Source organism: Anaerococcus sp. Marseille-P3625 (assembly GCF_900232825.1).
Classification (GTDB): domain Bacteria; phylum Bacillota; class Clostridia; order Tissierellales; family Peptoniphilaceae; genus Anaerococcus.
In genome coordinates this window covers 115,344-339,785 of record NZ_OCTP01000011.1, presented here as the reverse complement: position 1 = coordinate 339,785, position 224,442 = coordinate 115,344, and the positions used below count along the sequence as shown (strand labels likewise).

Sequence of the window (224,442 nt, the reverse complement as noted above, 5' to 3'; positions counted from 1 at the left end):
CTATCCTAAGATTTTTCTTAATAGATAGCATAAGTTTTGAAAACATGAAACAAACTATTAAGGATGTTAATTGTGATGCAATCGAAATTCTTCCGGGTGTTTTGCCTGACCAAATGAAAGAAGTTAAAAAACGAACCAACATGCCGCTAATAGCAGGTGGCCTCATTGCAAAAAGAACAGAGGTTATCGATGCTTTAAACGCAGGAGCAATAGCAATCTCATCTTCAAATTATAAAGTATGGCTTATGTAGGAGGAGATAATATGGGCAAATACATAATGGCATTAGATGCTGGAACAACAAGTAACAGAGCGATTATTTTTAACAAAAAAGGTGAAATCATTTCAGTAGCACAAAAAGAATTCACTCAATACTTCCCAAAAGCTGGTTGGGTAGAACATGATGCTACAGAAATTTGGTCAACACAATTAGGAGTTTGTACAGAAGCTTTAGCAAAGAAAAATATCGATGCATCTGAAATTGCTGCAATAGGTATTACAAACCAACGTGAAACTACCATAGTTTGGGACAAAGAAACTGGTGAACCTGTTTATAATGCAATAGTATGGCAATGCCGTCGTACAGCAGATATGGCTGATAAACTTGTAGCTGATGGTTACGGAGAAATGATCAAACAAAAAACTGGTCTTGTTGTAGATCCATATTTCTCAGGAACTAAAATCAGATGGATCCTAGATCACATTGAAAATGGTCAACAAAGAGCTGAAAATGGCGAACTATTATTTGGTACAGTTGACTGCTGGCTAGTATACAATTTAACACGTGGTAAAGTTCACGTAACAGATTATACCAACGCATCAAGAACAATGATCTTTAATATCCATACACTTGAATGGGACGAAGAATTATTAAAGATACTAAATATTCCAAAATGCATGCTTCCAGAAGTTAAACCATCATCATGTGTTTATGGCGAAACAAATGAAAAATTATTTGGTTCTCCAATAAAAATCGCTGGTATGGCTGGTGACCAACAAGCAGCATTGTTTGGACAAACTTGCTTTAGAGCAGGAGATGCAAAAAATACCTATGGTACAGGTGCATTCTTACTAATGAATACAGGCGAAGAAGCTGTAGAATCTAAAAATGGTCTACTAACAACAATAGCTTGGGGTCTTGAAGAAGGCAAAGTTAATTACGCACTTGAAGGTTCAATCTTTGTAGCAGGTTCTGCAATTCAATGGCTAAGAGATGAACTAAGAATAGTAGATGCTTCTGACGATACAGAATATCTTGCAACAAAAGTTCCTGATACAGATGGCTGCTATGTAGTACCAGCATTTACAGGTCTTGGTGCTCCATATTGGGATCCATATGCTAGAGGAGCAATTGTAGGTATTACACGTGGTACAAGCAAATACCATATAGTAAGAGCAACACTAGAATCATTAGCTTATCTAACACATGACGTTCTTGCAGCAATGAGTATTGACTCAGGTAAAGACCTTAAAGCTCTAAAAGTAGATGGTGGAGCTAGTGCAAACAACTTCTTAATGCAATTCCAAGCTGATATGATCCAAACAGTCGTAGAAAGACCAGTAACACTTGAAACAACAGCTCTTGGAGCAGCTTATCTTGCAGGTCTTGCTGTAGATTATTATAAGAACTTAGATGAAATTATAGAAAATCGTCTAGTTGAAAGAGAATTCAAACCAGAAATTAGCGTAGAAGAAAGAGATAGAAAAGATTACAACTGGCAAAAAGCAATATCTAGATCAGTTGGTTGGGCTAAGGATTTGAAATAAATAATATTTTATAGAGAAAGAGTCACTTAATTAATAGGTGCTCTTTGCCCAAAAAAGAGCCCTAAAGTGGCTCTTTTTTATTACATATAAGGAGAAAAGATGAAAGATGTTATTATAATAGGTGCAGGCGTAACCGGCACTTCTCTAGCTTATAATTTATCAAAATATAAGGGAGATTTTCTTGTAGTTGATAAGAATTCTGACGTTTGCGAAGGTACATCAAAAGCAAATTCAGCTATTTGCCATGGTGGTTATGATGCAGAACCTGGAACATTAAAAGCAAAAATGAATGTTTTAGGTAACCATATGATGAGAGAAATGGCAGATGAATTGCATTTCCCATATAAAGAAATTGGAACATTGGTTTTGTGCCATGATGAGAAAGATTTTCCAAATTTACAAAAACTTTATGATCAAGGTATAGAAAACGGTGTTAGCGGAATGGAAATTATCTATCATGATGAAATTCTAAAAATGGAACCTAAAGTTGAAAAAAATATCTATGCAGCTTTATATTCAAAAAATGCTGGAATAGTAGATCCGTTTTTGATGAATATTGCATATGCTGAAGGTTCAAATCTTAATGGTGTTGAATACAAATTAGACACTGAAATTAAAGATATAATCATAGAAGATGATCATTATAAATTAATCACAGCTGATGGAGAAGAATTGGAAACAAAGGCTGTTGTAAATGCTGCAGGATTATTTTCAGATCAAATCCACGATTTAGTATTTAATGATCATAAGTTTAACATTAAAGCTAGACGTGGCGAATATATGCTTTTGGATAAGGCAACAAATGGCTTTGTAAACCATGTTTTGTTTAATCTTCCAACAGAAAAAGGTAAGGGAATTCTTGTAAGCCCAACTTGCGATGGCAATACAATAATTGGACCAACAGCTGACTTTGTAGATGATAAGTCAGATTTAGTTACAACAAGAAAAGCTTTGGAAGAAGTAGTAGAAAAAGTCGAAGATACTGTAGAAAATGTACCAGTAAGACAAGTAATCACATCTTTTTCTGGAAACAGAGCTCATGAAGTTGGTGGAGATTTCGTTCTTGAAGAAAGTAGAAAAGGATTTTTCGATTGCATCGGTATAGAATCACCAGGTCTTACTTCAGCTCCTGCTATAGGCAAATATATGGCAGATATGGTAGCAGAATCTATGCAATTAGAAGAAAATACTGAATTTAAACCAGGAAGAAATCCAATTCCAAAAACTTGCGAAATGACTGCTGAAGAACACAACGAACTAATCAAGAAAAACCCTAAATATGGTAAAATAATTTGCCGTTGTGAAAGAGTAACTGAAGGTGAAATCTTAGATGCAATCCATGCACCAGTTGGAGCAAGAACAGTTGATGGAATCAAAAGACGTGTTAGAGCTACAGCAGGAAGATGCCAGGGTGGCTTCTGCCTACCTTCAATCATAGAAATTCTATCCAGAGAATTGGGAATTGATGAGAAAGATGTAACCAAAAAAGGTAAAGATTCTTTCTATATCGAAAAGAGAGTTAAATAAGGAGAAATAGATGCGCGATTATGATTTAGTAATAATTGGTGGAGGCCCAGCTGGACTTTCTGCAGCCGTAAGAGCTTACGATGAAGGTATCAAAAATATCCTAATTGTAGAACGTGATAACAAATTAGGCGGAATTCTTAATCAATGTATCCACAATGGCTTTGGACTTCAAAGATTTAAAGAAGAATTAACAGGCCCAGAATATGCTCAAAGATTCATAGTAGAAGTTAAAAAACGCGACATAGATATAATGCTAAATACAATAGTAATGGATATGCACGAAGATAAAACTTTGCTATTGATGAATGAAGAAAATGGAATGTTTGTAATAAAACCAAAGGCAATTATCCTTGCTATGGGTTGTAGAGAACGTCCAAGAGGAGCTTTAAACACGCCAGGAAGTAGACCTGCTGGAGTTTATAGTGCAGGAACAGCTCAAAAACTTGTAAACATTGATGGATATATGCCAGGCAAGAAAGTTGTAATCCTAGGATCAGGAGATATAGGACTAATAATGGCAAGACGTATGACTCTTGAAGGTGCAAAAGTTGAATGCGTTGCAGAGCTTATGCCATTTTCAGGTGGTCTAAAAAGAAATATAGTACAATGCTTGCACGATTATGACATACCACTTTACTATTCAACTACAATTTCAGGAATAAAAGGAACCGAAAGAGTAGAGGGAGTTTATCTATCAAAAGTTGATGAACACTTGAAAGTAATTGAAGGAAGCGAGCAATTCATAGAATGCGATACAATTTTACTATCTGTAGGCTTATTGCCAGAAAATGAATTGACCAAAGAAGCAAACATAGAAATTGATCCAAAAACCAAAGGCGCTGTAGTTTCAGATAAACTAATGACAAGCGTTGATGGAATATTTGCAGCAGGAAATGTTTTGCACGTACACGATTTGGTAGATTTTGTATCAGAAGAAAGTGAACTTGCAGCAGAAAATGCAGCCAAATATATAAAAGGCGAATTCAAAAAAGATGGATCTCACAAAATCGACCTAGTAGCTGGAGATTGCATATCTTATACATTGCCACAATATATTGACTATGATAACATGGATGAGTCTATAATTGTAAAATTTAGAGTAAACAATGTTTATCCTTCAAGAAAAATTGCCGTTTATAATGATGACAAATGTATCTTAAGCCGCAAAAAGAGAGTTTTAGCCCCAGGTGAAATGGAATTGATTAAACTTAAAAAAGAAGACATTGACCCAAATAGTAAGAAAATAACTATACAATTGGAGGAATGATGAAAAAACAATTTACATGCATCAACTGCCCACTAGGTTGCCAAGTAGTAGTAACTATGGAAGGTGATGAAATAATCGATATTACAGGAAATAGCTGCATAAAAGGCGAAGAATACGTAAGAAATGAAATAAAAGATCCAAAAAGAATGGTTTGCTCAACAGTAAGAGTTGATGGAAGTTCTCACTACAGCGTTCCAGTAAAAACTGCAAGCGCTATTCCAAAGGGATTGATATTTGAATGTATGAAACAAATTAACGATGCAGAAATCAAAGCACCTGTTCATATAGGTGATGTTGTAATAGCAAATGTACTTGATACAGGAGTTGACGTTATTGCAACAGATGAAAGATTATAAGGTCTTACTAGACATAAAAATAAAAACCCTAAAAATGAAAAGCCCCCAAAATCTTAAAAGTTTTGGGGACTTTTCATATAATTTATTCTTCTTCCTTTTGCTCTATTTCCGCTTTTGAAGTTTCTTCCATTTCTTTGATAAGTTCATTTATTCTTTTTTTATTTAGTCTAGAAAGACCATTTCTTTCGCTATCAAAAAGATCGTCAATTGGTTTTTTGCCCATTTCATCTTCCATAACTTCAAGAACTCTTGGTCTACAAAACTGTCCTTGGCAAAATCCCATTCCACATCTAGTTCTTCTTTTTACAGCATCAAAAGTTTCTACAGGGATTCCACGGTTCATAGCATCTCTAATTGTAGATTCTTTTACTTGTTCGCACCTACAAACAATTCTGTCAGGATTACCCATTGGTAAATCAACCTTATCTTTGATTTTATTCATATCTTCCAAATCTTTGTAAGTAATAATTGGATCTCTATGAGGGTTGAAATTAGGATCATTTTCCACAGCTAAACCAGATTCTTTTAAAATATTTTCTACAATTTTTGCAATTTCTGGACTTGATGTAATTCCTGGGGATTGGATTCCAACAACATTGATAAAACCTTTTATATCTGATTCTTCTATAATAAAATCATGAGTTGAACTTGCTGGTCTAAGACCTGTAAAAGATCTTATAAATTCTCTTAGATTTATTACATCATCCTTAACTGATTTTAAAGCTTCTTTGTAAATATACATCAACCTATCTTCATGAGTTGATAAGTCGATTTCTTCTTCATCTATGGCATCGGGACCAAGAAGGATATTGTTGTGGTAAGTTCTTGTTGCAAGAATTCCCTTGGATTTTTCTGTAGGAACTTGGAATAAAACTTGTTTAATTCTTTGACCTGTTCCTTTTTGGAAAATCAAATATTCGCCACTTCTAGGATGAATATCAAAATTAGTTTCGGCAATCATATTTGAAACTTTTGCCCCTTCAAGTCCTGAGGCATTAATAACATATTTAGCTTCAAATTTTTTGCCATCTTCAGTTTCGACAGTAAAATGTTCATCTTTTGAAATCTTACAAACTCTAGAATTTAAGAAAAGCTCAGCGCCATTGGTAAGAGAATTTTCTACTAAAGCTATTACATATTCGTAAGGAGAGCAAACTCCTGCGCCCTTGCAATATAAAGCTGCAATGGCATCATCAGATACATTTGGTTCAATTTCTCTAAGTTTTCCTTGATTGATAATTTCTATATCATCCAAGCCATTTTCTATTCCCATATCATAAAGTTTTTGCAAAGCTTTCATATCTTCTTCTTGGAAAGCTAAAACCAAAGATCCATTTTCAAGAAAACCAAAATTTAATTCTTCATTTAATTTTTTAAATTGTTGTCTTCCTGGATAGCATATTCTACCACGAAGTTCTCTATGTGGTTCAGCATAACCACCATGAATAATTGCAGAATTGGCTTTGCTTGCGCCCATAGAAACATCGTTTGCTTTTTCTAAAATTGCAATATCAAGTTTATATCTGGATAAATTACGAGCAATTGATGCACCTGTAACGCCAGCACCAATAATTAAAACATCATACATTTTTACCTCAATTCTTAATAGACAAAAGGCAAGTAAAAATACTTGCCTTTATAAATTTACAACATTAATCTTAATATAAATTAAAATACAATATTAAAGATAATAACTGCTAAAATACCACCGATAATTGGTCCAACTACTGGAATCCAGCCATATTCCCAATTAGGTTCAACTTTTTTCTTGAAAGGTAGTATTGCATACATAATTCTTGGTCCAAGGTCACGGGCAGGGTTAATAGCATAACCTGTAAGTCCGCCTAAACTCATACCAATAGATACGATTAATCCGTTAACAAATAGATAGTTAACACCAACGCCTGCAGCGCCATCAACATTACCAAAGCCTAAAATAGCAAAAACTAAAACAAAAGTACCAATTATTTCAGATAATAGGTTTCTTCCAGTATTTGGTATTGATGGTCCAGTACAGAAGCAGCCACGTACTGTTGCTGGATCTTCGTCACATTGATCTTCAAAGTGATCTTTGTACAAAATGTAAACGCATAAAGCACCAAGCATTGCGCCTATCATTTGTCCGCCTATGTAAGGAAGCAATGTATCCCAGCCTATGTCACCCTTAAATGCAAGTGCGATTGTAAGTGCAGGGTTAAAGTGTGCGCCACTCATGGCTCCAAATATTGTTGCTGGAATCATAACTGCAAGACCCCAAGCAAGAGTGATTTGTACAGGGCCTGCACCATGCATACCACTTTTTCTAGTTAATACGTTTGCAACAACACCGTCTCCTAGTAGAATTAGTAAAAAAGTTCCGACTAATTCAGCCACAAAAATATCTCTCATAAATACCTCCTTATAGACAAAAAGAGCGAGTGAATAAATCAACTCTCGCTCTCGTCATAATATTTTGTGGAAACCTTTTCAGTTCTATACTCATTATAACACAAATAAAAAAAATAGCAAGCATTTTTAAAAAATAATTATGAAATACATTATTTTGCAAAATCAGGAAAAGATACATATTTATTAACATAATGATATAAGAGTAATATTTATTGGGGAAGAAATTGGAAATTGGTGAAGAGGCTAGCAAAATCGAACAAAATAGCAGAAACTAAAGTAAAAAAGAAAATAAATATTAAAAATTCAAAGATTCTTTTTACAATAATTTCCATATTTTTAGGCCTTGCTGTTGGAACTTTTGTATTAATATTTTCTGGTCACTAGCCAATTAAAGCCTATTCAGCCTTGATAAAGATCGATAGCTCCAAAGGCATCCTGCAAAGCTTACCTAACAATTGAAAATAAATAAATGTTTTGCTTTATAAATTTATGCTAATGATGTATATTAATATATATAAGCCGAAACGAGGAGATTAAATGTATTGTACTTATTGTGGTGCTAAAATAGATGGGGATGAAAAATTTTGCCCTGTTTGTGGAAATAAATTAAAAAATGAAAATTATTCAAAAATTTCAATTGAAGATTCAGTTGAAGATTTAGAAGAAAAAGAAAATTCCACCTATAAATCACTTACAGATAAAGAAAATCAAATAGAAAATAAGGAAAAAGAAGTAAGTTCTAATAGTAAATTTGACAATTTGCTTAAAAACTTCAAAATTAAGAAAAAAGCATCAGTAGATACAAATGCTGATAAAGAAAATGATGAAGTCTTTGATGAAAATATAATTGCTAAAGATAATGAAAAAATCGAGGAAAAAGCAGAAACTGATAACAAAGAAATTCCGTCAGCTTATTATGGCTACAATCCAACCGATGAAAGAAAAAGCAGATATATTAGGCATAAGGAAAATGGAGAAAGATTTTCTAATTTGCTTGATAAAAAACTAGCAAATAAAGGTGTAAAACTAAAGGAAAATCCATTCAATCAGTCAAATAAGATAAAAAACAAGACCACAAGAGAAAAAAATATTCCTTACGAATACGTTGAAGCTAGAGTAGCTAGGATTTTAAAATCTGATAATCTTAACGACTTGAAGCATAAAAAAGAAACTCTTGATCCTTCTAATATTCCACAAGCCATAAGATATTTTCAAAAAGAAAATTCAAATTCATATGTAGAAAAAGAAATTAAGGAAGATTTTTCACAAAAAAACCATGAATTTCCAAGAGAAAATAGGGAAATTTTAGAAAGCACAAAAGCGGTAAATGAAAATGTAGAAATAAAAGAGAGAAAAATAGAAGAAAATAAAAAACCTTTTTCTTTCAAGCCTATATATTTTCTACCAATCATTCTACTAGTAGCAGGAATAATAATTGCCTATTTATTCCTAAATAAAAAAGCAAAAGATGTAGAAATTGATCTTTCAAACTACATTAACGTTACATTTACAGGAGAAGATGGTCAAGCAAGCCCATCTGCTAGCCTAGATAAAGATCGTTTGTTAGCAGATTTTGGAAATCAAATTGTCTATAAGAAAAAAGATAGAAAATCTGACCAATATGATTCAGCCGCTAAACAATTTGTAGATGAACTTGAACAAACAACAAGCTTTAACTTTAGCAAGGATAACAACCTATCAAACGGTGAAGAGATAACTGTTGTGGCAAATATTTCAGACCAAAGTCTACTAGATAGCTACAACGTCTTATTTACAAGCACGATAAAGCCTGTGATAGTTGATAATCTAACTTTGGAAGAAAGCGTCGATCCTTTTAACTACATTAAGGTAGAATATGAGGGAGAAAGTCCAAATATAAATCTAAAGACAAGCCTAACAGAAGATGCTCCGGATTATATGTCACAAATTAAGATTAATCCAAGCAAAACCAGTGAATTATCTAGTGGAGAAGAATATCAGATTAGCTTAGAATTTGATCAAGATGCTCTCAAAAATGATTTTGGAGTAACTTTAAGTCCAATCGAAAAGACTTTCACAGTTGAAGAAAAAGAAAATGACCAAGAAAAATCAACTGATAACGAAGGATACATCACGACAGTAGATGATCTTGACAAAGATTTACTAGGAACATTAAAAGAGCATGCTGGAAAATTAATAAAAGAAACATTCCAAGAAAGATCATTTACAAAAATCTCAAATATAAATTATCTTGGCGCCATAACAGGTAAAAAATCTGGCGATGAAAACCTCAAAAACAGAGTCATGCTAATCTATGAGATAAAAACAAATGAAAATTATGAAGAAAAATACAAAAACGAATTTACCTACTATTCATTTGTAGAATATAAAAATGTTAAATCTAAAAAAGATGAAGATGGTAAATTCTACACTGATGGTCCACTAACAACCGACAATGAAATCTATCACAAATTCTTTGTTGAAGATGACTACACCTACTATGAAATTCCATACTATGGTTTCTCATTCTTAGACGAAGTATTAGACAGAGTAAACAATGCCCTATCAGGCTTGGAAATTGCAAATTCAATAGCTGTTGATCAAAATTCATACTTTACAAAATCAGATTCAGTAGCTGGAGAATATCAAGGAAATAACACAAGACTAAGTCTAAGAACAGATGGAACATTGAGATATCAAATAGAAAATAGAGTTCACCAAGGAACTTACCAAGAAAACAATGGAGAAGTTTCATTGACCATCCAAGGCGTAAACGTCGACACTCCAATCAATGGAAAATATGAAAATGGATCAATAAATATAAGTGAACAAGGCGAGATGAAGAGTCAAAGCTTTAATAAAATTCAAAGATAAAATAAAACCTGTAGCCAAAAGCTACAGGTTTTTTATCTATTAACATGGCAACAGTTATGAAGATTGCAATCTTAGGAACTCACTTTCTCAAAGTCTAGAGTTATCAATAAATTTTGTGGTTTAAAAATAAGTACAAAAAAATCAGACATTCAAGTCTGATTAAGATGGTTGTGGCCAAAGGATTCGAACCTTCGGAGCTCACCTTCTCAAAGCCTAGAGTTATCAATAAATTTTCTGGTTTAAAAATAAGTACAAAAAAATCAGACATTCAAGTCTGATTAAGATGGTCGGGGCCAAAGGATTCGAAGCTTTGGAGCTCACCTTCTCAAAGCCTAGAGTTAGCAATAAAATTTTGTGGTTTAAAAATAAGTACAAAAAAATCAGACATTCAAGTCTGATTAAGATGGTCGGGGTGAAAGGTCTTAAACATTAGGCTTTTGAGTGTTGATTTTGCAATGTTTTTAATTTGAATAACTACATAATAGCTACAACTATTTTTTCTAGGCAAATTTATCCATTTTTTCTGCAAAACTATTAATGTCTTGTTTTGGTTTTTTCTTGGTGACGTGGATGTATATGTCCATGGTGGTTTTTGAGCTTGCGTGTCTTAATCTTTCTTGTACAGATTTTACATCCCAACCAAAGTAGAAGAGTAGGCTTGCGTGGGTGTGTCTTAGGTCGTGGACTCTTATAGGCTTTAGGCCCAGGTCTTTTAAGGCTTTTTTTAGCCTAATATCAGGATCAGAGAGTCTTCTATATTCTCCCTTGTTGTTAGGAAATATTATATTGTTTTTTGATTGCAATTTCAGCTCTTTTAGTATAAGCAAAGTTTCTTTGTCTAACTCTATAAAGGCTTTAGATTTTTTTGTTTTAGGACTTGATACTACAAGTTTATTATCTATCCCTGTCGTAAGGGTTTTATTTATATCTACACCTTTTCTTTTAAAATCTATATCGTTCCAGGTCAAAGCTAAACATTCTCCTCTTCTTAATCCGGCGTAAATAAAAATTCTGAACATAGCTTTCCGATAAATATCATCATTAAAGTATTCTATGAGCCTATTTGCATCATCTGGTTCTAGGAAGTCCACTTTTTTGTCAGACTCTTTGAAGTTTGGCATAATTGGTATATTAAAGGGGTTTTCTTGTATCTTGTATATACCTTGTGCATAGTTCATTATCCTTTTAGCATGGTAATAATATTCTTTACCTTTTACAAATTGTGTGAGATTTAGAGCAAATTTCTGACAATCTTTAGTGGTTATATCTCCTATTCTTTTCTGGGCAAAGACTGGTAGGATATGAATCTTAAAGATGGTTGTAGTCGATTGTAGGGTTGCTTCCTTAACTTTAGTCTTATAAACTTCTAACCACTCATCATAGACCTGTTGGTAGGTTACGTTACCTTCAACACCGTTTTGATATTCTTCTAGCAATTGAGTATAGGCAAAGATTGCTGAATTTTTAGTTCTAAATCCGGATCTTGTTGTTACTTTTTCTCCTAGTCTGATTTGGAATCTGTATCTAGTTCCGCTTTTTATTTTGTAAGATTCAATTTTCATTTTTTCCTCCTATTATTTAACCTGTTATTTTTTGATTATTTTTGCTATAATAGGAATATAAGCATATTCGCACTATGTTTATATATCCTATTTAAAAAGATCCTTGCTTTTGTGGTGATTGTGGGGGTCTTTTTTATTTAATTCAGATACATAAATCCTGGTCCTGTTATCATATGCGGTACTGGCAACATATCTATGCGATTTGGTGTACTAGCATCTAGTGTAAATAAATTTATAGGCATTACCCATATTTGATTAAGCGAGTATCCAACTTTGACTGGGTTATTCGTTTCATCTATTATAGTTACATAGCATGGATAAGGGTCATATGAGGTGGTAATTAGTGTGGCAGCTGTAATTCCTCCTGGATAATTTTCTGGGTCTAACATATTGTCTATGCTACCACTATACGATAAAAACCACTTACCAAGAGGTTCTCCAAGCCCTATTGATTTCGCATAGCACCTTGCTAAATAATCTCTTAATTCATACGTGCTAAGCATCAATCTATAATCATTAGCAATATTAGGATCTAAGAAGGCATTAAAATTATCAATATACATACCATTAATATCAAAACCTTTCATACAGCTAGCTTTACCCCTAGAGTAAACATCTTCTCTGACTTTATATGCTTCTTTATCAATAGCATAATATATTGGCAAAGAATCAAGGGTTATTCCCAATTCTTGTGACAATTTAACACCTTCACTTATCATTGATTTTAAGGCATTTATAACCTGATCTTCAGGTACTTCATACCAAGTCATGCTATCTGATAAGTATTGCTCGTACATACTATTTGGGTTTTTATAAGCATTTAAGATAAGCTTGTCGCTAAAGTTTTCTACATTAATGGTGGGTTCTTTGCTGATAATTTCATCTATGGTCGGATTATTGGTTTTTGCTTCGGCAAGTTCCTTTTCAGGCTTCTTTTTATTTTCTTCAAGGTTTTTTGCTATTTGCTCGCTATAACTAAGTTCTTTTTCTTCGGCCTTAGATGTTGTTTGTGTTTTTGGTCTTGCATCATCTTTGACTTCCTTGGTATCATCTTTTTTAGTATCGCAACCTACAAGTGCTAGCATAGCAAGTGCAAGCACCAATGATTTTTTCTTCATAATTTTCTCCCTTTTCATCATCTAGCAAAACAACACTTTGTTTGAGCTTTGCATTTTGTTAGTAACTTGTTTAAATGTCTATTTATATATAATTTTAAATTTTATTAAAGTTTTGAATTAATAAAGTTTATCTTACTTTAGGCAGTAAATGAAATATATTGTTGTAAATTTCGCTTAAATATTTGTAAGTGAAATAATATCGAATATACTTCGCTTAAAAATATATAAGTGACGTTTAATACTTTTTATTAGATTAGGTTTAGCAGTTGCGAGCAATAATAAGTTTTATATCTTTTTGCATTATCAGAGGTAATGAACTCGGTTTTTATTAATTTATTTAGTAGAGTGTACGAAAAAAATCGTACACTTATTTTCCACCTTATAGGGTACAAAATGTACCCCAGTTAGTGTTTTAATCTTATCTACTAACTTTAGAATAAACACCTATAAGCTCTCCTAGTATTTGAAGGGGGATATCTTCGTATAAATCGATTATAATAGGGGAATAGAATTTATTTTCTGGTTGGAGTATTACTTGATTGCCTTTGCTGTAGTATCTTTTTAGTGTGACATCTTCATCATAATAAACTGCTGCTATTTTTCCGTTTTCAACTATTGGAGTTTTTCTCATAAAAGCTATATCACCATCGTGGATACCTGCATCGATCATAGAGTCACCTCTTGCTATAAGACAAAAATCAGGCTGATCTAAGTCCTCATCTATTTGAAATATCCCCTCAAAGTTTTCTTCACAAAACATAGGTTGACCACAGGCTATTTCTCCAAGTATTGGAACATTTACGAATTTTTTTATTATTTTTATTCCTGGGATTTTGGAGTAGTCTGGATCATCTTTCCATCCCATTAGATAGCCTGGAGTAGTATTTAGGGCTTTAGCGAAAACCGATATTTGTGATTGTGATAAATCTCGATTTCCTAATTCTATTTTAGAAATTGCACTCTTTGATTTGTAACCCGTTTTCAATGCTAGCTCTTCTTGAGTCATATTTAACTCAATTCTTCTTTTCTTTATATTTTGATTTAGAGTAGCCATTTAGTACCTCCTTTTTATATATACATTCTATCATTAAGTCGCCATATCGTCAATAATTTTATACGTTTGAGAAAAAAATTGAAAAATTTTAAGAAAATAGTAGACAAAAAGGAAACTTTGCTGTATAATAATTTTAACGATAGGAAAGGAGGTAATGAATGACAAATAGTGTTTTGTTAAATTATAAAATCAAAGTGAGTGGTTACCGTTTAGGATTTCTAGCTGAAAAGCTTGGATTATCAAGGGCTGGACTATATAACAAAATTAATAACAAAACTGAATTTTTGGCAAGTGAAATTCAAGCCTTGAGTGATTTATTAAATTTAGATCCTTCAGATAGACAAGAAATTTTTTTTGATGAAAAAGTAGACGATTTGGACACTATTAAGAAGCTTAGTTGTTAAAAGAAAAATAAAATAATGGCCTTAAAGTAGAGGAGACTTATATGGAAGATTTTACCATATCACTATTGGTAGTGCATTTGATAATTGATGTAGCAATTTTATACAGCATCCACAAATTTAAAGAATAAACATCTTAGAAAAAATCACAGGAGGAAGACATGGAAATATTAACCACAGTGTTTTTAGTTATACACTTAATACTTAATTTGATAATTTTATGCAGACTTAACGAAGACAAGTGGAAATGATTTATTTTTGCTAAAATAATCTATTCTTTGACTAGCATCTATGCAAACGTCTATTAAATGTTCTTTTTCTAATATATAAAAAGTCATATTTTTGAGTTGGAAAGGGGACAAGATAAGATTATGTAAATCAGTTGGAAAATCTTTTTCTTCAGGCATAGGGGGAAGGGTAGGGAAATCAGACCTAGACATATTTATTTGATTTTGCTTATCGAAAATCTCGAAAACATTGAAATATTGTATAGGCAAATTATGGTTTGTTATTTGAGTTTTAAGTTTTATATCTTCAATCATTAAAGATTTTGAAGAATTATTAAGAATATCAAAATTAAGCCTAGTATATTTTCCCATACGTTTATAGGTTGGATTTAGAAGAATTAATTCAAATCTATTGGCCTTATTAGATTGCCAAACAGAAAAGAATGATGCGACTAAGGCTAGTAAAGAAATGATTGTATTGAATTTTTGCATATTAATCTCCTAAATTATATTTACTTACATTATAGCTTATAGGAAAAATTATTAAAAGGACAAAAAGGAGACTTAAAATGGTTGATTTTATAAAAAGAATTAGAAACAGAATCAAATTAAAGAGATTTGAAAAAGGAAATTTTCTTGGTGGATTAAGAAATAATAATGATCTTTAAAATATGAGGGCAAATTAAATGGAAAAATTAGAAATTGCAAAAGATATAGAGTACTTGGAACTCGCATTATCACATTATGAGAAAAAGTATAAAAGAAAATATAATTTAAGCTTTGAATATCAAATAGATATAAGAGATGATAAAGGAAATTTTCTTGGCGGATTAAGAAATAATAACGATTTTAAGCAAAGTAAAAGGATGTCAGATTTTAAATTAGATTAGGAGGGAAATATGAAATTATCTGATGTAAAAGAATTTTTAAAATTCAGAAGAAAATTTAGCAAATTGGAGTGGGAAGAACTAAACAAGTGTGTAGATTATCAAGAAAGAAAAAGAGCCGATCAAATAATTTTGAACGACTCTGATATTGAAGAAATACTTAATAGAATTTATTCATGTTCAAATCATTCTGTAAATATTGATATCAAACAAGAAAAACTTTCTTCGGATCATATAGATCTTATTACAAAAACAATAGAAAAATTAATCACACAAAGATAAGGAAAAATTATGAAAATTATGTCAAAAAATGAAGAGAATAAAGCCTTTAAAGAAATTTTAGAGATTATGTCAAATTATAATATGACTTTTAAGAATTTGGATGACCTTGTTGAGGATGTGAGAGTCTTTTTAGAAGAGAATCTCGAGGTAAATAAAAAGGATGTAGAAATCTACATCCAATTCATATCAGATAAATCTATAGCTGCAGGCACTATTCTCAACGATTAAATACCAGCGCTTTGTACCCTTAACTGTTATCCTTACAGGGTTTTGCTTATAATAGCCGCCATAGTAATTAAATGATTGACCTTGTTTGTATCTATTGTAGTTGGTCTGATCAAGTAAAAACACATTGGATTGGTTTTTAAGTATTACCTCTGCTGTTAGAATACCATTGCTATCGCAGTAAGGAATTTTTACCATAAGGCCTCCTTTCTTCATTTTTATATATTATACCACATATAGGGGGTTATATAAAATGAATACTACATATAGTAGAATAAGAGATTTGAGGTTGAAAAATAAGAAGACTCAAAAAGAAATAGGAGAGATTTTAGGAACTAGTGCTAATATGTATCAAAAGTATGAGTATGGACAAGTGGAATTGCCTGTTAGGCACGCAAAAAAATTAGGTAAGTATTTCAAGTTTAATTGGTGGGAACTTTACGAAGATTAAATTAGGAGAAAAAATGGAAAAAGTGGAAGAAAGGTTGACTGTTTTAAAAGACTACATGACTTTAAGCGATATGAAAAATTATTTTCAAATCTCTACAAGGACTGTAGATAATTGGGAGAAAGATGGTCTTAAAATTTGTTTTTTAAATCGAGAGTCAAAATATTACAAGAAAGAAGATATTATAGAGTTTTTAGATAGTAAGAGAGCTTAGGAGGATAAATGCTAATTGATATTGAAAAAGTAAAGATAGGTGACCGTATCAGAAAAGATATGGGGGTGCAAATATGAAAATAAAGGATCTAAAAAACTTATTAGACATTTACGATGAAGATGAGGAAATAGAAAGTCTTATAAGAGTTGATGGAGCAGATTATGTGGTAGAAATAAAAGGTTTATTTGCTGATAATGAAGCTGATAAAATTTATATATTTTCTAAAGATGAGTAAGGGAGGAATTTATGATGAGTATTAGAATTAACGAATTATTTGCAAGTTTGGATAAAAGAAGAGTTTTGAGAGAAGAAAGAAAGCAAAAGGAGGCAAGGGAGAATTTTTATAGAAGTGAAGAGATCAGAAAAATGAACCTTAGAGGAAGAAAAGAAAATTTTAAAAAAGTTTGTGAGATCTATGATGAGTGCTTGGCATAAAAAAATCTCGCTTGAATGTAGGAATTTAGCGAGATTGAACAAAAAATATTCTCTATTACTATACCATTTGTAAAGGATATTTAAAGTGAATTGCTACGATTTTGATGAGTTTAGAAGAAAGATTATGACTATTTCTGATGATGGTCTTACTACTCTACTTGAGTGTTTGACTAGTAATAAGGATTTAAAGGATAGGGAAGATAAGATTTTATTGCTTAAATTAGAGATTAAAAGGCGTTTTAAGTTGAAAAATTATTTAGATAAGTAGGAGAGAGTATGAGAGTAACTTTTACAAAGTGTATTTATAAAGATTATGAGGTGGATATCCCATATAAGGAGTTTGTTGAAGACTTTTCTGAGAGCGAGCATGAGGCAGTTTTGCAGTATATGTTTAAGGCAAACAAGATCAATGAAGAAGTTGAGATCAACAACATAAAGATTGGAAAGCTTGATGATGAAGACCAAGAGTATTGCGATATGCTTTATTGTCAAGATGTGGAAGATGATAGACTTCTTAATTTACAGTATGAGGAGGGCTTGCTATGACTAATGCTATTGCTAATGTTGCAAAGCTTAGCAGGGAGGATTGGCTAAAGCTTAGACAATTAGGGATTGGCGGTTCTGATGGGGCGGCTGCGTGTGGTTTGTCACATTGGAAAAGTCAAGCACAGCTATTTTTGGAAAAGACGTCAAAGGTTGAGATTTCCGATAATGAATCGGAGGCTTTAAGACAAGGGCGAGATTTTGAAGATTATGTTGCTGGAAGATTTACTGAGGCGACTGGTAAAAAAGTGCGTCGTGATAATTTTATGATGTGCGATGTGGATTATCCTTTTCTGATTGCTGATATTGACAGAAGAGTAGTGGGAGAAGATGCAATCCTTGAGTGTAAAACTACCAGCCCTTATAACCGATATAAGTGGGAAGATGGAGCAATTCCAATAGAGTACGAGCTTCAATGCTTGCATTATATGAGTGTGACTGGTGCTAAAAAGTGTTATTTGGCTTGTTTGGCATTTGGTAGTGAATTTGTTATCCGTGAGATTGATTGGTAAGGTGAAACTATAAAGATGCTTAGGGATAAGGAAATTGAGTTTTGGACTGAGTATGTAGAAAAAGACCTAATGCCAGATCCTGATGGGTCAGTAGCTTTTGATGATGCTTTAAAGGCACGATTTAAGGGTGGTATTGAGGATAGTATAAAGCTAGATGTTGATGTAAATTCTTATGAAATATACAAGGCAAATAAAGATTTGATCAAAGATTTGGAAGATAGGAATAGAAAATTCGAGCAAGATTTGAAGATCCAGCTTGCTGATAATAATTACGGAGAAACAAGTTATTTTACTGTAAGTTACAAGCCGTCAATTTCTGTAAGGCTTGATACTAAGAGGATAAAAAAAGAAGCACCAGAAATTTATGACAAGTATGGAAAAGAAAGTGAAAGCAGAAGATTTTTTATTAAGGAGATTGTAAGTGAGTAATAGAAACAAAAATTATGCTGATGTTTTAAGTGACATAACAAAAGATTATATTGAGACATTAAAAAGTGAAATTACTAGGCTGAGAGTTGAAAAGGCTCAGCTCATAAATAAACAACATGAGATTTTAGGGCAGTTAGATTTAGCTAGAGAACAAAGGGACAAATACTATCAAATGACAGAAAAACTCGAGAAAAAAATATCAGTATTAGAAGAACAAAACGAGGGTTTATAGGAGGATTACATGACTAACGCAAAACAAGCATTAAGCAAAAAGACAAATGGTAAACCAGCACCACAGGACAATGTAAGAAATTTACTAATGAGTATGAAAGGCGAGATCAAGAATGCTTTACCTCAATATTTACCAACTGAAAAGTTTATAAGAACATCATTAACTGCTATAAATAGCAATCCGAAGCTACTAGCTTGTAGCCCTCAATCTCTTATTGCAGCGGTTATGAACTCCGCACAATTGGGGCTTGAGTTTAATACTCCACTTGGGGAGGCTTATCTTATCCCTTACGAAAATAAAAAAACAGGTATCACAACGGTTAATTTTCAAATCGGCTATCAAGGACTTTTAAAGTTAGCACACAATACGGGTCAATTTAAAAGAATTACTGCTAAAGAGGTTCACGATAATGACAAGTTTTCCATTGATTATGGTACAGGTGAGATCGTTCATAAGCCAGTTATTCGAGGAGAAAGCGGAGAGGTTATAGGATACTACGCTGTTTATGAAACTAAAGAGGGTGGCAGAGATAGCTTTTATATGAGTAAGGAAGATGCGGAAAACTACGGAAGAACATTTTCTAAGTCATATAGTTCTGGACCTTGGACAAGCAATTTTGATGCAATGGCGAAAAAATCTTGCTTGATACAAGTTTTAAAATACGCACCTAAAGCTATCGATAAGCCAGAGTTGGGTCAAGCTATAGCCTTTGACAATCAAGTGTTTAAAGCTTCAGTTTTTGATAAAGAAACTGGCGGAATTACTTACGATATTGACTATGAAGTTGTTAGCGAGGAAGAAAAGGCGAAAGATCCAAAGACTTTGCAAGTATCCGATGACGATAGCAAGAGTAAAAAAGTAGACAAAGATACGGGAGAAATTTTAGAAGATGATTTCTTTTCTGATGACTTTGTGCCAGTTGGTGAAAATGAATAATTGATGAATAATTTTTGTAAAAAAGATGATGATTTTCGTATTGAGGTGGTGGTGTGCTAGATGGCAAATAGAAAAACAATTAGTAAGAAATTAAGGTTTGAAGTTTTTAAGAGGGACTCTTTTACTTGCCAATATTGTGGAAAAACAGCACCAGACGTTATTTTGGAGGTAGACCATATAAATCCGGTAAGTAAAGGCGGTACTAATGATTTACTGAACTTAATAACTTCATGCAGAGATTGCAATAGAGGAAAATCAGATAGGAAATTATCAGATGATTCAATGGTAACAAAACAACAAAAAGAACTAGAAGAATTACAAGAAAAGCGAAATCAAATAGACATGATGCTAGAATGGCGCGAAGAATTAAAAAGTTTAGATGATGATGTAGCAGAAATACTTTGCGCAGAGTTTGAAAAAGCAACAGGCTATGGAGTCAAGGAACATGGGAAAAAGCAAGTTAAAAAGTGGGTTAAGAAATATAAGCTAAAAGACTTGTTAGAAGCTATGGATAGATCAATAATTCAGTATCCAAATGTTTATAAAGCCTTTGATATGATACCAAGAATTGCTTATTATGTAGCAAATCCAGAAACCACAATAGATACAGATTTATATTATATAAGCGGAATCTTGAACAATAGGCTTTATTATTATAACAAACCAGTAGGAATTAATTATCTAAAAAGAGCATCTAAATACATTGATAAAGACTACTTAACCGAGGTTGCAAAGACGGTTAAGAATTGGACAGAATTTAAAGAGATTATGGAATACATAATCGAGATAGAGGCAGGATATGAGCAAAACAATTGTTGAACGTGATTTTTGGAATGACGAACAGATCATAGATGAGTTTTCTCCCGAGGATAAATTGTTTATGATGTATCTCTTAACTTGCCCGAGAGGTAATGCGATAGGAATTTTTAAGTTACCGATTAAGCTTATGGCTTTTGAAATTGGTTATAGTCCTGAAGCTATAAGAACATTAGTTGATAGATTTATGAACAAGTATAAAAAAATTTCTTATAATTATGAAAATCAAGAAATTGCAATACACCATTCGTTAAAATACACAATAAATAGTGGAGGAAAACCTATAGAAGAAATGGCGAGTAGAACACTTGAAGGAGTAGATAGCCTTGATCTAATTATGGTTGTTTACAAAAGTATGAAAAGTTGGTGGCAATTATCAAAAAGAGATATCGATAAAAAGATTATGAAGCTTTTTGAAGATGAAATTGAGAAAAGGAAATCTATATATACTTATACTAATACTTATACTAATACTTATACTAATACTTATTCGCCTACCGATTCGTGTAACGATTCGGAAGAATGTGATGATTTCAACAATCCTCAAGATGAAACAGATATCGATACGTTGCCCGATTCGTCTACCGATACGTGGAAGAGTCAAATCATTAATTCCTGGAATAAGCTTGATGTAAACATACCTAAGATGCAGTCCCTAAATGCTGGTACGGATAGATATAAGATGACCAAAGCAAGGATTAACGAAAACGGAATAGACAAGGTTTTAGATACAATTAAGTCGATTGATGACAGTACTTTTCTCAAAGGATATGTTAATGACTTTGTAATTACTTTTGACTGGTTTATCCGACCTAATAACTTTGTGAAAGTTATGGAGGGCAATTACTTAGACAAGTCATATACAGGTCAAGCTGTAAATTCGGAGCAGATAACATACGCAGAAGTAGCAAGGAAAAAGAGATTTGAAAAGATGTTGGAAAACAAAAAGGAGTTAGGAGAAATAAATGATTGATAAATTAGCTAGAGTAGATACTTACAAGGGATATATGTTTTTTATAAAACACATTTACCGAGATAAAGAATACGACAATATTTTTAGAGAAATGTTAGAAGGAACTCTTATGTCGACTGATTGGTATAACGGATATGTGATTTTACCAGATGACCACGAATTAGTTGATAAGTTTTATGGAGAATTTGAAAAAGAGTACGACATAGAAGTTCATGGAGGAATAACTTTTTCGGATTATCTGAGTAAAATTATGGATTTAGAGGTTATGGATCTTGAAGATGGATATGTACTTGGTTTTGATTGTAACCATGCAGGGGATAATCCTGTACATTGCAACCAAAGATACGTAGAAAATGAATGCAAAAAGCTTATAGACCAATTAATAAATCTTGATGATTGCAAAGTGAATAATAAAAACAAAGAAGTTGATCTAGTTAGGAATATTGATAGCAAGTCTAGGCTTGTTGTCAAGCATGTATTGAGCGATAAAGTCTTTTGGGTTATTGAGGAAAACCACGAGGGCGAATGGATTGAAGTTTTAAAGATTTGTGAAATTCGGGCAGAGGCTGATTCGGTTGTTAATTTTTATTTGGAAAATAGGAGTAGGAATTTATGCTAAATAAGGTGATCTTAATCGGAAGATTGGTTAGAGATATAGATTTACGATATACGCAGGCAAATAAAGCGGTGGCAAATTTCACACTTGCTTGTGATAGGCAGATGACTAGGGAGAAAAGGGAGGAGGCGGAAGCTAATTCCTATCCTACCGCTGATTTTCCAAAAGTTGTAGTTTGGGGCAAGCAGGCAGAAAATGCTAGCAGATATCTAAAAAAGGGCAGTTTGTGTGCAATTGAAGGGAGAATTGAAACTGGATCTTATGACGATAGGGAAACAGGCAAGAAAGTTTATACCACTACGGTTATTGCGGATAGGGTGGAGTTCTTAAATAGCTCAAATTCTTCGCAGAATTACGCGGGAGCGAAAAATAACGAAAAGACATATAAATATATGGCTAATGAAAATAAAACGCATACAGAGCAAAATAACGATGATTTCTTTGGGGATGATTTTGAAGAGTTTGACAATGGGGTGATTCCGTTTTGAGCTATAGGAAGTACAAGAACAAAAAAGTTGTTGTTGATGGTCATAAGTTTGATAGTATCAAGGAGTCGCACAGATATGGTGAGCTTAAACTTTTGGAAAGGGCAGGAAAAATCAAGAATTTACAGCTACAACCTAAGTTTGAGCTTATCCCGACTATTAGGACAGACAAAGAAACTTTGCCAAAGATTTCCTATATCGCCGATTTTATGTATCAAGATTGTGAGTCTGGAAAGATGATAGTGGAAGAAGTGAAGTCAGTAGCTACAAAAACTCGTGTATATTTATTAAAAAAAAGATTATTTTTGCAAAAATATACAGATTATGATTTTAGGGAGATTATGTAAGTTTTGTTAGGGGGAGAATATGAAGAGTGGAATTGTAATAAGAAGAAAATACTTAGGTTATGAAGTTATTGTTAAAAGAATAGATTGGAGTGACAACCCGCATTTTATGCCTTATTCGTTTGATGTGAATACTTTTTGGTATTGTGGATATGTTGTTATTCCTAAAACACATCCTTACTATGGTGTGGATTATAATGATTTAGTAGATTTGTTTGATGTTCATGGTGGGTTAACTTATTCTGGTAGGCTTTACGAAGTAGGTGAGTGGGTTCTTGGTTTTGATTGTAATCAAGCAGATGATAATCCATTTCGTGAAGATCAATATTATACACTAGAAGAATGTTTGAGTTTGGTAGATCAAATAATTAAAGCACAAAATATAAACGAAGGTTGTTATTGTTTGCATCTTAGGGAAAGTCAGTTGGATGTTATTATTAATGCTTTGAGAGTAGCTTGGGATACTTATCAAGAAGACTGTGCTGATACAAGTGAAATAGAAGATTTGGAAAATATTATAGATGAACTGGTGGAGTTGAGAAATGAAGACTAAGGAATTTATAAAAAGAGTTGAAGAGTTGGGGTTAGATGTAGATATTAAAAACGGATACATCAATATTGATGGTGATTATTTTAATGGATGTTATATTAGCATTGATGAGCCTTTTACAATAAATACTGACTTTGGAGGGGTAAAAAAACCACTATTTGACTTGCTTGTTGAGTATGCTTCTACACCTCCAGAGGATAGAGAGGAAGAGAAGAAGTTTTATTTGAAGCATAGGTGGATGGCATATGAAAATGAAAATAATCTAACACTTTGTTTTCCGACAGGTAAGTATTATTTGAGTCACAGTACTGAAAATAACGGTTATAAAACCACATTTACCCTTAAAGAAATTGAAGAAATCAAGAAAAAGTTTGATACTGATTTAGCTGATTTTGAGTTGGTGGAGGTTGAGGAATGATACCTAAATTTAGAGCATATTTTAATAAATACAAAAGAATGATTTATAACATTGGTGTTGTAAATGAAAACAGCATTTTAGTTGATTTTAACGGAGATGGAGACTGTGAATATATGTTTATTACAAACGATATAAGTTTAATGCAATCCACAGGTTTGAAAGACAAAAATGGTAATGAGATTTACGAGGGAGATATCTTAAAAACTAGATCAAGAGGTTTTGTAGAAGTGAGACATGAAGATGGGAATACTGTAGCAACTTATAAAAGTGGTGCTAATACTAGAACTACTTTAGTTTTGAGCAGTTTTCTAGATAAGTATCAGATTTCGATTATTGGCAATATTTACGAAGATAAAGAATTGTTAGATGAGGTTTAAAGAATGAAAGTTAAAGATTTGATTAAAAAATTATCTTATTTTGACGATGAAGATGATGTTTTAGCTTATTTTTATGATAAAGAAAACGATATCGAGTATGAATGTGATTTTAAAGTAGATTATGACGTAGCTCCTTATTTGAATTTGGAAGAAATTAAAAGGTATTGATTTATGAAAGTAAAAGATTTTTTAGAATGGTTCGATAATTTTGATCCAGAAAGTGAATTAAAAATTGAATTGTTTGAGGAAATATATAACGGAAATTTAGGATGTAGTGAAGAAATTTATACACCTTTAGATTTGTCAGATGCTAATTATTTAGATGAAACTGATACTGTTTTTGTGACTTTGGAATGGGGAGATTAAATATGAAATTTAATTATGTTTTAGAGTACAAAGAGCCTTATATTATAAATACTGAACTAACAAAAAATAGAACGTGCCAGACCTATAGGTGGAAGCAGTTAGCAGTTGCTGAAAATAAAGAAGATTTAGTGACTTACTTAGTAGGACATGAATATACAAGAAGGATCGTAAAGAGATGAACATACAAAGGAAAAATCAAATGTCTTTGATATTGTGCAGTTTTACAAGTCTACTAAAGGAGTTTAATTTTGGTTTAGAGATATTCAAGGATGGTAGCATCGTGTTTGTTGATGGCAACAATAACGATAGATACAAGATTAGTGCAGAGGATTTTCAAGATTTATATGATAAGACGGAGGTGGGAGAATGAATATATTAGATACAATATTCTGGGTTGTTATAGGAAGCTTGATAGGTAATGCAATCATATTGATAACAAAAATATGGAGGGATAAATAATGAGTGGAGGATGTTTAAGTTATATTTGTTATACCATTGAAAATAATTTAGTTGGTGAAATGCAAGATGAGTTCATGAATGAATTTGTAAAAGATTTTGCTGAACTAACTCATGATTTGGAATGGTGGTTGTCTCGTGATTATGGAGAAGAAACTTATAGAGAAAGTCTAAAGGAATTTAAAAACAAATGGTTTAAAAATTATGATAAGAGAGAAAATGAAGCTATTTTAAGAATTAAAGAGAGAGCTATAAGAGAGATTAGCGAGCTATGAATTTATATATGCTTAAATTGCTAACTTTTTTATGATTGCAGTTTTCTTTAAAGAAAGCTTTGAGTTGGCTGATATGAAGAAGGCAAGAAATGATAGCCAAGGTTTTAAATGGAAGACTTGTAATGGGTGAATATTTCAATGATACGGAGGAAAATTATGATGTTTAAAGCAAAAATCCTAGATATAGATAAACTTATAAAAGATACCGACTTTGTAATAGAAGGTAAGGAAAAAGGCTATATAGACGAAGAAAATTATGTATATGGCTATTATATAGAAGGCTACATTGTAGGACCAATAGTAGATGTAGGAGATGACCACATAGACCTAGAGTATTGGTGCAAGGTAGATAAAAATACGGTAGTAGAAGTGGATAGTCCAGAATTTATAGTAGAGGAATTGGGCACATATAGAATTAGAAAAACGGTAGAAGCTACAAATGGAATCTATGCACAACTTGCATATGTCCGTTGGAAAGATAAAAGCCTACCTAGAGAATTTCATACAATAAGACTTGAAAATATGAATTTAGAGGAAATAAAAGAATGAGATATAAAGCACCATATGAATTAAGCAAAGATAAAGGAGACCAGGGCTGGGATATAAGGGCTGATAAAGAAGTTGTTCTTTTATCTGGTGATACAAGACTGATAGAAACCGGATTATTTTTTGAATTTGATAAGGGTTATTATGCAGATGTTAGAGCTAGGTCTGGTTTATCATCTAAAGGTGTTCTTTGTCATACTGGTTTAGTTGATAGTGGATATAGGGGCGAGATTAAAGTTTGTCTTACAAATTTGAGTAAAAACTCTTATGTTATAAAAAAAGGTGATAGGATAGCCCAGTTAGTATTTGGTCAAGAAATTAATGTTTATCCTTGTAAAGTAGATGAAATAAATTTAGATACCAGCCGAGGTGATAAAGGTTTTGGATCAAGTGGCAAGAAATAGAAAGAGGAAAAGAAGATTATAGATAGAGAAAAAGATAAAAACGCGCTGGATTATAACCCTAATAACAATATGTTTGTAATTATGGGGGCAAGCAATCATTCAGACTTTACAAGAGTACAACACGATTATTATGCTACTGATCCACAAGCGGTTGAAGAACTATTGAAGGTAGAAAGCTTTGATAAAAACATATTAGAGCCTTGTTGTGGTGAGGGCCATATTTCAAAAGTACTTGAAGAAAATAAATATAATGTAACTTCTAGGGATCTGTATTATCGCGGATATGGAGTAGGAGGGATGGATTTTTTTACAACTACAAGTTGGCATGAAGATATAATTACTAATCCACCCTATAAGTATGCTAAAGAGTTTGTAGAGCATTCTATTAAGATTATAGATGATGGCAAAAGGCTAGCAATGTTGCTTAAAATACAGTTTTTAGAAAGTGTAAAACGTAGAGAACTATTTGAAGAAAATCCACCTAAGTACGTATATGTATTTAGCAAGAGGGCTAATTGTGTTAGAAATGGAGTTTTTACAAATTATCCGTCAAGTGCTGTTTGCTATTGCTGGTATATATGGGAAAAAGGCTTTAAAGGTGAACCGGTTATCAGGTGGATATAAAAATATTTATGTGATTAATTTTGATCTACATAATAAAGCAATTAAGAAAGGTTTAGAATGTTTAGATACAAAGGTGGCACTTCTATAGGTAAAAAGATGAAAGCCGAAAGAGTCTACAAAGAAGAAATGGCAAGAATCGCTAAGTCAGATACAACTGTTTTTCTTGTAGAAAGATTTCTTGCTTTAGTTGTGGAAACTCTAAAAGATGAGTTTGGATTTGGCCCAGTAAGACTTGAAAGATTTAAAAAAAGACTTGAATTAAAACTTGATTGTATTACTTTGGATTATGTCAATTGGAGCGATATACTAAAAGAAAACGATTAAAAATCGACAAAAAAGTGTGTGAAAAAATCACAAAATCGAAGAAAAACTAGGCATAATTATCAATATGCTTTATTATGGTAAAATATTTCCAAAATACGGAGGGATAGTGCAAGAGTTTTATAAATGTCTTTGCAAGGAAATTTTAAAAAAATACTTGCAAGTGAGAACTACTACAAAAGAAATAGATGACAAGATAACCGAAATTAGTGATCGATTGACTAATATTACAGTTAGGTATGGGGATGAATCTGTCCAAGGCGGAGGGAGAAATCTTGACGATACATATATAAATAATATAGCTAAGAGAGCTATGTTAGAACGCAATAACAGAGTTAACAAGGCCCTAGTTAGAATGGTAGAAAACGCTTTAACCTACCTTGATGAGAAAGAAAAAGATATAGTAATGACTCTTTATGCTTATGGAGAAAGAGGAGCAGTATATGAGTTGATGGACAAGTATCATTATGAAAGAGCCCAGATATATAATATAGCCAATGAAGCCTTAAAGGTATTAAGCTATAAAATGTTTGGCGATGCGTAAAATTAGAAAATCATTAGACACATTAAAAATAAAAATGGATTATAATATAACTGTATAGTAGTATCAAGGTCACTTTACCCATTAGTACCTACGTCTAGCCTAAATGAATTGTTACACCAAACACTCCTGAAAGAAATATTTTTACCGACCTTGATCTACTACATCATTTGTCAGTTTCCCTAGCTTTGATTTATTCAAAGCTTTTTTTATTTATAAATTTGTGAAAAATAGCAAGGAAAGAGTTATGAAGCATAAAGATATCAGCAAAGTTGATCATGATAATAAAATAATGGATACCGAAAAATCAGAAAATAACTTGTATATTATTAAGACTAAAAAGCCTTACACAGTCAAGGACTATTTCCCAAATTATAGTTATGATTATGAACATAAAGATATAGAACAAGAATCTAAAGCTATGATTAATAATTTGCATGACTTTATAGAAGATAACTCCGAACTTGCTATTTCTCAATATTCAAGCAAAGACGAAGAGGCCATTATAGAGGGTTTTGCAAGAGCCATAGCCTTAGTAGAATTATACATAAAGACAATATATTTAGAAGAATAGGAGGTGTTTTAAAATTGCAAAGACAAAGATAGACAGCAAGAAAAAAATACCTCCTAAAATTAAACTTTTAATGGATAGTCCATATATTGATGAAGTAAATAGAATGATTGATATTAAGACCAGCATACAATCTATAAAAGAATATCTAGATAAGCAGGGTTTTAATATATCGTGGGCCTATTTAGGCCAATACAGGAAGATAAGACAAGCTTATTCAGCCGAAGAAAACAACCTAAAGGATTTTATCAACAAAGCACCAATTGCTAAACTCATAGAAGAACAAGAAAAAGAAATCCAGCCAGGTTCTGAAACAAACAAGCTTAAAAATGATTTAGAGTTTTTGGATATGGTTATTCAATCCGGAGCAGATCAGCTAAAAAACTTGATTAAAGAAAATGACTATTTTATCACTATAGAAAATGTATTTAAAGCTATAGAACTAAAAGATAAATTAACAGACGGAGCATTGGGAGGATTAACTCAATTTGGTATTAAAAACTTGCAAGAAATCACCGAAAAAAAATATATGCAACTGTTGCAGTCAATGTTTACTCATATACCAGATGATGAAAAACAAAAGGTATTATCAGAACTTGAAAACGTAGAGGAAGAATATTACAAAGCCACAGACTATTATGAAGATTATTTACGAAGTATAGGAAAAAGCGAAAAAGAAATACAAAGAAAACTAAAGGAAATTAGCGATGATGGGAATTAATTCAGCTAGCAAATATTTAAAAACTAAATATAGCAAAGACAAATTAATTAATGGTGCTGTTGATACCCTAATTACTAATTTTTTTATTGACGTTTCAGAGGGTAGAGTTAGAGCAAAAAATGTAGAAGATTTAAACCGATTAATTAATATAAGTTTAATGTTAAAGAGCATGGATAGTGGAGATGGAGACAATAAAGCTTTATTACTTGATACATTGGGATTAAGCGAAGATGATAGTCTTAAAGAACTATATAGCAGAATGTTGATACATTTAAACACCACTAATGATGAAGAAAATAGGCCTAAAGATGGATTATTCTAGTATTTATGGAAAATTAAAATCTTCTAACGATTTAAGTATTGATTTTAGGGAATATGAAATAAGCGGCTTAGATAAGAAAAGACTTATTTTAGAAATTAACGGTTATAAAGTTATAGGATATATAAATGCCAATGAATTTATAGATCCAGAAACAGTTAAAAGATATTATGGGGAAGATGCAGATTTTTTGAAATTTTGCTATTATCCTTATTTAAGAATTATAATAAAAAACCCTAACAGTATTGAGGATAGAGAATATATTTTGCACCTAAACAAAGCTAGCTTTACAAGTGGATTGCAAGAGCTAGACCTATATAAAACAAGTGAAAATATACAAAGTCTAGGTGGTATTTTACCATGGATGAATTAAACATTATAGATAATGTAAATTCTTTTAAGTCTAGCTATTTAGCTAAAAAGTCTATAGAAGATACCATTATTAGAAGCTTTCCAGCCTTATGGGCTTTAAAATATAAGCCTATAAAGTCAAAGCCAATGACCTTTGTTTCAGATCATAATCCTTTTGCTCATAGACCATGGCAAGAATCAATTTTAAATGATAATCACCCTAATAAAGTTATACAAAAAGCTAGGCAGTTAGGCATGAGTGAGTTAGCTACAGCCGAAGTTTTATGGTTTGCAGATACTCACGACAATGTAAATATAATGTATACATTCCCTACAATGGCACAAATGGCGGATTTTTCAAGAACTAGAGTAAGTCCGGTTATTAAAGACAGCCCACATCTACAAAGACAAGTTGCTAAAGACTTAAATAACGTATCAAGTAAGAAAATAGGCACATCTAATATCTTTATGAGAACATCAGGAGATGGATCACAAGGTGAGGGTGCAGATATTGATATGTATTGTGCAGATGAGTACGACAGAATGAGGATAGGAACTGAATTAGCTTTTAAAGAGTCAATGTCATCTTCTAAGTATGGATTAATGCGTAGATGGTCAACACCAACATTACCAGGTATTGGAATAAATGAATTATACGAAAAGTCAGATCAGAGAAGATATTTATACAAATGTAAACATTGTAATACTTGGCAAGAAATAACTTTAGATAATATTATTCAAGTAAAAGATGGATATAATCCTATAACAGAAGAAATAGAAAATGGCACTTATGAATATAGGTGCATTAAATGTAGAAAGCCTTTAGACAGATGGCAGGTTGGCAAATGGATTGCTAAAAAACCTCAAATCAAAGATACTAGAGGTTATTTTATTTCACAATTAAATGCTTTACACATTTCAGCAGATTCTATTATGCGTAGAAAATTAGAATATCCATTCAAACAGTTATTCTATAATTATGTATTAGGAGAACCTTATGCCAATAAAGGTTTAGAGATAGGGGAAAATGATGTAAAGACTCATATTGTAGCAGGTCATGAAGAAATCAATAGAACAGATGAATTTATAGCATACATAGCTGGTATAGATTGGGGAGAACCTACATGGGTACTGGTTATTGGAATTAGGCCTAATATGACTTTACAAGTTGTGTGTATGCGAGAATTTAAACGTTCTAATATAATGCCACTAATGGATGTTAAGCAAGTAATATCTTTGTTAAAGCCATTTAATCCAGATTTGATAATAGCAGATGCCGGTTATGGTGCAGATAAAAATACAGAATTATTAAGAGCTTTCCCATATTCAGCCTATGCTTGTACATGGACAACTACTACTGGCCCCTATTCAGCAGTAAACTTTACAGATCATTGGAACGATCAAAGAAGAATGGTAAAGGTAGATAAAACTTCTAAGATGCAAAGGACTATACAAGCGGTAAAGCAGGGTTTTATAGGCTTTTATTCTTATCAAGATGAGATGACACAGATACTTACAAAACATTTGATAAATGTACAAATCCTTGATAGAGATAAAGATGGATACATTTACCAAGTAGCAACAAGAAAAGGCCCAGATCATTTGGCTTGTTGTTTAGCTTATGCACTAATAGGAGTTGATAAGTATACACAGTATGGATCTAAAATATCTAAAGGTTACCAGATGGACTTAGTAGAATTTTAAATATAATAATTTATTTAAGGCGGTTTTTGCCGTCTTTTTTTTGTGACAAGATACCCAAGCGGTCAAGGGGACGGATTGCTAATCCGTTAGACCTTAAAAGGTGCGAGGGTTCGAATCCCTCTCTTGTCGCCAGAAAAACAAAAACAATCGTGAATTAATCGTGCGTAAATCGTACGATTTTTTATTTTAAGGAGAATTGGTGTATGTTAAGAGTTTTTGAAAGTTTTGCCGGTATAGGTACGCAAAGAATGGGTCTAGAAAGGGCGAATATAGACCATGAAGTAGTGGGAATTTGTGAAATAGATAAATTTGCTATTGACTCATATAAAGCTATACATGGTGAGGTTAAAAATTTTGGAGATATATGCAAAATAGATCCTAAAGATTTGCCGGATTTTGACTTGTTTACATATTCTTTTCCATGCCAAGATATTTCTATGGCCGGCAAACAAAAAGGATTTGAAAAAGATAGTGGCACAAGAAGTAGTCTACTTTGGGAGTGTGAAAGAATAATAGAAGCTAAAAGACCTAAATATTTACTTATGGAAAATGTAAAAGCCTTAACCTTTAAGAAAAATAAAGCGGGTTATGAAAAGTGGCTTGATATCTTAACTAATTTAGGTTATACAAACTATTCAAAGGTATTAAATGCAAAAGATTATGGAGTACCACAAAATAGAGAAAGGGTATTTTGTATATCAATACTGGATGATAATCAAGGTTTTAAATTTCCAGAAAAGCAGGTGTTAAAAACAAGACTTAAAGATATCTTAGAAGAAAATGTAGATGAAAAATATTATTTGACTAGTGAACGAGTTAAAAAGCTTGTCGGTATTGTGAGAAATTATGATATTAAATATAAAAGTGTATTCGATTCTTCGATTAATGATCCCAAAGAAAAAGAAGTTGCTAATTGTGTGACAACAAAGCAAAGAGGAATATCTATAAGGAAAAGCGAAGGTAATGTTGTAGTCGAACCAGAGCTTATACAAACTCATAAACTCAATAGCAGAAATAGAAACAATCCAGAAAGATTTAGAGTATTTGACAAAGAGGGAATAAGCCCAACTCTAAATACTTGTCAAGGTGGAGGACTTCAACCTTGTATAGATGAAATAAACGAAGCTAAAATTGTACAAACTCATAAGATAAAGCATCAAAGACGAACTAATCCAAGTGAATTTAGAACTTACAATGCAGATGGTTTATCACCAACATTACTATCAAATAGTAGTAAGCCTTGTGTAACGGTAGAATTACCAGCTATTGCAGCAAGTAGGGGCAGACTTAGAGATGATAAATTTGTTCAACAATTAGAATTAAAAAAAGATGGAACTTCAAATACTTTGACAACGGTTGGAAAAGACAATTATTTAGTTACAAGCGATACTAATAAAACCATACCAATTAAAAACGGAACTAAAAAAGGTTACCTAGAAGCCCACCAAGGCGACGGTATAGACCTTATTAATCCTACTTGTAACAATCGTAGGGGTAGGGTGCAGAAAGATTGTAGCCAAACCTTGACTTGTAATAATGACAGGGGAGTGGTTACAGATGATTTTAGAATCAGAAAACTAACACCATTGGAGTTTTGGCGACTCATGGGAATAGAAGATAAAGATTTTTATAAGGCAAGAAAAGTAAATAGTGATAGTCAGTTATATAAACAGGCAGGTAATGCAATCGTAGTAGATGTATTAGCTGCTATTTTTATGCAGTTATTTAGGAATAAAGAAATAGAAATTTAAGTGTTAAAACCTAAAATACTACAAGTAATTTAATTCAGATAAAAAGAAAAGAACTTAAAGGAGTAATCCTATGACTATAAAAATAAAAGGCTTTAAAAAGGCAAATAAAGAGCTTAAATGCTTATGCAAATCTAATAGAAAGACAATAAATACAGAAACAGCTCAATATCCTTTAGAAGATAAATATTTAAGGGTTTTGCAGATGGAAGCATCTATTATTTTTGATAGAGTTATGAAAGAAGCTAATAAAGAAATATATCGAGTATTAATAGGCGACTAAAAAGTTGCTTATTTTTTTAGGGTGGTAGTTTAACCAGGCAGAATATTAGTTCAGAAGACTAAAGATATAGGTTCAAATCCTATCCGCCCTACCAATTTTAATAATATTAGGAGGCGAGAATGACCCCAAGAGAAAAGTATAGAAGAGTCAAGGTTATTCTTGACCGATATTTAAAAGTTTTGAATAAGGTTGCTAGAGGTGGAAAGATAGATCCAAGTCTAGCAAAGAAGCTTAATATACCAGTTGAGTTTCAATCAATATTAGAAAGAGCTTACAAAAAAGGGCAGATTGATATTTCACATCCAGATCTTGATTTAGACCCTAGTGAATTTGAAAAACTCATAAGAGAAATAAAGCCTAGTGATAACCCTATATACAAGATAAGTCAAGAATGTGTTCAAGAAGGTCTTGATTATCAATTAGATAAGTTTAGGCACAAGGTTTCAAGTGCGAGCATTGAATATTTTAAAAAAGAATTTTCAGTTATTGATGAAGTATTTAAAGATGACAGACCTAGAGATACATGGATTGCTACAGAGCTAAGAAAAATAACTCAAGATACTAAACAAGATTGGGATATGGTTGTAAAAACTGAATTAATCAATAGCAAAAATGAGGGCATAGCAGATGGAATAATTAAGGGTAATAGTCCATATTCTAACAAGGGACTTGAAACAAAAGTGTTCAAAAGACCAAGCCAAGGAGCTTGTAAACATTGTTCAAGTCTTTACCTAGAAGAAGATGGGAAAACCCCAAAGGTATTTTTACTTGCTGATCTAATAGCTAATGGCAGTAATTATGGGAAAAAGACTAGCGAATGGAAAGCAGTTGTAGGAGTTACTCACCCACATTGCCAATGTATGATTGAGGTATTGCCGGACAATGCTACTTTTGATGAAAATGGCAGAATGATTTTTGAAAGGAAAGTTGAATGACAGAAGATAAAAGAATAAAAGTAAACTTTGCCAGCAAGGGAGGCTCATTCAACGCCGACCAATTTGTGCCAAGGCTTAAATATTCATACTATGATAATGAATCACCTATGGAGGATATGTTTGTATCAACTAACTATAGGGAAAAGGAAAACAAGCTATCATTTGAATTATTAGAGAAAATATCCCTGGAAGTAGCTCCTATTTCAAATATTATATCGACTAGAATAGACCAAGTAGGAACTTTTACTTCCAGATCCAAATATGCTACAGATGGTGTAGGCTTTAAGGTAATGCTGAAAGATAGCAGCAAAGAACCGACCGAAGAACAAGAAAAAACCATAGACCTTATAGAAAAGTTTATAGAAAATTGTGGATTAGGGAATGATCCTAATCGCGACAGATTTGACACCTTTATTAGAAAAATAATCAGAGACTCATTGACATACGACCAGGTCAACTTTGAATTAGAATATGATGTTACAGGTCAGTTTGTTCAAGCCTTTGAGGCAGTAGATGCAGCTACAATAAAACCAGCCCTTGATAATATAGACCTAAAAGAATCAGCCTACGCAGATGATATAGATATCAGAGATGGAGAAAAATTATCCTATGTACAAGTTGTAGACGGAAAGATAGTAGCAGGCTTTACAGCAGATGAGATGGCCTTTGCAGTAAGAAATCCAAGAACTAGTGTACATAGTCAACCTTATGGCCTATCAGAAATAGAAACTATAGTAAGACAACTTACTTCATACCTTGAAGCAGAAGACTACAATATGAGATTTTTCCAACAAGGTGGTATGACAAAAGGCATACTAAATATTAAAGGAGAAAAAAATGGCCCAGCACCAGGAGATAGACAGACCCTAGAATCATTTAAAAGACAATGGAGAACTCAAGTCACAGGTCAAAAAGGTGCATGGAAAATACCAGTCTTTACCCTACCAGGCGAATTGGAATTTATTAATATTGCCCAGTCAGGAGGTGAAATGGTATTTGAAAAATGGGTAAACTATCTAATAAACATAATTTGTGGTGCATATAAAATAGACCCAGCAGAAATAAACTTCCCTAATAACGGAGGTGTAGGTGGCAAGGGATCTAGTCTATTTTCAGGAGATGAAAAGAAAATAGACAACTCAAAAGCCAAGGGACTATTTCCACTATTAAGATTTGTAGAAAACACAATAAACAAATTTATAGTTTCTAAATTTAATACCGAAGATGAATATGTTTTTATCTTTGATGGAATAGATAAAGAATCAGAATCAGATCAAGTAGACCTAGCAAAGAAAAAATCAGAATCTTACATGACAATTAACGAAGTAAGAGCAGAAAAAGGACTAGCAGAAATTGAAGGTGGAGATATAATAGCAAATCCTTACTATCTACAAGCTAAACAAATGCTACCATCGGATAATTCCATGGGTTTTGACTTTGAAGATAGTGGCGAAGAAGACGATACAGAAGAAAGTGAAGAAACACAAGAAAGTCTATTTCAAAAGTCACTTGCATTAGTAAATAAAGAATTAGAACTTGAAAATATCCTTGAAAAGAAACTAGACAGATCAAAGCTCGTATTGATGGAGACTCAAGTTGAAGACAAGTATGGAGTACACCGAGCTAAAAGATGGAAAAATCCCAATATAGCCTTAAATGAAATAAAAAAACAAATGAAAGTGGCCCAAAATAGCAATTTATCATTTAAAAGTAAAGCAAAACATGGTATAATATTAAGTGAAAAAGAACTAATAGACCAATACCTAAAGCAAAATCCAAATGAAACTTTGCAAGAGTTTATAAAGCACAATTTTATAATAGAAAAACAAGAAACACTAAAACCTAAAAAGATCAAAGAAGATCCTAAAGTAGAAGTAAAAGAAGTCGAACCTAAAGAGTTTGTAAAGGCTTTAAGCGAAGCTATAGAATCTATGCCAAAATACAAAAGATGGAGAGTGTCTTCTAAAACAGAAGAAGAATGCCAAGACTTAAAGTGTTATAGAACTGATGGTGGTAGTGTATTTGCCATTACTAATCAAGGAGATATTGAAGCAGTTTGTAAAAATAGTAATGATAATATCAGAGGAAGAGACTTATTAAAAGAAGCTGTAAGACTAGGTGGTAAAAAATTAGATAGTTTTATTGGCAATCATAAGTTTTATTCTGAAATCGGGTTTACAGCATATAGTAGATGCAAATTTGATAAAAACTATAAACCTCCTCTTTGGAGAGAAGGCTATGACAAAGAAGAAGATATAGCTTTTTACGTATATGATGGCAACACAGAATTTGAAAAATGGTCAAAACAAAAGAGTAAAATCAAAGAATTTAATGGGGAAACAGCATACGAAGATGCTTATAATTATCGAGACAATATATTAAAGGAGTAGGCAATGGCAAAATATGAAGATTATAAAAACAAGGTTATAAAAGAATTTAAAGAGTTATGGCCTAGCTTAAGTGATGAAGAAGTTAACAAATACTTTGAAGGCGAAGGTGAAGAGACTACAAGAGAAGATTTTGAAGACCATTTAGCCGATTTAAAAGCAGGGAAAATCACTGAACAGATTTTAATGCACGGTTGCGTAGGATCGACTGCTTATGAATTATCTCTTATGTATTAATGGAAATAATTATGCAAAAGGGAAACAATAAAATAAAAATAATTTGTGAATTTGAAAAAGAAAAAGCTGAATGGGATACACTATCTCAAGATGAAAAGGGAAAATGGCAAGACGTTGCTAATTATCTAAAAGAGGAATGGCCACAAGTTGTGACAGGTGATACATTAGGTTATTGGCAAGTAGTAGGAATGAACAATTCAGGAATGTAAATTTAATAAATATTATTTTAAACACGTTAGTAAAAACTAATGTGTTTTTTTTACGTTAAAAAGGAGAATAAAATGGATAGTTATAAATTTCAAAAAGCTTGTAAAGAATGGTTAATTATGTATTACAAGGAAAACTTTAATAAGAATATTAGTATTGAAGATATATTTGTTGTTTGGTCTTGTAAAATTCTACAAAATAATAAAATACTAATTTCTACAACTCTTTTAGATGGGATATATGTAGAGTGTACACAAAATGGAGATAAGCAAGAAACTTATTTTGATATCTATAAAAAGCAAAAAAACATTATGTTTAGCAATGGAGAATTATTAGGTTAATAGTGAAATAATTGTGAAATACAAAACGTTGAAATAAAAATAAACATAGGTCATGAAATTAACAATAAAATATTATCCAAAACTACCAGAGCGTAAATGGTTACTTAAAAGAGAGGGTGGGGCTTATGAACAGTACGCCCATTTTTTGTGCAAAAAAGATGCTGAAAATGTTAGAAGATTAATTGATGCTAACAAGTATCCATATAACAAAAAATACAAAATTGCAATGCAAAGAATACTAACAGAAGAAGAATTTAAAGAACTAGATAAGAAAAACAGATACATAAATATCAACAAAGGAGCGAGAAAATGAGAATAATTATAAAGGACTTTAAAAGCCTAATAAAAGCTGTACAAAACAGAGCGCATCTATTTCCGGTAAAAGTATTAATAAATGGCAAAAACAAAACATTTTATGGAATAAGATATAAATCCGGTAATAAAGCTATGGAAATTGCAAAAAAGCAAATGAAACTACCAGAAAATATAGAGGTATCTTTTGATAGCAAAGATGGAAAAGCTAAAGGCTTATCAGAAAAAGAAGTATTAGACCTATACACAAAAGCAGGAAAGCATGGATCATTGCAAGATTTTATAGCAAGTAATTTTAAAAGACCAAAAGTAAAAACCAATCAATTATCTATTAACGATATGCAAAAGCCAGAAAAGAAAACTAGTCCAGCCAAGAATAATGAAAATAGCAAGGCAAATACTTATGGGAACTTATCCAAATACCAATTTAGAAGATTGCAACAAAAAGGCGCATCTTTATGGGATAAGAATGGTGAAAAGAGATTATACTTTAATGATTTAGGAATAGATTTGGCAGGAAAAGTCAGCAACAATCCAGAATTTAAAGGTAAAATAGGCGAAAGAGCAATAAATGAACAAGGTGGGAAAATGTACTATGATATGGATTCCGGGAAATTCTACACCAAGGTCAATGGAGGCGATAGTGGCAAGTTTGCTGGTGCAATTTTTAATGAAGCCAAAAGCCTATTAGAAAATTTGACAAAAGAAGAAGAATCTAATCCAAAAGATATAAATAGACTAACAGACAATCCTAATTTGACAGCAAGGCAAGAAAAAGCATTACTTGAAAGATTAGGTGCAGATGTAAATATAGAAAATACACATTCACATACATGGATTAAACCAGATGTGAAAGCAATGCAAGAACTTATAGGTAAGATCGGCGGAGGACACCAATCAAAAGCTGCTAGCAGAAGGGCAAACGAAACTTTATTTAATCTAAAATATGATGTTAATAGAAATAAAGTTTTTGGTGATACCAAAGATAGAGAAGGCGTAAGAGATATGGCACAAACAGCCATTAATAATTTAATAGAAGAAATCAAAAGCAATGAATTAGTCAACAAATTAGCCGCAGAAGACAAAGTTTTAAAAGAAAAAAGATCTAGTCAAGCAGTAAAGGAAAAAATAAAAGCTAGAGAAAAAACACTAACAGGCGAACAAGCTGGTAAGTTCAGATACAGACTAGGCACAAAGAAGATTGACCCAAAGTATGAATATAAAGAAGTAAAAACTACTAATGAATTAGTAGAAAAAATAAAACCAATTAAAGATATGCACACCGATATAAAGGGCAGAGCAATTATGGATATGCTAGGATTAAATTTACCTTTATATAGCAAAAGAAATGGGAAAGCATTTAATACGGGGCGATCAAATGCAGTAGGACTATGTAGATTCGCCGTCCATAATGATGGAATAAGATACAATCATGAAATATGTTTAGTCGCTGAAACCGGGGATCCAGTTCACGAAACCAAAACAGCTATACATGAATGTATGCACGCTAAGGTAAGTGAAACTGTTACAGCAAATCCAGACAAGTTATGCACACCAGAAAGAAGAGAATCCTTAAAACCTCTTGAAGAAACTCTAGTAGAAACCGCAGGTCAAGCTATAAGCAATTTAGTTCATGGAAAAGACACCGATAGACAAATACATTCATACGCTGATCAAATAGCACATTGCTTACCTTGTATTTGGGATTTGGAAGAATTTAAAAACGTTAGAAAAGAAGGGACTCATGGTATAGGTAGAGAGATCTACAAGCAACTTACAGCTAAAAACGGAGATTTTCTAGCAAATGTATTAGATAAATATCAAGATAGCAAAAAAGACCCAGCAATAAGCAATAAATATAAAGCTATAGAAACAAAGGTTCTAGAAAGAACAGACAAAGTAGAAAAGATACAAAATGATTTAGGAAGTTCAGGAATTGCAAATCTTGTTGAAGAACTAAAACGCGGTACTATATCATTAGAAGGAGCGCTCAATAGCTTTGAATATAGAGAAATAGCGGCAGTATTAATAACTAAATTTCTTGAAGATGAAGATTTAGATGCAATAGATGCATTAGCCTTATCATTTTAGGAGGTAAGAAATGGCAAAAGTAATAAGAAACATAAAAGAAATGATAAATGAAATCTTAAAAGAAGTAGAAGGGCAAGATAATTACAGAGCAATTGTATTTGAACTAATGCCACTTGATACAGATCTAATAGTCGATGGAGAAAATAGATATCAAGAATGCTATGACGCATTAGTAGAATTAGGGGAGCAAAGAATAGCAGATAAGTATATAAAGCCTTTGATCTAAAATAAAAATTAATACAAACACTAAAACACTTATGAGAAATCATAGGTGTTTTTTTATTGCATATCTATGAATAAAGGGTGGGAGGTAGGGAGCAAGAACTTTGAGAAAGGAGGATAAGAATGTGAGGGATATGCAGATTTATGTACCTTTAGTAGACCTTATAAAAAGCGATGAATCAAAGAGTCTAAACTCTCAAAAAGGAATTATAGGCAAGATTAAAGGGCTGGCAAGTACACCAGATCTTGATTATCAAGGCGAAAAGGTTGTTCAAAATGGCCTTGATATTTCATCTTTTTTAGAAAAAGGATTTTTAAATTTAGATCACGATAATTCAAGAATTGTTGGTTATCCTGATAAGAAAAACACAAAAATCACAAAAGAAGGTTTATACCTAGAGGGATACTTACTTGACAATGCAGATGGCAGAAGATTTTGGGAAACCGCAATAGCCCTACAGAAGTCCGGTACTTCTAGAAGATTAGGTTTTTCTATCGAAGGACAAATTCTCAAAGAAGACGAAAAGGGACAAATTCTAAAGGCAAGAGTGACAAATGTTGCAGTAACTAGCACACCTTGTAATGCTAATGCAACATGGAATGCAATAGTTAAGTCAATGACAGCTTGTTCGACAAGTCAAAAAGCCCTATTAAAAGAAAGCTTAGAAAATGGCAAAATCTATTATCAAAAGGCTTTAGATGGGGATAGGCAAGTGCTTGAAACATTAGAAACTTTTAAAAATAAGCTAAATAAAAGCAAGAATAAAGACGATATTAAGCTGTATCTAATGATGTTTAGAGGAATCTATGGATCTGAAATGGAAGATAAAGTACACCAAATAATCAACTTTAAGGAGTAAAAATGGACAAAGAAAAAGAATTAGGCATTGATGAAAAACTCAATAGACTATTAAAAAATGTAGCAGATGACTACTTTAATGAAGATGAAGTAGACAAAGATTATATAAGCGAAGATGAAGTTGCTAAATCAGAAGATGATGATGAAAAAATAGTTTACGATTTTAGCGAAGGCGAAGATGAAGAAGAAGCATCTGATGAAGAAATCGCTGATGAAGAAACTGACAATGAAGAAATCGAAAATGATGAAGAATTAGAAAAAACCGAAGATGACCAAATAGCTGAAAATGACGAAGAAAGCGAAGAAGAAAACGAAACTGAAAAGCAAGTAGAAGAAGACGAAGATACAGAAGAAGTCGATTATGATGACTTGCTTGACAGAATTAAAGATGATTTAGGCTTAGATGAAATCAATGGTAGATTAGATGATTTAACAGAAAATCTAAAGAAAGTTGTAGATCTATTAGAAATTAATACTGACAATGCAAATGAAGTAGTTGAAAAAAATAAAGAGCTTGAAAAGTCAATTAATCTATTAAGCAAAAAACTAAGTAGAGCCAATAACATTAGAAAATCAGTTAAAAACGCACAAGTTTTTAATAAATACGAAGAAGAAAAGAAAACTTACAAAGACCTATCAAAATCACAAAGAGCAGAAATTCTATCAAATGAATTTCTAGCAGGCAATAGAAATGTAAGTGCTTTAGATGTAAGTAAAGCTGAACAAGGAGCACCTTTATCTGAAGCTTTAGTATCAATTATTGAAAAACACTTAATTTAAGAAAGGAAGTAATAAACATGGCATTTAATTCATTAACACAAACACAAGTACAAGACCTTTATAAGGCATTAACTACAAATAATTTTGCACAAATTAACCCTGGAGCAAAAGGTGGCGCAGCTATAATTCCAGAGTCACTAGAAAACACAATCAAGACATTAACTTATTCTGAACAACACCTAAAACTTTGGAGAGATATTCCAAAATCAAGAGCTTTCTCTAATGTTGAAGAATATAACGTAGTTGATTCTTACGGAGAAGATATACCAGGATTCCAACCAGAGGGTATTGCAGGACTTGATACAACATCAAGCTATAAAAGAGAACTTGCAAAAGTTAAATGTTTAAATGTAACTAGATCAGTAACCGATCTTATGAGATTAGTAAATACTGTTTCAGAACCAGAAGCATTAGAAACTCAAAATGGAATGAAATTCATTTTAGGTCAAGCTGAACAAGCACTTTTCTATGGTGATTCAACACTAGCACCAGCAGATGAAGAAGGCTTACAATGGAATGGTATTTTAAAACAAACAGCAGATCATAATGTTGTAGATTTAAGAGGTAAATATCTAGAAGATAAACACATTAACAACGCAGCAACAAATATTTTAGACAACTATGGTACACCAACTAAAGCTTATCTACCAATGAATGTTGCACAAAAATTTAGTGAGCAATACTATCCAAATCAAAGAGCAATTATGAGTGTTGAAGCAGGAGAAATGGTAGCAGGTACTACTGTAACTAAATTTAATACATTAGGCGGAACTGTTGATTTAATCCCAGATGTATTTTTAAGAAGAGGTATGGAAGTATTAGATACCAATGCACCAGCTTATGGACAAGAACCACCAACAGCACCAACAGTAACAGCAGCAGTAGCTGACGAAGATGCTAAAAACCCAGCTAAATTTGCACAAGGTGGAACTTTCAAATATGCAGTAGTTGCATACTCACACAAAGGTAAATCTGTAGCTGTAGAAACAGATGCGGTAACAGTTGCAACTGAAAACATCAAAAAAGGCGTAAAATTAACAATTAAAAATTCAGATACACAAATTTTTGCACCAGAATACTTTGTAATCTATAGAACAGAAGATAATGGATCTAAATTCTATGAAATAGGTAGAGTCGGCGCAAAATCAAGAGAAAAATCCGCTGAAACAATCTTTGTTGATAAAAACGAAGTATTGCCAAATACAGGTGAAGCAGTTATAGGCCAATTTGATGAGTCAGCTATTACCTTTAGACAATTGCTACCAGCCTTTAAATTACCATATGCAATGACTGGCCCAGTAAGAAGATTTGGTATTTTCTTATATGGTACACCAATAGTATATGCACCAAAGAAATTTGTAACAATTAAAAACATCAAGATTGACTAGGCTTATCGCCTAGTTTTTCTTTAAGGAGAAATTATGCTGATAAAAAATGATAATTTAGTTAATTCAAGACTTATCATAGATGAAGAAAATTCTGTTAAATTTGATGAATACGGAATGGTTGAAATAGAAGATGAATTAGCTAAAAAACTTTTAGGACTTAAAGGTTATGAATTGGTTGATGATAATAAAAAAGAAAAGTCAGAAGCTAATAAAGATACAAATAAGATACAAGAAGTAACTTTAGGTCAAGGGAAAGTAGAAGTGGAAAGCTTAAATGCTGAAAAAGAAGAAGTTAACTATGAAACTTTATCTATAAAAGAACTAAAAGAACTAATCAAGGCTAAAGGAGAAAAAGCGCCAGCAGGATCTAGTAAAGCAGAGCTTATAGAAACTCTTTTAAAGCTTGATAAATAAACATAGAAAGGGGAGGGTATGAGAAAATACTATGACAATATGTATGATGAAGAGAATCCCTCTTCTAATGAAAATATATACGACCAGGGAGAAAAATTTACATTACCAACAGATCAAGCGGCAGAAAACCTTATAAAGATTAAAGGGCTTACAACCGAAGATTTAATAGATAATCACTTCCAAGGTATAGACCTAATGACTTATGATGGCACACCATTTTCAAGAACATTTTTAGTGTCAAGCCTTAATTCAGCTATAGATAGGGCAGAGCAAGTATTTGATATTTGTATAACCCCTAGAGAAATCAAAGATGAATTACACGACTTTGAGGGAAACAGTCTTTTTGACTCTTACCAATATACACCGTTATTTAAAAGACCAGTAAGAGAAATTGAGTCTATAACCTATAAAATGGGCAATAAGAAAATACTTAAAATTCCTAAAGAATGGATACAACTTGATAAAAGAGTTGGAGATGTGACAATTTTTCCTACAACAGGAAGTGTAAATTATATTAACCCAGCTATAGGTGTAGCTGTACCATATTTTATGACAAGATCTTATATGCCAATGGCAATTTCAATTAATTATAAAGCAGGTATGGAAAAGGAAGAAATTCCACACAATCTTTTAGATTGGATCTTCAAATACGCTGCTATAACTATATTTGAAGTATGGGGAGATCAGATTATAGGTGCTGGTATTGCTTCATCTTCTGTATCAATAGATGGTTTAAGTCAATCTATAGGAACAACTCAATCAGCTATGTATGGTGGAGCATCCGCGCGTATCCTAGAGTACAGAAAAGACCTAGAAGAATTAACTCCGATAATTAGGAAATATTTTGCCAGGTTTGATTCAGTTGTTTTGTAGGAGGATATTATGGCAGCTAATGCAGGTTTTATACCTAAAAACTTTGATGAATTAATAGAAACTCATGGTTATAACGCTTCATGGTATCAATCTATTGTTTGTGAGTGCATGATTGAAGGTCAGCCAGATCCGCATTGCCCTTATTGCAAGGGCGAAGGCTATAGATACATTAGAAGAAAAGAAATAAAGGTTGTTGCTACTAGCTTTAATGGTAAACAAGTTTTAAAACTTGAAGGAATATCAGAGCCGGGGACAGTATATATTACCCCAGAAAGAGATATTATAATGTCCTACCATGATAAATTAGACTTTTATGAAATCGACTGTAGATATTCACAAGTTGTTACAGTTAATGGCAACAAAACCTCCAGCACCTATAGACCGATTAAGAAAGTTATTTTTGTAATGGTAGGCGACTATGTCTATGATGAAAATATAGATTTTAAAATTAGTGAAGATAAACACCATTTAGAATGGATAGATGAAAGCTCAAAACCCCCAAATGGAGCAAGAGTAAGTGTTTTATACTTAACTAGCCCAGAGTATATGATAAAAGAGATGACTCATGAATTAAGATCTGTAAATGTATCTAAAGGCTTAAAAGAGCCTCAAACAGATATTATGCCAAAGCAGTACCTAGCAACTAGAATAAATTTTGCTTATGGTAATACGGTTAATGCTAAAAGGGAATATGAACCTAGTTTAGAAAAAGACGGAGGATTTGCTTATGACTGATATATACAAGGCTATAGATACAGTAGCAAGTGATATGGTTAAGGCAACTCTATCTTATGCTAGAGATGAACTTATTTATGAAGCAAATACAAAATTAAGATCAACTAGCACAGATTATAAGCAAGCTATATCAGCTGTAACGATGGAAGGCCCATTAAAAGGCTATGTGCAACTAAATGGAAAATTCCCAGCCTTACTTGAAAATGGTTGTAATAAGTTTGATGAAAAAATAGGCTTTTCTAAGTCACCCAAAAGAACAAAAGTAGTTAGACGTGTAGATGGAAAAAATGAGCCAGGTTGGTATTTAACAATACCATTTAGGCACAGAACAGCAGGCAGAGGATCATTACCACCTAAGATATTAAAAGCTGCTAAAAATTTAAAATATGGTCAATACCTTGAAGAAAGTCTTGTAAGAGATTTAGGATATTCACCACAAAGATCTAATACAGGATATAAGTGGAAAAATTCTAAATATGATTATCTAGTAAGAAAAACCAAAACATATAAGTCCGGAGCCAAAAGAAGTCAGTATTTAACCTTTAGGAGAGTATCAGATAAGTCAGATCCAAAAAGCTGGTTTCATCCAGGCTTAAAAGGTATTAAAGCTTTTCCAAAGGTTAGTAAAAAGGCTGAAAAATTTTCATATGATTATTTGGAGGCTAACCTATGATACAGATGCTGGACTTGTTTGTAAAAAGCAAAATAAAAAAAGTTTTGAATTACTTATCTAACAATGTTGAATTGATAGATAAGTTTTTTTTATACGCAGATGAAAAAACTAACGAAGACGTTAAAAAATTCATAAAAGAATACAAAATCAACGTGAGATCAAGCTATCCTAGAGAAGAATTGTATCTACCTTGTATTGTTGTCTTGGTGGAGTCGGATCAAGAGGTTTCTTATGGTTTGGGAAATGGTATAGACGAAAACTATATAGGAAATGAATCAGATAGTAATTATCTTAATTGGTCAAAGAATATAAGACACCCAATACAAGAAAGTATTCAAATGCAAACAAATATAAGGTGTGAAATATGGAGTGATAACGCAATTATCACTTCTTTTTTGTATGCAATAACAAAATATTGCTTATTGACAACAAGAAAAGATTTTGAGGAAGAAAACATAATCTTATCAAGTTTAAGTGGTGGAGATTTAGAGCCTATACCAGATTATATAAACTTTTTTGTTTATAGAAGGGCTTTAACTTTATCTTGTGAATATACAACGACATACTATAGATTTGATGAATTTGCAGGAGAATTAGATTCTCAATTCAATTTAGGAACAACTATTAACGATATATCTATTAATCGTAAAGGAGTAGATGATGACGGAAAAGAAAATTGCACCAAAAGCGAAACAAGAGGTAAAGAAAGAACCTCAAAAGAGTAAAAGGCTAATTTCCTTTAAAGAATATTTTATTGGAAAAGGAAATGTAAGAGCAGAAACCAAAGCAGCAATAAGAGTCAAACTTAATGGCCAATTATACAAAAGCCAAGAAGAGTGGGACAAAATTCTTGCTGCTGAAATTGAATAAGGAGTAAATATATGGCATATAAAAAAGGCTACCATTTTCACAAAGTAAGATACAGAAAACCAGGTGTTTATTCTCATGTAGAAAGTAATATGAGAATATTTAAAACCAATGGAGCAAAGAATATGGCATTAATAGGATCTTCTAAAGGTGGCGTTCCTGGAGAAATAACTATCATAGAAGACCCTGAAGATGCTATCAAAATTCTAAAAGGTGGATATCTTTTAGATGCAGCTTTAAAAGCTTACGATCCTGTTATTGAAACAAAAGATGGAGTAGAAATAGGTGGAGCAGATCAAATTTTCTGTATAAGATCAAATGACGCTACAAAGTCAATGGGAAATGTATTCCAAAAGAAAGAAGTACCGGCAACAGTCGGAAAGGTAATAAGCACTCAACACGCTAACTCAACTGGAAGCCTAACAGTAAAAGGCGATTATACTGGCAAAGAAAACAAAACCTTTAAGATTGAAATTACATCAACTGGACTTAGAGATATTTCTGATGCAACATATAAATACTCTTTAGCATCAGATGGAGAGCAAATAGGCGAAGAACTATCACTAAAAGAAACAGCTAATGCAACTGATAAGGATTTAGGAGATGGAATTAAAATAACTTTTGGCCAAGGTAAATACAATCAAGGCGATACATTCCTAATACCTTGTACAGCACCTGTAACCGAGTCAGAATTTGTTTATACAATAACTTCAAAAGACTACGGAGAAGAAAACAACTTAATATCACACAAACTAACAGACGGAGCATCAGCCAATACAAAATGCTTGACTATCTATGACGCTAAATCAGATAAGTACGAGATATTCGACAATTTGGGTGGTGCTTTTTCTATTAAATATACCGGTGATGAAAAATACGCTAGTATTTCAATCATATCTAATGGTAAAGGTGATTCTATAAAACTTCAAACCTATATTGGCGAGAATGCAGAAACAGCAAAGGTTGATATCGACCTTAACCTTGACCCTACACAATATAGAAACGTTAGAAGTCTAGCACTTTATTTAATGGGTTACGAAAACTACGATATAGAACCTGTTAAAACTGCAAATATTGAATTGTCAGTATTGGATTTAGATTTCTTTGATAAGAAAGAGATTACAGAAACAACTCCAATTACTGGTGTTCTAAGAGATATACAAAAAACAACTAAGACTCAATCAGAATATGTTGAGGTAACTATCATAAATAGAGAAGTTTCAAATTATGAAAACTATCCATTTACTTTACTAGCAGGTGGAAGCGAAGGAAGAGAAGCTAGATCCTTTATCAAATTCTTAGATAAATTAGGAAAATACGATATCGACTACATCGTTCCACTAACTGATGATATTGGGATTATCGCTGAATGTAGAGAACACGTAATTAAGATGAGTGAAAGATATGGCAAAGAAAGAAGACTAGTCTGTGGTGCTGCTAACAATATATCAGTTCAACAACAAGTTAATTTCAAATCTCAATTAGAACATGAAAGAGTCCAATTTACTGGTCAAGGTATCTATGACTTTAACAATAAACTATATCCTGCATTTATTCATGCAGCTATGTATGCTGGTAGATTTGCTTTCTTAGGTGTTGAAAGTGCAACAGCTGATGTTTTCAACTATTTAAAACCTGAAAAAACATATCCAGAAGATGATAAGAACAAGCTTATAGATAATGGAGTTCTATTTGACGATATGGTTGCTAGTAGAGATAATCAATTGATTTTCTACCCTAAACTTGTATGGGACTACACTACTTTTGCACAATATAATGACCCACTCAAGGTTGAAAGATCTACAGGAGCTATTGCCGACCAACTTTCTAAAGAAATTAGAAAACAACTTGATAAGATGCTAACTGGTAAATTGACACCTTATTCTGTACTTGAATCTGCAAGAAACAGAGCTATTTCTGTTTTACAACAATACAAGAAAGACGGAATAATTATTGCTTATAAGAATGTCAATATATCAAAAAAGAATGACAGAGTATATCTAACATTCGATGTAGCACCAACAGAAGTAACTAACTTCACATTTATCGATATCACATTCTACAGTGAAGAACTATCCATCATGGATCAAGAAAGTTAGAGAGGTAAATATACATGGCAAGTGCAGAAAAACAAACGGTTGTAACTGGTGCAACCGTCCTATTAAAAATTAAAGGACAAGTAGTTGGCAGAGCACAATCATTAGATCCTAAAATTTCTTATGGAACTGAAGGAGTGTATGAGATAGGCTCAATAATGCCACAAGAACACGTACAAAATAGATATGAAGGTACTTTCACCCTAGAAAGATATATGTTAAGAAATACAGACTTGGCAGATGTTGGATATATAGGGCTTGGAGAAGATATTCTTCAAAAAGATATTATCGATATAGAAGTAATAAACAAATGGGACAATAAAACACTTAGAGTCTACAGAGGTTGTACTTTTAGTGATTACACAACTACTATTAGAGCTAACGCTATAGCAGGTGAAAATGCTACAGTACAATTCTTATCATGCGATATGGGAGAATAAAATAGATGCAAGGATTAAAAGAGTTTACAGATTTAAGTGCTAGAGAAAAAGAAATTGAATTTGAAAGCACAATTCAAGGGGAAAAAGTAAAGGGGACTTTCGTTGTAAAGTTCCCTTCTATTCGCGATAGAGTTGCAATAGGTACTAAAATGTCACAATTATTAGCTGATGCTTCATTATCAACCCTACCTAATGAAAGTTATTTCCTAGCAGAAGCTATTGCTTTTCTCGATAATTTAATTGTTAAAAAACCTGATTGGTTTGACTATGACAAGATAGATAATCCAGAAACCGTTTTGGGATTATACGAAGAGGTCAATATGTTTATAAATTCCTTTCGACCAACAAATGAAGAAACTGGATCTAAAGGAACTGGCGATAAATCCTTGGATAAGGAGTCTGTGGAAAGCAAGTAAAATACTTGGTTGTTCAATGTTTGATGATAGGTTAGCTAATTACAATGCCTATGATTTAGAATTGATGCAATGGCTAAGCTATTTTGATGATCCTATGAACATAGACCAATACAGAAGAAGTTTCACCGATCCAGAATTTGAAAAATGGTGGAATGAAGATGCTCCTGAAGTAGAGAAAAAACAAATAGATGTAAATAATGAACAGCAATGGGAGGAGGTGGATATAGATGAGTGATATCAAGATTAATGTACAAGCCAATACAGATCCTGCTAAACAGAGTTTTTCAAATTTAAGCAAATATATAAAAAATGTACAAAAAGATGCTCAAAATTTTGGTATTGGTGGATCTGAAAGCTCCAATTTAACAGATTTTGCTAGCAAAGATAAAGATAATATAGGCGATTTATCAGAAGTAATTAGAAAGCTTAGTAATAACATTGATAAGTTAGGTCAAAGTTTTTCTGCTAGAAGCGCTTATAATAATTCTACAAATTTTCCATCTTCTCCATCTAGCTTTAATAGTTCTGATGTTAATTCAAGTAATAATAAAAGCTTTAAAGATAATTTATTTGGAAATTTAACAAAAAGTGGACTTGCAATAGGAGCTGGAAGAGCGGTTTTTTCTTATCTAAACAATGGTTCAAAAAATGCAGCTGCTTATGAGAAAAACGCCTTAGATATTTACAATAGACTAGGAGTTTACGGAAGCGACTTTAACAAGGCTAGAAGTGAAGCTAGTAATCAAGGTAAGAAATATGGTTTTGATACTGGACAAGTAATGAATCTACAAGATACCTTGGTTAGTGGTGGATATTATGGGCAAAATGACTTAAAGCAAAGCTCAAAAGATATGATGGAAACATCATTAGCTTTTGGTATTAACGCCAATTCTCTAGGATCGGATTTTTCTCAATTAAGAAAAAGAAGTTTTGACAATATAAGCTCAAAAGAATACACAGACGCTATAGGAACAAATATTGCCGCCACAGGTATGAAAGGCAGAGAAGATGAACTCGCACGAAGTCTTGCTGATATTACAGATGTAATAACTAAAGGCAAACTTGAAGTGACTTCATCTGACTTTGAAATGGCAGCAAGCCTACAAGCACAATTAGCTAGGCAAAATCCTGCATTAAAAGGTGATAAGGCTGCTGAACTTGTAGGTAAAATGCAAGGTGGATTTAACGCTAGAGACAACATGACCTTGAGAATGTTTGGTTATGGCGAAGAGTTAGGCTATGGCGAAGATGCACTAAAAGAAGCTAGAAGAAGAGCAGAACATGGTTTTTCAGATCCTGAAGCAATAAAAGCTTTAACAAGAGGTCTTGGTAAAAATCTTCATAGTGATACTATGAGATCCCTATGGTTGCAAGATCATATGGGAGTTACCGTTGATGAAGGCGACGAAGTTGTAAAACTTCTTAATCAAGGTCCTGAATCATACAAAGAAATCCAAGAAAAGTATGGCAAGGGTGGAAATAAAGAAGCACAACTTGATAACGCTATAAACTCAAAAGCATTAATAAATACCAATTATGAGTTGAACAAAGAAGCCACTTCTATGGATGCGGGCAATGCTCTTAATGAAGCTACAAGACCATTTAAAGAAACCTACAACAATATGCCAAGTTTCTTACAAGGTACAAGCTCAATAGCTGGTCAAGCCTTAATAGGTGGGGGTATAGGTGCAGCAGTAGCAAATGTACCAAGGTTACTTATCGGTAATCTAGGCAAGGGTGCTGGCAGTTCAGCTGGCGAAAGTGCAAAAGTCTTTAGTTTATTTTCAAAATTAAAGAATCCGGTTGTTGCAGAAGAAGGCGGAAATGTTGCTAAGTCTGTAAGTTTTCTAGGTGAAAATGCAGGCAAATTTTCTAAAGGTTTAGGTATAGCAGGTACAGCTATTACAGTTGGTACATATGGATATGAAGCTTACAACAATTTCAAAAAAGGTGATGTAAAAGAAGGTTTTGGATCCATCGGTGCTGGTGCTGGAACATTGGGTGGCGGTTTTGCTGGTGCAAAATATGGCGCTATGGCAGGAACAGCAATAGCTGGCCCAGTAGGAACTATAATAGGTGGAGCTTTAGGCGGTATAGCTGGTGCATTTGTAGGAGATAAACTAGGTAGAAAACTAGGGAAAGGCGCTGCAAGTATATCTACTGTTGAAGCAAGCGAACTCCACAAAGACAAAAAAGATAAAGATCTTGTTGGTAGAAAAGAATTAGTTGTTAAAAGAGAAGAACAGCTATTAGATAGGCTTGAAAATGGTGGATTATTCAACATAACTGTTGAAGGATCTAAAGGCGAGAAAAAAATTAAGTCTACAGGTACAAACAAGAAAGCAGGGTCAAGTTATGCACAAAGTAGAAGTCAATACGCTTTTAATAGAGCTAATGGCTTGCCAGTAGATACTGGTCCTCTCGAAGGCAATGAAAACTTTGATAAGATTTGGAGCTATTTCAAAAAACAAGGCTTTTCTGATGCTGGTACAGCTGGAATTATGGCAAACCTACAAGCAGAATCCGGGCTTAATCCAGCACAAAAACAACTAGGTGGAGGCCCTGGTAGGGGACTTGCTCAATGGGAAGGCCCACGATTTAAAAATCTAGTTAACTATGCACAGTCAAAAGGAACTGATTGGACAAATCTTAAAACTCAATTAGATTTCTTAATGCAAGAGATGAACTCTGATTATTCATCTTCATGGTATGACTCATTCAAAACATCTAATGATGCTAGAAAGTCTGCTGCAAGCTTTGAAAATACCTTTGAAAGACCAGCTAATAATCATAATGTTGAAAGAGGAAATATAGCAGAAACTATATTATCTCAAGGAATAAAACAGCTAAGCGACCAAAAAGATGCAAATATTGGCAGTCAATCCAATATAAGTTCTTATGCTATCGGTATAGATAGAGTACCAGAAGACCAGCTAGCCTTTATACACAAAGATGAAGCAGTTTTATCAAAACTTGATGCAAAAGATTATAGAGAAAGTAATTTGTCAAACGCAACTAACGGAACTATAAATTTAAATGTTAGCATTAATGGAGCAGAAAATAATACCATTACAGAGCAAGTAAAAGAAGCGGTATTAGCAGCGATTAAGCAATTATCTAATAATCAACAAAAATTCCAGCTAAATCAAGTTTATCAAAGAAAGGCAAGGTGATAAATGTATAGCTATGTAAGCAACCCTTATTGTAAAATTACATTTGCCACAGAAAAGGGTAACGTAGAGATATTTCAATTAGCCAACCCTACAACAAATAAGAACCTTGATTTTGATGTACTATCGCTTGAAACTACAAGAGATGTAGGAGCTGATGATTGTGCAACTTTTTCTATATCCTTAGCCTTTAAGCAAGAATGGTATGATAAAATACATTCTTGTGATCTTGTTATTATTGAATTAGGCAGAGGTGATAAAAAAGGGACTGTTTTGTTTGGCATGGTAGATAATTCTTACAAATCTTTAGTGTACGTAGATCTAGTGCCTAAAAGAATTATAAACATAACAGGTAGAGGTTTTAATAAAGCCTTTATGCAATTTGACATTGGAGCAGTGCAAGAAATAAATGCAAGCTACAATATGTGTGGATTTTACCAAGGTCAAGATGCTATTGTAAGTCAAAACTCTCCATCAAAACTTATTAAGACTGTTGTTGATTTCTATCTTGATAAGGGCATAAATCTTAATTTTGCTAATGGAAAATCATTCAAAGATTATTTTAAAGGCATATATCTTGATAATGCAAGACAACGTCAAGAGTCTTTGGGGAATAATTTTACAGCTTATGAGTTTCAAGGCAGTTTATGGACTTACTTAAAAGAATTAAGAAACGCTCCTTTTAATGAGTTGTTTTGGGAAGTGGTTGATGATAAACCGACCCTTATATCAAGACCGACACCTTTTAATCCTACAGATTGGGCAAATCTACCATTATATAAGATAGATGATAAAGATATTATGGATGAAGAATTAGGCACATCTGATTTGGAGTCTTATACAGTTTATTCTGTTAAGGGCGAAAGCTTAATAACAGATTACGATCAATTATTTGGCCCTCCTATTTGGTATAAACCTTATTATGACAGATATGGACTAAGAAGATTACAAGTTACTAGTAAATATTCTAGCGCTGGAGCTTATGGCCCTACTGGAGCTAGTGAGGGTAGCGGTGAATGGGATGTTGGTATTCATGAAAAAAGTGATTATGAAAAAGATCTTGAATTTTGGAAAAAAGAATTTGATCAAAAGAACATAGATGATGCAGCAAAAGAAGCTAAAGAAGAAGCAAAATCTACAGACCTTAGTTACAGCGATGTTAGACGTGAAACTAATTATATGGGACTATCTAAAGATGAACTAGAATATAAAAAGAAAAAACTAGAAGAAGAAATAGTCAAAGATAGTGTAGATGAAGCTAAATCAAATATGGAATCAATTATAAGCGAAGCCAACAAAGAAGATGACTCTCAAGTATCACAGAAGACCATTGATTTATTTAATTGGAATATCAAAAATGGAATGATGGAAAACGGTAGTTTCATTTTAAGAGGTGATGCTGTATATAAAGTTGGTTGTAGGTTATTAGTACCAACTACTGATATGGAATACTATATTGAAAATGTTAGTCACAGTTTTGTTTATGCAGAAGGTCGGAAAACAACTTTACAAGTAACTAGAGGCTTAAAATACGGTAGTCGATTTAAAAAGCCTTGGAATCAATGGCAGATGATAACCGCGGATGATATGACAGAAATAACAGGCATGGACTATTCATCAATGGATATACCAGTTCAATATGGCGGTAGTACAAGCGGAGGATATGTACCGATTAAATATTCAGATCCTACTGGATTTAGAGCAAGTATTGCTTCTATAGCTTGGAGTCACGCAAATGAACGTTATGATATGGGATCATTAAGAATGAATGATGGAATTTCAGATTGTTCTAGTTTGGTATACAAGGTAGCAATGGAAGCACAGGGCAGAGATTGGCATGGAACATGGGCTCCATCAACTTATACAATGATAGAACAAGGGGAGAAACTAAAGCTATGGTATAAAATACCACTTAGTGAGGTTAAACCTTGGGATATACTATTAAGAAATGAGCATACAGAATTTCTATCTGATGATGGTAGAACATTTGGGGCACATGATTATGGTGTACCTTCTGGCCCAGGCAGAAAATATAATCCAGCAAATTGGAATTGTGGACTTAGAATATATGGTTTGTAGGAGGAATGATGAGATTACAATCAAGTTTAGGTGAAGTCCAATACGGAGGAAGAGCAGATGCAGACAATCAAGGGAAAATCATAACAGGTACTGTAACAAGAGTATATGATAAAAATGGTACAGCTGATGTTTTGCTACAATCAGGTTCTTTTGTAGGGGATAATCAAATAACAAATGGAATAGTTAATTCTTGTGTACAATTAGAAAGCTATTCTGGTTATGATGAAGAATCAGATATGTATTATGGAGATTACACGCCTTTGCAAGTAGGTCAAAGAGTTGTACTTGCTTTTATAGGATCTGAAAAATATAAACCTATTATTATTGGAACTCTTCCAACCTGGAATAAAAATAAAACTAATGTAAATCCTAGAATAGATGCTTATGGTGAAGCTGTAGCTACACGTGGCGAAAGCGCAAGAGTAAATAAGGATCAATCTTATACTTATAGAAATGGTAGTGGTGAATATGAAAATGTTGAAAGTTCATGTGCTTTTTCTGTAGGTAAAATCCATAAAATGAGTGATCATAGAGAAGATGCTTTTAACTTTGAAGATTTAACGCTTAAAAACAAAAAGACAAACAAAACTATTCGCCACAACTTGCATACAAGCTTAATAGAACCCTTTAACTATCTAAGAGTTACAAAAGATTCTGTAGAAGATAGGGCTGATGCAAAATACAACAGATGGTATCACGATGCACAATTAGGCATTACAAGATATTCTCAAGATACACCCGACTTTTTATTTACTATAGGTATAGATGAAAATAAGAATTTTGAAATTAGAACACAACCTAAAACGTTCAAAAGGCTTAGAAGAGATGACGAGCCTAAAGAATACGACAGAAGAACATTAAGAAAATCAGAGTCTAAGATAATGAGAAAACATTTTGAAGAAAATCCTAGACCAGAAATGGAAGTCCCAGATATAGTGGAACTTGCAAGTGTTAAAATTGAAAATGATGGGACTTTATCATTATTTAGGCAAACTGACAAAGGACAAACAAAGTTATCTTTTACTGAAAAGGGAGTAAGATTGGAAACATCAGAAGATGTTGAAATTAAAACAGAGCAAAAAGTAAAAATACTTTCTGATAGTGATGTTAGAATAGACTCTATAGGTGAAACAACCATTAACTCAAAAGGAAGTGTTAACATAAGATCCGGTAGTAGTATAAATTTAATTGCACCCGAAGTAAATGAAATCAAAGGATCTAATTCGCCAATTGATAGATACGATAGTAAGCCTATAAGATTTATCGATCCAGGCGAAACAGGAACAGGAAATAAAAATGGCCTTGAATGGTAATGCTTATGATGGAATTAATAGATTAAAAAGAATGGAGTTGGAATATAAAAATCAATCCTATGTATTTGATTTAAACCCAGAAACTTATGATTTAAAAATTCCAAATAGAGTAAATGTACATTATACAAAAGTTGGAGCAGTAGTTGATTTGTTTGGATCCGGATTAAAAGAACTTAATATAGTAGGCACTACAGGCTACAAAGGAACAGGAAAAGATCCAGCACATGGATATCAAAAGTTTCTAAGCCTTAAAAAAACTATGTTAACAGTTATGGATGATATAAGAGATGGAAGACCAGTAAAGGACTTTTTAAACTTTTATAATCATACTGATGGCGAAGCATACGTAACAATACCAATTAGATTAAATATTTCTAGAAATGTTAACCAGCCACTAATATACAAATATGATATACAACTTTATGTATTAAGACGTGTTGGAGATGCAGTAGAAAGTCCCGAAATACAAGTAATAGGAAATCCATTAGAAAGTCCTAAAACGATAACAATAACAGTAAGAGATAGAGATGTAATAGAAAAACTTGACACTAACGATACAAAGTTTAGCAAAGTTAATTTAACAAAGGATTGATTATGATCCAATTAATTGAAAACTTATCCCCTTTAGTAGGTTGCAAAGTTAATTCTATAAGATGGTGCCCTTCAACGGCTTACCAAATATGTAAGAATCTTAGATTTGCTTCCCTTGTTTGCTTAGATGTAAACAATGATAAATACTACAAAAGTGGGATTAAATATAAATTTGAAAACAAAATAAGTATCAGTACTTATAATATCCACAAGAAAGTACTTGCAATGGACAAAAACGTACTTGATACGAGCTACTTTATACAGACACAATCTTTTACCAACTTTCCAGGTGATGTTAAGAACACATTATCATTAAATGATATGCTTTTCTTCTATTCTATAAACAAATTTAAGAATGACAGTGCTATATTTGATTGTTTAGAGAGTTTACACGAGATTAAAAAAAGCTATTTATATACTTATATACTTTTTATCCTACTTGACTCTTATAGTCTAAGATATGAGCTATACAAGCATTATATATTAGATATAGATATTGAATATGGCGAGCTTAGAGAAGAAAGACTTGATAGGCTTATAAATAATGTTTATTATGTCAAAGATAAGCTAGAAGACTATAATTTGAATAAAACAACAGATCTAAATAATCATCTAACGTGCTTGTTAACTAACTTATGGTTGATAAAGAAAAAGCTTAAACATGATTTTATTGAGGTGGGCGAGCTATGAATGGACTTATTACACACAGAATAGAATTGGGAGATTCTTTACAAAGAATAGCTAAAAAATATGATATTAAAAATTGGCGTGAAATTGTAGAGGTCAATCAATTAGATTCTCCTTACATAGATTCGGTTCACGAAGGATTTTTAGATTATGGAGATAAGAAAGTTGCTAAATTAGGTGAGTATATACTAATACCAACTAGCCAAGCTTATTCTGTTGCTAATAGCAATGACAAATCAGAAATAGAAGCTGTTGCTTATGGAATGGATTTAGACTTATACCACAATAAGACGGTAGACCATGATGTAAAAGGTCATTTGGAAGTCAACCATTCAGATGTTGATATTGTAAAAGGACTTGAAAATTTAGGTCAGCAACTATTATCAAGGCTTTCAGTTGAAAAAGGGAGCTTGTTTATGCACCCTGAATTTGGATCTAGGCTTAGTAGATACTATGGCAAAAATTACAGTCAAGAAAACGTAAATAAAATAATATTTGAAGTTGAATCTTGCATTAGATCGGACTTTAGAGTCAAAGATATAAAAGATATCGATGCAGAAGTTATTGACGGACAAGTGATTATTAGAGCTAAGGTTATTCCAATAGAGCCTGGCAAGCCTTTTAGCTTTGAATATATATTATAGGAGGTGAGAAGCGTGGCCTTTAGAATAAAAGGAGCTAATAGTATTTTAGAAGAGCTTATCAATTGGGTAGCATCAAGAACTGATAAGCTAACAGACTTTAATGTCGGTTCAGCTACCAGAACTCTACTAGAATCGGTAGCACTACAAGCAGAAGAATTTTATTATGATCTTAAAAAAGGCGTTGAGCATGCTATTAGGAATAGCTGTTACAATGCTTTTTCTTTTGAAAGAAAACCTGCAATTAGAGCAGAAGGCTATGTAACAATTTTTTTTGATGAGCCTTTATATCAAGAAATGATAATTCCAAGAGGTAGTCTTTTTCATACTGGTAAGAATAGGCTTAAAAAAGAATATTATAAAAGCGTTGAAAACGTAAAAGTACAAGAAGGTAGCAGATCAATAATAATAAAAATAGAAGCTGTCGAAAAAGGCAAAAGAGGTAATGCTGTAGCTGGTGAAATTTGCAAAATGGAAATGGGTTCAGCAAACATAGCTAATGTTGCCAATACTAACGATATTTTCAATGGTGAAGATAGAGAAAGTGAAGCTAGTAGAGCACAAAGATTTAAAGAATTTGTGCATACTCTACAAAGAGGTACAGCAGAAGCCATTGCTTATGGTATAAAAGAAGTTCCTGGCGTAAGTGGTGTATATATAGATGATAATTACATTGGATTTGCATTAGCTTATGTACATGATAAAGCAGGAAACTTAAATAACGAGCTTTACGAAGAAGTATATAAGGCTGTAGAAATATATAGATCCGCTGGAATTGAAGTAGCTATAAAGCCAGCTGTCAAAAGAATTGTAGACGTGGACAATATAAAAGTTATTTATAGGGAAGGCGTTAATAGCATTTTATACGATTCAATGATTACTGTAGCTATTAAAGAATACATGGACAATATGAAAGTATCTCAAAGCCTTAAATATTCATCTTTATTAGCTTATATATATGACTCATACAGTGAAGCTATAGCTTATGTTGATCTTGAAAATTTAAAGGATGTAAATATAAGAAAAGATGAAATAATTAGACCCGGTGTAATAGCAGTCAATACTACCGTTGAAAAGCTTAAAGGCAAAGAAAAGAGTTAGTAATGAAATTAAGATTGCTGAACTCTATTTATTACAAGTCCTTGTTAGCACTGTATAAGTTAAATGTTGATGCTGATGGAAGAGCTAAGAGCATACTTATTGATGCGATATTTCAAGCTTTAGTAATTCAAAAAGATGGATTGAATTTAGCTATATTAGAAATGGCTTTAGAAACAGCAAATGACGATTGGCTTGACTATTGGGGCAATATGTTTGGAGTACCAAGAGACTACCAAGAAATTGATGATGTTTATAGAAAAAGAATAATAATTGAAATATTGACCCCAAAGAACACACTAGAAGGCATAAAAATTGCAGCTGCAAGAAAAATCAACAAAGACAATAACGAAAATTTATTGCCAGAATCCATTAGAATTTTTGAACCATGGACAAAGCTTATCAAGCTTGATGAAAGAGAATATTTAGATGGCGAAGGAAGGCTGATTTCTTATGATTATTGGATCTATTCTGTAATAGATATATCTTTACCAGATTCAAGTCATATTACACCAGCTTTGATAAACTATCTTAACAGAGTTAAAGCAGCAGGTGTAAAAATCACATTTTCTATTGCTCCTAGATGGAATATTATTAAAGACCAATTTTGGGAAGAAAGAAATACTCACGTTTATAACAAGATATATAGAGAACACTTTATAGATATTGCTTATGTAAATAACGATGCATTTGCAACCGTACCAGATGCAAGAATTGATATCTTATTAGATGATTTAGCAAATACCATTTTAGATGGCAAAGCTATTCTTGAAGGTAAACAAATAATGTTTTGGGATGGAGTTGGCAAGGTAAGAGAAATTTATGCAACAGGAGTATTAAGAAATCATTTAGGCGGGATCTTATCTTTAGAAGATATAGCAAAGGTATTAGAAAAAGAAAACCCGAGCCTAGAAGAAGCTTATGCACTTGAAAACGAATCATTTAGTGCAGATAGACAAAAGGAAGGAAGACTTACTATGACTTTAAAACCTATAGAAGTTAGAACAGAAAGGATCAAATAAGATGGCTATTAAAACAGTCAATACAAATATTTACGAAAGATTGCCAATAATAACTAACACAGCCCATTGTTCCAGAGCCTTATCCTTATTGGAACAAGGAAACATCTTTATTGGTCTTGGCAGAACTAGTCCATGGGAAAATGAAAACAAAGATGGCTTTGTGCCACCTGAACCAAATCTTGATGCTGAAAACCTTGATGAGTTAGTAGGTATGAAAAAAGCGGACAGAGTTTCTATGGTAATTCCAGATGAGTCTGGAGAAATTGAATATGCAAAGATAAAATTTAAAACTTTGACAAAAGAAGAAGCTTTGAAGCTAAAATCCAGATGGGTTTTGATTGAAAGCACCATATATTTTGATGAATTGCCACCAGTTACTTATAGGCAAATAGGCATATTTTCAAGAGTTACACCAAAAAATGGCAACGAAAATAAAAGAATTTTATTGCCAGAGGATATAGAAGATGTTGGTGTTCTTGAAGTGATAGCAAATAGAAAAGTAACAACAAGACAATCAGATACTAAAGATAGCTACTTTATGATTATTGAGTGCTAGGAGGATATATGACAGAAGAAATTAAAAATATTGATTTGTCACAAGCACCATATTATGACATAAATCTAGATAATAATTATACTCAATTGTTATTTAGACCTGGATTTCATCTTCAAAGTAGAGAACTAAACGAATTACAATCTAGTCAAAAAAGAATAGTTAAAAATATTGCTGATTGTTTTTTGAAAGATGGAGATATAAAAAGTGGAGCACAAATACTTATTGAAGATATAGAAGGATCCATAGAAAAGAATGTAACAGTTACAGATGGAAAAATTTATTTAGCTGGAATAGTAAGAGATTTTTATAAACAGACTGTAAGAATAAGAGGAAAAGGTCTTGAAACTATAGGAGTAAGACTTCAAAGAGAAGCTATACAATCTATTGACGATCAAAGGCTTGTTTCTCCTGCAAGTGGTACACCTAATTATGGGTTGCCAGGAGCTGATAGATTAAAAGAAAGCTTGATATTAAGAGCAAACGATGATAAGGCCACTACAATCTATGTATTGCAAGATGGCGAGCTTGTAACAAATAACAAAAACGATGAAGATACCATATTTAATAAGTTCTTAGCTTTGCTAGCTAGAAGAACCTATGACGAATCCGGTCATTACAAGGTTAGGGGTATGGAGCTATCACAAAAGGCACAAAGTGACGAAGAATGCTTATACCTAAACCTATCAAGCGGTAAAGCTTATGTAAAGGGTTGGGAAATAGAAAAGCAAACAGCAACAACTATTCCTATTCCTAGAGCTAATGTAACCAGAAATATTATTGCAGAGCCAAAAATATTTGAGACTGGCAATAGTAGATATTTATTAAATAATAGTCCGGTAGCAAAAATAGATAGGCTTATTTCAGTTATACAAGTAAGTCAAAGATTAACTAGACAAGGGTCGGTAAATGGTACAGATCCTATTCCAAGTCAATTTACACCAGTTGCACAAATCTTATCAGTTAAGCAAACAAACACCAATACAACTTATAGTAAGAATGTTGATTATGTATTAGAGTCTGATACTATAAGATGGCTAGATGGTGGAAAACAACCAGATTTGGGAACTAGTTATGAGGTAGAGCTTACCTACAACAAGGCAATGTTAGCAGACAAAGATTATAAGCTAACAGTAGACAGAGGTAATTATTATATTGAAATTCTTGATGGTGATATGCCAGTAGATAAATCACAAATGATTGTAGACTACACATTTTACTTGCACTATATAGCAAGTATTACCATTGATGAGAAAGGAATGCTAAGAGTTATTACAGGTCAATCAGATACGGTTGACAAAGTAGCACCAGCAGATATTACAGATCAAGATGTTCTTCTTTTAGGTTATGTACAAGTTGCACCGGTAAATGATGTTTTAAAAATAATAAATTCCAGAAGTTTAAGATCAGATATGGCAAGAATCCAAAGAATGTTTGAAAGACTAGAAGATATGGAACTTAACCAAGCCATAACGGACTTAGACAAAGAAGCTCTTGAAGGTGAAGAAGCAACTCAACTAAAGGGGATTTTAACTGATGGCTTTATGGGCTTTAGTAAAGCAGATATAAACCACCCTGATTATAATGCAAGTATAGATGTAACAACTAATGAATTGACTTTAGGTTATAAATTTTCCATCAATAAATTAAGTATAGATAAGGAAAATTCAAAAGATATAAAGGAATACGAAAGAATTGTTACTGCCAGTGGAAAAGAAATAATAGGTGACAAACAGCCTTATGCAACTAGAGCCTATAGGATAAATCCTTTTACAGCCTTTCCAAAAACACCAAGTGTTAAGATCTATCCGCAGGTAGATAATTGGGTAGAAACCAACAGCATAGTATTAAGAGAAAATGGTGGAACGGAAGTATCTTTTAATAGTATTAGAAGAGATAATGGTAAACAAGGCCCGCTATTAGGTGATGGATGGGCATGGAGTTCTACTACTAGTCAAAGTGCATCAACATCTTCTTATCAAACAACATCAACAAGTGTAAATGTAACAGAAAGCGCTATAGAGTATATGCGACCTATAGAGATAACAGTTACAGCAACAAGATTTTTGCCAAAGCAAGACAATATTAAAATTTTATTTAATGATATTGAAGTAGATGCAAAGCCATTAAGCGAAAACAACAAAGGAGCAGATGGACAGCTTATAGCTGACACCAACGGAGAAGTAAAAGCTTCATTTACTATTCCAGCCAAGGTAAGATGTGGAACTGTAAGCGTAGATGTTTTTGCAGAGGATAATCCAAAATTAAGAGGCAAAACACCATTTACAGCTAATGGTATTCTAGAAACAACTACAACTACACACACCACAACTACTCATAAGACTTATACAACAGTTTATACTACAAATTGGTTTCAGAGAAACATAGTAGATCCAGTTGCACAAACTTTTTCTGTTGGCAAAGATCAGATGTTAAATTCAATAGGCTTATATTTTGCTAGCAAGGATAAGGACTATGATCTAAGAATACAAATAAGAAAATGTGATAATGGTTATCCAGGTCAAGAAATTCTCACAGAAAAAGTAATAAACTTTGACGAGATAAATATTAGTGAAGATAGCACTGGTCAAACAAAAATAGACTTTGATAATCCAGTTTATTTAAAGGCTAATGAACAGTATGCAATAACTGTTTTGTCAAACTCATCAACAGCTAGTATATATGTACAAGAATTAGGTAAAAGAGATTTGGCAAGCAAAAAACTTATACTTGAAAATCCATATTTGCCAGGCTTAATGTTTGAATCTTCTAACGCTATAGCATGGAGTGCTAAACAAGACTTTAACCTAAAATTCGATTTGTATACAAATGATTATGTAAGAGAATCTTATGTTTACTTTAACTCTATAAAAGGTATCGAGTATGACTCAATAAAAATACTTTCAGATACATCTGTACCTTTGGATTGCTCTTTGGAATGGTCATATTCAACTGATGAGTCAAAAACATGGTTTCCAATTGCAGTAGATAATCAAATGAACTTACTTAAAAAAGTAGATAATGTAACAATTAGAGCGATTATGACAACTAAAGGTAATTTATCACCGGCAATAGCTTTGGATAGCTTGTTGTTGGTTGGTTGCTTAAATGATAGTAAAAGCTCCTACATTTCAAGAAACGTAGTAACAGATGTTAAATACAGTGATATAAAAGTAGTAGTTGATGTCTATGCTCCAAGTGGAACTGGTGTAGTTTTCTACTATGCTGTTGATCGAGATGGCAAAGAATGGAAAAAACTATCTCAAAAAGGTGAAGGCAAGGTAAAAAAAGTAGGTGGTTATATTGAATACACTTATGAAGCTACAGAAACAAGTCCACAAAACAATTTTAGAATCAAGGTTGACTTATCTTCTAATAACCCTGCACTTATACCAACAGTAAGAAGACTAAAATGTATTATGAAGTAGGTAGATATGGATTATAGAGTTGATGAAGTAGGAGCCTTAATTTTTTCAGCAAAGAAAGACGAAAAAAAAGATAGTATAGACCAAATGCAAGAAGAAATAAAATCAATAAAAGAAATTGTTGAAATGCTAAGAAATGAAAACAAGGCACTTAAAAAAGAAATAGAAAAAATAAAGAAAGGAATGACAATATGAAGTCGTTCCTTTTTTGCTTGAAGGTGACTGTATGGAAAAATTAACTAATCAATCTCCACTTTTTGATATTACCAAAAGAATTAACGAGATCGTAGATGAATTAAATAATAACAAGGATATTTATTTAAATTTTAAGCCAGATATAAGCAAGTCCTTGACTAAAACTTATAAATATACTGATCTTCCCATTTCTTATGATGTAGATGTTATTGGTGTTTACAAGATAGAATTAACGACTGAAAACTCTGTTTTGCCCTATGAATTATCCATAAAGGGACAAAGCACAGAGGGAAAGTTATTCAAAGCTAACAACATTGTCGATAATATTTTTCTTTATAAGGGAGATAAGATTGTCTTTAAAGAAAAAACATTAGCCGAAGGTGATATTCTTACAGTTAGCTACCAAATGAATATTTTAGATTCTTTTATCAAAGAATATAATTCAGTTCAAAACAATATTAGTATAGTTTCAGAAATTTCAGAAGAAAATAAGAAACAAATGGCAGCTATCAAAGAAACAATAAAAGACTTTTACAATGTACAAGATTTTGAGCCAGTAAGTCAAGAAGAATTGCTCCAGTTATTAGGAAGTTTAGGAGAATAGCCTATGGAAAAAGCTTATAAAATCAAAGTAGATATGAAAAATAACAACGGACTTTATACAGGCTTTGTACAATATGACAACAAAACTAATATTCTATATATCAATCTTACTGAAGGGATAAGGATTTTAGAAATTAAAGACTATGAGGAAATTTATTGTCTTATGCTTAGGCCTGATATGAAGACCTTAAAGCTAGATTGCCAAGTTTCAGAAGATAATAAGCAACTAAAAATAGTGCTTACAGATGGAACTCTATGTCAACCGGGGATTTTGCAATGTGAAATAAAGATTATAAATAAAGACTATGTACTAACTAGTGGTGAATTTTATCTACAAGTTAGAAAAGGAATTGGTACAAGTGGTAAGGATACTTTTATATCAAATCCATTTATGATAAGCAAAGATGGTTATACGCCAAAAGTTGGAATAGACTTTTTTACTGAAGCAGATAAGCAAGAGATGTTGGAAAAAATTGGAAAAATGAGTGTAGCTAGGATCACAGAAGAAGATATAGCTAAGATGTTCTAGGAGGAAAAAATGAGTAGATTTTTAGATTTAGTTGGATTGCAACACCTAATAGGATTAATTAAAGAAAAGTTCGTGCAAAAAGAATCTGGTATGGGTTTATCAAAGAATAACTATACAGATGAGGATAAGCAAAAGCTATCGACTTTAAAGACCTATAATGTGGCAACAAGTGAAGAAGCAGGCCTTTTATCTAGCGCAAATCTTAATAAGCTTAACGGATTAGAAGATGGTGCAGAAAAAAATATTATTACAAAGATAAAAAGAAATGGAACACTAGTCAATGTAAGCAACAAAGAAGTCAATATCACAGTACCTACAAAGATATCAGAATTAGTTGATGATAAAGATCTTGTAAACAAAACAACTGTACAAAAACTTATTAGTGATGCAAGGCACATGAAAAAAGAAATAGCAGCAGAAAAGCCAAGCACAGCAGATGAAAATACCATATATCTCATAGGGCCGAAAGGCGAAGGAAGTAACGTTTATGAAGAATGGTTATTCATCAATAAGAAGTGGGAAAAGATCGGAGATACAAACACACAGGTAAATCTTGATGGATATGTTAAAGAAGCAGATTTACAAGCTATAAGTACAGAAGAAATCAACCAAGCCATGGGAGCATAGTCTATGAAACTATTAGATTATGAAGGATTAAAGCAGGTTGTAGGTAAAATAAAAGGACTTATCGAAAAGAAAGCCGACAAAGATAAATTTGAAAAATTAGAAATAAGTTCAAAATTTATCGACACTAAAGATACAGACGAAAGCCCTCAATGGTATATAGAAAATCACCCTTATGAGATAGTAAAAGAATTTAAAAAGACGCTAGCATTAGGCTTACATACCAAAACTGATGCTCAATATTGTCTACTAATAACTATGCAAGGTTGGGAAGATTCAAGTGGTGGATATCCAATACAGATTTGTCTACTTACAAAAAATATGCAGACTTACTTTAGACTAGGTTTAGATAATGTTACATGGTCAAGTTGGGGAAGATTTTTAGATGAGATTGATCTAAAACTAAGTCTTTCTCAATTAAAAGAAGATCCAACTCACAGAACAGTAACAGATGCTGAAAAGACCAAGTGGAACAATATAACCAACGTAGAAAGAATAATTTCATCAGATATATTGGTAAGACTTAAACAGGTTGAAAGTGGACTTTATGAAGATATAACTGGCAACCCATTTACTATTAATTTTAAAGATTTAAATGGGATTAAATTTACCAACGGAGTATTCAATGAAGATTTATCTAGGTTGGAGTGCTAGTAGATGCTATTTTACAAAATATTAAATAGGAAAAGGAAGTGATAAACTTTGAAAAGATTAAGTGATTTACCAATAGGGGCAAAGATTAAGGATATAAATACAAAATACAACGGTCATACCATAGTATGGATAATAGCAGACAAAAATCACAGGGGTTATCCGAATAACACGGTAACACTCATAAGCGAGAGAGTTTTACTAGATAAGAAATTTGATAGTTCTACAATAAAGTACCAAGATTCAGAACTTAGGAGGTGGATTAATGATAATAATGGATTGTTGAAAAATTTTTCTTCTAATTTTAAAAATGATATTGTCTACACTAGCATAAGCACAGCATCTGGAAATGCTACGGATAAAATGTTTTTAGTTTCGATGACAGAAGTAGGGTTAGAAAGCGGTTCTGAAAAAGAAGGATATAGATTTCCCTTATTTACCGACAATAACAGTAGAATGGGCAAAGATTTTGATAACAGCAATAAAGCTTGGTGGCTTAGAACTTTCTATAAATCCACCGAAAATCTGTTGCGCACCGTCGACACCGATGGTAATGCTAACGCCCAGTACTACTACAACGCCTCTGGTGTCCGTCCGCTTTGTAATCTGAAACCTGAAATCTTGATATATGATAATAAAGGCTCTGACGGTGCATACACTATTTCTTGGAATAGAATACCAATCATTGAAACTACTACAAGCGCTAACATGGGTCTACAAAATAAAGAGTTTGAATTTACTTACAAGGTATCAGATCAAGACAATCCAACTCTTACTGTCAATGAATATCTTGATGGTAAATCAACCAAGCAATTTACAGCAACCGCTGGATCAACATATACTTTTAGCTTGTCAAGATTAGCCTATCAAAAATTACTTAATGGCAATCATACTATAAAAATAGTCGCAGATGATAATGAAGGAGGTGTTGCAGAGAAAGTCTTTAATTTTAGAAAGAACGAAACAAAAATACTCTTTGAACTCCAAAAGCCATTACAGGCAGATGCTATGGTAACAAAGGCACTAATAAATCTAGTCGGATCAATACCAGAAAAAGCGATACTAAAAATAGAAGCTTGCAACAATGGTAGTGATGCAAATCCTACATGGGAAGATGTGACAGATAAAGCTGCTGGGAATAAGAAGATATTCTTATCAAATAAGCAAAAAACAGCATCAAATTGGGGATTTAATATAAGAGTAAGTGTAGAAAGAAACGGAGCAATAGGAGAATGTTACATTTCATCAATAGGGGGAAACTTCGAATAATGGCAGTATTTCATAAAATAGATTCTATACTAGGAATCAACAAGAAAAAAGAAGCTGAACAAAAACGCTTTATGGCAATGGGAAAGCAAATTTCCAAACTAACATTAGAAGCTGCTGAAAAAGAGAAAGTCATAGAAGCTTTAGGCAAACAATCAGCTATGAATATGATAAAAATGGCAAAAATGGAAAAAGAAATTCTAGATCTACAAGGGGGCAAATAATGGATTTTTTACAATTAGCATGGCAATATGAATGGATTACACTTGATGAGCTTAAATTTTTGGTAAAAACAAAAAAACAACCTTGGGGACAAATTACTCCAGAAGAATTTAAGATAATTACTGGTCAAGATTATGTTGAATAATTAGTGAACTAGCTAATTATAAGGCTTTAAAGCCTCATCTAAATGATAATTGGTTAAAGCCTAACTGATAATTTAGATAATCAAAAAAAGTTAGGAGAAATAAATTGTGAACATTATAGAAAAAATTGCTGATATTGCAAATAAACAAGGTATTGCTATTGCAATTAGCATAGTTTTGTTAGCTTTTATCTTTTTGTTTGGTAGAAGCTTTTTAAAGCAATATGATGAGCAAAAGAAATTAGACAGAGATAATATTAAAGCTGAAAAAGAATTAGAAAGAAAAGAAAGGAGCGAGGACAGAAAGCTTGTAAGGGAACAAAATCAGTTGATAATTGATTTGAATGTTAAATATACTGATATAATGTCTAAACTTAGCTACAATATGGAAACTAACGATCATATGCTATCTGAACACAATAAAATGTCTGCTGATAATTTTACTAGTATAGATAAAAGATTTGATAGCGTAGATTACCAATTAGAGTCCTTAAAAGGGCAAGTACAAGGTTTAGCACCCAAAGCAACTATAGAGTTAATTTCAAAAAATCTAGATGAACTCAAAAAAGATATAAAAAAATAACAAAGGCTAGCTTAGGCTAGCCTATTTATGTGCATAAGAAAGGATAAATTATGGCTGTAGATATTGACAAGGTAATTAAATGGTGTGAGGATAGACACCGCAAAAAACCCGGTGCTCCTAAATATAGTATGAAATACCCACAAAGATTAGGACCAAATTTTTTGGATTGCTCTTCTATGGTGTATAAGGCTTTGCTTGCTGGAGGTTGGAAGTCCGCAATTAATTACATTGGGACAACTGAAACTCTTTACAAAGAGCCGAATTTAAAAGAAATATACTCATATAAAGATGTTAGACGTGGAGATATTTTTATCAGAGGAGTGCAGGGCAGATCTGGCGGTGCTGGTGGGCATACTGGTATTTTTTATAAAAAAGACGGAATAATCCATTGCAATTACTCAAACAATGGTATTTCTTACAACGACACGACTTGCTATATAGATTATTTTATTGATAGAAAGAGATCCTACAAAGAAAGATACTTTAGACCTATACCTCAAATAGAAAAAGTCAAGGCAAGTGGTGGATATATTACCGATTTTGCTAAAGCGGTTATAGGTGGAAAATATGGAACTGGAAAGACTCGTATAGAACTTATCTATAAGGCTGTACAAACAGAAGTAAATACCTTACTAAAAGGTGGAAAGGGTCGTGGGGATTATGTAACCTTGATGGCTCGTGATGTAATAGCTGGTAAGTATGGAACTGGTTCTGATCGCAAAAAGCGATTATATAAAGCGGTTCAAGATGAAGTAAATAAATTAGTTTAGGAGGAAATAATGACTGATAGTTTAATAATTTTTGTTTTGGTGTTGATAGCTGGAAGTGTGCTTACCCTTACTGTTCAAGGGATAAAAGAAGCTAAGGCAAAAGCACAATTAATAGAAAATGAACTTTTAAGATACGCAACTGATCAAGTTTTGGAGTTAGCAGAAATTATAGTTGGTAGCATTAATCAAACAATTGTGGATCCTTTAAAAAATAGTCCAGAACTTAATTTTGATGAAGAAGCACAAAAGGAAGCATTCAATGGGGCAAAAACCGCAATCAAGAAAAATCTAAATGACAAAAGCAAGGAAATCTTAAGCAAGACTCATGATGATCTTGACTCATATCTTACTGATGTAGTTGAGGCGGAAGTTAGAAAACAAAAAAAATAAATAGTAAAGTGATGATACTGTTTAACTTTGGGCTGGCCTTATGGCTGGCCTCTTTTTTTGTGAAAATAATAAAAAATAAACTTGACAAGGCGTATATATAGGCGTATACTATATATTGAAAGGAGGATATTGTCTTTGAAGAAGCGTGATTTAATAAAAATTATAGAAAGTCACGGCGGTAAATTTGTTAGACACGGTTCAGACCATGATATATATTCAAATGCCGAAGGAACTAAAAAATCACAAGTCCCACGACACAATGAAATAAACGAGATTACTGCTAAAAAGATTTTCAAGCAGTTGGGGATAAAGCTCTAACTGCTCCCCTCAATAGGGGAAGGCAATATAAAGGGAGGAATAATGGCAATATCACAAGATGTTAAGGCATATCCGATTTACCTTAAAAAAATAGATGGTTTTTACGCTGTATGGAATGATAGCATTCCTATAGCAACACAAGGAAAGACACTAGAAGAAGCTCTATATATGGCTAAAGATGCTATAGAATTAATGGCTTATGACGCTTTTTGTAACGGTGAGAAGATAATAGATCCCGATGAAAATGTAGAAACAGAGGATGATTACGACTTTAAAAATTTTGTTGTATGTGATTTGTATAGGTATGTAAGGCTAGATAATGAAAATAAAGTTAAAAAGAATTGCACTATTCCGGAAAGCTTAGCTAAAGCTGCTGAGAATAGAGGTATAAATTTTTCAAAAGTTTTAACTTACGCACTTGAAAAAGAAATGGAAATGGTTTAGAATATAATAAAGACAATATCCTAGAGTCGGCCAATGTGGTCGGCTCTTTTTTTTGTCTTTTTATATCAATATTAGGCATATAAAACTATGGCTAAGAAAATTAAATCGCTTGTAGGGTAAAATATGAATGATTGTGTATATTTCAACGTTTGTGGTGGATTTTTTTGATTTAGATAAAAAAAAGTAAAAAAGTGAAAAATTTTTTAAAAAAGACTTGACAGAGTATAACGTATACGGTATAATATAAGTAAGATCGGTAATATATTAAAAGGAGATTTGGAAGATGAGTTGGGAAGATTTAAGAGCAGCAAATCCTTTAGCATTTGAAGCTAGAAAAGAATTTAATAAATATTATGAAACCGAAAAAATGCTTGATATGGTGGAACTATCAATTGATATTGTAAAAGATGAACTTGTTGATATGGGAATGTACAAATATTTTAAAGAAGTATTTAGTAAAGATGATGAATTTAAAAGATTTGTATTTCTAGATGAAAAAATAGGTAATCTTGTTAGTGAAATAGAACTTGAAGATAAGGGGGAGGAAGTAGGAAATATTATTTTAAAGAGCTTTTATAGCTATTGGTTGGCTGAACTTGTTATGAGGAAAAATATGATGGCACGCTATTCTTTTACCTATGCATCAATTTGTAAAGATGAATTGAGTAAGTATATGGATTTTTACCAATTACTTGACTATATTAAAAATGTTGATAATGATAAAGAAACACTTTTGAATTTCTTGACTAATAATTGGAACGAAGACATAAAAAATGATATAGATGCTATTAGATCTATAGTCGATTATCAAGATTTAAGATCAATCAATTTGGATTATGTAAATTCAAATTTAGAAAGCTTGAATTTTCCATCAGGCATAGATTTTGATAATCAATTATTAGGATTTTAGGTAATTATTTATATCTAAAAGATAAGGGTATCAATAAAAAAAGGAGAGATTAAAGAAGATGAAGAAAATTATTAATGGCAAGTTGTACGATACTGATAGTGCGAAGATTATGGCTTATTACAAGAGTGATTATTCAGTGAATGATTTTCATTTTTTTGAGGAAACTTTGTATAAGAAGAAAACTGGTCAGTTTTTCTTGTTTGGTGAAGGAAATGGCTTATCTGATTATGCTGAAAGTGTTGATGTTAATTCGTCTAGGGCTGGTAAAAAGATCATACCTTTAAGTGAGGGTGAAGCTAAAAAGTGGGCTGAAGAAAGGTTATCAGTTGATGAGTATGTTGATATTTTTGGGGAAGTAGAAGAATAAAAGTCTTATTGTAAAGAGTTTTATTATTAAGGAGATATTATTGAAAAATAAAACGCCTAAATCACAAGTGCAGGCAACTAGAAGATGGGAAGAAAAAAATCGAGAACACGTAAGAAAGCAAAATTATTTAAGAACAGCAAGACTTTATTTCAGAACTTATGCAGATGATGATGATGTAGGAGAACTTTTAGATATTTATAAAAAGGAGAATCCTAATGGCAAAAAGACTGATAAATGTTGGCGATAAATTCGGGGAACGGACAGTTTTAAAGGCCTATTCATCTAAAGGCAAAAGCTTATGTAGATGCTCATGTGGCTTAGAAAAAGAAGTATATAATTCTGGATTGATCAGTGGTAGATCTACCTCATGTGGTCATAGTAGCTATAAAAAGTTAGGTGACAAGAATTTTGGAGAGAAAGCTAGACTCATTAAGTACAAAAAAACTGATAGTAAAATATTGGGAAAAACTTTTGGAGAGCTAACAGCAATAAAAAGAATTAATGTTGAAGGTCAAGCAACATATTTATGTAAGTGTAGTTGTGGGAAAGAAGTCAATGTTAGAGGTATGGAGCTACTTAGTGGCAGAACTGTATCGTGTGGTCACAAAAGAGAAGAGCAAAAAGAAATCAAAGACAAATTAGTAGAAGGTACAAGTCTATATGGATTAACACAAGGTTTATCAAAAAACAACACTTCTGGTTACAAGGGAGTAACTTATGATAAACAATTAAAAAAATATAGAGCATCTTTAACCCTTAACTATAAGAAAATAAATTTGGGATCATATAACACAGTAGAAGAAGCATACCAAGCAAGGCTTGATGGCGAAGAAAAATATTATAGGCCTATATTAGAAAAGTATAAAGATAAAATCAATAAAAAATAGGAGGTGCAAAAACCTCCTATTTTAGCGTTACTTTAATTTTTAGCTAACTACATTTTAACTACATTAATGTGTTTTAGTCTGCATTAGTTTGCATTAGTTTTCATTATTTATGAATAATTATTTTTAGTTTCATTCAATTTTCATCAGTTTACGTCAATATGAATGAATAAATTTAATATGGTCGGGGTGAAAGGTCTTAAACATTAGGCTTTTGAGTGTTGATTTTGCAATGTTTTTAATTTGAATAACTACATAATAGCTACAACTATTTTTTCTAGGCAAATTTATCCATTTTTTCTGCAAAACTATTAATGTCTTGTTTTGGTTTTTTCTTGGTGACGTGGATGTATATGTCCATGGTGGTTTTTGAGCTTGCGTGTCTTAATCTTTCTTGTACAGATTTTACATCCCAACCAAAGTAGAAGAGTAGGCTTGCGTGGGTGTGTCTTAGGTCGTGGACTCTTATAGGCTTTAGGCCCAGGTCTTTTAAGGCTTTTTTTAGCCTAATATCAGGATCAGAGAGTCTTCTATATTCTCCCTTGTTGTTAGGAAATATTATATTGTTTTTTGATTGCAATTTCAGCTCTTTTAGTATAAGCAAAGTTTCTTTGTCTAACTCTATAAAGGCTTTAGATTTTTTTGTTTTAGGACTTGATACTACAAGTTTATTATCTATCCCTGTCGTAAGGGTTTTATTTATATCTACACCTTTTCTTTTAAAATCTATATCGTTCCAGGTCAAAGCTAAACATTCTCCTCTTCTTAATCCGGCGTAAATAAAAATTCTGAACATAGCTTTCCGATAAATATCATCATTAAAGTATTCTATGAGCCTATTTGCATCATCTGGTTCTAGGAAGTCCACTTTTTTGTCAGACTCTTTGAAGTTTGGCATAATTGGTATATTAAAGGGGTTTTCTTGTATCTTGTATATACCTTGTGCATAGTTCATTATCCTTTTAGCATGGTAATAATATTCTTTACCTTTTACAAATTGTGTGAGATTTAGAGCAAATTTCTGACAATCTTTAGTGGTTATATCTCCTATTCTTTTCTGGGCAAAGACTGGTAGGATATGAATCTTAAAGATGGTTGTAGTCGATTGTAGGGTTGCTTCCTTAACTTTAGTCTTATAAACTTCTAACCACTCATCATAGACCTGTTGGTAGGTTACGTTACCTTCAACACCGTTTTGATATTCTTCTAGCAATTGAGTATAGGCAAAGATTGCTGAATTTTTAGTTCTAAATCCGGATCTTGTTGTTACTTTTTCTCCTAGTCTGATTTGGAATCTGTATCTAGTTCCGCTTTTTATTTTGTAAGATTCAATTTTCATTTTTTCCTCCTATTATTTAACCTGTTATTTTTTGATTATTTTTGCTATAATAGGAATATAAGCATATTCGCACTATGTTTATATATCCTATTTAAAAAGATCCTTGCTTTTGTGGTGATTGTGGGGGTCTTTTTTATTTAATTCAGATACATAAATCCTGGTCCTGTTATCATATGCGGTACTGGCAACATATCTATGCGATTTGGTGTACTAGCATCTAGTGTAAATAAATTTATAGGCATTACCCATATTTGATTAAGCGAGTATCCAACTTTGACTGGGTTATTCGTTTCATCTATTATAGTTACATAGCATGGATAAGGGTCATATGAGGTGGTAATTAGTGTGGCAGCTGTAATTCCTCCTGGATAATTTTCTGGGTCTAACATATTGTCTATGCTACCACTATACGATAAAAACCACTTACCAAGAGGTTCTCCAAGCCCTATTGATTTCGCATAGCACCTTGCTAAATAATCTCTTAATTCATACGTGCTAAGCATCAATCTATAATCATTAGCAATATTAGGATCTAAGAAGGCATTAAAATTATCAATATACATACCATTAATATCAAAACCTTTCATACAGCTAGCTTTACCCCTAGAGTAAACATCTTCTCTGACTTTATATGCTTCTTTATCAATAGCATAATATATTGGCAAAGAATCAAGGGTTATTCCCAATTCTTGTGACAATTTAACACCTTCACTTATCATTGATTTTAAGGCATTTATAACCTGATCTTCAGGTACTTCATACCAAGTCATGCTATCTGATAAGTATTGCTCGTACATACTATTTGGGTTTTTATAAGCATTTAAGATAAGCTTGTCGCTAAAGTTTTCTACATTAATGGTGGGTTCTTTGCTGATAATTTCATCTATGGTCGGATTATTGGTTTTTGCTTCGGCAAGTTCCTTTTCAGGCTTCTTTTTATTTTCTTCAAGGTTTTTTGCTATTTGCTCGCTATAACTAAGTTCTTTTTCTTCGGCCTTAGATGTTGTTTGTGTTTTTGGTCTTGCATCATCTTTGACTTCCTTGGTATCATCTTTTTTAGTATCGCAACCTACAAGTGCTAGCATAGCAAGTGCAAGCACCAATGATTTTTTCTTCATAATTTTCTCCCTTTTCATCATCTAGCAAAACAACACTTTGTTTGAGCTTTGCATTTTGTTAGTAACTTGTTTAAATGTCTATTTATATATAATTTTAAATTTTATTAAAGTTTTGAATTAATAAAGTTTATCTTACTTTAGGCAGTAAATGAAATATATTGTTGTAAATTTCGCTTAAATATTTGTAAGTGAAATAATATCGAATATACTTCGCTTAAAAATATATAAGTGACGTTTAATACTTTTTATTAGATTAGGTTTAGCAGTTGCGAGCAATAATAAGTTTTATATCTTTTTGCATTATCAGAGGTAATGAACTCGGTTTTTATTAATTTATTTAGTAGAGTGTACGAAAAAAATCGTACACTTATTTTCCACCTTATAGGGTACAAAATGTACCCCAGTTAGTGTTTTAATCTTATCTACTAACTTTAGAATAAACACCTATAAGCTCTCCTAGTATTTGAAGGGGGATATCTTCGTATAAATCGATTATAATAGGGGAATAGAATTTATTTTCTGGTTGGAGTATTACTTGATTGCCTTTGCTGTAGTATCTTTTTAGTGTGACATCTTCATCATAATAAACTGCTGCTATTTTTCCGTTTTCAACTATTGGAGTTTTTCTCATAAAAGCTATATCACCATCGTGGATACCTGCATCGATCATAGAGTCACCTCTTGCTATAAGACAAAAATCAGGCTGATCTAAGTCCTCATCTATTTGAAATATCCCCTCAAAGTTTTCTTCACAAAACATAGGTTGACCACAGGCTATTTCTCCAAGTATTGGAACATTTACGAATTTTTTTATTATTTTTATTCCTGGGATTTTGGAGTAGTCTGGATCATCTTTCCATCCCATTAGATAGCCTGGAGTAGTATTTAGGGCTTTAGCGAAAACCGATATTTGTGATTGTGATAAATCTCGATTTCCTAATTCTATTTTAGAAATTGCACTCTTTGATTTGTAACCCGTTTTCAATGCTAGCTCTTCTTGAGTCATATTTAACTCAATTCTTCTTTTCTTTATATTTTGATTTAGAGTAGCCATTTAGTACCTCCTTTTTATATATACATTCTATCATTAAGTCGCCATATCGTCAATAATTTTATACGTTTGAGAAAAAAATTGAAAAATTTTAAGAAAATAGTAGACAAAAAGGAAACTTTGCTGTATAATAATTTTAACGATAGGAAAGGAGGTAATGAATGACAAATAGTGTTTTGTTAAATTATAAAATCAAAGTGAGTGGTTACCGTTTAGGATTTCTAGCTGAAAAGCTTGGATTATCAAGGGCTGGACTATATAACAAAATTAATAACAAAACTGAATTTTTGGCAAGTGAAATTCAAGCCTTGAGTGATTTATTAAATTTAGATCCTTCAGATAGACAAGAAATTTTTTTTGATGAAAAAGTAGACGATTTGGACACTATTAAGAAGCTTAGTTGTTAAAAGAAAAATAAAATAATGGCCTTAAAGTAGAGGAGACTTATATGGAAGATTTTACCATATCACTATTGGTAGTGCATTTGATAATTGATGTAGCAATTTTATACAGCATCCACAAATTTAAAGAATAAACATCTTAGAAAAAATCACAGGAGGAAGACATGGAAATATTAACCACAGTGTTTTTAGTTATACACTTAATACTTAATTTGATAATTTTATGCAGACTTAACGAAGACAAGTGGAAATGATTTATTTTTGCTAAAATAATCTATTCTTTGACTAGCATCTATGCAAACGTCTATTAAATGTTCTTTTTCTAATATATAAAAAGTCATATTTTTGAGTTGGAAAGGGGACAAGATAAGATTATGTAAATCAGTTGGAAAATCTTTTTCTTCAGGCATAGGGGGAAGGGTAGGGAAATCAGACCTAGACATATTTATTTGATTTTGCTTATCGAAAATCTCGAAAACATTGAAATATTGTATAGGCAAATTATGGTTTGTTATTTGAGTTTTAAGTTTTATATCTTCAATCATTAAAGATTTTGAAGAATTATTAAGAATATCAAAATTAAGCCTAGTATATTTTCCCATACGTTTATAGGTTGGATTTAGAAGAATTAATTCAAATCTATTGGCCTTATTAGATTGCCAAACAGAAAAGAATGATGCGACTAAGGCTAGTAAAGAAATGATTGTATTGAATTTTTGCATATTAATCTCCTAAATTATATTTACTTACATTATAGCTTATAGGAAAAATTATTAAAAGGACAAAAAGGAGACTTAAAATGGTTGATTTTATAAAAAGAATTAGAAACAGAATCAAATTAAAGAGATTTGAAAAAGGAAATTTTCTTGGTGGATTAAGAAATAATAATGATCTTTAAAATATGAGGGCAAATTAAATGGAAAAATTAGAAATTGCAAAAGATATAGAGTACTTGGAACTCGCATTATCACATTATGAGAAAAAGTATAAAAGAAAATATAATTTAAGCTTTGAATATCAAATAGATATAAGAGATGATAAAGGAAATTTTCTTGGCGGATTAAGAAATAATAACGATTTTAAGCAAAGTAAAAGGATGTCAGATTTTAAATTAGATTAGGAGGGAAATATGAAATTATCTGATGTAAAAGAATTTTTAAAATTCAGAAGAAAATTTAGCAAATTGGAGTGGGAAGAACTAAACAAGTGTGTAGATTATCAAGAAAGAAAAAGAGCCGATCAAATAATTTTGAACGACTCTGATATTGAAGAAATACTTAATAGAATTTATTCATGTTCAAATCATTCTGTAAATATTGATATCAAACAAGAAAAACTTTCTTCGGATCATATAGATCTTATTACAAAAACAATAGAAAAATTAATCACACAAAGATAAGGAAAAATTATGAAAATTATGTCAAAAAATGAAGAGAATAAAGCCTTTAAAGAAATTTTAGAGATTATGTCAAATTATAATATGACTTTTAAGAATTTGGATGACCTTGTTGAGGATGTGAGAGTCTTTTTAGAAGAGAATCTCGAGGTAAATAAAAAGGATGTAGAAATCTACATCCAATTCATATCAGATAAATCTATAGCTGCAGGCACTATTCTCAACGATTAAATACCAGCGCTTTGTACCCTTAACTGTTATCCTTACAGGGTTTTGCTTATAATAGCCGCCATAGTAATTAAATGATTGACCTTGTTTGTATCTATTGTAGTTGGTCTGATCAAGTAAAAACACATTGGATTGGTTTTTAAGTATTACCTCTGCTGTTAGAATACCATTGCTATCGCAGTAAGGAATTTTTACCATAAGGCCTCCTTTCTTCATTTTTATATATTATACCACATATAGGGGGTTATATAAAATGAATACTACATATAGTAGAATAAGAGATTTGAGGTTGAAAAATAAGAAGACTCAAAAAGAAATAGGAGAGATTTTAGGAACTAGTGCTAATATGTATCAAAAGTATGAGTATGGACAAGTGGAATTGCCTGTTAGGCACGCAAAAAAATTAGGTAAGTATTTCAAGTTTAATTGGTGGGAACTTTACGAAGATTAAATTAGGAGAAAAAATGGAAAAAGTGGAAGAAAGGTTGACTGTTTTAAAAGACTACATGACTTTAAGCGATATGAAAAATTATTTTCAAATCTCTACAAGGACTGTAGATAATTGGGAGAAAGATGGTCTTAAAATTTGTTTTTTAAATCGAGAGTCAAAATATTACAAGAAAGAAGATATTATAGAGTTTTTAGATAGTAAGAGAGCTTAGGAGGATAAATGCTAATTGATATTGAAAAAGTAAAGATAGGTGACCGTATCAGAAAAGATATGGGGGTGCAAATATGAAAATAAAGGATCTAAAAAACTTATTAGACATTTACGATGAAGATGAGGAAATAGAAAGTCTTATAAGAGTTGATGGAGCAGATTATGTGGTAGAAATAAAAGGTTTATTTGCTGATAATGAAGCTGATAAAATTTATATATTTTCTAAAGATGAGTAAGGGAGGAATTTATGATGAGTATTAGAATTAACGAATTATTTGCAAGTTTGGATAAAAGAAGAGTTTTGAGAGAAGAAAGAAAGCAAAAGGAGGCAAGGGAGAATTTTTATAGAAGTGAAGAGATCAGAAAAATGAACCTTAGAGGAAGAAAAGAAAATTTTAAAAAAGTTTGTGAGATCTATGATGAGTGCTTGGCATAAAAAAATCTCGCTTGAATGTAGGAATTTAGCGAGATTGAACAAAAAATATTCTCTATTACTATACCATTTGTAAAGGATATTTAAAGTGAATTGCTACGATTTTGATGAGTTTAGAAGAAAGATTATGACTATTTCTGATGATGGTCTTACTACTCTACTTGAGTGTTTGACTAGTAATAAGGATTTAAAGGATAGGGAAGATAAGATTTTATTGCTTAAATTAGAGATTAAAAGGCGTTTTAAGTTGAAAAATTATTTAGATAAGTAGGAGAGAGTATGAGAGTAACTTTTACAAAGTGTATTTATAAAGATTATGAGGTGGATATCCCATATAAGGAGTTTGTTGAAGACTTTTCTGAGAGCGAGCATGAGGCAGTTTTGCAGTATATGTTTAAGGCAAACAAGATCAATGAAGAAGTTGAGATCAACAACATAAAGATTGGAAAGCTTGATGATGAAGACCAAGAGTATTGCGATATGCTTTATTGTCAAGATGTGGAAGATGATAGACTTCTTAATTTACAGTATGAGGAGGGCTTGCTATGACTAATGCTATTGCTAATGTTGCAAAGCTTAGCAGGGAGGATTGGCTAAAGCTTAGACAATTAGGGATTGGCGGTTCTGATGCGGCGGCTGCTTGTGGTTTGTCACATTGGAAAAGTCAAGCACAGCTATTTTTGGAAAAGACGTCAAAGGTTGAGATTTCCGATAATGAATCGGAGGCTTTAAGACAAGGGCGAGATTTTGAAGATTATGTTGCTGGAAGATTTACTGAGGCGACTGGTAAAAAAGTGCGTCGTGATAATTTTATGATGTGCGATGTGGATTATCCTTTTCTGATTGCTGATATTGACAGAAGAGTAGTGGGAGAAGATGCAATCCTTGAGTGTAAAACTACCAGCCCTTATAACCGATATAAGTGGGAAGATGGAGCAATTCCAATAGAGTACGAGCTTCAATGCTTGCATTATATGAGTGTGACTGGTGCTAAAAAGTGTTATTTGGCTTGTTTGGTATTCGGTAGTGAATTTATTATCCGTGAGATTGATTGGGACGATGAAACTATAAAGATGCTTAGGGATAAGGAAATTGAGTTTTGGACTGAGTATGTAGAAAAAGACCTAATGCCAGATCCTGATGGGTCAGTAGCTTTTGATGATGCTTTAAAGGCACGATTTAAGGGTGGTATTGAGGATAGTATAAAGCTAGATGTTGATGTAAATTCTTATGAAATATACAAGGCAAATAAAGATTTGATCAAAGATTTGGAAGATAGGAATAGAAAATTCGAGCAAGATTTGAAGATCCAGCTTGCTGATAATAATTACGGAGAAACAAGTTATTTTACTGTAAGTTACAAGCCGTCAATTTCTGTAAGGCTTGATACTAAGAGGATAAAAAAAGAAGCACCAGAAATTTATGACAAGTATGGAAAAGAAAGTGAAAGCAGAAGATTTTTTATTAAGGAGATTGTAAGTGAGTAATAGAAACAAAAATTATGCTGATGTTTTAAGTGACATAACAAAAGATTATATTGAGACATTAAAAAGTGAAATTACTAGGCTGAGAGTTGAAAAGGCTCAGCTCATAAATAAACAACATGAGATTTTAGGGCAGTTAGATTTAGCTAGAGAACAAAGGGACAAATACTATCAAATGACAGAAAAACTCGAGAAAAAAATATCAGTATTAGAAGAACAAAACGAGGGTTTATAGGAGGATTACATGACTAACGCAAAACAAGCATTAAGCAAAAAGACAAATGGTAAACCAGCACCACAGGACAATGTAAGAAATTTACTAATGAGTATGAAAGGCGAGATCAAGAATGCTTTACCTCAATATTTACCAACTGAAAAGTTTATAAGAACATCATTAACTGCTATAAATAGCAATCCGAAGCTACTAGCTTGTAGCCCTCAATCTCTTATTGCAGCGGTTATGAACTCCGCACAATTGGGGCTTGAGTTTAATACTCCACTTGGGGAGGCTTATCTTATCCCTTACGAAAATAAAAAAACAGGTATCACAACGGTTAATTTTCAAATCGGCTATCAAGGACTTTTAAAGTTAGCACACAATACGGGTCAATTTAAAAGAATTACTGCTAAAGAGGTTCACGATAATGACAAGTTTTCCATTGATTATGGTACAGGTGAGATCGTTCATAAGCCAGTTATTCGAGGAGAAAGCGGAGAGGTTATAGGATACTACGCTGTTTATGAAACTAAAGAGGGTGGCAGAGATAGCTTTTATATGAGTAAGGAAGATGCGGAAAACTACGGAAGAACATTTTCTAAGTCATATAGTTCTGGACCTTGGACAAGCAATTTTGATGCAATGGCGAAAAAATCTTGCTTGATACAAGTTTTAAAATACGCACCTAAAGCTATCGATAAGCCAGAGTTGGGTCAAGCTATAGCCTTTGACAATCAAGTGTTTAAAGCTTCAGTTTTTGATAAAGAAACTGGCGGAATTACTTACGATATTGACTATGAAGTTGTTAGCGAGGAAGAAAAGGCGAAAGATCCAAAGACTTTGCAAGTATCCGATGACGATAGCAAGAGTAAAAAAGTAGACAAAGATACGGGAGAAATTTTAGAAGATGATTTCTTTTCTGATGACTTTGTGCCAGTTGGTGAAAATGAATAATTGATGAATAATTTTTGTAAAAAAGATGATGATTTTCGTATTGAGGTGGTGGTGTGCTAGATGGCAAATAGAAAAACAATTAGTAAGAAATTAAGGTTTGAAGTTTTTAAGAGGGACTCTTTTACTTGCCAATATTGTGGAAAAACAGCACCAGACGTTATTTTGGAGGTAGACCATATAAATCCGGTAAGTAAAGGCGGTACTAATGATTTACTGAACTTAATAACTTCATGCAGAGATTGCAATAGAGGAAAATCAGATAGGAAATTATCAGATGATTCAATGGTAACAAAACAACAAAAAGAACTAGAAGAATTACAAGAAAAGCGAAATCAAATAGACATGATGCTAGAATGGCGCGAAGAATTAAAAAGTTTAGATGATGATGTAGCAGAAATACTTTGCGCAGAGTTTGAAAAAGCAACAGGCTATGGAGTCAAGGAACATGGGAAAAAGCAAGTTAAAAAGTGGGTTAAGAAATATAAGCTAAAAGACTTGTTAGAAGCTATGGATAGATCAATAATTCAGTATCCAAATGTTTATAAAGCCTTTGATATGATACCAAGAATTGCTTATTATGTAGCAAATCCAGAAACCACAATAGATACAGATTTATATTATATAAGCGGAATCTTGAACAATAGGCTTTATTATTATAACAAACCAGTAGGAATTAATTATCTAAAAAGAGCATCTAAATACATTGATAAAGACTACTTAACCGAGGTTGCAAAGACGGTTAAGAATTGGACAGAATTTAAAGAGATTATGGAATACATAATCGAGATAGAGGCAGGATATGAGCAAAACAATTGTTGAACGTGATTTTTGGAATGACGAACAGATCATAGATGAGTTTTCTCCCGAGGATAAATTGTTTATGATGTATCTCTTAACTTGCCCGAGAGGTAATGCGATAGGAATTTTTAAGTTACCGATTAAGCTTATGGCTTTTGAAATTGGTTATAGTCCTGAAGCTATAAGAACATTAGTTGATAGATTTATGAACAAGTATAAAAAAATTTCTTATAATTATGAAAATCAAGAAATTGCAATACACCATTCGTTAAAATACACAATAAATAGTGGAGGAAAACCTATAGAAGAAATGGCGAGTAGAACACTTGAAGGAGTAGATAGCCTTGATCTAATTATGGTTGTTTACAAAAGTATGAAAAGTTGGTGGCAATTATCAAAAAGAGATATCGATAAAAAGATTATGAAGCTTTTTGAAGATGAAATTGAGAAAAGGAAATCTATATATACTTATACTAATACTTATACTAATACTTATACTAATACTTATTCGCCTACCGATTCGTGTAACGATTCGGAAGAATGTGATGATTTCAACAATCCTCAAGATGAAACAGATATCGATACGTTGCCCGATTCGTCTACCGATACGTGGAAGAGTCAAATCATTAATTCCTGGAATAAGCTTGATGTAAACATACCTAAGATGCAGTCCCTAAATGCTGGTACGGATAGATATAAGATGACCAAAGCAAGGATTAACGAAAACGGAATAGACAAGGTTTTAGATACAATTAAGTCGATTGATGACAGTACTTTTCTCAAAGGATATGTTAATGACTTTGTAATTACTTTTGACTGGTTTATCCGACCTAATAACTTTGTGAAAGTTATGGAGGGCAATTACTTAGACAAGTCATATACAGGTCAAGCTGTAAATTCGGAGCAGATAACATACGCAGAAGTAGCAAGGAAAAAGAGATTTGAAAAGATGTTGGAAAACAAAAAGGAGTTAGGAGAAATAAATGATTGATAAATTAGCTAGAGTAGATACTTACAAGGGATATATGTTTTTTATAAAACACATTTACCGAGATAAAGAATACGACAATATTTTTAGAGAAATGTTAGAAGGAACTCTTATGTCGACTGATTGGTATAACGGATATGTGATTTTACCAGATGACCACGAATTAGTTGATAAGTTTTATGGAGAATTTGAAAAAGAGTACGACATAGAAGTTCATGGAGGAATAACTTTTTCGGATTATCTGAGTAAAATTATGGATTTAGAGGTTATGGATCTTGAAGATGGATATGTACTTGGTTTTGATTGTAACCATGCAGGGGATAATCCTGTACATTGCAACCAAAGATACGTAGAAAATGAATGCAAAAAGCTTATAGACCAATTAATAAATCTTGATGATTGCAAAGTGAATAATAAAAACAAAGAAGTTGATCTAGTTAGGAATATTGATAGCAAGTCTAGGCTTGTTGTCAAGCATGTATTGAGCGATAAAGTCTTTTGGGTTATTGAGGAAAACCACGAGGGCGAATGGATTGAAGTTTTAAAGATTTGTGAAATTCGGGCAGAGGCTGATTCGGTTGTTAATTTTTATTTGGAAAATAGGAGTAGGAATTTATGCTAAATAAGGTGATCTTAATCGGAAGATTGGTTAGAGATATAGATTTACGATATACGCAGGCAAATAAAGCGGTGGCAAATTTCACACTTGCTTGTGATAGGCAGATGACTAGGGAGAAAAGGGAGGAGGCGGAAGCTAATTCCTATCCTACCGCTGATTTTCCAAAAGTTGTAGTTTGGGGCAAGCAGGCAGAAAATGCTAGCAGATATCTAAAAAAGGGCAGTTTGTGTGCAATTGAAGGGAGAATTGAAACTGGATCTTATGACGATAGGGAAACAGGCAAGAAAGTTTATACCACTACGGTTATTGCGGATAGGGTGGAGTTCTTAAATAGCTCAAATTCTTCGCAGAATTACGCGGGAGCGAAAAATAACGAAAAGACATATAAATATATGGCTAATGAAAATAAAACGCATACAGAGCAAAATAACGATGATTTCTTTGGGGATGATTTTGAAGAGTTTGACAATGGGGTGATTCCGTTTTGAGCTATAGGAAGTACAAGAACAAAAAAGTTGTTGTTGATGGTCATAAGTTTGATAGTATCAAGGAGTCGCACAGATATGGTGAGCTTAAACTTTTGGAAAGGGCAGGAAAAATCAAGAATTTACAGCTACAACCTAAGTTTGAGCTTATCCCGACTATTAGGACAGACAAAGAAACTTTGCCAAAGATTTCCTATATCGCCGATTTTATGTATCAAGATTGTGAGTCTGGAAAGATGATAGTGGAAGAAGTGAAGTCAGTAGCTACAAAAACTCGTGTATATTTATTAAAAAAAAGATTATTTTTGCAAAAATATACAGATTATGATTTTAGGGAGATTATGTAAGTTTTGTTAGGGGGAGAATATGAAGAGTGGAATTGTAATAAGAAGAAAATACTTAGGTTATGAAGTTATTGTTAAAAGAATAGATTGGAGTGACAACCCGCATTTTATGCCTTATTCGTTTGATGTGAATACTTTTTGGTATTGTGGATATGTTGTTATTCCTAAAACACATCCTTACTATGGTGTGGATTATAATGATTTAGTAGATTTGTTTGATGTTCATGGTGGGTTAACTTATTCTGGTAGGCTTTACGAAGTAGGTGAGTGGGTTCTTGGTTTTGATTGTAATCAAGCAGATGATAATCCATTTCGTGAAGATCAATATTATACACTAGAAGAATGTTTGAGTTTGGTAGATCAAATAATTAAAGCACAAAATATAAACGAAGGTTGTTATTGTTTGCATCTTAGGGAAAGTCAGTTGGATGTTATTATTAATGCTTTGAGAGTAGCTTGGGATACTTATCAAGAAGACTGTGCTGATACAAGTGAAATAGAAGATTTGGAAAATATTATAGATGAACTGGTGGAGTTGAGAAATGAAGACTAAGGAATTTATAAAAAGAGTTGAAGAGTTGGGGTTAGATGTAGATATTAAAAACGGATACATCAATATTGATGGTGATTATTTTAATGGATGTTATATTAGCATTGATGAGCCTTTTACAATAAATACTGACTTTGGAGGGGTAAAAAAACCACTATTTGACTTGCTTGTTGAGTATGCTTCTACACCTCCAGAGGATAGAGAGGAAGAGAAGAAGTTTTATTTGAAGCATAGGTGGATGGCATATGAAAATGAAAATAATCTAACACTTTGTTTTCCGACAGGTAAGTATTATTTGAGTCACAGTACTGAAAATAACGGTTATAAAACCACATTTACCCTTAAAGAAATTGAAGAAATCAAGAAAAAGTTTGATACTGATTTAGCTGATTTTGAGTTGGTGGAGGTTGAGGAATGATACCTAAATTTAGAGCATATTTTAATAAATACAAAAGAATGATTTATAACATTGGTGTTGTAAATGAAAACAGCATTTTAGTTGATTTTAACGGAGATGGAGACTGTGAATATATGTTTATTACAAACGATATAAGTTTAATGCAATCCACAGGTTTGAAAGACAAAAATGGTAATGAGATTTACGAGGGAGATATCTTAAAAACTAGATCAAGAGGTTTTGTAGAAGTGAGACATGAAGATGGGAATACTGTAGCAACTTATAAAAGTGGTGCTAATACTAGAACTACTTTAGTTTTGAGCAGTTTTCTAGATAAGTATCAGATTTCGATTATTGGCAATATTTACGAAGATAAAGAATTGTTAGATGAGGTTTAAAGAATGAAAGTTAAAGATTTGATTAAAAAATTATCTTATTTTGACGATGAAGATGATGTTTTAGCTTATTTTTATGATAAAGAAAACGATATCGAGTATGAATGTGATTTTAAAGTAGATTATGACGTAGCTCCTTATTTGAATTTGGAAGAAATTAAAAGGTATTGATTTATGAAAGTAAAAGATTTTTTAGAATGGTTCGATAATTTTGATCCAGAAAGTGAATTAAAAATTGAATTGTTTGAGGAAATATATAACGGAAATTTAGGATGTAGTGAAGAAATTTATACACCTTTAGATTTGTCAGATGCTAATTATTTAGATGAAACTGATACTGTTTTTGTGACTTTGGAATGGGGAGATTAAATATGAAATTTAATTATGTTTTAGAGTACAAAGAGCCTTATATTATAAATACTGAACTAACAAAAAATAGAACGTGCCAGACCTATAGGTGGAAGCAGTTAGCAGTTGCTGAAAATAAAGAAGATTTAGTGACTTACTTAGTAGGACATGAATATACAAGAAGGATCGTAAAGAGATGAACATACAAAGGAAAAATCAAATGTCTTTGATATTGTGCAGTTTTACAAGTCTACTAAAGGAGTTTAATTTTGGTTTAGAGATATTCAAGGATGGTAGCATCGTGTTTGTTGATGGCAACAATAACGATAGATACAAGATTAGTGCAGAGGATTTTCAAGATTTATATGATAAGACGGAGGTGGGAGAATGAATATATTAGATACAATATTCTGGGTTGTTATAGGAAGCTTGATAGGTAATGCAATCATATTGATAACAAAAATATGGAGGGATAAATAATGAGTGGAGGATGTTTAAGTTATATTTGTTATACCATTGAAAATAATTTAGTTGGTGAAATGCAAGATGAGTTCATGAATGAATTTGTAAAAGATTTTGCTGAACTAACTCATGATTTGGAATGGTGGTTGTCTCGTGATTATGGAGAAGAAACTTATAGAGAAAGTCTAAAGGAATTTAAAAACAAATGGTTTAAAAATTATGATAAGAGAGAAAATGAAGCTATTTTAAGAATTAAAGAGAGAGCTATAAGAGAGATTAGCGAGCTATGAATTTATATATGCTTAAATTGCTAACTTTTTTATGATTGCAGTTTTCTTTAAAGAAAGCTTTGAGTTGGCTGATATGAAGAAGGCAAGAAATGATAGCCAAGGTTTTAAATGGAAGACTTGTAATGGGTGAATATTTCAATGATACGGAGGAAAATTATGATGTTTAAAGCAAAAATCCTAGATATAGATAAACTTATAAAAGATACCGACTTTGTAATAGAAGGTAAGGAAAAAGGCTATATAGACGAAGAAAATTATGTATATGGCTATTATATAGAAGGCTACATTGTAGGACCAATAGTAGATGTAGGAGATGACCACATAGACCTAGAGTATTGGTGCAAGGTAGATAAAAATACGGTAGTAGAAGTGGATAGTCCAGAATTTATAGTAGAGGAATTGGGCACATATAGAATTAGAAAAACGGTAGAAGCTACAAATGGAATCTATGCACAACTTGCATATGTCCGTTGGAAAGATAAAAGCCTACCTAGAGAATTTCATACAATAAGACTTGAAAATATGAATTTAGAGGAAATAAAAGAATGAGATATAAAGCACCATATGAATTAAGCAAAGATAAAGGAGACCAGGGCTGGGATATAAGGGCTGATAAAGAAGTTGTTCTTTTATCTGGTGATACAAGACTGATAGAAACCGGATTATTTTTTGAATTTGATAAGGGTTATTATGCAGATGTTAGAGCTAGGTCTGGTTTATCATCTAAAGGTGTTCTTTGTCATACTGGTTTAGTTGATAGTGGATATAGGGGCGAGATTAAAGTTTGTCTTACAAATTTGAGTAAAAACTCTTATGTTATAAAAAAAGGTGATAGGATAGCCCAGTTAGTATTTGGTCAAGAAATTAATGTTTATCCTTGTAAAGTAGATGAAATAAATTTAGATACCAGCCGAGGTGATAAAGGTTTTGGATCAAGTGGCAAGAAATAGAAAGAGGAAAAGAAGATTATAGATAGAGAAAAAGATAAAAACGCGCTGGATTATAACCCTAATAACAATATGTTTGTAATTATGGGGGCAAGCAATCATTCAGACTTTACAAGAGTACAACACGATTATTATGCTACTGATCCACAAGCGGTTGAAGAACTATTGAAGGTAGAAAGCTTTGATAAAAACATATTAGAGCCTTGTTGTGGTGAGGGCCATATTTCAAAAGTACTTGAAGAAAATAAATATAATGTAACTTCTAGGGATCTGTATTATCGCGGATATGGAGTAGGAGGGATGGATTTTTTTACAACTACAAGTTGGCATGAAGATATAATTACTAATCCACCCTATAAGTATGCTAAAGAGTTTGTAGAGCATTCTATTAAGATTATAGATGATGGCAAAAGGCTAGCAATGTTGCTTAAAATACAGTTTTTAGAAAGTGTAAAACGTAGAGAACTATTTGAAGAAAATCCACCTAAGTACGTATATGTATTTAGCAAGAGGGCTAATTGTGTTAGAAATGGAGTTTTTACAAATTATCCGTCAAGTGCTGTTTGCTATTGCTGGTATATATGGGAAAAAGGCTTTAAAGGTGAACCGGTTATCAGGTGGATATAAAAATATTTATGTGATTAATTTTGATCTACATAATAAAGCAATTAAGAAAGGTTTAGAATGTTTAGATACAAAGGTGGCACTTCTATAGGTAAAAAGATGAAAGCCGAAAGAGTCTACAAAGAAGAAATGGCAAGAATCGCTAAGTCAGATACAACTGTTTTTCTTGTAGAAAGATTTCTTGCTTTAGTTGTGGAAACTCTAAAAGATGAGTTTGGATTTGGCCCAGTAAGACTTGAAAGATTTAAAAAAAGACTTGAATTAAAACTTGATTGTATTACTTTGGATTATGTCAATTGGAGCGATATACTAAAAGAAAACGATTAAAAATCGACAAAAAAGTGTGTGAAAAAATCACAAAATCGAAGAAAAACTAGGCATAATTATCAATATGCTTTATTATGGTAAAATATTTCCAAAATACGGAGGGATAGTGCAAGAGTTTTATAAATGTCTTTGCAAGGAAATTTTAAAAAAATACTTGCAAGTGAGAACTACTACAAAAGAAATAGATGACAAGATAACCGAAATTAGTGATCGATTGACTAATATTACAGTTAGGTATGGGGATGAATCTGTCCAAGGCGGAGGGAGAAATCTTGACGATACATATATAAATAATATAGCTAAGAGAGCTATGTTAGAACGCAATAACAGAGTTAACAAGGCCCTAGTTAGAATGGTAGAAAACGCTTTAACCTACCTTGATGAGAAAGAAAAAGATATAGTAATGACTCTTTATGCTTATGGAGAAAGAGGAGCAGTATATGAGTTGATGGACAAGTATCATTATGAAAGAGCCCAGATATATAATATAGCCAATGAAGCCTTAAAGGTATTAAGCTATAAAATGTTTGGCGATGCGTAAAATTAGAAAATCATTAGACACATTAAAAATAAAAATGGATTATAATATAACTGTATAGTAGTATCAAGGTCACTTTACCCATTAGTACCTACGTCTAGCCTAAATGAATTGTTACACCAAACACTCCTGAAAGAAATATTTTTACCGACCTTGATCTACTACATCATTTGTCAGTTTCCCTAGCTTTGATTTATTCAAAGCTTTTTTTATTTATAAATTTGTGAAAAATAGCAAGGAAAGAGTTATGAAGCATAAAGATATCAGCAAAGTTGATCATGATAATAAAATAATGGATACCGAAAAATCAGAAAATAACTTGTATATTATTAAGACTAAAAAGCCTTACACAGTCAAGGACTATTTCCCAAATTATAGTTATGATTATGAACATAAAGATATAGAACAAGAATCTAAAGCTATGATTAATAATTTGCATGACTTTATAGAAGATAACTCCGAACTTGCTATTTCTCAATATTCAAGCAAAGACGAAGAGGCCATTATAGAGGGTTTTGCAAGAGCCATAGCCTTAGTAGAATTATACATAAAGACAATATATTTAGAAGAATAGGAGGTGTTTTAAAATTGCAAAGACAAAGATAGACAGCAAGAAAAAAATACCTCCTAAAATTAAACTTTTAATGGATAGTCCATATATTGATGAAGTAAATAGAATGATTGATATTAAGACCAGCATACAATCTATAAAAGAATATCTAGATAAGCAGGGTTTTAATATATCGTGGGCCTATTTAGGCCAATACAGGAAGATAAGACAAGCTTATTCAGCCGAAGAAAACAACCTAAAGGATTTTATCAACAAAGCACCAATTGCTAAACTCATAGAAGAACAAGAAAAAGAAATCCAGCCAGGTTCTGAAACAAACAAGCTTAAAAATGATTTAGAGTTTTTGGATATGGTTATTCAATCCGGAGCAGATCAGCTAAAAAACTTGATTAAAGAAAATGACTATTTTATCACTATAGAAAATGTATTTAAAGCTATAGAACTAAAAGATAAATTAACAGACGGAGCATTGGGAGGATTAACTCAATTTGGTATTAAAAACTTGCAAGAAATCACCGAAAAAAAATATATGCAACTGTTGCAGTCAATGTTTACTCATATACCAGATGATGAAAAACAAAAGGTATTATCAGAACTTGAAAACGTAGAGGAAGAATATTACAAAGCCACAGACTATTATGAAGATTATTTACGAAGTATAGGAAAAAGCGAAAAAGAAATACAAAGAAAACTAAAGGAAATTAGCGATGATGGGAATTAATTCAGCTAGCAAATATTTAAAAACTAAATATAGCAAAGACAAATTAATTAATGGTGCTGTTGATACCCTAATTACTAATTTTTTTATTGACGTTTCAGAGGGTAGAGTTAGAGCAAAAAATGTAGAAGATTTAAACCGATTAATTAATATAAGTTTAATGTTAAAGAGCATGGATAGTGGAGATGGAGACAATAAAGCTTTATTACTTGATACATTGGGATTAAGCGAAGATGATAGTCTTAAAGAACTATATAGCAGAATGTTGATACATTTAAACACCACTAATGATGAAGAAAATAGGCCTAAAGATGGATTATTCTAGTATTTATGGAAAATTAAAATCTTCTAACGATTTAAGTATTGATTTTAGGGAATATGAAATAAGCGGCTTAGATAAGAAAAGACTTATTTTAGAAATTAACGGTTATAAAGTTATAGGATATATAAATGCCAATGAATTTATAGATCCAGAAACAGTTAAAAGATATTATGGGGAAGATGCAGATTTTTTGAAATTTTGCTATTATCCTTATTTAAGAATTATAATAAAAAACCCTAACAGTATTGAGGATAGAGAATATATTTTGCACCTAAACAAAGCTAGCTTTACAAGTGGATTGCAAGAGCTAGACCTATATAAAACAAGTGAAAATATACAAAGTCTAGGTGGTATTTTACCATGGATGAATTAAACATTATAGATAATGTAAATTCTTTTAAGTCTAGCTATTTAGCTAAAAAGTCTATAGAAGATACCATTATTAGAAGCTTTCCAGCCTTATGGGCTTTAAAATATAAGCCTATAAAGTCAAAGCCAATGACCTTTGTTTCAGATCATAATCCTTTTGCTCATAGACCATGGCAAGAATCAATTTTAAATGATAATCACCCTAATAAAGTTATACAAAAAGCTAGGCAGTTAGGCATGAGTGAGTTAGCTACAGCCGAAGTTTTATGGTTTGCAGATACTCACGACAATGTAAATATAATGTATACATTCCCTACAATGGCACAAATGGCGGATTTTTCAAGAACTAGAGTAAGTCCGGTTATTAAAGACAGCCCACATCTACAAAGACAAGTTGCTAAAGACTTAAATAACGTATCAAGTAAGAAAATAGGCACATCTAATATCTTTATGAGAACATCAGGAGATGGATCACAAGGTGAGGGTGCAGATATTGATATGTATTGTGCAGATGAGTACGACAGAATGAGGATAGGAACTGAATTAGCTTTTAAAGAGTCAATGTCATCTTCTAAGTATGGATTAATGCGTAGATGGTCAACACCAACATTACCAGGTATTGGAATAAATGAATTATACGAAAAGTCAGATCAGAGAAGATATTTATACAAATGTAAACATTGTAATACTTGGCAAGAAATAACTTTAGATAATATTATTCAAGTAAAAGATGGATATAATCCTATAACAGAAGAAATAGAAAATGGCACTTATGAATATAGGTGCATTAAATGTAGAAAGCCTTTAGACAGATGGCAGGTTGGCAAATGGATTGCTAAAAAACCTCAAATCAAAGATACTAGAGGTTATTTTATTTCACAATTAAATGCTTTACACATTTCAGCAGATTCTATTATGCGTAGAAAATTAGAATATCCATTCAAACAGTTATTCTATAATTATGTATTAGGAGAACCTTATGCCAATAAAGGTTTAGAGATAGGGGAAAATGATGTAAAGACTCATATTGTAGCAGGTCATGAAGAAATCAATAGAACAGATGAATTTATAGCATACATAGCTGGTATAGATTGGGGAGAACCTACATGGGTACTGGTTATTGGAATTAGGCCTAATATGACTTTACAAGTTGTGTGTATGCGAGAATTTAAACGTTCTAATATAATGCCACTAATGGATGTTAAGCAAGTAATATCTTTGTTAAAGCCATTTAATCCAGATTTGATAATAGCAGATGCCGGTTATGGTGCAGATAAAAATACAGAATTATTAAGAGCTTTCCCATATTCAGCCTATGCTTGTACATGGACAACTACTACTGGCCCCTATTCAGCAGTAAACTTTACAGATCATTGGAACGATCAAAGAAGAATGGTAAAGGTAGATAAAACTTCTAAGATGCAAAGGACTATACAAGCGGTAAAGCAGGGTTTTATAGGCTTTTATTCTTATCAAGATGAGATGACACAGATACTTACAAAACATTTGATAAATGTACAAATCCTTGATAGAGATAAAGATGGATACATTTACCAAGTAGCAACAAGAAAAGGCCCAGATCATTTGGCTTGTTGTTTAGCTTATGCACTAATAGGAGTTGATAAGTATACACAGTATGGATCTAAAATATCTAAAGGTTACCAGATGGACTTAGTAGAATTTTAAATATAATAATTTATTTAAGGCGGTTTTTGCCGTCTTTTTTTTGTGACAAGATACCCAAGCGGTCAAGGGGACGGATTGCTAATCCGTTAGACCTTAAAAGGTGCGAGGGTTCGAATCCCTCTCTTGTCGCCAGAAAAACAAAAACAATCGTGAATTAATCGTGCGTAAATCGTACGATTTTTTATTTTAAGGAGAATTGGTGTATGTTAAGAGTTTTTGAAAGTTTTGCCGGTATAGGTACGCAAAGAATGGGTCTAGAAAGGGCGAATATAGACCATGAAGTAGTGGGAATTTGTGAAATAGATAAATTTGCTATTGACTCATATAAAGCTATACATGGTGAGGTTAAAAATTTTGGAGATATATGCAAAATAGATCCTAAAGATTTGCCGGATTTTGACTTGTTTACATATTCTTTTCCATGCCAAGATATTTCTATGGCCGGCAAACAAAAAGGATTTGAAAAAGATAGTGGCACAAGAAGTAGTCTACTTTGGGAGTGTGAAAGAATAATAGAAGCTAAAAGACCTAAATATTTACTTATGGAAAATGTAAAAGCCTTAACCTTTAAGAAAAATAAAGCGGGTTATGAAAAGTGGCTTGATATCTTAACTAATTTAGGTTATACAAACTATTCAAAGGTATTAAATGCAAAAGATTATGGAGTACCACAAAATAGAGAAAGGGTATTTTGTATATCAATACTGGATGATAATCAAGGTTTTAAATTTCCAGAAAAGCAGGTGTTAAAAACAAGACTTAAAGATATCTTAGAAGAAAATGTAGATGAAAAATATTATTTGACTAGTGAACGAGTTAAAAAGCTTGTCGGTATTGTGAGAAATTATGATATTAAATATAAAAGTGTATTCGATTCTTCGATTAATGATCCCAAAGAAAAAGAAGTTGCTAATTGTGTGACAACAAAGCAAAGAGGAATATCTATAAGGAAAAGCGAAGGTAATGTTGTAGTCGAACCAGAGCTTATACAAACTCATAAACTCAATAGCAGAAATAGAAACAATCCAGAAAGATTTAGAGTATTTGACAAAGAGGGAATAAGCCCAACTCTAAATACTTGTCAAGGTGGAGGACTTCAACCTTGTATAGATGAAATAAACGAAGCTAAAATTGTACAAACTCATAAGATAAAGCATCAAAGACGAACTAATCCAAGTGAATTTAGAACTTACAATGCAGATGGTTTATCACCAACATTACTATCAAATAGTAGTAAGCCTTGTGTAACGGTAGAATTACCAGCTATTGCAGCAAGTAGGGGCAGACTTAGAGATGATAAATTTGTTCAACAATTAGAATTAAAAAAAGATGGAACTTCAAATACTTTGACAACGGTTGGAAAAGACAATTATTTAGTTACAAGCGATACTAATAAAACCATACCAATTAAAAACGGAACTAAAAAAGGTTACCTAGAAGCCCACCAAGGCGACGGTATAGACCTTATTAATCCTACTTGTAACAATCGTAGGGGTAGGGTGCAGAAAGATTGTAGCCAAACCTTGACTTGTAATAATGACAGGGGAGTGGTTACAGATGATTTTAGAATCAGAAAACTAACACCATTGGAGTTTTGGCGACTCATGGGAATAGAAGATAAAGATTTTTATAAGGCAAGAAAAGTAAATAGTGATAGTCAGTTATATAAACAGGCAGGTAATGCAATCGTAGTAGATGTATTAGCTGCTATTTTTATGCAGTTATTTAGGAATAAAGAAATAGAAATTTAAGTGTTAAAACCTAAAATACTACAAGTAATTTAATTCAGATAAAAAGAAAAGAACTTAAAGGAGTAATCCTATGACTATAAAAATAAAAGGCTTTAAAAAGGCAAATAAAGAGCTTAAATGCTTATGCAAATCTAATAGAAAGACAATAAATACAGAAACAGCTCAATATCCTTTAGAAGATAAATATTTAAGGGTTTTGCAGATGGAAGCATCTATTATTTTTGATAGAGTTATGAAAGAAGCTAATAAAGAAATATATCGAGTATTAATAGGCGACTAAAAAGTTGCTTATTTTTTTAGGGTGGTAGTTTAACCAGGCAGAATATTAGTTCAGAAGACTAAAGATATAGGTTCAAATCCTATCCGCCCTACCAATTTTAATAATATTAGGAGGCGAGAATGACCCCAAGAGAAAAGTATAGAAGAGTCAAGGTTATTCTTGACCGATATTTAAAAGTTTTGAATAAGGTTGCTAGAGGTGGAAAGATAGATCCAAGTCTAGCAAAGAAGCTTAATATACCAGTTGAGTTTCAATCAATATTAGAAAGAGCTTACAAAAAAGGGCAGATTGATATTTCACATCCAGATCTTGATTTAGACCCTAGTGAATTTGAAAAACTCATAAGAGAAATAAAGCCTAGTGATAACCCTATATACAAGATAAGTCAAGAATGTGTTCAAGAAGGTCTTGATTATCAATTAGATAAGTTTAGGCACAAGGTTTCAAGTGCGAGCATTGAATATTTTAAAAAAGAATTTTCAGTTATTGATGAAGTATTTAAAGATGACAGACCTAGAGATACATGGATTGCTACAGAGCTAAGAAAAATAACTCAAGATACTAAACAAGATTGGGATATGGTTGTAAAAACTGAATTAATCAATAGCAAAAATGAGGGCATAGCAGATGGAATAATTAAGGGTAATAGTCCATATTCTAACAAGGGACTTGAAACAAAAGTGTTCAAAAGACCAAGCCAAGGAGCTTGTAAACATTGTTCAAGTCTTTACCTAGAAGAAGATGGGAAAACCCCAAAGGTATTTTTACTTGCTGATCTAATAGCTAATGGCAGTAATTATGGGAAAAAGACTAGCGAATGGAAAGCAGTTGTAGGAGTTACTCACCCACATTGCCAATGTATGATTGAGGTATTGCCGGACAATGCTACTTTTGATGAAAATGGCAGAATGATTTTTGAAAGGAAAGTTGAATGACAGAAGATAAAAGAATAAAAGTAAACTTTGCCAGCAAGGGAGGCTCATTCAACGCCGACCAATTTGTGCCAAGGCTTAAATATTCATACTATGATAATGAATCACCTATGGAGGATATGTTTGTATCAACTAACTATAGGGAAAAGGAAAACAAGCTATCATTTGAATTATTAGAGAAAATATCCCTGGAAGTAGCTCCTATTTCAAATATTATATCGACTAGAATAGACCAAGTAGGAACTTTTACTTCCAGATCCAAATATGCTACAGATGGTGTAGGCTTTAAGGTAATGCTGAAAGATAGCAGCAAAGAACCGACCGAAGAACAAGAAAAAACCATAGACCTTATAGAAAAGTTTATAGAAAATTGTGGATTAGGGAATGATCCTAATCGCGACAGATTTGACACCTTTATTAGAAAAATAATCAGAGACTCATTGACATACGACCAGGTCAACTTTGAATTAGAATATGATGTTACAGGTCAGTTTGTTCAAGCCTTTGAGGCAGTAGATGCAGCTACAATAAAACCAGCCCTTGATAATATAGACCTAAAAGAATCAGCCTACGCAGATGATATAGATATCAGAGATGGAGAAAAATTATCCTATGTACAAGTTGTAGACGGAAAGATAGTAGCAGGCTTTACAGCAGATGAGATGGCCTTTGCAGTAAGAAATCCAAGAACTAGTGTACATAGTCAACCTTATGGCCTATCAGAAATAGAAACTATAGTAAGACAACTTACTTCATACCTTGAAGCAGAAGACTACAATATGAGATTTTTCCAACAAGGTGGTATGACAAAAGGCATACTAAATATTAAAGGAGAAAAAAATGGCCCAGCACCAGGAGATAGACAGACCCTAGAATCATTTAAAAGACAATGGAGAACTCAAGTCACAGGTCAAAAAGGTGCATGGAAAATACCAGTCTTTACCCTACCAGGCGAATTGGAATTTATTAATATTGCCCAGTCAGGAGGTGAAATGGTATTTGAAAAATGGGTAAACTATCTAATAAACATAATTTGTGGTGCATATAAAATAGACCCAGCAGAAATAAACTTCCCTAATAACGGAGGTGTAGGTGGCAAGGGATCTAGTCTATTTTCAGGAGATGAAAAGAAAATAGACAACTCAAAAGCCAAGGGACTATTTCCACTATTAAGATTTGTAGAAAACACAATAAACAAATTTATAGTTTCTAAATTTAATACCGAAGATGAATATGTTTTTATCTTTGATGGAATAGATAAAGAATCAGAATCAGATCAAGTAGACCTAGCAAAGAAAAAATCAGAATCTTACATGACAATTAACGAAGTAAGAGCAGAAAAAGGACTAGCAGAAATTGAAGGTGGAGATATAATAGCAAATCCTTACTATCTACAAGCTAAACAAATGCTACCATCGGATAATTCCATGGGTTTTGACTTTGAAGATAGTGGCGAAGAAGACGATACAGAAGAAAGTGAAGAAACACAAGAAAGTCTATTTCAAAAGTCACTTGCATTAGTAAATAAAGAATTAGAACTTGAAAATATCCTTGAAAAGAAACTAGACAGATCAAAGCTCGTATTGATGGAGACTCAAGTTGAAGACAAGTATGGAGTACACCGAGCTAAAAGATGGAAAAATCCCAATATAGCCTTAAATGAAATAAAAAAACAAATGAAAGTGGCCCAAAATAGCAATTTATCATTTAAAAGTAAAGCAAAACATGGTATAATATTAAGTGAAAAAGAACTAATAGACCAATACCTAAAGCAAAATCCAAATGAAACTTTGCAAGAGTTTATAAAGCACAATTTTATAATAGAAAAACAAGAAACACTAAAACCTAAAAAGATCAAAGAAGATCCTAAAGTAGAAGTAAAAGAAGTCGAACCTAAAGAGTTTGTAAAGGCTTTAAGCGAAGCTATAGAATCTATGCCAAAATACAAAAGATGGAGAGTGTCTTCTAAAACAGAAGAAGAATGCCAAGACTTAAAGTGTTATAGAACTGATGGTGGTAGTGTATTTGCCATTACTAATCAAGGAGATATTGAAGCAGTTTGTAAAAATAGTAATGATAATATCAGAGGAAGAGACTTATTAAAAGAAGCTGTAAGACTAGGTGGTAAAAAATTAGATAGTTTTATTGGCAATCATAAGTTTTATTCTGAAATCGGGTTTACAGCATATAGTAGATGCAAATTTGATAAAAACTATAAACCTCCTCTTTGGAGAGAAGGCTATGACAAAGAAGAAGATATAGCTTTTTACGTATATGATGGCAACACAGAATTTGAAAAATGGTCAAAACAAAAGAGTAAAATCAAAGAATTTAATGGGGAAACAGCATACGAAGATGCTTATAATTATCGAGACAATATATTAAAGGAGTAGGCAATGGCAAAATATGAAGATTATAAAAACAAGGTTATAAAAGAATTTAAAGAGTTATGGCCTAGCTTAAGTGATGAAGAAGTTAACAAATACTTTGAAGGCGAAGGTGAAGAGACTACAAGAGAAGATTTTGAAGACCATTTAGCCGATTTAAAAGCAGGGAAAATCACTGAACAGATTTTAATGCACGGTTGCGTAGGATCGACTGCTTATGAATTATCTCTTATGTATTAATGGAAATAATTATGCAAAAGGGAAACAATAAAATAAAAATAATTTGTGAATTTGAAAAAGAAAAAGCTGAATGGGATACACTATCTCAAGATGAAAAGGGAAAATGGCAAGACGTTGCTAATTATCTAAAAGAGGAATGGCCACAAGTTGTGACAGGTGATACATTAGGTTATTGGCAAGTAGTAGGAATGAACAATTCAGGAATGTAAATTTAATAAATATTATTTTAAACACGTTAGTAAAAACTAATGTGTTTTTTTTACGTTAAAAAGGAGAATAAAATGGATAGTTATAAATTTCAAAAAGCTTGTAAAGAATGGTTAATTATGTATTACAAGGAAAACTTTAATAAGAATATTAGTATTGAAGATATATTTGTTGTTTGGTCTTGTAAAATTCTACAAAATAATAAAATACTAATTTCTACAACTCTTTTAGATGGGATATATGTAGAGTGTACACAAAATGGAGATAAGCAAGAAACTTATTTTGATATCTATAAAAAGCAAAAAAACATTATGTTTAGCAATGGAGAATTATTAGGTTAATAGTGAAATAATTGTGAAATACAAAACGTTGAAATAAAAATAAACATAGGTCATGAAATTAACAATAAAATATTATCCAAAACTACCAGAGCGTAAATGGTTACTTAAAAGAGAGGGTGGGGCTTATGAACAGTACGCCCATTTTTTGTGCAAAAAAGATGCTGAAAATGTTAGAAGATTAATTGATGCTAACAAGTATCCATATAACAAAAAATACAAAATTGCAATGCAAAGAATACTAACAGAAGAAGAATTTAAAGAACTAGATAAGAAAAACAGATACATAAATATCAACAAAGGAGCGAGAAAATGAGAATAATTATAAAGGACTTTAAAAGCCTAATAAAAGCTGTACAAAACAGAGCGCATCTATTTCCGGTAAAAGTATTAATAAATGGCAAAAACAAAACATTTTATGGAATAAGATATAAATCCGGTAATAAAGCTATGGAAATTGCAAAAAAGCAAATGAAACTACCAGAAAATATAGAGGTATCTTTTGATAGCAAAGATGGAAAAGCTAAAGGCTTATCAGAAAAAGAAGTATTAGACCTATACACAAAAGCAGGAAAGCATGGATCATTGCAAGATTTTATAGCAAGTAATTTTAAAAGACCAAAAGTAAAAACCAATCAATTATCTATTAACGATATGCAAAAGCCAGAAAAGAAAACTAGTCCAGCCAAGAATAATGAAAATAGCAAGGCAAATACTTATGGGAACTTATCCAAATACCAATTTAGAAGATTGCAACAAAAAGGCGCATCTTTATGGGATAAGAATGGTGAAAAGAGATTATACTTTAATGATTTAGGAATAGATTTGGCAGGAAAAGTCAGCAACAATCCAGAATTTAAAGGTAAAATAGGCGAAAGAGCAATAAATGAACAAGGTGGGAAAATGTACTATGATATGGATTCCGGGAAATTCTACACCAAGGTCAATGGAGGCGATAGTGGCAAGTTTGCTGGTGCAATTTTTAATGAAGCCAAAAGCCTATTAGAAAATTTGACAAAAGAAGAAGAATCTAATCCAAAAGATATAAATAGACTAACAGACAATCCTAATTTGACAGCAAGGCAAGAAAAAGCATTACTTGAAAGATTAGGTGCAGATGTAAATATAGAAAATACACATTCACATACATGGATTAAACCAGATGTGAAAGCAATGCAAGAACTTATAGGTAAGATCGGCGGAGGACACCAATCAAAAGCTGCTAGCAGAAGGGCAAACGAAACTTTATTTAATCTAAAATATGATGTTAATAGAAATAAAGTTTTTGGTGATACCAAAGATAGAGAAGGCGTAAGAGATATGGCACAAACAGCCATTAATAATTTAATAGAAGAAATCAAAAGCAATGAATTAGTCAACAAATTAGCCGCAGAAGACAAAGTTTTAAAAGAAAAAAGATCTAGTCAAGCAGTAAAGGAAAAAATAAAAGCTAGAGAAAAAACACTAACAGGCGAACAAGCTGGTAAGTTCAGATACAGACTAGGCACAAAGAAGATTGACCCAAAGTATGAATATAAAGAAGTAAAAACTACTAATGAATTAGTAGAAAAAATAAAACCAATTAAAGATATGCACACCGATATAAAGGGCAGAGCAATTATGGATATGCTAGGATTAAATTTACCTTTATATAGCAAAAGAAATGGGAAAGCATTTAATACGGGGCGATCAAATGCAGTAGGACTATGTAGATTCGCCGTCCATAATGATGGAATAAGATACAATCATGAAATATGTTTAGTCGCTGAAACCGGGGATCCAGTTCACGAAACCAAAACAGCTATACATGAATGTATGCACGCTAAGGTAAGTGAAACTGTTACAGCAAATCCAGACAAGTTATGCACACCAGAAAGAAGAGAATCCTTAAAACCTCTTGAAGAAACTCTAGTAGAAACCGCAGGTCAAGCTATAAGCAATTTAGTTCATGGAAAAGACACCGATAGACAAATACATTCATACGCTGATCAAATAGCACATTGCTTACCTTGTATTTGGGATTTGGAAGAATTTAAAAACGTTAGAAAAGAAGGGACTCATGGTATAGGTAGAGAGATCTACAAGCAACTTACAGCTAAAAACGGAGATTTTCTAGCAAATGTATTAGATAAATATCAAGATAGCAAAAAAGACCCAGCAATAAGCAATAAATATAAAGCTATAGAAACAAAGGTTCTAGAAAGAACAGACAAAGTAGAAAAGATACAAAATGATTTAGGAAGTTCAGGAATTGCAAATCTTGTTGAAGAACTAAAACGCGGTACTATATCATTAGAAGGAGCGCTCAATAGCTTTGAATATAGAGAAATAGCGGCAGTATTAATAACTAAATTTCTTGAAGATGAAGATTTAGATGCAATAGATGCATTAGCCTTATCATTTTAGGAGGTAAGAAATGGCAAAAGTAATAAGAAACATAAAAGAAATGATAAATGAAATCTTAAAAGAAGTAGAAGGGCAAGATAATTACAGAGCAATTGTATTTGAACTAATGCCACTTGATACAGATCTAATAGTCGATGGAGAAAATAGATATCAAGAATGCTATGACGCATTAGTAGAATTAGGGGAGCAAAGAATAGCAGATAAGTATATAAAGCCTTTGATCTAAAATAAAAATTAATACAAACACTAAAACACTTATGAGAAATCATAGGTGTTTTTTTATTGCATATCTATGAATAAAGGGTGGGAGGTAGGGAGCAAGAACTTTGAGAAAGGAGGATAAGAATGTGAGGGATATGCAGATTTATGTACCTTTAGTAGACCTTATAAAAAGCGATGAATCAAAGAGTCTAAACTCTCAAAAAGGAATTATAGGCAAGATTAAAGGGCTGGCAAGTACACCAGATCTTGATTATCAAGGCGAAAAGGTTGTTCAAAATGGCCTTGATATTTCATCTTTTTTAGAAAAAGGATTTTTAAATTTAGATCACGATAATTCAAGAATTGTTGGTTATCCTGATAAGAAAAACACAAAAATCACAAAAGAAGGTTTATACCTAGAGGGATACTTACTTGACAATGCAGATGGCAGAAGATTTTGGGAAACCGCAATAGCCCTACAGAAGTCCGGTACTTCTAGAAGATTAGGTTTTTCTATCGAAGGACAAATTCTCAAAGAAGACGAAAAGGGACAAATTCTAAAGGCAAGAGTGACAAATGTTGCAGTAACTAGCACACCTTGTAATGCTAATGCAACATGGAATGCAATAGTTAAGTCAATGACAGCTTGTTCGACAAGTCAAAAAGCCCTATTAAAAGAAAGCTTAGAAAATGGCAAAATCTATTATCAAAAGGCTTTAGATGGGGATAGGCAAGTGCTTGAAACATTAGAAACTTTTAAAAATAAGCTAAATAAAAGCAAGAATAAAGACGATATTAAGCTGTATCTAATGATGTTTAGAGGAATCTATGGATCTGAAATGGAAGATAAAGTACACCAAATAATCAACTTTAAGGAGTAAAAATGGACAAAGAAAAAGAATTAGGCATTGATGAAAAACTCAATAGACTATTAAAAAATGTAGCAGATGACTACTTTAATGAAGATGAAGTAGACAAAGATTATATAAGCGAAGATGAAGTTGCTAAATCAGAAGATGATGATGAAAAAATAGTTTACGATTTTAGCGAAGGCGAAGATGAAGAAGAAGCATCTGATGAAGAAATCGCTGATGAAGAAACTGACAATGAAGAAATCGAAAATGATGAAGAATTAGAAAAAACCGAAGATGACCAAATAGCTGAAAATGACGAAGAAAGCGAAGAAGAAAACGAAACTGAAAAGCAAGTAGAAGAAGACGAAGATACAGAAGAAGTCGATTATGATGACTTGCTTGACAGAATTAAAGATGATTTAGGCTTAGATGAAATCAATGGTAGATTAGATGATTTAACAGAAAATCTAAAGAAAGTTGTAGATCTATTAGAAATTAATACTGACAATGCAAATGAAGTAGTTGAAAAAAATAAAGAGCTTGAAAAGTCAATTAATCTATTAAGCAAAAAACTAAGTAGAGCCAATAACATTAGAAAATCAGTTAAAAACGCACAAGTTTTTAATAAATACGAAGAAGAAAAGAAAACTTACAAAGACCTATCAAAATCACAAAGAGCAGAAATTCTATCAAATGAATTTCTAGCAGGCAATAGAAATGTAAGTGCTTTAGATGTAAGTAAAGCTGAACAAGGAGCACCTTTATCTGAAGCTTTAGTATCAATTATTGAAAAACACTTAATTTAAGAAAGGAAGTAATAAACATGGCATTTAATTCATTAACACAAACACAAGTACAAGACCTTTATAAGGCATTAACTACAAATAATTTTGCACAAATTAACCCTGGAGCAAAAGGTGGCGCAGCTATAATTCCAGAGTCACTAGAAAACACAATCAAGACATTAACTTATTCTGAACAACACCTAAAACTTTGGAGAGATATTCCAAAATCAAGAGCTTTCTCTAATGTTGAAGAATATAACGTAGTTGATTCTTACGGAGAAGATATACCAGGATTCCAACCAGAGGGTATTGCAGGACTTGATACAACATCAAGCTATAAAAGAGAACTTGCAAAAGTTAAATGTTTAAATGTAACTAGATCAGTAACCGATCTTATGAGATTAGTAAATACTGTTTCAGAACCAGAAGCATTAGAAACTCAAAATGGAATGAAATTCATTTTAGGTCAAGCTGAACAAGCACTTTTCTATGGTGATTCAACACTAGCACCAGCAGATGAAGAAGGCTTACAATGGAATGGTATTTTAAAACAAACAGCAGATCATAATGTTGTAGATTTAAGAGGTAAATATCTAGAAGATAAACACATTAACAACGCAGCAACAAATATTTTAGACAACTATGGTACACCAACTAAAGCTTATCTACCAATGAATGTTGCACAAAAATTTAGTGAGCAATACTATCCAAATCAAAGAGCAATTATGAGTGTTGAAGCAGGAGAAATGGTAGCAGGTACTACTGTAACTAAATTTAATACATTAGGCGGAACTGTTGATTTAATCCCAGATGTATTTTTAAGAAGAGGTATGGAAGTATTAGATACCAATGCACCAGCTTATGGACAAGAACCACCAACAGCACCAACAGTAACAGCAGCAGTAGCTGACGAAGATGCTAAAAACCCAGCTAAATTTGCACAAGGTGGAACTTTCAAATATGCAGTAGTTGCATACTCACACAAAGGTAAATCTGTAGCTGTAGAAACAGATGCGGTAACAGTTGCAACTGAAAACATCAAAAAAGGCGTAAAATTAACAATTAAAAATTCAGATACACAAATTTTTGCACCAGAATACTTTGTAATCTATAGAACAGAAGATAATGGATCTAAATTCTATGAAATAGGTAGAGTCGGCGCAAAATCAAGAGAAAAATCCGCTGAAACAATCTTTGTTGATAAAAACGAAGTATTGCCAAATACAGGTGAAGCAGTTATAGGCCAATTTGATGAGTCAGCTATTACCTTTAGACAATTGCTACCAGCCTTTAAATTACCATATGCAATGACTGGCCCAGTAAGAAGATTTGGTATTTTCTTATATGGTACACCAATAGTATATGCACCAAAGAAATTTGTAACAATTAAAAACATCAAGATTGACTAGGCTTATCGCCTAGTTTTTCTTTAAGGAGAAATTATGCTGATAAAAAATGATAATTTAGTTAATTCAAGACTTATCATAGATGAAGAAAATTCTGTTAAATTTGATGAATACGGAATGGTTGAAATAGAAGATGAATTAGCTAAAAAACTTTTAGGACTTAAAGGTTATGAATTGGTTGATGATAATAAAAAAGAAAAGTCAGAAGCTAATAAAGATACAAATAAGATACAAGAAGTAACTTTAGGTCAAGGGAAAGTAGAAGTGGAAAGCTTAAATGCTGAAAAAGAAGAAGTTAACTATGAAACTTTATCTATAAAAGAACTAAAAGAACTAATCAAGGCTAAAGGAGAAAAAGCGCCAGCAGGATCTAGTAAAGCAGAGCTTATAGAAACTCTTTTAAAGCTTGATAAATAAACATAGAAAGGGGAGGGTATGAGAAAATACTATGACAATATGTATGATGAAGAGAATCCCTCTTCTAATGAAAATATATACGACCAGGGAGAAAAATTTACATTACCAACAGATCAAGCGGCAGAAAACCTTATAAAGATTAAAGGGCTTACAACCGAAGATTTAATAGATAATCACTTCCAAGGTATAGACCTAATGACTTATGATGGCACACCATTTTCAAGAACATTTTTAGTGTCAAGCCTTAATTCAGCTATAGATAGGGCAGAGCAAGTATTTGATATTTGTATAACCCCTAGAGAAATCAAAGATGAATTACACGACTTTGAGGGAAACAGTCTTTTTGACTCTTACCAATATACACCGTTATTTAAAAGACCAGTAAGAGAAATTGAGTCTATAACCTATAAAATGGGCAATAAGAAAATACTTAAAATTCCTAAAGAATGGATACAACTTGATAAAAGAGTTGGAGATGTGACAATTTTTCCTACAACAGGAAGTGTAAATTATATTAACCCAGCTATAGGTGTAGCTGTACCATATTTTATGACAAGATCTTATATGCCAATGGCAATTTCAATTAATTATAAAGCAGGTATGGAAAAGGAAGAAATTCCACACAATCTTTTAGATTGGATCTTCAAATACGCTGCTATAACTATATTTGAAGTATGGGGAGATCAGATTATAGGTGCTGGTATTGCTTCATCTTCTGTATCAATAGATGGTTTAAGTCAATCTATAGGAACAACTCAATCAGCTATGTATGGTGGAGCATCCGCGCGTATCCTAGAGTACAGAAAAGACCTAGAAGAATTAACTCCGATAATTAGGAAATATTTTGCCAGGTTTGATTCAGTTGTTTTGTAGGAGGATATTATGGCAGCTAATGCAGGTTTTATACCTAAAAACTTTGATGAATTAATAGAAACTCATGGTTATAACGCTTCATGGTATCAATCTATTGTTTGTGAGTGCATGATTGAAGGTCAGCCAGATCCGCATTGCCCTTATTGCAAGGGCGAAGGCTATAGATACATTAGAAGAAAAGAAATAAAGGTTGTTGCTACTAGCTTTAATGGTAAACAAGTTTTAAAACTTGAAGGAATATCAGAGCCGGGGACAGTATATATTACCCCAGAAAGAGATATTATAATGTCCTACCATGATAAATTAGACTTTTATGAAATCGACTGTAGATATTCACAAGTTGTTACAGTTAATGGCAACAAAACCTCCAGCACCTATAGACCGATTAAGAAAGTTATTTTTGTAATGGTAGGCGACTATGTCTATGATGAAAATATAGATTTTAAAATTAGTGAAGATAAACACCATTTAGAATGGATAGATGAAAGCTCAAAACCCCCAAATGGAGCAAGAGTAAGTGTTTTATACTTAACTAGCCCAGAGTATATGATAAAAGAGATGACTCATGAATTAAGATCTGTAAATGTATCTAAAGGCTTAAAAGAGCCTCAAACAGATATTATGCCAAAGCAGTACCTAGCAACTAGAATAAATTTTGCTTATGGTAATACGGTTAATGCTAAAAGGGAATATGAACCTAGTTTAGAAAAAGACGGAGGATTTGCTTATGACTGATATATACAAGGCTATAGATACAGTAGCAAGTGATATGGTTAAGGCAACTCTATCTTATGCTAGAGATGAACTTATTTATGAAGCAAATACAAAATTAAGATCAACTAGCACAGATTATAAGCAAGCTATATCAGCTGTAACGATGGAAGGCCCATTAAAAGGCTATGTGCAACTAAATGGAAAATTCCCAGCCTTACTTGAAAATGGTTGTAATAAGTTTGATGAAAAAATAGGCTTTTCTAAGTCACCCAAAAGAACAAAAGTAGTTAGACGTGTAGATGGAAAAAATGAGCCAGGTTGGTATTTAACAATACCATTTAGGCACAGAACAGCAGGCAGAGGATCATTACCACCTAAGATATTAAAAGCTGCTAAAAATTTAAAATATGGTCAATACCTTGAAGAAAGTCTTGTAAGAGATTTAGGATATTCACCACAAAGATCTAATACAGGATATAAGTGGAAAAATTCTAAATATGATTATCTAGTAAGAAAAACCAAAACATATAAGTCCGGAGCCAAAAGAAGTCAGTATTTAACCTTTAGGAGAGTATCAGATAAGTCAGATCCAAAAAGCTGGTTTCATCCAGGCTTAAAAGGTATTAAAGCTTTTCCAAAGGTTAGTAAAAAGGCTGAAAAATTTTCATATGATTATTTGGAGGCTAACCTATGATACAGATGCTGGACTTGTTTGTAAAAAGCAAAATAAAAAAAGTTTTGAATTACTTATCTAACAATGTTGAATTGATAGATAAGTTTTTTTTATACGCAGATGAAAAAACTAACGAAGACGTTAAAAAATTCATAAAAGAATACAAAATCAACGTGAGATCAAGCTATCCTAGAGAAGAATTGTATCTACCTTGTATTGTTGTCTTGGTGGAGTCGGATCAAGAGGTTTCTTATGGTTTGGGAAATGGTATAGACGAAAACTATATAGGAAATGAATCAGATAGTAATTATCTTAATTGGTCAAAGAATATAAGACACCCAATACAAGAAAGTATTCAAATGCAAACAAATATAAGGTGTGAAATATGGAGTGATAACGCAATTATCACTTCTTTTTTGTATGCAATAACAAAATATTGCTTATTGACAACAAGAAAAGATTTTGAGGAAGAAAACATAATCTTATCAAGTTTAAGTGGTGGAGATTTAGAGCCTATACCAGATTATATAAACTTTTTTGTTTATAGAAGGGCTTTAACTTTATCTTGTGAATATACAACGACATACTATAGATTTGATGAATTTGCAGGAGAATTAGATTCTCAATTCAATTTAGGAACAACTATTAACGATATATCTATTAATCGTAAAGGAGTAGATGATGACGGAAAAGAAAATTGCACCAAAAGCGAAACAAGAGGTAAAGAAAGAACCTCAAAAGAGTAAAAGGCTAATTTCCTTTAAAGAATATTTTATTGGAAAAGGAAATGTAAGAGCAGAAACCAAAGCAGCAATAAGAGTCAAACTTAATGGCCAATTATACAAAAGCCAAGAAGAGTGGGACAAAATTCTTGCTGCTGAAATTGAATAAGGAGTAAATATATGGCATATAAAAAAGGCTACCATTTTCACAAAGTAAGATACAGAAAACCAGGTGTTTATTCTCATGTAGAAAGTAATATGAGAATATTTAAAACCAATGGAGCAAAGAATATGGCATTAATAGGATCTTCTAAAGGTGGCGTTCCTGGAGAAATAACTATCATAGAAGACCCTGAAGATGCTATCAAAATTCTAAAAGGTGGATATCTTTTAGATGCAGCTTTAAAAGCTTACGATCCTGTTATTGAAACAAAAGATGGAGTAGAAATAGGTGGAGCAGATCAAATTTTCTGTATAAGATCAAATGACGCTACAAAGTCAATGGGAAATGTATTCCAAAAGAAAGAAGTACCGGCAACAGTCGGAAAGGTAATAAGCACTCAACACGCTAACTCAACTGGAAGCCTAACAGTAAAAGGCGATTATACTGGCAAAGAAAACAAAACCTTTAAGATTGAAATTACATCAACTGGACTTAGAGATATTTCTGATGCAACATATAAATACTCTTTAGCATCAGATGGAGAGCAAATAGGCGAAGAACTATCACTAAAAGAAACAGCTAATGCAACTGATAAGGATTTAGGAGATGGAATTAAAATAACTTTTGGCCAAGGTAAATACAATCAAGGCGATACATTCCTAATACCTTGTACAGCACCTGTAACCGAGTCAGAATTTGTTTATACAATAACTTCAAAAGACTACGGAGAAGAAAACAACTTAATATCACACAAACTAACAGACGGAGCATCAGCCAATACAAAATGCTTGACTATCTATGACGCTAAATCAGATAAGTACGAGATATTCGACAATTTGGGTGGTGCTTTTTCTATTAAATATACCGGTGATGAAAAATACGCTAGTATTTCAATCATATCTAATGGTAAAGGTGATTCTATAAAACTTCAAACCTATATTGGCGAGAATGCAGAAACAGCAAAGGTTGATATCGACCTTAACCTTGACCCTACACAATATAGAAACGTTAGAAGTCTAGCACTTTATTTAATGGGTTACGAAAACTACGATATAGAACCTGTTAAAACTGCAAATATTGAATTGTCAGTATTGGATTTAGATTTCTTTGATAAGAAAGAGATTACAGAAACAACTCCAATTACTGGTGTTCTAAGAGATATACAAAAAACAACTAAGACTCAATCAGAATATGTTGAGGTAACTATCATAAATAGAGAAGTTTCAAATTATGAAAACTATCCATTTACTTTACTAGCAGGTGGAAGCGAAGGAAGAGAAGCTAGATCCTTTATCAAATTCTTAGATAAATTAGGAAAATACGATATCGACTACATCGTTCCACTAACTGATGATATTGGGATTATCGCTGAATGTAGAGAACACGTAATTAAGATGAGTGAAAGATATGGCAAAGAAAGAAGACTAGTCTGTGGTGCTGCTAACAATATATCAGTTCAACAACAAGTTAATTTCAAATCTCAATTAGAACATGAAAGAGTCCAATTTACTGGTCAAGGTATCTATGACTTTAACAATAAACTATATCCTGCATTTATTCATGCAGCTATGTATGCTGGTAGATTTGCTTTCTTAGGTGTTGAAAGTGCAACAGCTGATGTTTTCAACTATTTAAAACCTGAAAAAACATATCCAGAAGATGATAAGAACAAGCTTATAGATAATGGAGTTCTATTTGACGATATGGTTGCTAGTAGAGATAATCAATTGATTTTCTACCCTAAACTTGTATGGGACTACACTACTTTTGCACAATATAATGACCCACTCAAGGTTGAAAGATCTACAGGAGCTATTGCCGACCAACTTTCTAAAGAAATTAGAAAACAACTTGATAAGATGCTAACTGGTAAATTGACACCTTATTCTGTACTTGAATCTGCAAGAAACAGAGCTATTTCTGTTTTACAACAATACAAGAAAGACGGAATAATTATTGCTTATAAGAATGTCAATATATCAAAAAAGAATGACAGAGTATATCTAACATTCGATGTAGCACCAACAGAAGTAACTAACTTCACATTTATCGATATCACATTCTACAGTGAAGAACTATCCATCATGGATCAAGAAAGTTAGAGAGGTAAATATACATGGCAAGTGCAGAAAAACAAACGGTTGTAACTGGTGCAACCGTCCTATTAAAAATTAAAGGACAAGTAGTTGGCAGAGCACAATCATTAGATCCTAAAATTTCTTATGGAACTGAAGGAGTGTATGAGATAGGCTCAATAATGCCACAAGAACACGTACAAAATAGATATGAAGGTACTTTCACCCTAGAAAGATATATGTTAAGAAATACAGACTTGGCAGATGTTGGATATATAGGGCTTGGAGAAGATATTCTTCAAAAAGATATTATCGATATAGAAGTAATAAACAAATGGGACAATAAAACACTTAGAGTCTACAGAGGTTGTACTTTTAGTGATTACACAACTACTATTAGAGCTAACGCTATAGCAGGTGAAAATGCTACAGTACAATTCTTATCATGCGATATGGGAGAATAAAATAGATGCAAGGATTAAAAGAGTTTACAGATTTAAGTGCTAGAGAAAAAGAAATTGAATTTGAAAGCACAATTCAAGGGGAAAAAGTAAAGGGGACTTTCGTTGTAAAGTTCCCTTCTATTCGCGATAGAGTTGCAATAGGTACTAAAATGTCACAATTATTAGCTGATGCTTCATTATCAACCCTACCTAATGAAAGTTATTTCCTAGCAGAAGCTATTGCTTTTCTCGATAATTTAATTGTTAAAAAACCTGATTGGTTTGACTATGACAAGATAGATAATCCAGAAACCGTTTTGGGATTATACGAAGAGGTCAATATGTTTATAAATTCCTTTCGACCAACAAATGAAGAAACTGGATCTAAAGGAACTGGCGATAAATCCTTGGATAAGGAGTCTGTGGAAAGCAAGTAAAATACTTGGTTGTTCAATGTTTGATGATAGGTTAGCTAATTACAATGCCTATGATTTAGAATTGATGCAATGGCTAAGCTATTTTGATGATCCTATGAACATAGACCAATACAGAAGAAGTTTCACCGATCCAGAATTTGAAAAATGGTGGAATGAAGATGCTCCTGAAGTAGAGAAAAAACAAATAGATGTAAATAATGAACAGCAATGGGAGGAGGTGGATATAGATGAGTGATATCAAGATTAATGTACAAGCCAATACAGATCCTGCTAAACAGAGTTTTTCAAATTTAAGCAAATATATAAAAAATGTACAAAAAGATGCTCAAAATTTTGGTATTGGTGGATCTGAAAGCTCCAATTTAACAGATTTTGCTAGCAAAGATAAAGATAATATAGGCGATTTATCAGAAGTAATTAGAAAGCTTAGTAATAACATTGATAAGTTAGGTCAAAGTTTTTCTGCTAGAAGCGCTTATAATAATTCTACAAATTTTCCATCTTCTCCATCTAGCTTTAATAGTTCTGATGTTAATTCAAGTAATAATAAAAGCTTTAAAGATAATTTATTTGGAAATTTAACAAAAAGTGGACTTGCAATAGGAGCTGGAAGAGCGGTTTTTTCTTATCTAAACAATGGTTCAAAAAATGCAGCTGCTTATGAGAAAAACGCCTTAGATATTTACAATAGACTAGGAGTTTACGGAAGCGACTTTAACAAGGCTAGAAGTGAAGCTAGTAATCAAGGTAAGAAATATGGTTTTGATACTGGACAAGTAATGAATCTACAAGATACCTTGGTTAGTGGTGGATATTATGGGCAAAATGACTTAAAGCAAAGCTCAAAAGATATGATGGAAACATCATTAGCTTTTGGTATTAACGCCAATTCTCTAGGATCGGATTTTTCTCAATTAAGAAAAAGAAGTTTTGACAATATAAGCTCAAAAGAATACACAGACGCTATAGGAACAAATATTGCCGCCACAGGTATGAAAGGCAGAGAAGATGAACTCGCACGAAGTCTTGCTGATATTACAGATGTAATAACTAAAGGCAAACTTGAAGTGACTTCATCTGACTTTGAAATGGCAGCAAGCCTACAAGCACAATTAGCTAGGCAAAATCCTGCATTAAAAGGTGATAAGGCTGCTGAACTTGTAGGTAAAATGCAAGGTGGATTTAACGCTAGAGACAACATGACCTTGAGAATGTTTGGTTATGGCGAAGAGTTAGGCTATGGCGAAGATGCACTAAAAGAAGCTAGAAGAAGAGCAGAACATGGTTTTTCAGATCCTGAAGCAATAAAAGCTTTAACAAGAGGTCTTGGTAAAAATCTTCATAGTGATACTATGAGATCCCTATGGTTGCAAGATCATATGGGAGTTACCGTTGATGAAGGCGACGAAGTTGTAAAACTTCTTAATCAAGGTCCTGAATCATACAAAGAAATCCAAGAAAAGTATGGCAAGGGTGGAAATAAAGAAGCACAACTTGATAACGCTATAAACTCAAAAGCATTAATAAATACCAATTATGAGTTGAACAAAGAAGCCACTTCTATGGATGCGGGCAATGCTCTTAATGAAGCTACAAGACCATTTAAAGAAACCTACAACAATATGCCAAGTTTCTTACAAGGTACAAGCTCAATAGCTGGTCAAGCCTTAATAGGTGGGGGTATAGGTGCAGCAGTAGCAAATGTACCAAGGTTACTTATCGGTAATCTAGGCAAGGGTGCTGGCAGTTCAGCTGGCGAAAGTGCAAAAGTCTTTAGTTTATTTTCAAAATTAAAGAATCCGGTTGTTGCAGAAGAAGGCGGAAATGTTGCTAAGTCTGTAAGTTTTCTAGGTGAAAATGCAGGCAAATTTTCTAAAGGTTTAGGTATAGCAGGTACAGCTATTACAGTTGGTACATATGGATATGAAGCTTACAACAATTTCAAAAAAGGTGATGTAAAAGAAGGTTTTGGATCCATCGGTGCTGGTGCTGGAACATTGGGTGGCGGTTTTGCTGGTGCAAAATATGGCGCTATGGCAGGAACAGCAATAGCTGGCCCAGTAGGAACTATAATAGGTGGAGCTTTAGGCGGTATAGCTGGTGCATTTGTAGGAGATAAACTAGGTAGAAAACTAGGGAAAGGCGCTGCAAGTATATCTACTGTTGAAGCAAGCGAACTCCACAAAGACAAAAAAGATAAAGATCTTGTTGGTAGAAAAGAATTAGTTGTTAAAAGAGAAGAACAGCTATTAGATAGGCTTGAAAATGGTGGATTATTCAACATAACTGTTGAAGGATCTAAAGGCGAGAAAAAAATTAAGTCTACAGGTACAAACAAGAAAGCAGGGTCAAGTTATGCACAAAGTAGAAGTCAATACGCTTTTAATAGAGCTAATGGCTTGCCAGTAGATACTGGTCCTCTCGAAGGCAATGAAAACTTTGATAAGATTTGGAGCTATTTCAAAAAACAAGGCTTTTCTGATGCTGGTACAGCTGGAATTATGGCAAACCTACAAGCAGAATCCGGGCTTAATCCAGCACAAAAACAACTAGGTGGAGGCCCTGGTAGGGGACTTGCTCAATGGGAAGGCCCACGATTTAAAAATCTAGTTAACTATGCACAGTCAAAAGGAACTGATTGGACAAATCTTAAAACTCAATTAGATTTCTTAATGCAAGAGATGAACTCTGATTATTCATCTTCATGGTATGACTCATTCAAAACATCTAATGATGCTAGAAAGTCTGCTGCAAGCTTTGAAAATACCTTTGAAAGACCAGCTAATAATCATAATGTTGAAAGAGGAAATATAGCAGAAACTATATTATCTCAAGGAATAAAACAGCTAAGCGACCAAAAAGATGCAAATATTGGCAGTCAATCCAATATAAGTTCTTATGCTATCGGTATAGATAGAGTACCAGAAGACCAGCTAGCCTTTATACACAAAGATGAAGCAGTTTTATCAAAACTTGATGCAAAAGATTATAGAGAAAGTAATTTGTCAAACGCAACTAACGGAACTATAAATTTAAATGTTAGCATTAATGGAGCAGAAAATAATACCATTACAGAGCAAGTAAAAGAAGCGGTATTAGCAGCGATTAAGCAATTATCTAATAATCAACAAAAATTCCAGCTAAATCAAGTTTATCAAAGAAAGGCAAGGTGATAAATGTATAGCTATGTAAGCAACCCTTATTGTAAAATTACATTTGCCACAGAAAAGGGTAACGTAGAGATATTTCAATTAGCCAACCCTACAACAAATAAGAACCTTGATTTTGATGTACTATCGCTTGAAACTACAAGAGATGTAGGAGCTGATGATTGTGCAACTTTTTCTATATCCTTAGCCTTTAAGCAAGAATGGTATGATAAAATACATTCTTGTGATCTTGTTATTATTGAATTAGGCAGAGGTGATAAAAAAGGGACTGTTTTGTTTGGCATGGTAGATAATTCTTACAAATCTTTAGTGTACGTAGATCTAGTGCCTAAAAGAATTATAAACATAACAGGTAGAGGTTTTAATAAAGCCTTTATGCAATTTGACATTGGAGCAGTGCAAGAAATAAATGCAAGCTACAATATGTGTGGATTTTACCAAGGTCAAGATGCTATTGTAAGTCAAAACTCTCCATCAAAACTTATTAAGACTGTTGTTGATTTCTATCTTGATAAGGGCATAAATCTTAATTTTGCTAATGGAAAATCATTCAAAGATTATTTTAAAGGCATATATCTTGATAATGCAAGACAACGTCAAGAGTCTTTGGGGAATAATTTTACAGCTTATGAGTTTCAAGGCAGTTTATGGACTTACTTAAAAGAATTAAGAAACGCTCCTTTTAATGAGTTGTTTTGGGAAGTGGTTGATGATAAACCGACCCTTATATCAAGACCGACACCTTTTAATCCTACAGATTGGGCAAATCTACCATTATATAAGATAGATGATAAAGATATTATGGATGAAGAATTAGGCACATCTGATTTGGAGTCTTATACAGTTTATTCTGTTAAGGGCGAAAGCTTAATAACAGATTACGATCAATTATTTGGCCCTCCTATTTGGTATAAACCTTATTATGACAGATATGGACTAAGAAGATTACAAGTTACTAGTAAATATTCTAGCGCTGGAGCTTATGGCCCTACTGGAGCTAGTGAGGGTAGCGGTGAATGGGATGTTGGTATTCATGAAAAAAGTGATTATGAAAAAGATCTTGAATTTTGGAAAAAAGAATTTGATCAAAAGAACATAGATGATGCAGCAAAAGAAGCTAAAGAAGAAGCAAAATCTACAGACCTTAGTTACAGCGATGTTAGACGTGAAACTAATTATATGGGACTATCTAAAGATGAACTAGAATATAAAAAGAAAAAACTAGAAGAAGAAATAGTCAAAGATAGTGTAGATGAAGCTAAATCAAATATGGAATCAATTATAAGCGAAGCCAACAAAGAAGATGACTCTCAAGTATCACAGAAGACCATTGATTTATTTAATTGGAATATCAAAAATGGAATGATGGAAAACGGTAGTTTCATTTTAAGAGGTGATGCTGTATATAAAGTTGGTTGTAGGTTATTAGTACCAACTACTGATATGGAATACTATATTGAAAATGTTAGTCACAGTTTTGTTTATGCAGAAGGTCGGAAAACAACTTTACAAGTAACTAGAGGCTTAAAATACGGTAGTCGATTTAAAAAGCCTTGGAATCAATGGCAGATGATAACCGCGGATGATATGACAGAAATAACAGGCATGGACTATTCATCAATGGATATACCAGTTCAATATGGCGGTAGTACAAGCGGAGGATATGTACCGATTAAATATTCAGATCCTACTGGATTTAGAGCAAGTATTGCTTCTATAGCTTGGAGTCACGCAAATGAACGTTATGATATGGGATCATTAAGAATGAATGATGGAATTTCAGATTGTTCTAGTTTGGTATACAAGGTAGCAATGGAAGCACAGGGCAGAGATTGGCATGGAACATGGGCTCCATCAACTTATACAATGATAGAACAAGGGGAGAAACTAAAGCTATGGTATAAAATACCACTTAGTGAGGTTAAACCTTGGGATATACTATTAAGAAATGAGCATACAGAATTTCTATCTGATGATGGTAGAACATTTGGGGCACATGATTATGGTGTACCTTCTGGCCCAGGCAGAAAATATAATCCAGCAAATTGGAATTGTGGACTTAGAATATATGGTTTGTAGGAGGAATGATGAGATTACAATCAAGTTTAGGTGAAGTCCAATACGGAGGAAGAGCAGATGCAGACAATCAAGGGAAAATCATAACAGGTACTGTAACAAGAGTATATGATAAAAATGGTACAGCTGATGTTTTGCTACAATCAGGTTCTTTTGTAGGGGATAATCAAATAACAAATGGAATAGTTAATTCTTGTGTACAATTAGAAAGCTATTCTGGTTATGATGAAGAATCAGATATGTATTATGGAGATTACACGCCTTTGCAAGTAGGTCAAAGAGTTGTACTTGCTTTTATAGGATCTGAAAAATATAAACCTATTATTATTGGAACTCTTCCAACCTGGAATAAAAATAAAACTAATGTAAATCCTAGAATAGATGCTTATGGTGAAGCTGTAGCTACACGTGGCGAAAGCGCAAGAGTAAATAAGGATCAATCTTATACTTATAGAAATGGTAGTGGTGAATATGAAAATGTTGAAAGTTCATGTGCTTTTTCTGTAGGTAAAATCCATAAAATGAGTGATCATAGAGAAGATGCTTTTAACTTTGAAGATTTAACGCTTAAAAACAAAAAGACAAACAAAACTATTCGCCACAACTTGCATACAAGCTTAATAGAACCCTTTAACTATCTAAGAGTTACAAAAGATTCTGTAGAAGATAGGGCTGATGCAAAATACAACAGATGGTATCACGATGCACAATTAGGCATTACAAGATATTCTCAAGATACACCCGACTTTTTATTTACTATAGGTATAGATGAAAATAAGAATTTTGAAATTAGAACACAACCTAAAACGTTCAAAAGGCTTAGAAGAGATGACGAGCCTAAAGAATACGACAGAAGAACATTAAGAAAATCAGAGTCTAAGATAATGAGAAAACATTTTGAAGAAAATCCTAGACCAGAAATGGAAGTCCCAGATATAGTGGAACTTGCAAGTGTTAAAATTGAAAATGATGGGACTTTATCATTATTTAGGCAAACTGACAAAGGACAAACAAAGTTATCTTTTACTGAAAAGGGAGTAAGATTGGAAACATCAGAAGATGTTGAAATTAAAACAGAGCAAAAAGTAAAAATACTTTCTGATAGTGATGTTAGAATAGACTCTATAGGTGAAACAACCATTAACTCAAAAGGAAGTGTTAACATAAGATCCGGTAGTAGTATAAATTTAATTGCACCCGAAGTAAATGAAATCAAAGGATCTAATTCGCCAATTGATAGATACGATAGTAAGCCTATAAGATTTATCGATCCAGGCGAAACAGGAACAGGAAATAAAAATGGCCTTGAATGGTAATGCTTATGATGGAATTAATAGATTAAAAAGAATGGAGTTGGAATATAAAAATCAATCCTATGTATTTGATTTAAACCCAGAAACTTATGATTTAAAAATTCCAAATAGAGTAAATGTACATTATACAAAAGTTGGAGCAGTAGTTGATTTGTTTGGATCCGGATTAAAAGAACTTAATATAGTAGGCACTACAGGCTACAAAGGAACAGGAAAAGATCCAGCACATGGATATCAAAAGTTTCTAAGCCTTAAAAAAACTATGTTAACAGTTATGGATGATATAAGAGATGGAAGACCAGTAAAGGACTTTTTAAACTTTTATAATCATACTGATGGCGAAGCATACGTAACAATACCAATTAGATTAAATATTTCTAGAAATGTTAACCAGCCACTAATATACAAATATGATATACAACTTTATGTATTAAGACGTGTTGGAGATGCAGTAGAAAGTCCCGAAATACAAGTAATAGGAAATCCATTAGAAAGTCCTAAAACGATAACAATAACAGTAAGAGATAGAGATGTAATAGAAAAACTTGACACTAACGATACAAAGTTTAGCAAAGTTAATTTAACAAAGGATTGATTATGATCCAATTAATTGAAAACTTATCCCCTTTAGTAGGTTGCAAAGTTAATTCTATAAGATGGTGCCCTTCAACGGCTTACCAAATATGTAAGAATCTTAGATTTGCTTCCCTTGTTTGCTTAGATGTAAACAATGATAAATACTACAAAAGTGGGATTAAATATAAATTTGAAAACAAAATAAGTATCAGTACTTATAATATCCACAAGAAAGTACTTGCAATGGACAAAAACGTACTTGATACGAGCTACTTTATACAGACACAATCTTTTACCAACTTTCCAGGTGATGTTAAGAACACATTATCATTAAATGATATGCTTTTCTTCTATTCTATAAACAAATTTAAGAATGACAGTGCTATATTTGATTGTTTAGAGAGTTTACACGAGATTAAAAAAAGCTATTTATATACTTATATACTTTTTATCCTACTTGACTCTTATAGTCTAAGATATGAGCTATACAAGCATTATATATTAGATATAGATATTGAATATGGCGAGCTTAGAGAAGAAAGACTTGATAGGCTTATAAATAATGTTTATTATGTCAAAGATAAGCTAGAAGACTATAATTTGAATAAAACAACAGATCTAAATAATCATCTAACGTGCTTGTTAACTAACTTATGGTTGATAAAGAAAAAGCTTAAACATGATTTTATTGAGGTGGGCGAGCTATGAATGGACTTATTACACACAGAATAGAATTGGGAGATTCTTTACAAAGAATAGCTAAAAAATATGATATTAAAAATTGGCGTGAAATTGTAGAGGTCAATCAATTAGATTCTCCTTACATAGATTCGGTTCACGAAGGATTTTTAGATTATGGAGATAAGAAAGTTGCTAAATTAGGTGAGTATATACTAATACCAACTAGCCAAGCTTATTCTGTTGCTAATAGCAATGACAAATCAGAAATAGAAGCTGTTGCTTATGGAATGGATTTAGACTTATACCACAATAAGACGGTAGACCATGATGTAAAAGGTCATTTGGAAGTCAACCATTCAGATGTTGATATTGTAAAAGGACTTGAAAATTTAGGTCAGCAACTATTATCAAGGCTTTCAGTTGAAAAAGGGAGCTTGTTTATGCACCCTGAATTTGGATCTAGGCTTAGTAGATACTATGGCAAAAATTACAGTCAAGAAAACGTAAATAAAATAATATTTGAAGTTGAATCTTGCATTAGATCGGACTTTAGAGTCAAAGATATAAAAGATATCGATGCAGAAGTTATTGACGGACAAGTGATTATTAGAGCTAAGGTTATTCCAATAGAGCCTGGCAAGCCTTTTAGCTTTGAATATATATTATAGGAGGTGAGAAGCGTGGCCTTTAGAATAAAAGGAGCTAATAGTATTTTAGAAGAGCTTATCAATTGGGTAGCATCAAGAACTGATAAGCTAACAGACTTTAATGTCGGTTCAGCTACCAGAACTCTACTAGAATCGGTAGCACTACAAGCAGAAGAATTTTATTATGATCTTAAAAAAGGCGTTGAGCATGCTATTAGGAATAGCTGTTACAATGCTTTTTCTTTTGAAAGAAAACCTGCAATTAGAGCAGAAGGCTATGTAACAATTTTTTTTGATGAGCCTTTATATCAAGAAATGATAATTCCAAGAGGTAGTCTTTTTCATACTGGTAAGAATAGGCTTAAAAAAGAATATTATAAAAGCGTTGAAAACGTAAAAGTACAAGAAGGTAGCAGATCAATAATAATAAAAATAGAAGCTGTCGAAAAAGGCAAAAGAGGTAATGCTGTAGCTGGTGAAATTTGCAAAATGGAAATGGGTTCAGCAAACATAGCTAATGTTGCCAATACTAACGATATTTTCAATGGTGAAGATAGAGAAAGTGAAGCTAGTAGAGCACAAAGATTTAAAGAATTTGTGCATACTCTACAAAGAGGTACAGCAGAAGCCATTGCTTATGGTATAAAAGAAGTTCCTGGCGTAAGTGGTGTATATATAGATGATAATTACATTGGATTTGCATTAGCTTATGTACATGATAAAGCAGGAAACTTAAATAACGAGCTTTACGAAGAAGTATATAAGGCTGTAGAAATATATAGATCCGCTGGAATTGAAGTAGCTATAAAGCCAGCTGTCAAAAGAATTGTAGACGTGGACAATATAAAAGTTATTTATAGGGAAGGCGTTAATAGCATTTTATACGATTCAATGATTACTGTAGCTATTAAAGAATACATGGACAATATGAAAGTATCTCAAAGCCTTAAATATTCATCTTTATTAGCTTATATATATGACTCATACAGTGAAGCTATAGCTTATGTTGATCTTGAAAATTTAAAGGATGTAAATATAAGAAAAGATGAAATAATTAGACCCGGTGTAATAGCAGTCAATACTACCGTTGAAAAGCTTAAAGGCAAAGAAAAGAGTTAGTAATGAAATTAAGATTGCTGAACTCTATTTATTACAAGTCCTTGTTAGCACTGTATAAGTTAAATGTTGATGCTGATGGAAGAGCTAAGAGCATACTTATTGATGCGATATTTCAAGCTTTAGTAATTCAAAAAGATGGATTGAATTTAGCTATATTAGAAATGGCTTTAGAAACAGCAAATGACGATTGGCTTGACTATTGGGGCAATATGTTTGGAGTACCAAGAGACTACCAAGAAATTGATGATGTTTATAGAAAAAGAATAATAATTGAAATATTGACCCCAAAGAACACACTAGAAGGCATAAAAATTGCAGCTGCAAGAAAAATCAACAAAGACAATAACGAAAATTTATTGCCAGAATCCATTAGAATTTTTGAACCATGGACAAAGCTTATCAAGCTTGATGAAAGAGAATATTTAGATGGCGAAGGAAGGCTGATTTCTTATGATTATTGGATCTATTCTGTAATAGATATATCTTTACCAGATTCAAGTCATATTACACCAGCTTTGATAAACTATCTTAACAGAGTTAAAGCAGCAGGTGTAAAAATCACATTTTCTATTGCTCCTAGATGGAATATTATTAAAGACCAATTTTGGGAAGAAAGAAATACTCACGTTTATAACAAGATATATAGAGAACACTTTATAGATATTGCTTATGTAAATAACGATGCATTTGCAACCGTACCAGATGCAAGAATTGATATCTTATTAGATGATTTAGCAAATACCATTTTAGATGGCAAAGCTATTCTTGAAGGTAAACAAATAATGTTTTGGGATGGAGTTGGCAAGGTAAGAGAAATTTATGCAACAGGAGTATTAAGAAATCATTTAGGCGGGATCTTATCTTTAGAAGATATAGCAAAGGTATTAGAAAAAGAAAACCCGAGCCTAGAAGAAGCTTATGCACTTGAAAACGAATCATTTAGTGCAGATAGACAAAAGGAAGGAAGACTTACTATGACTTTAAAACCTATAGAAGTTAGAACAGAAAGGATCAAATAAGATGGCTATTAAAACAGTCAATACAAATATTTACGAAAGATTGCCAATAATAACTAACACAGCCCATTGTTCCAGAGCCTTATCCTTATTGGAACAAGGAAACATCTTTATTGGTCTTGGCAGAACTAGTCCATGGGAAAATGAAAACAAAGATGGCTTTGTGCCACCTGAACCAAATCTTGATGCTGAAAACCTTGATGAGTTAGTAGGTATGAAAAAAGCGGACAGAGTTTCTATGGTAATTCCAGATGAGTCTGGAGAAATTGAATATGCAAAGATAAAATTTAAAACTTTGACAAAAGAAGAAGCTTTGAAGCTAAAATCCAGATGGGTTTTGATTGAAAGCACCATATATTTTGATGAATTGCCACCAGTTACTTATAGGCAAATAGGCATATTTTCAAGAGTTACACCAAAAAATGGCAACGAAAATAAAAGAATTTTATTGCCAGAGGATATAGAAGATGTTGGTGTTCTTGAAGTGATAGCAAATAGAAAAGTAACAACAAGACAATCAGATACTAAAGATAGCTACTTTATGATTATTGAGTGCTAGGAGGATATATGACAGAAGAAATTAAAAATATTGATTTGTCACAAGCACCATATTATGACATAAATCTAGATAATAATTATACTCAATTGTTATTTAGACCTGGATTTCATCTTCAAAGTAGAGAACTAAACGAATTACAATCTAGTCAAAAAAGAATAGTTAAAAATATTGCTGATTGTTTTTTGAAAGATGGAGATATAAAAAGTGGAGCACAAATACTTATTGAAGATATAGAAGGATCCATAGAAAAGAATGTAACAGTTACAGATGGAAAAATTTATTTAGCTGGAATAGTAAGAGATTTTTATAAACAGACTGTAAGAATAAGAGGAAAAGGTCTTGAAACTATAGGAGTAAGACTTCAAAGAGAAGCTATACAATCTATTGACGATCAAAGGCTTGTTTCTCCTGCAAGTGGTACACCTAATTATGGGTTGCCAGGAGCTGATAGATTAAAAGAAAGCTTGATATTAAGAGCAAACGATGATAAGGCCACTACAATCTATGTATTGCAAGATGGCGAGCTTGTAACAAATAACAAAAACGATGAAGATACCATATTTAATAAGTTCTTAGCTTTGCTAGCTAGAAGAACCTATGACGAATCCGGTCATTACAAGGTTAGGGGTATGGAGCTATCACAAAAGGCACAAAGTGACGAAGAATGCTTATACCTAAACCTATCAAGCGGTAAAGCTTATGTAAAGGGTTGGGAAATAGAAAAGCAAACAGCAACAACTATTCCTATTCCTAGAGCTAATGTAACCAGAAATATTATTGCAGAGCCAAAAATATTTGAGACTGGCAATAGTAGATATTTATTAAATAATAGTCCGGTAGCAAAAATAGATAGGCTTATTTCAGTTATACAAGTAAGTCAAAGATTAACTAGACAAGGGTCGGTAAATGGTACAGATCCTATTCCAAGTCAATTTACACCAGTTGCACAAATCTTATCAGTTAAGCAAACAAACACCAATACAACTTATAGTAAGAATGTTGATTATGTATTAGAGTCTGATACTATAAGATGGCTAGATGGTGGAAAACAACCAGATTTGGGAACTAGTTATGAGGTAGAGCTTACCTACAACAAGGCAATGTTAGCAGACAAAGATTATAAGCTAACAGTAGACAGAGGTAATTATTATATTGAAATTCTTGATGGTGATATGCCAGTAGATAAATCACAAATGATTGTAGACTACACATTTTACTTGCACTATATAGCAAGTATTACCATTGATGAGAAAGGAATGCTAAGAGTTATTACAGGTCAATCAGATACGGTTGACAAAGTAGCACCAGCAGATATTACAGATCAAGATGTTCTTCTTTTAGGTTATGTACAAGTTGCACCGGTAAATGATGTTTTAAAAATAATAAATTCCAGAAGTTTAAGATCAGATATGGCAAGAATCCAAAGAATGTTTGAAAGACTAGAAGATATGGAACTTAACCAAGCCATAACGGACTTAGACAAAGAAGCTCTTGAAGGTGAAGAAGCAACTCAACTAAAGGGGATTTTAACTGATGGCTTTATGGGCTTTAGTAAAGCAGATATAAACCACCCTGATTATAATGCAAGTATAGATGTAACAACTAATGAATTGACTTTAGGTTATAAATTTTCCATCAATAAATTAAGTATAGATAAGGAAAATTCAAAAGATATAAAGGAATACGAAAGAATTGTTACTGCCAGTGGAAAAGAAATAATAGGTGACAAACAGCCTTATGCAACTAGAGCCTATAGGATAAATCCTTTTACAGCCTTTCCAAAAACACCAAGTGTTAAGATCTATCCGCAGGTAGATAATTGGGTAGAAACCAACAGCATAGTATTAAGAGAAAATGGTGGAACGGAAGTATCTTTTAATAGTATTAGAAGAGATAATGGTAAACAAGGCCCGCTATTAGGTGATGGATGGGCATGGAGTTCTACTACTAGTCAAAGTGCATCAACATCTTCTTATCAAACAACATCAACAAGTGTAAATGTAACAGAAAGCGCTATAGAGTATATGCGACCTATAGAGATAACAGTTACAGCAACAAGATTTTTGCCAAAGCAAGACAATATTAAAATTTTATTTAATGATATTGAAGTAGATGCAAAGCCATTAAGCGAAAACAACAAAGGAGCAGATGGACAGCTTATAGCTGACACCAACGGAGAAGTAAAAGCTTCATTTACTATTCCAGCCAAGGTAAGATGTGGAACTGTAAGCGTAGATGTTTTTGCAGAGGATAATCCAAAATTAAGAGGCAAAACACCATTTACAGCTAATGGTATTCTAGAAACAACTACAACTACACACACCACAACTACTCATAAGACTTATACAACAGTTTATACTACAAATTGGTTTCAGAGAAACATAGTAGATCCAGTTGCACAAACTTTTTCTGTTGGCAAAGATCAGATGTTAAATTCAATAGGCTTATATTTTGCTAGCAAGGATAAGGACTATGATCTAAGAATACAAATAAGAAAATGTGATAATGGTTATCCAGGTCAAGAAATTCTCACAGAAAAAGTAATAAACTTTGACGAGATAAATATTAGTGAAGATAGCACTGGTCAAACAAAAATAGACTTTGATAATCCAGTTTATTTAAAGGCTAATGAACAGTATGCAATAACTGTTTTGTCAAACTCATCAACAGCTAGTATATATGTACAAGAATTAGGTAAAAGAGATTTGGCAAGCAAAAAACTTATACTTGAAAATCCATATTTGCCAGGCTTAATGTTTGAATCTTCTAACGCTATAGCATGGAGTGCTAAACAAGACTTTAACCTAAAATTCGATTTGTATACAAATGATTATGTAAGAGAATCTTATGTTTACTTTAACTCTATAAAAGGTATCGAGTATGACTCAATAAAAATACTTTCAGATACATCTGTACCTTTGGATTGCTCTTTGGAATGGTCATATTCAACTGATGAGTCAAAAACATGGTTTCCAATTGCAGTAGATAATCAAATGAACTTACTTAAAAAAGTAGATAATGTAACAATTAGAGCGATTATGACAACTAAAGGTAATTTATCACCGGCAATAGCTTTGGATAGCTTGTTGTTGGTTGGTTGCTTAAATGATAGTAAAAGCTCCTACATTTCAAGAAACGTAGTAACAGATGTTAAATACAGTGATATAAAAGTAGTAGTTGATGTCTATGCTCCAAGTGGAACTGGTGTAGTTTTCTACTATGCTGTTGATCGAGATGGCAAAGAATGGAAAAAACTATCTCAAAAAGGTGAAGGCAAGGTAAAAAAAGTAGGTGGTTATATTGAATACACTTATGAAGCTACAGAAACAAGTCCACAAAACAATTTTAGAATCAAGGTTGACTTATCTTCTAATAACCCTGCACTTATACCAACAGTAAGAAGACTAAAATGTATTATGAAGTAGGTAGATATGGATTATAGAGTTGATGAAGTAGGAGCCTTAATTTTTTCAGCAAAGAAAGACGAAAAAAAAGATAGTATAGACCAAATGCAAGAAGAAATAAAATCAATAAAAGAAATTGTTGAAATGCTAAGAAATGAAAACAAGGCACTTAAAAAAGAAATAGAAAAAATAAAGAAAGGAATGACAATATGAAGTCGTTCCTTTTTTGCTTGAAGGTGACTGTATGGAAAAATTAACTAATCAATCTCCACTTTTTGATATTACCAAAAGAATTAACGAGATCGTAGATGAATTAAATAATAACAAGGATATTTATTTAAATTTTAAGCCAGATATAAGCAAGTCCTTGACTAAAACTTATAAATATACTGATCTTCCCATTTCTTATGATGTAGATGTTATTGGTGTTTACAAGATAGAATTAACGACTGAAAACTCTGTTTTGCCCTATGAATTATCCATAAAGGGACAAAGCACAGAGGGAAAGTTATTCAAAGCTAACAACATTGTCGATAATATTTTTCTTTATAAGGGAGATAAGATTGTCTTTAAAGAAAAAACATTAGCCGAAGGTGATATTCTTACAGTTAGCTACCAAATGAATATTTTAGATTCTTTTATCAAAGAATATAATTCAGTTCAAAACAATATTAGTATAGTTTCAGAAATTTCAGAAGAAAATAAGAAACAAATGGCAGCTATCAAAGAAACAATAAAAGACTTTTACAATGTACAAGATTTTGAGCCAGTAAGTCAAGAAGAATTGCTCCAGTTATTAGGAAGTTTAGGAGAATAGCCTATGGAAAAAGCTTATAAAATCAAAGTAGATATGAAAAATAACAACGGACTTTATACAGGCTTTGTACAATATGACAACAAAACTAATATTCTATATATCAATCTTACTGAAGGGATAAGGATTTTAGAAATTAAAGACTATGAGGAAATTTATTGTCTTATGCTTAGGCCTGATATGAAGACCTTAAAGCTAGATTGCCAAGTTTCAGAAGATAATAAGCAACTAAAAATAGTGCTTACAGATGGAACTCTATGTCAACCGGGGATTTTGCAATGTGAAATAAAGATTATAAATAAAGACTATGTACTAACTAGTGGTGAATTTTATCTACAAGTTAGAAAAGGAATTGGTACAAGTGGTAAGGATACTTTTATATCAAATCCATTTATGATAAGCAAAGATGGTTATACGCCAAAAGTTGGAATAGACTTTTTTACTGAAGCAGATAAGCAAGAGATGTTGGAAAAAATTGGAAAAATGAGTGTAGCTAGGATCACAGAAGAAGATATAGCTAAGATGTTCTAGGAGGAAAAAATGAGTAGATTTTTAGATTTAGTTGGATTGCAACACCTAATAGGATTAATTAAAGAAAAGTTCGTGCAAAAAGAATCTGGTATGGGTTTATCAAAGAATAACTATACAGATGAGGATAAGCAAAAGCTATCGACTTTAAAGACCTATAATGTGGCAACAAGTGAAGAAGCAGGCCTTTTATCTAGCGCAAATCTTAATAAGCTTAACGGATTAGAAGATGGTGCAGAAAAAAATATTATTACAAAGATAAAAAGAAATGGAACACTAGTCAATGTAAGCAACAAAGAAGTCAATATCACAGTACCTACAAAGATATCAGAATTAGTTGATGATAAAGATCTTGTAAACAAAACAACTGTACAAAAACTTATTAGTGATGCAAGGCACATGAAAAAAGAAATAGCAGCAGAAAAGCCAAGCACAGCAGATGAAAATACCATATATCTCATAGGGCCGAAAGGCGAAGGAAGTAACGTTTATGAAGAATGGTTATTCATCAATAAGAAGTGGGAAAAGATCGGAGATACAAACACACAGGTAAATCTTGATGGATATGTTAAAGAAGCAGATTTACAAGCTATAAGTACAGAAGAAATCAACCAAGCCATGGGAGCATAGTCTATGAAACTATTAGATTATGAAGGATTAAAGCAGGTTGTAGGTAAAATAAAAGGACTTATCGAAAAGAAAGCCGACAAAGATAAATTTGAAAAATTAGAAATAAGTTCAAAATTTATCGACACTAAAGATACAGACGAAAGCCCTCAATGGTATATAGAAAATCACCCTTATGAGATAGTAAAAGAATTTAAAAAGACGCTAGCATTAGGCTTACATACCAAAACTGATGCTCAATATTGTCTACTAATAACTATGCAAGGTTGGGAAGATTCAAGTGGTGGATATCCAATACAGATTTGTCTACTTACAAAAAATATGCAGACTTACTTTAGACTAGGTTTAGATAATGTTACATGGTCAAGTTGGGGAAGATTTTTAGATGAGATTGATCTAAAACTAAGTCTTTCTCAATTAAAAGAAGATCCAACTCACAGAACAGTAACAGATGCTGAAAAGACCAAGTGGAACAATATAACCAACGTAGAAAGAATAATTTCATCAGATATATTGGTAAGACTTAAACAGGTTGAAAGTGGACTTTATGAAGATATAACTGGCAACCCATTTACTATTAATTTTAAAGATTTAAATGGGATTAAATTTACCAACGGAGTATTCAATGAAGATTTATCTAGGTTGGAGTGCTAGTAGATGCTATTTTACAAAATATTAAATAGGAAAAGGAAGTGATAAACTTTGAAAAGATTAAGTGATTTACCAATAGGGGCAAAGATTAAGGATATAAATACAAAATACAACGGTCATACCATAGTATGGATAATAGCAGACAAAAATCACAGGGGTTATCCGAATAACACGGTAACACTCATAAGCGAGAGAGTTTTACTAGATAAGAAATTTGATAGTTCTACAATAAAGTACCAAGATTCAGAACTTAGGAGGTGGATTAATGATAATAATGGATTGTTGAAAAATTTTTCTTCTAATTTTAAAAATGATATTGTCTACACTAGCATAAGCACAGCATCTGGAAATGCTACGGATAAAATGTTTTTAGTTTCGATGACAGAAGTAGGGTTAGAAAGCGGTTCTGAAAAAGAAGGATATAGATTTCCCTTATTTACCGACAATAACAGTAGAATGGGCAAAGATTTTGATAACAGCAATAAAGCTTGGTGGCTTAGAACTTTCTATAAATCCACCGAAAATCTGTTGCGCACCGTCGACACCGATGGTAATGCTAACGCCCAGTACTACTACAACGCCTCTGGTGTCCGTCCGCTTTGTAATCTGAAACCTGAAATCTTGATATATGATAATAAAGGCTCTGACGGTGCATACACTATTTCTTGGAATAGAATACCAATCATTGAAACTACTACAAGCGCTAACATGGGTCTACAAAATAAAGAGTTTGAATTTACTTACAAGGTATCAGATCAAGACAATCCAACTCTTACTGTCAATGAATATCTTGATGGTAAATCAACCAAGCAATTTACAGCAACCGCTGGATCAACATATACTTTTAGCTTGTCAAGATTAGCCTATCAAAAATTACTTAATGGCAATCATACTATAAAAATAGTCGCAGATGATAATGAAGGAGGTGTTGCAGAGAAAGTCTTTAATTTTAGAAAGAACGAAACAAAAATACTCTTTGAACTCCAAAAGCCATTACAGGCAGATGCTATGGTAACAAAGGCACTAATAAATCTAGTCGGATCAATACCAGAAAAAGCGATACTAAAAATAGAAGCTTGCAACAATGGTAGTGATGCAAATCCTACATGGGAAGATGTGACAGATAAAGCTGCTGGGAATAAGAAGATATTCTTATCAAATAAGCAAAAAACAGCATCAAATTGGGGATTTAATATAAGAGTAAGTGTAGAAAGAAACGGAGCAATAGGAGAATGTTACATTTCATCAATAGGGGGAAACTTCGAATAATGGCAGTATTTCATAAAATAGATTCTATACTAGGAATCAACAAGAAAAAAGAAGCTGAACAAAAACGCTTTATGGCAATGGGAAAGCAAATTTCCAAACTAACATTAGAAGCTGCTGAAAAAGAGAAAGTCATAGAAGCTTTAGGCAAACAATCAGCTATGAATATGATAAAAATGGCAAAAATGGAAAAAGAAATTCTAGATCTACAAGGGGGCAAATAATGGATTTTTTACAATTAGCATGGCAATATGAATGGATTACACTTGATGAGCTTAAATTTTTGGTAAAAACAAAAAAACAACCTTGGGGACAAATTACTCCAGAAGAATTTAAGATAATTACTGGTCAAGATTATGTTGAATAATTAGTGAACTAGCTAATTATAAGGCTTTAAAGCCTCATCTAAATGATAATTGGTTAAAGCCTAACTGATAATTTAGATAATCAAAAAAAGTTAGGAGAAATAAATTGTGAACATTATAGAAAAAATTGCTGATATTGCAAATAAACAAGGTATTGCTATTGCAATTAGCATAGTTTTGTTAGCTTTTATCTTTTTGTTTGGTAGAAGCTTTTTAAAGCAATATGATGAGCAAAAGAAATTAGACAGAGATAATATTAAAGCTGAAAAAGAATTAGAAAGAAAAGAAAGGAGCGAGGACAGAAAGCTTGTAAGGGAACAAAATCAGTTGATAATTGATTTGAATGTTAAATATACTGATATAATGTCTAAACTTAGCTACAATATGGAAACTAACGATCATATGCTATCTGAACACAATAAAATGTCTGCTGATAATTTTACTAGTATAGATAAAAGATTTGATAGCGTAGATTACCAATTAGAGTCCTTAAAAGGGCAAGTACAAGGTTTAGCACCCAAAGCAACTATAGAGTTAATTTCAAAAAATCTAGATGAACTCAAAAAAGATATAAAAAAATAACAAAGGCTAGCTTAGGCTAGCCTATTTATGTGCATAAGAAAGGATAAATTATGGCTGTAGATATTGACAAGGTAATTAAATGGTGTGAGGATAGACACCGCAAAAAACCCGGTGCTCCTAAATATAGTATGAAATACCCACAAAGATTAGGACCAAATTTTTTGGATTGCTCTTCTATGGTGTATAAGGCTTTGCTTGCTGGAGGTTGGAAGTCCGCAATTAATTACATTGGGACAACTGAAACTCTTTACAAAGAGCCGAATTTAAAAGAAATATACTCATATAAAGATGTTAGACGTGGAGATATTTTTATCAGAGGAGTGCAGGGCAGATCTGGCGGTGCTGGTGGGCATACTGGTATTTTTTATAAAAAAGACGGAATAATCCATTGCAATTACTCAAACAATGGTATTTCTTACAACGACACGACTTGCTATATAGATTATTTTATTGATAGAAAGAGATCCTACAAAGAAAGATACTTTAGACCTATACCTCAAATAGAAAAAGTCAAGGCAAGTGGTGGATATATTACCGATTTTGCTAAAGCGGTTATAGGTGGAAAATATGGAACTGGAAAGACTCGTATAGAACTTATCTATAAGGCTGTACAAACAGAAGTAAATACCTTACTAAAAGGTGGAAAGGGTCGTGGGGATTATGTAACCTTGATGGCTCGTGATGTAATAGCTGGTAAGTATGGAACTGGTTCTGATCGCAAAAAGCGATTATATAAAGCGGTTCAAGATGAAGTAAATAAATTAGTTTAGGAGGAAATAATGACTGATAGTTTAATAATTTTTGTTTTGGTGTTGATAGCTGGAAGTGTGCTTACCCTTACTGTTCAAGGGATAAAAGAAGCTAAGGCAAAAGCACAATTAATAGAAAATGAACTTTTAAGATACGCAACTGATCAAGTTTTGGAGTTAGCAGAAATTATAGTTGGTAGCATTAATCAAACAATTGTGGATCCTTTAAAAAATAGTCCAGAACTTAATTTTGATGAAGAAGCACAAAAGGAAGCATTCAATGGGGCAAAAACCGCAATCAAGAAAAATCTAAATGACAAAAGCAAGGAAATCTTAAGCAAGACTCATGATGATCTTGACTCATATCTTACTGATGTAGTTGAGGCGGAAGTTAGAAAACAAAAAAAATAAATAGTAAAGTGATGATACTGTTTAACTTTGGGCTGGCCTTATGGCTGGCCTCTTTTTTTGTGAAAATAATAAAAAATAAACTTGACAAGGCGTATATATAGGCGTATACTATATATTGAAAGGAGGATATTGTCTTTGAAGAAGCGTGATTTAATAAAAATTATAGAAAGTCACGGCGGTAAATTTGTTAGACACGGTTCAGACCATGATATATATTCAAATGCCGAAGGAACTAAAAAATCACAAGTCCCACGACACAATGAAATAAACGAGATTACTGCTAAAAAGATTTTCAAGCAGTTGGGGATAAAGCTCTAACTGCTCCCCTCAATAGGGGAAGGCAATATAAAGGGAGGAATAATGGCAATATCACAAGATGTTAAGGCATATCCGATTTACCTTAAAAAAATAGATGGTTTTTACGCTGTATGGAATGATAGCATTCCTATAGCAACACAAGGAAAGACACTAGAAGAAGCTCTATATATGGCTAAAGATGCTATAGAATTAATGGCTTATGACGCTTTTTGTAACGGTGAGAAGATAATAGATCCCGATGAAAATGTAGAAACAGAGGATGATTACGACTTTAAAAATTTTGTTGTATGTGATTTGTATAGGTATGTAAGGCTAGATAATGAAAATAAAGTTAAAAAGAATTGCACTATTCCGGAAAGCTTAGCTAAAGCTGCTGAGAATAGAGGTATAAATTTTTCAAAAGTTTTAACTTACGCACTTGAAAAAGAAATGGAAATGGTTTAGAATATAATAAAGACAATATCCTAGAGTCGGCCAATGTGGTCGGCTCTTTTTTTTGTCTTTTTATATCAATATTAGGCATATAAAACTATGGCTAAGAAAATTAAATCGCTTGTAGGGTAAAATATGAATGATTGTGTATATTTCAACGTTTGTGGTGGATTTTTTTGATTTAGATAAAAAAAAGTAAAAAAGTGAAAAATTTTTTAAAAAAGACTTGACAGAGTATAACGTATACGGTATAATATAAGTAAGATCGGTAATATATTAAAAGGAGATTTGGAAGATGAGTTGGGAAGATTTAAGAGCAGCAAATCCTTTAGCATTTGAAGCTAGAAAAGAATTTAATAAATATTATGAAACCGAAAAAATGCTTGATATGGTGGAACTATCAATTGATATTGTAAAAGATGAACTTGTTGATATGGGAATGTACAAATATTTTAAAGAAGTATTTAGTAAAGATGATGAATTTAAAAGATTTGTATTTCTAGATGAAAAAATAGGTAATCTTGTTAGTGAAATAGAACTTGAAGATAAGGGGGAGGAAGTAGGAAATATTATTTTAAAGAGCTTTTATAGCTATTGGTTGGCTGAACTTGTTATGAGGAAAAATATGATGGCACGCTATTCTTTTACCTATGCATCAATTTGTAAAGATGAATTGAGTAAGTATATGGATTTTTACCAATTACTTGACTATATTAAAAATGTTGATAATGATAAAGAAACACTTTTGAATTTCTTGACTAATAATTGGAACGAAGACATAAAAAATGATATAGATGCTATTAGATCTATAGTCGATTATCAAGATTTAAGATCAATCAATTTGGATTATGTAAATTCAAATTTAGAAAGCTTGAATTTTCCATCAGGCATAGATTTTGATAATCAATTATTAGGATTTTAGGTAATTATTTATATCTAAAAGATAAGGGTATCAATAAAAAAAGGAGAGATTAAAGAAGATGAAGAAAATTATTAATGGCAAGTTGTACGATACTGATAGTGCGAAGATTATGGCTTATTACAAGAGTGATTATTCAGTGAATGATTTTCATTTTTTTGAGGAAACTTTGTATAAGAAGAAAACTGGTCAGTTTTTCTTGTTTGGTGAAGGAAATGGCTTATCTGATTATGCTGAAAGTGTTGATGTTAATTCGTCTAGGGCTGGTAAAAAGATCATACCTTTAAGTGAGGGTGAAGCTAAAAAGTGGGCTGAAGAAAGGTTATCAGTTGATGAGTATGTTGATATTTTTGGGGAAGTAGAAGAATAAAAGTCTTATTGTAAAGAGTTTTATTATTAAGGAGATATTATTGAAAAATAAAACGCCTAAATCACAAGTGCAGGCAACTAGAAGATGGGAAGAAAAAAATCGAGAACACGTAAGAAAGCAAAATTATTTAAGAACAGCAAGACTTTATTTCAGAACTTATGCAGATGATGATGATGTAGGAGAACTTTTAGATATTTATAAAAAGGAGAATCCTAATGGCAAAAAGACTGATAAATGTTGGCGATAAATTCGGGGAACGGACAGTTTTAAAGGCCTATTCATCTAAAGGCAAAAGCTTATGTAGATGCTCATGTGGCTTAGAAAAAGAAGTATATAATTCTGGATTGATCAGTGGTAGATCTACCTCATGTGGTCATAGTAGCTATAAAAAGTTAGGTGACAAGAATTTTGGAGAGAAAGCTAGACTCATTAAGTACAAAAAAACTGATAGTAAAATATTGGGAAAAACTTTTGGAGAGCTAACAGCAATAAAAAGAATTAATGTTGAAGGTCAAGCAACATATTTATGTAAGTGTAGTTGTGGGAAAGAAGTCAATGTTAGAGGTATGGAGCTACTTAGTGGCAGAACTGTATCGTGTGGTCACAAAAGAGAAGAGCAAAAAGAAATCAAAGACAAATTAGTAGAAGGTACAAGTCTATATGGATTAACACAAGGTTTATCAAAAAACAACACTTCTGGTTACAAGGGAGTAACTTATGATAAACAATTAAAAAAATATAGAGCATCTTTAACCCTTAACTATAAGAAAATAAATTTGGGATCATATAACACAGTAGAAGAAGCATACCAAGCAAGGCTTGATGGCGAAGAAAAATATTATAGGCCTATATTAGAAAAGTATAAAGATAAAATCAATAAAAAATAGGAGGTGCAAAAACCTCCTATTTTAGCGTTACTTTAATTTTTAGCTAACTACATTTTAACTACATTAATGTGTTTTAGTCTGCATTAGTTTGCATTAGTTTTCATTATTTATGAATAATTATTTTTAGTTTCATTCAATTTTCATCAGTTTACGTCAATATGAATGAATAAATTTAATATGGTCGGGGTGAAAGGTCTTAAACATTAGGCTTTTGAGTGTTGATTTTGCAATGTTTTTAATTTGAATAACTACATAATAGCTACAACTATTTTTTCTAGGCAAATTTATCCATTTTTTCTGCAAAACTATTAATGTCTTGTTTTGGTTTTTTCTTGGTGACGTGGATGTATATGTCCATGGTGGTTTTTGAGCTTGCGTGTCTTAATCTTTCTTGTACAGATTTTACATCCCAACCAAAGTAGAAGAGTAGGCTTGCGTGGGTGTGTCTTAGGTCGTGGACTCTTATAGGCTTTAGGCCCAGGTCTTTTAAGGCTTTTTTTAGCCTAATATCAGGATCAGAGAGTCTTCTATATTCTCCCTTGTTGTTAGGAAATATTATATTGTTTTTTGATTGCAATTTCAGCTCTTTTAGTATAAGCAAAGTTTCTTTGTCTAACTCTATAAAGGCTTTAGATTTTTTTGTTTTAGGACTTGATACTACAAGTTTATTATCTATCCCTGTCGTAAGGGTTTTATTTATATCTACACCTTTTCTTTTAAAATCTATATCGTTCCAGGTCAAAGCTAAACATTCTCCTCTTCTTAATCCGGCGTAAATAAAAATTCTGAACATAGCTTTCCGATAAATATCATCATTAAAGTATTCTATGAGCCTATTTGCATCATCTGGTTCTAGGAAGTCCACTTTTTTGTCAGACTCTTTGAAGTTTGGCATAATTGGTATATTAAAGGGGTTTTCTTGTATCTTGTATATACCTTGTGCATAGTTCATTATCCTTTTAGCATGGTAATAATATTCTTTACCTTTTACAAATTGTGTGAGATTTAGAGCAAATTTCTGACAATCTTTAGTGGTTATATCTCCTATTCTTTTCTGGGCAAAGACTGGTAGGATATGAATCTTAAAGATGGTTGTAGTCGATTGTAGGGTTGCTTCCTTAACTTTAGTCTTATAAACTTCTAACCACTCATCATAGACCTGTTGGTAGGTTACGTTACCTTCAACACCGTTTTGATATTCTTCTAGCAATTGAGTATAGGCAAAGATTGCTGAATTTTTAGTTCTAAATCCGGATCTTGTTGTTACTTTTTCTCCTAGTCTGATTTGGAATCTGTATCTAGTTCCGCTTTTTATTTTGTAAGATTCAATTTTCATTTTTTCCTCCTATTATTTAACCTGTTATTTTTTGATTATTTTTGCTATAATAGGAATATAAGCATATTCGCACTATGTTTATATATCCTATTTAAAAAGATCCTTGCTTTTGTGGTGATTGTGGGGGTCTTTTTTATTTAATTCAGATACATAAATCCTGGTCCTGTTATCATATGCGGTACTGGCAACATATCTATGCGATTTGGTGTACTAGCATCTAGTGTAAATAAATTTATAGGCATTACCCATATTTGATTAAGCGAGTATCCAACTTTGACTGGGTTATTCGTTTCATCTATTATAGTTACATAGCATGGATAAGGGTCATATGAGGTGGTAATTAGTGTGGCAGCTGTAATTCCTCCTGGATAATTTTCTGGGTCTAACATATTGTCTATGCTACCACTATACGATAAAAACCACTTACCAAGAGGTTCTCCAAGCCCTATTGATTTCGCATAGCACCTTGCTAAATAATCTCTTAATTCATACGTGCTAAGCATCAATCTATAATCATTAGCAATATTAGGATCTAAGAAGGCATTAAAATTATCAATATACATACCATTAATATCAAAACCTTTCATACAGCTAGCTTTACCCCTAGAGTAAACATCTTCTCTGACTTTATATGCTTCTTTATCAATAGCATAATATATTGGCAAAGAATCAAGGGTTATTCCCAATTCTTGTGACAATTTAACACCTTCACTTATCATTGATTTTAAGGCATTTATAACCTGATCTTCAGGTACTTCATACCAAGTCATGCTATCTGATAAGTATTGCTCGTACATACTATTTGGGTTTTTATAAGCATTTAAGATAAGCTTGTCGCTAAAGTTTTCTACATTAATGGTGGGTTCTTTGCTGATAATTTCATCTATGGTCGGATTATTGGTTTTTGCTTCGGCAAGTTCCTTTTCAGGCTTCTTTTTATTTTCTTCAAGGTTTTTTGCTATTTGCTCGCTATAACTAAGTTCTTTTTCTTCGGCCTTAGATGTTGTTTGTGTTTTTGGTCTTGCATCATCTTTGACTTCCTTGGTATCATCTTTTTTAGTATCGCAACCTACAAGTGCTAGCATAGCAAGTGCAAGCACCAATGATTTTTTCTTCATAATTTTCTCCCTTTTCATCATCTAGCAAAACAACACTTTGTTTGAGCTTTGCATTTTGTTAGTAACTTGTTTAAATGTCTATTTATATATAATTTTAAATTTTATTAAAGTTTTGAATTAATAAAGTTTATCTTACTTTAGGCAGTAAATGAAATATATTGTTGTAAATTTCGCTTAAATATTTGTAAGTGAAATAATATCGAATATACTTCGCTTAAAAATATATAAGTGACGTTTAATACTTTTTATTAGATTAGGTTTAGCAGTTGCGAGCAATAATAAGTTTTATATCTTTTTGCATTATCAGAGGTAATGAACTCGGTTTTTATTAATTTATTTAGTAGAGTGTACGAAAAAAATCGTACACTTATTTTCCACCTTATAGGGTACAAAATGTACCCCAGTTAGTGTTTTAATCTTATCTACTAACTTTAGAATAAACACCTATAAGCTCTCCTAGTATTTGAAGGGGGATATCTTCGTATAAATCGATTATAATAGGGGAATAGAATTTATTTTCTGGTTGGAGTATTACTTGATTGCCTTTGCTGTAGTATCTTTTTAGTGTGACATCTTCATCATAATAAACTGCTGCTATTTTTCCGTTTTCAACTATTGGAGTTTTTCTCATAAAAGCTATATCACCATCGTGGATACCTGCATCGATCATAGAGTCACCTCTTGCTATAAGACAAAAATCAGGCTGATCTAAGTCCTCATCTATTTGAAATATCCCCTCAAAGTTTTCTTCACAAAACATAGGTTGACCACAGGCTATTTCTCCAAGTATTGGAACATTTACGAATTTTTTTATTATTTTTATTCCTGGGATTTTGGAGTAGTCTGGATCATCTTTCCATCCCATTAGATAGCCTGGAGTAGTATTTAGGGCTTTAGCGAAAACCGATATTTGTGATTGTGATAAATCTCGATTTCCTAATTCTATTTTAGAAATTGCACTCTTTGATTTGTAACCCGTTTTCAATGCTAGCTCTTCTTGAGTCATATTTAACTCAATTCTTCTTTTCTTTATATTTTGATTTAGAGTAGCCATTTAGTACCTCCTTTTTATATATACATTCTATCATTAAGTCGCCATATCGTCAATAATTTTATACGTTTGAGAAAAAAATTGAAAAATTTTAAGAAAATAGTAGACAAAAAGGAAACTTTGCTGTATAATAATTTTAACGATAGGAAAGGAGGTAATGAATGACAAATAGTGTTTTGTTAAATTATAAAATCAAAGTGAGTGGTTACCGTTTAGGATTTCTAGCTGAAAAGCTTGGATTATCAAGGGCTGGACTATATAACAAAATTAATAACAAAACTGAATTTTTGGCAAGTGAAATTCAAGCCTTGAGTGATTTATTAAATTTAGATCCTTCAGATAGACAAGAAATTTTTTTTGATGAAAAAGTAGACGATTTGGACACTATTAAGAAGCTTAGTTGTTAAAAGAAAAATAAAATAATGGCCTTAAAGTAGAGGAGACTTATATGGAAGATTTTACCATATCACTATTGGTAGTGCATTTGATAATTGATGTAGCAATTTTATACAGCATCCACAAATTTAAAGAATAAACATCTTAGAAAAAATCACAGGAGGAAGACATGGAAATATTAACCACAGTGTTTTTAGTTATACACTTAATACTTAATTTGATAATTTTATGCAGACTTAACGAAGACAAGTGGAAATGATTTATTTTTGCTAAAATAATCTATTCTTTGACTAGCATCTATGCAAACGTCTATTAAATGTTCTTTTTCTAATATATAAAAAGTCATATTTTTGAGTTGGAAAGGGGACAAGATAAGATTATGTAAATCAGTTGGAAAATCTTTTTCTTCAGGCATAGGGGGAAGGGTAGGGAAATCAGACCTAGACATATTTATTTGATTTTGCTTATCGAAAATCTCGAAAACATTGAAATATTGTATAGGCAAATTATGGTTTGTTATTTGAGTTTTAAGTTTTATATCTTCAATCATTAAAGATTTTGAAGAATTATTAAGAATATCAAAATTAAGCCTAGTATATTTTCCCATACGTTTATAGGTTGGATTTAGAAGAATTAATTCAAATCTATTGGCCTTATTAGATTGCCAAACAGAAAAGAATGATGCGACTAAGGCTAGTAAAGAAATGATTGTATTGAATTTTTGCATATTAATCTCCTAAATTATATTTACTTACATTATAGCTTATAGGAAAAATTATTAAAAGGACAAAAAGGAGACTTAAAATGGTTGATTTTATAAAAAGAATTAGAAACAGAATCAAATTAAAGAGATTTGAAAAAGGAAATTTTCTTGGTGGATTAAGAAATAATAATGATCTTTAAAATATGAGGGCAAATTAAATGGAAAAATTAGAAATTGCAAAAGATATAGAGTACTTGGAACTCGCATTATCACATTATGAGAAAAAGTATAAAAGAAAATATAATTTAAGCTTTGAATATCAAATAGATATAAGAGATGATAAAGGAAATTTTCTTGGCGGATTAAGAAATAATAACGATTTTAAGCAAAGTAAAAGGATGTCAGATTTTAAATTAGATTAGGAGGGAAATATGAAATTATCTGATGTAAAAGAATTTTTAAAATTCAGAAGAAAATTTAGCAAATTGGAGTGGGAAGAACTAAACAAGTGTGTAGATTATCAAGAAAGAAAAAGAGCCGATCAAATAATTTTGAACGACTCTGATATTGAAGAAATACTTAATAGAATTTATTCATGTTCAAATCATTCTGTAAATATTGATATCAAACAAGAAAAACTTTCTTCGGATCATATAGATCTTATTACAAAAACAATAGAAAAATTAATCACACAAAGATAAGGAAAAATTATGAAAATTATGTCAAAAAATGAAGAGAATAAAGCCTTTAAAGAAATTTTAGAGATTATGTCAAATTATAATATGACTTTTAAGAATTTGGATGACCTTGTTGAGGATGTGAGAGTCTTTTTAGAAGAGAATCTCGAGGTAAATAAAAAGGATGTAGAAATCTACATCCAATTCATATCAGATAAATCTATAGCTGCAGGCACTATTCTCAACGATTAAATACCAGCGCTTTGTACCCTTAACTGTTATCCTTACAGGGTTTTGCTTATAATAGCCGCCATAGTAATTAAATGATTGACCTTGTTTGTATCTATTGTAGTTGGTCTGATCAAGTAAAAACACATTGGATTGGTTTTTAAGTATTACCTCTGCTGTTAGAATACCATTGCTATCGCAGTAAGGAATTTTTACCATAAGGCCTCCTTTCTTCATTTTTATATATTATACCACATATAGGGGGTTATATAAAATGAATACTACATATAGTAGAATAAGAGATTTGAGGTTGAAAAATAAGAAGACTCAAAAAGAAATAGGAGAGATTTTAGGAACTAGTGCTAATATGTATCAAAAGTATGAGTATGGACAAGTGGAATTGCCTGTTAGGCACGCAAAAAAATTAGGTAAGTATTTCAAGTTTAATTGGTGGGAACTTTACGAAGATTAAATTAGGAGAAAAAATGGAAAAAGTGGAAGAAAGGTTGACTGTTTTAAAAGACTACATGACTTTAAGCGATATGAAAAATTATTTTCAAATCTCTACAAGGACTGTAGATAATTGGGAGAAAGATGGTCTTAAAATTTGTTTTTTAAATCGAGAGTCAAAATATTACAAGAAAGAAGATATTATAGAGTTTTTAGATAGTAAGAGAGCTTAGGAGGATAAATGCTAATTGATATTGAAAAAGTAAAGATAGGTGACCGTATCAGAAAAGATATGGGGGTGCAAATATGAAAATAAAGGATCTAAAAAACTTATTAGACATTTACGATGAAGATGAGGAAATAGAAAGTCTTATAAGAGTTGATGGAGCAGATTATGTGGTAGAAATAAAAGGTTTATTTGCTGATAATGAAGCTGATAAAATTTATATATTTTCTAAAGATGAGTAAGGGAGGAATTTATGATGAGTATTAGAATTAACGAATTATTTGCAAGTTTGGATAAAAGAAGAGTTTTGAGAGAAGAAAGAAAGCAAAAGGAGGCAAGGGAGAATTTTTATAGAAGTGAAGAGATCAGAAAAATGAACCTTAGAGGAAGAAAAGAAAATTTTAAAAAAGTTTGTGAGATCTATGATGAGTGCTTGGCATAAAAAAATCTCGCTTGAATGTAGGAATTTAGCGAGATTGAACAAAAAATATTCTCTATTACTATACCATTTGTAAAGGATATTTAAAGTGAATTGCTACGATTTTGATGAGTTTAGAAGAAAGATTATGACTATTTCTGATGATGGTCTTACTACTCTACTTGAGTGTTTGACTAGTAATAAGGATTTAAAGGATAGGGAAGATAAGATTTTATTGCTTAAATTAGAGATTAAAAGGCGTTTTAAGTTGAAAAATTATTTAGATAAGTAGGAGAGAGTATGAGAGTAACTTTTACAAAGTGTATTTATAAAGATTATGAGGTGGATATCCCATATAAGGAGTTTGTTGAAGACTTTTCTGAGAGCGAGCATGAGGCAGTTTTGCAGTATATGTTTAAGGCAAACAAGATCAATGAAGAAGTTGAGATCAACAACATAAAGATTGGAAAGCTTGATGATGAAGACCAAGAGTATTGCGATATGCTTTATTGTCAAGATGTGGAAGATGATAGACTTCTTAATTTACAGTATGAGGAGGGCTTGCTATGACTAATGCTATTGCTAATGTTGCAAAGCTTAGCAGGGAGGATTGGCTAAAGCTTAGACAATTAGGGATTGGCGGTTCTGATGCGGCGGCTGCTTGTGGTTTGTCACATTGGAAAAGTCAAGCACAGCTATTTTTGGAAAAGACGTCAAAGGTTGAGATTTCCGATAATGAATCGGAGGCTTTAAGACAAGGGCGAGATTTTGAAGATTATGTTGCTGGAAGATTTACTGAGGCGACTGGTAAAAAAGTGCGTCGTGATAATTTTATGATGTGCGATGTGGATTATCCTTTTCTGATTGCTGATATTGACAGAAGAGTAGTGGGAGAAGATGCAATCCTTGAGTGTAAAACTACCAGCCCTTATAACCGATATAAGTGGGAAGATGGAGCAATTCCAATAGAGTACGAGCTTCAATGCTTGCATTATATGAGTGTGACTGGTGCTAAAAAGTGTTATTTGGCTTGTTTGGTATTCGGTAGTGAATTTATTATCCGTGAGATTGATTGGGACGATGAAACTATAAAGATGCTTAGGGATAAGGAAATTGAGTTTTGGACTGAGTATGTAGAAAAAGACCTAATGCCAGATCCTGATGGGTCAGTAGCTTTTGATGATGCTTTAAAGGCACGATTTAAGGGTGGTATTGAGGATAGTATAAAGCTAGATGTTGATGTAAATTCTTATGAAATATACAAGGCAAATAAAGATTTGATCAAAGATTTGGAAGATAGGAATAGAAAATTCGAGCAAGATTTGAAGATCCAGCTTGCTGATAATAATTACGGAGAAACAAGTTATTTTACTGTAAGTTACAAGCCGTCAATTTCTGTAAGGCTTGATACTAAGAGGATAAAAAAAGAAGCACCAGAAATTTATGACAAGTATGGAAAAGAAAGTGAAAGCAGAAGATTTTTTATTAAGGAGATTGTAAGTGAGTAATAGAAACAAAAATTATGCTGATGTTTTAAGTGACATAACAAAAGATTATATTGAGACATTAAAAAGTGAAATTACTAGGCTGAGAGTTGAAAAGGCTCAGCTCATAAATAAACAACATGAGATTTTAGGGCAGTTAGATTTAGCTAGAGAACAAAGGGACAAATACTATCAAATGACAGAAAAACTCGAGAAAAAAATATCAGTATTAGAAGAACAAAACGAGGGTTTATAGGAGGATTACATGACTAACGCAAAACAAGCATTAAGCAAAAAGACAAATGGTAAACCAGCACCACAGGACAATGTAAGAAATTTACTAATGAGTATGAAAGGCGAGATCAAGAATGCTTTACCTCAATATTTACCAACTGAAAAGTTTATAAGAACATCATTAACTGCTATAAATAGCAATCCGAAGCTACTAGCTTGTAGCCCTCAATCTCTTATTGCAGCGGTTATGAACTCCGCACAATTGGGGCTTGAGTTTAATACTCCACTTGGGGAGGCTTATCTTATCCCTTACGAAAATAAAAAAACAGGTATCACAACGGTTAATTTTCAAATCGGCTATCAAGGACTTTTAAAGTTAGCACACAATACGGGTCAATTTAAAAGAATTACTGCTAAAGAGGTTCACGATAATGACAAGTTTTCCATTGATTATGGTACAGGTGAGATCGTTCATAAGCCAGTTATTCGAGGAGAAAGCGGAGAGGTTATAGGATACTACGCTGTTTATGAAACTAAAGAGGGTGGCAGAGATAGCTTTTATATGAGTAAGGAAGATGCGGAAAACTACGGAAGAACATTTTCTAAGTCATATAGTTCTGGACCTTGGACAAGCAATTTTGATGCAATGGCGAAAAAATCTTGCTTGATACAAGTTTTAAAATACGCACCTAAAGCTATCGATAAGCCAGAGTTGGGTCAAGCTATAGCCTTTGACAATCAAGTGTTTAAAGCTTCAGTTTTTGATAAAGAAACTGGCGGAATTACTTACGATATTGACTATGAAGTTGTTAGCGAGGAAGAAAAGGCGAAAGATCCAAAGACTTTGCAAGTATCCGATGACGATAGCAAGAGTAAAAAAGTAGACAAAGATACGGGAGAAATTTTAGAAGATGATTTCTTTTCTGATGACTTTGTGCCAGTTGGTGAAAATGAATAATTGATGAATAATTTTTGTAAAAAAGATGATGATTTTCGTATTGAGGTGGTGGTGTGCTAGATGGCAAATAGAAAAACAATTAGTAAGAAATTAAGGTTTGAAGTTTTTAAGAGGGACTCTTTTACTTGCCAATATTGTGGAAAAACAGCACCAGACGTTATTTTGGAGGTAGACCATATAAATCCGGTAAGTAAAGGCGGTACTAATGATTTACTGAACTTAATAACTTCATGCAGAGATTGCAATAGAGGAAAATCAGATAGGAAATTATCAGATGATTCAATGGTAACAAAACAACAAAAAGAACTAGAAGAATTACAAGAAAAGCGAAATCAAATAGACATGATGCTAGAATGGCGCGAAGAATTAAAAAGTTTAGATGATGATGTAGCAGAAATACTTTGCGCAGAGTTTGAAAAAGCAACAGGCTATGGAGTCAAGGAACATGGGAAAAAGCAAGTTAAAAAGTGGGTTAAGAAATATAAGCTAAAAGACTTGTTAGAAGCTATGGATAGATCAATAATTCAGTATCCAAATGTTTATAAAGCCTTTGATATGATACCAAGAATTGCTTATTATGTAGCAAATCCAGAAACCACAATAGATACAGATTTATATTATATAAGCGGAATCTTGAACAATAGGCTTTATTATTATAACAAACCAGTAGGAATTAATTATCTAAAAAGAGCATCTAAATACATTGATAAAGACTACTTAACCGAGGTTGCAAAGACGGTTAAGAATTGGACAGAATTTAAAGAGATTATGGAATACATAATCGAGATAGAGGCAGGATATGAGCAAAACAATTGTTGAACGTGATTTTTGGAATGACGAACAGATCATAGATGAGTTTTCTCCCGAGGATAAATTGTTTATGATGTATCTCTTAACTTGCCCGAGAGGTAATGCGATAGGAATTTTTAAGTTACCGATTAAGCTTATGGCTTTTGAAATTGGTTATAGTCCTGAAGCTATAAGAACATTAGTTGATAGATTTATGAACAAGTATAAAAAAATTTCTTATAATTATGAAAATCAAGAAATTGCAATACACCATTCGTTAAAATACACAATAAATAGTGGAGGAAAACCTATAGAAGAAATGGCGAGTAGAACACTTGAAGGAGTAGATAGCCTTGATCTAATTATGGTTGTTTACAAAAGTATGAAAAGTTGGTGGCAATTATCAAAAAGAGATATCGATAAAAAGATTATGAAGCTTTTTGAAGATGAAATTGAGAAAAGGAAATCTATATATACTTATACTAATACTTATACTAATACTTATACTAATACTTATTCGCCTACCGATTCGTGTAACGATTCGGAAGAATGTGATGATTTCAACAATCCTCAAGATGAAACAGATATCGATACGTTGCCCGATTCGTCTACCGATACGTGGAAGAGTCAAATCATTAATTCCTGGAATAAGCTTGATGTAAACATACCTAAGATGCAGTCCCTAAATGCTGGTACGGATAGATATAAGATGACCAAAGCAAGGATTAACGAAAACGGAATAGACAAGGTTTTAGATACAATTAAGTCGATTGATGACAGTACTTTTCTCAAAGGATATGTTAATGACTTTGTAATTACTTTTGACTGGTTTATCCGACCTAATAACTTTGTGAAAGTTATGGAGGGCAATTACTTAGACAAGTCATATACAGGTCAAGCTGTAAATTCGGAGCAGATAACATACGCAGAAGTAGCAAGGAAAAAGAGATTTGAAAAGATGTTGGAAAACAAAAAGGAGTTAGGAGAAATAAATGATTGATAAATTAGCTAGAGTAGATACTTACAAGGGATATATGTTTTTTATAAAACACATTTACCGAGATAAAGAATACGACAATATTTTTAGAGAAATGTTAGAAGGAACTCTTATGTCGACTGATTGGTATAACGGATATGTGATTTTACCAGATGACCACGAATTAGTTGATAAGTTTTATGGAGAATTTGAAAAAGAGTACGACATAGAAGTTCATGGAGGAATAACTTTTTCGGATTATCTGAGTAAAATTATGGATTTAGAGGTTATGGATCTTGAAGATGGATATGTACTTGGTTTTGATTGTAACCATGCAGGGGATAATCCTGTACATTGCAACCAAAGATACGTAGAAAATGAATGCAAAAAGCTTATAGACCAATTAATAAATCTTGATGATTGCAAAGTGAATAATAAAAACAAAGAAGTTGATCTAGTTAGGAATATTGATAGCAAGTCTAGGCTTGTTGTCAAGCATGTATTGAGCGATAAAGTCTTTTGGGTTATTGAGGAAAACCACGAGGGCGAATGGATTGAAGTTTTAAAGATTTGTGAAATTCGGGCAGAGGCTGATTCGGTTGTTAATTTTTATTTGGAAAATAGGAGTAGGAATTTATGCTAAATAAGGTGATCTTAATCGGAAGATTGGTTAGAGATATAGATTTACGATATACGCAGGCAAATAAAGCGGTGGCAAATTTCACACTTGCTTGTGATAGGCAGATGACTAGGGAGAAAAGGGAGGAGGCGGAAGCTAATTCCTATCCTACCGCTGATTTTCCAAAAGTTGTAGTTTGGGGCAAGCAGGCAGAAAATGCTAGCAGATATCTAAAAAAGGGCAGTTTGTGTGCAATTGAAGGGAGAATTGAAACTGGATCTTATGACGATAGGGAAACAGGCAAGAAAGTTTATACCACTACGGTTATTGCGGATAGGGTGGAGTTCTTAAATAGCTCAAATTCTTCGCAGAATTACGCGGGAGCGAAAAATAACGAAAAGACATATAAATATATGGCTAATGAAAATAAAACGCATACAGAGCAAAATAACGATGATTTCTTTGGGGATGATTTTGAAGAGTTTGACAATGGGGTGATTCCGTTTTGAGCTATAGGAAGTACAAGAACAAAAAAGTTGTTGTTGATGGTCATAAGTTTGATAGTATCAAGGAGTCGCACAGATATGGTGAGCTTAAACTTTTGGAAAGGGCAGGAAAAATCAAGAATTTACAGCTACAACCTAAGTTTGAGCTTATCCCGACTATTAGGACAGACAAAGAAACTTTGCCAAAGATTTCCTATATCGCCGATTTTATGTATCAAGATTGTGAGTCTGGAAAGATGATAGTGGAAGAAGTGAAGTCAGTAGCTACAAAAACTCGTGTATATTTATTAAAAAAAAGATTATTTTTGCAAAAATATACAGATTATGATTTTAGGGAGATTATGTAAGTTTTGTTAGGGGGAGAATATGAAGAGTGGAATTGTAATAAGAAGAAAATACTTAGGTTATGAAGTTATTGTTAAAAGAATAGATTGGAGTGACAACCCGCATTTTATGCCTTATTCGTTTGATGTGAATACTTTTTGGTATTGTGGATATGTTGTTATTCCTAAAACACATCCTTACTATGGTGTGGATTATAATGATTTAGTAGATTTGTTTGATGTTCATGGTGGGTTAACTTATTCTGGTAGGCTTTACGAAGTAGGTGAGTGGGTTCTTGGTTTTGATTGTAATCAAGCAGATGATAATCCATTTCGTGAAGATCAATATTATACACTAGAAGAATGTTTGAGTTTGGTAGATCAAATAATTAAAGCACAAAATATAAACGAAGGTTGTTATTGTTTGCATCTTAGGGAAAGTCAGTTGGATGTTATTATTAATGCTTTGAGAGTAGCTTGGGATACTTATCAAGAAGACTGTGCTGATACAAGTGAAATAGAAGATTTGGAAAATATTATAGATGAACTGGTGGAGTTGAGAAATGAAGACTAAGGAATTTATAAAAAGAGTTGAAGAGTTGGGGTTAGATGTAGATATTAAAAACGGATACATCAATATTGATGGTGATTATTTTAATGGATGTTATATTAGCATTGATGAGCCTTTTACAATAAATACTGACTTTGGAGGGGTAAAAAAACCACTATTTGACTTGCTTGTTGAGTATGCTTCTACACCTCCAGAGGATAGAGAGGAAGAGAAGAAGTTTTATTTGAAGCATAGGTGGATGGCATATGAAAATGAAAATAATCTAACACTTTGTTTTCCGACAGGTAAGTATTATTTGAGTCACAGTACTGAAAATAACGGTTATAAAACCACATTTACCCTTAAAGAAATTGAAGAAATCAAGAAAAAGTTTGATACTGATTTAGCTGATTTTGAGTTGGTGGAGGTTGAGGAATGATACCTAAATTTAGAGCATATTTTAATAAATACAAAAGAATGATTTATAACATTGGTGTTGTAAATGAAAACAGCATTTTAGTTGATTTTAACGGAGATGGAGACTGTGAATATATGTTTATTACAAACGATATAAGTTTAATGCAATCCACAGGTTTGAAAGACAAAAATGGTAATGAGATTTACGAGGGAGATATCTTAAAAACTAGATCAAGAGGTTTTGTAGAAGTGAGACATGAAGATGGGAATACTGTAGCAACTTATAAAAGTGGTGCTAATACTAGAACTACTTTAGTTTTGAGCAGTTTTCTAGATAAGTATCAGATTTCGATTATTGGCAATATTTACGAAGATAAAGAATTGTTAGATGAGGTTTAAAGAATGAAAGTTAAAGATTTGATTAAAAAATTATCTTATTTTGACGATGAAGATGATGTTTTAGCTTATTTTTATGATAAAGAAAACGATATCGAGTATGAATGTGATTTTAAAGTAGATTATGACGTAGCTCCTTATTTGAATTTGGAAGAAATTAAAAGGTATTGATTTATGAAAGTAAAAGATTTTTTAGAATGGTTCGATAATTTTGATCCAGAAAGTGAATTAAAAATTGAATTGTTTGAGGAAATATATAACGGAAATTTAGGATGTAGTGAAGAAATTTATACACCTTTAGATTTGTCAGATGCTAATTATTTAGATGAAACTGATACTGTTTTTGTGACTTTGGAATGGGGAGATTAAATATGAAATTTAATTATGTTTTAGAGTACAAAGAGCCTTATATTATAAATACTGAACTAACAAAAAATAGAACGTGCCAGACCTATAGGTGGAAGCAGTTAGCAGTTGCTGAAAATAAAGAAGATTTAGTGACTTACTTAGTAGGACATGAATATACAAGAAGGATCGTAAAGAGATGAACATACAAAGGAAAAATCAAATGTCTTTGATATTGTGCAGTTTTACAAGTCTACTAAAGGAGTTTAATTTTGGTTTAGAGATATTCAAGGATGGTAGCATCGTGTTTGTTGATGGCAACAATAACGATAGATACAAGATTAGTGCAGAGGATTTTCAAGATTTATATGATAAGACGGAGGTGGGAGAATGAATATATTAGATACAATATTCTGGGTTGTTATAGGAAGCTTGATAGGTAATGCAATCATATTGATAACAAAAATATGGAGGGATAAATAATGAGTGGAGGATGTTTAAGTTATATTTGTTATACCATTGAAAATAATTTAGTTGGTGAAATGCAAGATGAGTTCATGAATGAATTTGTAAAAGATTTTGCTGAACTAACTCATGATTTGGAATGGTGGTTGTCTCGTGATTATGGAGAAGAAACTTATAGAGAAAGTCTAAAGGAATTTAAAAACAAATGGTTTAAAAATTATGATAAGAGAGAAAATGAAGCTATTTTAAGAATTAAAGAGAGAGCTATAAGAGAGATTAGCGAGCTATGAATTTATATATGCTTAAATTGCTAACTTTTTTATGATTGCAGTTTTCTTTAAAGAAAGCTTTGAGTTGGCTGATATGAAGAAGGCAAGAAATGATAGCCAAGGTTTTAAATGGAAGACTTGTAATGGGTGAATATTTCAATGATACGGAGGAAAATTATGATGTTTAAAGCAAAAATCCTAGATATAGATAAACTTATAAAAGATACCGACTTTGTAATAGAAGGTAAGGAAAAAGGCTATATAGACGAAGAAAATTATGTATATGGCTATTATATAGAAGGCTACATTGTAGGACCAATAGTAGATGTAGGAGATGACCACATAGACCTAGAGTATTGGTGCAAGGTAGATAAAAATACGGTAGTAGAAGTGGATAGTCCAGAATTTATAGTAGAGGAATTGGGCACATATAGAATTAGAAAAACGGTAGAAGCTACAAATGGAATCTATGCACAACTTGCATATGTCCGTTGGAAAGATAAAAGCCTACCTAGAGAATTTCATACAATAAGACTTGAAAATATGAATTTAGAGGAAATAAAAGAATGAGATATAAAGCACCATATGAATTAAGCAAAGATAAAGGAGACCAGGGCTGGGATATAAGGGCTGATAAAGAAGTTGTTCTTTTATCTGGTGATACAAGACTGATAGAAACCGGATTATTTTTTGAATTTGATAAGGGTTATTATGCAGATGTTAGAGCTAGGTCTGGTTTATCATCTAAAGGTGTTCTTTGTCATACTGGTTTAGTTGATAGTGGATATAGGGGCGAGATTAAAGTTTGTCTTACAAATTTGAGTAAAAACTCTTATGTTATAAAAAAAGGTGATAGGATAGCCCAGTTAGTATTTGGTCAAGAAATTAATGTTTATCCTTGTAAAGTAGATGAAATAAATTTAGATACCAGCCGAGGTGATAAAGGTTTTGGATCAAGTGGCAAGAAATAGAAAGAGGAAAAGAAGATTATAGATAGAGAAAAAGATAAAAACGCGCTGGATTATAACCCTAATAACAATATGTTTGTAATTATGGGGGCAAGCAATCATTCAGACTTTACAAGAGTACAACACGATTATTATGCTACTGATCCACAAGCGGTTGAAGAACTATTGAAGGTAGAAAGCTTTGATAAAAACATATTAGAGCCTTGTTGTGGTGAGGGCCATATTTCAAAAGTACTTGAAGAAAATAAATATAATGTAACTTCTAGGGATCTGTATTATCGCGGATATGGAGTAGGAGGGATGGATTTTTTTACAACTACAAGTTGGCATGAAGATATAATTACTAATCCACCCTATAAGTATGCTAAAGAGTTTGTAGAGCATTCTATTAAGATTATAGATGATGGCAAAAGGCTAGCAATGTTGCTTAAAATACAGTTTTTAGAAAGTGTAAAACGTAGAGAACTATTTGAAGAAAATCCACCTAAGTACGTATATGTATTTAGCAAGAGGGCTAATTGTGTTAGAAATGGAGTTTTTACAAATTATCCGTCAAGTGCTGTTTGCTATTGCTGGTATATATGGGAAAAAGGCTTTAAAGGTGAACCGGTTATCAGGTGGATATAAAAATATTTATGTGATTAATTTTGATCTACATAATAAAGCAATTAAGAAAGGTTTAGAATGTTTAGATACAAAGGTGGCACTTCTATAGGTAAAAAGATGAAAGCCGAAAGAGTCTACAAAGAAGAAATGGCAAGAATCGCTAAGTCAGATACAACTGTTTTTCTTGTAGAAAGATTTCTTGCTTTAGTTGTGGAAACTCTAAAAGATGAGTTTGGATTTGGCCCAGTAAGACTTGAAAGATTTAAAAAAAGACTTGAATTAAAACTTGATTGTATTACTTTGGATTATGTCAATTGGAGCGATATACTAAAAGAAAACGATTAAAAATCGACAAAAAAGTGTGTGAAAAAATCACAAAATCGAAGAAAAACTAGGCATAATTATCAATATGCTTTATTATGGTAAAATATTTCCAAAATACGGAGGGATAGTGCAAGAGTTTTATAAATGTCTTTGCAAGGAAATTTTAAAAAAATACTTGCAAGTGAGAACTACTACAAAAGAAATAGATGACAAGATAACCGAAATTAGTGATCGATTGACTAATATTACAGTTAGGTATGGGGATGAATCTGTCCAAGGCGGAGGGAGAAATCTTGACGATACATATATAAATAATATAGCTAAGAGAGCTATGTTAGAACGCAATAACAGAGTTAACAAGGCCCTAGTTAGAATGGTAGAAAACGCTTTAACCTACCTTGATGAGAAAGAAAAAGATATAGTAATGACTCTTTATGCTTATGGAGAAAGAGGAGCAGTATATGAGTTGATGGACAAGTATCATTATGAAAGAGCCCAGATATATAATATAGCCAATGAAGCCTTAAAGGTATTAAGCTATAAAATGTTTGGCGATGCGTAAAATTAGAAAATCATTAGACACATTAAAAATAAAAATGGATTATAATATAACTGTATAGTAGTATCAAGGTCACTTTACCCATTAGTACCTACGTCTAGCCTAAATGAATTGTTACACCAAACACTCCTGAAAGAAATATTTTTACCGACCTTGATCTACTACATCATTTGTCAGTTTCCCTAGCTTTGATTTATTCAAAGCTTTTTTTATTTATAAATTTGTGAAAAATAGCAAGGAAAGAGTTATGAAGCATAAAGATATCAGCAAAGTTGATCATGATAATAAAATAATGGATACCGAAAAATCAGAAAATAACTTGTATATTATTAAGACTAAAAAGCCTTACACAGTCAAGGACTATTTCCCAAATTATAGTTATGATTATGAACATAAAGATATAGAACAAGAATCTAAAGCTATGATTAATAATTTGCATGACTTTATAGAAGATAACTCCGAACTTGCTATTTCTCAATATTCAAGCAAAGACGAAGAGGCCATTATAGAGGGTTTTGCAAGAGCCATAGCCTTAGTAGAATTATACATAAAGACAATATATTTAGAAGAATAGGAGGTGTTTTAAAATTGCAAAGACAAAGATAGACAGCAAGAAAAAAATACCTCCTAAAATTAAACTTTTAATGGATAGTCCATATATTGATGAAGTAAATAGAATGATTGATATTAAGACCAGCATACAATCTATAAAAGAATATCTAGATAAGCAGGGTTTTAATATATCGTGGGCCTATTTAGGCCAATACAGGAAGATAAGACAAGCTTATTCAGCCGAAGAAAACAACCTAAAGGATTTTATCAACAAAGCACCAATTGCTAAACTCATAGAAGAACAAGAAAAAGAAATCCAGCCAGGTTCTGAAACAAACAAGCTTAAAAATGATTTAGAGTTTTTGGATATGGTTATTCAATCCGGAGCAGATCAGCTAAAAAACTTGATTAAAGAAAATGACTATTTTATCACTATAGAAAATGTATTTAAAGCTATAGAACTAAAAGATAAATTAACAGACGGAGCATTGGGAGGATTAACTCAATTTGGTATTAAAAACTTGCAAGAAATCACCGAAAAAAAATATATGCAACTGTTGCAGTCAATGTTTACTCATATACCAGATGATGAAAAACAAAAGGTATTATCAGAACTTGAAAACGTAGAGGAAGAATATTACAAAGCCACAGACTATTATGAAGATTATTTACGAAGTATAGGAAAAAGCGAAAAAGAAATACAAAGAAAACTAAAGGAAATTAGCGATGATGGGAATTAATTCAGCTAGCAAATATTTAAAAACTAAATATAGCAAAGACAAATTAATTAATGGTGCTGTTGATACCCTAATTACTAATTTTTTTATTGACGTTTCAGAGGGTAGAGTTAGAGCAAAAAATGTAGAAGATTTAAACCGATTAATTAATATAAGTTTAATGTTAAAGAGCATGGATAGTGGAGATGGAGACAATAAAGCTTTATTACTTGATACATTGGGATTAAGCGAAGATGATAGTCTTAAAGAACTATATAGCAGAATGTTGATACATTTAAACACCACTAATGATGAAGAAAATAGGCCTAAAGATGGATTATTCTAGTATTTATGGAAAATTAAAATCTTCTAACGATTTAAGTATTGATTTTAGGGAATATGAAATAAGCGGCTTAGATAAGAAAAGACTTATTTTAGAAATTAACGGTTATAAAGTTATAGGATATATAAATGCCAATGAATTTATAGATCCAGAAACAGTTAAAAGATATTATGGGGAAGATGCAGATTTTTTGAAATTTTGCTATTATCCTTATTTAAGAATTATAATAAAAAACCCTAACAGTATTGAGGATAGAGAATATATTTTGCACCTAAACAAAGCTAGCTTTACAAGTGGATTGCAAGAGCTAGACCTATATAAAACAAGTGAAAATATACAAAGTCTAGGTGGTATTTTACCATGGATGAATTAAACATTATAGATAATGTAAATTCTTTTAAGTCTAGCTATTTAGCTAAAAAGTCTATAGAAGATACCATTATTAGAAGCTTTCCAGCCTTATGGGCTTTAAAATATAAGCCTATAAAGTCAAAGCCAATGACCTTTGTTTCAGATCATAATCCTTTTGCTCATAGACCATGGCAAGAATCAATTTTAAATGATAATCACCCTAATAAAGTTATACAAAAAGCTAGGCAGTTAGGCATGAGTGAGTTAGCTACAGCCGAAGTTTTATGGTTTGCAGATACTCACGACAATGTAAATATAATGTATACATTCCCTACAATGGCACAAATGGCGGATTTTTCAAGAACTAGAGTAAGTCCGGTTATTAAAGACAGCCCACATCTACAAAGACAAGTTGCTAAAGACTTAAATAACGTATCAAGTAAGAAAATAGGCACATCTAATATCTTTATGAGAACATCAGGAGATGGATCACAAGGTGAGGGTGCAGATATTGATATGTATTGTGCAGATGAGTACGACAGAATGAGGATAGGAACTGAATTAGCTTTTAAAGAGTCAATGTCATCTTCTAAGTATGGATTAATGCGTAGATGGTCAACACCAACATTACCAGGTATTGGAATAAATGAATTATACGAAAAGTCAGATCAGAGAAGATATTTATACAAATGTAAACATTGTAATACTTGGCAAGAAATAACTTTAGATAATATTATTCAAGTAAAAGATGGATATAATCCTATAACAGAAGAAATAGAAAATGGCACTTATGAATATAGGTGCATTAAATGTAGAAAGCCTTTAGACAGATGGCAGGTTGGCAAATGGATTGCTAAAAAACCTCAAATCAAAGATACTAGAGGTTATTTTATTTCACAATTAAATGCTTTACACATTTCAGCAGATTCTATTATGCGTAGAAAATTAGAATATCCATTCAAACAGTTATTCTATAATTATGTATTAGGAGAACCTTATGCCAATAAAGGTTTAGAGATAGGGGAAAATGATGTAAAGACTCATATTGTAGCAGGTCATGAAGAAATCAATAGAACAGATGAATTTATAGCATACATAGCTGGTATAGATTGGGGAGAACCTACATGGGTACTGGTTATTGGAATTAGGCCTAATATGACTTTACAAGTTGTGTGTATGCGAGAATTTAAACGTTCTAATATAATGCCACTAATGGATGTTAAGCAAGTAATATCTTTGTTAAAGCCATTTAATCCAGATTTGATAATAGCAGATGCCGGTTATGGTGCAGATAAAAATACAGAATTATTAAGAGCTTTCCCATATTCAGCCTATGCTTGTACATGGACAACTACTACTGGCCCCTATTCAGCAGTAAACTTTACAGATCATTGGAACGATCAAAGAAGAATGGTAAAGGTAGATAAAACTTCTAAGATGCAAAGGACTATACAAGCGGTAAAGCAGGGTTTTATAGGCTTTTATTCTTATCAAGATGAGATGACACAGATACTTACAAAACATTTGATAAATGTACAAATCCTTGATAGAGATAAAGATGGATACATTTACCAAGTAGCAACAAGAAAAGGCCCAGATCATTTGGCTTGTTGTTTAGCTTATGCACTAATAGGAGTTGATAAGTATACACAGTATGGATCTAAAATATCTAAAGGTTACCAGATGGACTTAGTAGAATTTTAAATATAATAATTTATTTAAGGCGGTTTTTGCCGTCTTTTTTTTGTGACAAGATACCCAAGCGGTCAAGGGGACGGATTGCTAATCCGTTAGACCTTAAAAGGTGCGAGGGTTCGAATCCCTCTCTTGTCGCCAGAAAAACAAAAACAATCGTGAATTAATCGTGCGTAAATCGTACGATTTTTTATTTTAAGGAGAATTGGTGTATGTTAAGAGTTTTTGAAAGTTTTGCCGGTATAGGTACGCAAAGAATGGGTCTAGAAAGGGCGAATATAGACCATGAAGTAGTGGGAATTTGTGAAATAGATAAATTTGCTATTGACTCATATAAAGCTATACATGGTGAGGTTAAAAATTTTGGAGATATATGCAAAATAGATCCTAAAGATTTGCCGGATTTTGACTTGTTTACATATTCTTTTCCATGCCAAGATATTTCTATGGCCGGCAAACAAAAAGGATTTGAAAAAGATAGTGGCACAAGAAGTAGTCTACTTTGGGAGTGTGAAAGAATAATAGAAGCTAAAAGACCTAAATATTTACTTATGGAAAATGTAAAAGCCTTAACCTTTAAGAAAAATAAAGCGGGTTATGAAAAGTGGCTTGATATCTTAACTAATTTAGGTTATACAAACTATTCAAAGGTATTAAATGCAAAAGATTATGGAGTACCACAAAATAGAGAAAGGGTATTTTGTATATCAATACTGGATGATAATCAAGGTTTTAAATTTCCAGAAAAGCAGGTGTTAAAAACAAGACTTAAAGATATCTTAGAAGAAAATGTAGATGAAAAATATTATTTGACTAGTGAACGAGTTAAAAAGCTTGTCGGTATTGTGAGAAATTATGATATTAAATATAAAAGTGTATTCGATTCTTCGATTAATGATCCCAAAGAAAAAGAAGTTGCTAATTGTGTGACAACAAAGCAAAGAGGAATATCTATAAGGAAAAGCGAAGGTAATGTTGTAGTCGAACCAGAGCTTATACAAACTCATAAACTCAATAGCAGAAATAGAAACAATCCAGAAAGATTTAGAGTATTTGACAAAGAGGGAATAAGCCCAACTCTAAATACTTGTCAAGGTGGAGGACTTCAACCTTGTATAGATGAAATAAACGAAGCTAAAATTGTACAAACTCATAAGATAAAGCATCAAAGACGAACTAATCCAAGTGAATTTAGAACTTACAATGCAGATGGTTTATCACCAACATTACTATCAAATAGTAGTAAGCCTTGTGTAACGGTAGAATTACCAGCTATTGCAGCAAGTAGGGGCAGACTTAGAGATGATAAATTTGTTCAACAATTAGAATTAAAAAAAGATGGAACTTCAAATACTTTGACAACGGTTGGAAAAGACAATTATTTAGTTACAAGCGATACTAATAAAACCATACCAATTAAAAACGGAACTAAAAAAGGTTACCTAGAAGCCCACCAAGGCGACGGTATAGACCTTATTAATCCTACTTGTAACAATCGTAGGGGTAGGGTGCAGAAAGATTGTAGCCAAACCTTGACTTGTAATAATGACAGGGGAGTGGTTACAGATGATTTTAGAATCAGAAAACTAACACCATTGGAGTTTTGGCGACTCATGGGAATAGAAGATAAAGATTTTTATAAGGCAAGAAAAGTAAATAGTGATAGTCAGTTATATAAACAGGCAGGTAATGCAATCGTAGTAGATGTATTAGCTGCTATTTTTATGCAGTTATTTAGGAATAAAGAAATAGAAATTTAAGTGTTAAAACCTAAAATACTACAAGTAATTTAATTCAGATAAAAAGAAAAGAACTTAAAGGAGTAATCCTATGACTATAAAAATAAAAGGCTTTAAAAAGGCAAATAAAGAGCTTAAATGCTTATGCAAATCTAATAGAAAGACAATAAATACAGAAACAGCTCAATATCCTTTAGAAGATAAATATTTAAGGGTTTTGCAGATGGAAGCATCTATTATTTTTGATAGAGTTATGAAAGAAGCTAATAAAGAAATATATCGAGTATTAATAGGCGACTAAAAAGTTGCTTATTTTTTTAGGGTGGTAGTTTAACCAGGCAGAATATTAGTTCAGAAGACTAAAGATATAGGTTCAAATCCTATCCGCCCTACCAATTTTAATAATATTAGGAGGCGAGAATGACCCCAAGAGAAAAGTATAGAAGAGTCAAGGTTATTCTTGACCGATATTTAAAAGTTTTGAATAAGGTTGCTAGAGGTGGAAAGATAGATCCAAGTCTAGCAAAGAAGCTTAATATACCAGTTGAGTTTCAATCAATATTAGAAAGAGCTTACAAAAAAGGGCAGATTGATATTTCACATCCAGATCTTGATTTAGACCCTAGTGAATTTGAAAAACTCATAAGAGAAATAAAGCCTAGTGATAACCCTATATACAAGATAAGTCAAGAATGTGTTCAAGAAGGTCTTGATTATCAATTAGATAAGTTTAGGCACAAGGTTTCAAGTGCGAGCATTGAATATTTTAAAAAAGAATTTTCAGTTATTGATGAAGTATTTAAAGATGACAGACCTAGAGATACATGGATTGCTACAGAGCTAAGAAAAATAACTCAAGATACTAAACAAGATTGGGATATGGTTGTAAAAACTGAATTAATCAATAGCAAAAATGAGGGCATAGCAGATGGAATAATTAAGGGTAATAGTCCATATTCTAACAAGGGACTTGAAACAAAAGTGTTCAAAAGACCAAGCCAAGGAGCTTGTAAACATTGTTCAAGTCTTTACCTAGAAGAAGATGGGAAAACCCCAAAGGTATTTTTACTTGCTGATCTAATAGCTAATGGCAGTAATTATGGGAAAAAGACTAGCGAATGGAAAGCAGTTGTAGGAGTTACTCACCCACATTGCCAATGTATGATTGAGGTATTGCCGGACAATGCTACTTTTGATGAAAATGGCAGAATGATTTTTGAAAGGAAAGTTGAATGACAGAAGATAAAAGAATAAAAGTAAACTTTGCCAGCAAGGGAGGCTCATTCAACGCCGACCAATTTGTGCCAAGGCTTAAATATTCATACTATGATAATGAATCACCTATGGAGGATATGTTTGTATCAACTAACTATAGGGAAAAGGAAAACAAGCTATCATTTGAATTATTAGAGAAAATATCCCTGGAAGTAGCTCCTATTTCAAATATTATATCGACTAGAATAGACCAAGTAGGAACTTTTACTTCCAGATCCAAATATGCTACAGATGGTGTAGGCTTTAAGGTAATGCTGAAAGATAGCAGCAAAGAACCGACCGAAGAACAAGAAAAAACCATAGACCTTATAGAAAAGTTTATAGAAAATTGTGGATTAGGGAATGATCCTAATCGCGACAGATTTGACACCTTTATTAGAAAAATAATCAGAGACTCATTGACATACGACCAGGTCAACTTTGAATTAGAATATGATGTTACAGGTCAGTTTGTTCAAGCCTTTGAGGCAGTAGATGCAGCTACAATAAAACCAGCCCTTGATAATATAGACCTAAAAGAATCAGCCTACGCAGATGATATAGATATCAGAGATGGAGAAAAATTATCCTATGTACAAGTTGTAGACGGAAAGATAGTAGCAGGCTTTACAGCAGATGAGATGGCCTTTGCAGTAAGAAATCCAAGAACTAGTGTACATAGTCAACCTTATGGCCTATCAGAAATAGAAACTATAGTAAGACAACTTACTTCATACCTTGAAGCAGAAGACTACAATATGAGATTTTTCCAACAAGGTGGTATGACAAAAGGCATACTAAATATTAAAGGAGAAAAAAATGGCCCAGCACCAGGAGATAGACAGACCCTAGAATCATTTAAAAGACAATGGAGAACTCAAGTCACAGGTCAAAAAGGTGCATGGAAAATACCAGTCTTTACCCTACCAGGCGAATTGGAATTTATTAATATTGCCCAGTCAGGAGGTGAAATGGTATTTGAAAAATGGGTAAACTATCTAATAAACATAATTTGTGGTGCATATAAAATAGACCCAGCAGAAATAAACTTCCCTAATAACGGAGGTGTAGGTGGCAAGGGATCTAGTCTATTTTCAGGAGATGAAAAGAAAATAGACAACTCAAAAGCCAAGGGACTATTTCCACTATTAAGATTTGTAGAAAACACAATAAACAAATTTATAGTTTCTAAATTTAATACCGAAGATGAATATGTTTTTATCTTTGATGGAATAGATAAAGAATCAGAATCAGATCAAGTAGACCTAGCAAAGAAAAAATCAGAATCTTACATGACAATTAACGAAGTAAGAGCAGAAAAAGGACTAGCAGAAATTGAAGGTGGAGATATAATAGCAAATCCTTACTATCTACAAGCTAAACAAATGCTACCATCGGATAATTCCATGGGTTTTGACTTTGAAGATAGTGGCGAAGAAGACGATACAGAAGAAAGTGAAGAAACACAAGAAAGTCTATTTCAAAAGTCACTTGCATTAGTAAATAAAGAATTAGAACTTGAAAATATCCTTGAAAAGAAACTAGACAGATCAAAGCTCGTATTGATGGAGACTCAAGTTGAAGACAAGTATGGAGTACACCGAGCTAAAAGATGGAAAAATCCCAATATAGCCTTAAATGAAATAAAAAAACAAATGAAAGTGGCCCAAAATAGCAATTTATCATTTAAAAGTAAAGCAAAACATGGTATAATATTAAGTGAAAAAGAACTAATAGACCAATACCTAAAGCAAAATCCAAATGAAACTTTGCAAGAGTTTATAAAGCACAATTTTATAATAGAAAAACAAGAAACACTAAAACCTAAAAAGATCAAAGAAGATCCTAAAGTAGAAGTAAAAGAAGTCGAACCTAAAGAGTTTGTAAAGGCTTTAAGCGAAGCTATAGAATCTATGCCAAAATACAAAAGATGGAGAGTGTCTTCTAAAACAGAAGAAGAATGCCAAGACTTAAAGTGTTATAGAACTGATGGTGGTAGTGTATTTGCCATTACTAATCAAGGAGATATTGAAGCAGTTTGTAAAAATAGTAATGATAATATCAGAGGAAGAGACTTATTAAAAGAAGCTGTAAGACTAGGTGGTAAAAAATTAGATAGTTTTATTGGCAATCATAAGTTTTATTCTGAAATCGGGTTTACAGCATATAGTAGATGCAAATTTGATAAAAACTATAAACCTCCTCTTTGGAGAGAAGGCTATGACAAAGAAGAAGATATAGCTTTTTACGTATATGATGGCAACACAGAATTTGAAAAATGGTCAAAACAAAAGAGTAAAATCAAAGAATTTAATGGGGAAACAGCATACGAAGATGCTTATAATTATCGAGACAATATATTAAAGGAGTAGGCAATGGCAAAATATGAAGATTATAAAAACAAGGTTATAAAAGAATTTAAAGAGTTATGGCCTAGCTTAAGTGATGAAGAAGTTAACAAATACTTTGAAGGCGAAGGTGAAGAGACTACAAGAGAAGATTTTGAAGACCATTTAGCCGATTTAAAAGCAGGGAAAATCACTGAACAGATTTTAATGCACGGTTGCGTAGGATCGACTGCTTATGAATTATCTCTTATGTATTAATGGAAATAATTATGCAAAAGGGAAACAATAAAATAAAAATAATTTGTGAATTTGAAAAAGAAAAAGCTGAATGGGATACACTATCTCAAGATGAAAAGGGAAAATGGCAAGACGTTGCTAATTATCTAAAAGAGGAATGGCCACAAGTTGTGACAGGTGATACATTAGGTTATTGGCAAGTAGTAGGAATGAACAATTCAGGAATGTAAATTTAATAAATATTATTTTAAACACGTTAGTAAAAACTAATGTGTTTTTTTTACGTTAAAAAGGAGAATAAAATGGATAGTTATAAATTTCAAAAAGCTTGTAAAGAATGGTTAATTATGTATTACAAGGAAAACTTTAATAAGAATATTAGTATTGAAGATATATTTGTTGTTTGGTCTTGTAAAATTCTACAAAATAATAAAATACTAATTTCTACAACTCTTTTAGATGGGATATATGTAGAGTGTACACAAAATGGAGATAAGCAAGAAACTTATTTTGATATCTATAAAAAGCAAAAAAACATTATGTTTAGCAATGGAGAATTATTAGGTTAATAGTGAAATAATTGTGAAATACAAAACGTTGAAATAAAAATAAACATAGGTCATGAAATTAACAATAAAATATTATCCAAAACTACCAGAGCGTAAATGGTTACTTAAAAGAGAGGGTGGGGCTTATGAACAGTACGCCCATTTTTTGTGCAAAAAAGATGCTGAAAATGTTAGAAGATTAATTGATGCTAACAAGTATCCATATAACAAAAAATACAAAATTGCAATGCAAAGAATACTAACAGAAGAAGAATTTAAAGAACTAGATAAGAAAAACAGATACATAAATATCAACAAAGGAGCGAGAAAATGAGAATAATTATAAAGGACTTTAAAAGCCTAATAAAAGCTGTACAAAACAGAGCGCATCTATTTCCGGTAAAAGTATTAATAAATGGCAAAAACAAAACATTTTATGGAATAAGATATAAATCCGGTAATAAAGCTATGGAAATTGCAAAAAAGCAAATGAAACTACCAGAAAATATAGAGGTATCTTTTGATAGCAAAGATGGAAAAGCTAAAGGCTTATCAGAAAAAGAAGTATTAGACCTATACACAAAAGCAGGAAAGCATGGATCATTGCAAGATTTTATAGCAAGTAATTTTAAAAGACCAAAAGTAAAAACCAATCAATTATCTATTAACGATATGCAAAAGCCAGAAAAGAAAACTAGTCCAGCCAAGAATAATGAAAATAGCAAGGCAAATACTTATGGGAACTTATCCAAATACCAATTTAGAAGATTGCAACAAAAAGGCGCATCTTTATGGGATAAGAATGGTGAAAAGAGATTATACTTTAATGATTTAGGAATAGATTTGGCAGGAAAAGTCAGCAACAATCCAGAATTTAAAGGTAAAATAGGCGAAAGAGCAATAAATGAACAAGGTGGGAAAATGTACTATGATATGGATTCCGGGAAATTCTACACCAAGGTCAATGGAGGCGATAGTGGCAAGTTTGCTGGTGCAATTTTTAATGAAGCCAAAAGCCTATTAGAAAATTTGACAAAAGAAGAAGAATCTAATCCAAAAGATATAAATAGACTAACAGACAATCCTAATTTGACAGCAAGGCAAGAAAAAGCATTACTTGAAAGATTAGGTGCAGATGTAAATATAGAAAATACACATTCACATACATGGATTAAACCAGATGTGAAAGCAATGCAAGAACTTATAGGTAAGATCGGCGGAGGACACCAATCAAAAGCTGCTAGCAGAAGGGCAAACGAAACTTTATTTAATCTAAAATATGATGTTAATAGAAATAAAGTTTTTGGTGATACCAAAGATAGAGAAGGCGTAAGAGATATGGCACAAACAGCCATTAATAATTTAATAGAAGAAATCAAAAGCAATGAATTAGTCAACAAATTAGCCGCAGAAGACAAAGTTTTAAAAGAAAAAAGATCTAGTCAAGCAGTAAAGGAAAAAATAAAAGCTAGAGAAAAAACACTAACAGGCGAACAAGCTGGTAAGTTCAGATACAGACTAGGCACAAAGAAGATTGACCCAAAGTATGAATATAAAGAAGTAAAAACTACTAATGAATTAGTAGAAAAAATAAAACCAATTAAAGATATGCACACCGATATAAAGGGCAGAGCAATTATGGATATGCTAGGATTAAATTTACCTTTATATAGCAAAAGAAATGGGAAAGCATTTAATACGGGGCGATCAAATGCAGTAGGACTATGTAGATTCGCCGTCCATAATGATGGAATAAGATACAATCATGAAATATGTTTAGTCGCTGAAACCGGGGATCCAGTTCACGAAACCAAAACAGCTATACATGAATGTATGCACGCTAAGGTAAGTGAAACTGTTACAGCAAATCCAGACAAGTTATGCACACCAGAAAGAAGAGAATCCTTAAAACCTCTTGAAGAAACTCTAGTAGAAACCGCAGGTCAAGCTATAAGCAATTTAGTTCATGGAAAAGACACCGATAGACAAATACATTCATACGCTGATCAAATAGCACATTGCTTACCTTGTATTTGGGATTTGGAAGAATTTAAAAACGTTAGAAAAGAAGGGACTCATGGTATAGGTAGAGAGATCTACAAGCAACTTACAGCTAAAAACGGAGATTTTCTAGCAAATGTATTAGATAAATATCAAGATAGCAAAAAAGACCCAGCAATAAGCAATAAATATAAAGCTATAGAAACAAAGGTTCTAGAAAGAACAGACAAAGTAGAAAAGATACAAAATGATTTAGGAAGTTCAGGAATTGCAAATCTTGTTGAAGAACTAAAACGCGGTACTATATCATTAGAAGGAGCGCTCAATAGCTTTGAATATAGAGAAATAGCGGCAGTATTAATAACTAAATTTCTTGAAGATGAAGATTTAGATGCAATAGATGCATTAGCCTTATCATTTTAGGAGGTAAGAAATGGCAAAAGTAATAAGAAACATAAAAGAAATGATAAATGAAATCTTAAAAGAAGTAGAAGGGCAAGATAATTACAGAGCAATTGTATTTGAACTAATGCCACTTGATACAGATCTAATAGTCGATGGAGAAAATAGATATCAAGAATGCTATGACGCATTAGTAGAATTAGGGGAGCAAAGAATAGCAGATAAGTATATAAAGCCTTTGATCTAAAATAAAAATTAATACAAACACTAAAACACTTATGAGAAATCATAGGTGTTTTTTTATTGCATATCTATGAATAAAGGGTGGGAGGTAGGGAGCAAGAACTTTGAGAAAGGAGGATAAGAATGTGAGGGATATGCAGATTTATGTACCTTTAGTAGACCTTATAAAAAGCGATGAATCAAAGAGTCTAAACTCTCAAAAAGGAATTATAGGCAAGATTAAAGGGCTGGCAAGTACACCAGATCTTGATTATCAAGGCGAAAAGGTTGTTCAAAATGGCCTTGATATTTCATCTTTTTTAGAAAAAGGATTTTTAAATTTAGATCACGATAATTCAAGAATTGTTGGTTATCCTGATAAGAAAAACACAAAAATCACAAAAGAAGGTTTATACCTAGAGGGATACTTACTTGACAATGCAGATGGCAGAAGATTTTGGGAAACCGCAATAGCCCTACAGAAGTCCGGTACTTCTAGAAGATTAGGTTTTTCTATCGAAGGACAAATTCTCAAAGAAGACGAAAAGGGACAAATTCTAAAGGCAAGAGTGACAAATGTTGCAGTAACTAGCACACCTTGTAATGCTAATGCAACATGGAATGCAATAGTTAAGTCAATGACAGCTTGTTCGACAAGTCAAAAAGCCCTATTAAAAGAAAGCTTAGAAAATGGCAAAATCTATTATCAAAAGGCTTTAGATGGGGATAGGCAAGTGCTTGAAACATTAGAAACTTTTAAAAATAAGCTAAATAAAAGCAAGAATAAAGACGATATTAAGCTGTATCTAATGATGTTTAGAGGAATCTATGGATCTGAAATGGAAGATAAAGTACACCAAATAATCAACTTTAAGGAGTAAAAATGGACAAAGAAAAAGAATTAGGCATTGATGAAAAACTCAATAGACTATTAAAAAATGTAGCAGATGACTACTTTAATGAAGATGAAGTAGACAAAGATTATATAAGCGAAGATGAAGTTGCTAAATCAGAAGATGATGATGAAAAAATAGTTTACGATTTTAGCGAAGGCGAAGATGAAGAAGAAGCATCTGATGAAGAAATCGCTGATGAAGAAACTGACAATGAAGAAATCGAAAATGATGAAGAATTAGAAAAAACCGAAGATGACCAAATAGCTGAAAATGACGAAGAAAGCGAAGAAGAAAACGAAACTGAAAAGCAAGTAGAAGAAGACGAAGATACAGAAGAAGTCGATTATGATGACTTGCTTGACAGAATTAAAGATGATTTAGGCTTAGATGAAATCAATGGTAGATTAGATGATTTAACAGAAAATCTAAAGAAAGTTGTAGATCTATTAGAAATTAATACTGACAATGCAAATGAAGTAGTTGAAAAAAATAAAGAGCTTGAAAAGTCAATTAATCTATTAAGCAAAAAACTAAGTAGAGCCAATAACATTAGAAAATCAGTTAAAAACGCACAAGTTTTTAATAAATACGAAGAAGAAAAGAAAACTTACAAAGACCTATCAAAATCACAAAGAGCAGAAATTCTATCAAATGAATTTCTAGCAGGCAATAGAAATGTAAGTGCTTTAGATGTAAGTAAAGCTGAACAAGGAGCACCTTTATCTGAAGCTTTAGTATCAATTATTGAAAAACACTTAATTTAAGAAAGGAAGTAATAAACATGGCATTTAATTCATTAACACAAACACAAGTACAAGACCTTTATAAGGCATTAACTACAAATAATTTTGCACAAATTAACCCTGGAGCAAAAGGTGGCGCAGCTATAATTCCAGAGTCACTAGAAAACACAATCAAGACATTAACTTATTCTGAACAACACCTAAAACTTTGGAGAGATATTCCAAAATCAAGAGCTTTCTCTAATGTTGAAGAATATAACGTAGTTGATTCTTACGGAGAAGATATACCAGGATTCCAACCAGAGGGTATTGCAGGACTTGATACAACATCAAGCTATAAAAGAGAACTTGCAAAAGTTAAATGTTTAAATGTAACTAGATCAGTAACCGATCTTATGAGATTAGTAAATACTGTTTCAGAACCAGAAGCATTAGAAACTCAAAATGGAATGAAATTCATTTTAGGTCAAGCTGAACAAGCACTTTTCTATGGTGATTCAACACTAGCACCAGCAGATGAAGAAGGCTTACAATGGAATGGTATTTTAAAACAAACAGCAGATCATAATGTTGTAGATTTAAGAGGTAAATATCTAGAAGATAAACACATTAACAACGCAGCAACAAATATTTTAGACAACTATGGTACACCAACTAAAGCTTATCTACCAATGAATGTTGCACAAAAATTTAGTGAGCAATACTATCCAAATCAAAGAGCAATTATGAGTGTTGAAGCAGGAGAAATGGTAGCAGGTACTACTGTAACTAAATTTAATACATTAGGCGGAACTGTTGATTTAATCCCAGATGTATTTTTAAGAAGAGGTATGGAAGTATTAGATACCAATGCACCAGCTTATGGACAAGAACCACCAACAGCACCAACAGTAACAGCAGCAGTAGCTGACGAAGATGCTAAAAACCCAGCTAAATTTGCACAAGGTGGAACTTTCAAATATGCAGTAGTTGCATACTCACACAAAGGTAAATCTGTAGCTGTAGAAACAGATGCGGTAACAGTTGCAACTGAAAACATCAAAAAAGGCGTAAAATTAACAATTAAAAATTCAGATACACAAATTTTTGCACCAGAATACTTTGTAATCTATAGAACAGAAGATAATGGATCTAAATTCTATGAAATAGGTAGAGTCGGCGCAAAATCAAGAGAAAAATCCGCTGAAACAATCTTTGTTGATAAAAACGAAGTATTGCCAAATACAGGTGAAGCAGTTATAGGCCAATTTGATGAGTCAGCTATTACCTTTAGACAATTGCTACCAGCCTTTAAATTACCATATGCAATGACTGGCCCAGTAAGAAGATTTGGTATTTTCTTATATGGTACACCAATAGTATATGCACCAAAGAAATTTGTAACAATTAAAAACATCAAGATTGACTAGGCTTATCGCCTAGTTTTTCTTTAAGGAGAAATTATGCTGATAAAAAATGATAATTTAGTTAATTCAAGACTTATCATAGATGAAGAAAATTCTGTTAAATTTGATGAATACGGAATGGTTGAAATAGAAGATGAATTAGCTAAAAAACTTTTAGGACTTAAAGGTTATGAATTGGTTGATGATAATAAAAAAGAAAAGTCAGAAGCTAATAAAGATACAAATAAGATACAAGAAGTAACTTTAGGTCAAGGGAAAGTAGAAGTGGAAAGCTTAAATGCTGAAAAAGAAGAAGTTAACTATGAAACTTTATCTATAAAAGAACTAAAAGAACTAATCAAGGCTAAAGGAGAAAAAGCGCCAGCAGGATCTAGTAAAGCAGAGCTTATAGAAACTCTTTTAAAGCTTGATAAATAAACATAGAAAGGGGAGGGTATGAGAAAATACTATGACAATATGTATGATGAAGAGAATCCCTCTTCTAATGAAAATATATACGACCAGGGAGAAAAATTTACATTACCAACAGATCAAGCGGCAGAAAACCTTATAAAGATTAAAGGGCTTACAACCGAAGATTTAATAGATAATCACTTCCAAGGTATAGACCTAATGACTTATGATGGCACACCATTTTCAAGAACATTTTTAGTGTCAAGCCTTAATTCAGCTATAGATAGGGCAGAGCAAGTATTTGATATTTGTATAACCCCTAGAGAAATCAAAGATGAATTACACGACTTTGAGGGAAACAGTCTTTTTGACTCTTACCAATATACACCGTTATTTAAAAGACCAGTAAGAGAAATTGAGTCTATAACCTATAAAATGGGCAATAAGAAAATACTTAAAATTCCTAAAGAATGGATACAACTTGATAAAAGAGTTGGAGATGTGACAATTTTTCCTACAACAGGAAGTGTAAATTATATTAACCCAGCTATAGGTGTAGCTGTACCATATTTTATGACAAGATCTTATATGCCAATGGCAATTTCAATTAATTATAAAGCAGGTATGGAAAAGGAAGAAATTCCACACAATCTTTTAGATTGGATCTTCAAATACGCTGCTATAACTATATTTGAAGTATGGGGAGATCAGATTATAGGTGCTGGTATTGCTTCATCTTCTGTATCAATAGATGGTTTAAGTCAATCTATAGGAACAACTCAATCAGCTATGTATGGTGGAGCATCCGCGCGTATCCTAGAGTACAGAAAAGACCTAGAAGAATTAACTCCGATAATTAGGAAATATTTTGCCAGGTTTGATTCAGTTGTTTTGTAGGAGGATATTATGGCAGCTAATGCAGGTTTTATACCTAAAAACTTTGATGAATTAATAGAAACTCATGGTTATAACGCTTCATGGTATCAATCTATTGTTTGTGAGTGCATGATTGAAGGTCAGCCAGATCCGCATTGCCCTTATTGCAAGGGCGAAGGCTATAGATACATTAGAAGAAAAGAAATAAAGGTTGTTGCTACTAGCTTTAATGGTAAACAAGTTTTAAAACTTGAAGGAATATCAGAGCCGGGGACAGTATATATTACCCCAGAAAGAGATATTATAATGTCCTACCATGATAAATTAGACTTTTATGAAATCGACTGTAGATATTCACAAGTTGTTACAGTTAATGGCAACAAAACCTCCAGCACCTATAGACCGATTAAGAAAGTTATTTTTGTAATGGTAGGCGACTATGTCTATGATGAAAATATAGATTTTAAAATTAGTGAAGATAAACACCATTTAGAATGGATAGATGAAAGCTCAAAACCCCCAAATGGAGCAAGAGTAAGTGTTTTATACTTAACTAGCCCAGAGTATATGATAAAAGAGATGACTCATGAATTAAGATCTGTAAATGTATCTAAAGGCTTAAAAGAGCCTCAAACAGATATTATGCCAAAGCAGTACCTAGCAACTAGAATAAATTTTGCTTATGGTAATACGGTTAATGCTAAAAGGGAATATGAACCTAGTTTAGAAAAAGACGGAGGATTTGCTTATGACTGATATATACAAGGCTATAGATACAGTAGCAAGTGATATGGTTAAGGCAACTCTATCTTATGCTAGAGATGAACTTATTTATGAAGCAAATACAAAATTAAGATCAACTAGCACAGATTATAAGCAAGCTATATCAGCTGTAACGATGGAAGGCCCATTAAAAGGCTATGTGCAACTAAATGGAAAATTCCCAGCCTTACTTGAAAATGGTTGTAATAAGTTTGATGAAAAAATAGGCTTTTCTAAGTCACCCAAAAGAACAAAAGTAGTTAGACGTGTAGATGGAAAAAATGAGCCAGGTTGGTATTTAACAATACCATTTAGGCACAGAACAGCAGGCAGAGGATCATTACCACCTAAGATATTAAAAGCTGCTAAAAATTTAAAATATGGTCAATACCTTGAAGAAAGTCTTGTAAGAGATTTAGGATATTCACCACAAAGATCTAATACAGGATATAAGTGGAAAAATTCTAAATATGATTATCTAGTAAGAAAAACCAAAACATATAAGTCCGGAGCCAAAAGAAGTCAGTATTTAACCTTTAGGAGAGTATCAGATAAGTCAGATCCAAAAAGCTGGTTTCATCCAGGCTTAAAAGGTATTAAAGCTTTTCCAAAGGTTAGTAAAAAGGCTGAAAAATTTTCATATGATTATTTGGAGGCTAACCTATGATACAGATGCTGGACTTGTTTGTAAAAAGCAAAATAAAAAAAGTTTTGAATTACTTATCTAACAATGTTGAATTGATAGATAAGTTTTTTTTATACGCAGATGAAAAAACTAACGAAGACGTTAAAAAATTCATAAAAGAATACAAAATCAACGTGAGATCAAGCTATCCTAGAGAAGAATTGTATCTACCTTGTATTGTTGTCTTGGTGGAGTCGGATCAAGAGGTTTCTTATGGTTTGGGAAATGGTATAGACGAAAACTATATAGGAAATGAATCAGATAGTAATTATCTTAATTGGTCAAAGAATATAAGACACCCAATACAAGAAAGTATTCAAATGCAAACAAATATAAGGTGTGAAATATGGAGTGATAACGCAATTATCACTTCTTTTTTGTATGCAATAACAAAATATTGCTTATTGACAACAAGAAAAGATTTTGAGGAAGAAAACATAATCTTATCAAGTTTAAGTGGTGGAGATTTAGAGCCTATACCAGATTATATAAACTTTTTTGTTTATAGAAGGGCTTTAACTTTATCTTGTGAATATACAACGACATACTATAGATTTGATGAATTTGCAGGAGAATTAGATTCTCAATTCAATTTAGGAACAACTATTAACGATATATCTATTAATCGTAAAGGAGTAGATGATGACGGAAAAGAAAATTGCACCAAAAGCGAAACAAGAGGTAAAGAAAGAACCTCAAAAGAGTAAAAGGCTAATTTCCTTTAAAGAATATTTTATTGGAAAAGGAAATGTAAGAGCAGAAACCAAAGCAGCAATAAGAGTCAAACTTAATGGCCAATTATACAAAAGCCAAGAAGAGTGGGACAAAATTCTTGCTGCTGAAATTGAATAAGGAGTAAATATATGGCATATAAAAAAGGCTACCATTTTCACAAAGTAAGATACAGAAAACCAGGTGTTTATTCTCATGTAGAAAGTAATATGAGAATATTTAAAACCAATGGAGCAAAGAATATGGCATTAATAGGATCTTCTAAAGGTGGCGTTCCTGGAGAAATAACTATCATAGAAGACCCTGAAGATGCTATCAAAATTCTAAAAGGTGGATATCTTTTAGATGCAGCTTTAAAAGCTTACGATCCTGTTATTGAAACAAAAGATGGAGTAGAAATAGGTGGAGCAGATCAAATTTTCTGTATAAGATCAAATGACGCTACAAAGTCAATGGGAAATGTATTCCAAAAGAAAGAAGTACCGGCAACAGTCGGAAAGGTAATAAGCACTCAACACGCTAACTCAACTGGAAGCCTAACAGTAAAAGGCGATTATACTGGCAAAGAAAACAAAACCTTTAAGATTGAAATTACATCAACTGGACTTAGAGATATTTCTGATGCAACATATAAATACTCTTTAGCATCAGATGGAGAGCAAATAGGCGAAGAACTATCACTAAAAGAAACAGCTAATGCAACTGATAAGGATTTAGGAGATGGAATTAAAATAACTTTTGGCCAAGGTAAATACAATCAAGGCGATACATTCCTAATACCTTGTACAGCACCTGTAACCGAGTCAGAATTTGTTTATACAATAACTTCAAAAGACTACGGAGAAGAAAACAACTTAATATCACACAAACTAACAGACGGAGCATCAGCCAATACAAAATGCTTGACTATCTATGACGCTAAATCAGATAAGTACGAGATATTCGACAATTTGGGTGGTGCTTTTTCTATTAAATATACCGGTGATGAAAAATACGCTAGTATTTCAATCATATCTAATGGTAAAGGTGATTCTATAAAACTTCAAACCTATATTGGCGAGAATGCAGAAACAGCAAAGGTTGATATCGACCTTAACCTTGACCCTACACAATATAGAAACGTTAGAAGTCTAGCACTTTATTTAATGGGTTACGAAAACTACGATATAGAACCTGTTAAAACTGCAAATATTGAATTGTCAGTATTGGATTTAGATTTCTTTGATAAGAAAGAGATTACAGAAACAACTCCAATTACTGGTGTTCTAAGAGATATACAAAAAACAACTAAGACTCAATCAGAATATGTTGAGGTAACTATCATAAATAGAGAAGTTTCAAATTATGAAAACTATCCATTTACTTTACTAGCAGGTGGAAGCGAAGGAAGAGAAGCTAGATCCTTTATCAAATTCTTAGATAAATTAGGAAAATACGATATCGACTACATCGTTCCACTAACTGATGATATTGGGATTATCGCTGAATGTAGAGAACACGTAATTAAGATGAGTGAAAGATATGGCAAAGAAAGAAGACTAGTCTGTGGTGCTGCTAACAATATATCAGTTCAACAACAAGTTAATTTCAAATCTCAATTAGAACATGAAAGAGTCCAATTTACTGGTCAAGGTATCTATGACTTTAACAATAAACTATATCCTGCATTTATTCATGCAGCTATGTATGCTGGTAGATTTGCTTTCTTAGGTGTTGAAAGTGCAACAGCTGATGTTTTCAACTATTTAAAACCTGAAAAAACATATCCAGAAGATGATAAGAACAAGCTTATAGATAATGGAGTTCTATTTGACGATATGGTTGCTAGTAGAGATAATCAATTGATTTTCTACCCTAAACTTGTATGGGACTACACTACTTTTGCACAATATAATGACCCACTCAAGGTTGAAAGATCTACAGGAGCTATTGCCGACCAACTTTCTAAAGAAATTAGAAAACAACTTGATAAGATGCTAACTGGTAAATTGACACCTTATTCTGTACTTGAATCTGCAAGAAACAGAGCTATTTCTGTTTTACAACAATACAAGAAAGACGGAATAATTATTGCTTATAAGAATGTCAATATATCAAAAAAGAATGACAGAGTATATCTAACATTCGATGTAGCACCAACAGAAGTAACTAACTTCACATTTATCGATATCACATTCTACAGTGAAGAACTATCCATCATGGATCAAGAAAGTTAGAGAGGTAAATATACATGGCAAGTGCAGAAAAACAAACGGTTGTAACTGGTGCAACCGTCCTATTAAAAATTAAAGGACAAGTAGTTGGCAGAGCACAATCATTAGATCCTAAAATTTCTTATGGAACTGAAGGAGTGTATGAGATAGGCTCAATAATGCCACAAGAACACGTACAAAATAGATATGAAGGTACTTTCACCCTAGAAAGATATATGTTAAGAAATACAGACTTGGCAGATGTTGGATATATAGGGCTTGGAGAAGATATTCTTCAAAAAGATATTATCGATATAGAAGTAATAAACAAATGGGACAATAAAACACTTAGAGTCTACAGAGGTTGTACTTTTAGTGATTACACAACTACTATTAGAGCTAACGCTATAGCAGGTGAAAATGCTACAGTACAATTCTTATCATGCGATATGGGAGAATAAAATAGATGCAAGGATTAAAAGAGTTTACAGATTTAAGTGCTAGAGAAAAAGAAATTGAATTTGAAAGCACAATTCAAGGGGAAAAAGTAAAGGGGACTTTCGTTGTAAAGTTCCCTTCTATTCGCGATAGAGTTGCAATAGGTACTAAAATGTCACAATTATTAGCTGATGCTTCATTATCAACCCTACCTAATGAAAGTTATTTCCTAGCAGAAGCTATTGCTTTTCTCGATAATTTAATTGTTAAAAAACCTGATTGGTTTGACTATGACAAGATAGATAATCCAGAAACCGTTTTGGGATTATACGAAGAGGTCAATATGTTTATAAATTCCTTTCGACCAACAAATGAAGAAACTGGATCTAAAGGAACTGGCGATAAATCCTTGGATAAGGAGTCTGTGGAAAGCAAGTAAAATACTTGGTTGTTCAATGTTTGATGATAGGTTAGCTAATTACAATGCCTATGATTTAGAATTGATGCAATGGCTAAGCTATTTTGATGATCCTATGAACATAGACCAATACAGAAGAAGTTTCACCGATCCAGAATTTGAAAAATGGTGGAATGAAGATGCTCCTGAAGTAGAGAAAAAACAAATAGATGTAAATAATGAACAGCAATGGGAGGAGGTGGATATAGATGAGTGATATCAAGATTAATGTACAAGCCAATACAGATCCTGCTAAACAGAGTTTTTCAAATTTAAGCAAATATATAAAAAATGTACAAAAAGATGCTCAAAATTTTGGTATTGGTGGATCTGAAAGCTCCAATTTAACAGATTTTGCTAGCAAAGATAAAGATAATATAGGCGATTTATCAGAAGTAATTAGAAAGCTTAGTAATAACATTGATAAGTTAGGTCAAAGTTTTTCTGCTAGAAGCGCTTATAATAATTCTACAAATTTTCCATCTTCTCCATCTAGCTTTAATAGTTCTGATGTTAATTCAAGTAATAATAAAAGCTTTAAAGATAATTTATTTGGAAATTTAACAAAAAGTGGACTTGCAATAGGAGCTGGAAGAGCGGTTTTTTCTTATCTAAACAATGGTTCAAAAAATGCAGCTGCTTATGAGAAAAACGCCTTAGATATTTACAATAGACTAGGAGTTTACGGAAGCGACTTTAACAAGGCTAGAAGTGAAGCTAGTAATCAAGGTAAGAAATATGGTTTTGATACTGGACAAGTAATGAATCTACAAGATACCTTGGTTAGTGGTGGATATTATGGGCAAAATGACTTAAAGCAAAGCTCAAAAGATATGATGGAAACATCATTAGCTTTTGGTATTAACGCCAATTCTCTAGGATCGGATTTTTCTCAATTAAGAAAAAGAAGTTTTGACAATATAAGCTCAAAAGAATACACAGACGCTATAGGAACAAATATTGCCGCCACAGGTATGAAAGGCAGAGAAGATGAACTCGCACGAAGTCTTGCTGATATTACAGATGTAATAACTAAAGGCAAACTTGAAGTGACTTCATCTGACTTTGAAATGGCAGCAAGCCTACAAGCACAATTAGCTAGGCAAAATCCTGCATTAAAAGGTGATAAGGCTGCTGAACTTGTAGGTAAAATGCAAGGTGGATTTAACGCTAGAGACAACATGACCTTGAGAATGTTTGGTTATGGCGAAGAGTTAGGCTATGGCGAAGATGCACTAAAAGAAGCTAGAAGAAGAGCAGAACATGGTTTTTCAGATCCTGAAGCAATAAAAGCTTTAACAAGAGGTCTTGGTAAAAATCTTCATAGTGATACTATGAGATCCCTATGGTTGCAAGATCATATGGGAGTTACCGTTGATGAAGGCGACGAAGTTGTAAAACTTCTTAATCAAGGTCCTGAATCATACAAAGAAATCCAAGAAAAGTATGGCAAGGGTGGAAATAAAGAAGCACAACTTGATAACGCTATAAACTCAAAAGCATTAATAAATACCAATTATGAGTTGAACAAAGAAGCCACTTCTATGGATGCGGGCAATGCTCTTAATGAAGCTACAAGACCATTTAAAGAAACCTACAACAATATGCCAAGTTTCTTACAAGGTACAAGCTCAATAGCTGGTCAAGCCTTAATAGGTGGGGGTATAGGTGCAGCAGTAGCAAATGTACCAAGGTTACTTATCGGTAATCTAGGCAAGGGTGCTGGCAGTTCAGCTGGCGAAAGTGCAAAAGTCTTTAGTTTATTTTCAAAATTAAAGAATCCGGTTGTTGCAGAAGAAGGCGGAAATGTTGCTAAGTCTGTAAGTTTTCTAGGTGAAAATGCAGGCAAATTTTCTAAAGGTTTAGGTATAGCAGGTACAGCTATTACAGTTGGTACATATGGATATGAAGCTTACAACAATTTCAAAAAAGGTGATGTAAAAGAAGGTTTTGGATCCATCGGTGCTGGTGCTGGAACATTGGGTGGCGGTTTTGCTGGTGCAAAATATGGCGCTATGGCAGGAACAGCAATAGCTGGCCCAGTAGGAACTATAATAGGTGGAGCTTTAGGCGGTATAGCTGGTGCATTTGTAGGAGATAAACTAGGTAGAAAACTAGGGAAAGGCGCTGCAAGTATATCTACTGTTGAAGCAAGCGAACTCCACAAAGACAAAAAAGATAAAGATCTTGTTGGTAGAAAAGAATTAGTTGTTAAAAGAGAAGAACAGCTATTAGATAGGCTTGAAAATGGTGGATTATTCAACATAACTGTTGAAGGATCTAAAGGCGAGAAAAAAATTAAGTCTACAGGTACAAACAAGAAAGCAGGGTCAAGTTATGCACAAAGTAGAAGTCAATACGCTTTTAATAGAGCTAATGGCTTGCCAGTAGATACTGGTCCTCTCGAAGGCAATGAAAACTTTGATAAGATTTGGAGCTATTTCAAAAAACAAGGCTTTTCTGATGCTGGTACAGCTGGAATTATGGCAAACCTACAAGCAGAATCCGGGCTTAATCCAGCACAAAAACAACTAGGTGGAGGCCCTGGTAGGGGACTTGCTCAATGGGAAGGCCCACGATTTAAAAATCTAGTTAACTATGCACAGTCAAAAGGAACTGATTGGACAAATCTTAAAACTCAATTAGATTTCTTAATGCAAGAGATGAACTCTGATTATTCATCTTCATGGTATGACTCATTCAAAACATCTAATGATGCTAGAAAGTCTGCTGCAAGCTTTGAAAATACCTTTGAAAGACCAGCTAATAATCATAATGTTGAAAGAGGAAATATAGCAGAAACTATATTATCTCAAGGAATAAAACAGCTAAGCGACCAAAAAGATGCAAATATTGGCAGTCAATCCAATATAAGTTCTTATGCTATCGGTATAGATAGAGTACCAGAAGACCAGCTAGCCTTTATACACAAAGATGAAGCAGTTTTATCAAAACTTGATGCAAAAGATTATAGAGAAAGTAATTTGTCAAACGCAACTAACGGAACTATAAATTTAAATGTTAGCATTAATGGAGCAGAAAATAATACCATTACAGAGCAAGTAAAAGAAGCGGTATTAGCAGCGATTAAGCAATTATCTAATAATCAACAAAAATTCCAGCTAAATCAAGTTTATCAAAGAAAGGCAAGGTGATAAATGTATAGCTATGTAAGCAACCCTTATTGTAAAATTACATTTGCCACAGAAAAGGGTAACGTAGAGATATTTCAATTAGCCAACCCTACAACAAATAAGAACCTTGATTTTGATGTACTATCGCTTGAAACTACAAGAGATGTAGGAGCTGATGATTGTGCAACTTTTTCTATATCCTTAGCCTTTAAGCAAGAATGGTATGATAAAATACATTCTTGTGATCTTGTTATTATTGAATTAGGCAGAGGTGATAAAAAAGGGACTGTTTTGTTTGGCATGGTAGATAATTCTTACAAATCTTTAGTGTACGTAGATCTAGTGCCTAAAAGAATTATAAACATAACAGGTAGAGGTTTTAATAAAGCCTTTATGCAATTTGACATTGGAGCAGTGCAAGAAATAAATGCAAGCTACAATATGTGTGGATTTTACCAAGGTCAAGATGCTATTGTAAGTCAAAACTCTCCATCAAAACTTATTAAGACTGTTGTTGATTTCTATCTTGATAAGGGCATAAATCTTAATTTTGCTAATGGAAAATCATTCAAAGATTATTTTAAAGGCATATATCTTGATAATGCAAGACAACGTCAAGAGTCTTTGGGGAATAATTTTACAGCTTATGAGTTTCAAGGCAGTTTATGGACTTACTTAAAAGAATTAAGAAACGCTCCTTTTAATGAGTTGTTTTGGGAAGTGGTTGATGATAAACCGACCCTTATATCAAGACCGACACCTTTTAATCCTACAGATTGGGCAAATCTACCATTATATAAGATAGATGATAAAGATATTATGGATGAAGAATTAGGCACATCTGATTTGGAGTCTTATACAGTTTATTCTGTTAAGGGCGAAAGCTTAATAACAGATTACGATCAATTATTTGGCCCTCCTATTTGGTATAAACCTTATTATGACAGATATGGACTAAGAAGATTACAAGTTACTAGTAAATATTCTAGCGCTGGAGCTTATGGCCCTACTGGAGCTAGTGAGGGTAGCGGTGAATGGGATGTTGGTATTCATGAAAAAAGTGATTATGAAAAAGATCTTGAATTTTGGAAAAAAGAATTTGATCAAAAGAACATAGATGATGCAGCAAAAGAAGCTAAAGAAGAAGCAAAATCTACAGACCTTAGTTACAGCGATGTTAGACGTGAAACTAATTATATGGGACTATCTAAAGATGAACTAGAATATAAAAAGAAAAAACTAGAAGAAGAAATAGTCAAAGATAGTGTAGATGAAGCTAAATCAAATATGGAATCAATTATAAGCGAAGCCAACAAAGAAGATGACTCTCAAGTATCACAGAAGACCATTGATTTATTTAATTGGAATATCAAAAATGGAATGATGGAAAACGGTAGTTTCATTTTAAGAGGTGATGCTGTATATAAAGTTGGTTGTAGGTTATTAGTACCAACTACTGATATGGAATACTATATTGAAAATGTTAGTCACAGTTTTGTTTATGCAGAAGGTCGGAAAACAACTTTACAAGTAACTAGAGGCTTAAAATACGGTAGTCGATTTAAAAAGCCTTGGAATCAATGGCAGATGATAACCGCGGATGATATGACAGAAATAACAGGCATGGACTATTCATCAATGGATATACCAGTTCAATATGGCGGTAGTACAAGCGGAGGATATGTACCGATTAAATATTCAGATCCTACTGGATTTAGAGCAAGTATTGCTTCTATAGCTTGGAGTCACGCAAATGAACGTTATGATATGGGATCATTAAGAATGAATGATGGAATTTCAGATTGTTCTAGTTTGGTATACAAGGTAGCAATGGAAGCACAGGGCAGAGATTGGCATGGAACATGGGCTCCATCAACTTATACAATGATAGAACAAGGGGAGAAACTAAAGCTATGGTATAAAATACCACTTAGTGAGGTTAAACCTTGGGATATACTATTAAGAAATGAGCATACAGAATTTCTATCTGATGATGGTAGAACATTTGGGGCACATGATTATGGTGTACCTTCTGGCCCAGGCAGAAAATATAATCCAGCAAATTGGAATTGTGGACTTAGAATATATGGTTTGTAGGAGGAATGATGAGATTACAATCAAGTTTAGGTGAAGTCCAATACGGAGGAAGAGCAGATGCAGACAATCAAGGGAAAATCATAACAGGTACTGTAACAAGAGTATATGATAAAAATGGTACAGCTGATGTTTTGCTACAATCAGGTTCTTTTGTAGGGGATAATCAAATAACAAATGGAATAGTTAATTCTTGTGTACAATTAGAAAGCTATTCTGGTTATGATGAAGAATCAGATATGTATTATGGAGATTACACGCCTTTGCAAGTAGGTCAAAGAGTTGTACTTGCTTTTATAGGATCTGAAAAATATAAACCTATTATTATTGGAACTCTTCCAACCTGGAATAAAAATAAAACTAATGTAAATCCTAGAATAGATGCTTATGGTGAAGCTGTAGCTACACGTGGCGAAAGCGCAAGAGTAAATAAGGATCAATCTTATACTTATAGAAATGGTAGTGGTGAATATGAAAATGTTGAAAGTTCATGTGCTTTTTCTGTAGGTAAAATCCATAAAATGAGTGATCATAGAGAAGATGCTTTTAACTTTGAAGATTTAACGCTTAAAAACAAAAAGACAAACAAAACTATTCGCCACAACTTGCATACAAGCTTAATAGAACCCTTTAACTATCTAAGAGTTACAAAAGATTCTGTAGAAGATAGGGCTGATGCAAAATACAACAGATGGTATCACGATGCACAATTAGGCATTACAAGATATTCTCAAGATACACCCGACTTTTTATTTACTATAGGTATAGATGAAAATAAGAATTTTGAAATTAGAACACAACCTAAAACGTTCAAAAGGCTTAGAAGAGATGACGAGCCTAAAGAATACGACAGAAGAACATTAAGAAAATCAGAGTCTAAGATAATGAGAAAACATTTTGAAGAAAATCCTAGACCAGAAATGGAAGTCCCAGATATAGTGGAACTTGCAAGTGTTAAAATTGAAAATGATGGGACTTTATCATTATTTAGGCAAACTGACAAAGGACAAACAAAGTTATCTTTTACTGAAAAGGGAGTAAGATTGGAAACATCAGAAGATGTTGAAATTAAAACAGAGCAAAAAGTAAAAATACTTTCTGATAGTGATGTTAGAATAGACTCTATAGGTGAAACAACCATTAACTCAAAAGGAAGTGTTAACATAAGATCCGGTAGTAGTATAAATTTAATTGCACCCGAAGTAAATGAAATCAAAGGATCTAATTCGCCAATTGATAGATACGATAGTAAGCCTATAAGATTTATCGATCCAGGCGAAACAGGAACAGGAAATAAAAATGGCCTTGAATGGTAATGCTTATGATGGAATTAATAGATTAAAAAGAATGGAGTTGGAATATAAAAATCAATCCTATGTATTTGATTTAAACCCAGAAACTTATGATTTAAAAATTCCAAATAGAGTAAATGTACATTATACAAAAGTTGGAGCAGTAGTTGATTTGTTTGGATCCGGATTAAAAGAACTTAATATAGTAGGCACTACAGGCTACAAAGGAACAGGAAAAGATCCAGCACATGGATATCAAAAGTTTCTAAGCCTTAAAAAAACTATGTTAACAGTTATGGATGATATAAGAGATGGAAGACCAGTAAAGGACTTTTTAAACTTTTATAATCATACTGATGGCGAAGCATACGTAACAATACCAATTAGATTAAATATTTCTAGAAATGTTAACCAGCCACTAATATACAAATATGATATACAACTTTATGTATTAAGACGTGTTGGAGATGCAGTAGAAAGTCCCGAAATACAAGTAATAGGAAATCCATTAGAAAGTCCTAAAACGATAACAATAACAGTAAGAGATAGAGATGTAATAGAAAAACTTGACACTAACGATACAAAGTTTAGCAAAGTTAATTTAACAAAGGATTGATTATGATCCAATTAATTGAAAACTTATCCCCTTTAGTAGGTTGCAAAGTTAATTCTATAAGATGGTGCCCTTCAACGGCTTACCAAATATGTAAGAATCTTAGATTTGCTTCCCTTGTTTGCTTAGATGTAAACAATGATAAATACTACAAAAGTGGGATTAAATATAAATTTGAAAACAAAATAAGTATCAGTACTTATAATATCCACAAGAAAGTACTTGCAATGGACAAAAACGTACTTGATACGAGCTACTTTATACAGACACAATCTTTTACCAACTTTCCAGGTGATGTTAAGAACACATTATCATTAAATGATATGCTTTTCTTCTATTCTATAAACAAATTTAAGAATGACAGTGCTATATTTGATTGTTTAGAGAGTTTACACGAGATTAAAAAAAGCTATTTATATACTTATATACTTTTTATCCTACTTGACTCTTATAGTCTAAGATATGAGCTATACAAGCATTATATATTAGATATAGATATTGAATATGGCGAGCTTAGAGAAGAAAGACTTGATAGGCTTATAAATAATGTTTATTATGTCAAAGATAAGCTAGAAGACTATAATTTGAATAAAACAACAGATCTAAATAATCATCTAACGTGCTTGTTAACTAACTTATGGTTGATAAAGAAAAAGCTTAAACATGATTTTATTGAGGTGGGCGAGCTATGAATGGACTTATTACACACAGAATAGAATTGGGAGATTCTTTACAAAGAATAGCTAAAAAATATGATATTAAAAATTGGCGTGAAATTGTAGAGGTCAATCAATTAGATTCTCCTTACATAGATTCGGTTCACGAAGGATTTTTAGATTATGGAGATAAGAAAGTTGCTAAATTAGGTGAGTATATACTAATACCAACTAGCCAAGCTTATTCTGTTGCTAATAGCAATGACAAATCAGAAATAGAAGCTGTTGCTTATGGAATGGATTTAGACTTATACCACAATAAGACGGTAGACCATGATGTAAAAGGTCATTTGGAAGTCAACCATTCAGATGTTGATATTGTAAAAGGACTTGAAAATTTAGGTCAGCAACTATTATCAAGGCTTTCAGTTGAAAAAGGGAGCTTGTTTATGCACCCTGAATTTGGATCTAGGCTTAGTAGATACTATGGCAAAAATTACAGTCAAGAAAACGTAAATAAAATAATATTTGAAGTTGAATCTTGCATTAGATCGGACTTTAGAGTCAAAGATATAAAAGATATCGATGCAGAAGTTATTGACGGACAAGTGATTATTAGAGCTAAGGTTATTCCAATAGAGCCTGGCAAGCCTTTTAGCTTTGAATATATATTATAGGAGGTGAGAAGCGTGGCCTTTAGAATAAAAGGAGCTAATAGTATTTTAGAAGAGCTTATCAATTGGGTAGCATCAAGAACTGATAAGCTAACAGACTTTAATGTCGGTTCAGCTACCAGAACTCTACTAGAATCGGTAGCACTACAAGCAGAAGAATTTTATTATGATCTTAAAAAAGGCGTTGAGCATGCTATTAGGAATAGCTGTTACAATGCTTTTTCTTTTGAAAGAAAACCTGCAATTAGAGCAGAAGGCTATGTAACAATTTTTTTTGATGAGCCTTTATATCAAGAAATGATAATTCCAAGAGGTAGTCTTTTTCATACTGGTAAGAATAGGCTTAAAAAAGAATATTATAAAAGCGTTGAAAACGTAAAAGTACAAGAAGGTAGCAGATCAATAATAATAAAAATAGAAGCTGTCGAAAAAGGCAAAAGAGGTAATGCTGTAGCTGGTGAAATTTGCAAAATGGAAATGGGTTCAGCAAACATAGCTAATGTTGCCAATACTAACGATATTTTCAATGGTGAAGATAGAGAAAGTGAAGCTAGTAGAGCACAAAGATTTAAAGAATTTGTGCATACTCTACAAAGAGGTACAGCAGAAGCCATTGCTTATGGTATAAAAGAAGTTCCTGGCGTAAGTGGTGTATATATAGATGATAATTACATTGGATTTGCATTAGCTTATGTACATGATAAAGCAGGAAACTTAAATAACGAGCTTTACGAAGAAGTATATAAGGCTGTAGAAATATATAGATCCGCTGGAATTGAAGTAGCTATAAAGCCAGCTGTCAAAAGAATTGTAGACGTGGACAATATAAAAGTTATTTATAGGGAAGGCGTTAATAGCATTTTATACGATTCAATGATTACTGTAGCTATTAAAGAATACATGGACAATATGAAAGTATCTCAAAGCCTTAAATATTCATCTTTATTAGCTTATATATATGACTCATACAGTGAAGCTATAGCTTATGTTGATCTTGAAAATTTAAAGGATGTAAATATAAGAAAAGATGAAATAATTAGACCCGGTGTAATAGCAGTCAATACTACCGTTGAAAAGCTTAAAGGCAAAGAAAAGAGTTAGTAATGAAATTAAGATTGCTGAACTCTATTTATTACAAGTCCTTGTTAGCACTGTATAAGTTAAATGTTGATGCTGATGGAAGAGCTAAGAGCATACTTATTGATGCGATATTTCAAGCTTTAGTAATTCAAAAAGATGGATTGAATTTAGCTATATTAGAAATGGCTTTAGAAACAGCAAATGACGATTGGCTTGACTATTGGGGCAATATGTTTGGAGTACCAAGAGACTACCAAGAAATTGATGATGTTTATAGAAAAAGAATAATAATTGAAATATTGACCCCAAAGAACACACTAGAAGGCATAAAAATTGCAGCTGCAAGAAAAATCAACAAAGACAATAACGAAAATTTATTGCCAGAATCCATTAGAATTTTTGAACCATGGACAAAGCTTATCAAGCTTGATGAAAGAGAATATTTAGATGGCGAAGGAAGGCTGATTTCTTATGATTATTGGATCTATTCTGTAATAGATATATCTTTACCAGATTCAAGTCATATTACACCAGCTTTGATAAACTATCTTAACAGAGTTAAAGCAGCAGGTGTAAAAATCACATTTTCTATTGCTCCTAGATGGAATATTATTAAAGACCAATTTTGGGAAGAAAGAAATACTCACGTTTATAACAAGATATATAGAGAACACTTTATAGATATTGCTTATGTAAATAACGATGCATTTGCAACCGTACCAGATGCAAGAATTGATATCTTATTAGATGATTTAGCAAATACCATTTTAGATGGCAAAGCTATTCTTGAAGGTAAACAAATAATGTTTTGGGATGGAGTTGGCAAGGTAAGAGAAATTTATGCAACAGGAGTATTAAGAAATCATTTAGGCGGGATCTTATCTTTAGAAGATATAGCAAAGGTATTAGAAAAAGAAAACCCGAGCCTAGAAGAAGCTTATGCACTTGAAAACGAATCATTTAGTGCAGATAGACAAAAGGAAGGAAGACTTACTATGACTTTAAAACCTATAGAAGTTAGAACAGAAAGGATCAAATAAGATGGCTATTAAAACAGTCAATACAAATATTTACGAAAGATTGCCAATAATAACTAACACAGCCCATTGTTCCAGAGCCTTATCCTTATTGGAACAAGGAAACATCTTTATTGGTCTTGGCAGAACTAGTCCATGGGAAAATGAAAACAAAGATGGCTTTGTGCCACCTGAACCAAATCTTGATGCTGAAAACCTTGATGAGTTAGTAGGTATGAAAAAAGCGGACAGAGTTTCTATGGTAATTCCAGATGAGTCTGGAGAAATTGAATATGCAAAGATAAAATTTAAAACTTTGACAAAAGAAGAAGCTTTGAAGCTAAAATCCAGATGGGTTTTGATTGAAAGCACCATATATTTTGATGAATTGCCACCAGTTACTTATAGGCAAATAGGCATATTTTCAAGAGTTACACCAAAAAATGGCAACGAAAATAAAAGAATTTTATTGCCAGAGGATATAGAAGATGTTGGTGTTCTTGAAGTGATAGCAAATAGAAAAGTAACAACAAGACAATCAGATACTAAAGATAGCTACTTTATGATTATTGAGTGCTAGGAGGATATATGACAGAAGAAATTAAAAATATTGATTTGTCACAAGCACCATATTATGACATAAATCTAGATAATAATTATACTCAATTGTTATTTAGACCTGGATTTCATCTTCAAAGTAGAGAACTAAACGAATTACAATCTAGTCAAAAAAGAATAGTTAAAAATATTGCTGATTGTTTTTTGAAAGATGGAGATATAAAAAGTGGAGCACAAATACTTATTGAAGATATAGAAGGATCCATAGAAAAGAATGTAACAGTTACAGATGGAAAAATTTATTTAGCTGGAATAGTAAGAGATTTTTATAAACAGACTGTAAGAATAAGAGGAAAAGGTCTTGAAACTATAGGAGTAAGACTTCAAAGAGAAGCTATACAATCTATTGACGATCAAAGGCTTGTTTCTCCTGCAAGTGGTACACCTAATTATGGGTTGCCAGGAGCTGATAGATTAAAAGAAAGCTTGATATTAAGAGCAAACGATGATAAGGCCACTACAATCTATGTATTGCAAGATGGCGAGCTTGTAACAAATAACAAAAACGATGAAGATACCATATTTAATAAGTTCTTAGCTTTGCTAGCTAGAAGAACCTATGACGAATCCGGTCATTACAAGGTTAGGGGTATGGAGCTATCACAAAAGGCACAAAGTGACGAAGAATGCTTATACCTAAACCTATCAAGCGGTAAAGCTTATGTAAAGGGTTGGGAAATAGAAAAGCAAACAGCAACAACTATTCCTATTCCTAGAGCTAATGTAACCAGAAATATTATTGCAGAGCCAAAAATATTTGAGACTGGCAATAGTAGATATTTATTAAATAATAGTCCGGTAGCAAAAATAGATAGGCTTATTTCAGTTATACAAGTAAGTCAAAGATTAACTAGACAAGGGTCGGTAAATGGTACAGATCCTATTCCAAGTCAATTTACACCAGTTGCACAAATCTTATCAGTTAAGCAAACAAACACCAATACAACTTATAGTAAGAATGTTGATTATGTATTAGAGTCTGATACTATAAGATGGCTAGATGGTGGAAAACAACCAGATTTGGGAACTAGTTATGAGGTAGAGCTTACCTACAACAAGGCAATGTTAGCAGACAAAGATTATAAGCTAACAGTAGACAGAGGTAATTATTATATTGAAATTCTTGATGGTGATATGCCAGTAGATAAATCACAAATGATTGTAGACTACACATTTTACTTGCACTATATAGCAAGTATTACCATTGATGAGAAAGGAATGCTAAGAGTTATTACAGGTCAATCAGATACGGTTGACAAAGTAGCACCAGCAGATATTACAGATCAAGATGTTCTTCTTTTAGGTTATGTACAAGTTGCACCGGTAAATGATGTTTTAAAAATAATAAATTCCAGAAGTTTAAGATCAGATATGGCAAGAATCCAAAGAATGTTTGAAAGACTAGAAGATATGGAACTTAACCAAGCCATAACGGACTTAGACAAAGAAGCTCTTGAAGGTGAAGAAGCAACTCAACTAAAGGGGATTTTAACTGATGGCTTTATGGGCTTTAGTAAAGCAGATATAAACCACCCTGATTATAATGCAAGTATAGATGTAACAACTAATGAATTGACTTTAGGTTATAAATTTTCCATCAATAAATTAAGTATAGATAAGGAAAATTCAAAAGATATAAAGGAATACGAAAGAATTGTTACTGCCAGTGGAAAAGAAATAATAGGTGACAAACAGCCTTATGCAACTAGAGCCTATAGGATAAATCCTTTTACAGCCTTTCCAAAAACACCAAGTGTTAAGATCTATCCGCAGGTAGATAATTGGGTAGAAACCAACAGCATAGTATTAAGAGAAAATGGTGGAACGGAAGTATCTTTTAATAGTATTAGAAGAGATAATGGTAAACAAGGCCCGCTATTAGGTGATGGATGGGCATGGAGTTCTACTACTAGTCAAAGTGCATCAACATCTTCTTATCAAACAACATCAACAAGTGTAAATGTAACAGAAAGCGCTATAGAGTATATGCGACCTATAGAGATAACAGTTACAGCAACAAGATTTTTGCCAAAGCAAGACAATATTAAAATTTTATTTAATGATATTGAAGTAGATGCAAAGCCATTAAGCGAAAACAACAAAGGAGCAGATGGACAGCTTATAGCTGACACCAACGGAGAAGTAAAAGCTTCATTTACTATTCCAGCCAAGGTAAGATGTGGAACTGTAAGCGTAGATGTTTTTGCAGAGGATAATCCAAAATTAAGAGGCAAAACACCATTTACAGCTAATGGTATTCTAGAAACAACTACAACTACACACACCACAACTACTCATAAGACTTATACAACAGTTTATACTACAAATTGGTTTCAGAGAAACATAGTAGATCCAGTTGCACAAACTTTTTCTGTTGGCAAAGATCAGATGTTAAATTCAATAGGCTTATATTTTGCTAGCAAGGATAAGGACTATGATCTAAGAATACAAATAAGAAAATGTGATAATGGTTATCCAGGTCAAGAAATTCTCACAGAAAAAGTAATAAACTTTGACGAGATAAATATTAGTGAAGATAGCACTGGTCAAACAAAAATAGACTTTGATAATCCAGTTTATTTAAAGGCTAATGAACAGTATGCAATAACTGTTTTGTCAAACTCATCAACAGCTAGTATATATGTACAAGAATTAGGTAAAAGAGATTTGGCAAGCAAAAAACTTATACTTGAAAATCCATATTTGCCAGGCTTAATGTTTGAATCTTCTAACGCTATAGCATGGAGTGCTAAACAAGACTTTAACCTAAAATTCGATTTGTATACAAATGATTATGTAAGAGAATCTTATGTTTACTTTAACTCTATAAAAGGTATCGAGTATGACTCAATAAAAATACTTTCAGATACATCTGTACCTTTGGATTGCTCTTTGGAATGGTCATATTCAACTGATGAGTCAAAAACATGGTTTCCAATTGCAGTAGATAATCAAATGAACTTACTTAAAAAAGTAGATAATGTAACAATTAGAGCGATTATGACAACTAAAGGTAATTTATCACCGGCAATAGCTTTGGATAGCTTGTTGTTGGTTGGTTGCTTAAATGATAGTAAAAGCTCCTACATTTCAAGAAACGTAGTAACAGATGTTAAATACAGTGATATAAAAGTAGTAGTTGATGTCTATGCTCCAAGTGGAACTGGTGTAGTTTTCTACTATGCTGTTGATCGAGATGGCAAAGAATGGAAAAAACTATCTCAAAAAGGTGAAGGCAAGGTAAAAAAAGTAGGTGGTTATATTGAATACACTTATGAAGCTACAGAAACAAGTCCACAAAACAATTTTAGAATCAAGGTTGACTTATCTTCTAATAACCCTGCACTTATACCAACAGTAAGAAGACTAAAATGTATTATGAAGTAGGTAGATATGGATTATAGAGTTGATGAAGTAGGAGCCTTAATTTTTTCAGCAAAGAAAGACGAAAAAAAAGATAGTATAGACCAAATGCAAGAAGAAATAAAATCAATAAAAGAAATTGTTGAAATGCTAAGAAATGAAAACAAGGCACTTAAAAAAGAAATAGAAAAAATAAAGAAAGGAATGACAATATGAAGTCGTTCCTTTTTTGCTTGAAGGTGACTGTATGGAAAAATTAACTAATCAATCTCCACTTTTTGATATTACCAAAAGAATTAACGAGATCGTAGATGAATTAAATAATAACAAGGATATTTATTTAAATTTTAAGCCAGATATAAGCAAGTCCTTGACTAAAACTTATAAATATACTGATCTTCCCATTTCTTATGATGTAGATGTTATTGGTGTTTACAAGATAGAATTAACGACTGAAAACTCTGTTTTGCCCTATGAATTATCCATAAAGGGACAAAGCACAGAGGGAAAGTTATTCAAAGCTAACAACATTGTCGATAATATTTTTCTTTATAAGGGAGATAAGATTGTCTTTAAAGAAAAAACATTAGCCGAAGGTGATATTCTTACAGTTAGCTACCAAATGAATATTTTAGATTCTTTTATCAAAGAATATAATTCAGTTCAAAACAATATTAGTATAGTTTCAGAAATTTCAGAAGAAAATAAGAAACAAATGGCAGCTATCAAAGAAACAATAAAAGACTTTTACAATGTACAAGATTTTGAGCCAGTAAGTCAAGAAGAATTGCTCCAGTTATTAGGAAGTTTAGGAGAATAGCCTATGGAAAAAGCTTATAAAATCAAAGTAGATATGAAAAATAACAACGGACTTTATACAGGCTTTGTACAATATGACAACAAAACTAATATTCTATATATCAATCTTACTGAAGGGATAAGGATTTTAGAAATTAAAGACTATGAGGAAATTTATTGTCTTATGCTTAGGCCTGATATGAAGACCTTAAAGCTAGATTGCCAAGTTTCAGAAGATAATAAGCAACTAAAAATAGTGCTTACAGATGGAACTCTATGTCAACCGGGGATTTTGCAATGTGAAATAAAGATTATAAATAAAGACTATGTTCTAACTAGTGGTGAATTTTATCTACAAGTAAGAAAAGTAATTGGTACAATTGGCAAGGATACTTTTATATCAAATCCATTTATGATAAGCAAAGATGGTTATACGCCAAAAGTTGGAATAGACTTTTTTACTGAAGCAGATAAGCAAGAGATGTTGGAAAAAATTGGAAAAATGAGTGTAGCTAGGATCACAGAAGAAGATATAGCTAAGATGTTCTAGGAGGAAAAAATGAGTAGATTTTTAGATTTAGTTGGATTGCAACACCTAATAGGATTAATTAAAGAAAAGTTCGTGCAAAAAGAATCTGGTATGGGTTTATCAAAGAATAACTATACAGATGAGGATAAGCAAAAGCTATCGACTTTAAAGACCTATAATGTGGCAACAAGTGAAGAAGCAGGCCTTTTATCTAGCGCAAATCTTAATAAGCTTAACGGATTAGAAGATGGTGCAGAAAAAAATATTATTACAAAGATAAAAAGAAATGGAACACTAGTCAATGTAAGCAACAAAGAAGTCAATATCACAGTACCTACAAAGATATCAGAATTAGTTGATGATAAAGATCTTGTAAACAAAACAACTGTACAAAAACTTATTAGTGATGCAAGGCACATGAAAAAAGAAATAGCAGCAGAAAAGCCAAGCACAGCAGATGAAAATACCATATATCTCATAGGGCCGAAAGGCGAAGGAAGTAACGTTTATGAAGAATGGTTATTCATCAATAAGAAGTGGGAAAAGATCGGAGATACAAACACACAGGTAAATCTTGATGGATATGTTAAAGAAGCAGATTTACAAGCTATAAGTACAGAAGAAATCAACCAAGCCATGGGAGCATAGTCTATGAAACTATTAGATTATGAAGGATTAAAGCAGGTTGTAGGTAAAATAAAAGGACTTATCGAAAAGAAAGCCGACAAAGATAAATTTGAAAAATTAGAAATAAGTTCAAAATTTATCGACACTAAAGATACAGACGAAAGCCCTCAATGGTATATAGAAAATCACCCTTATGAGATAGTAAAAGAATTTAAAAAGACGCTAGCATTAGGCTTACATACCAAAACTGATGCTCAATATTGTCTACTAATAACTATGCAAGGTTGGGAAGATTCAAGTGGTGGATATCCAATACAGATTTGTCTACTTACAAAAAATATGCAGACTTACTTTAGACTAGGTTTAGATAATGTTACATGGTCAAGTTGGGGAAGATTTTTAGATGAGATTGATCTAAAACTAAGTCTTTCTCAATTAAAAGAAGATCCAACTCACAGAACAGTAACAGATGCTGAAAAGACCAAGTGGAACAATATAACCAACGTAGAAAGAATAATTTCATCAGATATATTGGTAAGACTTAAACAGGTTGAAAGTGGACTTTATGAAGATATAACTGGCAACCCATTTACTATTAATTTTAAAGATTTAAATGGGATTAAATTTACCAACGGAGTATTCAATGAAGATTTATCTAGGTTGGAGTGCTAGTAGATGCTATTTTACAAAATATTAAATAGGAAAAGGAAGTGATAAACTTTGAAAAGATTAAGTGATTTACCAATAGGGGCAAAGATTAAGGATATAAATACAAAATACAACGGTCATACCATAGTATGGATAATAGCAGACAAAAATCACAGGGGTTATCCGAATAACACGGTAACACTCATAAGCGAGAGAGTTTTACTAGATAAGAAATTTGATAGTTCTACAATAAAGTACCAAGATTCAGAACTTAGGAGGTGGATTAATGATAATAATGGATTGTTGAAAAATTTTTCTTCTAATTTTAAAAATGATATTGTCTACACTAGCATAAGCACAGCATCTGGAAATGCTACGGATAAAATGTTTTTAGTTTCGATGACAGAAGTAGGGTTAGAAAGCGGTTCTGAAAAAGAAGGATATAGATTTCCCTTATTTACCGACAATAACAGTAGAATGGGCAAAGATTTTGATAACAGCAATAAAGCTTGGTGGCTTAGAACTTTCTATAAATCCACCGAAAATCTGTTGCGCACCGTCGACACCGATGGTAATGCTAACGCCCAGTACTACTACAACGCCTCTGGTGTCCGTCCGCTTTGTAATCTGAAACCTGAAATCTTGATATATGATAATAAAGGCTCTGACGGTGCATACACTATTTCTTGGAATAGAATACCAATCATTGAAACTACTACAAGCGCTAACATGGGTCTACAAAATAAAGAGTTTGAATTTACTTACAAGGTATCAGATCAAGACAATCCAACTCTTACTGTCAATGAATATCTTGATGGTAAATCAACCAAGCAATTTACAGCAACCGCTGGATCAACATATACTTTTAGCTTGTCAAGATTAGCCTATCAAAAATTACTTAATGGCAATCATACTATAAAAATAGTCGCAGATGATAATGAAGGAGGTGTTGCAGAGAAAGTCTTTAATTTTAGAAAGAACGAAACAAAAATACTCTTTGAACTCCAAAAGCCATTACAGGCAGATGCTATGGTAACAAAGGCACTAATAAATCTAGTCGGATCAATACCAGAAAAAGCGATACTAAAAATAGAAGCTTGCAACAATGGTAGTGATGCAAATCCTACATGGGAAGATGTGACAGATAAAGCTGCTGGGAATAAGAAGATATTCTTATCAAATAAGCAAAAAACAGCATCAAATTGGGGATTTAATATAAGAGTAAGTGTAGAAAGAAACGGAGCAATAGGAGAATGTTACATTTCATCAATAGGGGGAAACTTCGAATAATGGCAGTATTTCATAAAATAGATTCTATACTAGGAATCAACAAGAAAAAAGAAGCTGAACAAAAACGCTTTATGGCAATGGGAAAGCAAATTTCCAAACTAACATTAGAAGCTGCTGAAAAAGAGAAAGTCATAGAAGCTTTAGGCAAACAATCAGCTATGAATATGATAAAAATGGCAAAAATGGAAAAAGAAATTCTAGATCTACAAGGGGGCAAATAATGGATTTTTTACAATTAGCATGGCAATATGAATGGATTACACTTGATGAGCTTAAATTTTTGGTAAAAACAAAAAAACAACCTTGGGGACAAATTACTCCAGAAGAATTTAAGATAATTACTGGTCAAGATTATGTTGAATAATTAGTGAACTAGCTAATTATAAGGCTTTAAAGCCTCATCTAAATGATAATTGGTTAAAGCCTAACTGATAATTTAGATAATCAAAAAAAGTTAGGAGAAATAAATTGTGAACATTATAGAAAAAATTGCTGATATTGCAAATAAACAAGGTATTGCTATTGCAATTAGCATAGTTTTGTTAGCTTTTATCTTTTTGTTTGGTAGAAGCTTTTTAAAGCAATATGATGAGCAAAAGAAATTAGACAGAGATAATATTAAAGCTGAAAAAGAATTAGAAAGAAAAGAAAGGAGCGAGGACAGAAAGCTTGTAAGGGAACAAAATCAGTTGATAATTGATTTGAATGTTAAATATACTGATATAATGTCTAAACTTAGCTACAATATGGAAACTAACGATCATATGCTATCTGAACACAATAAAATGTCTGCTGATAATTTTACTAGTATAGATAAAAGATTTGATAGCGTAGATTACCAATTAGAGTCCTTAAAAGGGCAAGTACAAGGTTTAGCACCCAAAGCAACTATAGAGTTAATTTCAAAAAATCTAGATGAACTCAAAAAAGATATAAAAAAATAACAAAGGCTAGCTTAGGCTAGCCTATTTATGTGCATAAGAAAGGATAAATTATGGCTGTAGATATTGACAAGGTAATTAAATGGTGTGAGGATAGACACCGCAAAAAACCCGGTGCTCCTAAATATAGTATGAAATACCCACAAAGATTAGGACCAAATTTTTTGGATTGCTCTTCTATGGTGTATAAGGCTTTGCTTGCTGGAGGTTGGAAGTCCGCAATTAATTACATTGGGACAACTGAAACTCTTTACAAAGAGCCGAATTTAAAAGAAATATACTCATATAAAGATGTTAGACGTGGAGATATTTTTATCAGAGGAGTGCAGGGCAGATCTGGCGGTGCTGGTGGGCATACTGGTATTTTTTATAAAAAAGACGGAATAATCCATTGCAATTACTCAAACAATGGTATTTCTTACAACGACACGACTTGCTATATAGATTATTTTATTGATAGAAAGAGATCCTACAAAGAAAGATACTTTAGACCTATACCTCAAATAGAAAAAGTCAAGGCAAGTGGTGGATATATTACCGATTTTGCTAAAGCGGTTATAGGTGGAAAATATGGAACTGGAAAGACTCGTATAGAACTTATCTATAAGGCTGTACAAACAGAAGTAAATACCTTACTAAAAGGTGGAAAGGGTCGTGGGGATTATGTAACCTTGATGGCTCGTGATGTAATAGCTGGTAAGTATGGAACTGGTTCTGATCGCAAAAAGCGATTATATAAAGCGGTTCAAGATGAAGTAAATAAATTAGTTTAGGAGGAAATAATGACTGATAGTTTAATAATTTTTGTTTTGGTGTTGATAGCTGGAAGTGTGCTTACCCTTACTGTTCAAGGGATAAAAGAAGCTAAGGCAAAAGCACAATTAATAGAAAATGAACTTTTAAGATACGCAACTGATCAAGTTTTGGAGTTAGCAGAAATTATAGTTGGTAGCATTAATCAAACAATTGTGGATCCTTTAAAAAATAGTCCAGAACTTAATTTTGATGAAGAAGCACAAAAGGAAGCATTCAATGGGGCAAAAACCGCAATCAAGAAAAATCTAAATGACAAAAGCAAGGAAATCTTAAGCAAGACTCATGATGATCTTGACTCATATCTTACTGATGTAGTTGAGGCGGAAGTTAGAAAACAAAAAAAATAAATAGTAAAGTGATGATACTGTTTAACTTTGGGCTGGCCTTATGGCTGGCCTCTTTTTTTGTGAAAATAATAAAAAATAAACTTGACAAGGCGTATATATAGGCGTATACTATATATTGAAAGGAGGATATTGTCTTTGAAGAAGCGTGATTTAATAAAAATTATAGAAAGTCACGGCGGTAAATTTGTTAGACACGGTTCAGACCATGATATATATTCAAATGCCGAAGGAACTAAAAAATCACAAGTCCCACGACACAATGAAATAAACGAGATTACTGCTAAAAAGATTTTCAAGCAGTTGGGGATAAAGCTCTAACTGCTCCCCTCAATAGGGGAAGGCAATATAAAGGGAGGAATAATGGCAATATCACAAGATGTTAAGGCATATCCGATTTACCTTAAAAAAATAGATGGTTTTTACGCTGTATGGAATGATAGCATTCCTATAGCAACACAAGGAAAGACACTAGAAGAAGCTCTATATATGGCTAAAGATGCTATAGAATTAATGGCTTATGACGCTTTTTGTAACGGTGAGAAGATAATAGATCCCGATGAAAATGTAGAAACAGAGGATGATTACGACTTTAAAAATTTTGTTGTATGTGATTTGTATAGGTATGTAAGGCTAGATAATGAAAATAAAGTTAAAAAGAATTGCACTATTCCGGAAAGCTTAGCTAAAGCTGCTGAGAATAGAGGTATAAATTTTTCAAAAGTTTTAACTTACGCACTTGAAAAAGAAATGGAAATGGTTTAGAATATAATAAAGACAATATCCTAGAGTCGGCCAATGTGGTCGGCTCTTTTTTTTGTCTTTTTATATCAATATTAGGCATATAAAACTATGGCTAAGAAAATTAAATCGCTTGTAGGGTAAAATATGAATGATTGTGTATATTTCAACGTTTGTGGTGGATTTTTTTGATTTAGATAAAAAAAAGTAAAAAAGTGAAAAATTTTTTAAAAAAGACTTGACAGAGTATAACGTATACGGTATAATATAAGTAAGATCGGTAATATATTAAAAGGAGATTTGGAAGATGAGTTGGGAAGATTTAAGAGCAGCAAATCCTTTAGCATTTGAAGCTAGAAAAGAATTTAATAAATATTATGAAACCGAAAAAATGCTTGATATGGTGGAACTATCAATTGATATTGTAAAAGATGAACTTGTTGATATGGGAATGTACAAATATTTTAAAGAAGTATTTAGTAAAGATGATGAATTTAAAAGATTTGTATTTCTAGATGAAAAAATAGGTAATCTTGTTAGTGAAATAGAACTTGAAGATAAGGGGGAGGAAGTAGGAAATATTATTTTAAAGAGCTTTTATAGCTATTGGTTGGCTGAACTTGTTATGAGGAAAAATATGATGGCACGCTATTCTTTTACCTATGCATCAATTTGTAAAGATGAATTGAGTAAGTATATGGATTTTTACCAATTACTTGACTATATTAAAAATGTTGATAATGATAAAGAAACACTTTTGAATTTCTTGACTAATAATTGGAACGAAGACATAAAAAATGATATAGATGCTATTAGATCTATAGTCGATTATCAAGATTTAAGATCAATCAATTTGGATTATGTAAATTCAAATTTAGAAAGCTTGAATTTTCCATCAGGCATAGATTTTGATAATCAATTATTAGGATTTTAGGTAATTATTTATATCTAAAAGATAAGGGTATCAATAAAAAAAGGAGAGATTAAAGAAGATGAAGAAAATTATTAATGGCAAGTTGTACGATACTGATAGTGCGAAGATTATGGCTTATTACAAGAGTGATTATTCAGTGAATGATTTTCATTTTTTTGAGGAAACTTTGTATAAGAAGAAAACTGGTCAGTTTTTCTTGTTTGGTGAAGGAAATGGCTTATCTGATTATGCTGAAAGTGTTGATGTTAATTCGTCTAGGGCTGGTAAAAAGATCATACCTTTAAGTGAGGGTGAAGCTAAAAAGTGGGCTGAAGAAAGGTTATCAGTTGATGAGTATGTTGATATTTTTGGGGAAGTAGAAGAATAAAAGTCTTATTGTAAAGAGTTTTATTATTAAGGAGATATTATTGAAAAATAAAACGCCTAAATCACAAGTGCAGGCAACTAGAAGATGGGAAGAAAAAAATCGAGAACACGTAAGAAAGCAAAATTATTTAAGAACAGCAAGACTTTATTTCAGAACTTATGCAGATGATGATGATGTAGGAGAACTTTTAGATATTTATAAAAAGGAGAATCCTAATGGCAAAAAGACTGATAAATGTTGGCGATAAATTCGGGGAACGGACAGTTTTAAAGGCCTATTCATCTAAAGGCAAAAGCTTATGTAGATGCTCATGTGGCTTAGAAAAAGAAGTATATAATTCTGGATTGATCAGTGGTAGATCTACCTCATGTGGTCATAGTAGCTATAAAAAGTTAGGTGACAAGAATTTTGGAGAGAAAGCTAGACTCATTAAGTACAAAAAAACTGATAGTAAAATATTGGGAAAAACTTTTGGAGAGCTAACAGCAATAAAAAGAATTAATGTTGAAGGTCAAGCAACATATTTATGTAAGTGTAGTTGTGGGAAAGAAGTCAATGTTAGAGGTATGGAGCTACTTAGTGGCAGAACTGTATCGTGTGGTCACAAAAGAGAAGAGCAAAAAGAAATCAAAGACAAATTAGTAGAAGGTACAAGTCTATATGGATTAACACAAGGTTTATCAAAAAACAACACTTCTGGTTACAAGGGAGTAACTTATGATAAACAATTAAAAAAATATAGAGCATCTTTAACCCTTAACTATAAGAAAATAAATTTGGGATCATATAACACAGTAGAAGAAGCATACCAAGCAAGGCTTGATGGCGAAGAAAAATATTATAGGCCTATATTAGAAAAGTATAAAGATAAAATCAATAAAAAATAGGAGGTGCAAAAACCTCCTATTTTAGCGTTACTTTAATTTTTAGCTAACTACATTTTAACTACATTAATGTGTTTTAGTCTGCATTAGTTTGCATTAGTTTTCATTATTTATGAATAATTATTTTTAGTTTCATTCAATTTTCATCAGTTTACGTCAATATGAATGAATAAATTTAATATGGTCGGGGTGAAAGGATTCGAACCTTCGGCCTCATGTTCCCAAAACACGCGCGCTACCAAGCTGCGCCACACCCCGTTAAGTGCTTACTAATATAGTATACGATAATAAAAAATATCTGTCAAGGGCAAAATAAAAATTTTTAATCCTATTAGGCAAAGGACAAAATTCTGATATAATAATACCATAAATAGGAAATTAGTAAAACATAGGGAGCTTACTTTTTAAAGTTTAAATTCTTAAAAAGGTATTAAATATGAAATACAAATCTAAAAAAAATCAGTTAAAAGATTATATAAAACTTGAAATTCTAAATGGAAATTTAATAGATGGTAGTAAAGTTAATGACAAAAAATTTTTTACCAGCAAATTTAAAATAAATCCAGTCTATGTCGACCAATGTTTTGACGAACTTATCGATAGTCACATTTTGGAAAGCAAGTCGGATGGATTGTATATAAGAATTGATGAGGAGAAAAAGGCCAATATCAGATATGAATTTCTTCATTCCTATATCAACGATTTTTTAGAATCTTTGGAAGATATTGATATCAGCCTAGATGAGGCCATCGAACATTTAAAGCTAAGGAATCTTGCAAATGGATAAGATAATAGAATTAAAAAATGCTAAGAAAAAATACAGAGATATAATAGCCCTTGATGATATAAGCTTTGATATTTGCCAAGGCAAAATTTTGGGCTTATTTGGCCCATCTGGGTCTGGGAAAACGAGCCTATTAAAAATTATCGGAGGCCTTTCAAAAGCTACAAAAGGCGAAGTTAAAATATTTGGTGAAGAAATAAGTTACAAAAACAAAGAATATATCGCTTTTAAGTCATCAAATTTTGATTTTGAAGAAGATTTTACAGGAGATGATCTAATTGAACTTTATGGTGATTTTTATGAAAATTTTGACAAGGATTACAATGAAAGACTTAATGAATATTTAGACATTGATACTTCAAAAATTATTAAAAATTTATCCAAGGGTCAAAGGCAAAAATTGAATATTGCTCTTACTTTATCTTTAGATGCGAAAATTTATCTTTTAGATGAGATAATTGACGGCCTTGACCAAGTTGTGTGCGGAAAAATAATTAATTTGTTGATTGATAAAATTGACGGCAGTAAAACCATGATAATTGCAAGTCATAAGATCGATAAGATTGAAGATTTGATAGATGATGTGATTTTCTTAAATAGAGGGAAAATTTTCATAAAAGCTAAGGCAGAAGATTTAAGAAATAAAGAAAATATGAGCCTGGCTGATTTTTACGATAGGATATATTTGAATTAATATGGAAAAGTTATTAAAATTTGATCTAAAAAGAAATAATAAAATTATTACAAGACTTATGATAGTAAATGCCATATTTTTGGCCTTTGCCATAGTATTTCACTTCATTGTAAAAAAATTGAACATCAGTTTTTCAAGTGACTTTGTCGCAAGTGTTTTTATAGCAGGGCTAGGATTTTTTATCCTTGAAAATTTTCTTTACTTATTTAAACTTTTAGATAAGGATTTTACTAAGGCAAATTCATATTTAATCTTTTCCCTACCATTATCTAGCAAAACATATTTGGCAAGCAAAATCATAAATTTTGCATGTTTTTATATAATAAATTTAATATTTTTGCTAGGATTTTATAAATTATTTTATTTTTATATAGGAAGTGATTTGATTTATTATTTTGCTAGTGGTTTAATTTGCTTTGTGTTAGTTTTACTAGCAAGAATTAACAAAAATGTCCTAGGTAATTTTAAGGAAAATAAATCGGCTGGGATCATTGTTGTAATTTTTCTTGCCCTAGTTATTTTATTTGCTTATATTATTTGCAAATATTTTTCACTAGTCCTTGTAAATTCAAGCTTACAGCTAGCAAAACCTATGGATTATGCTTTTATATTTCCTTTTGCTATAGGTAAATATGGAATTTATAAAAATCTTACACCCTTTATTTATTACTTGGTGATAACTTTAGGAGCTTTTGTAAAAACGTCTAAATTTTTGGAAAATAATATAGATTTACCATAGGAGGGCTAAATGAATACATTTGATCAAGTCAAAGAAATAATAAAAAATTCTAACAACATTGTATTTTTTGGTGGAGCTGGAGTTTCAACTGCTTCAGGATTGCCAGATTTTAGATCTGCAACTGGACTTTACAATAGGAAAAATAATTCTGCCTATTCTCCAGAATATATGCTAAGTCATGAGTTTTTGATCAATCATCCTGATGAATTTATGAAATATATAAAAGAAAACTTGATGGTTGATGGAATAAAGCCAAATGCTTGCCACTATGCTTTGAGCAAATTAGAAAAAATGGGCAAACTTAAAGGAATTATAACTCAAAATATAGATAGCCTTCACCAAGATGCTGGAAGTAAGAATGTAATCGAGCTTCATGGAAATATAAAAGACTATTATTGCATGAATTGTGGAAAAAATTTTGATTTAGACTATATTAAAAAGTATGAGGATATAGCAATTTGCGATAAGTGTGGTGGAATTATTAGACCTGATGTAGTTCTTTACGGAGAAGGGCTAAATCAAGATAATATTAGCTATGCAATAAATTTGATAGCAAGAGCTGATGTTTTAATTATTGGTGGAACTTCCCTTGCAGTGTATCCTGCTGCTGGCCTTATAGATTTTTATAGGGGAAATAAATTAATTTTGATAAATATGGAAGCTACAAGCAGAGATAATATTGCAAATTATATTCTCCAAGGTGACATAAGTAAGATTATGGAAAAGTTAGTAGAGGATGATGATGAAAAGTAAACTAAACATAGATGAATTTGGAATATTTTTGGTATGGATGGGAATTATTTTTAGCCTAATCTCATATTTTACCAAATCTACATTTCTAAATTCATTTGGCTTTGTAATTTTCGTCTTTGCCATATACAGGTCTTTTTCTAGACAAACGCAAAGAAGAGCATTGGAAAATGAACAATTTAAAGAAAAATTTATAAATCCAATAAAAAAAGCCATAAAAAATGGAAAGAATGATGCGACAAAATTAAATAGAAACAAGGATTTTAAGTATATTGCCTGCCCAAATTGTGGTCAAAAACTTAGAATTCCAAAGAAAAAAGGCAATGTCAAAGTAAGATGTCCAAAATGCGGAGAAAAATTTGATGCTAGAAGTTAAGCTCTAGCATCTTTTAAATTTGCAGATAGAAAGTATAATTTTTTAGAAAGGGGATTATAATGAAAAGACTTATAGGAACAAGATCAATTGGACTACGTGCGCCAATTATAGAAAAAGGTGACGATTTAGTAGAAATCGTCTTTGACAGCGTGAAAAATGCATGCAAAAATCACGAAATTGAAGTTAATGATAGAGATGTAATTTGTGTTACAGAATCACTTGTAGCAAGAGCTCAGGGAAATTATGCAAATGTCGACCAAATTGCAAAAGATATCAACAATAAATTTGATAGTGATGAACTTGTAGTATTATTTCCAATTTTATCAAGAAATAGATTTTCAATTTTGCTTAGAGGAATAGCAAAAAGTGGCAAAAAACTTCACATTTGCCTATCATATCCTCAAGATGAAGTAGGAAACTATTTAATGGATGAGATGGACTTATTTAACAGCGATATCAATCCTTACAAAGATGTTTTAGACATCGATGAATTTAGAAAGATTGCTGGAGATTATAAACACACATTCACAGACATCGATTATCCAAAATTATACAGCGAATATGCAAAAAATTCAGAAATTCATTTTCTAAATAACCCAGTAGATGCTTTAAGATTTTCTGGAGATGTTTTGGTATGCTCAATTCATACCAGAGAAATCGTAAAAAGAAAACTAAAAGAAGCAGGTGGAAAAAACATCTTATCACTTGATGAAATTTTAGATGGATCAGTTGATGGTTCAGGCTTTAACGAAAAATACGGACTTTTGGGGTCAAACTTATCAACAGAAAATGAAGTAAAATTATTCCCAAGAAATGGAGAAGAATTTGTATTAAAACTTCAAGATAAACTTAAAAATGAATTTAACAAAGATATTGAAGTTATGATCTATGGCGATGGAGCTTTCAAAGATCCTGTTGGAAAAATTTGGGAACTAGCAGATCCAGTTGTATCTCCAGCCTTTACAGATGGACTATTTGGAACTCCAAGTGAACTAAAAATTAAATATATAGCTGATAACGAATTTTCACATTTATCAATAGAAGAAAGAACCGCAGCTATGGTAGATAGAATTTCCAAAAAAGAAAAGGAATTGGTTGGTAGAGATGAAACTTTAGGAACAACTCCAAGACAAATCACAGATTTATTGGGTTCATTAGCTGATTTAACATCAGGTTCTGGAGATAAAGGTACTCCAATTGTCCTAATTCAAGGATATTTTGATAATTATTCTAATAATTAGTTTGTAAGGAGAAGTACTAGTGGATAAGGCTAGCAAAAACGAAAAAAAAGATAATAAGACCTTTGGAATTAAATTTATAGATACTTATTTGGAAAAAAGAGCTATAGCTAAATACAACCACGACCCTATGGATGAGTTTACAAGATTTCTTATGATGAGTTTTGCAGCAATCCTCATGGCTTTGGGCACTCATTTTTTCAAATATCCCAACTCTTTTGTTATCGGTGGAGTAGAAGGTATGAGTATTATAATCTCAACCTTCTTACCTTTAACTCGTGCAGAATTGACATTAATAATAAACATACTTTTGTTGATAGTGGCATTTTTTGTCTTGGGCAAGCATTTTACTTTAAGAACTGGTTATGTTGCAATATTAAACTCGCTAACAGCATTGGCACTAGATTATATAGCTCCAGTACATGGGTCACTAACAAATAATAAAATGTTAGAGCTAATTTATACTCTAATCCTTTCAGCTATTGGATCGGCAATATTATTTAACCTTGCAGCAAGCTCGGGTGGGACAGATATTATCGCTATGATAATAAAAAAATACTCGGCACTTGAAGTTGGCAAATCCTTACTAGTAGTAGATTCTACCTTCACCTTCTTATCAATATGGATATTTGATATGGAAATAGGCCTACTATCATTTCTTGGACTATTTCTTAAAGGAGTTTTTGTCGATGTAATAATTCAATCGATGAATACCGATAAGCTATTTATAATAATAACAACAAAACCTAAAGAAATTGGCGAATTTATTAGAGATGATCTAAATAGATCCGCCACAGTCTTAGACGGACTTGGTCTATACAAAGGTGTAAATAGATCTGTATTCTTCCTAGTATTATCACCAAAAGAAGCTCCAAGAACTAAATTATTTTTAAAACAAATTGATCCTTATGCTTTTATAACAATAATAAACACGTCAAAAATTATAGGCAAAGGCTTCTATCTAACCAACGATGGCAAATAAGAAGCTAAAAATCAATAATTTAATTGAATTGTGTAGAAAATAAGTGTAAAATATAGGTAGGAACATATAGGAGGGAATATGAAGTCAAAAAAAATGAAATTTTTGCTAATCCTCATTGTGACTTTATGTTTCTATCCTATATTTAGAGTAGAAGCAAAGGAAGCCACAACTGAAGATAACAAAGATACTGTACTAAAAAGCGGAGATGAATTAATATTAACTGAAAGTGAAAATGAAAGTGAAGAAAATCCCGAAATTGAACCAGTAGATAAGCCGGCAGATGCCAATGGACAAAAACCACCGGAAAAAACTAAAGATCAAGAAAATACTGGAAACTCAAACACCGACGCACAAAAGCCATCAAAGGCACAAGCTCCATCTTCCACAAATAAAACACAAGAAAAAGATGTTAAAGAGATAATATCAGAAATTAACAAATGCATAGAAGAGATTACTAAAAGCCAAGCAAATTCTAAAAAAGCTTTAAAATCTTCAAAAGTTGAAGCTAGCAAAGAAAGTAAAACTGAATTTGAAAAAGCTGTCGAAAAGGCAAAGGCTATATTAAAATCAAACGATCTAAGCAAAAAAGAAACTGAAAAAATAGCCAAAGAAACTGAGACCATATTAAAAGAATACTCAAAAAAGATTGAGCAAACTTCAAATAATCAAAAAAAACAAGAGCTAGCCAAGGAAGCCGCTGAAAAAATCAACAAAAGCGTAAAAAAAATATCCAATGATTCGCCAAAGAAAGCAAATAAGAGCGAAAAAGAAACAATATTTGACCAGAAAAACCAAACACTGGTAGTTGAAATTGAAGCATCAAATCCAAATACGGAAGATTTTTTGGATGAAAAAAATGAAGTAAACAATAAAGAGAAAACCAAATCTATATATTTGGGAAAATCTCCAAAACTAAATCAAAAAAAATCATCCAAACTAAATTATATAATACTAGTACTAGTATTAGCTTTATTACTAAGCATATCATTTGCCTTGTACTATGCGCTAAAAGCAAAAGATAAAATAAAGCAAAAAATCAAATAAAAATAGAAGCATTTTGTAAAATCTAATCGACATAAAGTTATAAACTTTGTGGCGATTTTTTTGTAAATAATTTAAAAATTTTTGAAATGCTTAAATTTTTTCATAAAAAAAAGAGGCCTAAGCCTCTTTGAAAATTTTTTATTCTTGTGGTTCAAACATATCTTTGCCTACTCCGCAAACTGGGCATACCCAATCTTCTGGAAGTTGGTCAAATTTTGTACCAGCTTTGATTCCGTTATCTTCATCTCCTTGAGCTGGATCATAAATATATCCACATGCTGTACATACGTATTTCATTAATTGTCTCCTTTCATTATTTTATATATTTATTATACCACTAAATCATTAGTTTGTATTGGATATTAAAATTATCAACAATAATTGGAATATTTATAAGATTAAATTTGGGTATATAGATAGTGTTAAGGAGATCTTTATATGCATACTATTAGACGCACCCTTCAAACAGATCTTAAGCTTATCAAAAAATTTAGGGATGATTCTCTAGCCATTTTAAAAACTTATGGCCTTAATGAGGATGATTTATTTAAGATCAGATTGATTTTAGATGAGCTTATAGTAAATTCTTACAAGCATGGAAATAATAAAGATTATAAGAAAAATATTGAAGTTACTATAGAAATTAATCAAGATTATTGTATGATAAAAGTAAGAGATGAGGGTAAAGGGATAAATTTTGATAAAAAAAAGGATGTTTTTTCAGAACATGGAAGAGGCCTTCATATAGTTGAATTTATCTCTGATAGAATGCTGGTTGATAATAATGTTGTAACTGCATTTGTATCTCTAAAAAGCAATTAGTAAATTGCCACCTAGAATTTTCACTAGGTGTTTTTTTGTGTGATTTATTGATAATCTATTAACCTAAGATATAATATATTGATATGATTTGAATTTTGAAAGAAGGAATTATGAATAGAAAAGATGTAAGGAATGTCGCAATTATTGCCCATGTTGACCATGGTAAAACCACACTTGTGGATGGACTATTAAAAACTTCTGGTTTGTTTCGTGATAATCAGACTGTTAATGAAAGAGTTATGGATTCTAATAGTATTGAAAAAGAAAGAGGAATTACAATTCTTTCAAAAAATACCGCCATTCATTATAAGGGAATAAAAATTAATATTATAGATACTCCAGGCCATGCTGATTTTGGTGGAGAAGTTGAACGTGTACTAAATATGGCAGAATCTGTTGTTTTGGTTGTTGATAGCCACGAAGGACCAATGCCACAAACAAAGTTTGTTTTAAGAAAAGCTATCGAATTGGGCTTGCCAGCTATAGTTTGTATAAACAAGGTCGATAGACCTGATCAAAGGATTGACGAAGTTGAAGATGAAATATTAGATTTATTTATTGCTCTTGAAGCTGATGAATCATATTTGGAAAGTCCTTTTATTTATGCTTCAGCAAAAAATGGTTGGGCAAGTTTAGATAAGAATCAAGTAAAAGAGGATATGACTGACTTACTTGATACGATAATCGATTATACACCAGTTTTTGAAGGCGATGAAGATAAGCCATTTAAAGTTTTGGTTTCTACTACAGATTATAATGATTATCTAGGTAAAATTGCCATAGGTAAAGTAGAAAATGGAACCATCAGAAAAAATGACAACGCAATAATAACTAATTACAACGATGAAAATAGGATGGTAAAATCAAAAATTGTAACAATTTACGAGTTTGATGGTCTCCAAAGAGTAGAAGTTGGAGAAGCTAAATTTGGATCTATCGTTGCTTTATCTGGAATGGAAGATATTTCTATTGGAGATACAATTGGGACAGAAAAAGATAGCGAACCTATTGAATTTACCAAAATTTCAGAGCCAACCTTGTCCATGACTTTTTCAGTAAATGATTCTCCATTTGCAGGTCGTGATGGAAAATATGTAACAAGCAGACACATTAGAGATAGATTATTTAAGGAAAAACAAACTGACGTTTCACTTAGGGTGGAAGATACAGACACAACAGAAAGTTTCAAAGTTTCTGGACGTGGGGAGCTTCATCTATCAGTTCTAATTGAAAATTTAAGACGTGAAGGTTACGAATTTCAAGTTTCAAAACCTGAAGTAATGTATAAAACTATCGATGGTAAAAAACACGAACCAATGGAGTATGCAACAATTGATGTCGATCAAGAATATACTGGTTCAGTCATAGAAAAACTTGGTAGAAGAAAAGGTGAACTAATGGATATGAATCCAAATTCATCAGGCTATACAAGACTTATATTTAAAATTCCTGCAAGAGGACTTATAGGTTATAGACAAGAATTTTTAACTGACACCAAAGGAACGGGAACCCTAAACTCAGAATTTGCAGGCTATGAATTATACAAAGGTGATATAGAAACTCGTCAAGATGGATCACTAATAGCAAGCGAACAGGGAATTGCTCGCGCTTATGGACTAAATACAGCTCAAATGCGTGGTTTATTATTTGTAGAAGCTGGAGATGAGGTCTATGAAGGCGAAGTTGTTGGAATGAATCCAAAAGGACTTGATATAGATGTAAATGTCTGCAAGCAAAAGAAACTTACAAATACCCGTGCCAGCGGTTCAGATGATGCTATATTATTAACTCCAGCAAAAAAAATGAGCATAGAAGAGATGATGGAATTTGTCGAAGATGACGAATTGATAGAAATTACTCCAAAGAATTTAAGAATTAGAAAGAGAATACTCGATTCTAACCTAAGATATAAATCAAAAAAATATAAATAGGAGGCCAAAGTGGAAAAAAAATTTGAAAAAACTCTAAGTCAAATAATAAGCACGATGATACTTTTAGTTTTCCTATTAACCATGATATCGATAAGAACAAATATTTGGATACTAAATTATTTATGGTCGGGATTATTTGTTATCTCATGGATAAGTTTGCTAATTTTTACAATTTTTGTGCTAATAAAAAAAGATACCTATGGAATTTCCATATTTATTGCTATAATGACGGCAATAGGCTTTGCTATCCTAAGTGTTCCATCTCTTTTGATTTTAGGTAAATTTATCCCTCTTATACCAATGAATTTAACTTACCATATAAAAGTTTTGGATCAAAATAGCCAAGTAATAATATATAACACCTTAATGATGTTATATTCTCTTCACCTAATCCATATAATAATATTAAATAGAAGGGCAAGAACTATTGCAAATGTTGAAAAATCATTAGAAGCGATCAAGGAAAATAATATAGAAAACAATAAAGAAGAAATCACAGCTGCAAAAGAAGATGAGAATCAAAAGGCAGAAGAGAATATTGATGCAAATCTAAGTGAAAAATCATTAGAAAATGATAATGTTTCTACTGATAATATAGAAAATAGTGAAAAAATTGCCTATGATCCAGAAATTAACAAAGATTTAGGGTATAATAATGAAAAAGTAGTACTTGTAGAAGAATTAACAGATGAAGATCTAGATTTTATGGAAAGCGGGAATGAAAATGACTAAAGAAAGTGGAGTATCATTAGCAGTAATAAAAAGATTACCAAAATATTATAGGTATCTTGAAAGCATCAACGATAAAGGAATAGTAAGAGTATCATCAAAAGAATTATCTGATATAACAGGACTAACAGCCAGCCAAATTAGACAAGACCTAAATCACTATGGTTGCTTTGGTCAACAAGGTTATGGTTACAATGTTAGAGATTTGATGGACGAATTGTCAAAAATTATTGGAGTTAATAAAAAATATTCCATGGTATTAATAGGCTATGGAAATATTGGACACGCACTTTACCAATATTCTTCATTTAAGGATCTCGGTTACACTTTTAGTGCAGTTTTTGATAAAAATACAAAACAAAAAACCAAAGACGGCGAAGATATTTACGGCATAGAAGATTTATCTGATTATTTGAAAAAAAATAATATTGATATAGGAATAATTGCAACTCCTAAAGAAGTTTCTCAAGAAATTTGTGATATATTATGTAAGAGAGAAGTAAAAGGGATTTGGAATTTTTCTCCAGTAGATTTAAAAACATCTAACGGAGTGGTTCTAGAAAATGTTCATCTTGATGAATCTTTGTTTACCCTAACTTATTTTATTAATTCTCCAGAGGATTATAATTATTAATGAATGTATTACAAGTAAGTAATCTAAGCAAATCTTATCCAACCAAGGATATATTTTCAAACATCAATTTTATAATTGAAAAGGGTGATAAGGCAGGACTCATTGGCAATAATGGGGCTGGCAAATCCACCCTTTTTAAAATTCTAACAGATGAAATTTCAAAAGATGATGGAGAAATTTTTATTCCCAATGGTGTAAAAATAGGATATTTAGAACAACAATTATCGATAAAAAGCCACCAAAGCATCTACGATTATTGTCTTGGTGTTTTTAAAGATCTTATAGATATAGAAAAAAAACTAAGGGAAATTGAAATAAAACTTGCAAAAGAAAACCTAAATCAAAAAGAACAAGATGATTTATTGCACGAACACAACAGACTTTTTGAAGAATTTGAAGAAAAGAATGGTTACCAAATAAAATCTGAACTTGAAGGAACTCTTAAAGCCATGGGATTTTCTGATGAGGATTTTGACAAGGACATACAAACATTATCAGGTGGACAAAAAGCCAGAGTCGAATTGGCCTATCTTTTGTTAGAAAAACCAGATTTGATTTTGCTAGATGAGCCGACCAACCATTTAGATATAAACGCCATCAAGTTTTTGGAAGTTTTTGTCAAAAACTACCAGGGATCAGTAATAGTAATATCCCACGATAGGTATTTCTTAGATAACACTGTAAATAAAATTTTATTTTTAGATAATGGATCTTTAAACACTTATGATGGCAATTATACAAGCTTTATCAAAAAGCGAAAAAAAGATCTGGAATCCCGTTACCATCAGTACAAAAACCAGCAAAAAGAAATAGATAGGCAAGAAGAAATTATTTATAGGCTAAAAAATCAAGGCGGTTCCAAAAGAAAAAGAGGAATTTCTCAATCAAGATCACGTCAAAAACTTCTTGATAAGATGGAAAAAATTGAAAATCCCAATAAGCCTAATCATCTTATGAAATTAAAATTAACCCCAAGAATTTTAAGCGGCCAAGATGTTTTAGCTGTAGACAAACTTTCTAAGACTTTTGATCAAAAAGAAATTTTTTCAAATATTTCTTTTAAACTCTTTAGATCTGAAAGAACTGCAATAATTGGAGAAAATGGAGTAGGCAAAACTACCTTGTTTAAAATAATTTTGGGAGAAGAAAATCCTACAAGCGGCAAAGTTTACCTCGGTCAAAGCGTACATATTGGGTATTTTGACCAAGAGCAAAAATCTTTGGACTTATCAAACACGATTTTTAATGAAATTAGTGAAACTTATCCTATGCTTACAAATTTTGAAATAAGATCCTATTTGGCCAAATTTATGTTTTACAATGACGATGTCGATAGGGAAATTTCTGAGCTTTCTGGTGGAGAAAGAGCTAGAATTTCACTACTTAAACTGATGATTTCTGATAATAACTTCATATTGATGGATGAGCCGACCAATCATTTGGATATAGATTCAAAAGAAATTTTGGAAGATTCAATTCTTGATTATGAAGGAAGCCTATTAATAATAAGCCACGATAGGTATTTTCTAAATAAAATTGCAAGTAAAATTTTGCTTATGGAAAGTAAGCAGATGACAGAATATCTGGGCAATTACGATTACTATGAGAAAAAACTAAGCGAAGCAAAAGAAGAGCCAAAGGCTAAAAAAGAAATAAGTAAAACTCAACTTGTAAAAGAAAAGAAAAAAATAAATCTTAAAAAAAATGAGATTAGAAAAATTAAGGCAGAAATCAAAGAGATAGAAGAAAGACACATAGAAATTGACGAAAAAATCAAAGAATTGACAAATTTAACCCTAGAAGAAAACTTCTATGCCGACCAAATACAAGTAAAAGAAACCTTTGATCAAATAAAAACTTTAGAAGAAGAAAAGACAATACTTGATGACAGGTGGCTAGAATTAAGCATGGAAATAGAATAACATCAAAAAAAGCTATTGGCAATTAATTTTACCAATAGTTTTTTTACATTTTTTTACTTTCGAAAATTACCAGCAAATAGCCGCTTTCTAGACTTATAGAAAAATCCTTGCCGATAGTTTCATTTGAAACTCCTAGACTATCGTCAAAACTAAGATCATAATTATTTAATTCGTAGAAAAGATTTCTTATGCATATTGACTTAGCCATATTTTCCAAAGCAAAAATTGAAACATAAAAATCTTCCTCGGAATTTTTAAATTCATAAGAAAATTTATCATCTATAATAAAAATTTTCTTATTTTTACTTCTAAAACTTACATTTATCCCTTCTTTTTTTAACTTTAGGGCATTTCTAATATTTGAAATAAAATGAGAATCGCGTCCGCCAAGTCCACCGTAGATGATAATTTCCTTATAACCCTTTTCAACTGCAATCATCAAAGCTGCCATGGTATCTGTATAGTCTTTAATGGGATTAAGAGTTATTACATTTTCTCCATCAGGTTTGGTCGATGAATCAAAATCACCAATTACAATATCAAGGTCAATCTCAGAATCTTTGGCGTAAATATAACCCTTATCGGCGGCTATTACTAAATCACTTTTATCAATTGTGTCAAAAAAACCATCAAATTCTCCAGCTGAAATTATATAGCATTTATTCATTAAAATCTCCTTATATACTTACCATTATTTTACCCATTTTTGATAATTTAGAGAAATATGGTAATTAGTGGTAAAATTAACTTAAGTACTGACTGAAAGAAGGAAATAATATTATGAATTTAAATATTAAAGAAAATGAAATATTAAAAACATTGCTTATAGGCTTGGGAGTATTTTTTATTTTTTGGTATATGGGAAATATACTTAAGTTTATAAAAGATTTTTTAAAAATTATACAACCTTTCATCGCGGGATTTATGGTTGCTTATATCATCAATATACCAATGAATTTTTTTTATAGGCTTATTAGAGAAAATTACAAAGATCCACAACATGAAAAGTTGATCAGATTTTTTTCTTTGGTTCTAAGCTGGATTAGTATTATAGTAATAGGACTTTTACTTTTAAATATTTTAATTCCACAAATAATAAATTCTGCTTTTGCTCTAACGAGAAAATGGCCGCAATTTGTCAAAGAAATTTATAAATTAATGAAAACCAACTCAATTACAGAAAATTACGCCGATAGTTTTTACGACATGGCAAATGGAGTAAATTGGCTAAGTATTAATGGACCTTTATTTAGAATTTTTAAGACAAATGAAGTTAGTTTATTTACAATGACATCGTCTGTTATAAATTCTGTAAGTTCAAGTGCAATTACAGTCTTTACTGTTTTTGTATTTTCAATATTTGTCCTTCTTTACAAAGATATGCTAGCTCTTCATGGCAACAAGATTTTGTATGCGATTTTTAAAGAAGATACTGGAGATTATATAAATAGAGTTTTTAGTATTGCCTATCACACCTTCAAAGATTACCTATTTTCAAGATTAATTGCCGTAGCCATGCTTATAACATTAACATATATAGGAATGCTCATTTTTAGAATACCAAATGCACCGATGATTTCTATTTTGGTAGGTCTTAGTGATTTGATACCGATTTTTGGACCTATTTTTGGGGCAGGAATTTCTGCTGTTCTAATTTTTATAGAATCACCATTTAAAGCCTTGATATTTCTAATTTATGATATAATAATTCAACAAGTTCAAGAAAATGTAATTTATCCTGCAATTGCAACTGCACAAGTTGGACTTCCTGCAGTTTGGGTTTTGGCAAGTGTAACAATTGGAGGTTCATTGTTTGGAATTATCGGTATGCTTGTAAGTATTCCAGTTGCATCTGTAATTTACACTCTAGTTCACGAAAAAATTGACGCTAGATTAATCAAAAAAGGATACACTATGGAAGATATTATCAATAAAAAGAAAAAAGATTTTCACAAGGAACCAGCAGATGAAATTGATTAATAGTGAAGTTGGTAAATTTTTGCCGATAAAAACTGATAGAGGAATATATTATGGAGGCTTTCAAAATTCCTTAGAAGCTATGGGAGTTTCAAAGTTTTATAGAGATAGATCTTGTGTGGTAACAGCTTTTACCAACGCATATTTATATATGTATGAAAAAAACAAAGTATTTAGCTTAGAAGAATACAATGATTTTCATTATGATTTTTATAAAAAACTCACCCCTCACATAAATGGTGTTCCTACAGTCATTTCCTTGGATAGAAGAGTTAACAAAATTAGACTTGAAAGAAATTTGCTTTTAAAAAGTCATATAAAAGAAGAACTAATAATTAAAGCTCCTTTAAGTGAAAAGATAGATTTTATAAACGAAGCTTTGGCAAAAGACCTACCAGTAATATTAATAAATTGGATAAGCAACGACATAAAAGTAATGAACCACCATGGAGTTGTAATTACTGAATTAAATGATATGGGCAATTACCATGAACTTGTAGTTTCTAGTTGGGGAAGGCTTTATAGGATAAATTTTAACGAATTTGACAAGCAATTTAGGACTTACACTGGTCTTATATATTTTCAGAGATAAAATTATGCAAGAGAAATTTATGAAAGTTGAGGTATTTATTCCCTTAGCTAACAAGGAAAAATTAATTGATGCCCTAACAAGCTGTGGAATTTTAAAATACGAAAATTACGACAGAGTCTACAGTCAAACAAAAGTTCTCGGTCATTTTATACCGTTGGAAAATGCAAATCCATTTATAGGAGAAAAAAAAGAAGAAAGTCAAGTTGAAGAAGTTAAGCTTGAATTTAGAATAAAAGCTAAAGATAAAGAAAGAGCCTTTAAAATAATAAAAGAAAACCACCCCTATGAGATTCCTGTAATAAATTTTATAGAGCTATTGTAAGGAGTAAGAAATGGCGATAAAACAAGAAAGACTAAAAAGATCAAATGGAGTTATTATTCCTATATTTTCTATTCCTTCACCCTACGGAATAGGAACTTTTGGCAAAGATGCTTACAAGGTAGTTGATTTTATTTCAGCTGCATCAATAAAATATTGGCAAATTTTACCCCTAGGGCAAACTTCCTATGGAGATAGTCCTTATCAATCCTTTTCATCTTTTGCAGGCAACCCCTATTTTGTAGACTTGGATTTACTAATTGAAGATGGACTCTTGGAAAAAGAAGATTTGGAATCGTTAAATTTTGGCGATCATGAAAGATATGTGGATTATGCCATCCAATATAATTTAAGATATAGAATCTTAGAAAAGGCCTATCAAAATTCAAAAGGAAAATTAGATAAAGAAATAAAAGAATTTAGAAAAAAAGAAGCCTTTTGGATAGAAGATTATGCTTTATTTATGGCAATCAAAAAAGATAAACTTGACATAAGCTGGGTAGAATGGGAAGAAGCTTTAAGAGATAGGGATCCTAAAGCCCTAGAAGATTTTAGAAAAAAACACAAAGAAGATATTAATTTTTATGTATTTATCCAATATGAATTCTTCAAACAATGGGAAAAACTAAAAGAATACACCAACAGAAGAAATATTGAAATCATAGGAGATTTGCCAATTTATGTAGCCTATGATTCTTCTGATGCATGGGTAAATTCTCATATATTACAAATTGACCCAAAAGATAAAAAACCACTAATAGTTGGAGGAGCTCCACCAGATTCATATTCTGAAGATGGGCAACTTTGGGGCAATCCTTGCTATGATTGGGATAAGATGAAGAAAGATTCATTTAGTTTTTGGATAAAAAGAATAGAAATGGCTTTTAGAACTTGTGATCTTCTACGTCTAGATCATTTTAGAGGTTTCGAAAAATATTATGCAATTCCAGCAACAGATGAAAACGCAAAATTCGGCAAGTGGGAAGAAGCTTATGGCTATGAACTTTTTGACCTAATAAAAGAAAAATTTCCAGATAAGAAATTTATAGCAGAAGATTTAGGCTACATCACCAAAGAAGTAAATGAGTTAAAAGATTACTATGGGATGTCTGGAATGAATGTAATCCAATTTGCCTTTGGAGAAAATTTTGATAGTAATTATCTACCACACAATTATAAAAGAAATTCCACAGTTTATTCATCAACTCACGATTCTTCAACCTTAAAAGGTTGGATTGACGAGATGGATGAGGAAGAGCTGGATTTAATTGAAAGATATTTCGACTTGGACAAAGATGATAACTACCAGTGGAAAATTATTAGAAATTTGATGGCATCAGTTTCTGATGTAGCAATATTTGAAATCCAAGATTTCTTGGAATTTGATAATACTTCACAAATCAATAGGCCAGGAACTTTAGGCGATAATTGGAAATGGAGAGCAAAAAAAGAAGATTTTACAGAAGAATTGGCATTAAAAATTAAAGAAATGTCAAAATTATATGGGAGATACAATGGATAAGAATCAAAAGGATAAATTTGTAGAAGACTATATAGAAAACCTGCAAAGAATAACTTTAAAAAGTTTTGATGATACGAGCGAAAAAGACAAATATGATGCACTTTGCGATACAATAATGCAAAGAATAAATAAGGAATGGAGACAATCAAAATCTGATTCCAGATATGAAAGATCTGCTTATTATTTTTCTGCAGAGTTTTTAATAGGAAGATCTCTAGGCAATAATTTAATAAATCTAGGAATTTATGATGAAGTAAAAGAATTATTAAATTCAATTGGGATTGACTTTGAAGCCATAGAAGATTATGAAGATGATGCAGCCCTTGGAAATGGTGGATTAGGAAGGCTTGCCGCTTGCTTTATGGATTCAGCTGCAACTCAAAATATAAACATGTACGGTTATGGAGTTCGCTATAGAGAAGGCTTATTTAAACAATCATTTGAAAATGGCTTCCAAAAAGAAAACGGAGATAGCTGGCTAAAAGATGGAGATGAATGGTCAATAAGAGTTGATTCAGATTCAAAAATAGTAAATTTTAAAGATCAACAAGTAAAGGCTGTTCCTTACGATATGCCTGTAGTAGGCTTAGAAAATGGCAAGGTAAACACACTTCGACTATGGCAAAGTGAGCCTTTTGAAGAATTTCAATTTGATAAATTTAATAATTTTGAATATGATGCCGCAGTTGAAGAAAAAAACAGAGCAGAAGATATAACAAGAGTTTTATATCCAAATGATATTCAAAGAGCTGGAAGACTATTAAGACTAAAGCAACAATATTTCTTTGTTTCAGCTTCCATCCAGGACTTGGTGGAAAAATATAAGAGATATTTTTCAGATGATATGCGTTTTGAAAACTTCCACAAATATCATGTAATTCAGCTAAATGATACCCATCCAAATATTGCCATAGCTGAGCTTATAAGAGTTTTGGTAGATGAAAATGGTCTTAACTTTAATGAAGCTTTAGAAATTTGTAAAAAAGTTTTTGCCTTTACCAACCACACCGTTTTGCAAGAAGCTATTGAAAAATGGCCGATTGATATAGTTAGAGAAGTTTCGCCAAGATGTTTGGAAATCATCTATCAAATCAACAATATTTTGGTAGAGGAATTTAAAGGAAAAGGACTTAATGATTTTGATATCGATCCTTATAGAATCGTTATAAATGATCAAGTTCACATGGCAAATTTGGCGATTTATGTTGGATTTTCAGTAAATGGAGTAGCAGAACTTCATACACAAATCCTTAAAAATGATACCTTTAAACACTGGTATAAAATATATCCTTACAAATTTAACAACAAGACAAATGGAATCACACCAAGAAGATGGCTACTTTATGCAAATAGAGATCTAGCAAGCTTTATAAGCAGAAAACTTGGAAACGATGATTGGAAATATCATCTTGAAAAATTAGAAGGCTTAGGAAAATACGTCGACGACAAAGAAACTTTGGAAGAACTTTGGCAAATCAAACAAAAAAATAAAAATAAACTTGCAAGATATATTTTGGAGCATGAAGGAATTAAAATTGATCCAAATTCTATATTTGACATACAGGTAAAAAGAATTCACGAATACAAACGTCAACACCTAAATATCCTCCATATTATTTATCTTTACCATAAGCTAAAGGAAAATCCTAATATGGACTTTTATCCAACAACCTTTATCTTTGGTGGGAAAGCTGCACCTGGATATTTTAGAGCAAAGGCGATTATTAAACTTGCCAATGAAGTTGCAAGAGTTGTAAACAATGATCCAGATGTAAATAAAAAAATGAAGGTAGTTTTTGTAGAAAACTTTAGAGTTTCTTATGGAGAAAAAATCTATCCGGCAGCTGATGTATCAGAGCAAATCTCCACTGCTGGCAAAGAAGCAAGTGGAACAGGCAATATGAAATTTATGCTAAATGGAGCCTTAACCCTTGGAACTTATGATGGAGCAAATATAGAAATATTTGAAAAAGCTGGCGAAGAAAATAATTACAGATTTGGAAAAACTGTCGAAGAATTAAAAGAGATTGAAAAAACCTACAACCCTGTAAAGCTTTACCAAACGGATTCTAATATAAGAAATGCCATCGATGCTTTAGTAAATGGAGAACTTTGGGATAATAACTCATTTATGTTTTTAGATATTTATAACGAGCTTATTAATCCTCAAGATTCTTCTCGAGGCGATAGATACTATGTTTTGGAAGATTTTGAATCTTATAGAAAAACTAGTGAAATAATAAATCATGACTATAGAGATAAGTTAACTTGGTCTAAAAAATGCTTAATCAACATTGCTAACGCTGGATTCTTCTCATCAGATCGAACAATTATTGATTATGCAGATGAAATTTGGAAGATAGATTCTCCAACTTATAAAAAGTATGAATAAAGATATAATATTAGGACTATTAATTCCTTTCATTGGCACAACTTTAGGTGCTGCTTGTGTTTTTTTCATGAAAGATGAAATTAACCCAAAAGTTCAAAAAGCCTTGTCAGGCTTTGCAGCAGGGGTTATGGTTGCAGCAAGCATTTGGTCGCTATTAATGCCTGCTATGGAAATGGTAAATGAGAAAATGGGCAGAATGTCTTGGATTCCAGCTTCTGTTGGATTTTTGATAGGTGTATTTTTCCTATTATTTCTAGATAGTGCCATTCCCCATCAGCACATAGACTCTGATAAGCCTGAAGGTTTAAAAAATGAAAGTTTGAGAAGAACTACAATGATGGTTTTAGCTGTAGTAATCCACAACATTCCAGAAGGAATGGCTGTTGGAGTTTCCTTTGCGGGAGTTATTTATGGTCATGGTCAAGTAACTATGACCCAAGCTTTAGTTTTAGCCATAGGAATTGCTATACAAAATTTCCCAGAAGGTGCGATAATTTCTATGCCATTAAAATCTGTTGGATCAAGTAGAAATAAAGCTTTTTGGGCAGGAGTTGGTTCTGGAGCAGTTGAACCAATAGCTGCGGTTATAACTATTTTGCTATCACAAATAATGATCCCAATTTTGCCATATTTATTGGCCTTTGCTGCTGGTGCAATGTTTTATGTAGTTGTAGAAGAACTAATCCCAGAAGCAACAGGTGAAGGAGAAAACCATACCAATGTTGGAACTTTGGGATTTGCAGCAGGTTTTGTAATAATGATGATCTTAGATGTAATGCTAGGATAGAAAAATTCTTGCACTCACTTTTCTTGTGGGTGCTTTTTTATTATATTTACTATCTTTTGAGCCTAAAAATAGTAATATATTAGTAGAGCATAAAAAGGGGAAACATATGAATTATCTATCAAATTTTATGAATTCAATATCATTAATAAGAGTGACAGATATTATAGATATAGCGATAATATCCTTTGCAGTCTACAAATTATTTTCACTTTTAAGAAATACAAGAGCTGAGCAAGTATTAAATGGGCTAATAATTGTATTATTATTTGCATCTTTGGCTGATATTTTAAATCTAAACACAGTAGGCTGGGTAATGAACCAGTTTTTGACAGTAGCACTTGTATTTATCATAGTTGTCTTTCAACCTGAGCTTAGATCTGCTCTAGAGAGGATAGGCAGAGGCAAATCAATTCTAACAGGCGAAAGAGCCAAAAGAAGCGAGAAAACCATAAACGAACTTGTAAATGCAGCAAGCTCTCTATCAAGACAAAAAATAGGAGCTTTAGTTGTTTTGCAAAGAGAAGTTGGCCTAAATGACATTGTTGAAAGTGGAACAGAGCTTCATGCTGATGTCTCAAGCGAGCTTTTGATTAATATTTTTATTCCAAACACACCCTTGCATGATGGAGCAGTAATAATAAACGATAATCAAATTATAGCTGCAGCTTGCTACTTGCCTTTGTCAAATTCCAACACAATCTCAAAAGAATTAGGAACAAGACATAGAGCAGCTGTTGGAATATCAGAAAGATCAGATTCCATTGTCTTAGTCGTCTCAGAAGAAACAGGCAATATTTCAGTTATAGAAGCTGGAAGAATTGACAGATACTTTGATAGCGAGTCGCTAAGTCTAAGGCTTAAAAAAGATTTAACATTTGAACCTATTAAAGATAATAAAGAAGGTGAAAATGATGAAAAATAACGATAATAAACTAAAAATCCTATCAGTAATCGTAGCAATATTTATGTGGACTTATGTAATTAATTCTACAAACCCAACTGTCAACAAAGTCTTTAGATCAATTCCAGTTGTAATTAAAAACCAAGAAAATTTGGAAAAATCTGGCTATGTTATAGTTGGAGGTGATCAAAGCTTTACAACAACTGTAAAATTAAAGGGAACAAGGGAAAAAATCATAGACCTTAAAGCAGAAAATATCTATGCATCAGTAGATATTTCTGACCTAAGAGAAGGAATCCAATCTTTGGCAATAAAAGTAGACACACCATCAGGGGTAAGTGTTGAAAGTAGCGATCCTAACCAAATAAACTTAAATATACAAAAGCTAATAACAAAAAAATTACCAGTAAATCTAATAATAAAAGACAACATAAAAGATGGAAGAATTGTCGAAGTAAACGACATAAAACCTAAAGAAATAACGGTGAAAGGCCCTGCAAGCCTTATAAATAAGGTTGATAGATGCGAGGTAAAGGTAGATGATCTTAATCTTTTAGATGGAAAAGTTCATAATCTTAATTTGCAAGTTGTAGATAGGTCTGGAAATCCTATAGGAGATGTCAAAAAATCAGATGAGGATGTAAATATTTCTTTCAAAGTTTACGAAACCAAGAAAGTAAATATAAAATTAAATACATTTGGAGTTATAAACAACTTATACGAGGAAGTATCAAGGACGATTAACCCAGAAAGCATCGTAATAAAAGCACCCGAATCAGTACTAAAAGATGTCAATGAGATTTTAACCAAACCAGTAAATGTAAACGGCTTAAGATTCACTGCAACTGGGGAAGTCGAGCTTGATTTGCCAGAATCTGTAGAAATATATAATGGAGAAAATAAGGTAAATTACAAAATCGAAATGAGAAAAATCATAATTCCTAAAGAAGATGAAAATGATAAGCAATGATGAGATATTGTTCCTATTAGAAAAAGCAGGTTACAAATCTTACCTAGTAGGAGGTTGTCTTAGGGATAGTCTACTAAATAAAGAAAGTCATGACGTAGACATATGCACCCAAGCTTTGCCAGATGAAATTCTTGAAGTTTTTAAGGATTATAAAACCATTGATATAGGTAAAAAATTTGGGACTATAAAAGTAATCTACGGTGATTTTGAGTATGAAATCACCACAATGCGCAAAGAGTCTTCTTATAATGATAAAAGACATCCAGATAAAGTAGATTTTACAAAAGATATAGTAGAAGATCTTAAAAGACGTGATTTTACCATAAATGCTATGGCAAAAAGAAAAGACGAAATTATCGATCCTTTTGATGGCCAAGCTGATCTAAAGAAAAAAATAATAAGAGCTGTTGGAGATCCAGTAGCTAGGATAAACGAAGATTTACTAAGATCGCTAAGAGCAGTAAGATTTGCTACAAGCCTTGATTTTCAAATAGAAGAAAATTTAAAAAAAGCCATAAAAAACAAGGCAAGTAGTATCAATGAAATTTCTAAAGAGCGAATAAGAGAAGAAATAAATAAAATCCTTCTTTCTAATAAACCATCAAGAGGCATTAGACTTTTAGATGAGCTGGGACTTTTAGAATTTATATTTCCAGAAGTTTTTAGAACTAAAGGCTTTAACCAACATTCAACTTTTCACAAAGACGATGTATACAACCACAGCTTAAATGTTTTGGATAAGACAAAGGCCAATCTAAATATTAGAATGGCAGCCCTTTACCATGATGTAGGCAAAATTGACACATTTTTCTTAGACGAAAATGGTGAAGGGAGATTTTTTGGCCACCAGAAAGTTTCTGAAAATTCCCTAAGAGAAAGGTTAAAGATTCTTAAATACTCCAACAAGTTTATAGAAGATACGACAATTTTAGTAAGGCGTCATATGGATAATACCAATACTTACACCAAAAAATCTGTTAGAAAACTTCTAAGAAATCTAGGAGAAGAAAATTTGCTTAATTTATTTGATTTACAAAAAGCAGATGTTTTAAGCACTACTTTTAGCGATGCTTCCAATATAGATCTGGGATTAAAAATTTTAGAAGAAGTAAAAAACGATGAAATTCCCAAAAATAGAAGTGAAATTGCCATAAATGGCAAGGATTTAATCCTTCTAGGTTACAAAGAAGGAGTAGAGTTAGGAAATAAATTAAAAGATATAGAAAATTTAATTTATGATGAAAAATTAAAAAATAATAAAGATGATATTATAAAATATATTAAAGAAAATAGGTAAAATATTGATAGATAAATATTTTAGAGTATATTAAAAAAATGAGTAGCTATCAAGCAGGAGGAATAAATGACAGAATTAAAATCTCATGAAAATAATTTAGCAAAATTTGAATTTGAAGTAGCTTATGATGAATTTGAAAAGGCTATAAATAAAGTTTATAACAAAAATAAGAATAGATATAGACTAGATGGATTTAGAAAAGGCCATGTACCAAGAAGAATTTTAGAAAAAATGTACGGACCAGAAATCTTTTATGATGAAGCAATCCAAATAGTATTTCCAGAGCCTTACCAAAAAGCAGTTGAAGAATTAGGCTTAGAAGTAATTGACCAACCAAATGTAGATCTTGATGATATAGAAAAAGGAAAAGACATTACTTTTAAAGTAGATGTTGAAACTAAACCTCATCCAGTTTTGGGCGATTACGATAAAATGATTATCGAAGAAGTTGACGCAAATGTAACAGATGAAGATATAGATAATCGTCTAAAGAAAGAACAAGAAGAAAATGCTAGAATCGTCCCAGTTGAAGATAGAGAAGCAAAAATGGGAGATACAGTAAATATTGATTTTGATGGTTTCCTTGATGGGGAAAGATTTGAAGGTGGAAAAGCTGAAGATTATGATCTTGAATTAGGATCAAATACTTTCATCAAAGGCTTTGAAGATCAAGTTGTAGGTCACAAAAAAGGCGATAAATTTGATGTCAATGTAACATTCCCTAAAGATTATCAAGCAAAAGAATTCCAAGGCAAAGATGCAAAATTTGAGGTAGAAATCAATTCAATTACAGAAAAAGAACTTCCTGAAATTGACGATGAATTTGCTATGGATATTTCAGAATTTGAAACTCTTGATGAACTTAAAAATGATTTAAGAGAAAAAATAAAAGAAGAAAAAGAAAACAATAGAACAAATATTATGCAAAATCAAGCAGTTGATGCTTTGGTAAAATTAAGTGAAGTTTCCGCACCAGAATCAATGATTAGAAATGAAATTGATATTGAAATGCAAAATCTTGACCAAAGACTTCAACAAATGGGTATTTCTCTAAGCCAATATATTGAAATGACTAAGATGGATATAAACCAAATTAGAAGTCAATATAGAAATTCTGCTATTGCAAAAGTAAAAGCAAACTTAGTTATAGATGAAGTTGCCCTAAAAGAAGGCTTTGATGCAACAGATGAAGAAATTGAAGAAGAAATCAACGAGTCAGCTAAAATGTATGGTGTTGACGATATCGAAAAATTCAAAGAAATCTTTAGAAAGAACGTATCAAACGATACAGTAAAAGAAAATATCAAAAGACGTAAAGCAGTTGAATTTTTAGTAGAAAAAGCAAAAGCTTTGCCTCATGAAGAATATCATAAGGCTGTTGCTGAAAATGAAGACCACAAAGAAGAATCTAAAGAAGAAAGCGAAGATAAGTAGATATCAAACTCCATTATAAATTTAAAGGAGATTTGTATGAATACTAGAAATTATTTAGTTCCAACAGTTGTTGAGCAAACAAATAGAGGCGAAAGAGCCTATGATATATATTCAAGACTTTTAAAAGATAGGATAATTTTCCTATCTGGAGAAGTCAACGATCAAATGAGCGATATAATCATAGCCCAATTGCTATTTTTGGAAAGTGAAGATCCAGATAAGGACATACAATTTTATATAAACTCACCAGGAGGAGTTGTAACAAGTGGACTTGCTATATATGATACTATGAACTATATCAAGCCAGATGTTTCAACGATTTGTATAGGTCAAGCTGCAAGTATGGGTGCTGTACTTTTATCCTCAGGTGCAAAGGGCAAAAGATTTTCTTTGCCAAATTCTAACATAATGATCCATCAACCATCAGGTGGAGCCCAAGGTCAGGCTTCTGATATTGTAATCCAAGCTGAGCAAATCATTAAGATTAAAGATAGATTAAATAAAATTTTGGCAGCTAATACTGGTCAAACTCTTAAAAAAATCGAAAAAGATACAGATAGAGATTTTTCCATGACAGCTAGCGAAGCTTTAGAATATGGCTTGATTGACAAAGTTATAGAAAGTAAGTAGATAATGGCAAATTTAGAATCTGATGATATGAGATGCTCTTTTTGTGGCAAAGATAGCTCACAAGTTGAAAGGCT

309 protein-coding genes and 7 tRNA genes (2 of these 316 running past the window's edge) are annotated in these 224,442 nt (G+C 32.2%); 296 read left to right on the top strand and 20 right to left on the bottom strand.

Annotated features, from left to right (window positions below; all coding sequences use genetic code 11):
- The 5 genes from CS884_RS06945 to CS884_RS06925 form a co-directional block, all read left to right on the top strand.
- A protein-coding gene (locus CS884_RS06945; RefSeq protein ID WP_099321159.1) for a glycerol-3-phosphate responsive antiterminator crosses the window boundary here: on the top strand, positions 1-251 show its 3' end. It extends 319 nt beyond the left edge of the window; only the last 251 of its 570 coding nucleotides appear in the window; its start codon lies beyond the left edge, outside the window; it ends in the stop codon at positions 249-251.
- Positions 252-262: 11 nt separating this feature from the next.
- Entirely contained in the window at positions 263-1,765 is a 1,503-nt protein-coding gene (gene glpK / locus CS884_RS06940; RefSeq protein ID WP_099321764.1) for a glycerol kinase GlpK, read from the top strand.
- Between the two features lie 99 nt (positions 1,766-1,864).
- The gene (locus CS884_RS06935) at positions 1,865-3,292 is read left to right on the top strand and encodes an NAD(P)/FAD-dependent oxidoreductase (protein ID WP_099321158.1); all 1,428 of its coding nucleotides are present in this window, start codon (positions 1,865-1,867) and stop codon (positions 3,290-3,292) included.
- 10 nt (positions 3,293-3,302) lie between these two features.
- A complete protein-coding gene (locus CS884_RS06930) occupies positions 3,303-4,559 on the top strand; it encodes an NAD(P)/FAD-dependent oxidoreductase (RefSeq protein WP_099321157.1) in 1,257 nt (418 codons plus the stop codon).
- Positions 4,559-4,915 (top strand): DUF1667 domain-containing protein, encoded by a 357-nt coding sequence (locus CS884_RS06925; protein WP_099321156.1) that lies wholly within the window; start codon positions 4,559-4,561, stop codon positions 4,913-4,915. Before CS884_RS06930 ends, CS884_RS06925 begins: the two co-directional genes overlap by 1 nt.
- 82 nt (positions 4,916-4,997) lie before the next feature.
- Here the strand turns inward: CS884_RS06925 and CS884_RS06920 are convergent, their stop codons facing one another.
- Both CS884_RS06920 and CS884_RS06915 read right to left on the bottom strand, forming a co-directional pair.
- Entirely contained in the window at positions 4,998-6,503 is a 1,506-nt protein-coding gene (locus CS884_RS06920) for an NAD(P)/FAD-dependent oxidoreductase (RefSeq protein ID WP_099321155.1), read from the bottom strand.
- Between the two features lie 80 nt (positions 6,504-6,583).
- A complete protein-coding gene (locus CS884_RS06915) occupies positions 6,584-7,303 on the bottom strand; it encodes an MIP/aquaporin family protein (RefSeq protein ID WP_099321154.1) in 720 nt (239 codons plus the stop codon).
- Positions 7,304-7,840: 537 nt separating this feature from the next.
- Between CS884_RS06915 and CS884_RS06910 the strand changes: the two genes are divergently transcribed.
- Positions 7,841-10,156, top strand: a complete 2,316-nt coding sequence (locus CS884_RS06910) for a zinc ribbon domain-containing protein (RefSeq protein WP_099321153.1) — start codon at positions 7,841-7,843, stop codon at positions 10,154-10,156.
- 500 nt (positions 10,157-10,656) lie between these two features.
- Here the strand turns inward: CS884_RS06910 and CS884_RS06905 are convergent, their stop codons facing one another.
- The 3 genes from CS884_RS06905 to CS884_RS06895 all read right to left on the bottom strand — a co-directional run bounded on the left by CS884_RS06905 (position 10,657) and on the right by CS884_RS06895 (position 13,890).
- Positions 10,657-11,718 carry a site-specific integrase gene (locus CS884_RS06905; RefSeq protein ID WP_099321151.1) on the bottom strand — a complete coding sequence of 354 codons (1,062 nt, stop codon included), beginning with the start codon at positions 11,716-11,718 and terminating at the stop codon, positions 10,657-10,659.
- A gap of 137 nt (positions 11,719-11,855) precedes the next feature.
- Positions 11,856-12,836 (bottom strand): hypothetical protein, encoded by a 981-nt coding sequence (locus CS884_RS06900; protein ID WP_099321150.1) that lies wholly within the window; start codon positions 12,834-12,836, stop codon positions 11,856-11,858.
- A 418-nt stretch (positions 12,837-13,254) separates the two neighbouring features.
- A complete protein-coding gene (locus CS884_RS06895; protein ID WP_099321149.1) occupies positions 13,255-13,890 on the bottom strand; it encodes a LexA family transcriptional regulator in 636 nt (211 codons plus the stop codon).
- A 158-nt stretch (positions 13,891-14,048) separates the two neighbouring features.
- Between CS884_RS06895 and CS884_RS06890 the strand changes: the two genes are divergently transcribed.
- Positions 14,049-14,294: a DUF739 family protein gene (locus CS884_RS06890; protein ID WP_099321148.1), complete on the top strand. Its 246-nt coding sequence runs from the start codon at positions 14,049-14,051 to the stop codon at positions 14,292-14,294.
- A 215-nt stretch (positions 14,295-14,509) separates the two neighbouring features.
- Here the strand turns inward: CS884_RS06890 and CS884_RS06885 are convergent, their stop codons facing one another.
- Positions 14,510-15,010: a hypothetical protein gene (locus CS884_RS06885; protein ID WP_099321147.1), complete on the bottom strand. Its 501-nt coding sequence runs from the start codon at positions 15,008-15,010 to the stop codon at positions 14,510-14,512.
- A 194-nt stretch (positions 15,011-15,204) separates the two neighbouring features.
- On the opposite strand from CS884_RS06885, the gene CS884_RS06880 reads away from it, so the two are divergent.
- From CS884_RS06880 to CS884_RS06870, 3 genes are read left to right on the top strand one after another with little or no spacing between them, the layout of a single operon-like run.
- Positions 15,205-15,408 (top strand): hypothetical protein, encoded by a 204-nt coding sequence (locus CS884_RS06880; RefSeq protein ID WP_099321146.1) that lies wholly within the window; start codon positions 15,205-15,207, stop codon positions 15,406-15,408.
- 9 nt (positions 15,409-15,417) lie between these two features.
- Positions 15,418-15,687 carry a hypothetical protein gene (locus tag CS884_RS06875; RefSeq protein ID WP_099321145.1) on the top strand — a complete coding sequence of 90 codons (270 nt, stop codon included), beginning with the start codon at positions 15,418-15,420 and terminating at the stop codon, positions 15,685-15,687.
- A 9-nt stretch (positions 15,688-15,696) separates the two neighbouring features.
- A complete protein-coding gene (locus CS884_RS06870; protein WP_099321144.1) occupies positions 15,697-15,915 on the top strand; it encodes a hypothetical protein in 219 nt (72 codons plus the stop codon).
- Here CS884_RS06870 and CS884_RS06865 read toward each other — a convergent pair.
- The gene (locus CS884_RS06865; RefSeq protein WP_099321143.1) at positions 15,874-16,110 is read right to left on the bottom strand and encodes a DUF1883 domain-containing protein; all 237 of its coding nucleotides are present in this window, start codon (positions 16,108-16,110) and stop codon (positions 15,874-15,876) included. The genes CS884_RS06870 and CS884_RS06865 overlap by 42 nt on opposite strands.
- A gap of 55 nt (positions 16,111-16,165) precedes the next feature.
- Here CS884_RS06865 and CS884_RS06860 point away from each other — a divergent pair, with 55 nt between their 5' ends.
- From CS884_RS06860 to CS884_RS06465, 85 genes are all read left to right on the top strand, one after another.
- Positions 16,166-16,363, top strand: a complete 198-nt coding sequence (locus tag CS884_RS06860; RefSeq protein ID WP_099321142.1) for a helix-turn-helix domain-containing protein — start codon at positions 16,166-16,168, stop codon at positions 16,361-16,363.
- 13 nt (positions 16,364-16,376) lie between these two features.
- On the top strand, positions 16,377-16,574 hold the full coding sequence (locus CS884_RS06855; protein WP_257875766.1) for a hypothetical protein: 198 nt from the start codon (positions 16,377-16,379) through the stop codon (positions 16,572-16,574).
- A 73-nt stretch (positions 16,575-16,647) separates the two neighbouring features.
- Positions 16,648-16,809 carry a hypothetical protein gene (locus CS884_RS10625; protein WP_180753306.1) on the top strand — a complete coding sequence of 54 codons (162 nt, stop codon included), beginning with the start codon at positions 16,648-16,650 and terminating at the stop codon, positions 16,807-16,809.
- An 11-nt stretch (positions 16,810-16,820) separates the two neighbouring features.
- Positions 16,821-17,009: a hypothetical protein gene (locus CS884_RS06850; RefSeq protein ID WP_099321141.1), complete on the top strand. Its 189-nt coding sequence runs from the start codon at positions 16,821-16,823 to the stop codon at positions 17,007-17,009.
- 85 nt (positions 17,010-17,094) lie between these two features.
- Complete coding sequence (locus tag CS884_RS10525) at positions 17,095-17,277, top strand: hypothetical protein (RefSeq protein ID WP_143434420.1); 183 nt, start codon at positions 17,095-17,097, stop codon at positions 17,275-17,277.
- A gap of 8 nt (positions 17,278-17,285) precedes the next feature.
- A complete protein-coding gene (locus tag CS884_RS06845) occupies positions 17,286-17,555 on the top strand; it encodes a hypothetical protein (protein WP_099321140.1) in 270 nt (89 codons plus the stop codon).
- Positions 17,552-18,064, top strand: a complete 513-nt coding sequence (locus CS884_RS10840) for a YqaJ viral recombinase family protein (RefSeq protein WP_257875768.1) — start codon at positions 17,552-17,554, stop codon at positions 18,062-18,064. Before CS884_RS06845 ends, CS884_RS10840 begins: the two co-directional genes overlap by 4 nt.
- Before the next feature lie 15 nt (positions 18,065-18,079).
- Positions 18,080-18,493, top strand: a complete 414-nt coding sequence (locus tag CS884_RS10835; RefSeq protein WP_257875767.1) for a hypothetical protein — start codon at positions 18,080-18,082, stop codon at positions 18,491-18,493.
- Positions 18,486-18,725 carry a hypothetical protein gene (locus CS884_RS06835; protein WP_099321138.1) on the top strand — a complete coding sequence of 80 codons (240 nt, stop codon included), beginning with the start codon at positions 18,486-18,488 and terminating at the stop codon, positions 18,723-18,725. The genes CS884_RS10835 and CS884_RS06835 overlap by 8 nt, the downstream gene beginning before the upstream one ends.
- 9 nt (positions 18,726-18,734) lie before the next feature.
- A complete protein-coding gene (locus tag CS884_RS06830; protein WP_099321137.1) occupies positions 18,735-19,661 on the top strand; it encodes a recombinase RecT in 927 nt (308 codons plus the stop codon).
- A gap of 60 nt (positions 19,662-19,721) precedes the next feature.
- Positions 19,722-20,480, top strand: coding sequence for an HNH endonuclease (locus CS884_RS06825; protein ID WP_099321136.1), 759 nt, complete (start codon positions 19,722-19,724; stop codon positions 20,478-20,480).
- A complete protein-coding gene (locus CS884_RS06820) occupies positions 20,461-21,450 on the top strand; it encodes a hypothetical protein (RefSeq protein WP_099321135.1) in 990 nt (329 codons plus the stop codon). Before CS884_RS06825 ends, CS884_RS06820 begins: the two co-directional genes overlap by 20 nt.
- Positions 21,443-22,069 carry a hypothetical protein gene (locus tag CS884_RS06815; protein WP_099321134.1) on the top strand — a complete coding sequence of 209 codons (627 nt, stop codon included), beginning with the start codon at positions 21,443-21,445 and terminating at the stop codon, positions 22,067-22,069. Before CS884_RS06820 ends, CS884_RS06815 begins: the two co-directional genes overlap by 8 nt.
- A complete protein-coding gene (locus tag CS884_RS06810; protein WP_099321133.1) occupies positions 22,063-22,554 on the top strand; it encodes a single-stranded DNA-binding protein in 492 nt (163 codons plus the stop codon). The genes CS884_RS06815 and CS884_RS06810 overlap by 7 nt, the downstream gene beginning before the upstream one ends.
- A complete protein-coding gene (locus CS884_RS06805; RefSeq protein ID WP_099321132.1) occupies positions 22,551-22,898 on the top strand; it encodes a DUF1064 domain-containing protein in 348 nt (115 codons plus the stop codon). The genes CS884_RS06810 and CS884_RS06805 overlap by 4 nt, the downstream gene beginning before the upstream one ends.
- Positions 22,899-23,004: 106 nt before the next feature.
- The gene (locus CS884_RS06800) at positions 23,005-23,448 is read left to right on the top strand and encodes a hypothetical protein (protein ID WP_143434419.1); all 444 of its coding nucleotides are present in this window, start codon (positions 23,005-23,007) and stop codon (positions 23,446-23,448) included.
- Entirely contained in the window at positions 23,438-23,863 is a 426-nt protein-coding gene (locus CS884_RS06795) for a hypothetical protein (RefSeq protein ID WP_099321130.1), read from the top strand. Before CS884_RS06800 ends, CS884_RS06795 begins: the two co-directional genes overlap by 11 nt.
- A complete protein-coding gene (locus tag CS884_RS06790) occupies positions 23,860-24,240 on the top strand; it encodes a YopX family protein (RefSeq protein ID WP_099321129.1) in 381 nt (126 codons plus the stop codon). The genes CS884_RS06795 and CS884_RS06790 overlap by 4 nt, the downstream gene beginning before the upstream one ends.
- A gap of 3 nt (positions 24,241-24,243) precedes the next feature.
- Positions 24,244-24,408, top strand: a complete 165-nt coding sequence (locus tag CS884_RS10620) for a hypothetical protein (RefSeq protein WP_180753305.1) — start codon at positions 24,244-24,246, stop codon at positions 24,406-24,408.
- A gap of 3 nt (positions 24,409-24,411) precedes the next feature.
- Positions 24,412-24,606, top strand: coding sequence for a hypothetical protein (locus tag CS884_RS06785; RefSeq protein ID WP_099321128.1), 195 nt, complete (start codon positions 24,412-24,414; stop codon positions 24,604-24,606).
- Between the two features lie 2 nt (positions 24,607-24,608).
- Positions 24,609-24,785 (top strand): hypothetical protein, encoded by a 177-nt coding sequence (locus tag CS884_RS10615; RefSeq protein ID WP_180753304.1) that lies wholly within the window; start codon positions 24,609-24,611, stop codon positions 24,783-24,785.
- Positions 24,782-24,976: a hypothetical protein gene (locus CS884_RS06780; RefSeq protein WP_099321127.1), complete on the top strand. Its 195-nt coding sequence runs from the start codon at positions 24,782-24,784 to the stop codon at positions 24,974-24,976. Before CS884_RS10615 ends, CS884_RS06780 begins: the two co-directional genes overlap by 4 nt.
- Positions 24,977-25,064: 88 nt before the next feature.
- Positions 25,065-25,337, top strand: coding sequence for a hypothetical protein (locus CS884_RS06775; RefSeq protein ID WP_099321126.1), 273 nt, complete (start codon positions 25,065-25,067; stop codon positions 25,335-25,337).
- 156 nt (positions 25,338-25,493) lie between these two features.
- Positions 25,494-25,886 (top strand): hypothetical protein, encoded by a 393-nt coding sequence (locus CS884_RS06770; protein ID WP_099321125.1) that lies wholly within the window; start codon positions 25,494-25,496, stop codon positions 25,884-25,886.
- On the top strand, positions 25,883-26,287 hold the full coding sequence (gene dut / locus CS884_RS06765) for a dUTP diphosphatase (protein WP_099321124.1): 405 nt from the start codon (positions 25,883-25,885) through the stop codon (positions 26,285-26,287). The genes CS884_RS06770 and dut (CS884_RS06765) overlap by 4 nt, the downstream gene beginning before the upstream one ends.
- 69 nt (positions 26,288-26,356) lie before the next feature.
- Entirely contained in the window at positions 26,357-26,911 is a 555-nt protein-coding gene (locus CS884_RS06760; protein ID WP_257875765.1) for an NAD(P)-dependent oxidoreductase, read from the top strand.
- A 57-nt stretch (positions 26,912-26,968) separates the two neighbouring features.
- Entirely contained in the window at positions 26,969-27,235 is a 267-nt protein-coding gene (locus CS884_RS06755) for a hypothetical protein (RefSeq protein WP_099321123.1), read from the top strand.
- A 106-nt stretch (positions 27,236-27,341) separates the two neighbouring features.
- Complete coding sequence (locus CS884_RS06750) at positions 27,342-27,776, top strand: hypothetical protein (protein WP_099321122.1); 435 nt, start codon at positions 27,342-27,344, stop codon at positions 27,774-27,776.
- Positions 27,777-28,020: 244 nt separating this feature from the next.
- Positions 28,021-28,347: a hypothetical protein gene (locus CS884_RS06745; RefSeq protein WP_099321121.1), complete on the top strand. Its 327-nt coding sequence runs from the start codon at positions 28,021-28,023 to the stop codon at positions 28,345-28,347.
- A 70-nt stretch (positions 28,348-28,417) separates the two neighbouring features.
- The gene (locus tag CS884_RS06740) at positions 28,418-29,065 is read left to right on the top strand and encodes a hypothetical protein (protein WP_099321120.1); all 648 of its coding nucleotides are present in this window, start codon (positions 28,418-28,420) and stop codon (positions 29,063-29,065) included.
- Positions 29,052-29,387 carry a hypothetical protein gene (locus CS884_RS06735; RefSeq protein ID WP_099321119.1) on the top strand — a complete coding sequence of 112 codons (336 nt, stop codon included), beginning with the start codon at positions 29,052-29,054 and terminating at the stop codon, positions 29,385-29,387. Before CS884_RS06740 ends, CS884_RS06735 begins: the two co-directional genes overlap by 14 nt.
- Positions 29,350-29,757, top strand: coding sequence for a hypothetical protein (locus CS884_RS06730; protein WP_180753303.1), 408 nt, complete (start codon positions 29,350-29,352; stop codon positions 29,755-29,757). The genes CS884_RS06735 and CS884_RS06730 overlap by 38 nt, the downstream gene beginning before the upstream one ends.
- Positions 29,745-31,439 (top strand): phage terminase large subunit family protein, encoded by a 1,695-nt coding sequence (locus CS884_RS06725; RefSeq protein WP_099321117.1) that lies wholly within the window; start codon positions 29,745-29,747, stop codon positions 31,437-31,439. Before CS884_RS06730 ends, CS884_RS06725 begins: the two co-directional genes overlap by 13 nt.
- Positions 31,440-31,483: 44 nt before the next feature.
- Positions 31,484-31,571 (top strand) — tRNA-Ser (locus tag CS884_RS06720).
- A gap of 71 nt (positions 31,572-31,642) precedes the next feature.
- Positions 31,643-33,190, top strand: a complete 1,548-nt coding sequence (gene dcm / locus CS884_RS06715; protein WP_099321116.1) for a DNA cytosine methyltransferase — start codon at positions 31,643-31,645, stop codon at positions 33,188-33,190.
- Between the two features lie 70 nt (positions 33,191-33,260).
- Entirely contained in the window at positions 33,261-33,470 is a 210-nt protein-coding gene (locus CS884_RS06710) for a hypothetical protein (RefSeq protein ID WP_099321115.1), read from the top strand.
- 18 nt (positions 33,471-33,488) lie between these two features.
- A tRNA-Ser gene (locus CS884_RS06705) sits at positions 33,489-33,564 on the top strand.
- A 25-nt stretch (positions 33,565-33,589) separates the two neighbouring features.
- The gene (locus CS884_RS06700) at positions 33,590-34,405 is read left to right on the top strand and encodes a hypothetical protein (RefSeq protein WP_099321114.1); all 816 of its coding nucleotides are present in this window, start codon (positions 33,590-33,592) and stop codon (positions 34,403-34,405) included.
- A complete protein-coding gene (locus tag CS884_RS06695; protein ID WP_099321113.1) occupies positions 34,402-36,795 on the top strand; it encodes a phage portal protein in 2,394 nt (797 codons plus the stop codon). The genes CS884_RS06700 and CS884_RS06695 overlap by 4 nt, the downstream gene beginning before the upstream one ends.
- Before the next feature lie 3 nt (positions 36,796-36,798).
- A complete protein-coding gene (locus CS884_RS06690) occupies positions 36,799-37,029 on the top strand; it encodes a hypothetical protein (RefSeq protein WP_099321112.1) in 231 nt (76 codons plus the stop codon).
- Between the two features lie 11 nt (positions 37,030-37,040).
- The gene (locus CS884_RS06685; protein ID WP_099321111.1) at positions 37,041-37,238 is read left to right on the top strand and encodes a hypothetical protein; all 198 of its coding nucleotides are present in this window, start codon (positions 37,041-37,043) and stop codon (positions 37,236-37,238) included.
- A gap of 72 nt (positions 37,239-37,310) precedes the next feature.
- Positions 37,311-37,577, top strand: a complete 267-nt coding sequence (locus CS884_RS06680; protein WP_099321110.1) for a DUF6275 family protein — start codon at positions 37,311-37,313, stop codon at positions 37,575-37,577.
- 52 nt (positions 37,578-37,629) lie between these two features.
- Positions 37,630-37,890: a hypothetical protein gene (locus tag CS884_RS06675; RefSeq protein WP_099321109.1), complete on the top strand. Its 261-nt coding sequence runs from the start codon at positions 37,630-37,632 to the stop codon at positions 37,888-37,890.
- Positions 37,887-39,980: a hypothetical protein gene (locus CS884_RS06670; protein ID WP_099321108.1), complete on the top strand. Its 2,094-nt coding sequence runs from the start codon at positions 37,887-37,889 to the stop codon at positions 39,978-39,980. Before CS884_RS06675 ends, CS884_RS06670 begins: the two co-directional genes overlap by 4 nt.
- Before the next feature lie 10 nt (positions 39,981-39,990).
- Positions 39,991-40,206 (top strand): hypothetical protein, encoded by a 216-nt coding sequence (locus tag CS884_RS06665; RefSeq protein WP_099321107.1) that lies wholly within the window; start codon positions 39,991-39,993, stop codon positions 40,204-40,206.
- A 130-nt stretch (positions 40,207-40,336) separates the two neighbouring features.
- Positions 40,337-41,062 (top strand): HK97 family phage prohead protease, encoded by a 726-nt coding sequence (locus tag CS884_RS06660; RefSeq protein WP_143434417.1) that lies wholly within the window; start codon positions 40,337-40,339, stop codon positions 41,060-41,062.
- 2 nt (positions 41,063-41,064) lie between these two features.
- A complete protein-coding gene (locus tag CS884_RS06655) occupies positions 41,065-41,841 on the top strand; it encodes a hypothetical protein (protein ID WP_099321105.1) in 777 nt (258 codons plus the stop codon).
- A gap of 17 nt (positions 41,842-41,858) precedes the next feature.
- Complete coding sequence (locus CS884_RS06650) at positions 41,859-43,229, top strand: hypothetical protein (RefSeq protein WP_099321104.1); 1,371 nt, start codon at positions 41,859-41,861, stop codon at positions 43,227-43,229.
- A gap of 33 nt (positions 43,230-43,262) precedes the next feature.
- The gene (locus tag CS884_RS06645) at positions 43,263-43,643 is read left to right on the top strand and encodes a hypothetical protein (protein ID WP_099321103.1); all 381 of its coding nucleotides are present in this window, start codon (positions 43,263-43,265) and stop codon (positions 43,641-43,643) included.
- An 18-nt stretch (positions 43,644-43,661) separates the two neighbouring features.
- Positions 43,662-44,516 carry a hypothetical protein gene (locus CS884_RS06640; RefSeq protein ID WP_099321102.1) on the top strand — a complete coding sequence of 285 codons (855 nt, stop codon included), beginning with the start codon at positions 43,662-43,664 and terminating at the stop codon, positions 44,514-44,516.
- A gap of 9 nt (positions 44,517-44,525) precedes the next feature.
- Positions 44,526-45,251, top strand: coding sequence for a hypothetical protein (locus tag CS884_RS06635; RefSeq protein ID WP_099321101.1), 726 nt, complete (start codon positions 44,526-44,528; stop codon positions 45,249-45,251).
- On the top strand, positions 45,244-45,924 hold the full coding sequence (locus tag CS884_RS06630) for a hypothetical protein (protein WP_099321100.1): 681 nt from the start codon (positions 45,244-45,246) through the stop codon (positions 45,922-45,924). Before CS884_RS06635 ends, CS884_RS06630 begins: the two co-directional genes overlap by 8 nt.
- A complete protein-coding gene (locus tag CS884_RS06625) occupies positions 45,921-46,649 on the top strand; it encodes a hypothetical protein (RefSeq protein WP_099321099.1) in 729 nt (242 codons plus the stop codon). The genes CS884_RS06630 and CS884_RS06625 overlap by 4 nt, the downstream gene beginning before the upstream one ends.
- On the top strand, positions 46,585-46,794 hold the full coding sequence (locus tag CS884_RS06620; protein WP_099321098.1) for a hypothetical protein: 210 nt from the start codon (positions 46,585-46,587) through the stop codon (positions 46,792-46,794). Before CS884_RS06625 ends, CS884_RS06620 begins: the two co-directional genes overlap by 65 nt.
- Positions 46,795-46,805: 11 nt before the next feature.
- On the top strand, positions 46,806-48,890 hold the full coding sequence (locus tag CS884_RS06615; RefSeq protein ID WP_099321097.1) for a hypothetical protein: 2,085 nt from the start codon (positions 46,806-46,808) through the stop codon (positions 48,888-48,890).
- Between the two features lie 14 nt (positions 48,891-48,904).
- Positions 48,905-49,327: a hypothetical protein gene (locus tag CS884_RS06610; RefSeq protein WP_099321096.1), complete on the top strand. Its 423-nt coding sequence runs from the start codon at positions 48,905-48,907 to the stop codon at positions 49,325-49,327.
- Between the two features lie 5 nt (positions 49,328-49,332).
- A complete protein-coding gene (locus tag CS884_RS06605) occupies positions 49,333-49,743 on the top strand; it encodes a hypothetical protein (protein ID WP_099321095.1) in 411 nt (136 codons plus the stop codon).
- 16 nt (positions 49,744-49,759) lie between these two features.
- Positions 49,760-49,978 carry a hypothetical protein gene (locus tag CS884_RS06600; protein WP_099321094.1) on the top strand — a complete coding sequence of 73 codons (219 nt, stop codon included), beginning with the start codon at positions 49,760-49,762 and terminating at the stop codon, positions 49,976-49,978.
- Positions 49,971-52,916: a phage tail tip lysozyme gene (locus CS884_RS06595; protein ID WP_099321093.1), complete on the top strand. Its 2,946-nt coding sequence runs from the start codon at positions 49,971-49,973 to the stop codon at positions 52,914-52,916. Before CS884_RS06600 ends, CS884_RS06595 begins: the two co-directional genes overlap by 8 nt.
- A gap of 3 nt (positions 52,917-52,919) precedes the next feature.
- Positions 52,920-54,992, top strand: coding sequence for a hypothetical protein (locus CS884_RS06590; RefSeq protein ID WP_099321092.1), 2,073 nt, complete (start codon positions 52,920-52,922; stop codon positions 54,990-54,992).
- Positions 54,993-55,000: 8 nt separating this feature from the next.
- The gene (locus CS884_RS06585) at positions 55,001-56,305 is read left to right on the top strand and encodes a hypothetical protein (protein ID WP_099321091.1); all 1,305 of its coding nucleotides are present in this window, start codon (positions 55,001-55,003) and stop codon (positions 56,303-56,305) included.
- Positions 56,289-56,897 carry a hypothetical protein gene (locus CS884_RS06580; protein WP_099321090.1) on the top strand — a complete coding sequence of 203 codons (609 nt, stop codon included), beginning with the start codon at positions 56,289-56,291 and terminating at the stop codon, positions 56,895-56,897. Before CS884_RS06585 ends, CS884_RS06580 begins: the two co-directional genes overlap by 17 nt.
- A 2-nt stretch (positions 56,898-56,899) precedes the next feature.
- A complete protein-coding gene (locus CS884_RS06575) occupies positions 56,900-57,586 on the top strand; it encodes a hypothetical protein (RefSeq protein WP_099321089.1) in 687 nt (228 codons plus the stop codon).
- Complete coding sequence (locus CS884_RS06570) at positions 57,583-58,227, top strand: LysM peptidoglycan-binding domain-containing protein (RefSeq protein WP_099321088.1); 645 nt, start codon at positions 57,583-57,585, stop codon at positions 58,225-58,227. Before CS884_RS06575 ends, CS884_RS06570 begins: the two co-directional genes overlap by 4 nt.
- Before the next feature lie 12 nt (positions 58,228-58,239).
- A complete protein-coding gene (locus CS884_RS06565; RefSeq protein ID WP_180753302.1) occupies positions 58,240-59,325 on the top strand; it encodes a baseplate J/gp47 family protein in 1,086 nt (361 codons plus the stop codon).
- A 2-nt stretch (positions 59,326-59,327) separates the two neighbouring features.
- Positions 59,328-60,344, top strand: a complete 1,017-nt coding sequence (locus CS884_RS06560; RefSeq protein ID WP_099321086.1) for a hypothetical protein — start codon at positions 59,328-59,330, stop codon at positions 60,342-60,344.
- Position 60,345: 1 nt separating this feature from the next.
- The gene (locus CS884_RS06555) at positions 60,346-60,900 is read left to right on the top strand and encodes a hypothetical protein (RefSeq protein WP_099321085.1); all 555 of its coding nucleotides are present in this window, start codon (positions 60,346-60,348) and stop codon (positions 60,898-60,900) included.
- Between the two features lie 8 nt (positions 60,901-60,908).
- Positions 60,909-64,325, top strand: coding sequence for a DUF4815 domain-containing protein (locus CS884_RS06550; RefSeq protein ID WP_099321084.1), 3,417 nt, complete (start codon positions 60,909-60,911; stop codon positions 64,323-64,325).
- Between the two features lie 6 nt (positions 64,326-64,331).
- Positions 64,332-64,517: a hypothetical protein gene (locus CS884_RS06545; RefSeq protein WP_099321083.1), complete on the top strand. Its 186-nt coding sequence runs from the start codon at positions 64,332-64,334 to the stop codon at positions 64,515-64,517.
- A gap of 31 nt (positions 64,518-64,548) precedes the next feature.
- On the top strand, positions 64,549-65,121 hold the full coding sequence (locus CS884_RS06540) for a hypothetical protein (RefSeq protein WP_099321082.1): 573 nt from the start codon (positions 64,549-64,551) through the stop codon (positions 65,119-65,121).
- A gap of 3 nt (positions 65,122-65,124) precedes the next feature.
- Entirely contained in the window at positions 65,125-65,649 is a 525-nt protein-coding gene (locus CS884_RS06535; protein WP_099321152.1) for a hypothetical protein, read from the top strand.
- A 9-nt stretch (positions 65,650-65,658) separates the two neighbouring features.
- On the top strand, positions 65,659-66,276 hold the full coding sequence (locus CS884_RS06530; protein WP_099321080.1) for a hypothetical protein: 618 nt from the start codon (positions 65,659-65,661) through the stop codon (positions 66,274-66,276).
- A 3-nt stretch (positions 66,277-66,279) separates the two neighbouring features.
- Positions 66,280-66,927, top strand: a complete 648-nt coding sequence (locus tag CS884_RS06525) for a hypothetical protein (RefSeq protein ID WP_099321079.1) — start codon at positions 66,280-66,282, stop codon at positions 66,925-66,927.
- 48 nt (positions 66,928-66,975) lie between these two features.
- Positions 66,976-68,193 (top strand): DUF6273 domain-containing protein, encoded by a 1,218-nt coding sequence (locus CS884_RS06520; protein ID WP_099321078.1) that lies wholly within the window; start codon positions 66,976-66,978, stop codon positions 68,191-68,193.
- Positions 68,193-68,414: a hypothetical protein gene (locus tag CS884_RS06515; RefSeq protein WP_099321077.1), complete on the top strand. Its 222-nt coding sequence runs from the start codon at positions 68,193-68,195 to the stop codon at positions 68,412-68,414. Before CS884_RS06520 ends, CS884_RS06515 begins: the two co-directional genes overlap by 1 nt.
- Positions 68,414-68,557, top strand: a complete 144-nt coding sequence (locus CS884_RS06510; protein ID WP_099321076.1) for an XkdX family protein — start codon at positions 68,414-68,416, stop codon at positions 68,555-68,557. Before CS884_RS06515 ends, CS884_RS06510 begins: the two co-directional genes overlap by 1 nt.
- A 106-nt stretch (positions 68,558-68,663) precedes the next feature.
- Positions 68,664-69,137, top strand: coding sequence for a hypothetical protein (locus CS884_RS06505; protein WP_099321075.1), 474 nt, complete (start codon positions 68,664-68,666; stop codon positions 69,135-69,137).
- A gap of 50 nt (positions 69,138-69,187) precedes the next feature.
- Complete coding sequence (locus tag CS884_RS06500; protein ID WP_099321074.1) at positions 69,188-69,907, top strand: peptidoglycan amidohydrolase family protein; 720 nt, start codon at positions 69,188-69,190, stop codon at positions 69,905-69,907.
- A gap of 9 nt (positions 69,908-69,916) precedes the next feature.
- Positions 69,917-70,297, top strand: a complete 381-nt coding sequence (locus CS884_RS06495) for a hypothetical protein (RefSeq protein WP_099321073.1) — start codon at positions 69,917-69,919, stop codon at positions 70,295-70,297.
- Positions 70,298-70,432: 135 nt separating this feature from the next.
- Positions 70,433-70,615, top strand: coding sequence for a type II toxin-antitoxin system HicA family toxin (locus CS884_RS06490; protein WP_099321072.1), 183 nt, complete (start codon positions 70,433-70,435; stop codon positions 70,613-70,615).
- A gap of 42 nt (positions 70,616-70,657) precedes the next feature.
- Positions 70,658-71,059, top strand: a complete 402-nt coding sequence (locus CS884_RS06485) for a type II toxin-antitoxin system HicB family antitoxin (RefSeq protein ID WP_099321071.1) — start codon at positions 70,658-70,660, stop codon at positions 71,057-71,059.
- 283 nt (positions 71,060-71,342) lie between these two features.
- Positions 71,343-71,969: a hypothetical protein gene (locus CS884_RS06480; protein ID WP_099321070.1), complete on the top strand. Its 627-nt coding sequence runs from the start codon at positions 71,343-71,345 to the stop codon at positions 71,967-71,969.
- Positions 71,970-72,027: 58 nt separating this feature from the next.
- Positions 72,028-72,336: a hypothetical protein gene (locus tag CS884_RS06475; protein WP_099321069.1), complete on the top strand. Its 309-nt coding sequence runs from the start codon at positions 72,028-72,030 to the stop codon at positions 72,334-72,336.
- A gap of 40 nt (positions 72,337-72,376) precedes the next feature.
- Complete coding sequence (locus tag CS884_RS06470) at positions 72,377-72,583, top strand: hypothetical protein (RefSeq protein WP_099321068.1); 207 nt, start codon at positions 72,377-72,379, stop codon at positions 72,581-72,583.
- A complete protein-coding gene (locus CS884_RS06465) occupies positions 72,552-73,223 on the top strand; it encodes an AP2 domain-containing protein (RefSeq protein ID WP_099321067.1) in 672 nt (223 codons plus the stop codon). Before CS884_RS06470 ends, CS884_RS06465 begins: the two co-directional genes overlap by 32 nt.
- 274 nt (positions 73,224-73,497) lie before the next feature.
- On the opposite strand, the gene CS884_RS06460 is transcribed toward CS884_RS06465, so the two are convergent.
- From CS884_RS06460 to CS884_RS06450, 3 genes are all read right to left on the bottom strand, one after another.
- Positions 73,498-74,559: a site-specific integrase gene (locus tag CS884_RS06460; RefSeq protein WP_099321151.1), complete on the bottom strand. Its 1,062-nt coding sequence runs from the start codon at positions 74,557-74,559 to the stop codon at positions 73,498-73,500.
- 137 nt (positions 74,560-74,696) lie between these two features.
- On the bottom strand, positions 74,697-75,677 hold the full coding sequence (locus CS884_RS06455; protein WP_099321150.1) for a hypothetical protein: 981 nt from the start codon (positions 75,675-75,677) through the stop codon (positions 74,697-74,699).
- Positions 75,678-76,095: 418 nt separating this feature from the next.
- A complete protein-coding gene (locus CS884_RS06450) occupies positions 76,096-76,731 on the bottom strand; it encodes a LexA family transcriptional regulator (protein ID WP_099321149.1) in 636 nt (211 codons plus the stop codon).
- A gap of 158 nt (positions 76,732-76,889) precedes the next feature.
- Between CS884_RS06450 and CS884_RS06445 the strand changes: the two genes are divergently transcribed.
- On the top strand, positions 76,890-77,135 hold the full coding sequence (locus CS884_RS06445; RefSeq protein WP_099321148.1) for a DUF739 family protein: 246 nt from the start codon (positions 76,890-76,892) through the stop codon (positions 77,133-77,135).
- 215 nt (positions 77,136-77,350) lie between these two features.
- On the opposite strand, the gene CS884_RS06440 is transcribed toward CS884_RS06445, so the two are convergent.
- A complete protein-coding gene (locus tag CS884_RS06440; RefSeq protein WP_099321147.1) occupies positions 77,351-77,851 on the bottom strand; it encodes a hypothetical protein in 501 nt (166 codons plus the stop codon).
- Positions 77,852-78,045: 194 nt separating this feature from the next.
- Between CS884_RS06440 and CS884_RS06435 the strand changes: the two genes are divergently transcribed.
- Genes CS884_RS06435 through CS884_RS06425 form a run of 3 tightly spaced genes read left to right on the top strand, consistent with a single transcriptional unit; the run spans position 78,046 to position 78,756 of the window.
- On the top strand, positions 78,046-78,249 hold the full coding sequence (locus CS884_RS06435; RefSeq protein WP_099321146.1) for a hypothetical protein: 204 nt from the start codon (positions 78,046-78,048) through the stop codon (positions 78,247-78,249).
- Positions 78,250-78,258: 9 nt separating this feature from the next.
- Positions 78,259-78,528: a hypothetical protein gene (locus tag CS884_RS06430; protein ID WP_099321145.1), complete on the top strand. Its 270-nt coding sequence runs from the start codon at positions 78,259-78,261 to the stop codon at positions 78,526-78,528.
- Between the two features lie 9 nt (positions 78,529-78,537).
- Positions 78,538-78,756 carry a hypothetical protein gene (locus CS884_RS06425; protein WP_099321144.1) on the top strand — a complete coding sequence of 73 codons (219 nt, stop codon included), beginning with the start codon at positions 78,538-78,540 and terminating at the stop codon, positions 78,754-78,756.
- Here the strand turns inward: CS884_RS06425 and CS884_RS06420 are convergent.
- Positions 78,715-78,951, bottom strand: coding sequence for a DUF1883 domain-containing protein (locus CS884_RS06420; protein ID WP_099321143.1), 237 nt, complete (start codon positions 78,949-78,951; stop codon positions 78,715-78,717). The genes CS884_RS06425 and CS884_RS06420 overlap by 42 nt on opposite strands.
- A 55-nt stretch (positions 78,952-79,006) precedes the next feature.
- Between CS884_RS06420 and CS884_RS06415 the strand changes: the two genes are divergently transcribed.
- The 84 genes from CS884_RS06415 (at position 79,007) to CS884_RS06020 (ending at position 136,064) form a co-directional block, all read left to right on the top strand.
- Positions 79,007-79,204 carry a helix-turn-helix domain-containing protein gene (locus CS884_RS06415; RefSeq protein ID WP_099321142.1) on the top strand — a complete coding sequence of 66 codons (198 nt, stop codon included), beginning with the start codon at positions 79,007-79,009 and terminating at the stop codon, positions 79,202-79,204.
- 13 nt (positions 79,205-79,217) lie between these two features.
- Positions 79,218-79,415, top strand: a complete 198-nt coding sequence (locus tag CS884_RS06410) for a hypothetical protein (RefSeq protein WP_257875766.1) — start codon at positions 79,218-79,220, stop codon at positions 79,413-79,415.
- Positions 79,416-79,488: 73 nt separating this feature from the next.
- Complete coding sequence (locus tag CS884_RS10610; protein WP_180753306.1) at positions 79,489-79,650, top strand: hypothetical protein; 162 nt, start codon at positions 79,489-79,491, stop codon at positions 79,648-79,650.
- 11 nt (positions 79,651-79,661) lie between these two features.
- Positions 79,662-79,850 (top strand): hypothetical protein, encoded by a 189-nt coding sequence (locus tag CS884_RS06405; RefSeq protein ID WP_099321141.1) that lies wholly within the window; start codon positions 79,662-79,664, stop codon positions 79,848-79,850.
- Positions 79,851-79,935: 85 nt separating this feature from the next.
- The gene (locus CS884_RS10520) at positions 79,936-80,118 is read left to right on the top strand and encodes a hypothetical protein (RefSeq protein ID WP_143434420.1); all 183 of its coding nucleotides are present in this window, start codon (positions 79,936-79,938) and stop codon (positions 80,116-80,118) included.
- An 8-nt stretch (positions 80,119-80,126) separates the two neighbouring features.
- Positions 80,127-80,396, top strand: coding sequence for a hypothetical protein (locus CS884_RS06400; RefSeq protein ID WP_099321140.1), 270 nt, complete (start codon positions 80,127-80,129; stop codon positions 80,394-80,396).
- On the top strand, positions 80,393-81,334 hold the full coding sequence (locus tag CS884_RS06395; protein WP_099321139.1) for a YqaJ viral recombinase family protein: 942 nt from the start codon (positions 80,393-80,395) through the stop codon (positions 81,332-81,334). Before CS884_RS06400 ends, CS884_RS06395 begins: the two co-directional genes overlap by 4 nt.
- Complete coding sequence (locus tag CS884_RS06390) at positions 81,327-81,566, top strand: hypothetical protein (protein WP_099321138.1); 240 nt, start codon at positions 81,327-81,329, stop codon at positions 81,564-81,566. Before CS884_RS06395 ends, CS884_RS06390 begins: the two co-directional genes overlap by 8 nt.
- A 9-nt stretch (positions 81,567-81,575) precedes the next feature.
- The gene (locus tag CS884_RS06385) at positions 81,576-82,502 is read left to right on the top strand and encodes a recombinase RecT (RefSeq protein ID WP_099321137.1); all 927 of its coding nucleotides are present in this window, start codon (positions 81,576-81,578) and stop codon (positions 82,500-82,502) included.
- 60 nt (positions 82,503-82,562) lie between these two features.
- Positions 82,563-83,321, top strand: a complete 759-nt coding sequence (locus CS884_RS06380) for an HNH endonuclease (protein ID WP_099321136.1) — start codon at positions 82,563-82,565, stop codon at positions 83,319-83,321.
- Positions 83,302-84,291, top strand: a complete 990-nt coding sequence (locus CS884_RS06375) for a hypothetical protein (RefSeq protein WP_099321135.1) — start codon at positions 83,302-83,304, stop codon at positions 84,289-84,291. Before CS884_RS06380 ends, CS884_RS06375 begins: the two co-directional genes overlap by 20 nt.
- On the top strand, positions 84,284-84,910 hold the full coding sequence (locus CS884_RS06370) for a hypothetical protein (RefSeq protein WP_099321134.1): 627 nt from the start codon (positions 84,284-84,286) through the stop codon (positions 84,908-84,910). Before CS884_RS06375 ends, CS884_RS06370 begins: the two co-directional genes overlap by 8 nt.
- Positions 84,904-85,395: a single-stranded DNA-binding protein gene (locus tag CS884_RS06365; RefSeq protein ID WP_099321133.1), complete on the top strand. Its 492-nt coding sequence runs from the start codon at positions 84,904-84,906 to the stop codon at positions 85,393-85,395. The genes CS884_RS06370 and CS884_RS06365 overlap by 7 nt, the downstream gene beginning before the upstream one ends.
- Positions 85,392-85,739 (top strand): DUF1064 domain-containing protein, encoded by a 348-nt coding sequence (locus CS884_RS06360; RefSeq protein ID WP_099321132.1) that lies wholly within the window; start codon positions 85,392-85,394, stop codon positions 85,737-85,739. Before CS884_RS06365 ends, CS884_RS06360 begins: the two co-directional genes overlap by 4 nt.
- Before the next feature lie 106 nt (positions 85,740-85,845).
- Positions 85,846-86,289, top strand: a complete 444-nt coding sequence (locus CS884_RS06355) for a hypothetical protein (protein WP_143434419.1) — start codon at positions 85,846-85,848, stop codon at positions 86,287-86,289.
- Positions 86,279-86,704 carry a hypothetical protein gene (locus tag CS884_RS06350; RefSeq protein WP_099321130.1) on the top strand — a complete coding sequence of 142 codons (426 nt, stop codon included), beginning with the start codon at positions 86,279-86,281 and terminating at the stop codon, positions 86,702-86,704. The genes CS884_RS06355 and CS884_RS06350 overlap by 11 nt, the downstream gene beginning before the upstream one ends.
- Positions 86,701-87,081 carry a YopX family protein gene (locus CS884_RS06345; protein ID WP_099321129.1) on the top strand — a complete coding sequence of 127 codons (381 nt, stop codon included), beginning with the start codon at positions 86,701-86,703 and terminating at the stop codon, positions 87,079-87,081. Before CS884_RS06350 ends, CS884_RS06345 begins: the two co-directional genes overlap by 4 nt.
- Positions 87,082-87,084: 3 nt before the next feature.
- Positions 87,085-87,249 carry a hypothetical protein gene (locus tag CS884_RS10605; protein ID WP_180753305.1) on the top strand — a complete coding sequence of 55 codons (165 nt, stop codon included), beginning with the start codon at positions 87,085-87,087 and terminating at the stop codon, positions 87,247-87,249.
- A 3-nt stretch (positions 87,250-87,252) separates the two neighbouring features.
- The gene (locus CS884_RS06340) at positions 87,253-87,447 is read left to right on the top strand and encodes a hypothetical protein (protein WP_099321128.1); all 195 of its coding nucleotides are present in this window, start codon (positions 87,253-87,255) and stop codon (positions 87,445-87,447) included.
- Positions 87,448-87,449: 2 nt separating this feature from the next.
- Complete coding sequence (locus tag CS884_RS10600) at positions 87,450-87,626, top strand: hypothetical protein (RefSeq protein WP_180753304.1); 177 nt, start codon at positions 87,450-87,452, stop codon at positions 87,624-87,626.
- Positions 87,623-87,817: a hypothetical protein gene (locus CS884_RS06335; RefSeq protein ID WP_099321127.1), complete on the top strand. Its 195-nt coding sequence runs from the start codon at positions 87,623-87,625 to the stop codon at positions 87,815-87,817. The genes CS884_RS10600 and CS884_RS06335 overlap by 4 nt, the downstream gene beginning before the upstream one ends.
- 88 nt (positions 87,818-87,905) lie before the next feature.
- Positions 87,906-88,178 (top strand): hypothetical protein, encoded by a 273-nt coding sequence (locus tag CS884_RS06330; RefSeq protein ID WP_099321126.1) that lies wholly within the window; start codon positions 87,906-87,908, stop codon positions 88,176-88,178.
- A 156-nt stretch (positions 88,179-88,334) separates the two neighbouring features.
- A complete protein-coding gene (locus tag CS884_RS06325; RefSeq protein ID WP_099321125.1) occupies positions 88,335-88,727 on the top strand; it encodes a hypothetical protein in 393 nt (130 codons plus the stop codon).
- Complete coding sequence (dut, locus tag CS884_RS06320) at positions 88,724-89,128, top strand: dUTP diphosphatase (RefSeq protein WP_099321124.1); 405 nt, start codon at positions 88,724-88,726, stop codon at positions 89,126-89,128. The genes CS884_RS06325 and dut (CS884_RS06320) overlap by 4 nt, the downstream gene beginning before the upstream one ends.
- Positions 89,129-89,197: 69 nt before the next feature.
- Positions 89,198-89,752 (top strand): NAD(P)-dependent oxidoreductase, encoded by a 555-nt coding sequence (locus tag CS884_RS06315; RefSeq protein WP_257875765.1) that lies wholly within the window; start codon positions 89,198-89,200, stop codon positions 89,750-89,752.
- Positions 89,753-89,809: 57 nt separating this feature from the next.
- Positions 89,810-90,076, top strand: a complete 267-nt coding sequence (locus CS884_RS06310; RefSeq protein ID WP_099321123.1) for a hypothetical protein — start codon at positions 89,810-89,812, stop codon at positions 90,074-90,076.
- A gap of 106 nt (positions 90,077-90,182) precedes the next feature.
- Positions 90,183-90,617 carry a hypothetical protein gene (locus CS884_RS06305; RefSeq protein WP_099321122.1) on the top strand — a complete coding sequence of 145 codons (435 nt, stop codon included), beginning with the start codon at positions 90,183-90,185 and terminating at the stop codon, positions 90,615-90,617.
- 244 nt (positions 90,618-90,861) lie between these two features.
- Positions 90,862-91,188 (top strand): hypothetical protein, encoded by a 327-nt coding sequence (locus CS884_RS06300; RefSeq protein ID WP_099321121.1) that lies wholly within the window; start codon positions 90,862-90,864, stop codon positions 91,186-91,188.
- 70 nt (positions 91,189-91,258) lie between these two features.
- Positions 91,259-91,906 carry a hypothetical protein gene (locus CS884_RS06295; protein WP_099321120.1) on the top strand — a complete coding sequence of 216 codons (648 nt, stop codon included), beginning with the start codon at positions 91,259-91,261 and terminating at the stop codon, positions 91,904-91,906.
- Complete coding sequence (locus CS884_RS06290; protein ID WP_099321119.1) at positions 91,893-92,228, top strand: hypothetical protein; 336 nt, start codon at positions 91,893-91,895, stop codon at positions 92,226-92,228. The genes CS884_RS06295 and CS884_RS06290 overlap by 14 nt, the downstream gene beginning before the upstream one ends.
- Entirely contained in the window at positions 92,191-92,598 is a 408-nt protein-coding gene (locus CS884_RS06285; protein ID WP_180753303.1) for a hypothetical protein, read from the top strand. The genes CS884_RS06290 and CS884_RS06285 overlap by 38 nt, the downstream gene beginning before the upstream one ends.
- Positions 92,586-94,280, top strand: a complete 1,695-nt coding sequence (locus CS884_RS06280; protein WP_099321117.1) for a phage terminase large subunit family protein — start codon at positions 92,586-92,588, stop codon at positions 94,278-94,280. The genes CS884_RS06285 and CS884_RS06280 overlap by 13 nt, the downstream gene beginning before the upstream one ends.
- Positions 94,281-94,324: 44 nt before the next feature.
- A tRNA-Ser gene (locus tag CS884_RS06275) sits at positions 94,325-94,412 on the top strand.
- Positions 94,413-94,483: 71 nt separating this feature from the next.
- Positions 94,484-96,031: a DNA cytosine methyltransferase gene (gene dcm / locus CS884_RS06270; RefSeq protein ID WP_099321116.1), complete on the top strand. Its 1,548-nt coding sequence runs from the start codon at positions 94,484-94,486 to the stop codon at positions 96,029-96,031.
- 70 nt (positions 96,032-96,101) lie between these two features.
- A complete protein-coding gene (locus CS884_RS06265; protein ID WP_099321115.1) occupies positions 96,102-96,311 on the top strand; it encodes a hypothetical protein in 210 nt (69 codons plus the stop codon).
- An 18-nt stretch (positions 96,312-96,329) separates the two neighbouring features.
- A tRNA-Ser gene (locus tag CS884_RS06260) sits at positions 96,330-96,405 on the top strand.
- A 25-nt stretch (positions 96,406-96,430) separates the two neighbouring features.
- Positions 96,431-97,246, top strand: coding sequence for a hypothetical protein (locus CS884_RS06255; RefSeq protein ID WP_099321114.1), 816 nt, complete (start codon positions 96,431-96,433; stop codon positions 97,244-97,246).
- On the top strand, positions 97,243-99,636 hold the full coding sequence (locus CS884_RS06250) for a phage portal protein (RefSeq protein WP_099321113.1): 2,394 nt from the start codon (positions 97,243-97,245) through the stop codon (positions 99,634-99,636). The genes CS884_RS06255 and CS884_RS06250 overlap by 4 nt, the downstream gene beginning before the upstream one ends.
- Before the next feature lie 3 nt (positions 99,637-99,639).
- Entirely contained in the window at positions 99,640-99,870 is a 231-nt protein-coding gene (locus CS884_RS06245; RefSeq protein WP_099321112.1) for a hypothetical protein, read from the top strand.
- Positions 99,871-99,881: 11 nt separating this feature from the next.
- The gene (locus CS884_RS06240) at positions 99,882-100,079 is read left to right on the top strand and encodes a hypothetical protein (protein ID WP_099321111.1); all 198 of its coding nucleotides are present in this window, start codon (positions 99,882-99,884) and stop codon (positions 100,077-100,079) included.
- A gap of 72 nt (positions 100,080-100,151) precedes the next feature.
- Positions 100,152-100,418 (top strand): DUF6275 family protein, encoded by a 267-nt coding sequence (locus CS884_RS06235; RefSeq protein ID WP_099321110.1) that lies wholly within the window; start codon positions 100,152-100,154, stop codon positions 100,416-100,418.
- Positions 100,419-100,470: 52 nt separating this feature from the next.
- Positions 100,471-100,731 carry a hypothetical protein gene (locus CS884_RS06230; RefSeq protein ID WP_099321109.1) on the top strand — a complete coding sequence of 87 codons (261 nt, stop codon included), beginning with the start codon at positions 100,471-100,473 and terminating at the stop codon, positions 100,729-100,731.
- Complete coding sequence (locus CS884_RS06225) at positions 100,728-102,821, top strand: hypothetical protein (RefSeq protein WP_099321108.1); 2,094 nt, start codon at positions 100,728-100,730, stop codon at positions 102,819-102,821. The genes CS884_RS06230 and CS884_RS06225 overlap by 4 nt, the downstream gene beginning before the upstream one ends.
- A gap of 10 nt (positions 102,822-102,831) precedes the next feature.
- Positions 102,832-103,047: a hypothetical protein gene (locus CS884_RS06220; RefSeq protein ID WP_099321107.1), complete on the top strand. Its 216-nt coding sequence runs from the start codon at positions 102,832-102,834 to the stop codon at positions 103,045-103,047.
- A gap of 130 nt (positions 103,048-103,177) precedes the next feature.
- Entirely contained in the window at positions 103,178-103,903 is a 726-nt protein-coding gene (locus tag CS884_RS06215; protein ID WP_143434417.1) for an HK97 family phage prohead protease, read from the top strand.
- A gap of 2 nt (positions 103,904-103,905) precedes the next feature.
- The gene (locus CS884_RS06210) at positions 103,906-104,682 is read left to right on the top strand and encodes a hypothetical protein (protein ID WP_099321105.1); all 777 of its coding nucleotides are present in this window, start codon (positions 103,906-103,908) and stop codon (positions 104,680-104,682) included.
- A gap of 17 nt (positions 104,683-104,699) precedes the next feature.
- Complete coding sequence (locus CS884_RS06205) at positions 104,700-106,070, top strand: hypothetical protein (protein ID WP_099321104.1); 1,371 nt, start codon at positions 104,700-104,702, stop codon at positions 106,068-106,070.
- Positions 106,071-106,103: 33 nt separating this feature from the next.
- Entirely contained in the window at positions 106,104-106,484 is a 381-nt protein-coding gene (locus CS884_RS06200) for a hypothetical protein (protein WP_099321103.1), read from the top strand.
- 18 nt (positions 106,485-106,502) lie between these two features.
- A complete protein-coding gene (locus tag CS884_RS06195) occupies positions 106,503-107,357 on the top strand; it encodes a hypothetical protein (RefSeq protein ID WP_099321102.1) in 855 nt (284 codons plus the stop codon).
- Positions 107,358-107,366: 9 nt separating this feature from the next.
- The gene (locus CS884_RS06190) at positions 107,367-108,092 is read left to right on the top strand and encodes a hypothetical protein (RefSeq protein ID WP_099321101.1); all 726 of its coding nucleotides are present in this window, start codon (positions 107,367-107,369) and stop codon (positions 108,090-108,092) included.
- Positions 108,085-108,765 (top strand): hypothetical protein, encoded by a 681-nt coding sequence (locus CS884_RS06185; RefSeq protein ID WP_099321100.1) that lies wholly within the window; start codon positions 108,085-108,087, stop codon positions 108,763-108,765. The genes CS884_RS06190 and CS884_RS06185 overlap by 8 nt, the downstream gene beginning before the upstream one ends.
- A complete protein-coding gene (locus tag CS884_RS06180) occupies positions 108,762-109,490 on the top strand; it encodes a hypothetical protein (RefSeq protein ID WP_099321099.1) in 729 nt (242 codons plus the stop codon). Before CS884_RS06185 ends, CS884_RS06180 begins: the two co-directional genes overlap by 4 nt.
- Positions 109,426-109,635: a hypothetical protein gene (locus CS884_RS06175; RefSeq protein WP_099321098.1), complete on the top strand. Its 210-nt coding sequence runs from the start codon at positions 109,426-109,428 to the stop codon at positions 109,633-109,635. Before CS884_RS06180 ends, CS884_RS06175 begins: the two co-directional genes overlap by 65 nt.
- Before the next feature lie 11 nt (positions 109,636-109,646).
- The gene (locus CS884_RS06170) at positions 109,647-111,731 is read left to right on the top strand and encodes a hypothetical protein (RefSeq protein ID WP_099321097.1); all 2,085 of its coding nucleotides are present in this window, start codon (positions 109,647-109,649) and stop codon (positions 111,729-111,731) included.
- Between the two features lie 14 nt (positions 111,732-111,745).
- Entirely contained in the window at positions 111,746-112,168 is a 423-nt protein-coding gene (locus tag CS884_RS06165) for a hypothetical protein (RefSeq protein WP_099321096.1), read from the top strand.
- Positions 112,169-112,173: 5 nt separating this feature from the next.
- On the top strand, positions 112,174-112,584 hold the full coding sequence (locus CS884_RS06160; protein WP_099321095.1) for a hypothetical protein: 411 nt from the start codon (positions 112,174-112,176) through the stop codon (positions 112,582-112,584).
- Between the two features lie 16 nt (positions 112,585-112,600).
- Positions 112,601-112,819: a hypothetical protein gene (locus tag CS884_RS06155; RefSeq protein ID WP_099321094.1), complete on the top strand. Its 219-nt coding sequence runs from the start codon at positions 112,601-112,603 to the stop codon at positions 112,817-112,819.
- On the top strand, positions 112,812-115,757 hold the full coding sequence (locus CS884_RS06150; protein WP_099321093.1) for a phage tail tip lysozyme: 2,946 nt from the start codon (positions 112,812-112,814) through the stop codon (positions 115,755-115,757). The genes CS884_RS06155 and CS884_RS06150 overlap by 8 nt, the downstream gene beginning before the upstream one ends.
- Before the next feature lie 3 nt (positions 115,758-115,760).
- The gene (locus CS884_RS06145) at positions 115,761-117,833 is read left to right on the top strand and encodes a hypothetical protein (protein ID WP_099321092.1); all 2,073 of its coding nucleotides are present in this window, start codon (positions 115,761-115,763) and stop codon (positions 117,831-117,833) included.
- 8 nt (positions 117,834-117,841) lie between these two features.
- Positions 117,842-119,146 carry a hypothetical protein gene (locus tag CS884_RS06140; protein WP_099321091.1) on the top strand — a complete coding sequence of 435 codons (1,305 nt, stop codon included), beginning with the start codon at positions 117,842-117,844 and terminating at the stop codon, positions 119,144-119,146.
- On the top strand, positions 119,130-119,738 hold the full coding sequence (locus CS884_RS06135) for a hypothetical protein (RefSeq protein WP_099321090.1): 609 nt from the start codon (positions 119,130-119,132) through the stop codon (positions 119,736-119,738). Before CS884_RS06140 ends, CS884_RS06135 begins: the two co-directional genes overlap by 17 nt.
- Before the next feature lie 2 nt (positions 119,739-119,740).
- Positions 119,741-120,427: a hypothetical protein gene (locus CS884_RS06130; RefSeq protein WP_099321089.1), complete on the top strand. Its 687-nt coding sequence runs from the start codon at positions 119,741-119,743 to the stop codon at positions 120,425-120,427.
- Positions 120,424-121,068, top strand: a complete 645-nt coding sequence (locus CS884_RS06125) for a LysM peptidoglycan-binding domain-containing protein (RefSeq protein WP_099321088.1) — start codon at positions 120,424-120,426, stop codon at positions 121,066-121,068. The genes CS884_RS06130 and CS884_RS06125 overlap by 4 nt, the downstream gene beginning before the upstream one ends.
- A gap of 12 nt (positions 121,069-121,080) precedes the next feature.
- Complete coding sequence (locus CS884_RS06120) at positions 121,081-122,166, top strand: baseplate J/gp47 family protein (RefSeq protein WP_180753302.1); 1,086 nt, start codon at positions 121,081-121,083, stop codon at positions 122,164-122,166.
- Between the two features lie 2 nt (positions 122,167-122,168).
- On the top strand, positions 122,169-123,185 hold the full coding sequence (locus tag CS884_RS06115; RefSeq protein ID WP_099321086.1) for a hypothetical protein: 1,017 nt from the start codon (positions 122,169-122,171) through the stop codon (positions 123,183-123,185).
- A 1-nt stretch (position 123,186) separates the two neighbouring features.
- Positions 123,187-123,741 carry a hypothetical protein gene (locus tag CS884_RS06110; protein ID WP_099321085.1) on the top strand — a complete coding sequence of 185 codons (555 nt, stop codon included), beginning with the start codon at positions 123,187-123,189 and terminating at the stop codon, positions 123,739-123,741.
- A gap of 8 nt (positions 123,742-123,749) precedes the next feature.
- On the top strand, positions 123,750-127,166 hold the full coding sequence (locus CS884_RS06105; RefSeq protein ID WP_099321084.1) for a DUF4815 domain-containing protein: 3,417 nt from the start codon (positions 123,750-123,752) through the stop codon (positions 127,164-127,166).
- Positions 127,167-127,172: 6 nt separating this feature from the next.
- The gene (locus CS884_RS06100) at positions 127,173-127,358 is read left to right on the top strand and encodes a hypothetical protein (protein ID WP_099321083.1); all 186 of its coding nucleotides are present in this window, start codon (positions 127,173-127,175) and stop codon (positions 127,356-127,358) included.
- A gap of 31 nt (positions 127,359-127,389) precedes the next feature.
- The gene (locus CS884_RS06095) at positions 127,390-127,962 is read left to right on the top strand and encodes a hypothetical protein (RefSeq protein WP_099321082.1); all 573 of its coding nucleotides are present in this window, start codon (positions 127,390-127,392) and stop codon (positions 127,960-127,962) included.
- 3 nt (positions 127,963-127,965) lie between these two features.
- The gene (locus CS884_RS06090; protein ID WP_099321152.1) at positions 127,966-128,490 is read left to right on the top strand and encodes a hypothetical protein; all 525 of its coding nucleotides are present in this window, start codon (positions 127,966-127,968) and stop codon (positions 128,488-128,490) included.
- Positions 128,491-128,499: 9 nt separating this feature from the next.
- Positions 128,500-129,117: a hypothetical protein gene (locus tag CS884_RS06085; protein ID WP_099321080.1), complete on the top strand. Its 618-nt coding sequence runs from the start codon at positions 128,500-128,502 to the stop codon at positions 129,115-129,117.
- A 3-nt stretch (positions 129,118-129,120) separates the two neighbouring features.
- Positions 129,121-129,768, top strand: coding sequence for a hypothetical protein (locus CS884_RS06080; protein WP_099321079.1), 648 nt, complete (start codon positions 129,121-129,123; stop codon positions 129,766-129,768).
- A 48-nt stretch (positions 129,769-129,816) separates the two neighbouring features.
- The gene (locus tag CS884_RS06075) at positions 129,817-131,034 is read left to right on the top strand and encodes a DUF6273 domain-containing protein (protein WP_099321078.1); all 1,218 of its coding nucleotides are present in this window, start codon (positions 129,817-129,819) and stop codon (positions 131,032-131,034) included.
- On the top strand, positions 131,034-131,255 hold the full coding sequence (locus tag CS884_RS06070; RefSeq protein WP_099321077.1) for a hypothetical protein: 222 nt from the start codon (positions 131,034-131,036) through the stop codon (positions 131,253-131,255). Before CS884_RS06075 ends, CS884_RS06070 begins: the two co-directional genes overlap by 1 nt.
- Positions 131,255-131,398, top strand: coding sequence for an XkdX family protein (locus tag CS884_RS06065; protein ID WP_099321076.1), 144 nt, complete (start codon positions 131,255-131,257; stop codon positions 131,396-131,398). The genes CS884_RS06070 and CS884_RS06065 overlap by 1 nt, the downstream gene beginning before the upstream one ends.
- 106 nt (positions 131,399-131,504) lie before the next feature.
- On the top strand, positions 131,505-131,978 hold the full coding sequence (locus CS884_RS06060) for a hypothetical protein (protein ID WP_099321075.1): 474 nt from the start codon (positions 131,505-131,507) through the stop codon (positions 131,976-131,978).
- A gap of 50 nt (positions 131,979-132,028) precedes the next feature.
- Positions 132,029-132,748, top strand: coding sequence for a peptidoglycan amidohydrolase family protein (locus tag CS884_RS06055; protein WP_099321074.1), 720 nt, complete (start codon positions 132,029-132,031; stop codon positions 132,746-132,748).
- Positions 132,749-132,757: 9 nt separating this feature from the next.
- Entirely contained in the window at positions 132,758-133,138 is a 381-nt protein-coding gene (locus CS884_RS06050) for a hypothetical protein (RefSeq protein WP_099321073.1), read from the top strand.
- 135 nt (positions 133,139-133,273) lie between these two features.
- On the top strand, positions 133,274-133,456 hold the full coding sequence (locus CS884_RS06045) for a type II toxin-antitoxin system HicA family toxin (RefSeq protein WP_099321072.1): 183 nt from the start codon (positions 133,274-133,276) through the stop codon (positions 133,454-133,456).
- Between the two features lie 42 nt (positions 133,457-133,498).
- The gene (locus tag CS884_RS06040; protein ID WP_099321071.1) at positions 133,499-133,900 is read left to right on the top strand and encodes a type II toxin-antitoxin system HicB family antitoxin; all 402 of its coding nucleotides are present in this window, start codon (positions 133,499-133,501) and stop codon (positions 133,898-133,900) included.
- Positions 133,901-134,183: 283 nt separating this feature from the next.
- The gene (locus CS884_RS06035; RefSeq protein ID WP_099321070.1) at positions 134,184-134,810 is read left to right on the top strand and encodes a hypothetical protein; all 627 of its coding nucleotides are present in this window, start codon (positions 134,184-134,186) and stop codon (positions 134,808-134,810) included.
- A gap of 58 nt (positions 134,811-134,868) precedes the next feature.
- A complete protein-coding gene (locus tag CS884_RS06030) occupies positions 134,869-135,177 on the top strand; it encodes a hypothetical protein (protein WP_099321069.1) in 309 nt (102 codons plus the stop codon).
- A gap of 40 nt (positions 135,178-135,217) precedes the next feature.
- Entirely contained in the window at positions 135,218-135,424 is a 207-nt protein-coding gene (locus CS884_RS06025) for a hypothetical protein (protein ID WP_099321068.1), read from the top strand.
- On the top strand, positions 135,393-136,064 hold the full coding sequence (locus CS884_RS06020) for an AP2 domain-containing protein (RefSeq protein ID WP_099321067.1): 672 nt from the start codon (positions 135,393-135,395) through the stop codon (positions 136,062-136,064). Before CS884_RS06025 ends, CS884_RS06020 begins: the two co-directional genes overlap by 32 nt.
- Positions 136,065-136,338: 274 nt before the next feature.
- Here the strand turns inward: CS884_RS06020 and CS884_RS06015 are convergent, their stop codons facing one another.
- From CS884_RS06015 to CS884_RS06005, 3 genes are all read right to left on the bottom strand, one after another.
- Positions 136,339-137,400, bottom strand: coding sequence for a site-specific integrase (locus CS884_RS06015; protein ID WP_099321151.1), 1,062 nt, complete (start codon positions 137,398-137,400; stop codon positions 136,339-136,341).
- Between the two features lie 137 nt (positions 137,401-137,537).
- A complete protein-coding gene (locus tag CS884_RS06010; RefSeq protein ID WP_099321150.1) occupies positions 137,538-138,518 on the bottom strand; it encodes a hypothetical protein in 981 nt (326 codons plus the stop codon).
- A 418-nt stretch (positions 138,519-138,936) separates the two neighbouring features.
- Positions 138,937-139,572, bottom strand: coding sequence for a LexA family transcriptional regulator (locus tag CS884_RS06005; protein ID WP_099321149.1), 636 nt, complete (start codon positions 139,570-139,572; stop codon positions 138,937-138,939).
- Positions 139,573-139,730: 158 nt separating this feature from the next.
- On the opposite strand from CS884_RS06005, the gene CS884_RS06000 reads away from it, so the two are divergent.
- On the top strand, positions 139,731-139,976 hold the full coding sequence (locus CS884_RS06000; protein ID WP_099321148.1) for a DUF739 family protein: 246 nt from the start codon (positions 139,731-139,733) through the stop codon (positions 139,974-139,976).
- A gap of 215 nt (positions 139,977-140,191) precedes the next feature.
- On the opposite strand, the gene CS884_RS05995 is transcribed toward CS884_RS06000, so the two are convergent.
- Positions 140,192-140,692 (bottom strand): hypothetical protein, encoded by a 501-nt coding sequence (locus CS884_RS05995; protein WP_099321147.1) that lies wholly within the window; start codon positions 140,690-140,692, stop codon positions 140,192-140,194.
- Between the two features lie 194 nt (positions 140,693-140,886).
- Between CS884_RS05995 and CS884_RS05990 the strand changes: the two genes are divergently transcribed.
- From CS884_RS05990 to CS884_RS05980, 3 genes are read left to right on the top strand one after another with little or no spacing between them, the layout of a single operon-like run.
- Positions 140,887-141,090, top strand: coding sequence for a hypothetical protein (locus CS884_RS05990; protein ID WP_099321146.1), 204 nt, complete (start codon positions 140,887-140,889; stop codon positions 141,088-141,090).
- A 9-nt stretch (positions 141,091-141,099) separates the two neighbouring features.
- Positions 141,100-141,369, top strand: coding sequence for a hypothetical protein (locus CS884_RS05985; protein WP_099321145.1), 270 nt, complete (start codon positions 141,100-141,102; stop codon positions 141,367-141,369).
- 9 nt (positions 141,370-141,378) lie between these two features.
- On the top strand, positions 141,379-141,597 hold the full coding sequence (locus tag CS884_RS05980; protein WP_099321144.1) for a hypothetical protein: 219 nt from the start codon (positions 141,379-141,381) through the stop codon (positions 141,595-141,597).
- Here the strand turns inward: CS884_RS05980 and CS884_RS05975 are convergent.
- A complete protein-coding gene (locus CS884_RS05975; RefSeq protein WP_099321143.1) occupies positions 141,556-141,792 on the bottom strand; it encodes a DUF1883 domain-containing protein in 237 nt (78 codons plus the stop codon). The two genes, CS884_RS05980 and CS884_RS05975, sit on opposite strands and share 42 nt — an antisense overlap.
- Positions 141,793-141,847: 55 nt before the next feature.
- Between CS884_RS05975 and CS884_RS05970 the strand changes: the two genes are divergently transcribed.
- The 84 genes from CS884_RS05970 (at position 141,848) to CS884_RS05575 (ending at position 198,905) form a co-directional block, all read left to right on the top strand.
- Positions 141,848-142,045: a helix-turn-helix domain-containing protein gene (locus CS884_RS05970; RefSeq protein WP_099321142.1), complete on the top strand. Its 198-nt coding sequence runs from the start codon at positions 141,848-141,850 to the stop codon at positions 142,043-142,045.
- Positions 142,046-142,058: 13 nt separating this feature from the next.
- On the top strand, positions 142,059-142,256 hold the full coding sequence (locus CS884_RS05965) for a hypothetical protein (RefSeq protein WP_257875766.1): 198 nt from the start codon (positions 142,059-142,061) through the stop codon (positions 142,254-142,256).
- A 73-nt stretch (positions 142,257-142,329) separates the two neighbouring features.
- Positions 142,330-142,491 carry a hypothetical protein gene (locus CS884_RS10595; RefSeq protein WP_180753306.1) on the top strand — a complete coding sequence of 54 codons (162 nt, stop codon included), beginning with the start codon at positions 142,330-142,332 and terminating at the stop codon, positions 142,489-142,491.
- An 11-nt stretch (positions 142,492-142,502) separates the two neighbouring features.
- Positions 142,503-142,691, top strand: a complete 189-nt coding sequence (locus tag CS884_RS05960; RefSeq protein ID WP_099321141.1) for a hypothetical protein — start codon at positions 142,503-142,505, stop codon at positions 142,689-142,691.
- Positions 142,692-142,776: 85 nt separating this feature from the next.
- Positions 142,777-142,959: a hypothetical protein gene (locus CS884_RS10515; protein WP_143434420.1), complete on the top strand. Its 183-nt coding sequence runs from the start codon at positions 142,777-142,779 to the stop codon at positions 142,957-142,959.
- Between the two features lie 8 nt (positions 142,960-142,967).
- Complete coding sequence (locus CS884_RS05955; protein ID WP_099321140.1) at positions 142,968-143,237, top strand: hypothetical protein; 270 nt, start codon at positions 142,968-142,970, stop codon at positions 143,235-143,237.
- Positions 143,234-144,175 (top strand): YqaJ viral recombinase family protein, encoded by a 942-nt coding sequence (locus CS884_RS05950; RefSeq protein ID WP_099321139.1) that lies wholly within the window; start codon positions 143,234-143,236, stop codon positions 144,173-144,175. Before CS884_RS05955 ends, CS884_RS05950 begins: the two co-directional genes overlap by 4 nt.
- Positions 144,168-144,407, top strand: coding sequence for a hypothetical protein (locus CS884_RS05945; protein WP_099321138.1), 240 nt, complete (start codon positions 144,168-144,170; stop codon positions 144,405-144,407). Before CS884_RS05950 ends, CS884_RS05945 begins: the two co-directional genes overlap by 8 nt.
- A gap of 9 nt (positions 144,408-144,416) precedes the next feature.
- The gene (locus CS884_RS05940; protein ID WP_099321137.1) at positions 144,417-145,343 is read left to right on the top strand and encodes a recombinase RecT; all 927 of its coding nucleotides are present in this window, start codon (positions 144,417-144,419) and stop codon (positions 145,341-145,343) included.
- A 60-nt stretch (positions 145,344-145,403) separates the two neighbouring features.
- On the top strand, positions 145,404-146,162 hold the full coding sequence (locus CS884_RS05935; RefSeq protein WP_099321136.1) for an HNH endonuclease: 759 nt from the start codon (positions 145,404-145,406) through the stop codon (positions 146,160-146,162).
- Positions 146,143-147,132: a hypothetical protein gene (locus tag CS884_RS05930; RefSeq protein ID WP_099321135.1), complete on the top strand. Its 990-nt coding sequence runs from the start codon at positions 146,143-146,145 to the stop codon at positions 147,130-147,132. The genes CS884_RS05935 and CS884_RS05930 overlap by 20 nt, the downstream gene beginning before the upstream one ends.
- Entirely contained in the window at positions 147,125-147,751 is a 627-nt protein-coding gene (locus tag CS884_RS05925) for a hypothetical protein (RefSeq protein WP_099321134.1), read from the top strand. Before CS884_RS05930 ends, CS884_RS05925 begins: the two co-directional genes overlap by 8 nt.
- Positions 147,745-148,236 carry a single-stranded DNA-binding protein gene (locus CS884_RS05920; protein ID WP_099321133.1) on the top strand — a complete coding sequence of 164 codons (492 nt, stop codon included), beginning with the start codon at positions 147,745-147,747 and terminating at the stop codon, positions 148,234-148,236. The genes CS884_RS05925 and CS884_RS05920 overlap by 7 nt, the downstream gene beginning before the upstream one ends.
- Positions 148,233-148,580, top strand: a complete 348-nt coding sequence (locus tag CS884_RS05915; RefSeq protein WP_099321132.1) for a DUF1064 domain-containing protein — start codon at positions 148,233-148,235, stop codon at positions 148,578-148,580. Before CS884_RS05920 ends, CS884_RS05915 begins: the two co-directional genes overlap by 4 nt.
- Before the next feature lie 106 nt (positions 148,581-148,686).
- Positions 148,687-149,130, top strand: a complete 444-nt coding sequence (locus tag CS884_RS05910) for a hypothetical protein (RefSeq protein ID WP_143434419.1) — start codon at positions 148,687-148,689, stop codon at positions 149,128-149,130.
- Positions 149,120-149,545, top strand: a complete 426-nt coding sequence (locus CS884_RS05905) for a hypothetical protein (RefSeq protein ID WP_099321130.1) — start codon at positions 149,120-149,122, stop codon at positions 149,543-149,545. The genes CS884_RS05910 and CS884_RS05905 overlap by 11 nt, the downstream gene beginning before the upstream one ends.
- Positions 149,542-149,922 carry a YopX family protein gene (locus tag CS884_RS05900; protein ID WP_099321129.1) on the top strand — a complete coding sequence of 127 codons (381 nt, stop codon included), beginning with the start codon at positions 149,542-149,544 and terminating at the stop codon, positions 149,920-149,922. The genes CS884_RS05905 and CS884_RS05900 overlap by 4 nt, the downstream gene beginning before the upstream one ends.
- A gap of 3 nt (positions 149,923-149,925) precedes the next feature.
- Positions 149,926-150,090 carry a hypothetical protein gene (locus CS884_RS10590; RefSeq protein WP_180753305.1) on the top strand — a complete coding sequence of 55 codons (165 nt, stop codon included), beginning with the start codon at positions 149,926-149,928 and terminating at the stop codon, positions 150,088-150,090.
- Between the two features lie 3 nt (positions 150,091-150,093).
- The gene (locus CS884_RS05895; RefSeq protein WP_099321128.1) at positions 150,094-150,288 is read left to right on the top strand and encodes a hypothetical protein; all 195 of its coding nucleotides are present in this window, start codon (positions 150,094-150,096) and stop codon (positions 150,286-150,288) included.
- Between the two features lie 2 nt (positions 150,289-150,290).
- Complete coding sequence (locus CS884_RS10585) at positions 150,291-150,467, top strand: hypothetical protein (RefSeq protein ID WP_180753304.1); 177 nt, start codon at positions 150,291-150,293, stop codon at positions 150,465-150,467.
- The gene (locus tag CS884_RS05890) at positions 150,464-150,658 is read left to right on the top strand and encodes a hypothetical protein (protein WP_099321127.1); all 195 of its coding nucleotides are present in this window, start codon (positions 150,464-150,466) and stop codon (positions 150,656-150,658) included. Before CS884_RS10585 ends, CS884_RS05890 begins: the two co-directional genes overlap by 4 nt.
- 88 nt (positions 150,659-150,746) lie before the next feature.
- Positions 150,747-151,019, top strand: coding sequence for a hypothetical protein (locus tag CS884_RS05885; RefSeq protein WP_099321126.1), 273 nt, complete (start codon positions 150,747-150,749; stop codon positions 151,017-151,019).
- 156 nt (positions 151,020-151,175) lie between these two features.
- Positions 151,176-151,568 (top strand): hypothetical protein, encoded by a 393-nt coding sequence (locus CS884_RS05880; protein WP_099321125.1) that lies wholly within the window; start codon positions 151,176-151,178, stop codon positions 151,566-151,568.
- Entirely contained in the window at positions 151,565-151,969 is a 405-nt protein-coding gene (gene dut / locus CS884_RS05875) for a dUTP diphosphatase (RefSeq protein WP_099321124.1), read from the top strand. Before CS884_RS05880 ends, dut (CS884_RS05875) begins: the two co-directional genes overlap by 4 nt.
- 69 nt (positions 151,970-152,038) lie before the next feature.
- Entirely contained in the window at positions 152,039-152,593 is a 555-nt protein-coding gene (locus CS884_RS05870; protein ID WP_257875765.1) for an NAD(P)-dependent oxidoreductase, read from the top strand.
- A 57-nt stretch (positions 152,594-152,650) separates the two neighbouring features.
- On the top strand, positions 152,651-152,917 hold the full coding sequence (locus CS884_RS05865) for a hypothetical protein (protein ID WP_099321123.1): 267 nt from the start codon (positions 152,651-152,653) through the stop codon (positions 152,915-152,917).
- A 106-nt stretch (positions 152,918-153,023) separates the two neighbouring features.
- Positions 153,024-153,458, top strand: a complete 435-nt coding sequence (locus CS884_RS05860; protein WP_099321122.1) for a hypothetical protein — start codon at positions 153,024-153,026, stop codon at positions 153,456-153,458.
- Between the two features lie 244 nt (positions 153,459-153,702).
- Positions 153,703-154,029 carry a hypothetical protein gene (locus CS884_RS05855; protein WP_099321121.1) on the top strand — a complete coding sequence of 109 codons (327 nt, stop codon included), beginning with the start codon at positions 153,703-153,705 and terminating at the stop codon, positions 154,027-154,029.
- A 70-nt stretch (positions 154,030-154,099) separates the two neighbouring features.
- Positions 154,100-154,747, top strand: coding sequence for a hypothetical protein (locus CS884_RS05850; RefSeq protein WP_099321120.1), 648 nt, complete (start codon positions 154,100-154,102; stop codon positions 154,745-154,747).
- Positions 154,734-155,069 (top strand): hypothetical protein, encoded by a 336-nt coding sequence (locus CS884_RS05845; protein WP_099321119.1) that lies wholly within the window; start codon positions 154,734-154,736, stop codon positions 155,067-155,069. The genes CS884_RS05850 and CS884_RS05845 overlap by 14 nt, the downstream gene beginning before the upstream one ends.
- Entirely contained in the window at positions 155,032-155,439 is a 408-nt protein-coding gene (locus CS884_RS05840) for a hypothetical protein (protein WP_180753303.1), read from the top strand. Before CS884_RS05845 ends, CS884_RS05840 begins: the two co-directional genes overlap by 38 nt.
- On the top strand, positions 155,427-157,121 hold the full coding sequence (locus CS884_RS05835) for a phage terminase large subunit family protein (RefSeq protein ID WP_099321117.1): 1,695 nt from the start codon (positions 155,427-155,429) through the stop codon (positions 157,119-157,121). The genes CS884_RS05840 and CS884_RS05835 overlap by 13 nt, the downstream gene beginning before the upstream one ends.
- Positions 157,122-157,165: 44 nt before the next feature.
- Positions 157,166-157,253 (top strand) — tRNA-Ser (locus CS884_RS05830).
- Between the two features lie 71 nt (positions 157,254-157,324).
- A complete protein-coding gene (gene dcm / locus CS884_RS05825) occupies positions 157,325-158,872 on the top strand; it encodes a DNA cytosine methyltransferase (RefSeq protein WP_099321116.1) in 1,548 nt (515 codons plus the stop codon).
- 70 nt (positions 158,873-158,942) lie between these two features.
- A complete protein-coding gene (locus tag CS884_RS05820; protein WP_099321115.1) occupies positions 158,943-159,152 on the top strand; it encodes a hypothetical protein in 210 nt (69 codons plus the stop codon).
- A gap of 18 nt (positions 159,153-159,170) precedes the next feature.
- Positions 159,171-159,246 (top strand) — tRNA-Ser (locus CS884_RS05815).
- Positions 159,247-159,271: 25 nt separating this feature from the next.
- On the top strand, positions 159,272-160,087 hold the full coding sequence (locus tag CS884_RS05810; protein ID WP_099321114.1) for a hypothetical protein: 816 nt from the start codon (positions 159,272-159,274) through the stop codon (positions 160,085-160,087).
- The gene (locus tag CS884_RS05805; protein WP_099321113.1) at positions 160,084-162,477 is read left to right on the top strand and encodes a phage portal protein; all 2,394 of its coding nucleotides are present in this window, start codon (positions 160,084-160,086) and stop codon (positions 162,475-162,477) included. The genes CS884_RS05810 and CS884_RS05805 overlap by 4 nt, the downstream gene beginning before the upstream one ends.
- A gap of 3 nt (positions 162,478-162,480) precedes the next feature.
- Complete coding sequence (locus CS884_RS05800) at positions 162,481-162,711, top strand: hypothetical protein (RefSeq protein ID WP_099321112.1); 231 nt, start codon at positions 162,481-162,483, stop codon at positions 162,709-162,711.
- Positions 162,712-162,722: 11 nt separating this feature from the next.
- On the top strand, positions 162,723-162,920 hold the full coding sequence (locus CS884_RS05795; protein WP_099321111.1) for a hypothetical protein: 198 nt from the start codon (positions 162,723-162,725) through the stop codon (positions 162,918-162,920).
- A 72-nt stretch (positions 162,921-162,992) separates the two neighbouring features.
- Positions 162,993-163,259 (top strand): DUF6275 family protein, encoded by a 267-nt coding sequence (locus tag CS884_RS05790; RefSeq protein ID WP_099321110.1) that lies wholly within the window; start codon positions 162,993-162,995, stop codon positions 163,257-163,259.
- A 52-nt stretch (positions 163,260-163,311) separates the two neighbouring features.
- Positions 163,312-163,572 (top strand): hypothetical protein, encoded by a 261-nt coding sequence (locus tag CS884_RS05785; RefSeq protein WP_099321109.1) that lies wholly within the window; start codon positions 163,312-163,314, stop codon positions 163,570-163,572.
- Complete coding sequence (locus CS884_RS05780) at positions 163,569-165,662, top strand: hypothetical protein (protein WP_099321108.1); 2,094 nt, start codon at positions 163,569-163,571, stop codon at positions 165,660-165,662. The genes CS884_RS05785 and CS884_RS05780 overlap by 4 nt, the downstream gene beginning before the upstream one ends.
- 10 nt (positions 165,663-165,672) lie before the next feature.
- Positions 165,673-165,888 (top strand): hypothetical protein, encoded by a 216-nt coding sequence (locus CS884_RS05775; RefSeq protein ID WP_099321107.1) that lies wholly within the window; start codon positions 165,673-165,675, stop codon positions 165,886-165,888.
- 130 nt (positions 165,889-166,018) lie between these two features.
- Positions 166,019-166,744, top strand: a complete 726-nt coding sequence (locus tag CS884_RS05770; RefSeq protein ID WP_143434417.1) for an HK97 family phage prohead protease — start codon at positions 166,019-166,021, stop codon at positions 166,742-166,744.
- 2 nt (positions 166,745-166,746) lie between these two features.
- Positions 166,747-167,523, top strand: a complete 777-nt coding sequence (locus CS884_RS05765) for a hypothetical protein (protein ID WP_099321105.1) — start codon at positions 166,747-166,749, stop codon at positions 167,521-167,523.
- A 17-nt stretch (positions 167,524-167,540) separates the two neighbouring features.
- Positions 167,541-168,911, top strand: a complete 1,371-nt coding sequence (locus CS884_RS05760) for a hypothetical protein (protein ID WP_099321104.1) — start codon at positions 167,541-167,543, stop codon at positions 168,909-168,911.
- 33 nt (positions 168,912-168,944) lie between these two features.
- Entirely contained in the window at positions 168,945-169,325 is a 381-nt protein-coding gene (locus CS884_RS05755) for a hypothetical protein (protein ID WP_099321103.1), read from the top strand.
- 18 nt (positions 169,326-169,343) lie between these two features.
- A complete protein-coding gene (locus CS884_RS05750; RefSeq protein WP_099321102.1) occupies positions 169,344-170,198 on the top strand; it encodes a hypothetical protein in 855 nt (284 codons plus the stop codon).
- A 9-nt stretch (positions 170,199-170,207) separates the two neighbouring features.
- A complete protein-coding gene (locus CS884_RS05745) occupies positions 170,208-170,933 on the top strand; it encodes a hypothetical protein (protein ID WP_099321101.1) in 726 nt (241 codons plus the stop codon).
- Positions 170,926-171,606: a hypothetical protein gene (locus tag CS884_RS05740; protein ID WP_099321100.1), complete on the top strand. Its 681-nt coding sequence runs from the start codon at positions 170,926-170,928 to the stop codon at positions 171,604-171,606. The genes CS884_RS05745 and CS884_RS05740 overlap by 8 nt, the downstream gene beginning before the upstream one ends.
- On the top strand, positions 171,603-172,331 hold the full coding sequence (locus CS884_RS05735; RefSeq protein WP_099321099.1) for a hypothetical protein: 729 nt from the start codon (positions 171,603-171,605) through the stop codon (positions 172,329-172,331). Before CS884_RS05740 ends, CS884_RS05735 begins: the two co-directional genes overlap by 4 nt.
- Positions 172,267-172,476 carry a hypothetical protein gene (locus tag CS884_RS05730; protein ID WP_099321098.1) on the top strand — a complete coding sequence of 70 codons (210 nt, stop codon included), beginning with the start codon at positions 172,267-172,269 and terminating at the stop codon, positions 172,474-172,476. Before CS884_RS05735 ends, CS884_RS05730 begins: the two co-directional genes overlap by 65 nt.
- 11 nt (positions 172,477-172,487) lie before the next feature.
- Positions 172,488-174,572: a hypothetical protein gene (locus tag CS884_RS05725; protein ID WP_099321097.1), complete on the top strand. Its 2,085-nt coding sequence runs from the start codon at positions 172,488-172,490 to the stop codon at positions 174,570-174,572.
- A 14-nt stretch (positions 174,573-174,586) separates the two neighbouring features.
- Entirely contained in the window at positions 174,587-175,009 is a 423-nt protein-coding gene (locus tag CS884_RS05720; protein WP_099321096.1) for a hypothetical protein, read from the top strand.
- A 5-nt stretch (positions 175,010-175,014) separates the two neighbouring features.
- On the top strand, positions 175,015-175,425 hold the full coding sequence (locus CS884_RS05715) for a hypothetical protein (RefSeq protein WP_099321095.1): 411 nt from the start codon (positions 175,015-175,017) through the stop codon (positions 175,423-175,425).
- 16 nt (positions 175,426-175,441) lie between these two features.
- Positions 175,442-175,660 (top strand): hypothetical protein, encoded by a 219-nt coding sequence (locus CS884_RS05710; protein ID WP_099321094.1) that lies wholly within the window; start codon positions 175,442-175,444, stop codon positions 175,658-175,660.
- Entirely contained in the window at positions 175,653-178,598 is a 2,946-nt protein-coding gene (locus CS884_RS05705) for a phage tail tip lysozyme (protein WP_099321093.1), read from the top strand. The genes CS884_RS05710 and CS884_RS05705 overlap by 8 nt, the downstream gene beginning before the upstream one ends.
- A gap of 3 nt (positions 178,599-178,601) precedes the next feature.
- Positions 178,602-180,674, top strand: a complete 2,073-nt coding sequence (locus CS884_RS05700; protein WP_099321092.1) for a hypothetical protein — start codon at positions 178,602-178,604, stop codon at positions 180,672-180,674.
- Positions 180,675-180,682: 8 nt separating this feature from the next.
- Positions 180,683-181,987, top strand: coding sequence for a hypothetical protein (locus tag CS884_RS05695; protein ID WP_099321091.1), 1,305 nt, complete (start codon positions 180,683-180,685; stop codon positions 181,985-181,987).
- On the top strand, positions 181,971-182,579 hold the full coding sequence (locus CS884_RS05690) for a hypothetical protein (RefSeq protein ID WP_099321090.1): 609 nt from the start codon (positions 181,971-181,973) through the stop codon (positions 182,577-182,579). The genes CS884_RS05695 and CS884_RS05690 overlap by 17 nt, the downstream gene beginning before the upstream one ends.
- A gap of 2 nt (positions 182,580-182,581) precedes the next feature.
- Entirely contained in the window at positions 182,582-183,268 is a 687-nt protein-coding gene (locus CS884_RS05685) for a hypothetical protein (RefSeq protein ID WP_099321089.1), read from the top strand.
- Positions 183,265-183,909, top strand: a complete 645-nt coding sequence (locus CS884_RS05680; protein WP_099321088.1) for a LysM peptidoglycan-binding domain-containing protein — start codon at positions 183,265-183,267, stop codon at positions 183,907-183,909. The genes CS884_RS05685 and CS884_RS05680 overlap by 4 nt, the downstream gene beginning before the upstream one ends.
- A 12-nt stretch (positions 183,910-183,921) precedes the next feature.
- Positions 183,922-185,007 carry a baseplate J/gp47 family protein gene (locus CS884_RS05675; protein ID WP_180753302.1) on the top strand — a complete coding sequence of 362 codons (1,086 nt, stop codon included), beginning with the start codon at positions 183,922-183,924 and terminating at the stop codon, positions 185,005-185,007.
- A gap of 2 nt (positions 185,008-185,009) precedes the next feature.
- Entirely contained in the window at positions 185,010-186,026 is a 1,017-nt protein-coding gene (locus CS884_RS05670; protein WP_099321086.1) for a hypothetical protein, read from the top strand.
- Between the two features lies 1 nt (position 186,027).
- Positions 186,028-186,582, top strand: a complete 555-nt coding sequence (locus CS884_RS05665) for a hypothetical protein (protein WP_099321085.1) — start codon at positions 186,028-186,030, stop codon at positions 186,580-186,582.
- 8 nt (positions 186,583-186,590) lie between these two features.
- Complete coding sequence (locus CS884_RS05660; RefSeq protein WP_099321084.1) at positions 186,591-190,007, top strand: DUF4815 domain-containing protein; 3,417 nt, start codon at positions 186,591-186,593, stop codon at positions 190,005-190,007.
- A gap of 6 nt (positions 190,008-190,013) precedes the next feature.
- The gene (locus CS884_RS05655; RefSeq protein WP_099321083.1) at positions 190,014-190,199 is read left to right on the top strand and encodes a hypothetical protein; all 186 of its coding nucleotides are present in this window, start codon (positions 190,014-190,016) and stop codon (positions 190,197-190,199) included.
- Positions 190,200-190,230: 31 nt separating this feature from the next.
- The gene (locus CS884_RS05650) at positions 190,231-190,803 is read left to right on the top strand and encodes a hypothetical protein (RefSeq protein WP_099321082.1); all 573 of its coding nucleotides are present in this window, start codon (positions 190,231-190,233) and stop codon (positions 190,801-190,803) included.
- Positions 190,804-190,806: 3 nt separating this feature from the next.
- Positions 190,807-191,331, top strand: coding sequence for a hypothetical protein (locus tag CS884_RS05645; protein WP_099321081.1), 525 nt, complete (start codon positions 190,807-190,809; stop codon positions 191,329-191,331).
- 9 nt (positions 191,332-191,340) lie between these two features.
- The gene (locus CS884_RS05640; RefSeq protein ID WP_099321080.1) at positions 191,341-191,958 is read left to right on the top strand and encodes a hypothetical protein; all 618 of its coding nucleotides are present in this window, start codon (positions 191,341-191,343) and stop codon (positions 191,956-191,958) included.
- A gap of 3 nt (positions 191,959-191,961) precedes the next feature.
- Positions 191,962-192,609, top strand: a complete 648-nt coding sequence (locus tag CS884_RS05635) for a hypothetical protein (protein WP_099321079.1) — start codon at positions 191,962-191,964, stop codon at positions 192,607-192,609.
- Positions 192,610-192,657: 48 nt separating this feature from the next.
- The gene (locus CS884_RS05630) at positions 192,658-193,875 is read left to right on the top strand and encodes a DUF6273 domain-containing protein (protein WP_099321078.1); all 1,218 of its coding nucleotides are present in this window, start codon (positions 192,658-192,660) and stop codon (positions 193,873-193,875) included.
- The gene (locus CS884_RS05625; RefSeq protein WP_099321077.1) at positions 193,875-194,096 is read left to right on the top strand and encodes a hypothetical protein; all 222 of its coding nucleotides are present in this window, start codon (positions 193,875-193,877) and stop codon (positions 194,094-194,096) included. Before CS884_RS05630 ends, CS884_RS05625 begins: the two co-directional genes overlap by 1 nt.
- Positions 194,096-194,239, top strand: coding sequence for an XkdX family protein (locus CS884_RS05620; RefSeq protein WP_099321076.1), 144 nt, complete (start codon positions 194,096-194,098; stop codon positions 194,237-194,239). The genes CS884_RS05625 and CS884_RS05620 overlap by 1 nt, the downstream gene beginning before the upstream one ends.
- A gap of 106 nt (positions 194,240-194,345) precedes the next feature.
- Positions 194,346-194,819 (top strand): hypothetical protein, encoded by a 474-nt coding sequence (locus tag CS884_RS05615; RefSeq protein WP_099321075.1) that lies wholly within the window; start codon positions 194,346-194,348, stop codon positions 194,817-194,819.
- 50 nt (positions 194,820-194,869) lie between these two features.
- Positions 194,870-195,589 carry a peptidoglycan amidohydrolase family protein gene (locus CS884_RS05610; protein WP_099321074.1) on the top strand — a complete coding sequence of 240 codons (720 nt, stop codon included), beginning with the start codon at positions 194,870-194,872 and terminating at the stop codon, positions 195,587-195,589.
- 9 nt (positions 195,590-195,598) lie between these two features.
- Complete coding sequence (locus tag CS884_RS05605) at positions 195,599-195,979, top strand: hypothetical protein (protein WP_099321073.1); 381 nt, start codon at positions 195,599-195,601, stop codon at positions 195,977-195,979.
- Between the two features lie 135 nt (positions 195,980-196,114).
- Complete coding sequence (locus CS884_RS05600) at positions 196,115-196,297, top strand: type II toxin-antitoxin system HicA family toxin (RefSeq protein ID WP_099321072.1); 183 nt, start codon at positions 196,115-196,117, stop codon at positions 196,295-196,297.
- A gap of 42 nt (positions 196,298-196,339) precedes the next feature.
- On the top strand, positions 196,340-196,741 hold the full coding sequence (locus tag CS884_RS05595) for a type II toxin-antitoxin system HicB family antitoxin (RefSeq protein ID WP_099321071.1): 402 nt from the start codon (positions 196,340-196,342) through the stop codon (positions 196,739-196,741).
- A 283-nt stretch (positions 196,742-197,024) separates the two neighbouring features.
- A complete protein-coding gene (locus CS884_RS05590; protein WP_099321070.1) occupies positions 197,025-197,651 on the top strand; it encodes a hypothetical protein in 627 nt (208 codons plus the stop codon).
- 58 nt (positions 197,652-197,709) lie between these two features.
- Positions 197,710-198,018: a hypothetical protein gene (locus CS884_RS05585; protein ID WP_099321069.1), complete on the top strand. Its 309-nt coding sequence runs from the start codon at positions 197,710-197,712 to the stop codon at positions 198,016-198,018.
- 40 nt (positions 198,019-198,058) lie between these two features.
- Positions 198,059-198,265 carry a hypothetical protein gene (locus tag CS884_RS05580; RefSeq protein ID WP_099321068.1) on the top strand — a complete coding sequence of 69 codons (207 nt, stop codon included), beginning with the start codon at positions 198,059-198,061 and terminating at the stop codon, positions 198,263-198,265.
- Positions 198,234-198,905 (top strand): AP2 domain-containing protein, encoded by a 672-nt coding sequence (locus tag CS884_RS05575; protein ID WP_099321067.1) that lies wholly within the window; start codon positions 198,234-198,236, stop codon positions 198,903-198,905. Before CS884_RS05580 ends, CS884_RS05575 begins: the two co-directional genes overlap by 32 nt.
- A 178-nt stretch (positions 198,906-199,083) precedes the next feature.
- Here the strand turns inward: CS884_RS05575 and CS884_RS05570 are convergent.
- Positions 199,084-199,160 (bottom strand) — tRNA-Pro (locus tag CS884_RS05570).
- A gap of 178 nt (positions 199,161-199,338) precedes the next feature.
- On the opposite strand from CS884_RS05570, the gene CS884_RS05565 reads away from it, so the two are divergent.
- The 8 genes from CS884_RS05565 to CS884_RS05530 all read left to right on the top strand — a co-directional run bounded on the left by CS884_RS05565 (position 199,339) and on the right by CS884_RS05530 (position 205,509).
- Positions 199,339-199,689 carry a hypothetical protein gene (locus CS884_RS05565; RefSeq protein WP_099321066.1) on the top strand — a complete coding sequence of 117 codons (351 nt, stop codon included), beginning with the start codon at positions 199,339-199,341 and terminating at the stop codon, positions 199,687-199,689.
- Positions 199,682-200,380, top strand: coding sequence for an ATP-binding cassette domain-containing protein (locus CS884_RS05560; protein ID WP_099321065.1), 699 nt, complete (start codon positions 199,682-199,684; stop codon positions 200,378-200,380). Before CS884_RS05565 ends, CS884_RS05560 begins: the two co-directional genes overlap by 8 nt.
- A 1-nt stretch (position 200,381) precedes the next feature.
- Positions 200,382-201,119, top strand: a complete 738-nt coding sequence (locus CS884_RS05555) for a hypothetical protein (protein WP_099321064.1) — start codon at positions 200,382-200,384, stop codon at positions 201,117-201,119.
- Between the two features lie 9 nt (positions 201,120-201,128).
- Entirely contained in the window at positions 201,129-201,872 is a 744-nt protein-coding gene (locus tag CS884_RS05550) for an NAD-dependent protein deacylase (RefSeq protein ID WP_099321063.1), read from the top strand.
- Positions 201,862-202,245, top strand: a complete 384-nt coding sequence (locus CS884_RS05545; protein ID WP_099321062.1) for a hypothetical protein — start codon at positions 201,862-201,864, stop codon at positions 202,243-202,245. Before CS884_RS05550 ends, CS884_RS05545 begins: the two co-directional genes overlap by 11 nt.
- Before the next feature lie 59 nt (positions 202,246-202,304).
- Positions 202,305-203,486 (top strand): coenzyme F420-0:L-glutamate ligase, encoded by a 1,182-nt coding sequence (locus tag CS884_RS05540; protein ID WP_099321061.1) that lies wholly within the window; start codon positions 202,305-202,307, stop codon positions 203,484-203,486.
- A 19-nt stretch (positions 203,487-203,505) separates the two neighbouring features.
- Positions 203,506-204,465: a YitT family protein gene (locus CS884_RS05535; protein ID WP_308216802.1), complete on the top strand. Its 960-nt coding sequence runs from the start codon at positions 203,506-203,508 to the stop codon at positions 204,463-204,465.
- Positions 204,466-204,543: 78 nt separating this feature from the next.
- The gene (locus CS884_RS05530; RefSeq protein WP_099321060.1) at positions 204,544-205,509 is read left to right on the top strand and encodes a hypothetical protein; all 966 of its coding nucleotides are present in this window, start codon (positions 204,544-204,546) and stop codon (positions 205,507-205,509) included.
- A 138-nt stretch (positions 205,510-205,647) separates the two neighbouring features.
- Here the strand turns inward: CS884_RS05530 and rd are convergent, their stop codons facing one another.
- Entirely contained in the window at positions 205,648-205,806 is a 159-nt protein-coding gene (gene rd, locus CS884_RS05525) for a rubredoxin (protein ID WP_099321059.1), read from the bottom strand.
- A 141-nt stretch (positions 205,807-205,947) separates the two neighbouring features.
- Here rd and CS884_RS05520 point away from each other — a divergent pair, with 141 nt between their 5' ends.
- The 5 genes from CS884_RS05520 to abc-f all read left to right on the top strand — a co-directional run bounded on the left by CS884_RS05520 (position 205,948) and on the right by abc-f (position 211,547).
- The gene (locus tag CS884_RS05520; protein WP_099321058.1) at positions 205,948-206,331 is read left to right on the top strand and encodes an ATP-binding protein; all 384 of its coding nucleotides are present in this window, start codon (positions 205,948-205,950) and stop codon (positions 206,329-206,331) included.
- A 110-nt stretch (positions 206,332-206,441) separates the two neighbouring features.
- On the top strand, positions 206,442-208,262 hold the full coding sequence (typA, locus tag CS884_RS05515; protein WP_099321057.1) for a translational GTPase TypA: 1,821 nt from the start codon (positions 206,442-206,444) through the stop codon (positions 208,260-208,262).
- A 9-nt stretch (positions 208,263-208,271) separates the two neighbouring features.
- Complete coding sequence (locus CS884_RS05510) at positions 208,272-208,994, top strand: hypothetical protein (protein ID WP_099321056.1); 723 nt, start codon at positions 208,272-208,274, stop codon at positions 208,992-208,994.
- Entirely contained in the window at positions 208,987-209,625 is a 639-nt protein-coding gene (locus CS884_RS05505; RefSeq protein ID WP_099321760.1) for a redox-sensing transcriptional repressor Rex, read from the top strand. The genes CS884_RS05510 and CS884_RS05505 overlap by 8 nt, the downstream gene beginning before the upstream one ends.
- Positions 209,625-211,547 carry a ribosomal protection-like ABC-F family protein gene (gene abc-f, locus CS884_RS05500; protein ID WP_099321055.1) on the top strand — a complete coding sequence of 641 codons (1,923 nt, stop codon included), beginning with the start codon at positions 209,625-209,627 and terminating at the stop codon, positions 211,545-211,547. Before CS884_RS05505 ends, abc-f begins: the two co-directional genes overlap by 1 nt.
- A 43-nt stretch (positions 211,548-211,590) precedes the next feature.
- On the opposite strand, the gene CS884_RS05495 is transcribed toward abc-f, so the two are convergent.
- Positions 211,591-212,214: a thiamine diphosphokinase gene (locus CS884_RS05495; protein WP_099321054.1), complete on the bottom strand. Its 624-nt coding sequence runs from the start codon at positions 212,212-212,214 to the stop codon at positions 211,591-211,593.
- Positions 212,215-212,327: 113 nt separating this feature from the next.
- Between CS884_RS05495 and CS884_RS05490 the strand changes: the two genes are divergently transcribed.
- The 12 genes from CS884_RS05490 to clpX all read left to right on the top strand — a co-directional run.
- Positions 212,328-213,527 carry an AI-2E family transporter gene (locus CS884_RS05490; protein ID WP_257875764.1) on the top strand — a complete coding sequence of 400 codons (1,200 nt, stop codon included), beginning with the start codon at positions 212,328-212,330 and terminating at the stop codon, positions 213,525-213,527.
- Positions 213,514-214,116: a hypothetical protein gene (locus CS884_RS05485; RefSeq protein ID WP_099321052.1), complete on the top strand. Its 603-nt coding sequence runs from the start codon at positions 213,514-213,516 to the stop codon at positions 214,114-214,116. Before CS884_RS05490 ends, CS884_RS05485 begins: the two co-directional genes overlap by 14 nt.
- Positions 214,117-214,135: 19 nt before the next feature.
- Entirely contained in the window at positions 214,136-214,438 is a 303-nt protein-coding gene (locus CS884_RS05480; protein ID WP_257875763.1) for a hypothetical protein, read from the top strand.
- A 10-nt stretch (positions 214,439-214,448) separates the two neighbouring features.
- Positions 214,449-215,957 carry a 4-alpha-glucanotransferase gene (malQ, locus tag CS884_RS05475; RefSeq protein ID WP_099321050.1) on the top strand — a complete coding sequence of 503 codons (1,509 nt, stop codon included), beginning with the start codon at positions 214,449-214,451 and terminating at the stop codon, positions 215,955-215,957.
- Positions 215,950-218,349: a glycogen/starch/alpha-glucan phosphorylase gene (locus CS884_RS05470; RefSeq protein WP_099321049.1), complete on the top strand. Its 2,400-nt coding sequence runs from the start codon at positions 215,950-215,952 to the stop codon at positions 218,347-218,349. Before malQ ends, CS884_RS05470 begins: the two co-directional genes overlap by 8 nt.
- A complete protein-coding gene (locus CS884_RS05465; protein ID WP_099321048.1) occupies positions 218,342-219,136 on the top strand; it encodes a ZIP family metal transporter in 795 nt (264 codons plus the stop codon). Before CS884_RS05470 ends, CS884_RS05465 begins: the two co-directional genes overlap by 8 nt.
- 106 nt (positions 219,137-219,242) lie before the next feature.
- On the top strand, positions 219,243-220,058 hold the full coding sequence (gene cdaA / locus CS884_RS05460) for a diadenylate cyclase CdaA (RefSeq protein WP_099321047.1): 816 nt from the start codon (positions 219,243-219,245) through the stop codon (positions 220,056-220,058).
- A complete protein-coding gene (locus CS884_RS05455; RefSeq protein ID WP_180753301.1) occupies positions 220,048-221,007 on the top strand; it encodes a YbbR-like domain-containing protein in 960 nt (319 codons plus the stop codon). Before cdaA ends, CS884_RS05455 begins: the two co-directional genes overlap by 11 nt.
- Complete coding sequence (locus CS884_RS05450; protein ID WP_180753300.1) at positions 220,988-222,304, top strand: CCA tRNA nucleotidyltransferase; 1,317 nt, start codon at positions 220,988-220,990, stop codon at positions 222,302-222,304. Before CS884_RS05455 ends, CS884_RS05450 begins: the two co-directional genes overlap by 20 nt.
- Positions 222,305-222,370: 66 nt before the next feature.
- On the top strand, positions 222,371-223,738 hold the full coding sequence (tig, locus tag CS884_RS05445; protein WP_099321045.1) for a trigger factor: 1,368 nt from the start codon (positions 222,371-222,373) through the stop codon (positions 223,736-223,738).
- A 36-nt stretch (positions 223,739-223,774) separates the two neighbouring features.
- Positions 223,775-224,368: an ATP-dependent Clp endopeptidase proteolytic subunit ClpP gene (gene clpP, locus CS884_RS05440; protein ID WP_099321044.1), complete on the top strand. Its 594-nt coding sequence runs from the start codon at positions 223,775-223,777 to the stop codon at positions 224,366-224,368.
- Positions 224,369-224,371: 3 nt separating this feature from the next.
- Positions 224,372-224,442: the start of an ATP-dependent Clp protease ATP-binding subunit ClpX gene (clpX, locus tag CS884_RS05435; RefSeq protein ID WP_099321043.1), read on the top strand. 1,150 nt of this gene lie beyond the right edge of the window; only the first 71 of its 1,221 coding nucleotides appear in the window; it begins with the start codon at positions 224,372-224,374; its stop codon lies beyond the right edge, outside the window.

Bases quoted from the DNA above. Each gene is read 5' to 3' on its own strand.
- glpK (WP_099321764.1), top strand. From the start codon at position 263: ATGGGCAAATACATAATGGCATTAGATGCTGGAACAACAAGTAACAGA.
- CS884_RS06935 (WP_099321158.1), top strand. From the start codon at position 1,865: ATGAAAGATGTTATTATAATAGGTGCAGGCGTAACCGGCACTTCTCTA.
- CS884_RS06930 (WP_099321157.1), top strand. From the start codon at position 3,303: ATGCGCGATTATGATTTAGTAATAATTGGTGGAGGCCCAGCTGGACTT.
- CS884_RS06925 (WP_099321156.1), top strand. From the start codon at position 4,559: ATGAAAAAACAATTTACATGCATCAACTGCCCACTAGGTTGCCAAGTA.
- CS884_RS06920 (WP_099321155.1), bottom strand. From the start codon at position 6,503: ATGTATGATGTTTTAATTATTGGTGCTGGCGTTACAGGTGCATCAATT.
- CS884_RS06915 (WP_099321154.1), bottom strand. From the start codon at position 7,303: ATGAGAGATATTTTTGTGGCTGAATTAGTCGGAACTTTTTTACTAATT.
- CS884_RS06910 (WP_099321153.1), top strand. From the start codon at position 7,841: ATGTATTGTACTTATTGTGGTGCTAAAATAGATGGGGATGAAAAATTT.
- CS884_RS06905 (WP_099321151.1), bottom strand. From the start codon at position 11,718: ATGAAAATTGAATCTTACAAAATAAAAAGCGGAACTAGATACAGATTC.
- CS884_RS06900 (WP_099321150.1), bottom strand. From the start codon at position 12,836: ATGAAGAAAAAATCATTGGTGCTTGCACTTGCTATGCTAGCACTTGTA.
- CS884_RS06895 (WP_099321149.1), bottom strand. From the start codon at position 13,890: ATGGCTACTCTAAATCAAAATATAAAGAAAAGAAGAATTGAGTTAAAT.
- CS884_RS06890 (WP_099321148.1), top strand. From the start codon at position 14,049: ATGACAAATAGTGTTTTGTTAAATTATAAAATCAAAGTGAGTGGTTAC.
- CS884_RS06885 (WP_099321147.1), bottom strand. From the start codon at position 15,010: ATGCAAAAATTCAATACAATCATTTCTTTACTAGCCTTAGTCGCATCA.
- CS884_RS06880 (WP_099321146.1), top strand. From the start codon at position 15,205: ATGGAAAAATTAGAAATTGCAAAAGATATAGAGTACTTGGAACTCGCA.
- CS884_RS06875 (WP_099321145.1), top strand. From the start codon at position 15,418: ATGAAATTATCTGATGTAAAAGAATTTTTAAAATTCAGAAGAAAATTT.
- CS884_RS06870 (WP_099321144.1), top strand. From the start codon at position 15,697: ATGAAAATTATGTCAAAAAATGAAGAGAATAAAGCCTTTAAAGAAATT.
- CS884_RS06865 (WP_099321143.1), bottom strand. From the start codon at position 16,110: ATGGTAAAAATTCCTTACTGCGATAGCAATGGTATTCTAACAGCAGAG.
- CS884_RS06860 (WP_099321142.1), top strand. From the start codon at position 16,166: ATGAATACTACATATAGTAGAATAAGAGATTTGAGGTTGAAAAATAAG.
- CS884_RS06855 (WP_257875766.1), top strand. From the start codon at position 16,377: ATGGAAAAAGTGGAAGAAAGGTTGACTGTTTTAAAAGACTACATGACT.
- CS884_RS10625 (WP_180753306.1), top strand. From the start codon at position 16,648: ATGAAAATAAAGGATCTAAAAAACTTATTAGACATTTACGATGAAGAT.
- CS884_RS06850 (WP_099321141.1), top strand. From the start codon at position 16,821: ATGATGAGTATTAGAATTAACGAATTATTTGCAAGTTTGGATAAAAGA.
- CS884_RS06845 (WP_099321140.1), top strand. From the start codon at position 17,286: ATGAGAGTAACTTTTACAAAGTGTATTTATAAAGATTATGAGGTGGAT.
- CS884_RS10840 (WP_257875768.1), top strand. From the start codon at position 17,552: ATGACTAATGCTATTGCTAATGTTGCAAAGCTTAGCAGGGAGGATTGG.
- CS884_RS10835 (WP_257875767.1), top strand. From the start codon at position 18,080: ATGCTTAGGGATAAGGAAATTGAGTTTTGGACTGAGTATGTAGAAAAA.
- CS884_RS06830 (WP_099321137.1), top strand. From the start codon at position 18,735: ATGACTAACGCAAAACAAGCATTAAGCAAAAAGACAAATGGTAAACCA.
- CS884_RS06825 (WP_099321136.1), top strand. From the start codon at position 19,722: ATGGCAAATAGAAAAACAATTAGTAAGAAATTAAGGTTTGAAGTTTTT.
- CS884_RS06820 (WP_099321135.1), top strand. From the start codon at position 20,461: ATGAGCAAAACAATTGTTGAACGTGATTTTTGGAATGACGAACAGATC.
- CS884_RS06815 (WP_099321134.1), top strand. From the start codon at position 21,443: ATGATTGATAAATTAGCTAGAGTAGATACTTACAAGGGATATATGTTT.
- CS884_RS06810 (WP_099321133.1), top strand. From the start codon at position 22,063: ATGCTAAATAAGGTGATCTTAATCGGAAGATTGGTTAGAGATATAGAT.
- CS884_RS06800 (WP_143434419.1), top strand. From the start codon at position 23,005: ATGCCTTATTCGTTTGATGTGAATACTTTTTGGTATTGTGGATATGTT.
- CS884_RS06795 (WP_099321130.1), top strand. From the start codon at position 23,438: ATGAAGACTAAGGAATTTATAAAAAGAGTTGAAGAGTTGGGGTTAGAT.
- CS884_RS06790 (WP_099321129.1), top strand. From the start codon at position 23,860: ATGATACCTAAATTTAGAGCATATTTTAATAAATACAAAAGAATGATT.
- CS884_RS10620 (WP_180753305.1), top strand. From the start codon at position 24,244: ATGAAAGTTAAAGATTTGATTAAAAAATTATCTTATTTTGACGATGAA.
- CS884_RS06785 (WP_099321128.1), top strand. From the start codon at position 24,412: ATGAAAGTAAAAGATTTTTTAGAATGGTTCGATAATTTTGATCCAGAA.
- CS884_RS10615 (WP_180753304.1), top strand. From the start codon at position 24,609: ATGAAATTTAATTATGTTTTAGAGTACAAAGAGCCTTATATTATAAAT.
- CS884_RS06780 (WP_099321127.1), top strand. From the start codon at position 24,782: ATGAACATACAAAGGAAAAATCAAATGTCTTTGATATTGTGCAGTTTT.
- CS884_RS06775 (WP_099321126.1), top strand. From the start codon at position 25,065: ATGAGTGGAGGATGTTTAAGTTATATTTGTTATACCATTGAAAATAAT.
- CS884_RS06770 (WP_099321125.1), top strand. From the start codon at position 25,494: ATGATGTTTAAAGCAAAAATCCTAGATATAGATAAACTTATAAAAGAT.
- dut (WP_099321124.1), top strand. From the start codon at position 25,883: ATGAGATATAAAGCACCATATGAATTAAGCAAAGATAAAGGAGACCAG.
- CS884_RS06760 (WP_257875765.1), top strand. From the start codon at position 26,357: ATGTTTGTAATTATGGGGGCAAGCAATCATTCAGACTTTACAAGAGTA.
- CS884_RS06755 (WP_099321123.1), top strand. From the start codon at position 26,969: ATGTTTAGATACAAAGGTGGCACTTCTATAGGTAAAAAGATGAAAGCC.
- CS884_RS06745 (WP_099321121.1), top strand. From the start codon at position 28,021: ATGAAGCATAAAGATATCAGCAAAGTTGATCATGATAATAAAATAATG.
- CS884_RS06740 (WP_099321120.1), top strand. From the start codon at position 28,418: ATGGATAGTCCATATATTGATGAAGTAAATAGAATGATTGATATTAAG.
- CS884_RS06735 (WP_099321119.1), top strand. From the start codon at position 29,052: ATGATGGGAATTAATTCAGCTAGCAAATATTTAAAAACTAAATATAGC.
- CS884_RS06730 (WP_180753303.1), top strand. From the start codon at position 29,350: ATGATGAAGAAAATAGGCCTAAAGATGGATTATTCTAGTATTTATGGA.
- CS884_RS06725 (WP_099321117.1), top strand. From the start codon at position 29,745: ATGGATGAATTAAACATTATAGATAATGTAAATTCTTTTAAGTCTAGC.
- dcm (WP_099321116.1), top strand. From the start codon at position 31,643: ATGTTAAGAGTTTTTGAAAGTTTTGCCGGTATAGGTACGCAAAGAATG.
- CS884_RS06710 (WP_099321115.1), top strand. From the start codon at position 33,261: ATGACTATAAAAATAAAAGGCTTTAAAAAGGCAAATAAAGAGCTTAAA.
- CS884_RS06700 (WP_099321114.1), top strand. From the start codon at position 33,590: ATGACCCCAAGAGAAAAGTATAGAAGAGTCAAGGTTATTCTTGACCGA.
- CS884_RS06695 (WP_099321113.1), top strand. From the start codon at position 34,402: ATGACAGAAGATAAAAGAATAAAAGTAAACTTTGCCAGCAAGGGAGGC.
- CS884_RS06690 (WP_099321112.1), top strand. From the start codon at position 36,799: ATGGCAAAATATGAAGATTATAAAAACAAGGTTATAAAAGAATTTAAA.
- CS884_RS06685 (WP_099321111.1), top strand. From the start codon at position 37,041: ATGCAAAAGGGAAACAATAAAATAAAAATAATTTGTGAATTTGAAAAA.
- CS884_RS06680 (WP_099321110.1), top strand. From the start codon at position 37,311: ATGGATAGTTATAAATTTCAAAAAGCTTGTAAAGAATGGTTAATTATG.
- CS884_RS06675 (WP_099321109.1), top strand. From the start codon at position 37,630: ATGAAATTAACAATAAAATATTATCCAAAACTACCAGAGCGTAAATGG.
- CS884_RS06670 (WP_099321108.1), top strand. From the start codon at position 37,887: ATGAGAATAATTATAAAGGACTTTAAAAGCCTAATAAAAGCTGTACAA.
- CS884_RS06665 (WP_099321107.1), top strand. From the start codon at position 39,991: ATGGCAAAAGTAATAAGAAACATAAAAGAAATGATAAATGAAATCTTA.
- CS884_RS06660 (WP_143434417.1), top strand. From the start codon at position 40,337: ATGCAGATTTATGTACCTTTAGTAGACCTTATAAAAAGCGATGAATCA.
- CS884_RS06655 (WP_099321105.1), top strand. From the start codon at position 41,065: ATGGACAAAGAAAAAGAATTAGGCATTGATGAAAAACTCAATAGACTA.
- CS884_RS06650 (WP_099321104.1), top strand. From the start codon at position 41,859: ATGGCATTTAATTCATTAACACAAACACAAGTACAAGACCTTTATAAG.
- CS884_RS06645 (WP_099321103.1), top strand. From the start codon at position 43,263: ATGCTGATAAAAAATGATAATTTAGTTAATTCAAGACTTATCATAGAT.
- CS884_RS06640 (WP_099321102.1), top strand. From the start codon at position 43,662: ATGAGAAAATACTATGACAATATGTATGATGAAGAGAATCCCTCTTCT.
- CS884_RS06635 (WP_099321101.1), top strand. From the start codon at position 44,526: ATGGCAGCTAATGCAGGTTTTATACCTAAAAACTTTGATGAATTAATA.
- CS884_RS06630 (WP_099321100.1), top strand. From the start codon at position 45,244: ATGACTGATATATACAAGGCTATAGATACAGTAGCAAGTGATATGGTT.
- CS884_RS06625 (WP_099321099.1), top strand. From the start codon at position 45,921: ATGATACAGATGCTGGACTTGTTTGTAAAAAGCAAAATAAAAAAAGTT.
- CS884_RS06620 (WP_099321098.1), top strand. From the start codon at position 46,585: ATGACGGAAAAGAAAATTGCACCAAAAGCGAAACAAGAGGTAAAGAAA.
- CS884_RS06615 (WP_099321097.1), top strand. From the start codon at position 46,806: ATGGCATATAAAAAAGGCTACCATTTTCACAAAGTAAGATACAGAAAA.
- CS884_RS06610 (WP_099321096.1), top strand. From the start codon at position 48,905: ATGGCAAGTGCAGAAAAACAAACGGTTGTAACTGGTGCAACCGTCCTA.
- CS884_RS06605 (WP_099321095.1), top strand. From the start codon at position 49,333: ATGCAAGGATTAAAAGAGTTTACAGATTTAAGTGCTAGAGAAAAAGAA.
- CS884_RS06600 (WP_099321094.1), top strand. From the start codon at position 49,760: ATGTTTGATGATAGGTTAGCTAATTACAATGCCTATGATTTAGAATTG.
- CS884_RS06595 (WP_099321093.1), top strand. From the start codon at position 49,971: ATGAGTGATATCAAGATTAATGTACAAGCCAATACAGATCCTGCTAAA.
- CS884_RS06590 (WP_099321092.1), top strand. From the start codon at position 52,920: ATGTATAGCTATGTAAGCAACCCTTATTGTAAAATTACATTTGCCACA.
- CS884_RS06585 (WP_099321091.1), top strand. From the start codon at position 55,001: ATGAGATTACAATCAAGTTTAGGTGAAGTCCAATACGGAGGAAGAGCA.
- CS884_RS06580 (WP_099321090.1), top strand. From the start codon at position 56,289: ATGGCCTTGAATGGTAATGCTTATGATGGAATTAATAGATTAAAAAGA.
- CS884_RS06575 (WP_099321089.1), top strand. From the start codon at position 56,900: ATGATCCAATTAATTGAAAACTTATCCCCTTTAGTAGGTTGCAAAGTT.
- CS884_RS06570 (WP_099321088.1), top strand. From the start codon at position 57,583: ATGAATGGACTTATTACACACAGAATAGAATTGGGAGATTCTTTACAA.
- CS884_RS06560 (WP_099321086.1), top strand. From the start codon at position 59,328: ATGAAATTAAGATTGCTGAACTCTATTTATTACAAGTCCTTGTTAGCA.
- CS884_RS06555 (WP_099321085.1), top strand. From the start codon at position 60,346: ATGGCTATTAAAACAGTCAATACAAATATTTACGAAAGATTGCCAATA.
- CS884_RS06550 (WP_099321084.1), top strand. From the start codon at position 60,909: ATGACAGAAGAAATTAAAAATATTGATTTGTCACAAGCACCATATTAT.
- CS884_RS06545 (WP_099321083.1), top strand. From the start codon at position 64,332: ATGGATTATAGAGTTGATGAAGTAGGAGCCTTAATTTTTTCAGCAAAG.
- CS884_RS06540 (WP_099321082.1), top strand. From the start codon at position 64,549: ATGGAAAAATTAACTAATCAATCTCCACTTTTTGATATTACCAAAAGA.
- CS884_RS06535 (WP_099321152.1), top strand. From the start codon at position 65,125: ATGGAAAAAGCTTATAAAATCAAAGTAGATATGAAAAATAACAACGGA.
- CS884_RS06530 (WP_099321080.1), top strand. From the start codon at position 65,659: ATGAGTAGATTTTTAGATTTAGTTGGATTGCAACACCTAATAGGATTA.
- CS884_RS06525 (WP_099321079.1), top strand. From the start codon at position 66,280: ATGAAACTATTAGATTATGAAGGATTAAAGCAGGTTGTAGGTAAAATA.
- CS884_RS06515 (WP_099321077.1), top strand. From the start codon at position 68,193: ATGGCAGTATTTCATAAAATAGATTCTATACTAGGAATCAACAAGAAA.
- CS884_RS06510 (WP_099321076.1), top strand. From the start codon at position 68,414: ATGGATTTTTTACAATTAGCATGGCAATATGAATGGATTACACTTGAT.
- CS884_RS06500 (WP_099321074.1), top strand. From the start codon at position 69,188: ATGGCTGTAGATATTGACAAGGTAATTAAATGGTGTGAGGATAGACAC.
- CS884_RS06495 (WP_099321073.1), top strand. From the start codon at position 69,917: ATGACTGATAGTTTAATAATTTTTGTTTTGGTGTTGATAGCTGGAAGT.
- CS884_RS06485 (WP_099321071.1), top strand. From the start codon at position 70,658: ATGGCAATATCACAAGATGTTAAGGCATATCCGATTTACCTTAAAAAA.
- CS884_RS06480 (WP_099321070.1), top strand. From the start codon at position 71,343: ATGAGTTGGGAAGATTTAAGAGCAGCAAATCCTTTAGCATTTGAAGCT.
- CS884_RS06475 (WP_099321069.1), top strand. From the start codon at position 72,028: ATGAAGAAAATTATTAATGGCAAGTTGTACGATACTGATAGTGCGAAG.
- CS884_RS06465 (WP_099321067.1), top strand. From the start codon at position 72,552: ATGGCAAAAAGACTGATAAATGTTGGCGATAAATTCGGGGAACGGACA.
- CS884_RS06460 (WP_099321151.1), bottom strand. From the start codon at position 74,559: ATGAAAATTGAATCTTACAAAATAAAAAGCGGAACTAGATACAGATTC.
- CS884_RS06455 (WP_099321150.1), bottom strand. From the start codon at position 75,677: ATGAAGAAAAAATCATTGGTGCTTGCACTTGCTATGCTAGCACTTGTA.
- CS884_RS06450 (WP_099321149.1), bottom strand. From the start codon at position 76,731: ATGGCTACTCTAAATCAAAATATAAAGAAAAGAAGAATTGAGTTAAAT.
- CS884_RS06445 (WP_099321148.1), top strand. From the start codon at position 76,890: ATGACAAATAGTGTTTTGTTAAATTATAAAATCAAAGTGAGTGGTTAC.
- CS884_RS06440 (WP_099321147.1), bottom strand. From the start codon at position 77,851: ATGCAAAAATTCAATACAATCATTTCTTTACTAGCCTTAGTCGCATCA.
- CS884_RS06435 (WP_099321146.1), top strand. From the start codon at position 78,046: ATGGAAAAATTAGAAATTGCAAAAGATATAGAGTACTTGGAACTCGCA.
- CS884_RS06430 (WP_099321145.1), top strand. From the start codon at position 78,259: ATGAAATTATCTGATGTAAAAGAATTTTTAAAATTCAGAAGAAAATTT.
- CS884_RS06425 (WP_099321144.1), top strand. From the start codon at position 78,538: ATGAAAATTATGTCAAAAAATGAAGAGAATAAAGCCTTTAAAGAAATT.
- CS884_RS06420 (WP_099321143.1), bottom strand. From the start codon at position 78,951: ATGGTAAAAATTCCTTACTGCGATAGCAATGGTATTCTAACAGCAGAG.
- CS884_RS06415 (WP_099321142.1), top strand. From the start codon at position 79,007: ATGAATACTACATATAGTAGAATAAGAGATTTGAGGTTGAAAAATAAG.
- CS884_RS06410 (WP_257875766.1), top strand. From the start codon at position 79,218: ATGGAAAAAGTGGAAGAAAGGTTGACTGTTTTAAAAGACTACATGACT.
- CS884_RS10610 (WP_180753306.1), top strand. From the start codon at position 79,489: ATGAAAATAAAGGATCTAAAAAACTTATTAGACATTTACGATGAAGAT.
- CS884_RS06405 (WP_099321141.1), top strand. From the start codon at position 79,662: ATGATGAGTATTAGAATTAACGAATTATTTGCAAGTTTGGATAAAAGA.
- CS884_RS06400 (WP_099321140.1), top strand. From the start codon at position 80,127: ATGAGAGTAACTTTTACAAAGTGTATTTATAAAGATTATGAGGTGGAT.
- CS884_RS06395 (WP_099321139.1), top strand. From the start codon at position 80,393: ATGACTAATGCTATTGCTAATGTTGCAAAGCTTAGCAGGGAGGATTGG.
- CS884_RS06385 (WP_099321137.1), top strand. From the start codon at position 81,576: ATGACTAACGCAAAACAAGCATTAAGCAAAAAGACAAATGGTAAACCA.
- CS884_RS06380 (WP_099321136.1), top strand. From the start codon at position 82,563: ATGGCAAATAGAAAAACAATTAGTAAGAAATTAAGGTTTGAAGTTTTT.
- CS884_RS06375 (WP_099321135.1), top strand. From the start codon at position 83,302: ATGAGCAAAACAATTGTTGAACGTGATTTTTGGAATGACGAACAGATC.
- CS884_RS06370 (WP_099321134.1), top strand. From the start codon at position 84,284: ATGATTGATAAATTAGCTAGAGTAGATACTTACAAGGGATATATGTTT.
- CS884_RS06365 (WP_099321133.1), top strand. From the start codon at position 84,904: ATGCTAAATAAGGTGATCTTAATCGGAAGATTGGTTAGAGATATAGAT.
- CS884_RS06355 (WP_143434419.1), top strand. From the start codon at position 85,846: ATGCCTTATTCGTTTGATGTGAATACTTTTTGGTATTGTGGATATGTT.
- CS884_RS06350 (WP_099321130.1), top strand. From the start codon at position 86,279: ATGAAGACTAAGGAATTTATAAAAAGAGTTGAAGAGTTGGGGTTAGAT.
- CS884_RS06345 (WP_099321129.1), top strand. From the start codon at position 86,701: ATGATACCTAAATTTAGAGCATATTTTAATAAATACAAAAGAATGATT.
- CS884_RS10605 (WP_180753305.1), top strand. From the start codon at position 87,085: ATGAAAGTTAAAGATTTGATTAAAAAATTATCTTATTTTGACGATGAA.
- CS884_RS06340 (WP_099321128.1), top strand. From the start codon at position 87,253: ATGAAAGTAAAAGATTTTTTAGAATGGTTCGATAATTTTGATCCAGAA.
- CS884_RS10600 (WP_180753304.1), top strand. From the start codon at position 87,450: ATGAAATTTAATTATGTTTTAGAGTACAAAGAGCCTTATATTATAAAT.
- CS884_RS06335 (WP_099321127.1), top strand. From the start codon at position 87,623: ATGAACATACAAAGGAAAAATCAAATGTCTTTGATATTGTGCAGTTTT.
- CS884_RS06330 (WP_099321126.1), top strand. From the start codon at position 87,906: ATGAGTGGAGGATGTTTAAGTTATATTTGTTATACCATTGAAAATAAT.
- CS884_RS06325 (WP_099321125.1), top strand. From the start codon at position 88,335: ATGATGTTTAAAGCAAAAATCCTAGATATAGATAAACTTATAAAAGAT.
- dut (WP_099321124.1), top strand. From the start codon at position 88,724: ATGAGATATAAAGCACCATATGAATTAAGCAAAGATAAAGGAGACCAG.
- CS884_RS06315 (WP_257875765.1), top strand. From the start codon at position 89,198: ATGTTTGTAATTATGGGGGCAAGCAATCATTCAGACTTTACAAGAGTA.
- CS884_RS06310 (WP_099321123.1), top strand. From the start codon at position 89,810: ATGTTTAGATACAAAGGTGGCACTTCTATAGGTAAAAAGATGAAAGCC.
- CS884_RS06300 (WP_099321121.1), top strand. From the start codon at position 90,862: ATGAAGCATAAAGATATCAGCAAAGTTGATCATGATAATAAAATAATG.
- CS884_RS06295 (WP_099321120.1), top strand. From the start codon at position 91,259: ATGGATAGTCCATATATTGATGAAGTAAATAGAATGATTGATATTAAG.
- CS884_RS06290 (WP_099321119.1), top strand. From the start codon at position 91,893: ATGATGGGAATTAATTCAGCTAGCAAATATTTAAAAACTAAATATAGC.
- CS884_RS06285 (WP_180753303.1), top strand. From the start codon at position 92,191: ATGATGAAGAAAATAGGCCTAAAGATGGATTATTCTAGTATTTATGGA.
- CS884_RS06280 (WP_099321117.1), top strand. From the start codon at position 92,586: ATGGATGAATTAAACATTATAGATAATGTAAATTCTTTTAAGTCTAGC.
- dcm (WP_099321116.1), top strand. From the start codon at position 94,484: ATGTTAAGAGTTTTTGAAAGTTTTGCCGGTATAGGTACGCAAAGAATG.
- CS884_RS06265 (WP_099321115.1), top strand. From the start codon at position 96,102: ATGACTATAAAAATAAAAGGCTTTAAAAAGGCAAATAAAGAGCTTAAA.
- CS884_RS06255 (WP_099321114.1), top strand. From the start codon at position 96,431: ATGACCCCAAGAGAAAAGTATAGAAGAGTCAAGGTTATTCTTGACCGA.
- CS884_RS06250 (WP_099321113.1), top strand. From the start codon at position 97,243: ATGACAGAAGATAAAAGAATAAAAGTAAACTTTGCCAGCAAGGGAGGC.
- CS884_RS06245 (WP_099321112.1), top strand. From the start codon at position 99,640: ATGGCAAAATATGAAGATTATAAAAACAAGGTTATAAAAGAATTTAAA.
- CS884_RS06240 (WP_099321111.1), top strand. From the start codon at position 99,882: ATGCAAAAGGGAAACAATAAAATAAAAATAATTTGTGAATTTGAAAAA.
- CS884_RS06235 (WP_099321110.1), top strand. From the start codon at position 100,152: ATGGATAGTTATAAATTTCAAAAAGCTTGTAAAGAATGGTTAATTATG.
- CS884_RS06230 (WP_099321109.1), top strand. From the start codon at position 100,471: ATGAAATTAACAATAAAATATTATCCAAAACTACCAGAGCGTAAATGG.
- CS884_RS06225 (WP_099321108.1), top strand. From the start codon at position 100,728: ATGAGAATAATTATAAAGGACTTTAAAAGCCTAATAAAAGCTGTACAA.
- CS884_RS06220 (WP_099321107.1), top strand. From the start codon at position 102,832: ATGGCAAAAGTAATAAGAAACATAAAAGAAATGATAAATGAAATCTTA.
- CS884_RS06215 (WP_143434417.1), top strand. From the start codon at position 103,178: ATGCAGATTTATGTACCTTTAGTAGACCTTATAAAAAGCGATGAATCA.
- CS884_RS06210 (WP_099321105.1), top strand. From the start codon at position 103,906: ATGGACAAAGAAAAAGAATTAGGCATTGATGAAAAACTCAATAGACTA.
- CS884_RS06205 (WP_099321104.1), top strand. From the start codon at position 104,700: ATGGCATTTAATTCATTAACACAAACACAAGTACAAGACCTTTATAAG.
- CS884_RS06200 (WP_099321103.1), top strand. From the start codon at position 106,104: ATGCTGATAAAAAATGATAATTTAGTTAATTCAAGACTTATCATAGAT.
- CS884_RS06195 (WP_099321102.1), top strand. From the start codon at position 106,503: ATGAGAAAATACTATGACAATATGTATGATGAAGAGAATCCCTCTTCT.
- CS884_RS06190 (WP_099321101.1), top strand. From the start codon at position 107,367: ATGGCAGCTAATGCAGGTTTTATACCTAAAAACTTTGATGAATTAATA.
- CS884_RS06185 (WP_099321100.1), top strand. From the start codon at position 108,085: ATGACTGATATATACAAGGCTATAGATACAGTAGCAAGTGATATGGTT.
- CS884_RS06180 (WP_099321099.1), top strand. From the start codon at position 108,762: ATGATACAGATGCTGGACTTGTTTGTAAAAAGCAAAATAAAAAAAGTT.
- CS884_RS06175 (WP_099321098.1), top strand. From the start codon at position 109,426: ATGACGGAAAAGAAAATTGCACCAAAAGCGAAACAAGAGGTAAAGAAA.
- CS884_RS06170 (WP_099321097.1), top strand. From the start codon at position 109,647: ATGGCATATAAAAAAGGCTACCATTTTCACAAAGTAAGATACAGAAAA.
- CS884_RS06165 (WP_099321096.1), top strand. From the start codon at position 111,746: ATGGCAAGTGCAGAAAAACAAACGGTTGTAACTGGTGCAACCGTCCTA.
- CS884_RS06160 (WP_099321095.1), top strand. From the start codon at position 112,174: ATGCAAGGATTAAAAGAGTTTACAGATTTAAGTGCTAGAGAAAAAGAA.
- CS884_RS06155 (WP_099321094.1), top strand. From the start codon at position 112,601: ATGTTTGATGATAGGTTAGCTAATTACAATGCCTATGATTTAGAATTG.
- CS884_RS06150 (WP_099321093.1), top strand. From the start codon at position 112,812: ATGAGTGATATCAAGATTAATGTACAAGCCAATACAGATCCTGCTAAA.
- CS884_RS06145 (WP_099321092.1), top strand. From the start codon at position 115,761: ATGTATAGCTATGTAAGCAACCCTTATTGTAAAATTACATTTGCCACA.
- CS884_RS06140 (WP_099321091.1), top strand. From the start codon at position 117,842: ATGAGATTACAATCAAGTTTAGGTGAAGTCCAATACGGAGGAAGAGCA.
- CS884_RS06135 (WP_099321090.1), top strand. From the start codon at position 119,130: ATGGCCTTGAATGGTAATGCTTATGATGGAATTAATAGATTAAAAAGA.
- CS884_RS06130 (WP_099321089.1), top strand. From the start codon at position 119,741: ATGATCCAATTAATTGAAAACTTATCCCCTTTAGTAGGTTGCAAAGTT.
- CS884_RS06125 (WP_099321088.1), top strand. From the start codon at position 120,424: ATGAATGGACTTATTACACACAGAATAGAATTGGGAGATTCTTTACAA.
- CS884_RS06115 (WP_099321086.1), top strand. From the start codon at position 122,169: ATGAAATTAAGATTGCTGAACTCTATTTATTACAAGTCCTTGTTAGCA.
- CS884_RS06110 (WP_099321085.1), top strand. From the start codon at position 123,187: ATGGCTATTAAAACAGTCAATACAAATATTTACGAAAGATTGCCAATA.
- CS884_RS06105 (WP_099321084.1), top strand. From the start codon at position 123,750: ATGACAGAAGAAATTAAAAATATTGATTTGTCACAAGCACCATATTAT.
- CS884_RS06100 (WP_099321083.1), top strand. From the start codon at position 127,173: ATGGATTATAGAGTTGATGAAGTAGGAGCCTTAATTTTTTCAGCAAAG.
- CS884_RS06095 (WP_099321082.1), top strand. From the start codon at position 127,390: ATGGAAAAATTAACTAATCAATCTCCACTTTTTGATATTACCAAAAGA.
- CS884_RS06090 (WP_099321152.1), top strand. From the start codon at position 127,966: ATGGAAAAAGCTTATAAAATCAAAGTAGATATGAAAAATAACAACGGA.
- CS884_RS06085 (WP_099321080.1), top strand. From the start codon at position 128,500: ATGAGTAGATTTTTAGATTTAGTTGGATTGCAACACCTAATAGGATTA.
- CS884_RS06080 (WP_099321079.1), top strand. From the start codon at position 129,121: ATGAAACTATTAGATTATGAAGGATTAAAGCAGGTTGTAGGTAAAATA.
- CS884_RS06070 (WP_099321077.1), top strand. From the start codon at position 131,034: ATGGCAGTATTTCATAAAATAGATTCTATACTAGGAATCAACAAGAAA.
- CS884_RS06065 (WP_099321076.1), top strand. From the start codon at position 131,255: ATGGATTTTTTACAATTAGCATGGCAATATGAATGGATTACACTTGAT.
- CS884_RS06055 (WP_099321074.1), top strand. From the start codon at position 132,029: ATGGCTGTAGATATTGACAAGGTAATTAAATGGTGTGAGGATAGACAC.
- CS884_RS06050 (WP_099321073.1), top strand. From the start codon at position 132,758: ATGACTGATAGTTTAATAATTTTTGTTTTGGTGTTGATAGCTGGAAGT.
- CS884_RS06040 (WP_099321071.1), top strand. From the start codon at position 133,499: ATGGCAATATCACAAGATGTTAAGGCATATCCGATTTACCTTAAAAAA.
- CS884_RS06035 (WP_099321070.1), top strand. From the start codon at position 134,184: ATGAGTTGGGAAGATTTAAGAGCAGCAAATCCTTTAGCATTTGAAGCT.
- CS884_RS06030 (WP_099321069.1), top strand. From the start codon at position 134,869: ATGAAGAAAATTATTAATGGCAAGTTGTACGATACTGATAGTGCGAAG.
- CS884_RS06020 (WP_099321067.1), top strand. From the start codon at position 135,393: ATGGCAAAAAGACTGATAAATGTTGGCGATAAATTCGGGGAACGGACA.
- CS884_RS06015 (WP_099321151.1), bottom strand. From the start codon at position 137,400: ATGAAAATTGAATCTTACAAAATAAAAAGCGGAACTAGATACAGATTC.
- CS884_RS06010 (WP_099321150.1), bottom strand. From the start codon at position 138,518: ATGAAGAAAAAATCATTGGTGCTTGCACTTGCTATGCTAGCACTTGTA.
- CS884_RS06005 (WP_099321149.1), bottom strand. From the start codon at position 139,572: ATGGCTACTCTAAATCAAAATATAAAGAAAAGAAGAATTGAGTTAAAT.
- CS884_RS06000 (WP_099321148.1), top strand. From the start codon at position 139,731: ATGACAAATAGTGTTTTGTTAAATTATAAAATCAAAGTGAGTGGTTAC.
- CS884_RS05995 (WP_099321147.1), bottom strand. From the start codon at position 140,692: ATGCAAAAATTCAATACAATCATTTCTTTACTAGCCTTAGTCGCATCA.
- CS884_RS05990 (WP_099321146.1), top strand. From the start codon at position 140,887: ATGGAAAAATTAGAAATTGCAAAAGATATAGAGTACTTGGAACTCGCA.
- CS884_RS05985 (WP_099321145.1), top strand. From the start codon at position 141,100: ATGAAATTATCTGATGTAAAAGAATTTTTAAAATTCAGAAGAAAATTT.
- CS884_RS05980 (WP_099321144.1), top strand. From the start codon at position 141,379: ATGAAAATTATGTCAAAAAATGAAGAGAATAAAGCCTTTAAAGAAATT.
- CS884_RS05975 (WP_099321143.1), bottom strand. From the start codon at position 141,792: ATGGTAAAAATTCCTTACTGCGATAGCAATGGTATTCTAACAGCAGAG.
- CS884_RS05970 (WP_099321142.1), top strand. From the start codon at position 141,848: ATGAATACTACATATAGTAGAATAAGAGATTTGAGGTTGAAAAATAAG.
- CS884_RS05965 (WP_257875766.1), top strand. From the start codon at position 142,059: ATGGAAAAAGTGGAAGAAAGGTTGACTGTTTTAAAAGACTACATGACT.
- CS884_RS10595 (WP_180753306.1), top strand. From the start codon at position 142,330: ATGAAAATAAAGGATCTAAAAAACTTATTAGACATTTACGATGAAGAT.
- CS884_RS05960 (WP_099321141.1), top strand. From the start codon at position 142,503: ATGATGAGTATTAGAATTAACGAATTATTTGCAAGTTTGGATAAAAGA.
- CS884_RS05955 (WP_099321140.1), top strand. From the start codon at position 142,968: ATGAGAGTAACTTTTACAAAGTGTATTTATAAAGATTATGAGGTGGAT.
- CS884_RS05950 (WP_099321139.1), top strand. From the start codon at position 143,234: ATGACTAATGCTATTGCTAATGTTGCAAAGCTTAGCAGGGAGGATTGG.
- CS884_RS05940 (WP_099321137.1), top strand. From the start codon at position 144,417: ATGACTAACGCAAAACAAGCATTAAGCAAAAAGACAAATGGTAAACCA.
- CS884_RS05935 (WP_099321136.1), top strand. From the start codon at position 145,404: ATGGCAAATAGAAAAACAATTAGTAAGAAATTAAGGTTTGAAGTTTTT.
- CS884_RS05930 (WP_099321135.1), top strand. From the start codon at position 146,143: ATGAGCAAAACAATTGTTGAACGTGATTTTTGGAATGACGAACAGATC.
- CS884_RS05925 (WP_099321134.1), top strand. From the start codon at position 147,125: ATGATTGATAAATTAGCTAGAGTAGATACTTACAAGGGATATATGTTT.
- CS884_RS05920 (WP_099321133.1), top strand. From the start codon at position 147,745: ATGCTAAATAAGGTGATCTTAATCGGAAGATTGGTTAGAGATATAGAT.
- CS884_RS05910 (WP_143434419.1), top strand. From the start codon at position 148,687: ATGCCTTATTCGTTTGATGTGAATACTTTTTGGTATTGTGGATATGTT.
- CS884_RS05905 (WP_099321130.1), top strand. From the start codon at position 149,120: ATGAAGACTAAGGAATTTATAAAAAGAGTTGAAGAGTTGGGGTTAGAT.
- CS884_RS05900 (WP_099321129.1), top strand. From the start codon at position 149,542: ATGATACCTAAATTTAGAGCATATTTTAATAAATACAAAAGAATGATT.
- CS884_RS10590 (WP_180753305.1), top strand. From the start codon at position 149,926: ATGAAAGTTAAAGATTTGATTAAAAAATTATCTTATTTTGACGATGAA.
- CS884_RS05895 (WP_099321128.1), top strand. From the start codon at position 150,094: ATGAAAGTAAAAGATTTTTTAGAATGGTTCGATAATTTTGATCCAGAA.
- CS884_RS10585 (WP_180753304.1), top strand. From the start codon at position 150,291: ATGAAATTTAATTATGTTTTAGAGTACAAAGAGCCTTATATTATAAAT.
- CS884_RS05890 (WP_099321127.1), top strand. From the start codon at position 150,464: ATGAACATACAAAGGAAAAATCAAATGTCTTTGATATTGTGCAGTTTT.
- CS884_RS05885 (WP_099321126.1), top strand. From the start codon at position 150,747: ATGAGTGGAGGATGTTTAAGTTATATTTGTTATACCATTGAAAATAAT.
- CS884_RS05880 (WP_099321125.1), top strand. From the start codon at position 151,176: ATGATGTTTAAAGCAAAAATCCTAGATATAGATAAACTTATAAAAGAT.
- dut (WP_099321124.1), top strand. From the start codon at position 151,565: ATGAGATATAAAGCACCATATGAATTAAGCAAAGATAAAGGAGACCAG.
- CS884_RS05870 (WP_257875765.1), top strand. From the start codon at position 152,039: ATGTTTGTAATTATGGGGGCAAGCAATCATTCAGACTTTACAAGAGTA.
- CS884_RS05865 (WP_099321123.1), top strand. From the start codon at position 152,651: ATGTTTAGATACAAAGGTGGCACTTCTATAGGTAAAAAGATGAAAGCC.
- CS884_RS05855 (WP_099321121.1), top strand. From the start codon at position 153,703: ATGAAGCATAAAGATATCAGCAAAGTTGATCATGATAATAAAATAATG.
- CS884_RS05850 (WP_099321120.1), top strand. From the start codon at position 154,100: ATGGATAGTCCATATATTGATGAAGTAAATAGAATGATTGATATTAAG.
- CS884_RS05845 (WP_099321119.1), top strand. From the start codon at position 154,734: ATGATGGGAATTAATTCAGCTAGCAAATATTTAAAAACTAAATATAGC.
- CS884_RS05840 (WP_180753303.1), top strand. From the start codon at position 155,032: ATGATGAAGAAAATAGGCCTAAAGATGGATTATTCTAGTATTTATGGA.
- CS884_RS05835 (WP_099321117.1), top strand. From the start codon at position 155,427: ATGGATGAATTAAACATTATAGATAATGTAAATTCTTTTAAGTCTAGC.
- dcm (WP_099321116.1), top strand. From the start codon at position 157,325: ATGTTAAGAGTTTTTGAAAGTTTTGCCGGTATAGGTACGCAAAGAATG.
- CS884_RS05820 (WP_099321115.1), top strand. From the start codon at position 158,943: ATGACTATAAAAATAAAAGGCTTTAAAAAGGCAAATAAAGAGCTTAAA.
- CS884_RS05810 (WP_099321114.1), top strand. From the start codon at position 159,272: ATGACCCCAAGAGAAAAGTATAGAAGAGTCAAGGTTATTCTTGACCGA.
- CS884_RS05805 (WP_099321113.1), top strand. From the start codon at position 160,084: ATGACAGAAGATAAAAGAATAAAAGTAAACTTTGCCAGCAAGGGAGGC.
- CS884_RS05800 (WP_099321112.1), top strand. From the start codon at position 162,481: ATGGCAAAATATGAAGATTATAAAAACAAGGTTATAAAAGAATTTAAA.
- CS884_RS05795 (WP_099321111.1), top strand. From the start codon at position 162,723: ATGCAAAAGGGAAACAATAAAATAAAAATAATTTGTGAATTTGAAAAA.
- CS884_RS05790 (WP_099321110.1), top strand. From the start codon at position 162,993: ATGGATAGTTATAAATTTCAAAAAGCTTGTAAAGAATGGTTAATTATG.
- CS884_RS05785 (WP_099321109.1), top strand. From the start codon at position 163,312: ATGAAATTAACAATAAAATATTATCCAAAACTACCAGAGCGTAAATGG.
- CS884_RS05780 (WP_099321108.1), top strand. From the start codon at position 163,569: ATGAGAATAATTATAAAGGACTTTAAAAGCCTAATAAAAGCTGTACAA.
- CS884_RS05775 (WP_099321107.1), top strand. From the start codon at position 165,673: ATGGCAAAAGTAATAAGAAACATAAAAGAAATGATAAATGAAATCTTA.
- CS884_RS05770 (WP_143434417.1), top strand. From the start codon at position 166,019: ATGCAGATTTATGTACCTTTAGTAGACCTTATAAAAAGCGATGAATCA.
- CS884_RS05765 (WP_099321105.1), top strand. From the start codon at position 166,747: ATGGACAAAGAAAAAGAATTAGGCATTGATGAAAAACTCAATAGACTA.
- CS884_RS05760 (WP_099321104.1), top strand. From the start codon at position 167,541: ATGGCATTTAATTCATTAACACAAACACAAGTACAAGACCTTTATAAG.
- CS884_RS05755 (WP_099321103.1), top strand. From the start codon at position 168,945: ATGCTGATAAAAAATGATAATTTAGTTAATTCAAGACTTATCATAGAT.
- CS884_RS05750 (WP_099321102.1), top strand. From the start codon at position 169,344: ATGAGAAAATACTATGACAATATGTATGATGAAGAGAATCCCTCTTCT.
- CS884_RS05745 (WP_099321101.1), top strand. From the start codon at position 170,208: ATGGCAGCTAATGCAGGTTTTATACCTAAAAACTTTGATGAATTAATA.
- CS884_RS05740 (WP_099321100.1), top strand. From the start codon at position 170,926: ATGACTGATATATACAAGGCTATAGATACAGTAGCAAGTGATATGGTT.
- CS884_RS05735 (WP_099321099.1), top strand. From the start codon at position 171,603: ATGATACAGATGCTGGACTTGTTTGTAAAAAGCAAAATAAAAAAAGTT.
- CS884_RS05730 (WP_099321098.1), top strand. From the start codon at position 172,267: ATGACGGAAAAGAAAATTGCACCAAAAGCGAAACAAGAGGTAAAGAAA.
- CS884_RS05725 (WP_099321097.1), top strand. From the start codon at position 172,488: ATGGCATATAAAAAAGGCTACCATTTTCACAAAGTAAGATACAGAAAA.
- CS884_RS05720 (WP_099321096.1), top strand. From the start codon at position 174,587: ATGGCAAGTGCAGAAAAACAAACGGTTGTAACTGGTGCAACCGTCCTA.
- CS884_RS05715 (WP_099321095.1), top strand. From the start codon at position 175,015: ATGCAAGGATTAAAAGAGTTTACAGATTTAAGTGCTAGAGAAAAAGAA.
- CS884_RS05710 (WP_099321094.1), top strand. From the start codon at position 175,442: ATGTTTGATGATAGGTTAGCTAATTACAATGCCTATGATTTAGAATTG.
- CS884_RS05705 (WP_099321093.1), top strand. From the start codon at position 175,653: ATGAGTGATATCAAGATTAATGTACAAGCCAATACAGATCCTGCTAAA.
- CS884_RS05700 (WP_099321092.1), top strand. From the start codon at position 178,602: ATGTATAGCTATGTAAGCAACCCTTATTGTAAAATTACATTTGCCACA.
- CS884_RS05695 (WP_099321091.1), top strand. From the start codon at position 180,683: ATGAGATTACAATCAAGTTTAGGTGAAGTCCAATACGGAGGAAGAGCA.
- CS884_RS05690 (WP_099321090.1), top strand. From the start codon at position 181,971: ATGGCCTTGAATGGTAATGCTTATGATGGAATTAATAGATTAAAAAGA.
- CS884_RS05685 (WP_099321089.1), top strand. From the start codon at position 182,582: ATGATCCAATTAATTGAAAACTTATCCCCTTTAGTAGGTTGCAAAGTT.
- CS884_RS05680 (WP_099321088.1), top strand. From the start codon at position 183,265: ATGAATGGACTTATTACACACAGAATAGAATTGGGAGATTCTTTACAA.
- CS884_RS05670 (WP_099321086.1), top strand. From the start codon at position 185,010: ATGAAATTAAGATTGCTGAACTCTATTTATTACAAGTCCTTGTTAGCA.
- CS884_RS05665 (WP_099321085.1), top strand. From the start codon at position 186,028: ATGGCTATTAAAACAGTCAATACAAATATTTACGAAAGATTGCCAATA.
- CS884_RS05660 (WP_099321084.1), top strand. From the start codon at position 186,591: ATGACAGAAGAAATTAAAAATATTGATTTGTCACAAGCACCATATTAT.
- CS884_RS05655 (WP_099321083.1), top strand. From the start codon at position 190,014: ATGGATTATAGAGTTGATGAAGTAGGAGCCTTAATTTTTTCAGCAAAG.
- CS884_RS05650 (WP_099321082.1), top strand. From the start codon at position 190,231: ATGGAAAAATTAACTAATCAATCTCCACTTTTTGATATTACCAAAAGA.
- CS884_RS05645 (WP_099321081.1), top strand. From the start codon at position 190,807: ATGGAAAAAGCTTATAAAATCAAAGTAGATATGAAAAATAACAACGGA.
- CS884_RS05640 (WP_099321080.1), top strand. From the start codon at position 191,341: ATGAGTAGATTTTTAGATTTAGTTGGATTGCAACACCTAATAGGATTA.
- CS884_RS05635 (WP_099321079.1), top strand. From the start codon at position 191,962: ATGAAACTATTAGATTATGAAGGATTAAAGCAGGTTGTAGGTAAAATA.
- CS884_RS05625 (WP_099321077.1), top strand. From the start codon at position 193,875: ATGGCAGTATTTCATAAAATAGATTCTATACTAGGAATCAACAAGAAA.
- CS884_RS05620 (WP_099321076.1), top strand. From the start codon at position 194,096: ATGGATTTTTTACAATTAGCATGGCAATATGAATGGATTACACTTGAT.
- CS884_RS05610 (WP_099321074.1), top strand. From the start codon at position 194,870: ATGGCTGTAGATATTGACAAGGTAATTAAATGGTGTGAGGATAGACAC.
- CS884_RS05605 (WP_099321073.1), top strand. From the start codon at position 195,599: ATGACTGATAGTTTAATAATTTTTGTTTTGGTGTTGATAGCTGGAAGT.
- CS884_RS05595 (WP_099321071.1), top strand. From the start codon at position 196,340: ATGGCAATATCACAAGATGTTAAGGCATATCCGATTTACCTTAAAAAA.
- CS884_RS05590 (WP_099321070.1), top strand. From the start codon at position 197,025: ATGAGTTGGGAAGATTTAAGAGCAGCAAATCCTTTAGCATTTGAAGCT.
- CS884_RS05585 (WP_099321069.1), top strand. From the start codon at position 197,710: ATGAAGAAAATTATTAATGGCAAGTTGTACGATACTGATAGTGCGAAG.
- CS884_RS05575 (WP_099321067.1), top strand. From the start codon at position 198,234: ATGGCAAAAAGACTGATAAATGTTGGCGATAAATTCGGGGAACGGACA.
- CS884_RS05565 (WP_099321066.1), top strand. From the start codon at position 199,339: ATGAAATACAAATCTAAAAAAAATCAGTTAAAAGATTATATAAAACTT.
- CS884_RS05560 (WP_099321065.1), top strand. From the start codon at position 199,682: ATGGATAAGATAATAGAATTAAAAAATGCTAAGAAAAAATACAGAGAT.
- CS884_RS05555 (WP_099321064.1), top strand. From the start codon at position 200,382: ATGGAAAAGTTATTAAAATTTGATCTAAAAAGAAATAATAAAATTATT.
- CS884_RS05550 (WP_099321063.1), top strand. From the start codon at position 201,129: ATGAATACATTTGATCAAGTCAAAGAAATAATAAAAAATTCTAACAAC.
- CS884_RS05545 (WP_099321062.1), top strand. From the start codon at position 201,862: ATGAAAAGTAAACTAAACATAGATGAATTTGGAATATTTTTGGTATGG.
- CS884_RS05540 (WP_099321061.1), top strand. From the start codon at position 202,305: ATGAAAAGACTTATAGGAACAAGATCAATTGGACTACGTGCGCCAATT.
- CS884_RS05530 (WP_099321060.1), top strand. From the start codon at position 204,544: ATGAAGTCAAAAAAAATGAAATTTTTGCTAATCCTCATTGTGACTTTA.
- rd (WP_099321059.1), bottom strand. From the start codon at position 205,806: ATGAAATACGTATGTACAGCATGTGGATATATTTATGATCCAGCTCAA.
- CS884_RS05520 (WP_099321058.1), top strand. From the start codon at position 205,948: ATGCATACTATTAGACGCACCCTTCAAACAGATCTTAAGCTTATCAAA.
- typA (WP_099321057.1), top strand. From the start codon at position 206,442: ATGAATAGAAAAGATGTAAGGAATGTCGCAATTATTGCCCATGTTGAC.
- CS884_RS05505 (WP_099321760.1), top strand. From the start codon at position 208,987: ATGACTAAAGAAAGTGGAGTATCATTAGCAGTAATAAAAAGATTACCA.
- abc-f (WP_099321055.1), top strand. From the start codon at position 209,625: ATGAATGTATTACAAGTAAGTAATCTAAGCAAATCTTATCCAACCAAG.
- CS884_RS05495 (WP_099321054.1), bottom strand. From the start codon at position 212,214: ATGAATAAATGCTATATAATTTCAGCTGGAGAATTTGATGGTTTTTTT.
- CS884_RS05490 (WP_257875764.1), top strand. From the start codon at position 212,328: ATGAATTTAAATATTAAAGAAAATGAAATATTAAAAACATTGCTTATA.
- CS884_RS05485 (WP_099321052.1), top strand. From the start codon at position 213,514: ATGAAATTGATTAATAGTGAAGTTGGTAAATTTTTGCCGATAAAAACT.
- CS884_RS05480 (WP_257875763.1), top strand. From the start codon at position 214,136: ATGAAAGTTGAGGTATTTATTCCCTTAGCTAACAAGGAAAAATTAATT.
- malQ (WP_099321050.1), top strand. From the start codon at position 214,449: ATGGCGATAAAACAAGAAAGACTAAAAAGATCAAATGGAGTTATTATT.
- CS884_RS05470 (WP_099321049.1), top strand. From the start codon at position 215,950: ATGGATAAGAATCAAAAGGATAAATTTGTAGAAGACTATATAGAAAAC.
- CS884_RS05465 (WP_099321048.1), top strand. From the start codon at position 218,342: ATGAATAAAGATATAATATTAGGACTATTAATTCCTTTCATTGGCACA.
- cdaA (WP_099321047.1), top strand. From the start codon at position 219,243: ATGAATTATCTATCAAATTTTATGAATTCAATATCATTAATAAGAGTG.
- CS884_RS05455 (WP_180753301.1), top strand. From the start codon at position 220,048: ATGAAAAATAACGATAATAAACTAAAAATCCTATCAGTAATCGTAGCA.
- CS884_RS05450 (WP_180753300.1), top strand. From the start codon at position 220,988: ATGAAAATGATAAGCAATGATGAGATATTGTTCCTATTAGAAAAAGCA.
- tig (WP_099321045.1), top strand. From the start codon at position 222,371: ATGACAGAATTAAAATCTCATGAAAATAATTTAGCAAAATTTGAATTT.
- clpP (WP_099321044.1), top strand. From the start codon at position 223,775: ATGAATACTAGAAATTATTTAGTTCCAACAGTTGTTGAGCAAACAAAT.